Genomic DNA, 230,686 nt, shown 5'->3' on the forward strand with positions numbered 1-230,686 from the left:
TGTCCAGGGTCTCCAGCACCGATGCTGAAATCTCGGACCGATCGACGAGGACCACGTGTGCGCCGAGCGATGCGAGCCGGCGACCTGTTTCGAGGCCGATGCCGGACGCTCCTCCGGTGATGAAAGCGACCTTGCCTGCTACGGACGTCATGGTGCACGGGCCTTTCGAGTGGGTCGGTCTTACGGAACTCGATCGATTGTTGCCGGTTGCGAGGGCCGGGCGGAAGGTGCGAGTGTCCACTCTTTCGCCAGAGATCGTGTGCGCGTGCCCAACCGGCATGGGTTCCGTGGCCTTGTTGCCGAGCATCTTCGAAAGTGCTTCCATACGTGAGTGTTTCGCGTGTATTATGGCGAACGCCATAGTTTCGAGGGGGAGTTCAATGTCGGACGGCGTCTCGTGACGTACATCGTGGCCGAGCCTTGTGTCGATATTCTCGGCAAGGCGTGCATCGAGGAGTGCCCAGTGGGTTGCATGTATCAGGGCGATCGGATGTTGTACATCCACCCGGATGAATGTGTGGCGACGGGTAAGGACACCGTGCTCGTGGCCTCAGTGTCGGCCCGTTCATGACCTGGCCGGTAACGTCGTCGATTGTCGCCTTGCGGTCGGTGGAGGATCACTGTGCGAAGGTTGCCGGTCTGATCGGGAGCACTCCGGTGCGGCAGTCCAATACTCTGGCGGCATCCGGCCTTGTCCTGGCAGAGCCCGTATTCGCTCCGGCCTCGCTTCCCCTGTTCGATAATTCGGCGGTCGACGGGTATGCGGTGCATGTCTCCGATCTCATCGGTGCTTCAGCCGAATCGCCCGTCGTATTGCCTGTGGCACAGCATGTTCCGGCTGGAAATTCCACGCCTGTGGCGTCGGTTGTCGGGACGGTTGCCAAGATCATGACCGGAGCTCCTGTTCCTGCTGGGTCCACCGGGATAGTGCCGGTGGAAGGTGCGCGAGTCGACGGGATGCGGGTCGAGTTCCGTCGGCCGTGCGATTTCGGCACCCACATTCGGCGTAGGGGTGAGGATGTAAGGGAAGGTCAGAGCCTCCTCGCATCGGGAACGGTGCGTCGACTACCCGTGGGGCGATTCCGCACACACCATCGACTTCTTGAACAACGCGCCCATCAGTCCGACGGACCGCGCCAAGATCGCGTACGGAAACGCAGAAAAGCTGTTCACCAGAATGTGACAGCGCTGGGTCCCATCGAGAAGGTCGCGGATGCCCTCAACCGACCGACCATCTCGATGGGTAAGGAGCGACGTCTCAGCCGTCGACCAGAAGTGGGCTGCGACGGTGTTCTGCGGCGCGTCGCAGTGCGTCGAAGAGCGGGCGTCGCAGCTCCTCGTGCGGCCCCGTCGATTCCGGATGCCACTGCACACCGACCGCCCACTGATCTGGTCGGGTGCTTTCGATGGCTTCGACGGACCCGTCCGCAGAGTATGCGGTGCCGGTGAAACCCTCGGCGACCCGCGCGACCGATTGATGGTGCGCCGAGGACACGTCGATGGCGGATGCGTCGAACACCGATGCGCAGATGGATCCATCCCGAATGGTGACCGAATGTTCGGTCATCTCCGCTCCGGTCACTACCGGCGCGGAATGTACTACCGAGCTTTCGCTCATATGGACATTGAGTGTTCCGCCTGCGACCACGTTCAGTAGTTGCATGCCTCGGCACAACCCGAGCATCGGGGTGTCGGTGCGCAGCGCATAACGGATCACGGCACTGTCGAACCCGTCCTGGTTGGGGTCGACGCCGAACAACGTCGGGTGTGTCGCGTCTTCACCGTAGAGTTCGGGATCGACGTCGCCGCCGCCGGGAAGGACGACGCCATTGCAGGTGGGCAAGACGGTGTCCAGGTCCTCGGGCGTCATTACTACGCAATCTGCGCCGGATGCTTCGATCAGAACGACGATGTCGTCGAAGATCTTTGCAGCCGCCGCCACTCGTGGGTCGCCATCGTTCTGGGCATGGGTCAATCTGGCGGGGATTCCGATTCTTGGCGCGCTGGTGGGCGAATCAGTCATGGAGACTCCTTCTTTGGTATTTGGACCATACCTTAGACCTTTATGCCCGAGGGGTGCGCTTCGGTCGGGGGTGCCAGTTGTGCTGTGACGTAAATTGGGTGACTATGTCCGACTTCACCGCAGGAACGTCCCTCGTCGGCGGTGTTGCCGCGCACCTCAGGGGGGCGATTCACCGGGGTGAACTGGGTCCCGGTGACCGGTTCCCGGCTGAACGGGACCTCGCCGACCAGCTCGGTGTTGCGCGTGCCAGCCTTCGCGAGGCAATCAAGGCTCTGCAGAACGACGGCTACGTCGAGGTGCGTCGCGGCCCGCACGGCGGCACCTTCGTCACCACCTTGGATCGTCCGATGTCATTGTGGCGCAAGAGAATGCGCGATGAAATCGGGGCTATCGACAATCTTCTCGACTACCGAATAGCGGTGGAGCAGGGTGCTGCGACGTTGGCCGCCACCCGCCGCGACGCCGCGGACATGGCTGCGATGCGCGCCGCTATCGCGGCTCTACTCGAATCGAAGGACAGGTCGGCGTATCGACTTGCCGATCTTCAGTTCCACGAGGCCGTCGCCGTTGCATCGCGGAGCAGCAGACTGGAGTCGGCCGTCCGTGCAACGCGGGGAGAACTCTTCAGCCCGGTGGACATGCTCGAGTACGTCGAAACTGCGGCAGAAGACGGCCGTCAGCACCAGGAGATCTACGATGCGATCGCCTCCGGGAACGCAACCGAGGCAGGACTTCTGATGCGTACGCACATCGACCGAACACGATCGCTGTTGCACGAGATTCTGGTTGCCGATCTCGAATAGTGTGCTCGACGAAGGCCTTCGTCATCGAACCGGAGTCCCGGAAGTGCTCGTCGCGGTCACATCCTGTGTGACGGCTCGCCGCGCCGCGCGTTTCGGGTGCTCGCGTTGCCACCACACGGAAGCGGTCACGACAAGGGCGGTCAGAATCAGTGCGCCGGCCATGTCGGCGCGTGTCGCGGGCAGCGCCAGCAGGACGAACATCAATGCCACCATGGCCGCGACGATCACCCAGCTCGCGTAGGGGAAGAACCACATCGCGGTGCCTGCGGCGGGCGGCCTGCCTTCGCGTCGATCGCGCCGTCCGAGAAAAATTTGAGTCACTGCGATGGTGAGCCAGGTCAGGTAGACCGTGCACCCGCCGACGTTGACCAGTCGAATGAATGCTTCGGTGGGGTAGAAGAACTGCAGAACAGCGCCTCCCATTGCCAACCCGACGGTGATGATGATTGCGTTCCTGGGTGTGCCGGCTGAGGAGAGGCGGCCGAGGAACGACGGAGCGTCCTCGTCGCGAGCAAGCGTGTACATCATCCGTGAGCTTGCGTAGACCTGCGAGTTCATCGTCGACATCAGCGAGACGAACACGACTGCGCTGATGACTGCTGCGCCGTTCTTCAAGCCGAGGTGTTCGAGAGTCGCGACGAACGGACTCTCCCCGACTTCGCCCGAGTTCCATGGCAGAAGCATGACGATCACTGCCAGTGAGCCGAGATAGAAGATCGAAACCCGATACACGACGGTACGAGTGCTCTTGGCGATGGCAGCGGCCGGATCAGCGGCTTCACCCGCGGCGATTGTGACGATTTCGGTGCCGGAGAACGAGAAGACGGCAATGGCCGTTGCGGAGATGACACCGCTGATTCCCATCGGAAAGAACCCACCTGCTCCGAGGATGTTGCTCGTTCCTGGGGCTCCGACGCCGGGGAGTACGCCGAAGATCGCCAGGAGCCCGACCGATATGAAACCGAGGATCACGATGACCTTGAGAAGTACTGCCCAGAATTCGACTTCGCCGTAGATGCGGACGGAGATGAAGTTGATGGCCGTGACCAGCAACAACAGACCTAGTGCGGCCAGCCATGCGGGGACCGTCGGAATCCAACCGTGAAGAATTTTGCCGACCGCTATCGACTCCACCGCCATACCGAGCGGCCATCCGAACCAGTACATCCATCCCGTCGTGGAACCGGCCCAACGTCCGAACGCGGTTCGAGCGTGGTGCGCGAAGGCTCCCGTGTCGGGCCGCGCGACCGACATCTCGGCGAGCATGCGCATGATCACCACGACCAGCAGCGCCGTGACCCCGTACGAGACGAGAATCGCGGGGCCCGCGGTGGCGATTCCGGCACCGGAACCGACGAACAATCCGGCTCCGACCGCGCCTCCGATGCTGATCATCGTCATATGTCGGCCTTGCAAACTGCGACGCATGGTCGCGTCCGTCGACGGCTGTGTATTCATCGGACTCCCATCCAGTGAGCTCGAACTGCTTCTTTCTTTGGTATAAGGTCCGTACCAAAGACCTATGGTGAGTATCGAACATCACATCGACGGAACCTGTCAACAGGTGTCGAGGATGTTAACCGGACCGAAACGAAAGGCACTCACGTGACTACAAGCACCAGGACCGAGCACGACCTACTCGGCGACATCGAGGTCCCCATCGACGCGTACTGGGGTGCGCACACCGCGCGTGCGCTGATCAACTTCGACATCAGTGCGACGCCGATCTCTACCTTTCCGGATTTCGTCGACGCGCTGGTCACGGTGAAAGCTGCTGCTGCAGCGGCGAACCGAGACATCGGCTTGTTGGAACCCGCCGTCGCCGATGCGATCGTATCGGCATGTTCCCGGGTGCGTTCGGGAGAGTTTCACGATCAGTTCGTGGTCGACTCGATCCAAGGCGGTGCCGGTACGTCCACCAATATGAACACCAACGAGGTCATTGCGAACATTGCCCTGGAGTCACTGAACGAGATCAAGGGTTCCTACACGATCGTCAGCCCGCTCGATCACGTGAACCTAGGCCAGAGCACGAACGACGTATACCCCACGGCGATCAAGCTCGCACTCGACACCGGCATTCGGAACCTCAGCGAGACGTTGGCAGGTTTGCGAGAAGCATTCGCAGTCAAAGCAGTCGAGTTCGCGGACGTACTGAAGATCGGTCGAACTCAGCTGCAGGATGCAGTTCCGATGACCCTCGGTCAAGAGTTCGCTGCCTATGCGGTCACCCTGGCCGAGGATGAGGAGCGTCTCGAGGAGGCCCGCCTCTTGCTGCACGAGCTCAATCTCGGTGGAACGGCGATCGGGACAGCCCTCAATGCTCACCCCTTGTACCGGGAACGCGCACTGGCGGAGTTGAGGGTCGCGACTGGTATCGACACGCTTGTCGGCGCGCGGGATCTGATCGAAGCCACCCAGGACGTCGGAGTGTTCGTTCAACTCTCCGGGGTGCTCAAGAGGGTTGCGGTGAAGCTGTCGAAAATCTGTAACGATCTCAGGCTGCTGTCCTCGGGTCCGCAGGCGGGCTTGGGCGAAATCAATCTGCCACCGCGGCAGGCTGGTTCGTCGATCATGCCGGGCAAGGTGAACCCGGTGATTCCCGAGGTCGTCAATCAGATCGCGTACGAGGTGATCGGCTACGACGTGACGGTGACGCTCGCTGCAGAGGGAGGCCAGTTGCAGCTCAACGCATTCGAGCCGATCATCGCCAAGTCGCTGTTTGCCGGTCTCGATCACCTGGCCGCGGGAGTCCGGACATTGACCGTCCACTGTGTGCGGGGCATCACTGCGAACCGCGACCGGCTGGCGGCCATCGTGGCCGCCTCGGTCGGGCTGGTGACGGCACTGAATCCGGCGATCGGGTATGCATCGGCAACTGCGATTGCGCGCGATGCGCTGGCGAGTGGACGGCTGATTTCGGAGCTCGTCCTCGAACGCGGTCTGCTGGATGAGGAGCAATTGAACCGGCTGTTGTCCCCGGACCACCTCACCGGACGGCCCCCGGTAGCGCAGTCCGGCGTTGCCTCGTCGTAAGGGACGGCTGACCGCGGCGGACTGTCGCGCTCGCATCAGCGGGCGAGCGCGACAGTCCGCAGGAAGGTCACCGGATTCGGGCCGTTGTTGACGTACTGGTAGACGCGGTCACTGCGGAGGCGGCCGGACTCGCCGGCCGCAATGACGACCTCCATCGAGTCTGCTCGTACGGTCAGCTCACCGGTGAGCACGTGGAACAGTTCGATCGATCCGGGGGAGTCGGGGCGGCCGCCGTACTGGTCGCCGGATATCAGCGACCACAGCCACATATCGGCAACTCGGACACCAGGGGTGGACACCAGTAGATGTGCCGTGCTGCCCAGCTGCGAGGTCCAGACCAGTACGTGAGCGGACGCTGGAATCCGTTCCACTGCAATGTCACCGGGTACAGAGTCTCCGACCAGCTCGGTGAAGTCGGTGCCGAGGCTTCGGGCGATCCGGGTTACCGCCACCAAGCTCGGGTTGGCTTGCCCGTGTTCGATCTGAGTGAGAAGACGACGGCTCACATCGGACAGATCGGCAAGCTGCTGAACGGTAAGGGACTTCCTGGATCGGAGCACGCGTATGCGTGCTCCGATCTGCTGCAGGAACTCTCGGGTGAGTTCGCCGTCACCGCCACCGTCGTCTCCGGGGGTGGGGCCAGAAGGTGTCACGATCTCACACGGCGAACAGCTGGTCGATGTTCTGGAAAGCCCTGAACTCGAGTGCGTTTCCGGAGGGATCGAGGAAGAACATGGTCCACTGCTCGCCCGGCTCGCCTGCGAAGCGCACATAGGGTTCGATGACGAACTCGGTGCCTACGGCTTCGAGGCGGCCGGCGAGTTCCTTGAACTCGTCCACCTTCAGTACCAAACCGAAGTGTGGTACCGGCACCTCGTGCCCGTCGACCGGGTTGGTTCCTGCGACCGGCGAACGTGTGTCGGAGGAACCGTCGCCTACCTGGTGGGTAACGACCTGGTGTCCGCGAACGTTCCAGTCCGTCCATTTCTCGGCCGAGCGGCCGCGTGAGAATCCGAGCACGTCGCCGTAGAACTCTCTAGCGGCGTCGATGTTGTGGACCGGAATCGCAAGGTGGAAGGGAGGAATGGTGGTTTCGTTTGACATAGGTGCACTTGACTGCGCACATGATGCGCAGTCAAGTGCTCAGTCACGAACGCCTGCGGTCATGACACGTATTCTCGGAGAGCAGCGAGTGCGGGCGCATACGCGCCCTCGGCCATGGCGCGCGCCGCGTCCTCGGCCGAGCTGCCGTCCGTGGGATCGAACGTCGAACGCCATATAACCAGCGAGGACTTGGTGTCGCTGATCGGTATCACCTGCATCGAGCCGCGATAGTTCGCCACCGGTGCCGGAGCGCTGATGATGTCGTAGGTGAGGGTTCGAGTGCTGTCGTCGAGCCCCACCAGGCGCTCGCGGAACTCCCCGCCGTCGTTGAGCGTGAGCACGCGAACCGCGCCGATCTCGTAGTCGCCAGCGCCGTCGATGATTTCGCTTGTGCCGAAGTCCGGATGCCAGGCCGGCAGACCGTCGAACTGTCGGATGGTCTTCCACATGGTGTCGGCGTCGATCGGATACGCGACGCTCCAGAATGCCTCTGCCATTTCACTTCTCTTTCGATCGGATACTTGTGGATCACCAGGGCTGGCGGGTGGGCGAGACGACCAGGTCGTTGACGGTGACGTTCGCCGGCTGATCGAGCGCGTAGACCACCGCTGATGCGACAGCGTCCGGGGTGATGGCCACCGTGACCAGCTCGGCCGCAGCTTTGCGTCCTGCAGGGTCGGTGACCTTTTCGTGCCAACCGGTGTCGATGACACCCGGGCTGATTGCCGTCGCCCGAATCCCCTCGTGCACGCCGAGCTCCTTACGCAGGCTCTCGGTCATCGCGCCGACGAAGAACTTGGTAGCGCTGTACACCCCGGCACCCTCGCCGACCGCATGGCCGGCCACGGAGGCCATGTTGAGGATGTGTCCGGATTTGTTGTCGAGCATCGTCGGCAAGACTGCGTGGATGCTGTTGAGGTAGCCGCGAATGTTGACGTCCACCATGCGCATCCAGTCGTCCAGCGCTCGATCTTTCCAACTCGAGAAGAGCATGAGACCTGCGTTGTTCACCAGTATGTCTATGGTGCCGAACGTCGCGATCGCATGATCGGCGAGCCTCTCGACGGAGCGCGGATCGGTGACGTCGGTGACAACCGCGGTTGCCTTGCCGCCGTTGGCCTCGATGCCCGCCACGACGGCGTCCAGCCCGTCCTTGTCCAGTGCGCCGGCAACGATACGAGCACCCTGTGCCGCCAGCGCGGTGGCGGTCACGGCTCCGATTCCGGACGATGCGCCGGTGATGACGACTACTTTGTTGTCGAGGTAGCTCATGGAGTCTCCGATCCGTTCGAAAGTGTCTTTACCGACTCGACGTCTCGTCGAGGCGGCAGTGTGCGAGTCAGCTCTCGTACTGGTGGTAGACCTTCGCGATGACCTTCCAGGCCCCGTCCTGCTTGAGGAGGGTATGGAAGTCGGTGTAGTCGGCGCCGATGGCGTCGTTCTCCATGTCGACCTTCACCACTGCGGTGGTCGGCGTGATGCCGACGACGTCGATGCGGGTCACGATCTCCGGTGCCGTTCCGTTTTCGCGGACGAAGTCGTAGAGATTCGAGATCGGGCCTGCGAGGGCAACTCCGTTGGTGAAGCCGTACATGACGGCGTCGTCACTGAAAGCCTTGGCCACGTCGTCCGCACTGCCGACTCGAAGACCGTCGACGTACGTTTGCACTGTTGCGACGATTGCGTCGTATTCGGAGGTGGGAATGATCTTGATGTTGTTCGACACGATGGCTTCCATTCGGTTGGGCGGGTGGGCGTGACCCCGACTGTACGTGAAACAGTTTCATGTTTCACGTTTTGGGCAGATGGATTTGGGCGACGATCGCAGCCGTCGTACGTTCAGCAGATGACGCAAGGCTTCGTTCTCGGAGCGGATCGCCGGCTTTCGACGTGTGAAGGTACGACATGGCATTGACCGATCTCATGACCGCCGCCGTCGAGCGGGTGCACGTCGGTGCGCGGCAGGGTCCTCAGCAGGAACGCAGTCGCGTCAAAATGAATCGGTTGCTCGCTGCCACCTTCGACATTCTGGTCGAAGGTGGGCCCTCGGCGGTGACGACGACGGCAGTGGCCGCGCGCGCAGGAGTATCGACCGGCTGGCTGTACCGGTATTTCGACAGCCGCGAGGCACTCCTCGAGCAAGTGCTCGTCGAGGGTTTGCGCGATCTCGACAGAAGGCTCGACGAGATCGACTTCGACTTGGCCGGGTCGAACTGGCGGACAAAAGCGGCGCAGGGAATCGACGCACATATCGCGTTCTTCGGAGAATTGGTCTGGTTCAGGCAGGTCTGGTTCTCGTCGGAGTTCTCCGGGCGAATGATTCAAGCGAATCGAATTCACGACAACGAACTTGCTGCCTACCTCGCCTCCACCATCACCGAGGTTCGTTCCGACGCACCAGATGTACCGCTGAGCGTCATGACGACCTTCTTCATCGGCATGCTCGACAAGGGCGTGGATCTGGCCTATCGGGACGATCCGTTGCGTGGAAACACGGCCATTCTCTCGGAGATGAAGCGATCGAGTATCGACTATCTCGCAACGTTTCTCGCAGAACCCGGCTCCAGCACCTGACGGTCCGAGGGTCTGTCACCTAGTCCGTGTAGGCCGATATCGCCCGGCGTTCCTTCGCCGTCATTCCTCCCCAGACGCCATGGGGTTCGCCGTGGTCGATGGCGTAACTCAAACACTGTCGAGTCACCGGACAGAGCGCGCATATCGATTTGGCTTCCCGTTCCAGGAATCCGAGTGTCGGGCCACGTAAGCCCTGCGGTGCGAAGAAGCAGCCACTGGGCATATCGCGACACCGTGCCGACAACTGCCAATCCCAGTTCTGGGCGGTCGGCGCAGGAAGCTTTTTCTCGAGAATGTTCTTGTGCACAGGAAGTCCGATTCGAGACGCTGGAATGGATGACGCTCTCGGGTTCGGGGCAGTGCGGATCGGCCGCACTGCCCCGAACCCGTGGGTGGTTTCGCGGTGCCGAGTGCTCAGCACCGCAATGCTCAGTGGCGAAGGCCTCGTTCGCGCAGAATCGGCATGACCGTCTCGTTGAAGTGTTCCAGCTCGGGCTCGTAGTCGAGGAAGCCCATGATGGTCCCGTCCATGCCGGCCTCGGACAGTTCCTGGAACTGATCGGCTACCTGCTCCGGCGTACCGACGATGTTGATACCACCCCAACCCGCGATGAATCGCTCTTGGAACTTCTCGATCTGCGACGCGAACGACTGACTCTGCATACCGAGCGCGCTCATGACGTTTCGGGCACCGTTCCAATCACCCTCGTCGATGATGCGCTTGTGATCGGCCTGAGCCTCCTCTTCGGTATCGCGACACACCACGAGTGCATAGGTCATGACCTGGATCTTGCGGGCATATGCGTCGCGCGCTCGCGCCTTGATCTTGTCAGAGTGCTCCTTCATGCTCTCCAGGGAATCGAGAGCCGTGAGGTTGACATCGACGTACTTCGCCGAGAACTCCAGCCCTGCGGGCGATGTTCCGGCGTTGATCAGAGCGGGTCGCGGGCCGCACAGCGGCTTCGGGTACGCCTCGACTCCGTTGGCCTTGAAGTACTTTCCGTCGAAATCGAACTGGCCGTCCTTTGCCCATAGTTCCTCGACGAAGTCGAGCCATTCGCCGCCGTATTCGTAGCGGTCGTCGTGCTCGAGCTGCTTGCCTCCGAACATTTCCATCTCGGGCGGGAACCATCCCATCACGACATTGATTCCGTATCGACCGCCGGAGATGTGGTCGATCGTGGTGGCCATCTTCGCTGCTGCAATGGGGTGAATCGTAGGGACGTGGCTGGTGGTGAAGACCTGGATGTTCTCCGTGGCCTCGGCCAAACCGGCTGCCCAGGTGAAGGTTTCGTAGCACACGCCGTTGAAGTTGGTGTCACCGCCGAATCCGCGCCAGCGAGCCACGGGAACGATGGCCTCGAATCCGATCCGATCGGCGAGCTGTGCGATTCTCTTCTGCTGATCCCACGTCACTCGAAAACCGGTGGGAGCGTTGCTCATGACCATTCCGCCGCTGCAATTGAAAGCAAACAGTCCGAGCTTCATCTTCTGGTCGTTCATGATCGGCGTGGTTCCGATATCGACGGAGCCGACTCCGAATGTGTCGTCGCGGTGCATAGGAAGTGTCATGTCGAGACTCTGCTTTCGTTACTCGGAGGACCTGTGGTCCCGGTAACACTGAATGTAGAACTCGGTGATGTGCGTCACTATCCGCTGGCAGAAGCCGAGGCCCGTTTCGCGAACACTTCCTCGGAATCAGGCCAACGTCTTTCGGACTGTGTCCGAAGGGCTTTCGCCGAACTGCTTCTTGTAGAACGCGGAAAACCTACTCAGGTGCGAGAAACCCCAATAGGAGGCGACGTCGGTGATCGACTTGCGGCCGGCCGTGCTGACCAACTCGCCTCGGACCCGGTCGAGGCGCACCTTGCGCACGTATGCCATCGGTGGCATCCCGACGGTAGCCATGAAACCTTTCTGGAGGGCACGGGCGGACACACCGGCCATCTTTGCCATGGTAGCCATGGTGAGTTCGGACTCCGGTCGAGAATCGATGTGGTCGATGACATCTCGTACGCGACTGCGATTCGCCGGTTTGGTCGGAGTGGTCAGCTCGTGGGTGTACCGATGGGGCACTGCGAGCAGCGCCTGTGTCATCACGAAGGACTCCAGCTGACCGCGCGCCATGGGCGATGTGGCCAGTCCGCCTGGCCGTGCAAGTTCGGCGCGCAGAAAATTGACCGCAGACAAGAAGTTCTGGCCGGGCGTCGATGCGAGGTCGAATATCAGCTCGAAGTCGATCACGCCGTCGATCGGATGATTGAGGAGTGCAGCAAGGTGCTCGTCGAGTATTTGCCTCGGTAGCTTGATGGCGTACTGGATCGCTTCGGGACTCCACCGGACGGTGAAGTCGTGCATGGGTCCGAATGCGACTCCCGTTCGAAGCGCTTGACTGTGGCCCGATCGGCCGGCTTGGCTCACAGTCGACGCACCTCTGAGGGTGAGGTTGATGTGGTAGTTGTTCTCCATCGCAGGCACCAGCAGTTCTGCATCCGCGCCGTAGTTGAGGTGGCCGAGGGTGAGCTGATGCGACTGGAGGAAGTTGAGCTTGAAGTCCAGTGGGTATCCATCGCGCGATCGGAGCGTGTGCGGGATGTACACGCGGGTGATCAACGCCTGCGCCTCGTCGAGGTCGTGCGTCTTGATCAGACGAGACGCTGCCTTCGTTCCCGAAGGCAGGTAGAGGTCCGATCCGTTCATGACGACGAGATCGTCGTGGTGGGATGCATATCGATGAAGTCCTTTCTGCACCCTGACGGGGTGAATTCACCGCGTCGAATGAGCGTCTGCAGATCGGATTCAACCATTGATGTGACGACAGTCACTAGCCTGTGCGCGAACCGAGTGACCGCCCAACGAACGCGCAGTCTCCTCGAGCTCACGGGAGGCTGCCCTCGAACACCGTTCCTCGACCACAATCACAGACTTGCCTTCACCGCGCCGAAGCCGGCACAACGCCCGGCGAAGGATTTCTTTCGGCCGTCGTGGCTCGGGACAGTCGAGCGCGTCCACCGTCGCGAATGTGCGCGAGCAAACCGCCCGCAGTGAGTACTGCCCGTTCGCCCTCGGTGAGGTCGATATGCAGCGAAACCGGACCGACTCGGTCGGACACATCCACCTCGATGGTGTCCGAACCGGAGAGCAGCGCAGTGCGCAGACCGAGAATGGTCCAGTGCTGGCCGACCTCGAAAGATGCCGCCTCCCCGGTAATCACGAGTGGTGCAATACCTGCTGCGATGAGGTTACGGCGGTGGATACGGGCATAGCTTCGAGCTGCGACGACGCGGATTCCGAGGTATGCCGGAATGAGCGCCGCATGTTCGCGGGAGGATCCTTGGCCGTAGTTGTCGCCCGCAACGATGACGCCACCGCCCCACTCCTGTGCGCGGTCGTGGAAGTCGGGATCGTGCCGCCCGAACATGAACCGTGCGCAGAGGGCGATGTTGGACCACACCGACATGGCGATCGCGCCGTCGGGAGCCATGTCGCCGGTTGATACGTCGTCGCCGACCGTGATGAGCACCCGTGCCAGAAGGTCGTCGGAAATCGGTTCGGGAAACGTCGGTGGCACCAAGTTCGGTCCGCGTTCGATGGCAACGGCGGCTCGCGCGACGTCGGGAAGCCGCCCGGTGATCAGCGTGTCGTGCAGCGCTGTATCGGCCTTCCCGGCGGGCCGAATGTCGATGGGAGATCGCAGGGACGGGTCGGTGATTCTTCCGGACAGGGCACTGGCGGCCGCAGTCGACGGGCTGCACAAGTACACCTCGTCTTCGGCGGTGCCGCTGCGGCCGGGGAAGTTGCGGTTGAACGTTCGCAGCGACGCCGCGCCCTGCAGTGGTGCCTGCCCGATGCCGACGCAAGGCCCACAGACAGGTTCCAACATGCGTGCGCCGGCCTGCATCAGATCGTTGTACACACCGGACTCGATGATCGTCCGCAGAATTTGCCGCGATCCTGGGGTCACCGTCAACTGCACCCGCGGATGGACGGTACGGCCGCGCAATGCTGCCGCCACGGTCGCGAGATCGTCGTAGGAGCTGTTGACCGAGGAACCCACGCAGATCTGAGAGATGGGCGTGTCCGGAAGCTCTGCCACCGGAAGCACGTTTCCGGGCGAATGGGGCACAGCCACGAGCGGAACCAACTCGGCCAGGTCGATGGTGATCGTCTCGTCGTAGGAGGCCCCGGGATCTGCGGCGAGCGGCTCGAAGTCCTCTTCGCGTTGCTGTTGAACGAGCCACTGTCGAGTCTGCTGATCAGAGGGGAAAATGGCTGTGGTGGCACCCGTTTCGATGATCATGTTCGCGATGGTGGCGCGCCCGGTGGTGGACAGGTTCTCCAATGCCGGTCCGTAGAACTCGAAGACCGCGCCGCGACCGCCACGAACTCCGTAGCGCCGAAGGATGTCGAGCACGATGTCCTTGGGCTCGACCGCGGGTGCCAATTCTCCGGTCAGTTCGACTCCGATGACACGAGGACAAGGAAAGTCGAATCCGTAGCCGCCCATGGCGACGGCGACCTCCAGACCGCCCGCGCCGGTGGCGAACATCCCGACGGCACCCGCAGTGGACGTATGGGAGTCCGCGCCCAGGACGAGCTCGCCGGGCTTGGTGAACCGTTCCAGGTGGATGTAGTGCGAGATCCCGTGTCCGGCCGGTGAGTACCGGAGGCCGAACTTGTCGCAGAAGGTTCGCAGATAGCGGTGGTCCTGCATGTTCTTGTCGTCGATCTGCAACACATTGTGGTCCACGTACATCACCGCAAGTGGAACCTGGACCGAGTCGATGCCGAGTTCCTCGAACTGCATGGCGGCCATCGTTCCGGTGGCATCCTCGAGGAGAATCTGATCCGCACGGACCGTGATGTCGGAGCCTGGCGTCAAATCGCCCGCGACCACATGGTTCCGCAGGATTTTGTACGTGAGATTGTCAGGCATCGCTTCTGCTTCTTTCCAGGGGTTCGTCACGAGGCTCGCTCATCTCACCGGCAGTGCGCACGGAAGGTCGAGCAGATGACCCATTCGGTCTCGCTTCGTCACGAGATAGGTCATGTTGTCGCTGGTGACATTCGACGGTAGATCGACTCGCTCGACAACCCGAATCCCGTTGGATTCGACAGTGTCGACCTTGTCAGGGTTGTTGGTGACCAATCGAATTCGATCGACAGCGAGGTCTCTCAAGATTTCGGCGGCCACGCTGTAGTCGCGACTGTCGACCGGAAGGCCGAGCCGAAGATTGGCGTCGACGGTGTCGCAACCGTTCTCCTGCAGCGCATACGCGGACAGTTTGCTACCCAAACCGATTCCGCGGCCCTCGTGGCCGCGCATGTAGATCAGCACTCCGGCACCGGCCTCGACGATGGCGGCCAGTGCGGCATCGAGCTGAGAGCCGCAGTCGCAGCGTCTGGAGCGGAAGAGATCACCGGTCAGGCACTCACTGTGTACCCGGGTCAGCACGCCTCGGTCTCGAGCGCGGGCGTCTGTGATGTCTCCGTGCGTCAGGACCAGGTGCTCCACTCCTTCTGCGGTGCAGAGATAAGACCTGGCTTGGAACAGGCCGAAGTCCGTCGGTAGCTGGGCCGGCCCGCTGAAGGTCACGATCTTCTCGGTGCTTCGTCGATAGTCGACGAGTGCTGCCACGGTGATCATCGGGATCTCGTGCGTGGCGGCGAATTCCGTCAGAGTGGCACCGGACATGGGAATGCCGTCGTCCGATACCAATTCGGTGATCACAGCCACCTCGCGTTTGCCCGCCATCTTCATCAGGTCGATTGCCGCCTCGGTGTGGCCCTCGCGTTCGAGCACACCGCCACGCCTGGCCCGGAGGGGAAATATGTGTCCGGGTCGGCGTAGATCCGACGGCTGTGTCGCTGCCGCTGCGAGTGCCCGAACAGTGTTCGTCCGGTCGGCCGCCGAGATTCCGGTGCCTGCAGCGACCGCGTCGACAGACACGGTGAACGCGGTTGCGTGGTTGTCGGTATTGATCTGGACCATTGGGGCGAGATCGAGGTCGTCGGCGATCGAGTCGGACATCGGTGTGCACACGATTCCGCTGCCGTGACGAAGAAAGAACACCATCATCTCTACGTCGATATCCTGCGCGGCGGCGATGAGATCGCCCTCGTTCTCGCGGGATTCGTCGTCTGCGACGAGGACCATTCGGCCCTGCTGCAGTGCGTGCAGTGCCCGAGCGATTGCGGTGGGTGGCGTCATCTCGTGCTCCATCGTTGGACTGGGTAGAGGCGCCGGGGGAGCGCCCGCTCGATCTTCGGATTCATGGTGGGAGTGGTCCGGCTGTCGTCAACGTGGTGCGTCGTCGGTGACGGCGGGTTGGGCCAGGTGGTATTTGCCGCGGTAGTACAGAAGTGGACTCTTGGCCGGTGCCGCTCCCAAGTCGGTCACCTGCGCTGCGACGATGGTGTGATCACCGCCGTCGTACTCGGCCCACAGTCGGCATTCGGCCCAGGCCAGCGCGCCGTCGAGCAGGGGTGAGCCCGCTGGTGCCGGTTGCCACTGCACTCCTGCGAATTTGTCTGTGCCCGAACGGGAAAAGGCGGCACTGGCGGCAATGTGGTCGTCGGCGAGAACGTTGACTGCGAACACCCCTACCTGGCGGATGGCCGGCCACGTCGTCGACGATCTCGCCGGGCTGAAGGAGACGAGGGCCGGATCGATCGACAGTGATGCAAACGACTGGCACGTGAAACCGATTGGGCCAGAATTGGTTCGAGCTGTAATAACGGTGATGCCCGAGCAGAAATGACCGAGGACATCACGCATCTGCTCCGAAACACTCTCGGTGGTCGTCTGATTCATGCCACTTCCTCAACATCGATTTCGGGGGTGCAGCAGACGTTAAGGGTTTGTGACTGCCGTCACTATCCGCGCAGCGTCTCGACTAGCCATCGGGCACGGTGTTCGGGGTCGTGCCAGCGAAAAGCCGAGATCGGAGCGAGTGCTTGGTCAGGGTTCGGCGAACGGCTACCGGTGTCCAGTAGCGGCTATCGCGAGGGTGGCCGCCTGCATATCGTCGTCCGCAGAGTGACGGACACCACAACGAACGTGTGCAGGAAGCGAGCCATGACAAAGTCCAGAGCCGAATCCCGGCCGACAACCACCGACGATCTCGAGAACTTCAAGATGTACATCGGCGGCAAGTTCGTCGATGCAGAAACGGGACGAACATTCACGACGGAAAATCCGTATCTCGGCGAGCCATGGGCCAGGGTGCCGGACTGCGCCGCTGCCGATGTCGACGCGGCGGTGGCGAGTGCACGCAAGGCATTCGCCGGCGAGTGGGGCTCGACGACGGGTTTCGAGCGGGCCCGCCTCCTACGCAGACTGGGAGATCTGATCGGCGAAAATGCCGAGCGACTCGCACGCCTCGAGGTTCGAGACAACGGCAAGTTGTATCGCGAAATGATCGGTCAGGCGCAGTACCTACCGCAGTGGTACTACTACTACGCAGGCTTGGCAGACAAAGTGGAAGGGCGAGCGATTCCCTCTGACCGCCCCAACTTTCTCGTCTACACCCGCCGCGAACCCGTCGGGGTGGTAGCGGCGATCACTCCGTGGAACTCTCCGCTGTTGCTGTTGACGTTCAAGCTCGCCGTTGGATTGGCGGCAGGATGCACATTCGTCATCAAACCGTCCGAACACTCGCCGGCGTCGACGCTGGCTCTGGCGGAAATTATCGACCAGGTGGGCTTCCCCGCCGGGACCGTCAATATCGTCACCGGACTCGATCGATCCGTCGGTGAGCACTTGGCCTCGCACAGAGGCGTCGACAAGGTTGCCTTCACCGGATCGACCGAGACGGGCCGGGCAGTTGCCCGCGCTGCCGTGGGAAACTTGAACAAGGTCACCCTCGAGCTCGGTGGCAAGTCGCCTCAAATCGTCTTCCCCGACGCCGATTTGGCCGCCGCAGCAAACGGATTGGTCGCAGGTGTCTTCGCGGCGACAGGGCAGACGTGTATGGCCGGCTCGAGGCTCATCGTCCACCAGGATGTGCACGACGAGTTGATCGGCCTCGTTGCCGAACGCGCGGCAGCCATCAAACTGGGTGATCCCAATGACGAGGCCACCGAGATGGGTCCCGTTGCGAACCGTCCGCAGTACGAGAAGGTTTTATCCTACTTGCAGAAAGCCAAGGACGAGGGTGCCACGGTTGCCAGCGGCGGTGTGGCAAGTGCCGAGCTCGGCGGCCTCTTCATCGAACCGACCGTGTTCACCGGTGTCACCGCCGAATCCACGATCGTGCGGGAAGAGGTCTTCGGGCCGGTACTCGCGGCGTATACGTTCTCCACGGAGGAAGAGGCGTTGGCATTGGCGAACGACAGTCAGTTCGGACTTGCCGGCGCAATTTGGACCAAGGACGTCCATCGGGCGCACCGGGTTGCGGCCAAGCTTCGCGCTGGAAGCATTTGGATCAATGCCTACCGGGTGGTGGCGCCGAACGTTCCCTTCGGCGGCTTCGGCGACAGTGGTCTCGGACGCGAGAACGGCATCGATGCAGTGAACGAGTACACCGAAAGCAAGTCGATCTGGGTCGAGCTGTCCGGTCAGACGAGGGATCCGTTCAAGTTGGGATGATCGTCGGCTTCCGTTGGTCTGCAGAGGCTTTCGGTGGTAACGCAACCGTAACTTCACTTTCACGACGAAAGTGCTTCCCAAAGTCCACTTCACGACTTAAAGTGAAACTTGAAAAAGTTTCATCAACTACGGAGGAATTCGATGACCACTGCATCCACCAAAAATGTCAAGATCGTGCCGACCGCGGACTACGACGAGATCGTCTCTGTCGTGGCCCATTACGAGAACGGCCTCGAGGCCGGAAACTGGGACACCATCACGAAGGCGTTCGACGATGACGCAATCATGTACGGATATACCGGAGACGATCTGACCTCCGGCACGTACAAAAATCTGGAAGCGTATGTCCAGCAGTTCGGTGCCGCGCCCAACGGGCACACCCGCGTGGACATCCTCGGTATCACCCCGACCTCTGCCGTCGTCCGTATCGACATGGAAGGTGCCGCCGACGGCACCAGTTACACCGACTTCCACACCCTGCTCAAGAAGGACGGTCGGTGGACGATCATCGCCAAGGTCTTTCATCAGTACGAGGGCTGAAGGATTCTCGTCCGTCTCGATGTCTTTCGATTTCACGAAATAGGTGAGCTTCTGAATCAGGCTGGGACAGAGTGGAGTTCGGTCGCATAATGAAATATTTTTGATCCCTCTCGAAGGAGCAAGTATGTCGATGAAAGCACTCGTGATGCCCCGGGTAGGCGAAGTCGCCGTCGCGGACAAACCGATTCCGGAGCCCGGCCCGGACGATGTCATCGTTCGCACGACAGCAGCATTGGTGTGTACGTCCGACGTGCACACCGTGAACGGTGGAATGCAGGTACAGGACGGCGTCACACTCGGTCACGAGTCCGTCGGCGTCATCGCGGCCATCGGATCCAATATCGATGGATTTCACGAGGGGCAGCGCGTCGCAGCACCTGCGGTGACTCCCTGCTGGGAATGTCGCTACTGCCAAACCGGGTTCTCGTCGCAGTGTCAGGGTCTTCTCGGCGGCTACCGCTACACCGCACAGGTGGACGGGAACATGAGTGAGTACTTCGTCGTCCCCAAAGCCAGAGGGAATCTTGCACCGATTCCCGATGGCGTTTCCGACGAGATGGCCGTCTATGCCTGCGACATGCTCTCCACCGGATTCTCGGGAGCGGAGAAATCGTATCTGCGGCTGGGCGATACGGTGGCCATCTTCGCCATGGGCCCCGTCGGCCTGTCTGCGACCATCGGTGCCGCCTTGCTCGGTGCGAGTCGAATCTTCGCGGTGGAGACCAGGCCCGACCGCCAGAAACTGGCCCTGTCCTTCGGCGCGACCGACATCATCGACTTCGCCGCCGGCGATCCGGTGGACCAAATCCGTGCCGCGACCGACGGCGAAGGCGTTGATGCCGCGATCGAGGCTTTCGGCTACCCGCAAACGTGGGAAGCCTGCATCAGAGTGACGAAACCCGGCGGCCGAGTCTCGAACGTGGGCTACCACGGCGACAGTGACGAGCCGCTACACATCCCACTCGACGCATACGGACTGGGGATGGCCGACAAGTCCATCTACGGCGGGTTGTGCCCCGGCGGGAACGATCGGATGCAGCGAATCTTCGCGCTCATGGCCGCGGGTCGATTCGATCCGACGTCGATGACAACACACCGCTTCGGCTTCGACCAGGTCGAGCGCGCCTTCCGCATGATGCAGACCAAAGAAGACGGAATCATCAAGCCGCTCATCACCTTCTGAATGCAGCGACTACCGTTACCGATGGCCGGACGACTTGATTCGGGTCGACCGGCCATCGGTGTCTGTGGCCCCGTCGAACACAGTGGAAGATTCAGCCGAGTGGCGAGGATCCGGATGCGATTCGGACGATCTCTACGGCAGGTAGGTAGCGAGATATTGGACTGTGGCCCGCTGGATCTCGGCGAGCACTTCCGCGTCCGCGTGGTCCATACTGTCTCGAAAGGCGAGATCGACACCTTTGTCGAGCATTCCGACGAAGACACTCATCACGGTGTGGAGTGAGACCTCGGGCGCGTGTGCGCGAGTGTGCGTTACCGTACCGGCGAGCCAGGCTGCCAATGCATCATCGTGCATACGGTTGACCTGAAGCATGCGTCCCGAGAACTCGCCCGAGAACCAGATTGCTCGAAACGAGGCGTCGGAACCGAAATAGTCCAAACAGGCCTTGATGCCCGCCTCTGCGTTGGGCTTCCACTTTCGTCCCGCGAGGCTCATCCCTGCATCGGCCATCGCGTTGTCCAGGCCCCGGAGGCAACCGACCAGGATTTCTTCCAGCAAAGCTTCTCGGCTCTCGAAGTAGTGGTAAAGCCAACCGACCGAGATCCCTGCAGCAGCGGCCACATTGGTGGTGGTGACGGCGCCGGGTCCGCCCGCCTCGAGGAGATCCCGGGCCACATCGAGCACGCGGGCAAGTTTGTCCTGGCTTCGTCGTTGAAGAGCCACCTTGTGGACACCGAAAGAGACGGCGAGATCATCCATGATGGTGCGCAGAGACGCCGTTCGGTCGACGCTGGACTCAGGCACTGGTTCATCCTATGGAAACACCCCGGCACGTGAACGTGCCGGGGTGTTTCGACGATTCGGTCCGACCTTCAGGAGCCAGGTTGGATCCAGCCACCGGAAGTGACCGATTCGGTCATGGCATCGAGTACGTGGGCGCTGCGTACTGCGTCTCGTAGCGTCGCACCGTGGGGCTTTCCTTCGGCGATGGACTTGAAGAAGCGCATTGCCTCGATGACCTTGAGGTCGTCGTACCCCATCGAGGACGCCGAACCGGGTTGGAATGCGCCGTACTCTCCGTGCGAAGGTCCGACGTAGACGGTCGATGCGGGTTGATCCTGGTATCGGTCACCTGTGCTGAGGGATAGTTCGCCCAGTCGGCGGAAGTCCCAGGACACAGCACCTTTCGTGCCGTGGATCTCGAATCCGTACGCGTTCTGATCGCCGACGGCCACGCGGCTGGCCTCCAGAACGACGCGCGCTCCGCTGTGCAGGCGGAGTTGGCTGCTGACGAAGTCCTCGTTCTCGACGGCCCCGCGTTCACCCCCGGCTGCGAGAGCGTGTCCGGTGGTGGAGCCGTTCGGCTTCGTTCGCTCGGGAACGAAGATCGCGGTGTCTGCCACCAGCGACTCGATGTCGCCCAGGAGGTAATAGACCAGATCGGCTCCGTGCGAGGCGAGATCGCCGAGTACGCCGTTACCGCCGCGGGCCCGCTCGAAGCGCCAGCTCAGCGCCCCGTCGGGATGTGCTGCGTAGTCGCTGAAGAATCGGAACCGGGCATGGGTGATGGTTCCGAGCTCGCCGGATTCGATGAGGGCCTTGGCTTCCTCGACCGCCGGAGCGTTGCGATAATTGAAGCCGACGGCCGTCTGTACCCCCGCCTTGTCGGCAGCGCGCGCAACTGCGCGTGCGTCGTCGGCGGAGAGACCGACCGGCTTCTCGATCCAGATGTGCTTTCCCGCTTCGACCATCGCGGTTCCGATGGTGCGATGCAGGAAGTTGGGCGCGGTGATCGAGACGGCCTCGATCGTCGGGTCGGATTGGATCTCGTGCCAATCGGTGGTCGCCGCCGCGAAGCCGAACTGATCGGCAGCGTCGTCCGCTCGGCCTTCGAGCTCGTCCGCGACCATCGCCAACTCCGGGCGCAGGCCCAGGTCTGGATAGTGTTGATTCAGACGAGAATACGCCTGGGTGTGCACCCGTCCCATCCATCCGAAACCAGCTACTCCGACACGAACAGACCGAGTCGATCGCACAACGAAACTCCTTTTCGAAAATGTGCGGGCCGGTCCGATCGGACCGGCCCGATACAGCATGTGGGTAGCGGACCCGAATTACCGCCGAAGTTCGTGGGTGAGGGTGTCGAGTTCGTCGCCGCCCGCCATTTCCTTCGTGAGGTCGTCGAGCGAGATGTCCTCGTAGCTGCAGTCGAGCTTCTGGCGTCCACGGTTGAGGAGGACGAAGTGATCGCCGACCATGTACGCGTGGTGTGGATTGTGGGTGATGAAGACGACGCCGAAGCCCTGTTCCTTGGCTGCGGAGATGTAGCGCAGCACCATTCCCGACTGCTTGACGCCCAGGGCTGCGGTCGGCTCGTCCAGGATCAACACTCGTGCGCCGAAGAAGATGGCGCGGGCGATGGCCACGCATTGGCGTTGGCCACCGGACAACGATCCGATAGGGGCGTCGACGTCCGGAAGATCGATACCCATCTTGTGAAGTTCTTCGATGGTCGTTGCGCGCATCGCGTGAGTGTCGAGGGACTTGAGGATTTTTCCCTTACTCAGTTCCTGGCCCAGAAAGAAGTTGCGCCACACCGGCATCAGGGAGACGACCGCGAGATCCTGGTAGACCGTGGCAATGCCCTTGTTCAGTGCGTCTTTCGGGGAATCGAAGGTGATGGGCGTGCCGTCGACGAGCAGTTCGCCCTCCGACTGCTGATGCAAGCCGGCCATGATCTTGATGAGGGTGGACTTGCCCGCGCCGTTGTCGCCGAGGACACCGGTGACCTCGCCGGCTCCGACTCGTAAGTTGATGCCCTGCAACGCAATGATGTTGCCGTAGCTCTTACCGACGTCTTTGAGTTCGATCAGGGGAGTCTTACCCCCGCCGTGGGGTGCGGGGTCGATCGGGGTTTCAGCATGTACGGTCATGGGTCACCTTTTCGCTGCATAGGTGCGGAAGGAGTTGTTGGCGATAACGGCGAACAGCAGCATCGCGCCGAGGAAGAACTTGAACCAGTCCGGATTCCAGCCGGCGTAGACGATGCCTTGATTGGCCATTCCGAAGATGAACGCGCCGATGAACGCGCCGATCGCCGTGCCGAATCCACCGGTGAGCAAGCACCCGCCGATGACGGCGGCAATGATGTAGAGGAACTCGTTGCCGACACCCTGGCCGGACTGAACGGTGTTGAACGCGAACAGGAGGTGCATCCCGACGAACCACGCGCAGAAACCGACGAACATGAACAAGCCGATCTTGACTTTCGTGACCGGGACGCCAATAGCGCGCGCGGAGTCCTGGTTACCGCCCACCGCGAAGATCCAGTTGCCGATACGGGTCTTCACGAGAACCCATGTCGCGATCAAGGTGAACAGGATCCACCACACGACCGTGACGCGAATCGACACCCCACCGATCACGAACGCGGACGCGAACACCCTCTTCGCGGAATCGAACCCGTCCATGTCGGAGATCGATTGGGTGGCAACCTGACCGGTGACGAGCTTGGTGACTGCAAGGTTGATGCCGGTGAGCATCAGGAACGAGGCAAGGGTGATCAGGAACGACGGGATTTTCGTCTTCATCACCAAGTAGCCGTTGAGGAAGCCCACCACCAGGGCGAGCACCAGAGCGAGCGCAGATCCCAGCCAGACGTTGAGGTGCAGGTTGTACGCGATCATCGAGGCCATGATCGATGAAAACGTCACTGCTACACCGGTGGAGAGGTCGAATTCGCCGCCGATCATCAGCAGCGAGACGCCGATCGCCATGATGCCGATCGTGGAGGACGCGTAGAGCACCGTGGCGAGAGCCTCGGGCGAACGGAAGGGCGGTGCGACGATGCAGAAGAAGACGAAGATGATGATCGCGCCGAACAGGGCGCCGATCTCTGGACGAATCAGCAACCGCTGCAACGGTTTCTGCTTCTTCACTCGCTCGTCTGCAACCACGGTGTGTTTGGACAGATCCAGATCGGCCTGTGTGGACATGAAATGTTCCTTCCGTGCTGGTACGACGCTCACCGGCAGCGTAATCGCGTGCCGGTGAGCGTCGGGTTCAGCGAGTTCCGTTCGTGGCGTACTCGGCGATGGCGTCGATGTTGGTCTCGTCGATGAACGCGGGGCCGGTCAGGACCGGGGTGCCGCCACCGATGGTGTTGCCGTTGTTGATATAGAGCCACAGCGCATCGACAGCCAGGTATCCCTGGAGGTACGGCTGCTGGTCGATCGCCCAGGCAACGTCCCCGGACTTGATCGCATCGACGAGTGCGGCGTTGGTGTCGAAGGTGACGACCGTGGCGTTGCTGCCGGCGTTGGCTTTCGACTGCACAGCGGTCAACGCGATCGGCGCGCCGAGAGCGACGATGTGATCGATTGTGGGGTCCTGCTGCAGCTTGGCGGTGATCGTCGCCTCGACCGAGGGCATGTCCTTGCTGTTGACGTTCAGGATCTCGGTGCCGCCACCGGTGAAGCCCTGCTTCACACCGGCGCAGCGAGACTCCAGCGCAACCTGACCCTGCTCTTGGATGATGCACAGCGTCTTCTTGGCGCCGTCCGCTGTCAGGCGGGCACCGGCAGCCTGTCCGGCGATGGTCTCGTCCTGACCGAAGTACTGCTGAACTCCCATGTCCTTCCAGGAGTCGAAGCCGGAGTTGAACGCGGTCACCGGGATGCCGGCTGCGGTCGCGGCATCGACGGCGGGACCCATCGCGTCGGGCTTGGCCAGGGTGACCGCGATTCCGTCGACCTTCGAGTCGATTGCGGTCTGGATGAGATTGGCCTGGTTGGGAGCCTCGGGGTCCGAGGAGTAGCGAAGTTCGATGTTGTCCTTCGCCGCTGCCGCTTCGGCACCCTTGCGGATCAAGTCCCAGAACGTATCTCCCGGGACCTCGTGGGTGATCATTGCGATCGTCGCCTTCGGGGTGTCCGCAGTTCCCGCGCCGCTGCCGGTGTCGGACGTGTCCGCGGCACCACCCGAACTCGAGCACGCAACCACCGAGGCGGCCAGCGCTACTCCCATGGTGATCGCCAGCGCAGAGCGCCCCGCATTCTTGCGGGACCGACTCGAGATCGGGACCTGTCGAAACGTCATTGAAATTCCTTCCGGATGACCACGCGACCCGCCGATGACGGATCTGACTGCCGTGCCTAGAGAGATGTAATACCCGTCACACTCAAATGTCAATAGTTTGTCCAGACATTAGAACTGCAAAGGGGTCACGACGCGGCCGATCACGCTCTGAACTCGATCCCCAGCTGACGTCTGATCTCATCGAGAGTGTGCAACGTCGAGATTGCATCATTCAATGTGTGACAGGGGCTTTCGAGCTCACCGCCGGTGATTCGACGGGCCGCCTCGGCGGCCTCGAAAGCCAGGCCCGCGGGGTATCCGGAGATCTCGTCCACGAACCGGGCTGTTCGCCCATCTCGGAGAGAGACCGTGAAGTCTCCCGGTCGATAGAAAACGCCGTCCGTGCACAGCATTCCTGCGGTGCCACTCAGCGTGCCGCGGCTGGGAGTGTCGGCCAGGATGGTGGTGTTCACGACGGCGTGCGCACCCGTCGGCGACTGGAGAATCGCTGAGATCTGACCGTTCAACTCCGGATTCGCCTGCTGGCCAACCGCGGTCACGCTCACCGGCTTTCCCAGTGCCCTCTGAGCGAAATAGACCGTGTAAGTCCCCAGATCCAGCAGCGGCCCCCCGGCGAGGGCCGGGTCGTAGATGCGGTGATCGGTGTCGAAGTGCTCGCCATGATCTGCCAATACTGTGCCGATGTCGCCGAGCACGCCGTCCGCGAGGATTTGTTCGATCACGTCGAATTTCGGTAGGAAAGCGGACCACAGCGCCTCCATTGCAAAAAGTCCCTTTGCCTGTGCCAGCTCGGCGATCGCGCGTCCCTGGTCGGCGTCGAGGGCGAGCGGCTTCTCGACGACGACGTGCTTTCCGGCATTCAGTGCCAGCGTCGCGTGCTCGAAGTGTGCGGTGTGCGGCGTCGCGATGTAGACCACGTCGACGTCGGGCGCCGCGACGAGGTCGTCGTAGCTGTTGTATACGGCCGGAATCTTCCAGTCCGACGCGAACCGTGTACCGCGCTGGGAATTTCTCGACGCGACAGCGCTGATGTGCTGAGACGTGCAGGTGCGCAACGCCTCTACGAATCGCTCCGCTATCCATCCGGGTCCGAGTATTCCCCACCTGAGGGGCGGAGCGTCACTGGGTGCCGGAACGCGAGAGGACGGAAGTATCAGGGCTTTCGTGGACGCAGTCATGCGCGAGACCCTAGTATCACTCGAGGTCCGAATGTCTGGACATTCGAATAATTTCCGACAATGCGAGTGAGGTCTTGTGAACGTACGAGTGGGTGTCATCGGTGCGGGAGTGATGGGCGCAGACCATATCCGGAACCTGCACGCGGCGGTGTCGGGCGCGGAGGTCATCGCGGTGGCAGACGTCGACGCTGACCGTGCCTACCGCATCGCCGCCGAGGTCGGTGCCGAGGGCTTCACCGACCCGTACGCTTTGATCTCGAGTCCCTCTGTCGACGCAGTCGTCATTGCCTCGCACGATTCCACCCACGCCGATCTTGTGCTGGCGTGCCTCGAGGCGGGCACACCGGTTCTCTGCGAGAAGCCGCTGGCGTTGACCGTCGACGAGTGCCGTCGCGTGGTGCATGCGCACGACGCTGCGACCTCGGAAATCGAGTTACCCTTGCTGACCGTGGGTTTCATGCGTCGCTTCGACCCGGGATACGTCGAATTGAAGCGCACGGTCACCTCACGCGCGATCGGCGAACCGTTGATCGTGCACTGTTCGAGTCGGACCGTGACCTCGGGGCCCGGCGGCGACTCCGAGGCCAGCATCACCGGTTCGGCGATCCATGAACTCGACATCGTCCCGTGGTTGCTCGACTCCCCGGTCCTCGAGGTCAGCTGGCAGACCACCCGCGCAAGCACGCGGATCGGCCACCGCCGCGATCCCCAGTTCATGCTCTTGCGGACCGAGGACGGCGTTCTGACGACCGTGGAACTGTTCCTCAATGCCGGCTACGGCTACGACATCCGCTGCGAGGTGATCGGGGAAGACGGTGCGAGCAGACTGGTGGAGCCGGTGCGCACTGTCACCGATCACGCTCTCGCACATAGCTACTCGTACTCGAAAGATTGGGTACCACGCTTCGCCGACGCCTATCGCCTGCAGCTTCAGGAGTGGGTCGACGCCATCGCCGGCGGACGTCCGTCCACCTTGGCTTCGGCAGAAGACGGACTACGGGCAAGTGTCGTCGCGCAGGCGTTGATCACCTCGATGCACGAGGGCGGCCGCACGGTAACGATCGACTCGTCTGCCTAGTACGGCGCTGCCGGGTTGGCTGCCATGACGACGAACGGGCACTGGAACCGCTGCTCGATCAGCGATCGACCAATGTGGTGTCGAAGTAGTACCGCGATGCCCGGTAAGCGTGCGATCCGAATTCGACAACCTGCCCGGAATCGTCGAATGCAGTTCGGTGCATCGTGAGCAGGGGAGCCCGGAGCTTCTCGTCCAGCAGCGCTGCCTCTTCGCGATCGGCTGCCCGTGCGCCGATGCGCTGGCGGGCAAGCCTGATGTGCACGCCGCGCGTTCGAAGCGAGGAATACAGGCCTTGAGTCTCGAGTTCGTCGGGCTCCGGCGCGATGTCGAACGGCAGGTAGTTGGTCATCAAGGCAAGAGGTTCGCCGTTCGTGCTGCGGAGCCTGCGAATGGTGACGACGTCGGTCCCGTCCGAGATGTTCAGTTCTCGAGCGACCTCGTCGTCGGGCGGACCTACCTGGTAGTCGAGAAGACGGGTCGTCGGGTTCTGTCCGGCACGGGCGAGGTCGTCGAACAGACTGGTGAGCTCGACCGGTCTGTGGACCGGGCTCCGTACCACCTGGGTGCCGACGCCGCGCTTGCGTACGAGCAGCCCTTTGTCGACCAGTTCTTGAATGGCCCGACGAGTAGTGGGCCGCGACAAGCTCAACCTCTTTGCGAGTGCGAGCTCATTCTCGAAACGCTCACCCGGGGCGAGCCTTCCACTGAGAATCGCGCCTTCGATCGTTTGCGCCAGTTGAAAGTAGAGGGGGACCGGACTCGAGCGGTTGAGCTCGACAGGAATTGTCGCGGCCACATTCGATGCCGCTGTGAGCTGCGTGCCCGCGGGTACGTTCGACGCCGTCATTCTTCTCTTCCGTCTGTCGAGGGCACCCGCTGTGCCCGGCTTGTACGAAGTGTAAGCGATCGCTAACATCATCTTGACTGGAAGTAAGAATGTCAGGACAAACTATTGACATCTGCTTGTGAACTGGCGCACAGTGGTCCCATTGCTTCGTCAGTGGACGTCACTGACAACCGAGTACCCTCTCACCCTTTGGAGTCGATCTTGACAACCTCAGCCGATGCCGGCACCACGGCCTTCGACGTCCTCGCCATCGGGCGCAGCGGCGTCGACATCTACCCCTTGCAAACCGGTGTCGGCCTGGAAGACGTCGACACGTTCGGGAAGTTCCTCGGTGGCAGCGCCGCGAACGTCGCGGTTGCTGCAGCGCGCTTGGGAGAACGGACTGCTCTCATCTCCGGCGTCGGCAACGATCCATTCGGGCGCTACGTCTCGGCCGAACTCGCCCGCCTCGGAGTGGACAACCGCTTCGTGGTCACCGACGGCCAGTTTGCAACTCCGGTGACGTTCTGCGAGATCTTTCCGCCGGACGATTTTCCGCTCTACTTCTATCGCAAGCCCTCGGCGCCTGACTTGCAGATCCGCCCGGAGGACCTCGACCTCGACGCAGTCCGAAATGCGCGCCTTTATTGGTCCACTGTCACGGGCCTGTCCGAGGAGCCGAGCCGTAGTGCTCATTTCGCGGCATGGGAAGTACGCGACCGCGCGCCACTGACGGTTCTGGATCTGGACTACCGGCCGATGTTCTGGGAATCGGCCGCGGCGGCCACCGAGCAGGTGCGCAAGGCGCTCGGGCACGTCACTGTTGCAGTCGGCAACAAGGAAGAGTGCCAGGTCGCTGTTGGCGAGACCGACCCGCACAAGGCTGCGGACGCACTCCTCGATCTCGGTGTCTCCCTCGCCATCGTCAAAATGGGCCCCAAAGGCGTTATGGGCAAAACCAGAACGCACACCGTGACGGTCCCACCGAACTTCGTCGACGTCGTCAACGGCCTCGGTGCAGGCGACAGCTTCGGCGGGTCACTGTGCCACGGTCTGCTCGCAGGATGGCCGCTGGAGAAGATTCTTCGCTACGGCAACGCCGCGGGTGCCATCGTCGCCTCCCGTCTCGAATGCTCCACCGCTATGCCCACGGCGACCGAGGTCGCTGCTCTCGCAGAACAATCCGCCACGGAGGCCGTCAATGTCTGAGACCACCCTCACCCCAGCACCCGCCGCCTCGAGCTACGCCGAGGTCACCGCGATCCGGGCTGCCGATCCCCAGGCCATCGAGCGCGCGTGGGCAACCCGCGTCACCCGCGACACGATTCGCGGAAACGGCCGATTGATGATCGTCGCCGCCGACCATCCCGCACGGGGTGCGCTGTCGGTGGGTAACGATGTGACAGCGATGAACAGTCGCACCGAACTGCTCGACCGCCTACGCACGGCGCTCGCCAATCCCGGTGTGGATGGGGTTCTCGCGTCATCGGAGATTCTCGACGACCTCGTGCTGCTCGGCGCGCTCGAAGACAAGGTCGTGTTCTCCTCCATGAATCGCGGCGGTCTCGCAGGTGCCGCATTCGAGCTCGACGACCGAATGACCGGTGCCACTGCCGCTTCCACTGCGAAGGCCAGGATGAATGGCGCGAAGATGCTCACTCGCATCGCACTCGACGATCCGGGCACACTTGCGACGATGACCGCGTGCGCTCAGGCCATCGACGAACTCGCTGCCGAAAACCTCATCGCGATGGTCGAGCCGTTCCTCTCACGCCGAGTCGAAGGACGTGTGAAGAACGACCTCAGTGCCGACGCCGTCATCAAGTCGATACACATCACCCAAGGTCTCGGCTCCACCTCGGCATACACCTGGATGAAGCTCCCCGTCGTCGACGAAATGGAACGCGTCATGGATGCCACGACGCTCCCGACGCTACTGCTGGGCGGAGACCCACAGACGGCCCCCGAAGAGACGTACGCAAGCTGGGCGAAAGCGCTCGAGATTCCCGCCGTGCGCGGATTGATCGTCGGCCGCACGTTGCTCTACCCCAAAGACGGCAACGTCGAGGCAGCTGTCGGCACCGCTGTCGACATGGTGAGGTGAAAGATGAACTCCCAGTACTACATTGCGGCAGGTTCGGGCGGCAAAGACGGTTTCGACGTCGCCGTCACGCCTGAGAGTGCCGACTGGACCGAATCCAGCTTGTGGACAATCACTCTCGCCCCCGGCGAATCGGTCGATCTGAACTCGGCCGAAAACGAGATCATGATCGTGCCGCTTTCGGGTTCTGCAACGGTGACCAGTGAAGGCACAAAGTTCGATCTGGTCGGCCGCGCCTCGGTGTTCGACGGTCCAACCGACTTCGTCTATGTCGGTAGGGATTCGGTGTATGCCATCTCGACCGTCGATGGTGGCAGGTTTGCCCTGTGCGGTGCCCGCGCCGGGAACACGCTGCCGTTCCGCTACGTGCCCGCCGTCGATATCTCGGTCGAACTGCGCGGTGCAGGCAATTGCAGCCGCCAGGTGCACAACTTCGGCACCGCGGATACGTTCGAGGCCGACTCGCTCATTGCATGCGAGGTGATAACCCCTGGCGGCAACTGGTCCTCCTACCCAGGACACAAGCACGACGAGAACACTGCGAACGAGTCTGCCCTCGAAGAGATCTACTACTTCGAGATCGCGCCGGGCCCCGACGACAGTGCGGGTTTCGGCTACCACCGCGTCTACGGCACCCCGCAGCGTCCGATCGAGGTGCTCGAGGAGGTCCGCAGCGGCGACGTCGTTCTGGTCCCGCACGGTTACCACGGCCCCTCGGTCGCAGCACCGGGCTACCACATGTACTACCTCAACGTCATGGCTGGACCGGGCAAGGAACGCGCCTGGAATATCGTCGACGACCCTGAACACACCTGGATTCGCAGCACTTGGACAGACCAGCCCGTCGACCCGCGTCTTCCTCTCCACAGCTCGTCCACCGACTCTGCATCCGAAGGAGCATGACCGTGGTGTCCACCGCGCCGATATCGGCGAGCAAGTCCGAGAACACCGAAGGCACAGTCCATCTCACCGTGTCTCAGGCCGTAGTGAAATTTCTGGCGAACCAGTTCGTCGAGCGGGACGGCGTACGTACCAAGTTCTTCGCCGGTGCCTTCGGCATCTTCGGGCACGGCAACGTCGCAGGCCTCGGGCAGGCATTGCTGCAGGCTGAAATCGACGCCGTCGAAGCAGGGACCGAGCCGGAGTTGCCGTACGTACTCGGGCGTAACGAGCAGGCCATGGTGCACAGCGCGGTTGCGTATACCCGTCAGAAGGACCGCCTCCAGACCTGGGCAATCACTGCCAGCGTCGGACCAGGATCGACCAACATGCTGACCGGTGCTGCTCTGGCCACCATCAACCGTCTGCCGGTATTGCTCCTCCCCGCAGACACTTTCGCGACCCGTGCCAGCGCACCGGTGCTGCAGGAACTCGAGCTGCCCGCGAGCGGCGACGTCACCGTCAACGATGCGTTCAAGCCGCTCTCGCGGTACTTCGATCGCGTGTGGCGACCCGAGCAGCTACCGAGTGCTCTGCTCGGCGCGATGCGCGTGCTCACCGATCCGGTCGAGACCGGTGCCGCGACGGTCGCCATCCCACAGGACGTCCAGGCCGAGGCCTTCGATTGGCCGGAGTCTCTGTTCGCAGCCCGCACGTGGCACGTCGCCCGTCCGTTGCCCGAGAAGTCCGTCGTCGCTCGCGCAGCAGAGGTGATCCGCAGCGCGACGAAACCGATGATCGTCGCCGGCGGCGGAGTCATCTACTCCGGTGCAACCTCCTCGCTCGCAGCATTCTGTGAGAAGACCGGTATCCCGGTCGGCCAGAGCCAGGCCGGCAAGGGTTCGCTGCCCTACGACCACCCGCAATCCGTCGGGGCTCTCGGATCGACCGGGACGACCGCCGCGAACGCGCTTGCAACCGACGCCGACGTGATCATCGGAATCGGTACGCGCTACAGCGATTTCACCTCCGCGTCGCGCACCGCGTTCAACAACCCGGATGTGCGCTTCGTCAACATCAACGTGGCCTCGATCGACTCGGTCAAACAGGGCGGAATCTCCGTCGTCTCCGACGCCCGAGAAGCTCTCGATGCCCTGGCCGTCGAGCTTGCCGACTACCAGGTTCCGGGCGAATACCGCACCCGTACAGCGGAACTGGCAGCTCAGTGGGACGCGACCGTTTCCGCGGTATACGAAATCGAAGATTCCTCCGCACCGCTCAACCAAAACCAGGTCATCGGCCTGGCGAATACCCTGTCGGATCCTCGGGACGTCGTCGTCTGCGCGGCGGGCTCGATGCCCGGCGATCTGCACAAGCTCTGGCGCACGCGCGATTCCAAGGGGTACCACGTCGAATACGGCTTCTCGTGCATGGGCTACGAAGTCGCAGGCGGTATCGGTGCCAAGATGGCCGAGCCGGACCGTGACGTGTTCATCATGGTGGGCGACGGCTCCTACCTCATGATGGCGACCGAGCTGGTCACCGCCGTGCAGGAAGGCGTCAAGGTCATCATGATTCTGGTGCAGAACCACGGGTTCGCCTCCATCGGATCACTGTCGGAGTCGTTGGGATCCCAACGATTCGGCACCGACTATCGGTATCGCGGTGACGACGGCCGGCTGGACGGTGGGATATTGCCTGTCGATCTCGCAGCGAACGCTGCAAGCCTCGGTGTCGAGGTGATCCGAGTGAACAACGGCAGCGAGTTCACCGACGCCGTCAAGGCTGCCAAGGCAAGTGATACCTCCACGGTCATCCACGTCGAGACCGATCCGCTCATCCCGGCACCGGACTCCGAATCCTGGTGGGACGTGCCGGTGAGTGCGACCTCGACGCTCGAGTCGACACAGACGGCATACGAAACGTACGAGAAGTGGAAGAAGATCCAGCGGCCGTTCCTGCGTCCGTCTGGCAACTAGACATTCCCGTAACCCTGACAATTCTCGAAAGGTAAACACAATGAGCGTAATTCGCGTGGGATCTGCACCCGACTCCTGGGGCGTCTGGTTCCCCGAGGACCCGCAGCAGACCCCGTACGGCCGGTTCCTCGACGAGGTCTCCGCATCGGGCTACGAGTGGATCGAGCTCGGCCCGTTCGGGTACCTGCCGACAGATCCCCAGCAGCTCTCCGACGAGCTCGTGGCGCACAACCTCAAGCTCTCGGCCGGAACGGTATTCGAGCACTTGCATCAGGACGATTCCTGGGACGCAGTGTGGACGCAGATCGAGGACGTCGCGAAACTCACTGCGGCAGTGGGCGGAAAGCATGTCGTCGTCATCCCCGAGATGTGGCGCGACCCGTCCACCGGTGCGGTGCTCGAGGACCGCACGTTGACGGTCGATCAGTGGCGCAAGAAGACCGAAGGCATGAACGAGCTCGGCAAGCGCATGTTCGAGCAGTACGGCGTCAAGGCGCAGTACCATCCGCACGCTGACAGCCACGTCGACACAGAAGAGAACGTGTACCGCTTCCTCGACGGCACGTCGACCGAGTTCGTCAACCTGTGCCTGGACACCGGCCACATCAGCTACTGCGGCGGCGACAACATCGCCATCATCGAACGTGCCCCGGAACGCATCGGCTACCTGCACCTCAAGCAGGTCGACGAAGCGGTGCGCGCCAAGGTCGCAGCCGAGGATCTGCCGTTCGGCGAGGCCTGCAAGCTGGGCGCAATGACGGAACCGCCCTTGGGGATTCCCGATATGCCGCCGCTGCTGTCGACCATCGAGCGCCTGGCCGATGCCGGCAAGCTCACCGCCGACATCTTCGCGATCGTCGAGCAGGACATGTACCCGTGCGAGCCGGACTACCCGCTGCCGATCGCACAGCGCACTCGTAAGTACCTGGGCTCCTGCGGGATCCCGTCCATCCAGTTCAGCTGATACCCGCAAGGAGACTTTTTATGACCAACGAACTGCGCATCGCCGTCCTCGGGGTCGGCATGATGGGTGCCGATCACGTCGCTCGCATCTCTTCGAAGATCGCCGGTGCACGCGTTGCCGTCGTCAACGACTACTTCACCGAGAAGGCCGAGGAGCTTGCCGCGTCCATCCCCGGTGCTCGGGTGGTGGTCGACCCGATCGACGCCATCGCCGATCCAGAGGTCGACGCCGTGTTGCTCGCGACCCCCGGTCCGACGCACGAGAAGCAGCTCCTCGCGTGTCTCGAATACGGCAAGCCCGTCATGTGCGAGAAGCCGCTGACCACCGACGTCGAAACCTCCCTCGCCGTGGTGAAGGCGGAGGCAGAATTGGGCAAGAAGCTCATCCAGGTCGGATTCATGCGCCGTTTCGACAACGAGTACGCAGACCTGAAGGCTCTCATCGACTCCGGTGACATCGGCCGGCCGCTCGTCGTGCACTGCGCACATCGAAACCCGGCTGTGCCGCCGCATTTCGACAGCGCGATGATCGTCAAGGATTCGCTCGTCCACGAGGTGGACGTCACCCGCTTCCTGCTCGACGAGGAAATCACCACAGTCCAGATCATCACCCCCTCGGCTAACACGAATGCGCCTGCGGGACTGAAGGATCCACAGATCGCCATCTTCACGACCGAGACCGGCCGGCACGTCGACGCGGAGGTGTTCGTCACGACGGGCGTCGCGTACGAGGTCAGGACCGAGGTCGTGGCCGAACGTGGCAGTGCCATGATCGGTCTCGATGTGGGCCTCGTGCGCAAGTCCGCACCCGGAACCTGGGGCGGCACGATCACACCGTCGTTCAAGGAGCGCTTCGGACAGGCCTACGACACCGAAATTCAGCGGTGGGTCGACGCCGTGCGCACGGGTGCGGAGACGGGTAACTACGTCGACGGTCCTGGCGCATGGGATGGCTATGCCGCCGCAGCGGTGTGCGAGGCCGGGGTGAAGTCGCTCGAATCAGGTTTGCCTGTCACGGTCGACATGGTGCAGCGCTCGTCCATCCCGGGCGCGTGAGCCGGGTGAAGATCGCGCTGGATCCGACTCCGTTTCACCACAGTCATTCGCTGTTGGAGCTGCCGCGAGTAGTGGCCGAACTCGGTTACGAGTGGCTGCAGCTGACTCCGCATGTGGACATGATCCCATTCTTCAACCATCCCAAAGCGGATGATGCACTCGTCTCACAGTTCAAGAAGGCGTGTGCGGATGCAGGGGTCGGAATCGCCTCTGTCCTACCGGTTCTGCGCTGGTCGGGACCGGACGAGGACGCGCGTGAAGCAGCCGTTCGGTATTGGAAGCGGGCCGTTCAGATTGCTGTCGATCTCGGTGTGAGCACGATGAACACCGAATTCAGTGGGCGACCGGAGAAGGCCGAGGAGTCCGAGCGGGCGTTCTACCGTTCCATGGAAGAACTCGTGCCGCTCTTCGAGCGCGAAGGAATCGACGTCCTGATCGACCCGCATCCCGACGATTTTGTCGAGGACGGTCTTGCCGCGATCCGCACGATCCGCGGCGTCAACTCCAGGAATCTGGGCATGGTCATCGTGGCGTGCCATCAGTTCCATATGGGCGGTGACTTGGACGCGATCATGGAGGCTGCCGGCGACATGGTGCGGTTGGTGCACGTGGCGGACACCATGGATCACCACCGCTCCCACGGACTTCGGTACATCACCAATCCGCCGGGCAACGCGGTGCGTGTTCACCAACATCTCAAGATCGGTGACGGCGACGTCGACTGGAATCAGTTCTTCGGCGGTCTAGGCAAGCTCGGTTTCTACGACCGCGACACCGTCATGGTTTCGAGTGTGTTCGCCGAGAACGAGAACGCGCACGAGGTCTCGCGCTACCAGCTCGACACCATGAAGAAATACATTTCGAGCCACTCCTGAGCCTTCATGACTCCAAGTAGGGAAACACTATGACTGACAACGTTATTGCACATTGGTTGGACGGCAAGCCCTTCGGCGGCACCTCCGACCGCACCGCGCCGGTGACCAATCCGGCCACCGGACAGGTCACCGGACAGGTGGCCCTCGCGACCCTGGAGGATGCCCGCGCAGTGATCGACGCCGCTGCAGCGGCGTTCCCGGCGTGGCGCGATACCTCGCTGGCGAAGCGCACGGCGGTGATGTTCAAATTCCGCGAACTGCTCAACGCCAAGAAGGGCGAGCTCGCCGAGATCATCACCGCCGAGCACGGCAAAGTCCTCTCCGACGCGCTCGGAGAGATCAGCCGAGGCCAGGAGGTCGTCGAATTCGCCTGCGGCATACCGCATCTCCTCAAGGGCGGATTCACCGAGAACGCGTCGACCAAGGTCGATGTGTACTCGATCCGTCAGCCGGTCGGGCCCGTCGGCATCATCTCCCCGTTCAACTTCCCGGCCATGGTGCCGATGTGGTTCTTCCCCGTCGCCATCGCCGCCGGAAACACCGTCGTCCTCAAGCCCAGCGAGAAGGATCCCACCGCATCGCTGTGGATGGCCAAGCTGTGGGAAGAGGCAGGACTACCGCCCGGGGTGTTCAACGTCCTGCAGGGCGACAAGCTCGCCGTGGACGAGCTGCTCGAAAACAAGGCCATCAAGGCGATCAGCTTCGTCGGTTCGACCCCGATCGCACAGTACGTCTACTCCACCGGCACCTCGCACGGTAAGCGAGTTCAGGCACTGGGCGGAGCGAAGAACCACGCCATCGTCCTGCCCGACGCCGATCTGGACCTCGCTGCCGATGCGATGGTCAACGCCGGATTCGGTTCTGCCGGTGAGCGATGCATGGCCATCTCCGCCTTGGTTGCCGTCGGAAACATCGCCGACGAGCTCGTCGCAAAGATCGTCGAACGCACCACCCCACTGGTGACGGGCGACGGAACCAAGGGCGCCGACATGGGACCGCTGGTCACCAAGGCCCACCGCGACAAAGTCGCCTCGTACGTCGACGCCGGAGAAGCCGCCGGTGCCACCATCGTCGTCGACGGCCGCACGGTCGAGGCGGACGGCGGAGCCGACGGCTTCTGGCTCGGCCCGACGCTGATCGACAACGTCACCACCGACATGAGCATCTACACCGACGAGATCTTCGGACCGGTCCTCTCGGTGGTCCGTGTCGATACCTACGACGAGGCGCTCGAGCTCATCAACTCGAACCAGTACGGCAACGGCACCGCCATTTTCACCAACGACGGTGGTGCGGCGCGCAGGTTCCAGAACGAGGTCGAGGTCGGCATGATCGGCATCAACGTCCCGATCCCGGTTCCGATGGCGTATTTCAGTTTCGGTGGTTGGAAGAACAGCCTTTTCGGTGACACTCATGCCCACGGAATGGACGGTGTCCATTTCTACACCCGCGGTAAGGCCGTCACCAGTCGGTGGCTCGATCCGAGCCACGGCGGCATCAATCTCGGCTTCCCAGAGAACGACTGAGCCCAAAGAACTATTGAACGGAAGGCTCCGAAACCCCCGCTCCAGCTCCGTGCTCAGGCGGGGGTTTCGCGCTGCATGGGCAGCAGGTGCCGCGCTGATTCGTCCATGCGATCACGCCGGGGTCAGTGCAGCATTCCGAGTATTCGCGCCTGGGCGTCGTCGACAGTAGCGGCAACAACGTCATAGTGGGTTGCATCGGGCACGGGCAGATAGGTCACGTCGCGCACGCCACGTGCCAGCAGTTCAGCAGCCAAGGCGGTCGTTGCTGTCGGCGGTACGACCGTGTCGGCCAGTCCTTGTTCGATCACTACCGGCCGGGTGTAACCGGTGGTCGGCACCGATAAGTACTCGCGTACAGCCGAGGTCATCGCAGAATCCGACAGCGACCGGGCAAGAAGCTGTTGCGGAGAAATACCGGTCACCTTCTCCCTCAGTGCGCCGATACAGCTGTCTTCTGCCTGCGCAACGTATGTGCGTCCCAGATCGCTGAGGTAGCCGTCTACGTCGATATCGGGCCGAGAGTCCCTGAGTCCGTAAAGTATGTAGATCAGGGTGGCCGTGACGTTGTCGAGTTGCGCGATCCGGGGTGTGGTCGGAGACAGTAGCGGCAGAAGGAGCTCGAGGTTCGACGACGGTGCGAACGACACCACGCCGCCAAAGTCTGACGGTGCTCCGTAGATGCCGGCACGGGCTCCGGTGGTGAGTGCGGCCGCGCCGCCTTGAGAGTGCCCGGCGGCGACCCATGTTCGCGACAATTCGGGGAGTCTGTCGGCTGCTGCGTCGACGACGTCGGTGACGGCATTCGCCGCCGAGACACTGTTCAGATAGTGGTGGACATCCGATGTTCCGAGACCGATGTAGTCCGTCGAGACTATGGCCGTACCGCGACGGAGCAGGTTGGTGATCAGGGGCTTCGACAGTTCGACGGCCATCGGATCCTCGGCAGTCCTGTCTTCCAGCGCCGTGCTCATGGCGCATGAATCGCTCACGCCGACAGTGTCTTTGGCCCACGACACAATGGGCCACCCGCCTGGTGGCGGCGTGCCGGAGGGGAGATACACCTGTCCGCCGGCACGCGCGGGACGCCCATGTTCGTCGGTGGTCCAGTAGGACAGTGCATAGCCCGCAGAGGCGCCGTCGATGAGCCGCGAAATCGGTTCGATAGATGTCGACGGTGCGGCACCGGCGACGGGGGCGAGCAATCCCGCGCCACCGAGCATTGCCGCAGTTGTACACAAAATTACTGTGGATCCAATCTTCATGTCTTCCTTCGGGATCGACCGTAGAGGTTCGAATCTGCCGCCCCCCGCGCGGAAATACACCTTGGTTGCGGCGACGGCGTCGCAGGATCTGGCGCAATGAAGAGGCCAGGGTTCGCAGCGCCAGGGATGGACCCTCACACCTCGCCGACGAAAGAGACCCTGTGTGGCATGTTCTGCCGCACAGGGTCTCTTTCGCTGATTCGTTACGGTGCCGGACCGGATCGACTCTGCCGGATGCGCCGTCCGGGGTCAGTTCGGTTGAACGCTGAGGACCGGCACGGGTGACATCATCAGCAGGCGCTGAGTGATGCTGCCCAGCAACGCTTTACCGACGCGACTGCGTCTCTTGATTCCGATGACGAGCCGCGTCACATCAGGATGCGCGTCGATCTCGTCGAGCACCGCTGTTGCTGGATCGCGGTCTGCGCGGCCGGCGCGGTCGATGACCCGCACAGCAACCCCGGCGTCGAGTCCGCTGACGTCGAGTCCGCCGAGAGTCAGATTCACCACGATCAGTTCGGTGCGCATGGCGTTTGCTTCGTCGGCCGCGACGCGCAGGGCGTGGCGGCCTTCTTCGTTGTCGGTTACTGCAACCAGTATGGCCATGTCGTGTCGTCCTTTCGTTGCGTTTCGTTCACGAGTACTCGTGACGGAATCGGGCCTCTAGCTCTTCGAGTGATTGCCCGCGTGTCTCGGGTACCTGAGTGACGATGAAGATCAGCGCCAGAATTCCCAGCCCGACGAAGATGAAGAAGGTCGGCGCTATGCCGAGTGCTTCGACGACAGGCGGGAATGCAAGCGCTACAACAGCGTTGGCCAACCAGAGCATGAAAACGCAAACCCCGATGGCGAAGCTGCGGATCTTGAGGGGGAAGATTTCGGCAAGCATGAGCCACACCAGGGGACCGATGGTGCCCTGCATGCAGAAGACGAACAAGACGACGAAGACGAGGATGAAGTACGCCTTGGCCGTGCCGTCCGGCAGCAGTAACGCGGACAGCCCGACGAGGAGATGGAAGAAGGTCGTCAGCCCGAAGCCGGCTATGAGCATCGTTCGGCGGTTCACCTTGTTCATGATGAGCAAACCGACGGTGATGCCGAGAACGCTGAACAACCCGTTGAGGGTGTTTGCGATGATTGCGGCACTGTCGGAGAAACCCGCGTCGCTGAGCAGCTGTGTGCCGTAGTACATGACCGAGTTGATCCCGGTGAACTGCTGGAAGACACCGAGCCCGACACCGATGAAGATGAGCCGCCGGATCCAGCGGACGGACAGGTCTGCGGCACCTCCGGTCTGGGAGAGCTTCTCTTCTTCGGCCAGGGCATGTACTTCGGCCATCTCTGCCGCTGCGCGTTCCTCGGTCCGCACCTGCTTCAGAACGGCCAAGGCTTCGTCGTCGCGACCCTGCAGCACGAGCCAGCGTGGACTCTCGGGCATGCGCAGCATGCCGACGAACAGCGCGATCGCGGGAAAGAGTGCGACTACGAGCATGTAGCGCCAGACCGATTCGTGGTCACCCCAGATATTGAAAATGATGGCGTTGATGATGAAGGCCGCGAACTGGCCGCTGACGATCATGACTTCGTTGCGGGTGACCAGAGATCCGCGTCGTTCGGCAGGTGCAACCTCGGAGAGATAGACCGGGACCGTGGCGGATGCGCCGCCGACTGCAAGGCCGAGGATGAATCGGAATACCGCGAGCACTTCCCACGACGGGGCAAGCACGCATCCGATCGTGCCGAGGGCGAAGACGCCGGAGAGCAGCAAGATGTTGTGGCGTCGCCCGTATTTGTCGGACAGGCGCCCTCCCACCAGTGCGCCGATCGCGGCGCCGAAGATGAGGATGCTGACGACGAGACCTTCGGTGAACGAGGTGAGCCCGAGGTCGTCTTTCATCGGTTCGAGCGCACCGTTGATCACCCCGGTGTCGTAGCCGAAGAGCAAGCCGCCGAACGTTGCCACAACGGCGATGACGCCGAGCCGGCGTGAGTGCGCGCCTGGAACGTCCGGCGGAAGCGAACTCCGCGATGTTGATTCAGTTGACGCCATGAAATCTCATCCTCCAGTAACCCATGAGCCGCACTTGTCGAAGAAAGTACGAACTGTGTGTATATGTCTTAACATATTGACAGCAAAATGAGAAGTGGGTCACATCTAAAATATTCTCGGGCTGCGTCGACCTCTCGATCGAACGTACGGCCACGAGGCTGTTCACAGGTACGGTTCGGTCAGTGTTGTCCGGTTGCAGGAGGTGGGAATCAGTGGCTGCGAGAGAGCAGGACGATCGCCGGTCGGGCGACGGAGGTCTGCATCCCAAGGCGCGAGCCCGCAAGCCCACGATGGACGACATTGCGGTCCGTGCGGGGGTTTCGCGGACGCTCGTTTCGTTCGTACTCGGCGGCAAAGCCGGTGCGGGGGAGAAAACGCGAGAGCGTGTTCTTCGAATCGCCGAGGAACTCGGGTACAAACCCGACGCTACCGCGCAGCTGTTGGCGCGCGGACGCAGCCGAACTATTGGAGTTCTGGTCGACGTCGAGCAGCCGTTCCAGGCTCAACTGGTGAAGCGAATCTATCCGATCGCCAAAGCGGCCGGCTACGAAGTTCTGCTGTCCGCCAGCGCGCCGGGACGAGACGAAGTAGCTGCCGTCGAATCGTTGATCGGCCACCGATGCGAAGGGCTGATCCTTCTCGGCCCTAGCTCGGAACAATCGTACTTCGAGGAGTTGGAAGAGCGAGCCGTCGTGGTTGTCGTCGCAAAGCCTCTGTCTCCGAGCAACTTCGACAGTGTTCGCAGCGCTGACGGCAGTGGCGTCCGGCAATCCGTCGACCATCTGATCGAACTCGGTCACCGCTATGTGTGGCACATCGATGGGGGATCCGGTCCGGGAGCAGCGATCAGAAGCGCCGCTTATTGCAGCGCGATGAACCTGCACAACCTGGGTGATCGAATTCGCGTGATCGACGGAGCTCACGACGAAGCGTCGGGCATTGCGGCCGGGCAGCTCATGCTCGATGAAGGCAGGTTACCGACAGCGGTTCTTGCGGGCAACGATCGCTGCGCATTGGGCCTCATGGATGCTTTCGACCGGGCCGGTGTCGATGTGCCCGGGGATGTGTCCGTCGTTGGGTACGACGACAGCGACATTGCGCGCCTTGCTCGGATCGATCTGACGACCGTCCGGCAGGACGTGGACGAATTGGCCGAGAACGCTGTTGCTTTTGCGGTGACGCGGCTCGAAAACGCCTCCGCCCCAGCGTCCGAGATGATTGTCGAACCGCATCTCATCGTGCGAGGAAGCACCGGACCTGTGCCGTCCGGGCCCCGTGTGAGGGCATTGGCGCGACGAGGTCTGCATCCGGCCTTTTGACTTCGCCGTGTGATGTGGCCCATAGTTGACGCTACTAACGCGCTTAAGTAATCCAGCTGCCGAGCGCACTCGAACCAGGAGATCAGATGTCGAATTTCGTAGAGGCCGGTGGCACTGCAGTGAAGTCCGCTGCCGCAGCAATTGCGTTTGCCTTGATGCTGCTCGTCTTGATGGTTGGTTTCGTCGCCTCCGGAATCATCGGTGTCGCAGGGTCGATAAAGGATTGAGAACGTTGTTGTGACTGCGGTAGGCAATCAGTTGCGCTCCGAATATCGGAGGTCTCCACTGCTCCGATCCCGCTGCTGGGGTCGGAGTTTTGTCGTGTAGGCCCCGCCTCGGATCAGCTCCTCGCTGTCGTGAATTTGTGTCCACGAGACTCCGTTCCGGGGCTCGTGGTCACGTCCACGCGAGGTGAGAGCGGTTGTCCCAGTAACTGTCTGGGGACTCTGCAATGTCGAGATCGCTCGCCGCGATCAGATCGCGGTCGATCGCGAGAGCAGCGACGTTCTGCTGGAGTTGAGCCACTGTGGCCGCGCCGGAGAGCACGACATCGGCCCACGGTTGCGCGAGTGCCGTTGCCAATGCGAGTGCATCACGGCCGACCCCGGCCGAATCCGCGACCCTGGCGAGTGCCGAATCTTGCGCCACGAGTCGGCCATTGGCCATCGCCTCTTTGACGACGACGAACCAGCCGGCCTCGTGTGCACGTGCCAGGGCGGGGCCCACGGACGGCTCGAGGGGGTTCCACGTCGACTGCACCGAGCTGAACACCCCGATGTCCAGCGCTGTATGCACCACATCGGCTTGATTCGGCCCACTGGTACTGATACCGATTCGGGTACCGCTGTCGGCTATGGCGCTCAGGTCGTCGAGCAGTGCGGTGTCACTCAGCGCAGGACTGTCCGGGGTGACGCTGTGAATCAGGTAATGGTCGGGCGCGCCGCCGAGCTCGTGCAGGGTCTGGGGCCACTGTTCGGCCAAGCGTGCAACCGAGTGCTCTTTGACTTCATGAACTTCGGCTCCCCGCTGGAAATCGGCGACGTAGGCGTATCCCCATTTGGAGCCGATCACGAGGTTCTCGCGCCGATTCGGGTGTCGAATCAACCAGTTGCCGAGGAACCGCTCGGCCAACCCGTAGGAGCGCGCGACGTCGAAGTGTCGAACGCCGCTGTCCCATGCGGCGTCGAGTGCCGCGTGGCACAGCTGCTCCAAGGCTGCCGGATCGAATCGTCCGTCCACTGCAGCGGAGTGCCCGACCGTCAGGTACTCGGGGCGTCCGAGTGCGGCGAGGCCGAGACCGAGTTGCGTCATGTCGTCAGTACTTTCGTTGTGCCGTGGCGAAAACAACCACCATATCCGCGATCGGGTAGCGCTTGCGGCCTCGATACGAAATGTTGCGAGACATGAGTTCTCAGCTGAGACTGGGAAGTTGCTGGGCCGCGCGACGCGATACCGAAAAGGCCCGGCTGCAGAACGACTACGGAGGAGAGAGCGGATGTCCGATTTCGCAGGGAAGCCACTGATCGGTGAGATTCGGCTTGCACGCGCACGTGCTGGATCGAGCTGGGCCAGCTTGGCCGAGGCCATCGACATGCCGGTGGCGTGGACGGTGTCGGCGCTGTACGGCCAGCATCCTCTCAGTGTCGCTCAGGCCGATCTGCTCGCAGAGAAATTGAGCATGCCCGAGGGCTCGTTGTTCGAGCTGACCCTGGCTCCCTATCGCGGATCACTCGACATCTCTTCGGATCCCGCGGTCTACCGATTCCATGAGGCGCTCGAGGTGTACGGACCCGCACTCAAAGAACTGATCGCCGAGGAGTTCGGCGACGGCATCATGAGTGCCATCAACTTCACGATGAACATCGAACGTCGCCCGCACGATGACGGGGATCGCGTCGTGGTGACGTTCGATGGGAAGTTCCTCGACTATCGATGGACCGAGTAGGCCGAAATCTGGATTACCGCCGGGGAAGTGGATCGGGTTCTTCCGAGCCGGGCAGGGCCAGTGCGCGCCGCATCCAGCCGTACACTCGCTCGTCGTTGAGGAGGGTGAAATGGTGCGCACTGTTGATCGCCAGACCGTCATCCGGCCGAAGGCCGATGTTGCGCAATTCGTTTCGACCGATGGCGCTGTCGGTGCGGACCAGGCCGTCGCCCACGAACAGCCCGACCGGGTTGCGCGGATTTCCGGTGACAACGGCGGAGGCGTGATGGTGTCGTACCACCTCTGGAACAGCGACATCCATGGCAGCGCCGACGTCGAAGCTGTCGGCGTAGCTCGCATGCCCTTCTTCGTCGGTGATTGCTCCGTGGATCAGGTCGCGGACTCCCGCGCTTCGACGCGCCAGTAGGTTCGCGAACGGCCGGGTCTCCGGAACCAGTGCCAGCGCTGCTGTGGCGACATGGACGCCGCGCGCCAGCGGCGCACCCAGATGTGGTGTCCCCAGGGTGAATACGTCCGTCAACAGGTCCACCCATCGACGGCCGCTCTCGGCGGCGTGGTGAGCGGCGCTGCGTGAGACCAAGCCGCCCATGGAATGACCGACGAGTGTGATCCGGTGAACCCGTACCGGCCATGCCGTGACGAGCTGCTCCAGCATCGCCGACAGGTCGGCGCCGTTCGTGGCGATGCGGCGTCCGGTGTTGTAGCGCAGGAAGATCGAGGTTGTTGCAGCCTCGGCGTCCAGCCGCTCCCCGTAGGTGGGCCGCCCGCCGAGCCGCCATGCCGACTCGGTCTCGACGAGCCCGTGCAGGAACAACACGAGGTGTGCTCCCGCATCGGGAAACGCCGCCGCCAGAGCGCGGTATTTCGGGGGTACGGGGCGTCCGTCGACGCGTATCGACATCGGATAAGCGAGGGTCCGCGCGGTCCGCTCCATGTCGTCGCCGATGAGACCGTGCAGGACCGCGATCGTCTGCGCGCCGCGTGCAGTGTGCGACGGCGACGGGCGGGGGTCGTCCTCCGTCACGTCGTCCTCCGTCACGTCGTCGTCGGTGACTTCGGAACTGCCGGCCAGGGTACCGACAGCCTTGGCTGCGCCGGTGCAGGCGGCCGCGATGCTCGCGTAGGTGCCCGCGGCGATCGCGTCGTGCATCAGCTGTGTCGGTAGAACGGCTGGACCGACGCCGAGTCGCACGGCAGCGAACGTGCGTCGTGCAATTGCCGAGTGGACTGCGCGAACACCGCCCGCGGCCGACGCCAACTCGCGAAGAGTGAGCTCGCCGAGTTCACCCAGCTCCTGTGTGCGCTGAGATTTGTTCCCCACCGAATCCAGTGTACGTATGTCCACTGAAACCGTCACGTCAGTCGCGGCGGCCGACCACCGGGTTCAGCTCGGATGCCGCAAGGCCGCCCGGCTCGACACCGGGAAGGAATTCGCGCCACGTGCCGCTGATCAGCGTCGGCGACTCCACAACTCGAGCCCCGTCGGCGAAGTAGGTGGTGGCCAGCGCTCGGCGTGGCTGCGTCGTCAGGTTCGGCCCCGCGGTGTGGAAGCACAGGGCGGAATGGAACGACACGTCGCCGACTGCAAACGGCTCCGAGTTCACCGCGACGTCACGTTCGACGAAGCGCTGCGCGACGGCCTCGTCGTACGACGTGCCGACCTTGTCGAACTCCAAGTCCGCAACCTCGTCCAGCACCTTTCGGCCGCGAGCGAACGACAGCGGACCCATGCGGCCGGGGATCGCCGACATCGGCATCCACGCAGTGACCGCCTGGGTGGTCTGCAGCGGGAAATGCTCGGCGTCGTGGTGCCAGGGTGTGCGTCCGCAACTGGGCTCCTTGGACAACGCGTTGTCGTGATAGAGCCGAACGGCCGGTTCGTCGAGCAAAGCCGCGGCCAAGCCCCCGATTCGGGGAGACAGCGCCACGGCGCGCATCAGGTCGTCATGGAGCCACATCTGTTCCAGCGCGGTGAACCGGCCCGCGACGTCGTCGCCGTGCTCGGCTCGCAGCAGCTCCTCGAGGCGCTCGGCGAGGCGACGTACGACGGCCGGCGAGAAGACGGCGGGCAGCCGGACGAAGGCCTGTCGAGCGAATGCGTCGACGGCAGCAGGGTCGAGGTCGTAGGGCTCGGCAAGCTCACGCTCGACCTGCGCGTCCGTCGCCGCCTCGACGTCGGGTAGGCCGGGACCGTCGACCAGCTCGGTCGGCATCGTGTCGTTGGCGGCCAGCGTGACGTACCAGTCCCACCAGTCCTGATCGTCGCCTGCCCAATCCTGATCGATGCCGCCGTCGCGATTCTGTTCGGGGAGAAGCTCATTGGTCATCGGGTTCAGAGCCACAGCAGTGCCGCCTCGTGAGAAAAGGTGTAGGAACCGGACGCGTCGCGACAGGAGGCAAGGTAGTCACCCAATACCGGTGCCGCCTCCATCTCCTCCAGAGACACGGAGTCGTCGAAGGCGCAGCGCTGCAGAAAGCCCTCGGCGACAACGCGATCGGATGTACCGGTTGTGTACGTGACGCGCTGGTCGCGCACGTCCGCGCCGGCTTTTCTCAGTGCGTCGCGCACCTGCTCGGCCGTCGTGTACGGCGTCGCCTCGTGCACGCCGGCGCGGAAGGCGTCGTAGAACGCGAGGTAATGCGACGCCGCCGTGGCCTGTGCGACCAGTCCCAGACCGCCGGGGGCCAGCGCGGCCACGAAGCGCTCGGCTGCGGCGTCCAGCTCGGCCGGCGGCAGGGCGTAGAGCGCGTGGGTGGCCCAGACGACGTCGTACCCGGTGTGATCGGCGGGCAGGTCCTGCAATGTCATCACCAAGTCGTGCCGGGGTACGAACGGCGCGCCGAGCGCTCCGCGCGCCTCTGCCACCGAGAACGCGGACGGGTCGAGCAGGTCGTAAGCCAGCTCGGGCACGGCGGACAGATCGGTGTACCGGCGCAGTGCGGTCGGGAACTTGCCGCTCCCGCAGGCCACATCGAGCAGCGACGAGCCATCGCGGCTGTGCTCGGCGAGTAGAGCGGGCCAGTCGGCGGCCAGTGCCAGCTGTCGGTAGTCCTCGGTGGCCAGGGCGTAGAACGCCTCCATGCCTGTGCGTCCGGCCTCGCTCCAGTGTTCGAGACTTCGTTCGGCTGTGTCTTTGCTGCTCACACAAACTCCTGTTCGGAAGGCGGCCGCCAGACACCGAGTGGGTGCGTCTGGTTGACTCGATCTGGTGTCCAACATAGCTCCGAATTCGTCGACCGACACCGCCGCCGCGTTTCTCGACGAAGTACGCGCGGTGCGGCGTGGGGCCGCGGCCCTGCCCGGTCTCGAGCCCGACTCGTACGCCCGAGACCACGCCGCCTTCGAGCGACTCTCCGACCAGCGCGGCCTGATCGCTGAGCACTTCACCGGCCGGCTGGCTGCGATGGGGGACGGACCGATCTCGGTGCTGTCGGTTGGCTGCGGTGACGGCTCGCTGGACGTCCGGCTCGCCGCAGGGCTGGTGCAGAGGCTGCCCGGCCGACCGGTGCGGTACGTCGGCATCGACCCGTGGCCCGGGAGCGCGGAGCTCTTCACCGCGAAGATGGCCGCACTGGGGGCCGACGAGATCGACGCGGACGCGTTCGTCGCGTCGTTCGGCGACTGCCAGGTGGACGAAACCTTCGACGTCGTGATGTTCGTGCACTCGATGTACTACGTCGCCGATGTGGGAGCAACCCTGCGCGCCGCGCTGAACCTGCTGCGACCCGGCGGCCAGCTGTGGGTGGCTGTAGCACCGGCGGCCGCACTCAACGCGCTGGTCGGCGTCCTGGCCCCGCCGCTGGAGGGCCACCGGCAGTGGTTCAGCTCCGACGTGGAGAAGACCTTCGTGGACGCCGGGATCGCCCTCGACGACGTGGTGACTCTGGACGCGCTGGTCGACCTCTCCTCCGCGAGCGACGAGGTGCTGGACTTCGCGGTACAGGCTCGGCTGACCCCTGAGCTACTCGGACCGGTGCGGGCCTACCTCGACGCGGTCTTGGTACCTGGTACCGACGGCGGCCTTCGGGTGCCGCATCCGGTCGACGTGTTCGCCGCGACCCGTCGCTGATCTGGCTCGAGCAGAATCTGCGTGGGGCGAGGGACGCCCGCCGCCGCGATCCTGGGGTGGTTTCGGCAAAGACGCCCCTCGTGGTGATCCACGCTCGGTGCGCGGGGCGTGGATTGCCACCAGAGGCGTGGATCGTTTGTCTCAGGGCGTCGACGGCGGGAAATGGCCGGTGTCGCCTCGGGGGCTCATCACGGTGCCGTCGAACTCGAATGTCATGACCGACGGTCCACCCGTCGGGCAGCAAAAGGCATCGCTCTCGGTCAGCCAGTTGTATCGCACGTCGACGGTGGTGTCGGTCGACCGACGACGGTGGTGTAGCTGTACGGCTTGCCGGATGCCTGGCCGATGTAGCGCCCACTCTTGTGGAAGAACATCACGTGCGAGACGTAGGTCGCGTCGCCGATGGTCGTGTCGTTCGCGAGAGCCCACGAGATCGTCGGACAACCGTCGGCGCTCGTTCCCGGCGTGTGATCGGTGACCGTCCAACCGGTTTCGAATGGAGCCCACAGGCCGGCGATCGCGTCCTGAACGACCGGCGACGATGGATCGACACAGGGCACCACCCGCTCGGGCGGAAGGGGGTCGGCGGACTCGACTGGTGCCTGCGCCTCTGGAGCGGGCGTGAGTGCGTCGGCCGGTACTGCATCCGGAGCCTGCGCCGGGACCGACACGGCCGGGACGGAGACGGGCAACGAACTCGACGGGGGAGCAGAGGTGACGTCCCCGTCCCCGCTCCCGCACGCCGCGGCGAGAAGTGCGGTCAACGCGATCGCGGCGCATGAGGTCTTCGAGCGAGTGGTCATCTGTCCCCCTGTGGATGTCGACCTGACGAGTCGGTGACGAATCCCGAACCTGTCGGTCCGTTATGGGGGTTGTCGGCGCGGCGACAGCGTTTGTTACCTGACTGCAAGTAACGAAAGGGTCGCGATTCAGGGAGCCGATGTCATGGCAGCCGCGCTTACACGGCTGGGAAGCCCCCGGCCCGTCCGAGTAGGGCCGGCACTTCCTTGCCCAGAGCGTTTCCTAGCCACGAGGCGGCGTCCATCAGAACCTGTTGGCGCACACCGGTGTCGACGCCTGATCGATCGAGTGCGTAGATCAGGTCCTCGGACGCAATGTTGCCCGTGGCTGCCGGAGCGAACGGGCAGCCTCCGAAGCCCCCGATGCTGGCGTCCAACGCTCGCGCACCCGTATCGAGAGCGGTCAGCGCGTTGGCATACCCCGTGTTTCTCGTGTTGTGGAAATGCCACCGCTGTGGGACCCCCGGTGCTCGTGTATTCGCTATGTCGGCCAACACTCGGACCTGTGTCGGCACACCGACGCCGATAGTGTCCGCCAGAGCGATTTCCGACGGTCGGTCGTCGGCGAACTGCGCGAGGATCTCGCCCACGAACCGAGGATCGACTTCTCCACTGAACGGGCAACCGAACGCGGCCGCGATGGTGACGGTGGTGGCCAAACCGGCGGATCCTGCGTCTCGAACGACATCGCGGGCAGTCGACACTGCCTCTGCGACAGAGCAATTCTGATTTCGTCGGCTGAACTCCTCGGATGCGACGACAACGACGTTTACTTCGTTCACGCTTGCGGCGACGGCCCGCTCGAGACCGCGGCGATTCAACACGAGACCGATGTACGACACGTCGTGACGTCGTTCGATTCCGGCCATGACGTCCTCGGCCCCTGCCATCTGTGGCACCCGCTTCGGGTTGACGAAGCTGACCGCTTCGATCCGCTTGACACCGGACGTCACGCTACGGGCGATCAATTCGATTTTCTGATCCACCGACAGTGCAGTCTTCTCGTTCTGCAATCCGTCACGTGGGCCCACTTCGACAAGTTGCACGGAAGTCATGGTCCGATCTTCCACCTCGACGGTATTGCATGCAATACCTGGATTTTTCAGGTTCTAATTTTCCAGAAGCGTGGACAACCGCGCATCGCGGCTTTAAGTTGTGAACAATCACCCCATCATCGAATGGAGGCCTGCATGGTCAGGGCCGTGGATCGCGTGTATTCCCACATCCGCGACGGCATCATCGCGGGAACCTACGCGCCCGGCGCACGGCTGGGGGAGGTCGACATCGCCGAGCTGACCGACACCAGTCGGACGCCCGTTCGCGAGGCTCTTAGGCAACTCGAGATGGAAGGGCTCGTGGAGGTCGTTCCCCATCGGGGCGCACGCGTCTACACCTGGACAGCAGATGATCTCGAGGAAATCTACGACCTACGAATGACGCTCGAAGCCATGGCCGCGGCGCGGGCGGCGCGCCGAATCGGTGAGAAGGACCTCGACAGGCTGAGCGAGCTCTGCGACCTCATGGAATCTGCGGCGGCACATGGTGCCGGGCAGCAGCTGGACCTGATGGCGCAGTTGAACGATGAGTTCCACGCCATCGTGCGGACCGCCGCCGCCAGTACTCGCTTGCTGACAATGCTCGGCGCAGTCATTCAATTCCCCCTCGTGATGCGTACCTTTCACCGCTACGCACCGGCTGATGTCGCCCGTAGCCATGCGCACCATCGAGATTTGGTGGCGGCCCTGAGCAGCGGTGACGAGATCTGGGCCGACTCGGTGATGCGGGCTCACGTCCGCGCCGCGAAACACGTTCTCCTCCAATCCCTCACGCCCGACGAAGTCAAGGAGTCCGAATGAGCGAGGCCGCCCAGGGGCCGTTGTCAGACCTCCGAGTAGTAGAGATGGGCCAACTTTTGGCCGGGCCGTTCTGCGGTCAACTTCTCGCCGATTTCGGAGCCGAGGTGATCAAGCTCGAACCGCCGGGTAAGGGCGACCCGATGCGGCAGTGGGGTCGGGAAAAGCCCCACGGCAAGTCGCTGTGGTGGCCGGTGGTGGCGAGAAACAAGAAGTCGGTCACCTGCAATCTTCGTACCGAAGAGGGACAAACGCTGGCGCGCAACATCATCGGCAAGTCGGACATCGTCGTCGAGAACTTCCGCCCCGGCACGCTCGAACGATGGGGGCTCGGGTACGAAGAACTGCGCACACTGGACCCACGCCTGATCATGGCCAGGGTGACGGGTTACGGCCAGGACGGACCTTATTCTCCCCGAGCCGGCTTCGGTTCGATCGGTGAGGCGATGGGCGGAATCAGATATGTGACAGGCAATCCGGATCTGCCGCCGTCGCGGGCCGGCATCTCGCTCGGCGACTCCCTGGCTGCTGTCTTCGCAACGATCGGTGTCCTCACTGCCGTTCATCATCGGGAGCGCACCGGACGTGGCCAACTGGTGGATTCGGCGATCTACGAGGCGGTGCTCGCGATGATGGAATCACTGCTCCCCGAATACGAGATCGGTGGATACCAGCGCGAGCGCACCGGGTCGGTGTTGCCGAACATCGCGCCGAGCAATGTCTACCCGACGAAGGGTGGGGAGATGATTCTGGTGGCAGCAAACCAGGATTCGGTGTACGCCCGCTTGGTCACCGCGATGGGCCGGGCCGATCTCGTATCCGATCCTCGTTATGTCGACCACGCCTCACGTGGGGTCAACATGGAAGAACTCGACGCCGTCATCGGATCGTGGACCGCAGAGCTCGGAACCGACGAGGTGCTCGACATCCTTCACGAGGCCGGTGTCCCTGCCGGCCGCATCTACACCGCTCGCGACATGTTCGACGATCCGCATTTCGCGGCCCGCGACGCCATCGTGCGTCTGGCCCATCCCGACTTCGGCGAGATTCCGATGGCGGGCGTCGTGCCCAAGCTCAGCGACAGTCCCGGAGCCGTCCGGCATGCAGGACCCGAACTCGGAGAACACAACTCGGATATCTACGGGTCGCTTCTCGGTCTTTCCGACTCCGAACAGGCCGCGCTCGCCGACCGCGGCATCATCTGACCTCGGCCGCATCGCCCTCACTCATCGCACCGCACACCACGGGAGATCATCATGCGCTATCGACTCGGCGTCGACGTCGGCGGAACATTCACCGACGTCCTACTTCTCGAAGAAACGACCGGTACCACTTTCAGAGCCAAGACTCCGTCGACACCCGCCGATCAGTCCGTCGGCGTGCTGAACGGCATCGACAAGGTGTGCTCGGAGGCCGGAATCGAACCGTCGGAGATCGATCAAGTCCTGCACGGCACGACGGTCGCGACCAACGCGATTCTGCAGGGCCGCGGAGCTCGCGTCGGGCTCGTCACCACGGACGGTTTTCGGCAGGTGCTGCAGATCGCCAGATCGTACGTACCGGGAGGGCTGGCGGGATGGATAATCTGGCCCAAGCCCGAACCGCTTGCAGCGCTGGAGAACACCGTCGAGGTCGTAGGTCGCCTGGCGGCGGACGGCAGCGAGGTGACGGCGCTCGACGAGAACCAGGCGCGAACCCAATTGCGCCGACTCGCCGGTGCCGGCATCGAAGCGTTGACGATCTCGCTCATCAACTCGTATGCGAACGACACCCACGAGAAGCAGATTGCGCAGTGGGCTGCCGACGAACTTCCGGGCATCCCGATCTCCATCTCCAGTCAGGTCCTACCCGAGATGCGGGAATACGAGCGGACCCTGACCACGGTCGCCAACAGCTACGTTCAACCCGAGGTCTCGCGCTACGTACGTAATCTGGACACATCGTTGCAGGACAGAGGAATCACGGCTCCGTTGTCCATACTGCGCAGCGACGGTGGACTGGTGCAGTCGGCGAAGGCCTCGGAGTCACCGGTGTCGTTGCTGCTGTCCGGCCCGGCCGGCGGTGTCACCGGCGCGGTCTGGTTCGCCGAGCAGGCCGGATTCTCCGACTTCCTCACCTTCGACATGGGCGGAACCTCCACCGACGTGGCGCTCGTACTCGGTGGGCAGCCGCGCATCGGTCGCGAGACGAAGGTCGGTGACCTCGCGGTCCGCGCCACGAGCGTGGACGTGCGCACGGTCGGAGCCGGTGGCGGTTCCATTGCGCACGTGCCGGAGTTGACACGCGCTTTGAGGGTCGGGCCGCAGTCGGCCGGTGCCGATCCGGGGCCGGCAGCGTACGGGAAGGGCGGAACCGAACCGACGGTCACCGATGCGAACGTCGTCCTCGGCTACCTTCCTACCTCGCTGGCGGGCGGCGAGGTCGATCTCGACGCCGATGCGAGTCGCACCGCAGTGGCGAGAATCGCCGACGCCATCGGCCTTGCCAGTCCGGAGGAAGCCGCATCCGGGATCGTCGACATCGTCAACGAGAACATGTTCGGCGCACTGAGATTGGTGAGCGTGCAGCAGGGCTACGACCCTCGCGATTTCGCACTCGTCTCGTTCGGTGGTGCCGGTCCCCTGCACGCCAACGCTCTGGGTCGCCTCACCGGGGCGTGGCCGGTGATCGTGCCCCCGTCTCCCGGTGTGCTCTGCGCCTACGGCGACGCCACGACGTGTCTGCGTGACGAAGCCGCGCGCACCATGGTTCGTGCCTTCTCCGACATCGACGACGGTGAGTTACGCACAGCGATAGCCGAGTTGGCCGAATCCGCGGCCGAGAGGCTGTCGTCCGAGGGTGTGGCGAAAGATCAGCAGACTGCGAAATACCAAGTCGACCTGCGCTATCAGGGCCAGGGTTTCGAGATTCCCGTCGACCTCGACGCCGCCGCCCTCGACTCCGGTGACCTGCTGTCCACGCTCGGCTCTGCCTTCGATGCCGAACATCAGCGACTGTTCTCGTTCCTGCTCAAGAACGAACGCGAGGTCATCAACCTCCGAGTGACCGTCAGTGGGCCGCGCCCCGAGGTGGCGTTCCAGCCGCTGGAGGAGGGCACCCCCGATGCGTCGGCGGCGCTGGTCTCCACGAACGACGTGTGGATGGACGGCCGGTATTCGAAAGCCGGTATCTACGATCGCTCGAAACTGTTGGCGGGCAACGTCATCACGGGCCCGGCGGTCATCACCGAGATGGACTCCACCACGCTCGTGCTGTCCGGTCATACAGCGACGGTTCACCCGAGTGCCTGCCTTCTCATTGCCCCCGTCGGCGCCGACGACACTCACCGCACTCGACTCCAGGAGAACTGATGGCCACCATCATCGAGACCTCGAAGACTCCGTTCACCACGGTTCCGGTCGACCCGATCACGCTCGACATCATCGAGAACGCCCTGCGGAACGCACGTGCAGAAATGGATGAGGTGTTGTTCCGGACGGCCCTGTCACCGGGTATCCGTGAACAGCACGACGAATTCCCGCTCATTGCCGATCCGAGCGGCAAGATGGTGGTCGGTCAATTCGGTCTGTCCGTCCCCGATTTCCTCGACAACTTCTCCGGAACCGTCGGCGAGGGCGACATCCTGCTGACCTCCGACCCGTACGCCTGTGGGGCCGCGATCAGCCACGCCAACGACTGGCTCATCGTTCTCCCGATCTTCCACAGCGGGAGGGTGGTCGGGTGGTCGTCGATGTTCGGCCACATGGCCGACGTCGGCGGCAAGACGCCGTCGTCGATGCCGACGGATGCGCACACCATCTTCGAGGAAGGCGTGATCATCCCGCCGTTCAAGCTCTACAGCGCAGGAGAATTGAACGAGACCGCGTTGGACATCATTCTCAATCAGGTGCGCAAGCCCGACTGGAACCGAGCGGACCTCAACGGGCTCGTCGCGGCGTGCACCACCGCGTCGCGTCGCATCGTCGAACTGTGCGACCGATTCGGCGTGGACGTGTATCTGTCGGCGCTCGATGCGTTGCTGGACAGAAACTATCAGGCCATGAAGGTGCTGCTCGCAATGTTGTTCGTCGACGGCGAGACCATCGAGTTCAGCGATTTCATCTGCGACGACGGGTGTGGCTACGGTCCCTACGAACTCGCGATCACACTCACCCGGCACGGTGAGAAGATCCACCTCGATTTCAGCAAGGCCGCACCGCAGGCCGTCGGGCCGATCAACTACTTCATCAACGAGAACCTCGTACGAATGTTCTTCGGTATCTACGTCATCACCGTTGCCGATCCGCAGATTCTCTGGAACGACGGCTTCTATCCGTTGATCGACGTGACCATCCCCGAGGACTCGTTCTGGAAACCGCGATATCCCGCTGCACTGAACGGACGAAATCACGGGATCGGCCGTGTCTTCGACCTTTTCGGCGGACTGTTGGGAAAGAACAATCCCGAGATTCTCAACGCCGCCGGCTTCTCGTCGTCGCCGCACTTCATGTACTCCGGTCACTACGACGGAGGTGCGCGGGACGGGGAGTGGTTCCAGCTCTACTCGATCGGTTTCGGCGGCATCCCCGGTCGACCGATGGGCGACGGCCCGGACGGTCACTCCCTGTGGCCGTCGTTCGTGAACATTCCGTGTGAATACCTCGAGTCGTACTACCCGCTGCGTATCGAGCGATGGGAGACGGTCACCGATACCGGCGGTGCCGGACTGCATCGTGGCGGCAACGGTGTCGACGTGGCGTACTACTTCGAGGAGCCCGGCACCATTGCCATCCACGACGACAGGTGGCTGACCTACCCGTGGGGAGTCAACGGCGGCAAACCCGGTGCGAGAGGGAAGAAGTGGATCGTTCGGGCATCGGGGGAGGTCGAGGTGTTGCCCAGCAAGATTCACGAGGTTCCGGTCGCGCGCGGTGACGTTCTGCACTTCGTCACGTGGGGTGGCGGAGGATGGGGTGATCCGCTGGCCCGGGATCCCGAGCTGATCGGTCTCGAGGTCCGCCGAGGTCTCGTCAGTACCGAAGGTGCCCGAGCCGGTTACGGAACGGTCTGCGACGGCGATGGTGTGGTGGATTCTGCTGCATCAGAGGCTCTTCGACGGGAGATGGCGGAAGCGCGCGGTGAGATCGAGGTATTCGACAAGGGTCCGTCGATCGAGGTGATCCTCGAACGGTGCGAGGCCGAAACCGGACTGCCCGCGCCCCGTCCGCCGGTGAACGTCAGAAAGGCCGTGCGGGCGTGAACGAGACACTCGGCGCGTACCGGGAATCGGGGTTCGCCGGCGAGCTGGGCCCGGGACGTAGCCCAGCGGTGCTGGTCGTCGACATCGTCGCGGCCTATCTGGTCGACGGGTCACCCATGCGCGCGCCGGTGGACGCTGCGGTACAGGCTGCCGCAGAGCTGGTTTCGGCCGCTAGAGCCGCTGGCATTCCCGTCGTGTTCACCAGGGTCAGCTATCAGCCCGGCGGCAGTGACGGCGGCCTGTTCATGTCCAAGATCCCGGCGTTGAAGATCTTCGAGGAAGGTTCGGAACTGGGCGATTTTCCGGCGGATCCTCGTCCGCTCGCGGGCGAGACGGTGGTGACCAAGCAGTACGCGAGCGCGTTCTTCGGCACCTCGCTGGCCGCCACCCTCACGGCGAGCGGCATCGACACGCTGTACATCTGTGGGCTGACCACCAGTGGGTGTATCCGAGCGAGTGCCACCGATGCGCTGCAACACGGGTTCCGCCCGCTGGTCGTCGCGGACGCGTGCGGTGATCGTGAGCCGGGCATGCACGAGTCGAACCTGCTCGACCTGCAGGCCAAGTACGCGGACGTTCTCGATCTTCGGACGGCACTGGATCAGTTGGTGACGCAGTCCGGTTGAGCCGCTCTGACGGACGATGCCATCAGAAACGCCCCTCCTCGTAATCCACACCCGGTCCATAGGGCGTGGATTACGACGAGGGGCGCGGATGACTCGGTGCACCTCGTCCTACAGGTCAGTTCGCTTCTTCGCCGATCCACTGGGCCAGCAGATGGTGGATGTAGGACTGCACGGCATCCTCCTATCCATCTGCCCCGGCCTTCTCGCCGGCGGCGTACCTGTCGCCGATCCGGGTGCCGACGATGCGCAACAGGCGCGCGGCGTCGCTCATGGCGGTCTCGATGTTCGGCTCCGCCGCCGCCAGTGAGTAGATGTCGGCGAGCCCTGCGCCGACGGCCTCCGCATCGCTGACTTCGCTTCTGCCCACCGCAGCAATTACTGGGATCCCGCGTTTGCGCGCCGCGCGGGCGACACCGATCGGGCCCTTCCCGTGCAAACTCTGAGCGTCGAGTGAGCCTTCGCCGACCACGACCAGATCCGCCTCTGCGAGTACGGTTTCGAAGCCGGTGAACTCGAGCATGAAGTCGATACCAGGAACAAGTCGGGCGCCCAGTACGGCGGCCAGCCCGAAGGCGAGTCCGCCCGCAGCACCGGCACCGGGGAGGGATCTCGAATCGAGACCTGTTGCCCGCTCGACGCTGTCCGCCCAGCGCTCCAGCTGGGCGTCCAGGATGCCGATATCGGCGCCGGTCGCACCTTTCTGTGGTCCGTACACTGCGGCCGCACCGGAGGAGCCGGTCAAAGGATTGTCCACGTCGCAGACGACCACGATGTCCACCGTCGACAAGCGTGGATCGATGGCGTCGACGGCTGTGCTCTCATCGCCGACGTCGGCACCCAGCGCCCGTAACGCGCCGAGACCACCGTCCGTGGTTGCACTCCCGCCTACGCCCACAACGATTCGATGGGCCTTGCGGTCGAGAGCGTCGAGGATCATCTCACCGACTCCGAACGTCGTGCTCTCGACCGCAGAGTCCGATGTAGGCCCGCCGGGCACCAGCGCCAGCCCTGCGGCCGCCGACATTTCGAGCACCGCACATCCACCGAGGAACGCGTACTCGGCCTCGACGATCAACCCCGTCGGCCCGCTCACCGAGCACCCGACCCTCTCCCAGCCTCGTGCGAGCATCATCTGCACTGTTCCCTCGCCACCGTCGGCGATGGGGAACTCTACGACGTCCGCGTCTGGCAGGGCAGTTCTCAGACCCTGCGCCAGCGCGCCCGCTGCTTCTGCGGCGGTCAATGATCCCTTGAATTTGTCCGGCGCGACAACGATTCTCACTCCCGTCACGATGTTCCCCCCGCTGCATGGCCGTGCAGTCGGCGGAGTGAGACGTAGCGCTCGGCATTGGCGACGAACCCGTGCCGCTCGATGTCGCTGGTGTCTCGGCGGATCTTGCCAGGAATACCGGCCACCATGGAATTCGCTGGGACGATGGTGCCTTCGAGTACTACTGCACCGGCAGCAACCATCGACCCACGACCGATAACCGCTCCGTTGAGCACTACTGCGCCCATTCCGATCAGCACGTCGTCTTCGACGGTGCAACCGTGGAGCACCGCGCGGTGACCGATGGACACCCGCTGCCCGACGGTCACCGGGTAACCAGGGTCGGAGTGCACAACGCAACAATCCTGGATGTTGCTGTCGGTTGAAATGACGATGGGGTCTCCGTCACCTCGTATGACGGTCCCGTACCAGACACCGACCCTGGGGCCGATCGTCACATCTCCGACCACGATTGCTGACGGCGCGACCCACGCATCGGAATCAATTGTCGTACGGAAGAATCCGGCTTGACGGTCGGTCATCAGCGGTCAGAAGCCGACATGTTCGTTGCCCTTGAGGCCCAATCGGGTGCGTGCCTCTTCGGGGCTGGCGGGGGTTCGGTCGAACAGAGCCGCGAGTTCGACCGCCTTTGCCACGAGGTCTGCATTCGACTTCGCCACCTCGGTGCGTCGAACTCGCAGGTTGTCTTCGATACCCACTCGAATGTTGCCACCCAGCATCAAAGACAGTGCGGCAAGATTGAATTCGTTCGGGTAGCCGACTCCGGCTGCCGACCACGTGAACGAACCCTGGCCGAAGAGTCGCTCCGCGGTCCTCAGCATGTGGATGAGCTGATCGGGCTCGCCGCCGTTCGCCCCGAGTACCCCGAGGACGAACTGAATGTTGAACGGTGCTTCGAGGTGGCCGTCCTTGATCAGCTGCTGGAGGCTGAACAGCTGGCCCACGTCGTAGACCTCGATCTCCGGACGCGTGTTCGACTCCTTCATCAGCGCGGCCATGTACTCCATGTCTGCGAAGGTGTTCTTGAAGATGTAGTCCCGGGTTCCTTCGAGGTAGTCCCGCTCCCAATCCGCGAACGGAAGATCGCGTGCCGCGACAGGGAAGATGCCGAAGTTGAAGCTGCCGGCGTTGAACGTTCCCATTTCCGGGCGAAATTTCAGCACGGACCCGCGCTCTTCGATCGTCATGCCGCGCCCTCCACCGGTCGTCGGCTGCAGAACCGCGTCGGTCTCCTTCTTCAGCTCGGTCAGCAGTCGATCGAACAGGTCCAGGTCTGCAACCGGCTTACCTGTCGCTTCCTCGCGGACGTGCAGGTGCAGGATCGAAGCACCCGCTTCGGCCGCTCGAACACCCTCGCGCACAATCTGATCCACGGTGATCGGAATTGCCGGGCTCTGCGCGGGCACGGTCATGCCGCCGGTCAGGGCACACGTGATGATGACTCTGTCGTCCATGATGGATTCCTCCTGGTTGGTTTACGAGTGTTCAGGTCTATAGTTCGGCGAGTGCAGCCCTGGACGGTTTGCGCGTGCCCTGTTCGCAGTCGTGGACCATGCCGACGATGCGCTGATTCAACGGCGTAGCCACCGAGACCTTCTCGCCCGATGCGGTAACACCGCCGTTGATGACGTCGACTTCGGTGCGGGCACCGCGCTCGAGATCTTGCAACATCGAGGCCTTGGTGGGGCCGAGCGTGGCCATCAGTGCGGCCAATCCGGTGTTCGCGGCGGTGCGATCGCCGGCAGGGCGCACGACGAGTTCCTCGGGCCGGATTCCGGCCACTTCGTCGAGCTCGATGCCGAGGGCCTGCGAGACCTCGTACCCTTCCGCCCACAGCCGGAATGCTGCTTCTCGGCCGTCGTTGTCCGCAGCGATCTCGGCATAGGTCAGGCCGCTGATCGCGCCGAGTCCCGAGAAAGTGCTGTTGAGAAGGAGTTTTGCCCACACTTGTCCGAGGACGTTGGTGACGAGCCGAACCTGCGCAGCGGCGGACATGATGTCGGCCAGGGTCTCGGCCCGTGTCGAGCGCGAGCCGTCTTTCTCGCCGATGACGAACGGTGCGACGGTTGTCTGTGCGACGTGTCCGATACCGAGATTCGTAGCACCCCACTCGACGACGCCGATGAGAAATTTGTCCTTGCCGACGAGGTGTTCCACGGCATCTTGAACGAGACCGTTTCCGAAGGACACATAAGTGTCGACCAGATCCCGTTCGACGAGGGGGGTCAGTGCAGGGTGAAGATAGAGCGCTTTGAGGAAGACCAGTGCGAAGTCGAATCGGCCGTGCAGGTCCGACGCCGTCGACACAGCATCGATGTGTACGTAGGACACCTGCCCGAGTTCGTCGAACTTCAGACCAGGATCGCGCATTGCCGAGACGTGTGGCGCGTTGGCGTCGAGAACGGTGACGTCGTGCCCGGCGCGAGCGAGGTGGGCTGCGGTAACGCCCCCGATAGCTCCTGCACCGACGATCAAAATTCTGGGCCTCATGTGTGTGCTTCCTTGCTCGTAGCGACAACGGATGGGGACTTCGGCGACGTGATGCGCGGGAAGAGGGCAAGGCTGATTGCTGCGCCGACGACCAACAGCCCGATGACGAACCACAATCCGGATACCGGATTCCCGGTCGATTCTTCGAGCAAGCCCATGACGAACGGCCCGACGAATCCGCCGAGGATGCCGAGGGTGTTGACCAGGGCCAGGCCTCCAGCAAGTGCGGCTCCGGCGAGTCGGGACGCAGGCACGGTGAACAGAATTGCCTGGACGACGAAGAACATCGACGCTGCGATACAGAATCCGATCAAGGCGAGAACCGGGGTCGACGACGCGGCGATGACGAAGCCGATCACCATGGCGCACAGGCCGCCGAAGAGAAGGAGCCGCGAGCGTCGGGGATCGGTGGCGAATCGGGGGAGGGCGAGTGTTCCTACCGCTGCGGCGATCCACGGCAGGGCCGTGATGAGACCGATGGTGAAGTCGGAGAAGTCACCCCATCCGCCGATGATGGACGGAAGAAAATAGGTCAGGCTGTAGACGGCGATCTGGTGGGTGAAGTAGACCAGGATCACCAGAACGATCTGTTTGTCTCGGAGTATGGCGAGAAACGAGTGGGTTCCGGAATCGGCTGCGCCATCGGCTTGTTCGCGCGTCAAGCGAGCTGTGAGATGGGCTGCCTGTTCCGGTGTGAGCCAGCGAGCGTCCTTGGGCCCGTTGGGCAGAAACTTCCAGACGATGAATGCCAATCCGACGGCAGGGAGCCCCTCGATGACGAACATCCACTGCCAGCCGTTCCATCCGAGCAGGCCGTCCATTCCGAGTAGTGCGCCTCCTATCGGTGCGCCCACGATGTTGGCGATACACACGGCGACGAGGAACATTCCATTGGCGCGTGCACGGTCGTCCTTGCCGAACCAGTACGTCATGTACAGCATCACACCGGGGAACAGTCCGGCCTCGGCGATTCCGAGGAGGACGCGCAAAATGTAGAAGGACGTCTCGCCCTGGACGAATGCCATTGCTGCGGAGAGTAAACCCCAGGTGACCATGATCCGCGTGATCCACCATCGCGCGCCGACCTTGTGCATGGCGTAGTTGCTGGGAACCTCGAAGAGTGCGTACGCGAGGAAGAACAAGCCGGCACCGAGACCGTATGCAGCCGCGGAGATTCCGATATCCGCTTCGAGAGCGGTTTTTGCGAGGCCGATATTGGTGCGGTCTATGAAGGCGATGATGTACGCAGCAATCACCAACGGCATGATCTTGCGAAAGATGAGCTTCGGCGAGACTTCGTGTACATGCTGTGACGGTGACCGGTCTCGAGCGTCTTCGGACATGGTTGTACCCCGTTCCGGACAGTAGTTGTTTGTCGAGTGAGTGGAATGCAGCGCGTTGGGTCTGCGCAAACTGCAAGTTAAGGAGGCGGATTCACTATTTCGGTCAAGATCCTTTTCTGGTGCATCCGCAGGTGACGCCTATGCGCAATTCGTGCGCGCGGAGAACCGATTGAAACGAGCCGCCGACGCCATCGATACGCCGGACCAGAAGCTCGAGTGCCTGTTCTGCCAGCTCTCTCCGCGGTTGCCGGACGGTGGTGAGCTCCACCAGGGACGACGCCCCGGGAAACAACCCGTCGAAACCGGTGACAGCGACATCCTGCGGGACGCGAATATTGTTGGAGCGCAATGCACTGATGACGCCGAGTGCTATCACGTCGCTACCGCATACAAGCGCCCGAGGTAGCACCTTGCTGCTCAACAGTTGCTGTACTGCTTGCGCGCCACCCGCTTCGCTGAGATACGTGGTGATGCCACGCCCGCCGACGCCTCGCAGTCCGTGCCGGTCGGTCACGCTGACGAAACCGGCCTCGCGGCCGGCCGATGCGCTGGAGGTGCGCGGACCGGTGATGGTCACGATGTCGGTGTACCCATGTTCGACAACGTGTTCCATCATTTGGGCGGCGGCAGTGAAATCGTCGATGCCGACGAAGTCGCCGGCGATGCTGTCGATACGACGCGAGAGCTGAACGAAGGGGATGTGTGCACTACGCAGAGCCCGAATGACATCGCCGTCGTCCGGGTGCAGAACGGTGAGCACCACACCGTCGACCTGACGGGTGATCATGGCTTCGGTGATGCTGCGCAGGGTGTCGGAATCCTCTTGGGTGTGCGAGACGAATACTTCGTAACCTCTGGCGCGAGCAGCATCGATCGCGCCGGCCGCGATCTCGGCGTAGAAGGGATTCGCGATATCGGTGAGAACAAGACCGATGACTCGTGTCCGCTGTGCTCGAAGCTGATCTGCTCGCACACTGGAGGTATGACCCAACTGCTGTGCTACGTCGAGAACGTGCGACCGCGTTTGTGCCGAGACCCCTCCTCGCCCGTTCATGACGTAGGACACCGTTGCGGTCGATACGCCCGCTGCGCGTGCGACCTGAGCAGCCGAAACACGAGGACGGGCGAGCGAGTTCGGCGCAATGTCGTCGACACCGGTCACGTCCTGTCGTTCGTTGATCGGATGCACTGTCGTCACCTCCTCGGCGATAGCCCCTTGTGAAATCAGAGGTTAAGTGTGATGTGAATCATTAAGCAACGTTAAGCGTCAGCGGCTTGAAGGGCGGTTTGGGGTGCCGCGACGCGCTGGACGATCGCCAGGCCAGCTTTCGGGGCATCAGCAGACAGGACCTGATGAGCCGTCGGAACGTGACTGCTACCGCCTCCCGTGGACCTCAGTGGCACATCTCACAGATTAACGTTGCTTAATGATTGGCCGCGTTCTTACAGTTCCCTCGGTCGACCCGAGCACCGGCACCGCTGCTGGGAAAGTCGGCACGTTCACTGGAAGGACAAAGATGGACATCGGTCCTGTTCTCTCTCGACGGGCTCTGCTTCGTGGCACAGCCGGCGCGGCTGTCATGGGTCTGCTGGCGGGTTGCTCCTCGGCCACAGGCCAGTCGGCCGGCACGGGCGGTTACCGCATCGGTTACTCCAACGGAGTCATCGGAAATTCATGGCGAGGACAGTTCGTCGCCAACATCGAGGACAAAGGTGCGGTTCTGCGGCAGTCCGGCGCCGTGTCCGAACTCCGCATCGTCAACAGCGCATCCGACATCACTCAACAAATCAGTCAACTCAACAATTTTCTGAGCTCCGACCTCGACGCCGTCTTGATAGACCCGGTATCGGCAGGATCGGTGCAGGCCGTCATTCCTCGCTTGCAGGCAGCGGGGATGCTGGTGGTGGTCTCCAACGACCCGGCACCGACACCGGATGCCCTCAACGTCATCGGCGACAACAGCACGTGGTGGCGGATGCAGACACAATGGCTCGTCGAGCAATTGGGCGGTCGAGGAAAGATAGTGATGGTCACCGGTGTGCCCGGTTCCACTGCCGACGTACAGCGAGTAAAGGCCGCACAGGAGGTCCTCGCCGGAGCACCGGGTATCGAGGTGATCGCATCGGTGCCAGGGTTCTGGGATCCGGCGAAGGCGCGCACGGCAATGGCCAACGTACTTGCCACACAATCGCAAATCGATGGAGTGCTGATGCAGGACGTCATGGCGGAAGGTGTCATTCGCGCATTCCAGTCCTCCGGCCGCGACCTACCGAAGGTGATGACCGGCGACTACACGGCAGGTTTCCTGCGAGCCTGGGCTTCGTTACCCGACCTGGTATCCATCGGAGTTCCGTACTCACCCACCAATGGAGCGGATTCCATCGAATTCACCGTACGTCTATTGCAGGGCAAAAAGATCAAGCAATCGATGCTCTCTCCGAATCCGGAGCGCGAGGATCTGCGGAACGCGGTATTGCTGGCTCCGTCGCTTGCCATCACCCGCGACGGTACTGCCGGCGAGTGGACGCCGGAGGGTACCGAAGTGATCAGCCTGAGCGACGCGCTTGCCCGCGTGGAGGGCAAGCCGGACAACTACACGCTCGAGGCACCCATGCCCATCGATCGTATCGAGGAGTTCTTCTGATGACACTGCGCGTACAGAACATCGTCAAGGACTACGGCCACGTGCGTGCCCTGCAGGGTGTCGATCTCGTTCTGCAGCCCGGTGAGATTCGAGCGTTGTTGGGCGGGAACGGATCCGGGAAAAGTACCTTGACCAAAGTGCTCACCGGAGTCACCTCACCGGACGGCGGCACCATCGGTATCGACGGCGCCGAAGCGCACGTTCGGGGTCCGAACGCATCGGCCCGGCTGGGCATCGCTGCGACGTACCAGGAAGTTGCGCTCGCCGGGGACCTCACCGTTGCCGAGAACCTCTGCGTCCGGAAGATGCCGACCCGGCTGAAGTTCTTGTCTGCCCCGGCTCGCGCGAACGAGGTCCTGGCGTCCGCGCTCGTTCGCGTCGGCCTGGCACCGTCCATTCTGAGCTCGTACGTTCGTGATCTCGATCTGGAACAACGATCGTTGGTCGAACTGGCACGAGTGCTCGCCGCACGGCCCAAGTACGTGGTCCTCGACGAACTCACGGCATCCCTGCGAGCGGAGCGAGTGGAACTGGTCGGTGAGATCATCGCCGAACTTGCTGCCGCCGGCACCGCGATCCTTTTCGTCTCGCATCGACTCGAAGAAATAGAGCGCTTCTGCACCAATGCGACGGTGCTGCGCAGCGGACGCGTCGTACTCGACGGCTCGCTGTCCGAACTGACCATCGAGGACCTCGTCACCGCCATGACCGGTGAAACCGAAGTGGCCGATGACCGCCGTCGCGTCGTCCGGGCCACCGAGGGGGCCGGAGATGCAGTTCTGGTGGCGGATCAGCTGAAGGTGCCAGGTGCTCACGGCCCGATTTCGCTGACGCTGCGTGCCAAGACAGTGACCGGCATTGCCGGACTGAGCGGGCAGGGCCAGGGTGAGTTGCTCCGTGCGCTCGCCGGCACTGCGCCCGCCGAGGGTTCCATCACCGTCGACGGCCGTCTGGTGCCGCCGGGCAACGTGCGCGAGTTCGTTTCCCGCGGTGTTGGTTTCGTCTCCGGCGAGCGTGACCGGGAAATGGCGTTCGGCGTGCGATCGGTGGACGAGAATGCGCGATCGGTGTCGCTGTCCCGGAAGAAGTCGTTCGATGTGGGCGCTCTGCTGAGCCGATTGCAGCTTCCTTCGACACATCGGCGGGCGGCGATGGGCGGACTGTCGGGCGGGCAGCAGCAGAAAGTGATACTCGGGCGCTGGCTCGGCTCCACGCCGACCGTGCTCGTTGCCGACGACCCCACTCGTGGAATCGATATCGGTGCGCGGCGTGAGATTCACCGGCTTGTCCGAGAAGTAGCCGATTCCGGCTCTGCGGTGGTGTTGACCTCCAGTGACGATCACGAGTTGGCCGAGGTATGCGACCGGGTCGTGGTGATCTACCGGGGCGAGAAGGTTGCAGAACTGTCCGGTACCGATGTCACCGAGCAGAAGATAGCCGATGCATCGGTCCGTAGTGGACTGCTGCGCAGCGACAGAGAGGCAACATTATGACCACACTGGATTCGTCGCTGTCACGGCCGGAGCGCGAGAGACTCGACAGATCACCCACAGTGCTACACCGGGTACGAGGGTGGCCAGGCCTGTCCGTCACGGTCCTGTTCGTGGTCATCCTGGTCGTATGTACCGCGCTGCGGCCTCAATTCGTCACCGCCCCATCGTTGTCGGGCTTTCTCGCGATCTTCGCACCGTCGATCTGCCTGGCCATCGGTGTCGGATTCGTCATGTCGGTCGGCAGCATCGACCTCTCCATCGGCCCACTGATGGGAGTGGCGAACATTCTCACTGTCCTACTCGGCTCGGTAGGGTTCTCGCTGTTCTCCGCAGGACCGAGCGGAGCGGCCGCCGCCTGCTCCGAGCCGGGGCTGTGTTCGCAGGGTCTGCCGTTCGCAGTGGCGGCTACGATTGCCATCGCGGTCACCGGACTGTTCGGTATGATCAACGGGATTCTGGTGGCCTACGTCCGCCTGCAGCCGTTACTCGCCACGCTGGCAAGCGGTTTCGTGATCACCGGTATCGGCTTGTGGTTCTTCCCCAAACCCGGTGGCAGCGTGTCCTCGACGGCAGTCGGGCAGTACGGTGCACCGGCGCTTTTCTCTCTACCGCTGCTCGCCATCGTCGTCGTCCTGACCGTGGCCGTTCTGATTGCGAAGTCCCCGCTGGGAGTGCGAATGCGCGCAGTCGGTAGTGACCGTCGACGTGCCTATTCCGCGTTGATCGACGTCTCCCGCACAACGGTTCTCGCATTCACGGCAGCCGGTACCTTCGCAGGGGTCGCTGGGGTGCTGTTCACGTTGTCCGTCGCCTCCGCAGACCCCACGCTCGGAGTCACGTTCACGCTCAACGCCATAGCCGGAGCCGTGCTCGGCGGGGCGACGCTCAGGGGTGGCCGGCTCGACCCGGTCGGTCCACTGCTGGGTGCCGCAACGCTCGGTCTCGTCGGCGTGCTGATCGATGCGCTCGACGTCCCCACGTACTTCCAGCAACTCGCGTCGGGAGTGATCATTGTCGCCGCACTCGCGGCGACCACCCGCGCCGCACGAGCCAGAAAGGCTTGATCATGACCGCTCCAGCACTGACCGAACCGACAGTGACCGGTCTCGGAATGAAGGCTCGGATCCGGAAAGCGACATGGATCCCGGCCGTCGCGACCGCGGTGATCCTGTTCGTTCTCGGCGGATTTCTCTCGCCCGGCTATGCGACGTGGCAGAACCTCAACGACATCCTTGCCGTCGCCGCCATCCTCGCAATCGCAGCGGCGGGGCAGACTCTCGTCATCATCGCGGGAGATTTCGGTATCGACCTGTCCATCGGCGCGGTCATGTCGTTGACGGCCGTTCTCGCATACATGACCATGGCCGGGGGACCGTCGATGCTTCCGGTGGCGTTGCTGGTAGTAGTCGTCGTCGGGGCGATATTTGGTTTCGTCAACGGATTGATCGTGACCGTATTCGAGCTGCCCGCCCTGGTTGTCACACTCGGGACCCTGGTCATAGCCTCCGGTCTCACCTTCGCCATTGCCCAGGGAGGAACACCCGCCGGCTCGGTACCTGCGGTGTTGTTGGACCTGTCCTCGGCGAGCATCGGCGGGATCAGGCCCATCACCCTGATCGCAGTGGTACTTGTCGGACTGTTGGCGATCTATCTCCGGCGCAGCCGGTTCGGACAACAGCTACTCCTCGTCGGAAGTAGTCGAGAAGCGGCAAGGCTCAGCGGAATTCCCGTTCGACGAGTCGTGATCTCGGCGTTCGTCGGTGGTGGAGTTCTGGCCGGCATCGCAGGAATTCTGCTGCTCGGTTACGCCGGGACTGCGAACCTGTCTCTTGGTGCCGACTATCAGATCCTGACCATTTCGGCCGCGGTCATCGGTGGTGCCGCGTTGTCGGGCGGTGACGGCAACGTGCTACGCACGGCGGCCGGGGCTGTCGCGCTTCAGGTTCTCACCACCTTCCTGTTGACTGTAGGGGTCGGCAATGCCGTACGACAGATCGTGACCGGATTGATTCTGCTCGTGCTGCTGCTGGCCAATTCACGTACACCGCGCCTGCGCGCATGACCGAGAGAACTGTCATGAACCCTTCTGCTCGATCGACGGAATCGATCCCCGTGTACCGCGTGACGGCGCTGCGCCAGGGCTGGCTCGAGGTGGACCGAAGCTCACAGACTTATCTGCACGGATTCGGCGACGCCATCTGGGTGCCGGTGTGGGCGTATCTGATTCAGGGTGATTCGATCCCGAACATTCTCGTCGATACGGGCATTCACGATCCGAGCTGGGTGACCGATGCGGTCTCGCCGTGCCGACAGTCATCGGACGAAACAATCATCGGATCGCTGCGCACCCTCGGCCTCGAAGCCGAGGACATCGAGATCGTGGTCAACACTCACCTGCACTACGATCACAGCGACAACAATCCGCTGTTCGCGCATGCCCGATTCTTCGTGTCGCGTATCGAGTGGGACGGTGCCGCTGAGCCTTTCGAGTTGCAGACCGACATCTACACGGGCCGATGGTTGGCCGGAAAACTCACACCGTTCCACTACACGTTGATCGACAGCAAGTATTTCGACATCGCACCTGGGATCAGAGTGATGCAGACCCCAGGGCATTGCCCCGGCATCCAAACGGTACTGGTCAACACCGCTGAGGGGGTGGCAGCTGTCTGCGGTGACGCCATGAACTCACCCGAGAACATCAGGCTGAATACGCCACCGGGAATCGTGACCGACGTTGTCGCGGCGATGAACTCGATTCACCGCATCGTCGCCAACGCAGACGTCGTTCTGACCGGCCACGACCCCGGCCTCGAACATGGTCAGTTCGAGGGATTTCCGCGGATCGCCGATTTCGAGCCATCGATCGGAGATCGACGCGGCACCCTGCACGATCAGCGCGTGGTGGCCGCGGTTGTCGGGCCCGCTTAGCCGACCGACTTTCCGGCTGATCTTCGGAAGAACATCACATGTGAGACGCAGGTGTAGTTGCCGAGGGCAAGGCCATGGCGGCGCTGGCCGTCACGGGTGGCCGTTCCGTTCGGGTCATGACCCGCGCAGACTCCGCGACGTCGGTGTCCGGGACATCATCGTTTCCCTGTGGATGTTATGTGCTGCGGACGAGAAGGTCTGCTGATCAGGTATTGGACGGATGGTGATGCGGTAGCCGATAGTGGTGGCATGAATTCGCTGAATCCCGATGTACCGGACGATGTTTTCGCGGACGTGTTGAAGCAGATCTCCCACTTCGTTCGGTCGCGTGTCGTGCCGCGTGAACTCGAGATCATGAACACCGATTCGATTCCCGAGGATCTGCGGAAACAGGCCGCGGAGATGGGGCTGTTCGGCTACGCGATTCCGCAGGAGTGGGGCGGGTTGGGTCTGAACCTGATCCAGGATGTGGAGTTCGCGATGGAACTCGGCTACACCTCGTTGTCGTTGCGATCGATGTTCGGCACCAACAACGGGATCGCCGGGCAGGTGCTCGTGGGCTTCGGTACCGAGGAGCAGAAGGCGACATGGTTGCCGGGCATGGCATCCGGCGACATCGTTGCGTCCTTCGCGCTGACCGAGGACGGGGCCGGATCCAATCCAGCGGGGCTACGGACCACCGCGAAGGTCGATGGCACCGGGTGGGTCATCAACGGCAGCAAGCGATACATCACCAATGCTCCGATCGCGAACATGTTCGTCGTCTTCGCCAAGCTGGACCCGAAACCGCAGAGCGGCAACGGTATCGCGGTATTCCTGGTTCCTGCCGACACAGCCGGGATCGAGGTGGGCGTCAAGGACGCGAAGATGGGCCAACAGGGCTCCGGCACCGCCGATGTGAACTTCACCGATGTCCGGGTCGAGGCCGACGCCTTGGTCGGTGGCACCGGCGACATCGGGTACAAGGCGGCGATGACGTCGCTGGCGCGGGGACGGGTGCATATTGCCGCGCTGGCCGTCGGTCAGGCACAGCGGGCCTTGGACGAATCGGTGTCCTATGCCGCGGCGTCCACGCAGGGCGGAGAGCCGATCGGTAACTTTCAGCTGGTGCAGGCCATGATCGCCGATCAGCAAGTCGGGGTGATGGCCGGGCGGGCGATGGTGCGTGAGGCGGCTCGGTCGTGGGTGCAGGAGACCGATCGGCGTATAGCTCCGTCCGCTGTGAAGCTGTTCTGCACCGAGATGGTGGGCAAGGTCGCCGATCTGGCCGTTCAGATTCACGGTGGTGCCGGGTACATGCGTGAGGTTCCGGTCGAACGTATCTACCGGGATGTGCGGCTGCTGCGGCTGTACGAGGGAACCAGCGAAATTCAGCGTCTGATCGTCGGTGGCGGCCTGATCCGAGCCGAACAGAAACGCAACTCGTGAACGCATCGGGTGAAGACTTCCAGGGCCGGTCTTTTCGGCCCCGTCGCTCCGACCACGTCGGGTTCTCCGTCGGGTCCGTCGACGACGCTCTTCGGTTCTGGATCGACGGTCTCGGAGCGACCCTCGAACGCACGGGTGAGATGGGTGGCGAGTTTCTCGGCGAGGTCACCGGAGCGCACGGGGCGGCAGTCCGGATGGCGGTGGTGTCCGTTGCGGGTCAGACGATCGAGCTGTTGGAATACCGCAACGTGCAGGGGGAGCGGGGATCGTCTCGACCTTACGATCCGGGTTTCGCGCACCTTGCCTTCGAGGTCGACGACATCGACGCGGTCCTCGCGCGAATCGCGGACTTCGGTTGGACGGCGCAGGGAACTCCCCAACCGATTGCCGGCGGCGCCAAGGTGGGCACCCGCGTCATGTACGCGGTGGGTCCGGATGGCGAGACCATCGAATTCATGGAGCCGCCACACTGACGAGAAGCCCGAGTTGCGCAGAAGTCATGTACCGCAGAAGGTCTGAAAACCAGCACTGAAGCTTTGGGGTGCAGGAGCGGCATACGTCGACCACTCGCCGCATCGATCGAACGGTGACGTGACGACCTCGAGCAGGCTCTCGAAAGGTTCGAGATCGCCCTCGGTCGCGGCATTCAGGGCAGCGTCGACCAGGTGGTTGCGGGGAATGTATGCCGGGTTGACTCGATCCATACCGTCGGCGACTGACGAAAGATTTTGTCCGTCAACCGAAACCGCAGTGCGCCAACGCTTGAGCCAGTTCGCGGACGCGTCCGGTGGAACGAGGGAGTCGAATGGTGACGAGTGTCCGCGCAGGTTGTCGGCGAGAGCGCGGAAGGTCAGGGTCCAATCGGTGTGGTGATCAGTGAGCAGCCGGTGGAGATCGTCGACGAGCGCCGCGTCCACGCCACTGTCTCCCAGGCCGAGCTTGAGGGCCATCGAGGCAGAGTAGTGCTGTCGATAGCGATCCCCGTAACTGTCGAGGACGGCAGTGAGGGCTGTGATGGCAGCGTCGGGCGTCGAACTGACCAGTGGCAGTAGTGTTTCGCCGAATCGGGCCAGATTCCACCCGAGAACCGCGGGCTGGTTGCCGTAGGCGTAGCGTCCGCCGTGGTCGATGGAGCTGAAGACCGTTGCAGGATCATAGGCGTCGAGAAATGCGCACGGGCCGTAGTCGATGGTCTCGCCGGAGATCGTGGTGTTGTCGGTGTTCATGACTCCGTGAACGAATCCGACCGACATCCACTGGGCTACCAGGGACGCCTGAGCTTCCACGACGGCCTCGAAGAAGGCGAGGTAGCGATCCTCGGCGGGAAGATCGGCGAAGGCAGGGTAGTGGCGGGCGATGGCATAGTCGGCGAGGGTCTGCGCGAGTCCTTCCCGCCGGGCGGCGAACTCGAAGGTGCCCACCCGAAGATGGCTCGACGCAACCCTGGCAAGCACAGCGCCGGGTTGCGGACCTCCTTCTCGCAGTACCTGCTCGCCGGTCGTGACGACAGCGAGTGAGCGCGTGGTGGGAATGTTCAGTGCATGCATCGCCTCGCTGATCAGGTATTCGCGCAGCATGGCTCCCACTACCGCGCGCCCATCACCGCCACGCGAGAACGGTGTAGCGCCGGACCCTTTGAGATGCAGATCGACTCGACGGCCCCGATCGTCGCGAAGCTCGCCGAGCAGCAGTGCGCGGCCGTCACCCAACAACGGTACGAAATTGCCGAATTGGTGACCGGCGTACGCCATCGCGACGGTGGCGGTCTCGGCCAGCGGAATCGACCCGGACAACACGCCTGCCCCCTCCGGAGTGCGCAGCGACGCTGGGTCGAGTGCGAGTGACCGCGCCAGGTCGTCGTTGAGTATCAGCACCCGAGGGTCGGGTGCGGGGGCACCCTGCCACGGCACCGTCACACCGTGAACCTCGTCGGCCAAGGTGGTCTCGAACCCGAATGCGGGCAGGTTCGTGATCGAAACGCGCGGCCTGGTGGATTCGCTCATAGCTCGAGGGTAGCCACGAATTGCCGGGCCCAATCCTGCACGCAGGTGCCGACCGACGTTCCGGCCGAGGATCAGGGGTGCAAGACCGACCGCGTTTCCGACACTCGGCTCTCGCCGGCGACCTCGTGCCGGGCAGCCGCATCGAATCGGATGTGTACTCGCCCGTCGTTGCCGTCGACCGACACTCGCGCTCGCACCTCGTAGACCTCGGCGATCAAGTCCTCGGTCAGCACGTCCGCGGGTGTACCGCCTGCGACGACCTTGCCGTCCTTGAGTACCAGCACCTCGTCGCAGTACATCGCCGCCAGGTTCAGGTCGTGGAGTGCGACGATACTGGTGATCGGCAGGCGCGCGACAAGCGCCAACAGCTCGAGTTGGTGGTGGATATCGAGATGATTGGTGGGTTCGTCCAGCAACATCTCGCGGGGCTGCTGGGCGAGAGCACGGGCGATGTGCGTCCGCTGCTGTTCGCCGCCGGACAGTGTGCGCCACAGTCGATCCGACTTGTCCGTCAATCCTGTCTGCGAGAGTGCGTCGTCCACCGCGTCCTCGTCGGCGTCCGTGCCTCCGAACGCTCCGCGGTGCGGAATGCGGCCGAGTCGAACCACGTCACGGACCGTCACATCGATGTCGGTGTGGGCATGCTGACCGACAACCGCGACGGCGCGGGCGATGTGTTTACGTTTGAGCGAACCGAGCTCCGCACCGTCGAGTTCGACGACACCCGAAGTCGGTGTCGCGGCCCCGGCCATCAGATGCAGCAGCGAGGACTTACCGGAACCGTTGGGGCCCAACAGCCCGACCATGCGGCCGGGCCCTGGATGCAGGGTCACCCCGTCGACCACCAGGACGCCGCCGCGTTTCCACGACACGTTAGACGCGTGCAATGTCATCGAATTCCCCTCCTGCGAGCCATGATCGCGATGAAGGCCGGGACCCCGACCAGTGCCGTTCCGACCCCGACCGGAAGTGGGGTGGGAGCGAACGCAACCCGGGAGACGGCGTCGACCCACACCATGAAGATTGCACCGATGATCGCGGTAGCCGGCACGAGTCGACTGTGGTTGGGTCCCACCAGCAGTCGAGCCGCATGCGGCAGGATGAGGCCGACGAATCCGATCGCACCGGCGACGCTGACCAACGTCGCGGTGATCAGGGCGGTGCCGACGAGCAAAGCCAGGCGCACCTTCTCGACGTCGAAGCCGAGCGAGGACGCGACCGAGTTGCCGAATGCGAACGCGTCGAGCACATACGCGTAGTAGCAACACACCACTGCGCCGATGCCTGCCACGGTCACACAGAGCACGACGTCGTTCCATCGCACGCCCTCGAAAGACCCGAGCAGCCAGAACATCACTCCGCGAGTTTCGTCGGAGTCCGCGAACGCGAAAATCACGAAAGATGTCAGCGCCGAGAACAATTGAGTGGTCGCGACTCCGGCGAGGATGACGCGGTCGTTTCCACTGCCGGACATCCGCGCGAGGAACAGCACCAGGCCGAAGGCGACGAGAGCACCGATGAACGCACCACCGGACAGGCCGAGCGCGGCCCCTCCGACACCGAGAACACCGACCACGACGGCACCCGTCGAGGCACCGGAAGAGACTCCGAGCACGAACGGATCCGCCAGCGGATTGCGCAGTAGCGACTGCATGATGACCCCGCATATGCCGAGCCCGACGCCACTGGCCGCAGCGACGAGAGCCCGGGGGAGCCGCTCCTCCCAGACGATCGCGTTCTTCGACACCTTCACCGGCACATCGGTGACGCCGAGATGATTGAGCACCACATCTCGGACGTTGACCAGTGAGATGTTCGCCGGCCCCAGGGTGATGGCGACGAGAACCGAGACCACACACAACGCGACTCCGCCGACCGCAGCCAGCACCCAACGCCACAGATGACGGGAGGCAGGCGAGCGGCCGGTGGTAATCCGACGAACAGTGGTGGTGATCAGGACGACAGCCCCAGATCGCGCAGGCCGGCGGAGACCTTCTCGATGCCGTCGACCGCCCGGATGGACGGGTTCATCTCGGCACCGTGCAGCGAGATGTAGCGCTTGTCGCGGACGGCCTCCATCGTGCTGGTGACGGGGTCGGATTCGAGAAACGCGATCTTGTCGGCGAGCAGGTCACCGGGGAAGCGATTGCGCGCCAGGTCGCCCAACACGAGGACGGTCGGATCCCGATCCACCATGGTCTCCCACCCGACGGCGGGCCAGTCGTCGTCGGTACCGGCGAACACGTTCGACATACCGACCGCACGAGCCAGTAGATCTGCCGATCCCCGCCCGCCGGCGATGTACGGGCTCTTGGTATCAGCGAACCAGAAAGCCACGGACACATCGGCATTCGCGGTCTGCGCCGTGGCGTCGGCCATGCGGTTCTTCAGCTCGTCCACGAACTCGACGCCACGGGCGTTCACGTCGAAGATCGCCGCCAGTTCGGTGATTTCCTGGTACAACGAGTCCATCGTGAGGGGCGTCGTGCGCGTGTTACCGCCGTTCACGCTGCGACCGGCGTCGCAGTCGGTGGGTGAGAGATAGGTGGCAGCACCGGTTTCGGTGAAGCGTGACCGCTCGGCGACACCGCCTTGCTCGAAATGCCGTCCGAACGACGCGGTGACGAAATCGGGTTCGGTGTCGACCACGACCTCGTAGGTGGGTGCGTTGTCGGCCAATCGAGGAACCGCGGCGTTGGCCTCGGCGAGGTTCTCGCGGATCGGGTCGGTCCACGAGGCAGTGCCCACCATGCGATCCTGCAGGCCGAGCGAGAGCAGGATTTCGGTGGAGTTCTGATCGAGCGAGACCACTCGCTGTGGGGCGGAAGCGAAGGTCACCGACTCTCCGCAGTTCTCGATCGTCAGGGGGTAGGAGGTCCCACCAGCGGTGGTGCCCGACACTGCGTCGGGAACTTCCTCGGAGGCGCCGCACGCAACCAGCGATCCGGTCAGGGCAACCGCGGCGGCGAGAGATGCGGCACGGCGACGAACAGTGAGCACTTGACGATGTCCTTCTGCTTCAGACAGCACTGAGCCGCCGGGATCTTCCCGACGGCGCAACGTGCCGAGGCACGTATGAGCACAGGCTAACCTTCAGTTCGCGCCGACGGAAATCGTCGGATGTGATCAGGTCCGAAACGACGTGATGCGCGGCATACTCGTCGTATGGCCGACTTCAACCAGATGATCATCGACGAGTTCCGCAGCAACGGCGGACATGTGTCCACGGCGGGCTTCGGCGATGCGCTCGTCGTTCTGCACTCCATAGGTGCCAAGAGCGGCGAGGTTCGGTTGAACCCGTTGATGGCGATCTCGGAGGACGGAAGCTGGCTGATCGTCGGGTCGGCCGCCGGCTCACCCAAACATCCTGCCTGGGTGCACAACCTGCGTGCACACCCCGCCATCGACGTCGAGATTCCCGGAGACGGTGCCGTCCGGACCATCGCGGTGACCGTGTCGGAAATCCCCGACGACGAGTGGGACGCGAACTGGCAGAAATTCTTGGACGCGTCCGAGGGCTTCGCAAAGTACGTCGAGACGGCCGAGGGGCGACGGTTTCCGATCTTCCGGCTCACTCCCGCCTGACCGGTCGATGCCTGGCTAGTGTCGGAGCATGACCGCTCCTGACGCATCGAACCTGCACCCCATTCCCGGGCAGCCGAGAGTGGTGCTGTTGAAGCCGCTGGTTTCCAGCCCACTCATCGATATCGGGGAGTACACGTATTACGACGATCCGGAGTTCGCCGACCAATTTGCGACCCGAAACGTGCTGCATCACTACGGGCCCGACCGTTTGGTGATCGGTAAGTTCTGCGCCTTGGCAACGGGAGTCACGTTCATCATGAACGGGGCGAACCACCGAATGAGCGGTGTGTCCACGTATCCCTTTCCCATCATGGGTGGTGCCTGGGCAGAGCACTCGGATTTGGTGTCCGATCTGCCGTCGCGCGGAGATACGGTGGTGGGCAACGACGTATGGATCGGAGGCAACGTCACCGTCATGCCCGGAGTTCGCATCGGGCACGGAGCAGTGATATCCACCGAATCCGTTGTCACGAAGGATGTTCCAGACTATGCCGTCGTCGGTGGCAACCCCGCGCGTGTGCTCCGAGAACGGTTCACGGCAGACGAGGTCCGAACGCTGCTGAACATAGCGTGGTGGAACTGGCCCATCGACTCGATCACCGAACACATCCGCACGATCGCCGATGGGTCGGTATCGGACCTAGCTGCGGTCGCGGGCGCGATTCGACCGGGTGGTCACGACGGCTGATCGACACACGCTCGCTGATCTTGCATGCGCGCGGCAACGGCAACACCGATCTCGTCGATCTCGGTAACGAGATCCTCGCGGGTTCGGGTATCGGATTCGTACAGGATCGTCGTCGATCCTACTGTTGCCCCGCAGTATTCGACGATGCCGCGCTCGACCTGTGTGCGGAACGCGTCGTACACGCCGTGGCGCTCGAAGCTCTCGGCTTCGTCGCCGGCGATCACCACGAGGTGGACGACGAGTCGGTCCAGCTTCTTGACGAACGCAGCTCCCGGGCTGTACTCGTACGCCCATCCGCTGACGAAGACGCGGTCGATCCACCCTTTCAGCAGGGCGGGCATCGACCACCAGTACATCGGGAAGGCAAGAACCAGATGGTCTGCGCGGTCGATGCGCTGCTGTTCGGCGAGGACATCGGTCGGCGTGGTTCCGTTGCCGCGGTACAGATTCAGATCGGCGGTCGCAAACCGGGGATCGAAGTTCTCGGCAGCAAGGTCGGCTGTCTCGACGGTCACGCCTGCGGCGCGGATCGCGTCCGAAATGGATCTGGCGACGTGGTGGGTGAGTGAGTCGGGATCGGAATGGGAGACTACGACGAGTGCGGTCATGGCTGGTCCTTCGTTGAGGCTTCGGCTATGTACCAAGAGTAGGTTACTATTCGTATATAGCGCAAGGAGGTCCGCGATGGCTCGAACGAGGCTGTCTCGATCGGACAGGTTCGACCAATTGGTCGAGGTCTCGTGGGCTCTCGTGCGAGCGGAGGGGGCCGACGCTCTTACGCTGGGACGGCTCGCGGAACACGCCGGCGTCGCAAAGCCTGTGGTGTACAGCCACTTCGGCTCACGTGCCGAACTCCTGGCCGCGCTGTTCACCGAATTCGACGGTAGGCAGGCCGCGATGCTCGAGGCATCTCTCGTCACCGCGCCCGCGACGTTGGACGGACGCGCGAACGCTATCGCAAATTCGTACGTGGGCTGCGCGTTGGCCCAGGGGCGTGAACTGACAGGAGTGCTTGCCGCGCTGGAAGGTTCACCCGAACTCGAGCAGGTCAAGCGCGCCGCCGAACATGCGTACTCCGAACGTTGTCGCGAACTCCTGCAGCCGTTCACTGGCCCCGCCGGACCGTCTGCGCCCTCCCTCACCGCCATCTTCGGTGCTGCGGATGGGTTGTCGCACGCGGCGGTGTCGGGCGCACTTCCTCCAGAAGAAGCAACCGGGGAGCTGGCGCAGTTGATCGTCGCCGTCGTCGGTAAGTCATGACCTGACCTTTTGTCATGGGAGAGTAAAGGATTCGTCTTCCGTGGCACCGGTTGCGCTCACCCTCGTACCATCGGTCGAGGTGCCCGCACCGGGTGCTGATCCGACAACACGGGAGGTATTTCCATGGCTGGAATCGCCGACAAGCTCGACAAGGCATACGAGGACAAGCCGCTCACCGAACTGGTCGACGCCCCCGTCGATGCACTGCAGGGAGTCAGCCCGGCTCATGCGGAGCATCTGAAGGCTGCGTTCAACATCAAGACCATCGGTGATCTGGGTCGAAACAAATACTTCCTGTGGGCTCAGGCAATCACCAAGCTCGCCGAGTAGACAACCGACTGAACTCGTTCGGCCGGCTCGGTGGGGAAGCCCCGAGCCGGTCGCGCGGAGCCACTAATCAGAACTGCTCATCTTCACAACGGGGAATCGGTTGCACAGCGCATCGAGCTGACGATGCAGCTCGTAGAGTGCTTGCTTCTGGGTCTGGGCTTCGTCGCTGTGCCACACATGGCTGCGGGAGTCGCCGACTCGAGACGCCTTGCGTGCCAGTTGCTCGGATTCCTCGATGCGAGTCGACCTGGTAGCTATCTCGGCCGCCAGCATGTCGGCGAACACTTGCGCTTGGGCCGCGTCCGAACTCCGTGTCATGTCTTCCCTTCACGAACTCGAGCCGAAATATTCAAAGATTCGAATACCGAAAGTCAGGATAACCAATCGAAAAGAGACCGTCGGACCGGAGCGGAGAAGTTGTTTCCGGCTCTGGCGGTGCTGGCTACTACTCGGTGTAGTCGATAGTAGGATCCCAGTCATGTCTGCGACGGATGGATTCGCGCCTGTCCGCGGCGCATCCGTTGGCACTCTGTCTGCGCTGGTCACAGCCACTGCGCACACGTTCGGTGGCGGGATGTTTCCGTCCGACGCGGCGTTGGTGCTGCTGGTGCTCGTCTGTGCGGCGGTCGGATATGCGACAGCAGTAGCACCGAGAGCGGTGGTATCGACTGCTGTGGCACCCCGGGCGCAACTTCCGGTCGTTCTGGCCACGGCTCAGGCGATCGGGCACCTGTTGCTCACCGCCGTCGACGGTCACCATCACGGTTCGATCACCCAGCAGATGCTCGCCGCGCACGCCGTTGCGGTTCTGGTCGGCGCACTCGCCATCCGCGGAGCCGAGCACGGAATCCGGCGTGCAGTCACCTCGCTGCGCAGGGCACTGCCACTACTGACGGCGCTCGTCGTCGACGACAATCGCATCGCTCCGCCGCTCCCGGTGTATCGGATCCCGGGATCGACGCTACTGCTCGACCTCTCGGGCTGCGGGAACCGCGGACCACCGGTTCGAACTGCCTGAGCACAACTCAGCGTCTTCACCCGCCCTGCTCGTCAGGCGTCGGGAGATGGGTTGCTGTCGTCATCGAAACTGCATTTCGCACCCTCGGTGATTCGCGCCGCTCTCACGCGGCCAGCTCCGACGTGCGATGCCGCCTTGCACACACTCATGCCTTCATGAAACGAGTCCTCGTGTCCACACCGGAAAAGGAACGCATCGCCGATCCGTCCCCGCCCACCCGTCCCACAACCTCCCGCAGCTGGCGTCCGCTGATCCTGCGCCTGCACTTCTACGCGGGCATCCTCATTGCACCGTTCATCCTGATCGCCACCATCAGCGGCGGGCTGTACGCCGTCGCGCCGACCATCGAACAACTCGTGTACCGCGACTATCTGCATGTCGACGACACCGGCCCGGCCCTTCCGGTGACGGAGCAGATCCGAGCGGCGCAAGCCGAACGACCCGACCTCACCGTCGCCGCAGTGCGCCCCGCCGCCGACCCCGGCGACACCACCCGCGTGCTGTTCACCGACCCCAGCCTCGGAGAATCCCAGCGGCTGGCCGTCTTCATCGATCCCGCGACTGCGACGTCCGTGGGTGAACTCCCGGTCTACGGCTCGTCCAGCGCATTGCCGGTGCGCACCTGGATCTCCGAACTGCATCGCCATCTGCACCTGGGTGAGCCCGGGCGCCTCTACAGTGAACTCGCCGCCTCGTGGCTGTGGGTGATCGCGCTCGGTGGCCTCTACCTGTGGTTCGAGCGCTATCGGCGCAACCGCCACAGGGCGAAACTGCTCACCTTCGATCGAAAGTCGAAGGGCCGCAATCGATCACTCAACTGGCACGGAGTGGCGGGAATCTGGATCGCCGTCGGTCTGATCTTCCTCTCCGCCACCGGACTCACGTGGTCCACCTATGCGGGTGAGAACGTCACCGAGCTGAGGTCGGCACTGAGCTGGACCACACCCGCCGTCACCACGACCATCGGATCTTCCGACGCCGCGACGACCGATCATTCCGGTCACGGCGGGCATTCGATGGAGATGCCGGCCGATGCGTCGACGATCGAAAACAACGTCGGGCGTATCGATTCGGTCCTCGATATTGCACAAGCCAACGGAATCGACGGGGCGGTGGAGGCATCGATCCCGACGTCGGCCGACGCGGCGTTCGTCGTCGCGGAAACGCGTCAGCCCTGGGTGATGTCGAACAACTCCATCTCGATCGACGGCAGTGCCGGCACGGTGATCGACACTCAGTACTTCTCGGACTGGCGCCTCGCAGCCAAGCTGTCGGCCTGGGGTATTCAGCTGCACATGGGCACGCTGTTCGGTGTGGCCAATCAGCTTGCCCTGCTTGCTCTCGCAGTCGCGCTGGCATCGGTCATCATCCGCGGCTACATGATGTGGTGGAAACGCCGCCCCACCAAGTCGACCGGTCTCACCGCGGGACGGCCGCCGCTGCGTGGCGGCATTCGACGCATCTCACCGATGTCCGTCGTCGTGCTCGCTGTTGTCGCAGTCGGAGTCGGCTGGTTCGTCCCGCTCCTCGGGCTGAGCCTTGTGGCCTTCCTGGCGGTCGACGTTGTGCTCGGCTCGATCCGTCGATCGCGAACCAGAGCCGCCAATTCCACTACGTATGAACGGGGCAGGGCTGGCTCGGGTGACGGCGCCGACCCGAACCGGAGTGTTCACGATCGGTTCTGATCCGCGGCATCCTGCAGCTGAGGTTCGATCGTGAAGAACCAGGTGCGCTCAGGCATTCTGCGATCCTCGGATGCGGCGTTGGATTGCGTTGTGCGCGGGCGGGATACACAGCAGGCATGCCCGAAGGCGACACCGTGTTTGCGCTGGCCGCGAGGCTACGTCGAGCCTTGGACGGTGCCACCTTACGGGCCGGCAGATTGAACGTGCCGGCACATGCGGTGGAGAATCTGGCCGGGCGAACCGTCGTCGCGCATCGAACCCACGGGAAGCACCTGTTCACCGATTTCGATGACGGCACAACGCTGCATACACATCTGCGGATGAGCGGTTCGTGGACGGTGGTGCGGGCCGGTCGATCGATTCCGCAGCGTGTGCGTCCGGACGTTCGCGTGCAGTTGGCTGTGGCCGACGGGCCCACTGCCTACGGAATTCTGTTGCCGGTGGTCGACTACGGTTTCACCCCCGAGATGAATGCGCTGGTCGCGCATCTGGGTCCGGATCCGCTGCAGCCGATGTTCGATACCGACACAGCGGTGGCCAACGTGGTCGCCCAGATGGATCGCCCGATCATCGCGACTCTGCTCGATCAGAGGGTGATAGCAGGGCCCGGCAATTTATGGGCGAACGAACTGTGTTTCCTTCGCGGACTCTGGCCCTGGACTCGGTCGAATGACGTGGATGCGAAGAAGTTGGTCGCGCTGCTCGAGCGGGCGATGCGCCATTCGGTGGCCATTCCGGGAGCAATGCAGGTCACTACCGGCGACGTACGACGAGGACGCTCGCACTGGGTCGCTGGACGAGCAGGCAAGCCGTGTTTGCGGTGTGGGACGCTCGTTCGGGTGGCCGCGGAGGTTCCCGGTGACCCCGATCGGCGTCGAACATGGTGGTGTCCGAGGTGCCAACCGGAGCATTAGCGACGAGCGGTCGATCGCTGTTGGCTCAACGACGTAACCGCCCGCGGGTATCGCGTATTGCCTGCCGATACCACCGACAGGCTTCCTCGTGGGCGACGGATCGAAACCTGGGGTGCGTCAGAAGGTCGAGTTGGTCGGGTGATCGGTCTCGACCAAATCGCGAGCCACCCTGTGCAACGGCAGGTTCTGTTGTTGCGACAGCTTCGCCAGCAGCTCGAACGCCTGCACCGCGTCGAGATCGTAGCGCTCCATGATCATCCCTTTGGCCTGGCCGATGATGTCGCGACTGGCCAAGCCCGTGCGGAACTGTTCGTTGTCGCGGGCACTGAGCATCGCGATCGCGGCGTGGGCGGCGAGCGCCTCACCGATCTCGACGGCATCGACGTCGAAGGCCCCGGGTTCGTCGCTGTAGAAGACCAATGCGCCGAGGTCATCGGCATTGCTGTAGAGCTGGAATGCGGCCAGGGACTTGAACCCTTCGCCGACGGCAAGGACGGCGAATTCCGGCCATCGCGGTTCGGACGTGAGGTCGTCCGACACGACGACGTCGAAATGACGGACCTCGGTGGGAATCGGGCCCTCGTCGAGCTCGTACTGGAGTCGACACAACTCCTCGGCGACAGGGTCGGTGGACGCCACGACGGTTCGCTCACCCTTGCTCACGGTCGTGACGCAACCGACCGTTGCTCCTGGGATGAGTCGAATCGCAGTGCGCAGAATTTCACTGATCGTCTCGGGCATCGAACGACGGGTATCGCGCAGAGACCGCGCGAACTCGGCCAGTGACGATGCATGGGACGTACTGGCAGGGTGCCTATAGGTCGACTGTTGCGACATTCACACTGTCCTCTCGCACGGGACTTCTGCTGTCGTTCGCCGCAGAGATCCATGAACATGCGCCGTCTGCTGGACGCCCTGCCGGCCGCTACAGCCGGTTATGTGCACTTTATACGCGTAGATCGCAGAGGGGACCGTCGATCGTGCGATCGACGGTCCCCTCTGCGGAAAGACTTACTTGAAGGTGTCCTTGATGTTCTCGCCGACCTTCTTCACGCCTGCCGAACCCTGATCCTTCTTGCCCTCGGCCTCGAGGTCCTTGTTGTTCGTGGCGTCGCCCACAACTTCCTTGGCCTTGCCGATGGCGTCTTCTGCCGCGTTCTTGGCCTTGTCGATGAAGCTCATGTGAGTTCCTTTCCTCGTCCTGGGTTTGTACTGGTTACTTAGTCGAGGGCCGCCGTCCGAAGCGCACGTGTGCATGGTGAGATCTAGGTCACACATACCGCCGACGTTTCCACCACGTCGGCTGTGGATACATTCGACCGATGATGGTCGCCAAAGTGGACAGTTATCAGCGCAAACACCCGTCGGCGGGTTTCCCGCTGGCAGTGCTGTACAAGTTTCTCGACGACCGAGGCGGCTATCTCGCAGCTCTGATCGCGTACTACTCGTTCCTCTCGCTGTTTCCACTACTGCTGCTGTTCACGACGGTGCTGGGGATCGTGCTGGCCGGCGACCCGGAACTGCAGACCCGAATCATCGATTCGGCGATGAGCCAAATCCCCGTGCTCGGTGACCAACTCGGTCAGCCCGATCGCCTGAGCGGCGGAACCACCGCCATCGTCATCGGCGTCGTCGGGTCGTTGTACGGCGGACTCGGAGTTTCTCTGGCTGCCCAGTACGCGATGAACACCGCGTGGTCGGTGCCCCGAAACGAGCAACCTGATCCGATCAAGGGACGCCTGCGCGGGCTGCTGCTCCTGAGCACCGTCGGCACGGCAATCATCGGGTTGACCGTTGTCAACGGAGTCGCGTCCTCGGGTGTGTTCGGGTTCGCGGGCGGTGCGTTGGCGCTGATCGGTGCGGTGATCGTCAACGTCGTGGTCTTCACGGCAGCGTTTCGCATCGGAACCGCCCGTGCACTGAGTGTTCGCGAGGTGCTGCCCGGTGCGGCGATCGCCGCCGTGATTTGGCAGGCGCTCCAATCCTTCGGCGGAATCTACATTCGCTACGTCGTCGGCAACGCCAGCGCCGCCAACGGAATCTTCGCAATCGTCCTCGGTCTACTGGGCTTCCTGTACGTCGCATCGGTGCTGATCGTGCTGTGCATCGAAGTCAATGCCGTGCGAGTCGATCACCTGCACCCCCGAGCGCTGCTCACGCCGTTCACCGACAACGTCGAACTCACCGAAGGGGACAAGAACTCCTACACCGGCCAGGCAGAAGCGCAGCGTAACAAGGGATTCCAGGACATCACGGTCACCTACGACGAGCCGGACTCGGTTGCGGGTGAGGACTCGTCGAGCACGCGAGGCGACTGAGCGGCGGATGGCAAACGCGCGCGCGTTTGCGAGAACTGGTGCGGCCGACCCCGCGTGACCCCCGTCACGAACCGGTCAGCCGGTCGGTCAGAAAAGATTTCGAGTTTGTTTCGCGAAAGCGCATGCGCAAGCGCTTGTATGCGCCTTAAGCTCCTGCAATCGAGCGACGCGACCGCGTGGCTAGGGGACAAGGGAGTCCACATGTTCAATCACCGTCGGAAGTCTGCGCTGACGATCGGGACCGTGCTCATGGCCGGTTCGCTCGTCTTCGGCCTGACCGCCTGCAGCAGCTCGGACTCGGACAGCGTCAAGGTCGGGCTCATCACCAAGACGGATTCCAATCCGTACTTCGTGAAGTTGCGCGAAGCAGCACAGGCGAAGGCGGATTCCAGTGGTGCCGAGTTGGTTGCTCTGGCCGGTGCATTCGACGGTGACAACGAAGGACAGGTCGCAGCCATCGAGAACCTGGTGGGACAGGGTGTCAAGGGAATCCTGATCACCCCGAACTCCTCGACCGGAGTGCTCGACGCGATCAAGAAGGCACGTGACGCCGGCGTCGTCGTCATCGCCCTCGATACCGCGACCGATCCCGAGGACGCGGTGGACGCCACGTTCGCGACCGACAACAAGGCTGCAGGCGTCAGCCAGGGCGAATGGGTCAAGGGCACGCTCGGAACCACTGCGCCCCAGGTCATCATGCTCGACGGCACCGCGGGCGGCACCGTGGACACATTCCGTCACGACGGCTTTCTCGAAGGAATGGGCCTGACCGACAGCTCGTCGGAGATCGTCGGCCAGGAGAACACCAACGGCGATCAGACCAAGGCGCAGACCGCGATGGAGAACCTGCTGCAGCGTGCACCGGGCGTCAACGCGCTCTACACGATCAACGAGCCCGCCGCGGCGGGTGCGTACCAGGCAATTCAGTCTGCCGGCCGCGCCGATCAGATCACCATCGGTTCCATCGACGGCAGCTGCACCGGCATCGCGAACGTCAAGTCCGGCATCATCGGCGCAACGGTGCTGCAGTTCCCGGCGAAGATGGCCGAGCAGGGCGTCGACGCGGTCGTGAAGTTCGCCCAGGACGGCACCAAGCCCAGCGGATTCAACGACACCGGCTCGCAGCTCGTCACCGACAAGCCGGTAGCCGGAATCGATTCTCAGGACACCGCATGGGGCGAAGCGAATTGCTGGGGCTGATCGCGAAACACCGGCGAACACAGGGATTTGATTCGTGAGTACCGATACCGCTGCGCCTCCCAAGGCACCGAGCCGGTTCAACGTGGGGACCATCCTGCGTGAACCGCTGCTGGGGCCACTGGCCGCGCTCGTCATTGCCATCATCGTGTTCAGCTCGATTTCGAGCTCGTTCCTCAACCCGCAGAACGTCTCTCTGATTCTGCAGCAGTCCGTGGTCGTCGGCATTCTCGCCGTCGGCCAGACCCTGATCATCCTCACGTCCGGTATCGATCTGTCGATCGGCGCGGTCGCGGTGATGGGCACCATCGTGATGGCACAGTCGGCCGGGGCGAACGGACCGGTCGTAGCGTTGGGTTCGACGCTCGCCGTGTGCGTTGCGTTCGGCGCGATCAACGGCGGATTGGTGACTGTACTGAGACTGCCGCCGTTCATCGTCACGCTCGGCACGTTCACGGCAATCCAAGCGGCCACCAGACTGCTGGCCGGATCCGAGACCTATCAGGTTCCGAGCGGACCGCTGACACTGCTCGGCACCTCGTTCAAGATCGGTAGCTTCTCCACCACCTACGGCGTGGTGGTGATGCTGCTGGTGTACGCCGTGATGTGGTACGCCCTATCCCAAACATCCTGGGGTAGACATATTTACGCTGTCGGCGGGAGTCCGCAGGCCTCGGACCGCTCCGGCATCAAGTCCGGTCGCGTGCTGTTCTCGGTGTACATCGTCACGGGTGTCATTGCGGCGATCGCGGCATGGGCAGCGCTCGGGCGAATCCCCAACGCCGACCCGAACGCTTATCAGAACGCCAACCTCGAAACGATCACCGCGGTCGTCATCGGTGGAACCAGCCTGTTCGGTGGCCGCGGCACCGTCATCGGGACTCTCATCGGAACTCTGATAGTCGGTGTGCTGCGCAACGGGCTCACCCAGGCCGGCGTCGACAGCCTGTACCAGAACGTCGCGACCGGCATTCTCGTCATCGTCGCGGTGGCCGTCGATCAATTCGCACGTAGGAGGTCACAGTGAGTACCACCCTCGCTCTGGAAGCGCGTGGTCTGGTCAAGACCTACGGCAGCGTGACGGCCATCAACGGTGCAGATTTCGAGTTGCGGGCCGGTGAGGTGTTGGCGGTGATCGGCGACAACGGTGCCGGAAAGTCCAGTCTCATCAAAGCTTTGGCCGGAGCCGTCATTCCGGATTCGGGTGAGATCCTGATGAACGGCTCGCCGGTGTCGTTCAAGAACACCCGTGACGCACGAGCGGCCGGTATCGAGACGGTCTATCAGGACCTGGCCGTCATCCCGGCGCTCGACATCGCCTCGAACGTCTATCTGGGACGCGAGATCAAGCGTAAAGGCATCAGCGGCAGCCTCTTTCGGCGCTTGGACATGCCGAGGATGCGGGAGGAGTCGTCGAAGCATCTGCAGGATCTGAAGATCGGTATCAAGTCGGTCAATCAGGCGGTCGAGACGCTCTCCGGTGGTCAGCGTCAGGGCGTGGCGGTTGCGCGGGCAGCAGCGTTCGGACGCGGAGTGATCATCATGGACGAGCCGACGGCCGCGCTCGGCGTGCGGGAATCGGGCATGGTGATCGATCTGATCCGAACCATTCGTGACCGCGGCATTCCGGTGGTGCTCATCAGCCACGACATGCCGCACGTGTTCGAGGTTGCCGATCGGATTCATATTCACCGCCTCGGCAAGCGCGCGGGCGTCGTCGATCCGAAGAACCGCACCATGTCCGAGGTCGTCGCGCTGATGACCGGTGCGGAGGAGCCGACCGACGATGAACGCGCAGGCGTCTGAAAGGGATGCTCCGGTAGGAGTTTTCGTCGGGCTGGCGACATTGGACGTCATTCATCGGGTGTCGGCCGCTCCGGCACCGAACGAGAAGATCACGTCCAGTGTGCAGTTCGTCGCGGCGGGAGGGCCGGCCGCCAACGCGGCCGTCACCTTCTCGGCGCTCGGCGGCACGGCCGTGCTCGTCACCGCGCTCGGCGACGACCCGGTGGCCGAGCTGGTCAAAGCCGATCTGGCTGCGTTCGGCGTCCGAGTGCTCGACGCGGCCCTCGGCACCCGCAGGTCGGTGCCCATCTCGGCAGTGACGGTGATCGAATCGACCGGCGACCGGTCGGTCGTCTCGGCGGACGCGGTGCATTCCGAAGTTCCACCGCCGGAGGATCTCGAGACGGTAGTGGCCGATGCCGATGTCGTCCTCGTCGACGGGCATCACCCCCTGATCGCCTGCGCCGCCGCCGAACATGCGGCGGCGCGGGTTACCACCTTGGTCGTCGATGCCGGCCGTTGGAAGCCGGTGATGAGCGAGCTGATCCCGCATGCCACGGACATGGTGTGCTCGGCGGACTTTCGCGCCCCCGGCACCTCCGACACGGCTACCACTGCAGCGGCACTCGTCGGAGCGGGCGTGCATACCGTCGTCACCACCCATGGCAGCGAGCCCGTCGAATGGTGGACCGAGGGGTCCTCGGGCTCGGTCGATGTGGAGCCGGTGACAGCGGTGGACACAGTGGGTGCCGGAGACGCTTTCCACGGCGCGTACGCCTACTACTCGACGCAGTCGGGCTCCCTGGCCGATCGCATCGACAGGTCGGCTCGCGTTGCGGCACTGCGCTGCTCGGTGATCGGCCCCCGAGCATGGCTGCACGAACTTTCCGCTGACACACTGACCAACGACGGACTCGAAAGCGGCAACGGTGAGCACTGATCAGGACGTACAGAGAGCGACCCTCGGCGAGCTCGTGGAGCTGGCCGGGCGACTCGCGATCGCCGGAGAACGGCGCATACTCGGCCTGACCGGCGCGCCGGGAGCCGGAAAGTCCACGGTGGCTGGGCAACTAGTCGATGCGCTCGGGCCGGAGCGGGCGGTGCTGGTTCCGATGGACGGGTTCCACCTGGCCAACGAGGTGTTGATCGACCTGGGTCGGCTCGACCGCAAAGGTGCACACGACACGTTCGACGACGGTGGCTACGCGAGACTGATCGCGGCGATTCACGACCAGCGGCCCGGCGACCCCATCGTGTACGCACCGAGATTTCGGCGCGAGATCGAGGAATCCATCGGTTCGGCCATTCCGGTTCCGTCGACTGTTCCGTTGGTGGTCACCGAGGGCAACTATTTGCTGATGGAGTCCGACGCGTGGCCTGCTGCGCGGTCGATGATCGACGAGGTCTGGTTTCTGGCTCCGCACACAAGGGTTCGGCACGAGCGACTGGTAGCTCGACACGAGGCCTACGGAAAGTCGCACGAGGATGCGGAGTTCTGGGCGCTGGGCTCGGACGAACGCAACGCGGCACTGATCGGGTCGACCGCAGGCCGCGCCGATAGAATCCTGCGCCTGACGTGACGATTTCGCAGAGCGACGAGACGCGACAGCACCGGGCCGACTGAGATGCCCACGATGGACGATGTCGCCCGCATCGCAGGAGTGTCGGTGTCGACTGTCTCGCACGTTCTCAACGGCACCCGTAACGTCAACCCGACCACCCGCCAACGCGTCGACGCGGCAATTGTCGAGATCGGCTACCGCCGCAACGTCGTTGCCCGCTCGCTCGCCGCGGGCCGGACCAATACGGTAGGACTCTCGATCTCCGCATTGACCAATCCATATTTCGGAAGCCTGGTGCACGCCGTCGAGCAGCGGTTGTCCGAGGCCGGGTACGTGTTGATTCTGGGCGATTCACACGACGAGCCCACGTCGGAAAAGAGGCTGACCGGCTCGCTGCTCGACCGCCAGGTCGACGGCATGATCCTCGCGCCCGCAGCAGGATCGGAGTCGACGACCATTCCGGAGATCGTGCGGAGTGGTACCCCTCTGGTCTTGATCGACCGGATGCTCGATCTTCCGTGCGATCAAGTGGGTCCGGAGAACGACGCCTCGGCCTACGAGCTGACCGCCCACCTCCTCGATGCCGGCCATCGTCGCATCGCGATCGTCCGCGGAATCGAAGGAATCTCCTCCACGACCGAACGATTCGACGGTTATGCCCGCGCGCTTGCCGATCGAGGAGTAGACCTCGATCCTCGACTGATTCTCGACGGTAGGTCCAACGTCGAGGTGGCCGAGATGCACGTACGTGAACTGATGTCGAGCTCGAACCGGCCTTCGGCGCTGGTGTCGATGAACAACTCGATGACAATCGGCTCGCTCAAAGCCGTTCGTACCCTTGGCCTGTCGATTCCCGACGACCTTGCGTTCGTCTGCTACGACGATTTCGAGTGGTCCGATCTGTTCGAGCCTCGCCTGACGGCGGCAGCGCAGGACGTACAGACGATAGGAAGAACCGCAGCCGACCTGTTGCTGAATCGCATCGAGGGGCGGGACGACAAGCCTCGGTCGATCCGAGTGCCGACCACGTTCAACCATCGCAATTCCTGCGGCTGCGCCGCTACCTCGGCCGGGATACCGGCCGCACCCGAAAGATAGGACAGCTCATGCCCATTGCCAGTCCGGATCAGTACGCGGCCATGCTCGACCGTGCGAAGGAAGGCGGGTTCGCCTACCCGTCTATCAATGTCACCGGCTCGCAGACGCTCAACGCGGCGCTGCAGGGCTTCGCCGAGGCCGAGAGCGATGGCATCATCCAGGTGTCGGTCGGTACGGCGCTGTACCTCTCCGGCAACGCCGTGCAGAACCGCTTCGCCGGTTCCAAGGCGCTCGCTCAGTATGCCCACGAAGTGGCGCAACACTATTCGATCTCGGTTGCGCTGCACACCGATCACTGCCCCGCAGAGAATTTGGACGATTGGGTGCGGCCACTGCTGGCCGATGCCATCGACCGACGCGGACGCGGACTCGACCCGCTGTACCAATCGCACATGTGGGACGGTTCGGCGGTGCCGCTCGACGAGAATCTGCGTGTCGCCAGGGAACTACTCGATCTGTCGGTGCAGGCGAACACGATCCTCGAAATCGAAGTGGGCGTGATCGGCGGCGAAGAGGACGGCGTCTCCCACGAGATCAACGAACAGTTGTACTCGACCGTCGACGATGCTCGGGCCACGATCGCCGCGCTCGGCGCAGGGGAGCGCGGTCGATACATGACTGCCCTGACCTTCGGCAACGTGCACGGCGTCTACAACCCTGACTCGGTGCACCTACGCCCAGAAATTCTCGCCGAGATTCAGGCCGTCGTCGGAGCCGAGACCAGCAAGGACAATCCGTTCGATCTGGTGTTCCACGGTGGATCGGGATCCAGCGCAGAAGATATCGCCTCCGCGGTGGCGAGCGGGGTGATCAAGATGAACATCGACACCGACACTCAATACGCCTTCACCCGATCCATCGCAGGGCACATGTTGAGCAAGTACGACCAGGTCCTCAAGGTCGACGGCGAGTACGGCAACAAGAAGGCCTACGACCCCCGATCGTGGGGCAAGCCGGCTGAGACGGCGATGGCGGCGAGAGTGGTCGAGGCGACGCAGATGCTCGGCTCGGCGGGCCGCACGATGCGCTGAGAGAGATTTTCTCTCGAACATGTCGAATTCTGCGGACCGGTTACGTCCCAGGGTCGAATGCAGAAAGAATGGCTGCATCCGACGCTAGGAGAGATCATGGCCAAGTACCTCATGCTCAAGCATTACCGCGGAGCCCCCGAGCCTGCCGACTGGATCCCGATGGACCGGTGGACCCCGGCCGAAGTGCACGACCATATTCAGTTCATGCAAGATTTCGCCGCCGAGCTCGAGAAGACCGGCGAGTTCGTCGACGCGCAGGCTCTGGCACCCGAGGGAACGTGGGTGCGATCGGACGGGGAAGGAAAGCCCCCGGTCACCGACGGTCCTTTCGCGGAGACCAAGGACCTCATCGCAGGCTGGATGGTGATCGACGTCGAGTCCTACGATCGTGCGCTCGAGCTGGCCGGGCAGCTGTCGGCAGCGCCCGGTGCCGGTGGGAAGCCGATCGACGAGTGGCTCGAGCTGCGTCCGTTCATGGAGGCCCCTCCCACGATCGCCGACTGACGGTAGTCGGCTGAAGATCATCATGGACCCCCGAGTGCTGCGGGCACTGACGCCCGCAGTCATCGGCGTCCTCGTCCACCGCGGAGCAGATTTCGCGGCGGCCGAGGACGCTGTGCAGGAGGCACTGGTGCAGGCGACCTCGACGTGGGCACCCTCGACCGGGGCCGGTGACGCGCCGACCGACCCGAAGGGCTGGCTGGTCACCGTCGCGTGGCGAAAGTTTCTCGATGCACAGCGCTCGGAGAAGGCGCGTCGAGATCGGGAGGATCGGCTGGCGGCGCAGCCGGACCCGGAGATCGTGGGCGGCGTCGACGACACGTTGCAGTTGTTCTTCCTGTGTGCGCACCCTGCGCTGACTCCCGCCTCGGCGGTGGCGCTGACCCTGCGCGCCGTCGGCGGATTGACGACGCACCAGATCGCGCAGGCGTATCTGGTGCCGGAGAAGACCATGGCTCAGCGCATCAGCCGGGCCAAACGTGCTGTGCGCGATGTGCGATTCGACGCGCCCGGTGACCTGAAGACAGTACGACGGGTGCTGTATCTCGTGTTCAACGAGGGGTACACCGGCGACGTCGATCTTGCGGCCGAGGCGATGCGGTTGACTCGGCAGCTGGCGACACTGTCCGACGACGAGGAGACGGCGGGTCTGCTGGCCCTGATGGTGCTGCACCATGCGCGCCGTTCGGCGAGAACCGGATCCGACGGTCGGCTGATTCCGCTGGCCGATCAGGACCGAACCCGTTGGGACACAGCATCGATAGCCGAGGGGGTACGGATTCTGCAAGCGGCGCTGGCCCGAGATCGGTTGGGTGAGTTCCAGGCCCAGGCGGCAATCGCCGCCCTGCACGCCGACGCGATGCGAGTCGAGGAGACCGACTGGGTGCAGATCGTCGAGTGGTACGACGAGTTGCTCGCTCTCACCGACAGCCCTGTGGTGCAGCTCAACCGCGCAGTGGCCGTCGGGGAGGCCGACGGCCCGGCGGCCGGACTCGCGGCCCTGGCCGAGGTCGATTCCTCCGTCCCGCGGCACACTGCGGCGGCGGCGCACCTGTACGAGAAGGCGGGTGACCTGTGGCAGGCCGCCGAGTTGTACGCCCGTGCGGCCCAGCTGGCGACCTCGTTACCCGAGCGGCATCACCTGACGCTGCAGCTGGCGCGGATCCGGGCTGTGAATCCGTGACACCGGCGAGCGAGCGTACGAACCGATCGGTTTCGTAATCTGATCGTTAGCGGTAGAAAGCGGAAATCGTGCGACCCTCGTATGGTGCTGATGTTGCCAGTGGGACTGAAGAGGAAGAAGCGCACTCGATCCGCCGCGGTGGTGACGGCCGCCGTGCTGGGATCGATGCTGCTGACCGGAACGTCGGCCCAGGCCCTGCCGGGCAACTCGGGATCGGCCGACGCGGCCGCGGGAGCCGTCGGGATCCATCAGGTGTCGGCCACCCGTGCAGTGCTGAACGTGTTCTCCCCATCCATGAATCGCGTCATCTCCAACGAGATTCTGCATTCGCCGGGGGGTGGACCTGCCCCGAGCCTGATCCTGCTCAACGGCGCGCTCGGCAACGAAGACGGTGTAGGTTGGCTCAACAACTCCGGCGTCGAACAGTTCTTCCTCGACAAGAACGTCACGGTCGTAGCGCCCATCGGAGGCCGCTTCAGCTTCTATACCGATTGGCAGACACCCGATCCGGTACTGGGCAGCAACATGTGGCAGACCTACCTGACTCGCGAACTGCCTGCCGCCGTCGACGCCGCCTATGGATCCAACGGGCGACGTGGTGTGGCAGGACTGTCGATGAGCGGTGGGCCCGCACTGGATCTGGCGATCCAGGCACCGGATGTGTTCGATGCCGCCGCGTCGTTCAGTGGATGCCCGGCACCATCGAATCCGCTTGCCACCGCTGGTATCTCGGCGATGATCGCCGGCGGACTCAACAATCCGTTCAATATGTGGGGGCTGCCGGGAAGCCAGGGCTGGCGCGACCACGACCCTTCCCTCAACGTCGAACGACTGCGCGGAACCGCGGTGTACGTCAGCTCGTCCCGTGGATTTCCCGGACCGGTGGACCGGATCCCCGAGGGTGCGATTCCGCCGTTCGGTGGAATGGCGGTCGAAGCGATGGTGAACTACTGCACGTCGATCTTCGTCGACGCGCTGCGCCAGGCCGATGTGCCGGCGACGGTCTCCATGCGCGACGAGGGTGCACACACATGGCCGTTGTTCGAGGATCAGCTGCGCGAAGCCTGGTTCACCACGCTGGCACCGGCTCTGGGAACCAGGTGATTGCGCCGAGACTCTCGCGGGTACGCGTCGATGGACATCACCGACGAAGGGACCACCCGAACATGGCGAAAGACGACTTGCACAAGGGCGACAAGGTCGAATGGCAGACCCACGGAACCACGACCGAGGGAACGGTGGTGGAGAAGATCACCTCCGAGACCGAAGCCGCAGGCAGAACCGTGAAGGCCTCGAAGGACGAACCTCAATACCGGGTCGAGAGCGACAAGTCGGGCAAGGATGCAGTACACAAGCCGGAATCGCTCGACAAGAAGAACTGACGGCCGAATGGCGCTGCGCCCCGAGTCGTGGACTCGGGGCGCAGCGCACTTCTCAGGCCTGGGGTACCGATCGTTCTGCGCCCCAACTTCGTTCGATGTAGCCGCGTATCCGATCGATGTCCTCGGCGGGGATTCTCTCCGGCTCGCCGTTCTCGAGCGGATCGGTATGAAAGATGTACAAGCGCGAGGCGAACTGGTCGAACGGCAGCGAACCTTCGCCTGCGCGTTCGCCGTTGCCCGCCGTTCCCACAACGACGCCGTCTCCCCAGTCCTGCCCGCTGTCGTTGTTCGGGTTGAAGAAATAGACCCGCATGATGCCGTCGGGGTCGGTGGTCACGCGCAGTATGGTGATGGCGTGCCACCCCACATACCGTGCAGCACTGTCGGTTACGGCCACACCGGCGGGCTGCGGGTGTATCAGCGGCTGATGCCCGTTGTACTCCGGGTGATACGCCGCGTAGAACTGCCGCAGGAAGGCGTCCAGGTCGACGATGTTTCCGGTGGCCACGTCGACGTCGATGTGGAACTCGCGCGCCGACCACCAACCGTGGAACTCCGGGTTGACCCAGCGGTGCGGATCGCCGGGGCGATCGGCGCAGCGCCTGACCATCTCGGCGTAGATGCGATCGAGGTGCGGAACCAACAGCAGTGACACCGGATCGAGATCCACCGGATCCGATGTGGCGACGCCGCTTGCGCTCTCGGTCGAGGAGATCGATTGCCCCTCGAAGTGCATGACGATCTCCTCGTCACGCGCCGCCCACACCACCATCTGCAGGAGGTAGTCGGGATCGTTGTAGGCCCACATCGACAATGCTCGCGCCGACTGGCACGTCGGGTTGTCGCCCTGGCCGACGCCGAGCGGTTGCCCGAGCATCGCCAACAATCCACCCAGCAAGCGCGATTCTGGTGCCGGGACCGGACCGAACGTGGTGTTCAGCTTGTCCTGCACTGCGGGTGCGAGTTTCAGCGACATCTGCCGCCACAACGACGGCACGATCGGCGGTTGATGCAGAATTCCGCGATCGAGCAGCAGTGCCAATCCATAGAGGCACTGCGCCGTTTCGGGGTACACCGTCTCCTCGATGAGGCGATGGACCAATTCCGGGTAGCGCGTCAGACACGTGCGACCGGTATCCGACAGTCCCAATGCCTCGGGGAGAACGTACGAGTAGTGATCGACGAGGAACTGCGTCAGCGTCGCGTGGTACGGCGAGACGAGTCCGGTATCGTGCATCGCTCGCGCGAATCCGCGGGCCTCGAACTGCAGCGCCTCGACGTCCATCGCCTCGAGGCGCGACCGATACACCTCCACGCCCGGATCCTCCCGGCACGCATCGGTGGTGCCGAACAAGGCCGTGATCAACCGATCCAGTCCCTGCCCCGACGTGCCGAGGTCGACGGTCGGGTCATCGCGATAGATCGCGATGCGGGTGACCATGTCCTTGATGGTGTCCACCTGGATCGGACGCTGCCGCAAGATCCGCCAGATCTCCTCGACCAGCTCGTCGAGCACGCTGTCGTAGCCGATCTGCCCGGCCACGTACCCGAACAGATCCCGAATCAGATGTGCGGTGCGGCCCAAGCGAACTCGCTCCGACTCCGACGGCGGTGTGAACAGAACGTCGAGATTGACCGCGAGGACCTGAGAAAGGAACCGACGGGCATCCTCGGCGGTGACCGCAGCATGCTCGTACTCGCCCGCAACGATCGCGACCATCCGCAGTTCGCTGGTCGCCTCGAGCACGAAGGTGTCGTCATTGCCGCTGCGCAGGCTGGGCCCCACGAACGCCGGGACGAGAATGTCCGGCTGAGCCCAATCGGTGCCCGCGAACAGCCCGGCATTCTCGAGCATCTCGGCGCGCTCGCGAAGTGCATGACAACCACCGGGCTGCAAGAGAACTCGATGCAGCGCGTCGAGAACTCGCCGGACCTTGGTGCTCTTGCTGAACTCGGGTGCGCCGGCCAACGCCTCGGTGGCGTGGTCGAGTTGGGCAAGCCTCGAGACTAGGGCCCTGTCGACCGGAGCAGCGTCGTTCATCGTCTGCGTCGTGGGTTCGTGGTCGTTGCCGAGTTGCTGCTTCACACGTAGAAGTCCAGTTCTTCCTGATGCTTCAGCAAGTCACGCATGACGTAGGAATCGTCGCCGAAAAAGTACAGCAGTCCCCAGTGGGTGCCGAATGCTGTTCTCTTGGTCACGGTTTCCTCGACCGGCGCCGACAAGTCGTTGGTCTCGTAGTAGTCGTGCCCGGTCGTCTCCTCCGGAATTTGCAGTTGGCTGACGACACGGCGTCGTGGATAGACACCGAAACATCCGGCGACGCCGGTTGCATCGACAACCTCCTTCGGGAAGAAGGCGTCGATCTCCTCCTCGGTGGTCTTCGGGTCGAACGCCAACGCCAGGCCCTGGTAGGCGTTGAATCCGTAGGCCCGCTCGAGGAGCTCGAACACCTTGAAACCCGGTGGGCGATAAGCCACTTCACCGAAGTACATCTCGCCGTCACTGGTTACGAAGTATTCGGGGTGGATGAATCCGAACTCGATGTCGAAGGTCTTGATCAGCTTCTCGATCTGCACCGTGATCTGCTCGCGGTACTTCTCCAGTTCCGGTGTCGCAGGAACGAATACCGAGTATCCGAGCGTGACGTACTCGGAGATGTTGAGAAACTTGATCTTGCCGTTGTGAATCCACGCCTCGACAGCGAACTCCCAGCCGTCGAGGTGCGATTCCATCAGCGCCGGAAATTCCTCGTCGGGAATGGAGTCGACCTCGTCAGGGGTACGAATGACGCGGTGTCCGAGGCAGCCGGCCTTGTCGAAGGCCTTGACGTGAATCGGGTCGTTGGGATCGCCGTCGAGCTTGAGCAGCGTCTGGTTGACACGCTTGAGGAATCGAATGACGTCCTCACGGTCGTGGGCTTCTTCGAAGATGCCCACGCGAATGCCGCCGAGCTGGGCACGACGCTTCATCAAGGACTTGTCGCGCAACAGCATTGCCTGACCGAACAGGCGTGGGTTGCCGAGCAACACCGAGTTGATGGCACCCGCCCACTCGACCGTCTCCTCGTAGAGCGGGATCGCCACGTCGACACCTTTGGCCTGCAGGGTTTCGGCGATCTCGAGCGAGCGATCGTTGAGTCGCTCGAAGTTCCACGGAAGGTAGGGGATGTCGTGCTCTGTGCAGTACGCCTCGGCCCACTCGGGGGCGACGACGACGTAGCGTCGATCGAACTTGTCCAGTGCTTCCACTGCGGCCAGACTCCAGCCCAGAAGAGCTACGTAGCCTTTGTTCGGGTCTTTCTCCAGCCTGTCTGGCTGAGCCATGAAGTTCCTTCCCCTAGATGATTCATCGGTCGAGGTCCTTCGCTCCACGGTACAGAGGCAGTATCGGTCGGTCGGCACCCCCGTATGCGACTGTCGATCGGGAATGCGGCGAACCGAGGTGTTCGGTACCGGCCTCAATCGACAGAAATCCGCCGATCGTGCACGATCATGAGCAACCAGGTGCGGTTCGCGCCATCGAGGAACGAGGAGCGCGAGATGACGGTCGACAAAACCGGTGCCGAGGTCGAGATCGCCCAGCAATCGGATCGTTTCACCGTCTCGGTCGACGGCACACAGGTCGGCTTCACCGAGTTCGTGGACGACGAGGATGCGCGACGCATTTTCTTCCACACCGAGGTGGACGCGGCCTATGGCGGACGTGGTCTGGCAACGATTCTCGTGCAGCAGGCACTCGACGCCACCCGGGCGGACGCCAAGCGCATCGTGCCTATCTGCGAACTGGTTGCAGCCTTCGTGGGCAAGCACTCGGAATTCGACGACATCGTCGAGCAGCCCACCGACGAGATCCGGCAGTGGCTGGCCGACCAGCAGAGTTGAGGGCGGGAATACCGTAGGACGTCGGTAGGTTGAGCTCGATTAGTAGTTGCAGAGTCAACTACCCTGCCGAAAGGGAAGCCATGCCCGCAGTGACGGTCGACAACATCCTCACGTTGCCCCGAATCCCCATGCCCGACGCCACCGCCGTCCCCCGGCCGGTCCGGTCCGTCACGACGGCACCGACGGGGTACGAGGGGGAGGGCTTTCCGGTTCGCCGCGCGTTTGCCGGACTGGACATGTCGTCCCTGGATCCGTTCATCCACATGGATCAGATGGGTGAGGTGAACTACGCGCCCGGTGAACCGAAGGGCACGCCGTGGCATCCGCACCGTGGATTCGAGACCGTCACCTACATGATCGACGGCATCATGGAGCACAAGGACTCTCACGGTGGTGGCGGCATCATCAGCGGCGGCGACACTCAATGGATGACGGCAGGTGGGGGAATTCTGCACATCGAGGCCCCGCCGGAGCATCTGGTGATGTCCGGCGGGCTGTTCCACGGTGTTCAGCTCTGGGTCAATCTGCCGCGGGAGAACAAGATGGCGCACCCGCGCTATCAGGACATCACCGGTAGCAAGGTGGCCTTGGCGTCGAGTCCGGACGGCGGTGCGCTGGTTCGCGTCATTGCGGGCAACATCGCGGGTCTGCACGGGCCGGGTTCGACGTACACTCCGATTGCGCTCTCGCACAGCACGATCGCACCGGGTGCGGCACTGACGTTGCCGTGGGAGCGCGAATTCAATGCACTCGTCTACGTTCTCGCGGGCGAGGGCACAGTGGGTGCGGAGAAGCGTCCGATCGGGATGGGGCAGACGGCGTTGTTCGGCCGCGGCGACACGATCGAGATGTCCGCGTCAGCGGTGGGGGAGTCGCTGGAGGTGTTCGTTCTCGGTGGCAAGCCGATTCGGGAGCCCGTTGCGATGGCAGGCCCGTTCGTCATGAACACCAAGTCCGAGGTGCTGCAGGCGTTCGAGGACTACCAGGCCGGCCGGCTCGGCGTGCCCACCCGATGATCACCCCGGACGTGCGACGATCTGCTGCATGACCGACGCCGAGCCCCGTATTCGCAGAACCCGGTTGTACCGCCGGTTGGTGACCCGTGCTGACGGTCCCCTCGAGCCCGCACGGGCGGCAGCACGGCTTTCTGCCTACGTGTACGGAAATATCCTCATCCTCGCGGCGGTCGCCGCGTCCACGCCTGGCTCGATCGAACACGGAACCGCTGCGGTCTTGGTTCTGGCTACGGCAGGGACGACGTTTCTGGCGCACGTGTTCGCCGATTTCGTGGCCAGTAGTCAAATACCCGAGGCGCACGGAGATGCCACCGACGACCAACGCAAGTTCAAGGCTGTCGAAGAACTTCGCGATGCCGTCCCCATCCTGAGTTCCGGCACGGTCCCCGCGCTGTTGCTCGCCCTCGGCTGGTTGTCGGTGATTCCGGCACAGTGGTCGGAACTACTGGCCGGTGGTGTCGTCGTGGTGCGCATCGCCACGATCCAGATGGTCACGGAGCGAATTCGTGGCAACCCGTTGACTTTCCGTGCACTTCTCGGTGGGCTGGCCATCGCTACGGTTGCTGCACTCATCGTGTTGGCCAAGGTGTTTCTGGGGCACTAGCCGCGGAACTCTGCGTACAGCTCCGGTAGAAAGCCGGCGAGGTGGTTCATCTCCTGTCCGCAGTGCAGCATCAGATTTCGGGCGAGATCGAGCCCGAGTACGAGGTCGGTCGGATCCACCGACGCTCCCCGGCGGACCGCGCACGCAGCCTGCTTCACGTCCGGTACGTGCAACCCGCGCAGGTTCATGTGGAATCGGCTGCGCATCTCGGCACCACCGTCGACGGGTCTGACCTGATGGGCCAGCCAACCCAGGTCCACCGGTGCGATGGAGCTTCCCACTCGGCCGAAGACAATCGTCTGATCCGAGGGAACGTCGAAGCCGTGCGCAATAGGATCACGAAAACCGATGCCCAGTTGCTGCAGTTTCGGCCCGACGTACTCGTCCACGAACGTCGTGTTGCCGACGTACTTGGCCTTGTCGGGTATGTCGAGTGCCGTCCGATCCTCCGCAAGAGCGGCGAACAGGTGGGCATCGGGATGCCACAGCTTGTAGCGGGCGGCTTCGGTGGAATGCCATCCGAACCACCAGTCCCACATCGCCGCCGTCACCCGAGGCATCACGGTGCGGACCGCCACGAACGTCACCCCGTCGGCTCTCTGCCCGTATCCGGTCTCGACCCTGGAGTAGCCGGAGGGGGCGAGATCGGTTGTGATCGAGTCGAATCCGGGTACCGCGTCGGGTGAGAGCGGGGGGCCGGCGTAGGTATCGGTCACCACGGTCGGTGCCGGAGCCGTTCGCTCTGCCATGTAGTGGGCGTACGGCCGATCTCGATCAATGTCCCGATAACCCTGGTAACGCTCACCGCAGTCGTCTGCAGACCCCACCGTCGGTGCCGCGACCGCCCTCGACCCAGTTCCGAGGACGGTTGCGGTCACCGCTGCTGCGGCACCCAGGACGACTTGACGCCGTGTCGGTTTCCGGTTCATTTCTCCCCCATGCTCAACGTCTGTTGAGAGTAGGTCGTGGGCTCAGGGCATGTCAACGACCTGCCAGTAGACTGCCCGGTATGAGTCCTGCCACTCCCAAGGACGACGCATCCAGAGTGCGGCGGCGCGACGAGATCGCGACAGCGGCGATCGAAGTGCTGGCCACCAAAGGCTTTCGTGGGCTGACGCATCGGGCGGTGGACGAAGCAGCAGGCCTCGGCCCGGGCTCGGTGAACTATCACGCGCCCACGCGAAGTCGATTGCTGCACCTGGCGCTGGGGCAATTGTTCGCCCGGGACTTCGAGGTTGCCGGGGCTACGTTCGGCAGCCTGGTCGACGTCAAACCCCTGACTGCGGACGTTGTGGTGAGCCGAATCGTGGATTTCATCCAAGCGATGACCACGGGCGACGCAGCCAAGCGGGTGATCGCCCGGAGCATCATGCTCGGCGAAGCTCAGCACGATCGCGAGGTGCGTGAGTTGTTCGATACGCAGCGCGGCGCATTCATCACCTACGCCCAATGGATCGCCGCCTCGCTGGACTCCCAGGACCCGCAGGCGGAAGCCGAGACGCTGGTCGTGATGATCGAGGGGCTGATTCAGCGCCAAGTGCTCATCGGATCGCGCCTGCCTCGGTCGCTGGTGGAGCAGATGCTGAGAACGATCATCGGATCGTCACCGCTGATCGCGGACTAGCGGCGTACGCGGCATCAGCCCAACAGTGAATTTCGCTCGGTATGGGTGAACGTGAAGATCGTCGCGCCGAAGCTGATCAGTGCCGTGAGAAGCAGGACCTGCGGTCCGGTGATGACGACGCCGATGAATGCGCCCACGACCCCGCCCAGTGCGAATGACCCGAGAAGAGCTGTGTAGCAGAGCCAGTCGTAGTGCGTCCCGCCCCCGAACAGATGCCGCTCGATACCTTGGCCGAGTTTGACCAACGTTCCGGTGACGTAGCTGAGTGGAATGTACGTCTCTTCCTTCTTCGTGAATGCGGTGTTGAGAGCGCCCAGTGCGAAGGCCACCAACAGAATCGGGTAGAAGTTCACGTTTGCGGAAGACCAACCGGAGATGGCGATATCGATCGCCCCTGCGGCGGCGAGTGCGATGGTGGTCAGCACAGTCGCTCCGTGCGGATGGTTCGACCAGTAGCGCCGCCGGCAGATCGACGAGATCACCACGCCCGCGAGAAACGACCCCATCAGGGCCAGTGCAGCCCACGGCGAAGCACCTGGTGCAACCTCTTTGCCCTCCGGGTGTCCGAAGTGACCGACGACAGCACGTTCGGTGTTACCGGTCATGAAGGTCACGAAATAACCGGCGGAGTGCAAGAACGCCACTGCGCCCACCATCCCCGCGAGTCCGGAAAGAATCCAGGACAGGCGAGCTTCGGCGCCGACGGCTGTTTCGCGGCTGATCGACAGGGGGGAGGTCATAGTTCGATTGTCCGGGCCTGAGGCGAACCGGCAACTCTTTGAGTCGTCGGTCACATAACCGACATGTTCTCCACATTCGAGATCATTCCGCGGTGCATCACCCTGTTTCCGACAACCCCGCTGTGGTCGGCCCGATGCATCACACATCGGTTGTCCCACATCACCAGATCGCCTTGAGCCCACGCGTGCTGCACTATGTTGTCCGCTCGAGTGGAGTGCTCGAACAGGTACCGGATGGTCTCGCGCGCCTCCTCGGAGTTCATTCCGCTGATCGCAACGCAGCGGGCGGGTGCCGAAAGTGCGAGGGCAGTGCGGCCGGACACCGGATGTACTGCGAACAAAGGATGTTCGGCAGAGGAGTCGGTGTCCGACGCCACCCCGGTCACCCGGTGTGTCACCGTGCGTCCCGCCAGGTCCTCCTTCACGGCCGCGGGCAGCGTCTCGTACGCCGCGTATTGGTCGCTGAACTGGGTGCTGCCGCCGGCTGTCGGTACGCATACGGCTCGTAAAGCGGTGTAAGCGGGAGGATTCGGCACGTACGTCGTGTCGACGTGGAACGTCGACTTCGGCGGAGTGGTGCGGCCGACGTTGCTGACGACGTTCAGGTCGGGAAAACCGGGGACAGGAGTCTCGCCTTCGGTGAACATCAGATCGCCGAACCGGCGGAGGAACTCGATGAAGCGTCGATCGTCCATCGGTTGGTCACGCAGGACGAGTACACCGTGTTCGGCCAACTGCGTTCGCATGTCGTCGACCGAAGCCGATCCCAGATCCAGACTGCGAATCTCCATTCCCAGCGTCATGACGCCAACTCCTTCACCGACAGTTCCCGGAGCGAGTGCGCGAACAAGCGGTCGATCGTGATGTCCGCTGCCGCGGCCATCACCGCAAGCACACTCGAGGGTGAGTACGAACAGTAGAGACCGGCCTCGAGGAACCAGGGTTCCCCGTCGGGATCGATGCGAAAATCGAACAGCCCGTAGTGCCGACAGCCGAGGGACCGATAGCACGATCGTGCTGCCGCCCAGACCTTCTCGGTGATCGGATCCGAGGTGTCGACTATCCACGCCTTGGTCTGCTGCTTCGCGACCAGGTACAGATCCCCGTCCGCGGTCCGATTCAACTTGTCGGCACTCGTCCGCACGGAGTCGACGGCGTACTCCTCCAGGGGAAGGCACACCAGCTCACCGTCCATCGCGATGATGCCGCACCGAACCTCGCGCCCGAGCGGGATGTACGACTCCACCAGTGCGGCAGACGAATACGCCAGCGCGTCGTCGATCGCGGATGTCAACGATTCATCGTCTTCGACGAGCGTGACTCCCCTCGAGTTGTCCGAGTCGACGGGCTTGACGACGACGGGCAATTCGAGATCGACTGTCCCGCCACCGCGTACCACCACGCCGGCCGGGACGGCGACCCCGGCAGCGGAGACAACGGCGCGGGCCAATGCTTTGTCCGCCGTCATGGCCATGACGCCCGGGGTGTTCCCCACGTACGGGACATCCATCAGATCGAACAGGCTGCGGTAGGTCGTCATGCCGGGCAGGCAGAACATCTGCGGCACCATGACGTCGAAGTGCCACGCAGACATGACTTCCACTGCCTGAGCCAAGGACATCTGCGGTGCCGCAGCCACACTGGCGGAGTCGATACCGCCGGGAAAGCTCCACAACCCGCCGGGGGAGACGAACGCCACCTCGAGCTCGTATGCGGGATCGCCTCCGAACGCGTCGAGGAAGCCCCCCGCATACACCCGAGACAGATCGCAGTGGAAATCGTCCACCGAAGATCCGACGAGTACCAGGACCGACAGTGCCATCAGTCGCCTCCGTTCTCCACGAGCTTGCCGATGTTGAAGTCGATACGAGACCAGCCGCGGCGCGCCGCGAGATTGCGCACCAGCAGGGATGGAATCTGTAGGTGGTGTACCAGCAGGTACGGCAGCGGATCCCAGCCGGTCAGGATTGCGTCTTTTCCTCGAAAAACGGTGCGGAGCCGAGACGCTCGATTGCCCTCGGTGAGCAGACGCCACAGCTCGTGGTAGATCCAGTACGTCGGCCGGGCCGTCGGACGCGGCACGATCATCGGATGATCGTCTTCGAGGTACGCCGCAGCCAGATCGGGTTGGTCGTAGAACATCGTGATGGCCGAGTGGGTGCGCGGGTTGCATTCGATGGCGTAGACCTGGCCGTCGGCCGCGGACTCGATGAAGTCGAACGACAGCTGCCCGGTGGTGTCGAGCGACGAGACGAATGCGTCTACCCAGCGGAGGATTTCGGGCTTGTCGACCATGGCGTAGTTGACCTGGAAGGCCGACGACACGCAGCAGCCGTACACCTGCAGGCGACCCTCGCGCACCGTGCCGTGTGTGCAGTACTCCTGGCCGGCGATGAACTCCTGCAGGATCCACGGGTCGTCCTCGGTGATGTGCAGGCTCCGCGCGAACGTGGAATTGCGCTCCGGTGTGTGCGCCGACAACCGCGTCAGATCCATTCGGCCGACGGGGTTGTAAGAGATCCGCTTGAGGATGTACTCACGACCCGGCGGAAACTCGAACTCGTCGATCTGGGCGGGGTCGGTGATGCGCCGAAAGTCTGGGACCAGCAGCCCCAATGATGCTGCGTGCTCGGAGAATCGGGACTTGTCGTCCACCATTCGCACGATATCGGCGTCGCCGTGGATCACCTCGCAGTGCGCATCGAGGAGCGTACGTGCGTCCGCGTCGTGAATACTCGCGGCGGGGCTTGCCACGGGCACGAAGACGTCGACCCCCTCGCGGCGAACGATGTCCAGCAGCGCCTGCGCGTATCCCGGATCTCCCGGATCCGGAATGCAATGGAAGCGGTCGACAGCGCGGGAGAAGCGATGTCCGGTCCGGCGGTACTTCGCCGACTCCACCAGGATCACCCGATGGCCGGCGAGATGGAAGGACCGTGCGAGTTGCAGGGCCTTGGTCATCTTTCCGCCACTGATCAGAATCGTTTGGGGTTTATGGGTTCGATGGGTGGCGGGCCGGGTGCCGCGCAGCGCCGCCAACCCCACCGCCGCGAGGTCGACGGGGAGGGTGACCGTGAGGCCGATCAGTGCTGCAACGGTACGGATCATGTGCGCCTGATCAGCGTCACACCGTCACGCAGAGGAATCAGAACCTGTTGCACACGAGGGTCGTCGGCGACGTAGTCGTTGAATTCGGCGATGGCCCGGCCGTTGTCGCTCGGCTGCGGCGCGTAGGGCTGACCCTGCAACAGGGTGTTGTCGACGGCGATCACGGCACCGTCGGAGAGCAGATCGCTCTCGAGCAGATACTCCACGTACCCGCGATATCCGGTCTTGTCGGCGTCGATGAACACCAGGTCGAACTTCCCGTCGAGCCGGTGAAGAGTGTCGAGCGCGGGTCCCACGTGCACCGTGATGGCAGATCCTGCAGTCGAATCCGCGAAGCAGGACTGCGCGAACTCGGCCACGTAAGGATCAACCTCGCACGCGACGACCTCCCCGCCTGCGGGCAGCGCCTCGGCCATCGCCAGCGCCGAGTAACCGGTGAACATACCGATCTCGAGCACCCGCGTCGCCCGGGTCATGTGTACGAGAAACGCCAGGAAGCGTCCCTCCACATGACCGGAGAGCATTTCCATCTCCAGGGGCCCGGAACCGGAGACCACGTCACGTGATCTCCAGTCCGCAGAGCGGGTCCGCGACGCCAACGTGGCCAGTGCCGCGGATTCGGAGGTGGTGCAGGTGTCGAGATACGGGTCGAGTCCCGCGGCGAGATCGCGGGCCCGATGAACACGAGTGGTCAGCTCATCGGTCACCCCGGCGTCGGCGTCGAGCAGTGCGGCTATCTCGCCCAGCTCGCGCGCGAGGATTGTCGTCGGGGTGACCGGTCGCGGCTGCGCAGTCACGGCGTCGGTGCGGTGAACATGTCGAGGCCTTCGCCGGCGCGCGGAAAGTCGAGGCAGATCTTCTTGTGCAAGGTCAGCACATCGGCCAGCTCGTGCGCGTCCAGATCGTTGAGGAAACGGCAGGTGCCGATCGGGTCGGGTACTGCGGCGCGCAGAATTCCGTCACGGGTCTTGAGGATCGATGCCGTTGCCTCGGAGAGCAACTCGGGTGTGAGGTAGGGGCTGTCGAGGGCCAGCCCGATGCTGCTCATGACGCCCAGCACTCGATCACGGTCTGCCGCGGACAGATGGCCTCGCTGTTCGGCGACTGTTGTCGACAGTGCCATGTCGATGTTGATCGCGTGGCCGTGGAAGAACGGAGCGGGTGGCGTCAGCTCGAGCGTCGGGCTCCAGGTGTGGCCGAAGGCGATGACGCGATCGAGGTCGATCTCGTGCAGATTGGGAGCCTCGAGCTCGAGCATCGTGGCAATAGCAGAGTAAGTCAGTCTGTCTGCGACCGAACGCAATTCCGCTGTGCCCTCGAGATGTCCGAAGCGAGTGCGCAGCAGTTCGGGACCGTACTGTTCGAGCATCTCGAAGATTTCCAGATTGCCGACGACGGAGATCTTGATCAGCTCCGCCATCCCGTTGCGCACCTGGTCCTCGGGCAGCGTGCCGAGGAACGAGAAGTCGAGCAGCACCTTCTGCGATGCGTGGTACGCGCCGAGGCGGTTCTTGTGCTTGCCGTAGTTCACGGCCACCTTGATCGACACGCTCGCGTCGATCAGGCCGATCAACGTAGTGGGAATGCGGATGTACGGGGTGTTGCGTCGGTAGCTGGCGCACGCGAAACCTGCTACGTCAGTAGTCAATCCACCACCGACCACCAGCACCGGCTCGGTGCGGACCAGACCGAAGGAGTCGAATTCACCGACGATGCGCTCGAAGGTTTCCAGCGACTTCGCGGTTTCCCTGATCTGTACCGGGACCACCGTCAACGCGATGTCGTGATGATCGAAGTACGCGCGGATTCGGTCCCCGTAGATCTCGTGAACCGACTCGTCGACGACCATCAGCGCGCGTCCGTACGGGCTGTAGCTGTCGGCCAATTCGGTGTTCTCGAGAGCGAAGACACCGTCGACGTAGATCAAGTCGTACTCGATACGCTCGTATCCCTCGACGCGAAAAGACCTGTCCCCGGCAACGACCTGGGCCTGAAGATTGCTCACAATTACTCCTGGGGTGGATGAAGGGTCAGGCTGAGATCAGAGCGCGCACGCGCTCGGGATCGAGTGCATCGACGGTGTCGGTAGCCGAGCCGAACTCGGTGCCTGCAGTGTTCTCGTTCGGGAATGCGACGCACGTGATGCCTGCGGCCGCTGCTGCTGCCGCGCCGCCGGCGTTGTCCTCTATGGCCACACTGTCGGATGCGTTCTCGCCCAAAGTTTTCAAAGCGAACTCGTAGGACGCGGGGTCGGGCTTGCCTGCGTCCACCGAGGATGCGTCGACGATGACGTCGAACGAATCGGCGGTCAGTTCCGGGCTCAGGGCCGCCAGCAATGCGTCGATGTTGTCGCGGGACGTGGTGGTCACGAAGCCCACCTTCACACCGTTCGCCTTGGCGGAGTCGATGGTATCGGCAACGCCGGGGCGCGTTTTCACGTCGGATTCGCCGATCAACCGTTGGAAGATCTCCGATTTGGTGGCGTGAACCGCGGCGGCGTCGACCTCGGTGCCTGTATCGGATGCGTACTCGCTGATCCGGTCGGCACCACCGTTCGACCCGAGCATGGAGCGGTAGTCCTCACGAGACCAGTTCCAGTTCAGATCGTGGGCTGCGAAGGCCTCGTTGAACGAGCGACGTTGCAGTTCGGACGTGTCGACGAGCGTGCTGATCGAGCCGAACAGAATTGCGGACATGGGTGCCTTTCGGAGCGAGAGACGATGTCTCGCGCATGCGCGATGGGTGACTTGGTTCGGGGGGTATGCCCCATCGGCACCGAACGGGAAACCTTCGAATTTTCTAGGGTGTGGCGGACTGCCGGCTGGGGTGAACGGGGGCGGCCAGAATCGTCGGTGCGGACCGTCCGCGCAGCGTCACGGACTCACGTGTTTTCCAGTGCTTCCTCTCGTCCGCGGTTGCGTGATCGAGCACGATCGACGAGGTGAGCACATCGATGTTCGGGTCGTCCTTCGCGAGATCGGTGAGCCGTGCCGCTTGATTCACGGTGTCGCCGATGACGGTGTACTCGAAGCGGGATTCGGCTCCGATGTTTCCTGCGATGACCGGCCCGTAGGTCACGCCGATGCCGATCTCGACACCACTGTCGGTGGCCAGGGCGGTGGCCAGAGTGCGCGCGGTCCGCAGCGCCGCGGTGGCCGGGTCCGGGTGATCGACCGGAGCGCCGAAGATCAACAGCGCGGCATCACCCTCGAACTTGTTGACGAAGCCGCCGTGTCGTTCGCCGTGCTCCACCACTACCGCGAAGAATCGATTGAGCAGATCGACCACTGTCTCCGCGGACTCTCGTTCGGCCATCGCCGTCGAACCCACGAGATCGATGAACAGCACCGCCACCGTCCGGTTCTCACCACCGAGGCGTGGAGCGCTCGCGAGCGCTCGCTGCGCCACATCCTGACCTACGTGGCGTCCGAACAGTGAGCGCAGGAGCTCGCGCTCGTCGAGGCCGACCACCATCTTGTTGAACCCGTTCTGCAGTCGGCCGATCTCGGAGGCGTCGTAGACGTCGACGCGGGTGCCGGTCGCACCGCCCTCGACGCGTTGCATGGCCGTGCTGACTTGCTGCAGCGGATCGGACACCGATCGGCCGACCAAGAACATCCCGCCGAACCCGACAACGAGGGCGATCGCGGACAACGAGACCATCGCGGGCGACAGGTCGACGTCCGGGGGGATGACGGTGTCGATCAGTCTCCCGAGTCCGATGAGCCCCACACCCAGGATGGGAATGGCCGTGCTCAGTACCCAGATGAGGACGACCCGCAATTTCACACCGAGAGCGACCGTATCGGTGACCTCACTGACCTCCATCACAGCTGCCGTGATCGGCCGAAGAGTTCGTTCGGCAACCAGATAACCCAGTGAGCAGGTCGCCAAGCCGCCGAAGCTGACGGCGATGGCCACGATGATCGACAGAGCGGCACCTGCCGACGCATTGACCGCCACGAACACTGCGACGCCGAGAGCCCACAGCAGAACATGGACGCCGAGTTGGCGAAGGGGCAGCCGGACGATGGCGATCGCGGTGTCGTCCGAAGGGGTGCCGCCGGTGTGCAGCCACCGCACCAACGGTGCCGCCACCCGGAGTCCGAGCGCGATGCCGATACCGATCGCGACCGGTAAGTACACGAAGAACGCCAGGTAGTTGCGGTCGGACAGGATCTCCTCGGAGCCGACCGGCAACGGCAGGATGAAGCGGGCCAACACGAATACGATGACCGCCCCGATGGCGTTGGCCGACACCATGCCCGCCGCGTAGAGCCGCATCGGGGTGCGGTCGAGGGCGGACCGTAGAGCTGCGATCACTGGTGCTCCTTCTGTCTCTGCACGCTCGAACTCTAGGTGCCCGGCGAAAAGAATCTGGGCGATTCTGCTCGAGTGACTATCTGTGTCTCCAAGTACCTGGTAATCTCCGTAACAGCTAATCACTCCTGTTCGACGATGAAAGGAACGACGGCGATGACCAGCACACTCTCCAGGAACGACGTTCTCGAGCCCGAGGATGTTTCGGCGCGTTTGCTCGACTCCGCCGCCCAGCTCTCGTACGACCCGGCCGAGGAGGTCGACTGGGAGGCCGATCTCGATCCCTCCCTCTACGGCCTCAACCCGGAGTGGAGCACCCTCTACGGCACGAAGTTGTGGGACGAGATGAGCGAGGAGCAGCGCATCACGCTCACTCGCCACGAGGTCTGCTCGATCATGAGCACCGGCATCTGGTTCGAGATGATTCTGCAGCAGATGGTTCTCCGCGATCAGTACTGCAAGGACTCCTCGAACTCTGACTTCCAGTTCGCGCTCACCGAGATCGCCGACGAATGCCGGCACTCGATCATGTTCGCCCGCGCCTGCCAGAAGATGGGCATCAAGGCGTACCTGCCGCGTCGATCGAGCATCGAGCTCGGCCGTGGCTTCAAGGCTCTCGCATCGGCCGAGGTGGCCTACGGCGGCATTCTCGTCGCCGAAGAAGTTCTCGACGTCATGCAGCGCGACTGGATGCGCGGCGAGAACGTGTTGCCGCTTGTGCGCACCACCAGCAAGATCCATGTCGTCGAGGAATCGCGGCACATGACGTTCGCTCGTGCGCAGATGCGTGAAGACATCGCCGACAAGAGCCCGGCTCGGCGCAAGGCCAGCGCTCTCGTCGTCGCGATCGCCGCTCGCCTGATCGTGTCCAACATGGTCAACAAGGAGGTCTACGCAGCGGCGGGCCTCGATGTCGACCGCGCGATGAAGGAAGCGAAGAACAACGCTCACCATCACACGATGATGCGCACCTCGAGCGAGCATCTGATGGCGTTTCTTCTCGATTGCGGTTTGATCACCAAGCCGGCCGAGATGATCTACCGTCGTTTGCACATGCTCTGACCACTCTTTTCGAGGCCGTGAAGGACATCCGATAACCCATGCCGTTCGCGATCACGCAGAACTGTTGCAACGACGCATCCTGCCTGTCGGTGTGCCCGGTCAATTGCATTCATCCGACGCCCGACGAGCCGGATTTCGGCAAGACCGAGCTGCTCTACATCGATCCGCGCTCGTGCATAGACTGCGGGGCGTGCGCGGACGCGTGCCCGGTGGACGCGATCACACGCGTATCCCGCTTGACGCCGGATCAGCAGATATACGCAGACATCAATGCCGACTACTACCGCGACAAGCCTGCCGTAGCGGAGTGGGGTGAGCCCAGATTTCCGGTGTCGACGGTCAACGAACTGCCGCCCGTCAGCATCGCTATCGTCGGGACCGGACCGGCTGCCTGCTATACGGCGCAAGCCCTGTTGCGGGTGCCGGGCACCAGGATCACGTTCTACGACCGATTGCGCACTGCGGGTGGTCTCGCGCGCTACGGCGTCGCTCCCGATCACCTCGGCACCCGACGCATCAGCGAGCACTTCCGGGGGATATTCGCGCACCCTCGGGTGACGATGAAGCTCGGCGTCGAGGTCGGTAAGGACGTCGATCACGTCGAGTTGGCTCGAAAGTTCGACTCCGTCGTCTATGCCGTCGGTGCCGACAAGGACCGAGCGCTCGACATTCCCGGGATAGATCTCGACAATTCCGTCAGCGCGCGCACCCTCGTCGGCTGGTACACCGGTCATCCCGACGTCCCCGCCGACGCGATCGACCTCACCGGCGTCGACCGAGTGACCGTCATCGGAAACGGCAACGTCGCTCTCGATGCGGCTCGCATCCTCACCGCAGACCCGGATCAGCTCGACGGGACCGAGATCGCCCCGCATGCACTGGCCGAACTGCGACGGAATCGGGTGCGCGAGGTCGTGGTCCTCGCTCGTCGTGGCCCGGAGTTCGCGGCCTTCACGCGTTCCGAGTGCAAGGCACTGGTCGATCGCCCGGGCGTGGACGTCGTGGTGGCAGGCCCGGACGGGATCGTCGACGCGATCGATCGACTCCCGCTCTCGGCATCGGCGTCTGCGCTGGCTGGAGCCCAGCGCGTCGATCTCGGCTCCAGTGCAGGAGTGGAGCCTGCGGAACGACCCGATAAAAACGATGGGCGTCGCATCGTCTTCGCGTTCGGGCGGGCACCATCTGCCCTGCACGGCAGCGGCTCGGTGGAGTCCATCGAGGTGGGGGTGGGCGAACATGCGGTCCTTCTGTCGACGGAGCTGGTTCTGCTCGCAATCGGCTATCGCGGAACTCCGTCGCCGGGCGTCCCGTTCGACGACATCACCGGCACCATTCGCAACGACGGCGGACGGATCACCGCTGCCGACGGCACTCCGGTTCCGGGCAGCTATGTGGTCGGATGGGCCAAACGGGGTGCCACGGGCGGTATCGGCGACAACAAGATCGACGCAGAGGAAACTGCCGAAGCCTTGCTCGCTGACGTCCCCACACGGGGCCCGGCGCGTCCGCTCGGCTGGTACGGCAAAGTGAGCGCCGCTCTCGGAGATCGCGTCTCGCGAGCGCGCTGACCGGCGCTAACTCCCTGTTCTGTTCACTTTGTGTAGCAGTCTGATTCGAGTCTGCGCGATTCGTACGCACGGCGAGCTTCTTGGAGTTACCGTTGAGTATGGCTGAACGGGGGGCCAAGCCCCAGGTTTCTTTTGTAAGACGGACGATGCTGCGTGCAGTCCGATCATTGTTCAATCCGCTCCGTCCTGACGACTACCTGTCGATGATCAATCCGCTGTGGACAACCCAGGAACTTCGGGGCAAGGTCGAGCGGGTGACTCCGGAGGGATCGGAGGCCGTCTCGGTCTACATTCGCCCCGGGTTCGAGTGGGCCGGTCACACACCCGGGCAATATGTGCGACTCGGTGTGCTGATCGACGGCCGCTACCACTGGCGGGCGTATTCGCTCACCTCCGATCCCGATCCGGTGGACGGGTTGGTGAGTGTCAGTCCCAAGCTGGTGCCCTCGGGAACGGTCTCGCCCTATCTGGTGGGGTCCATCCGGACGGGTGACATCGTCCGGCTCAGCGAGGTGGAGGGCGAGTTCACAATTCCCAGCCCGGTTCCGGACAAAATGGTCTTCATCAGCGCCGGGAGTGGCATCACGCCCATCATCAGCATGTTGCGCGCGCTCGACCACCACGATCAGGTGCGCGACGCGGTCGTGGTGCACTCGGTGCACAACCGTGAACAGTTGATGTTCGCGGACACGCTCGAGGAATTGGAAGCCAAGCACGACGGGCTGACGGTGAAGCTACGCATCACCAGTGACGAAGGTCGGATGAAGGCGTCGGAACTGGACGAATTGGTACCGGATTGGCGTGATCGCGAAGCGTTCTGCTCCGGCCCGGGCGAACATCTGGACGATCTGCGTTCGTACTGGAAAGACCAGGGCGACTACGGCAAGTTTCACCACGAGAGTTTCCAGCCCGTCATCGGCGGCGGAGACGATGCAGGTGAAGGCGGCGTCGTCAAGTTCCTGAACAGCAAGAAGGACGTCGAATGCGACGGTGGCACAACGATTCTCGCAGCAGGTGAGGATGCCGGACTTGACCTGACGTTCGGTTGTCGCATCGGCATCTGTCATACCTGTGTAGGTACTCTGAAAAAGGGGCGTTTACGTGACCTACGTAACGGGGATATCTCCGAACCTACGGGGCAAGCAGTGAGAATCTGTGTCAACACCGCTGAGGGCGACATCGAAATCGAACTCTGATCAACAGGATCGAACAGGGGAATTCTATGACGATCGACGAAACGACCAGGCACGCAACCGACACTGGGGAGCCGGTGAATCCACTGGCACACCTCAGCGAAGAGACCATCGCCGAACTCGCGAAGGAGTTCGACGCCATTCACGACGAGGTGTACGCCAGCCTCGGTGAAAAGGACCGCAAGTACATCACTTCGGTGATCGCCGCCCAGCGCCAACTGCTGGTCGCGGGACGAGTGCTGTTGCTCGGATCCACCAGCAAGCCCGCTTGGCTGGCCGGCACCGCCTGCCTCGGAATCGCGAAGATTCTCGAGAACATGGAAATCGGCCACAACGTCATGCACGGGCAGTGGGACTGGATGAACGATCCGGAGATCCACTCGTCGGTGTGGGATTGGGATACGGCCTCCACCGCGCAATCGTGGAAGCACTCGCACAACTACGTGCACCACACGTACACCAATATCCGCGGTGTCGACAAGGACCTCGGCTACGAGATCATGCGCATCGACCCACGTCAGAAGTGGAGCCCCGTCTACCTGGCCCAGCCGGTGTACAACCTGCTGCTGATGGCCTTCTTCGAGTGGGGCGTGGCCCTGCACGATCTCGACATCGATGCTATCCGTCGCGGCGAGAAGCCGGTCAAGGATCTCGTCGAGGACCTCAAGGGCATCGGCGTCAAGGCACGCAAGCAGTTCGTCAAGGACTACGTCGGCTGGCCCCTGATCAGTGCCGGTGCGTTCGCGTTGGCACAGCTGGCGTCGGGTGGTCGTTTGCCGGAAAGCAAGAGGTCTCGTCTGGCGTCCAAGCTGCGTGGGTCGGCTCGGTTCGGCAAGAACCGTAAGACCGCAGCGTTGATGGATTCACGCCTCAGTGGTGTCGAGAGCACGTTCCTCTCGACGGTGGCCGCCAACTTCACCGCGAACATCATTCGCAACGTCTGGTCGAACGCAATCATCTTCTGCGGTCACTTCCCGGATCAGGCATACACGTTCAGCCAGAAAGAGGTGGAGAACGAGACCCGTGGCGGTTGGTACGTGCGTCAGCTGGTCGGTGCCGCCAACATCGACGGCGGACCGTTGTTCCACCTGATGAGCGGCAACCTGAGCTACCAGGTGGAACACCACCTGTACCCGGATATGCCCAGCACTCGGTACTCGGACGTCGCGCCGAAGATCAAGGACATCTGCGAGCGCTACGAATTGCCGTACAACACCGGACCGTTCTTTCAGCAGTGGGGCATGGTCCAGCGGACCATCGCAAGGCTGGCGTTCCCGGGCGGCAAGATTCGGCCGAAGCCGGGCCCCTACCGTCCCGAGGAGAGCTGGCGTCGCAAGTTCGCCGAGGGTGCCACCAAGGACAGCGAGGCCGCGAAGACGCGTGGTCGCGTCCCCGCCGGCCACCCTGCGGCTGGACCGGAGCACAACTCCGGTGGCGTCGATGTTCAGCCGCCGCCCCGTGGCGACGACTGAGTTCTACCCCGCACACAGCTGACAAGAACCGCGGCCACCCGACTTCCGGGTGGCCGCGGTTCTGTGTGTCCGGTTCACGTCATGTCGACATCCTTGGTTTCGATCAGTCTCTTGGTGCAGACCAGACTCAGTACCGACAGCAGGGCCAGCATGACGCCGATCGAGATGCTGCCGAACGCGGCCGTGAGCGGTGCGGCAAGCATCGGCGGAATCGCGCCACCGAGAACTCCGGCGAGGTTATAACCCAAACCTGCTCCGGTGTAACGGAAACGAGTCTGGAACAGCTCCGAGAGGAGAGCGCCGGTCGGTCCGTAGGCAACGCCGAAGATCGCCAGCGTCACGCACATACCGATCACGAATGCTTCCGGTGAGCCCGTGTCGAGCAACGGGAACAGTGCTATCGATCATGGCACCGCGACGATGCACGCCGCCATGATCACTCGCCGCCGGCCGACGCGGTCGGAGTAGGTCGCCGAGACCGCGATCGCGATTCCGAAGATCACCGCAGCGCCTATCCCGGCGACCAAAACGAACGGGCGGTCGAACCCGAGGGTCTTGGTGCCGTAGCTCGTCAGGTACGCGGTCCCATGTAGAAGAAGGCGAAGAGGGACGCCAATGCGCCTGCAGCGGTGATGATTTCGCGTCTCTGGATACGCCACGCGTCGAAGATCGGCAGCTTGGTCGGTGCCGAGTTGGCCGGAGCTTGCTCCTCGGCGAGCTTGTTGGCCCGAAAGACCGGGGTCTCCTCGATGGCCAGCCGCATGTACAGGCCGATGAGGACCAGGACGGCGCTGAGCAGGAACGGGATTCGCCAACCGTAGTTCAGAAATGTCTCGTTGGTATCGCCCAGCAGCAGTCCCGTCGCCAGGAACGTTGCGCTCGAGAAGATGAAGGCCGCGGACGGACCCAGCTGGGGGAACATCGCATAGAAGCCGCGTTTACCGCGAGGTGCGTACTCGGCCGTGAGCAGCGTCGCGCCGGCCCACTCGCCGCCGACGGCAAACCCTTGCCCGAACCTGAGCAGCACCAGGATGATCGGAGCAGCCACGCCGATGGTTTCGGCACCAGGCAGCAGACCGATGGCGAACGTGGATACTCCCATCAGCAGCAGCGTCGAGATCAACGTCTTCTTACGACCGATGCGGTCGCCGAAGTGTCCGAACAGCACCGCACCGACGGGCCTGGCGATGAACGCGACGGCGAACGTCGCGAACGAGGCCACGGTGCCGGCCGTGTTGCCGAGCGCTGGGAAGAAGATGGTCGGAAAGACCAACGCGGCAGCGGTTCCGTAGATGAAGAAGTCGTAGAACTCGATCGTCGTACCGATGCCACTGGCGACGGCGACCCGTCGAACACTGGTCTTGGCCTGCACCGGCGGCCGCGTCGATGCGGACACACCCGGGTCGTCGGGTGAGACAGTGGTCATGGTTCCTCCGTCTTGTCGGGTATCGGGCGAATGTGCGATACCGAATGCGACGAACGGTAGTGACCCGGGTCACTCCACGAATACCCCCGAATGGGGGAGTGGTCGAGGGGCTACTCCCAGTGGGCGATCTCTGCGGCCGCACGGTGGGTTTGTTCGAGGAAGGCCCGCAACAGCGCATCGGGATCCTCGGCACCACGCACCGCGGCACAGGTCAGGACGTCTCCCCGAGAAGCGCGTGACGGCGAGATCGAAGGCGCCCCAAAAGAAATGGACCGGGCTGGACTTGCCGCGAAACTCGGAGAACACGCGATGTGCGCTGACGAGGGCACGCCAGAACGTCTCGATCGCGTCCGCGTCGCAGGAGGCGCGCGGGGTGATGATGCACGCATCCCCCGGTGGAAGACCATAGCTCTGCTAGCTCAGGCGCGCCTCAGGGTTCGCCGGTACCGTGACCCCAGGGGCGAGACGCGTGTGGCAGCGGTCAGGGAAGAAGAGGTGATCGGCGTGTCTACAGACCACAATCGGGATGTGTTCGACAGTGTCCGGGTGGCCGCGGCCTACGTGGAGTACGCCGGCCCCACCGATGGATTTCTCGACCGCGGGGAAGCAGCAGCGCTGGTCGCTGCGGCCGCGGTAGCGCGCGGAACGCCGGTGCTGGACGTCGGAGTGGGCAGTGGGCGAACCACGGCTCTGCTCCGACTCATGAGCGATCGCTATGTAGCGATCGACTACGCGCCCAACATGATCGATGCGTTCCGTCGGAATTTTCCGGACCTGCAGGCGCATGTGGCCGATGCGCGCAGTCTGACAGCTTTCGCCGACGGTGAGTTCGGCCTGATCGTGTTCAGCAACAACGGAATAGACACCGTGACCCACGAGGAGCGCGGTCGGGTACTCGCAGAATTCAGACGACTTCTGGCGGATCCCGGAGTGTTGGTGTTTTCCACCCTCAACCGCAACGGACCGTCGTTCGGGGAGAAGCCGTTTCAACTGAGTAGGCCCACGCAGCGGTTCAGATTCTCGCCGAAACGGGCAGTGACGGTTATCGGGCGGAGGCTGCTCGATCCTGCCGGTGCTGTTCGCAGCGTGCGTAATTGGTGGTCGGCCAAATCCCGCGTCGACGATCGCGGATCATGGGCCATCGCTCCACTCGCTGCACACGATTTCGCGCCGTTCATGCACTTCACCACCGTGTCGGACGTGCGGTCGCTGGTGACGGGTGCCGGGTTCACGATCGTGGAGATCTTCGCCGACGACGGTTCGATCGTGTCGGCCGATGCCGAGACGAGTTCGGCCGACAACTTCACGATCGTCGCGCACAAGTAAGCCGTCAGTTCAACCGCTCGAGTGCTTCGGTCATCTTCTCCACGGTGTCCGGTGCCACTTTCGCCTCGAAACCCGCCTTCAGGAACGGACCGGCAACCTTTGCGGCACCGTTGAACTCGACCTGCGCGTGGTAGTCGATCCGCGTCGATCGGTCACCTTCCGCCGTCAGCGTGATGTCGTCGACGCTGGTGGCCGTCTTGTTCTTCCCTTCGAGCACGATGTGATTCGGCTCGTCCGTGACCAAGGTGTAGGTCAACTCCGTGGTGATACCGAACAGATTCGAGACGTTGTGCCACTGCGTTCCGACGTCGACCGGCCCGTCCGAAATCTGTGTGCAGCTCTGGGTTCCGGGATCCCACGACGGCGCGTTGGAAAAGTCGCGAAGGAAGGCGGCCGCCTTCTCGATCGGAACAGCGGCGGTGAAGGTGCGGGTGACGTCGACCATGAGGGTTCTTTCCTGTCGTTGGGGGATCAGTCTTCGGGCGGGACGCCGAGATGTTCGGCGAGACGGCGCATGGCGCCGACGATCTGGTCCTCGGTCACTCGGGGAAACCCGGCCATCTTGCGGAACTCGGGGTCGGTGACGCGCGACCAGTCGTACACCTGTGTCAGCGCTGTCCGGTCGTCGGCGACCTCCTCGAGTTCCCAGGACCACCGCGTGCCGCGAGGTTCCATGCCCTGGCGATTGGGAATCCAACCGATGTGTCGGTCCTGCTCGAACACGAACACGGTGTTCTCCATGACGTATTCGCCCAGTTCCGGCTGGTACATATCCATCGCGAAGGTGTCGCCCACCGTCCGAAGCGGGGTCGGGTCGATTGCGCCACGCAGCATTTCCGAACCGTCGACCGCAGCCTGGACCTCGGGATTGGCGAGGGCGGTGAACACGGAGGCAGGGGGAGCGTCGATCACGCGCTGGACGGTCAACTCGTCGGTCATGGAACACGCCTTTCAATTGTTCATGCTGGCTACGGAGTTACCCCCGTCGACGTGGAAGGAAACTCCGATCGCCGTTTTTGCCTCGCAGTGGACACAACGACGAAACACGACCGCCACGTCGCATTCGTACAGTCGCCGGGTCGGACTCCGCAAAATCCAGCTGTGGAGCAGCACCTTGTCAAGGGGTAGCCATGAGTGGAAATACCGTACGCCTGCAGGCGATCAAAGACGTCGAGGCGTATGTGCCGCCTGCGGTCAGCTTCGTCGGAGACGAAAAGCCGGGTGAGATCTTCGGTGAGAACGTCTTCAGCAAGGTCGTGATGCAGAAGCGTCTGCCCAAATCGGTCTTCAAGTCCGTGATGGCGACGATCGACAAGGGCAAGAAGCTCGATCCCATGGTCGCCGACGCTGTCGCGTCGGCGATGAAGGACTGGGCCCTGGAGAAGGGTGCGACCCATTACGCGCACGTCTTCTACCCGCTCACCGGGTTGACGGCCGAGAAGCACGACAGCTTCTTCGACCCCGTCGGTGACGGCAGTGCGCTAGCCGAGTTCGCAGGCAAGACGCTGATCCAGGGCGAGCCCGACGCGTCGAGCTTCCCCAACGGCGGTCTGCGCAACACGTTCGAGGCTCGCGGATACACCGGCTGGGACGTCACCAGCCCGGCGTACGTTCTCGAGAACCCGAACGGCAATACCCTGTGCATCCCGACGGTGTTCGTCTCGATGACCGGTGAGGCGCTCGACCACAAGACGCCGTTGCTGCGTTCGCAGCAGGCCATGGGCGGTCACGCCGAGCGCATCCTGAAGTTGTTCGGGCACGAGAACATCGAGAACATCGTCTCCTTCTGCGGTCCTGAGCAGGAGTACTTCCTCGTCGACCGGCACTTCTTCCTGGCCCGTCCGGACCTGCTCAACGCCGGTCGCACCCTGTTCGGATCGAAGCCGCCCAAGGGCCAGGAATTCGACGATCATTACTTCGGAGCCATCCCCGAGCGCGTACTCGGCTTCATGATGGACACCGAGCGTGAGCTGTTCAAGCTCGGTATCCCGGCCAAGACTCGGCACAACGAAGTCGCCCCCGGACAGTTCGAGATCGCGCCGATGTTCGAGCGCGGCAACATCGCAGCCGATCACCAGCAGCTGTTGATGACGACGTTCAAGACGATCGCCAAGAAGCACGGGATGGAGTGTCTGTTCCACGAGAAGCCGTTCGAGGGCGTCAACGGCTCGGGCAAGCACGTCAACTTCTCGCTCGGCAACTCCGAGCTCGGTTCGCTGCTCGTTCCCGGCGACAACCCACACGACAACGCGCAGTTCCTGGTCTTCTGCGCCGCCGTCATCCGCGCGGTACACAAGTACGGTGGTTTGCTGCGCGCCTCGGTGGCGTCGGCGACCAACGATCATCGTCTCGGAGCCAACGAGGCTCCGCCCGCGATCATCTCGATCTTCCTCGGTGATCAGCTGGCAGACGTGTTCGATCAGATCGCCAAGGGTGCAGCCACGTCCTCGAAGGACAAGGGCACCATGATGATCGGTGCCGATACCCTGCCGATCCTGCCGACCGACCCGGGCGATCGAAACCGCACGTCGCCGTTCGCGTTCACCGGCAACCGGTTCGAGTTCCGTGCCCCCGGCTCGATGCAGACCGTCAACGGCCCGATGGTCACGATCAACACGATCATGGCCGAGGCGCTCGATTACATGGCGACCAACCTCGAGGCCGCCGTCGCCGACGGCACCGATTTCGACACTGTCGTGCAGAACCTGCTGACGGAGATCATCACCGAACACGGTGCAGTGGTGTTCAACGGTGATGGTTACTCGGACAACTGGCAGGTCGAGGCCGAGGCACGCGGACTACCGAATCTGCGTACCACCCTCGACGCGTTGCCGGAGTTGATCTCCGAGTCGGCAATGGAACTGTTCGAGAAGTACAAGGTGTTCAATCACCGAGAGATGCACTCGCGCTACGAGATCGGGCTCGAGCAGTACGCGCTGACGGTGTTCGTCGAAGCTCGCCTGACGCTGGAGATGGGCCAGACGTCCATCCTGCCCGCGGCGGTGCGCTATCAGACGGAACTGGCGCAGAACGTCAGCGCGCTCAAGGGTGCAGGCGTCGACGACGTGGACATGACTGCGCTGCAAGCAGTCTCGGCACCACTGTCGGAGCTGCGCGCAGCGTTGGCGACGTTGAAGGGGGCGCTGGAGGCCGACCCGGGCGGCGACGCACTGGCCGAGGCCATGCATGCCAAGGACGAACTGCTGCCCGCCATGGCGGCGGTCCGCTCGGCGGCAGACACACTCGAGGCCATGGTGGCCGACGATCTCTGGCCGCTGCCGACGTACCAGGAGATGCTGTACATCCTGTGAGTGCGCTCCGCGCAGTGGTGCGGCTCAATGCCCTCTGGGGGACTTGGCCACACCACTGCGTGAGCAATGTCTCGGATCGGAATAGCTTCGTAGATCTCGATCGTTCGAGTGATGAGTGGCAAAGACTGTGCACGCACTCGTGAGGAGAGAGATCCATGAAGTTGTTTTCCCCGTTGGCGCTCGGCGACCTGAAGCTCGACAACCGGTTGGTTATGGCTCCGCTCACGCGGACGCGTTCCGGCCAGGACGGCGTGCCGGGTCCGCTGGTGGTCGAGCACTACAAGCAGCGCGCTTCCCTGGGTCTGATCGTCAGTGAAGGCACCTACCCGAGCCACGCGGGCCAGGGCTTCCCAGGTCAGCCCGGTTTGGTGACCGATGAGCAGATCGAGGGTTGGCGCAACGTCGCCGACGCAGTGCACGCCGACGGCGGACTGATCGTCGCTCAGGTGATGCATGCCGGTCGGGTTACCCACGAGGCGACGACGGGTGGCCGCGAGGTCGTCGGGCCCAGCGCCATCGCTATCGACGGCGAGACTCACACGTACGAGGGCAAGAAGGCCTACCCCACCCCGCGCGCCCTGCGGGAGGACGAACTGCCCTCGGTGATCGCCGATTTCGTACAGGCATCGAAGAACGCAATTGCCGCCGGAATGGACGGCGTCGAGATTCATGGCGCCAACGGGTACCTGCTGCACGAGTTCCTCTCGCCCGCATCGAACCAGCGGGACGACGCATACGGCGGCTCGCCGGAGAACCGTGCGCGCTTCGTTGCCGAGGTGGTCGAGGCAGTGGTCGCCGCCCTGGGAGCAGGCAAGGTGGGAATTCGTATCTCACCAGCGCACAACATTCAGGATGCCCTCGAGACGGACGCCGACGACGTGCGTGCCACCTACCGCGCGTTGGTCGACCGAATCGCACCGTTGGGCCTGGCGTATCTCAGTGTGCTGCACAAGGATCCGGCCGGTGAGCTGGTTCAGGATCTGCGGCAGGCGTTCGGCGGGTCTGTGCTGGTCAACAGCGGCTTCGGTGAGATCACCAGCCGCGACGAGGCGCTCTCGCTCCTGGACAACGGAATCGGTGACGCCATCGTCGTCGGCCGCCCGGCGATCGCCAACCCCGACCTCGCCTACCGCTGGCGCGAGGATCTACCGCTGAACGAGCCCGATCAGAGCACCTTCTACACCGATGGTGCCAAGGGCTACACGGATTACCCGGCCCTGCAGCACTGAGTGCCTGCGGCAGTGGTGTGCTCGAGTGCCTTCTGGGGCGCCTGAGCACACCACTGCGCGGGGCGCACTCAGAAGTCTGCGGTTTTACGGGCCCGGATCTTGCTGACGATCGAGAACACCACGGCGATGACCATCAGTGCGTACAGCACGATGGTGATGCCGCTGCTGACGAGGATCGACGGGTCGCCCTCGCTGACGGCCAACGCGCGTCGGAGCGATTCCTCGGCGAGCGGGCCCAGGATCACCGCGATCAACACCGGTGCGAGTGGAATCTCGTAGCGCCGCATCATGAATCCGACGATGCCGAGTCCGAGCATGAAGATCAGATCCACGATCGCCGCACTCGACGCGTAGACGCCGAGGGCGGCGAACACCGAGATTCCGGCGTAGAGGTAGTTCTTCGGGATCTTCAGCAGCTGCGCCCACAGCGGTGCGAACGGCAAGTTGAGGATCAGCAGGACGATCATCGCCACGAACAGGCTGGCCAGCAGAGCCCAGACGATGTCGCCGCTGCGCTCGAACAGCAGGGGTCCGGGCTGCATGCCGTACTGCTGGAAGGCCGCCAACATGATCGCGGCCGTCGCCGACGTCGGCAGCCCCAGAGCCAATAGCGCACCCATTGCTGTTCCGGCCGTAGAGTTTCCCGCTGCCTCGGGCCCGGCCACGCCACGGATGGCACCCTTGCCGAACATCGGCTTCGCGCGCTTGCGGTCCAGCCTGCGCTCGGTGCCGTAGGCCAGGAAGCTCGGTACCTCGGCACCGCCTGCGGGGATCACGCCGAACGGCACACCGAATGCCGTGCCGCGCAGCCAGGCCGGCAACGCGTCGCGGAATTCAGCCTTGCTCAACCAGGGGCGGCCCTGCGATTTGATCAGGGTGCGGTCCTCGGGACGCCCGATCTTCGACGCGATGTGGATGACCTCGCCGAGAGCGAGCATCGCCACGGTGATGACGACGATGTGGATGCCGTCGAACAGGGCCGGTACTTCGAAGGTGAATCGGGAAGCGCCCGAGGGGCCGTCGATACCGATCACGGCCAAGGTGAGGCCGATCAGCAGTGCGGTCAGACCCTTGAGGGCGGAGTCCGAGACCACCGCCGACGTCGCGATGAACGCGAACACCGCCAGCGCGAGATATTCGGCGGGTCCGAAGTTGGTCGCCAGCGCGGCAAGCGTCGGGGCGAAGAACACGACCAGGGTTGTCGCGACGATGCCGCCGATGAATGCACCGATGGCCGAGGTGGCCAAAGCCTGTGGCGCGCGGCCGTTCTTGGCCATGCGATGACCCTCGAACGTACCTGCAATGGCCGTGCTGTTGCCTGGGGTGTTCATCAGGATGCCGGAGATCGAATCGCCGAACAGGCCGCCGAAATACACGCCGGCGAACATGATCAATGCGGCAGTGGGGTCGAGGGTGAAGGTGACCGGCAGCAGCAGGGCCACCGCCATGGCAGAGCCGAGACCGGGTAGGACGCCCACGGCGGTGCCCAGCAACGCGCCGACGAACACCCACACCAGGTTCATCGGAGTCAGCGCGGTGCCGAACCCGTCGAGAAGATTGCTCAATGAATCCATCGAAAATTCAGCTCCGTCAGAAGATCTGGGCGAGGACGCCGCCGGGCAAGGTCAGGCCGAGGCCCGCGGAGAATGCAATCTGAACGGCGCTCGAGACCAGCAGCGCCACGGCCGCGTCGAACACGTACCGGCGACCACCCAACCCGATCGAGACGCCCCAGAACAGCAACGCTCCGGCGAGAACCCAGCCGAGTGGGTCGAGGAGGGCGATGAACAAGGCCACCGATCCGACGGTGATCGACAGGGTGCGCCAATTGCTCACGGTGCCGGTGTGCGGATTACCGTCGGCGTCGACTCCGCGGTCGATCACGTCGGGCTTGACCATCAGTTGGATGGTGATCAACAGCGCGACCACGAAGCAGCCGCCGGCGACGATGGCCGGAAAGACCTGTGGGCCAGGGGAGGTGGCGGTGGGTGGAACCTCCATGGTGACGGTTCCGTAGACCAGAAATGCTCCGAGTGCGACGAGCAGCGTCGGAACGACCAGCCCACTGCGGCCCGTCCAGAAGGATCGGGACGTGTCCGTGTCGGTAGTCGTCGTTGTCATACCAGCCCCAGTTCTTCGAGAATTGCGGTGATGCGTGCCTGCTCGATCTCGAGGAAGTCTCGGAATTCGTCTCCCGTTACAACCGATTCCTTCCAACGGTTGCGTTCTACGGCCGTCGCCCATTGCTCGGTCTCGACCATCTCGGCGACAATGTCGACGAGAGTCTGCCGGTCCTCGTCCGAGATCCCCGGGGGCGCAACGATTCCACGCCAGTTCACCAGGTCGACGTTGTAGCCCTGTTCGATGAACGTATCCACGTCGAATCCCTCGAGCGGCTCGGGTGAGGCCACGGCGAGGGCACGCACGTTGCCGGCCTCGATCTGATCGCGGAAGTCGTTGAAGCCACTGACCGCTACGCCGACGGTGTTGGACAGCAGTGACGTCAGTACCTCACCGCCACCGGAGTAGGCGATGTAATTGATTGCGGCAGGGTCGATGTCGGCTTCCTGTGCCAACTGGCCCGCGACGATGTGATCGATGCCGCCGAGGGAGCCGCCGCCGATGGGGAGGCCACCGGGGTTGGCTCGCCAGGCGTCGATCATATCCTCGAGATTCTGGATCGGTGAATCCTTGGGGACGACGAACACCTCGAAGTCCTCGGCGAGTTTGGCGATCGGCACCGTGTCGGCCAAGGTGGTATCGGAGTTGTTGATCGCGATGCCGCCGAGCATGACGGTGCCGGTGATCATGACGGTTGTCGCTTGGCCGCTGAGGTTGTCGAGTTGGCTCAGGCCGATGGTGCCGCCTGCCCCTGGAACGTTGACGACCTGTGCGTTGTTGACGATGCTGTCGCTGCGCAGCGCCTGCTGTGCTTCGCGGGCGACAAGGTCCCAGCCTCCGCCCGCGGCGGCCGGGGCGATCAGTGTCAGCTTGGCGCGGGCGTCGGAGCCGCTGGCGCTGCTAGCGGCATCGATGCCCGCTACGGTCACCGCTCCCACCACCGCCAGCGCACCGAACGTTCGTAGCAGTGTGGGCGATAACGCCATCAGAAGCCTCTCGTGTGGTGTGTCACAGCGACAGGTTAGATACAGTTTGTCCGATTAGTCCAGTTCACAAATCTCCGAGGGTTGTCCTCGGTTGACTCGAGCAAACGGGAGACACCGTGTCGGAAGCAAGCGCAGTGGCAGTGGCGATGAGCAATACTCCAGAAGGGCAAGAAGCGTTGCGGCGCGGTGCCGCCGAGGCCGAGCTGCGTCAGGCCCCGCTGGTCGTATTGTCTGTGCTGGAACGAGATTCGGTGTCGGCAGAGGATCGAACCGCGGCGCAGGCCGAGGTGGAGCGGACGCTGCCGGGAGCGGCGACGACCGTGCGCGTCGAACCGGACGGCGGTGACCCGGCCGGCGCATTGGTCGATCTCGTTGCCGACGTCGGTGCGGGCATGGTCGTCATCGGCTCCAAGCGTCGATCCGCAGTAGGCAAGTTTCTGATGGGCAGCACCGTTCAGCGAGTGTTGCTGGACTGCCCGGTTCCCGTCCTCGTCGTGAAGGCGCCATGACCCGGTAGGATCGGACAAACTTCCCATCACACGACCCCGAGGAATCATGGACAGCGATAGACCCGGGCCGGACACGGCTCCCCGCACCACAGCTACTACGTGCGAGGCGGTGTCCGGCGAATGAGCGTTCTGCTCACTCTTCTGCTCGGCCTGCTCGTCGTTTTTCTCATCACCGTCGCAACCGGCTACTTCGTAGCTCAAGAATTCGCATACATGACCGTGGACCGGTCCCGGCTCAAGGCGCGTGCCGAGGCCGGCGACGCCGTCGCAGCTCGTACGTTGACCGTCACCAAGCGAACGTCGTTCATGCTCTCGGGTGCACAGCTGGGCATCACGGTCACCGGCCTGCTGGTCGGCTACGTCGCCGAACCGCTGATCGGGCAGTCGTTCGGCGCGATACTCGGCGGCGTCGGTGTTCCGACGGCAGTCGGTGTCGGGCTCGGTGCCGTTCTGGCAATCACGTTCGCGACGTTCGTGCAGATGCTCTTCGGCGAACTGTTCCCGAAGAACTTCGCCATCGCGCGCCCGGAGCCGGTGGCCCGATGGCTCTCGCTCTCGACGACCATCTACCTCAAGCTTTTCGGCTGGTTGATCACCATCTTCGACCAGTCGTCGAACCTGCTGCTCAAGGCGCTGAAGATCGAACCCGTCCACGACGTGGAGCATTCGGCGAGTCCGCGCGACCTCGAACACATCGTCTCGGACTCCCGCGAAACCGGCGATCTGCCCGACGAGCTGTCGACTCTTCTCGATCGCATTCTCGACTTCCCCACGCGCAACGTGGAACACGCGATGATCCCGCGGTCACGTGCCGCGACGGTGCGCGATACCGACACCCTCGGTGAGGTGAAAGCGCTGATGGGACAGGAGCATTCCCGGTATCCGGTGCTCGACGAGGACGACGGAATTGTCGGCGTCGTGCACCTGCACGACGTGCTGGGCTCCACCGAGCCCGATTCGACGCCGATCTCCGGACTCACCCGCGATGCGCTGATTCTGCCCGAGATGCAGAGCCTGCCCGACGCGATGCGCGAACTGCGGGCGACACGGAACCAAATGGCCTGTGTCATCGACGAATACGGCGGCCTCACCGGCGTCATCACCATCGAGGACCTGGCCGAGGAACTCGTCGGTGAAATCACCGACGAGCACGACGACGGTGTACTCGACCCGAGCCCGGTCAGCGCCGACGACGGCAGCTGGACGATGGCAGGCGAGGTGCATGTCGACGAGGTCGAGCGTGCGATCGGGGTGGATCTGCCCGACGGTGACTACGAGACCATCGCCGGATTCGCCATCGCGCACCACGGTTCGCTGCCCGACGTCGGTACCCGCATAGAGGTGGATCTACCGCCGGACAACGCAGATCTGGCCAACGACGACGAGACCCCTGTTCGTTTCGTCACGATCGAGGTGCAGGAGATCGACAGTCACGTGCCGTCACTACTCACCCTCACCATCGACGAGCGTGCGACCGAGCACGACGAGAATTCGGCCGAGTCCGACATTGCAGGAGCACACCGATGAGCAACCTCTGGGTCTTTCTGGCCGTCACCATCGGTCTCATCGCTGCAAGCGCCTTCTTCGTCGCTGTCGAGTTCGCTCTGCTCGCGGCCAAGCGGCATCGCCTCGAAGATGCTGCACCGAACTCGCGATCCGCTCGGGCCGCGCTGCGCAGTTCCTCGGAGCTGACGGTGCTGCTCGCCGGATCGCAGCTCGGCATCACCGTGTGCACCCTCGCTCTCGGTGCGACGACCAAACCGGCGGTGCACTACTGGCTCACACCGCTTTTCGAGGGCATCGGCCTGCCGTACTGGGTTGCCGACGTGCTGGGGTTCGTCCTCGCGCTGATCGTCGTCACGTTCCTGCACCTGGTTGTCGGCGAGATGGCACCCAAGTCGTGGGCCATCGCGCATCCGGAGAAGTCGGCCACGATGCTCGCGCTTCCCATGCGTGGATTCATGTTCGTCACTCGACCGGTGCTGACGGTTTTGAACAATATGGCCAACTGGTGCCTACGCAAGGTCGGCGTGGAGCCGGCCGACCAGGTGGGTTCCGGGCAGAACGCGGACGATCTCCGTCAGCTCGTCGAGCACTCGGTCAACGTCGGTGCACTCGACGCCAGCTACCAGGCTCAGATTTCGGGAGCGTTGGAACTGCAGGATCTCACCGTCGGCGATCTGGTTGCCGGGAGCGGCACGCCGACCTCGGTGTCGTCGTCGGCCTCGATCGACGACGTGCGGGAGGCATCACGGATCAGTGGACATCTCCGCATTCTCGTCAGTGACGGGGACGTGGTGAAAGGTGTTGTACACGTGCGGGACACGTTGACCGATCCCGAGGATCTGGCCGAGATCACGCGTCCGGCGTACACGCTGGAATCCACCACTCCGGTGTACGTGGCGCTCGCGTCGATGCGCGAGACCCGGCATCATCTGGCGCTGGTGGTGGATGCTTCGGTCGGGGTGGGTGACAACGCGCGGACAATCGGCGTGGTGACGCTGTCGGATGTGCTGACGCGGCTTCTGCCCGAACCCGTCTGATTCGATTTCGGCATTCGAACGAGTCATCCCCGACCGGCCTACACGGCCGATCGGGGATGACTCGTATGTACGTCGTGTCCGAAGCGAATCAGACCGGGGCGACGACCAGCAGGTGTGCCCAGTACGACGCGACGTCGTGGCCGAGTTGGGGGAGCAGCACGTCGTAGAGCAGGTAGGACATCATTGCCGTCGAACTCCTTGTTCAGCGGGTCGTTGCCGACTCGCATACCGAGACTTGTAGGTCATTGAGACTGTAGATGACCCAGCCTTCGGTGGCATCCATATCGCCTACTCGCGTGCGTTGCTCGGAACGTGTCAGCCGATGCAGCCCTGAAGCGTGGTGAAGCTGCCCGCGATTCCGGCGCCGTTGCACACTGCGCCCTCGGGGGTGAGAGTGATGGTCGAGCCCGGTGCGGCCACTGCGATGGAGAGCCCCAGACCGGCGGCGGTGTTCTGCGCAACCGCGCCGGGGCCGAAGGCGATCGCCGCGGGCGCGCCGCCGAAACTGCCGTTGCTGACGGCAGTTCCGCCGTTCAGGCCGAGCGCCAGAGCTGCCGCATTGTTCATGGCCTCCGCCGAGCCCCAGCCTTCGAGGCCGAATCCTGCGGCCGCGCTGGCACCGTCTGCGGAGCTGTCGCACTGCGATCCTCCTACGAGCGCAGCGATGTCGGCACCTCCGGGCGCTGTGGTGCAGGCGACCGGAGCGGCCGATGCCGTGCCGGGCACCAGGGCCGCGAAGGTACAGGCGAATCCGAATGCTGCCGCTCCGCCGAGCATTCTCTTGGTGTGGAACATGGTGAATGCCTCCCGAGATCGATGCGTCGGCACCGGTGCGCCGAGCGTGATGGTCGCTGGGCCGGTGTTGCTGGGGACCCGACTCCCTGACATCGAGTCTCGACCTGCCCGGGCGCGGTGCGGGTTCGTCGAGATCTCGAAAACGTCTCGGTAAGATAACGTCCCGATAACGCTGCGCTCTCCCCGGTGGGATCAATGCGCCTTTCAGTCGCTCAGAATGCAACAAAGCCACATTGATTCATCGCACGGTGCCGGTCGCCGACGTCTCGAGAATGCAGGGACCTGACTCGTGACGTCAGCGCGCGTCGTGCTGGGCGCGTGATTCCAGTACTGCCGGCATCGAGCCTTCGATGAGTTCGATGAGGTCGGTCAACCGTGATCCGACTTCGCGTCCGAGTGGGGTGAGACTGTATTCGACCTTCGGTGGAATGGTCTCGAGGACGGTCCGGACGATGAGGCCGTCACGTTCGAGAGTCTGCAATGTCTGCGCGAGCATTCGTTCACTGACGCCGTCGACGCGTCGGCGCAGTGCATTGAAGCGATAGTCACCTTCGGTGAGTGCCGCGAGGGCCAGGACTCCCCACCTGCTCGTGGCATTCTGCAGGGTCTGTCGCGACGCGCAGTCCCGCGCGAAGACGGACGCTTCGAGGGATTCGGCGGCATCGGGCATATGCCAATGCTAGCGCATGCAAAAACATCAGTGGTTACCATCGCACTTGCACTGCATTAAAAGTAAGTGCATCATGATGTGGAACTTGAAACCTCAACCTCACACGCAGGAGTCGGCATGACCACAGCAGTAACCGGAGCAACGGGCAACCTCGGCGGACTCGTCGTCGACGCACTCATCTCACGCGGCGTCGCACCCGGCGACATCGTTGCCGTCGTCCGTGACGCGGACAAGGCTGCACCGCTGGCCCAACTCGGCGTCGCGGTTCGAGTTGCCGACTACAGCGACACTGCCGCTCTGACGTCCGCCTTCGCGGGCGTGGACAAGGTGCTGCTGATTTCGGGATCCGAGGTCGGGCAGCGAATCGCGCAGCACAACAACGTGATCGACGCCGCAGAGGCGGCGGGGGTGAGCCTGATCGCGTACACCAGCTTGCTTGCCGCAGACACGTCCGGGGTGAGCTTGGCCCCCGAACACAAGGCGACCGAGGAGCGCCTCACCGCGTCGGCGATTCCCGCGGTCTTCCTGCGCAACGGTTGGTACTGGGAGAACTACCTCGGCTCGCTCGCCCAGACCATCGAGGGTGGGGTTCTGCTCGGCGCGGCGGGGAACGGCAAGATCGCGGCAGCGTCGCGTGCGGATTACGCAGAAGCAGCTGCCGCCGTGCTGACCCACGACGATCAGGGCGGCAAGATTTACGAACTCGGCGGCGACGAGCATCTGACCTACGCCGATCTGGCCGCCGTCATCGGTGATGTCTCCGGCAAGCCGGTGGTCTACAAGGATGTGACGGAGTCCGAGTACGCCGCAATTCTCGAGGGTGCCGGCCTACCCGATTTCGTGGCGACCATGCTCGCCAGTGCCGACGCCGGAATTTCGCGAGGCGAACTCGACACCGACTCCGGTGACCTGCAGACCCTGATCGGTCGAGCATCCACTCCGGTGGCCGAGGTGCTCCGCACCGCGATGTGACGGGTGTGCCGGGGGCTGAAGCGCTACTTGTAGCGTGGGCGCGGTGAATCACACGAAGACCCGCACCCTGTTCCTGGCCGCCTCCGCATCGCTCGTTCTCCTGACGGGTGCGTGCAGTTCGGATACGGACAGCTCGTCATCGGCGACGACGACGTCCGCCTCGGCCGAGGCGGCGTCGACCGGCACCTGCCCCACGGCAGCCCCCGACTCGGCGGGAACCCCTGAGTGGACGCTGGCCGGGGATACCGGCAGCATCGCTGTCGTCGGATCCACCGACACCGCGGCACCGGCGGTCACGGTCGAGGCCCCGTTCAGCGTCGCCGAGACACAGGTGAAGACGCTGACGGTCGGCGACGGTCCGGTCATTGCGGACGACGCCGAGGTATCCGTGTGCTACCTGGGCGTCAACGGACGCGACGGATCGACGTTCGACAGCAGCTACGAGCGCGGCGCACCGGTCGATTTCCCGCTGAACGGTGTGGTGGCGGGCTTCCAGAAGGCAATCGCCGGGCAGACCGTCGGCTCGACAGTCGCCGTTGCGGTGACGTCGGCCGACGGCTACGCGAGCGGCAATCCGGCGGCCGGAATCGAGCCGGGAGACAGCTTGATCTTCGCGATTGCGATCCTGTCCGCGAGCTGAGTGCCTCCGGCAGTGGTGCGGTTACATGCCCTCTGCGGCTCCGCCGCACTACACCGTCGAGAGCTGCTGAATCGTCGTCGCGCCGCCCGGGGTGGGTGTCGTGGTGATGAAGTTCGAGTCGTAACCCAGCGATTCGACGACGCTGCGGATCTCGCGGAACTGCTCGACGCTGACGTCGGGCGTGCGCTTGAGCACGAATCCGGATGTGCGGGTGGGGCTTCCGACAAACGCCCAGGAGTAGTCGTCGGCGATGTAGGCCACAATGTAGTTTGTCGGCCCCTCCTGGCTTTCCTGCGTGGGAACTCCCGGGAAGCTCACGTGCAGTTGGGCTTTGGTGACCGTGTCGTTGACCCGAGCATTGCCGACGATGCGGTTCTCGCCACCGGTCCAGGTGGTGCAGGTGTTCTCGACGCGAATGTTGGATTCGTCGATCATCTGGTAGTTCGCCTGCGTGTCGCGGGCGCAGATCAGGTTGAACGGCTGCGGCACCGCGGCAACCTGGTTCCAGGTGCCCAGGTAACGCTCGACATCGAGGGACGGGATCGGAGCCAGTGGCTCGAGGCCGACCGATCCCAGAGGGCCGACCGGTTGCGCCTGCGCCGGGGCAGCGGCGAGCAGGGCGCCTGCGGCAAATACTCCGGCAATTGCGGTGCGGCCCAGTGCGGTACGGATGTTCATCAATTCGCTCCTTGTGTTGCGGTTGTGGTTGCGGTCTCGCTGGAATCGATTCTGTTCGGCCACCAGATTTTCGGGCCGATGAGGGTGAACAGGGCGGGAATGACGACGGTTCGCACCACGAAGGTATCGAGCAGAATGCCGAGACCGACGATGATGCCCAGTTGGGTGAGCGTGATGAGCGGCAGTACGCCGAGTACGCAGAACACGGCTGCCAGAACGATTCCCGCGCTGGTGATGACACCACCGGTGGCCGACACCGCCCGCACGATGGCAGCCCTGGTGCCGTGCCGCGGCGTTTCCTCGCGGGTACGCGTGACCAGGAAGATCGTGTAGTCGACTCCCAGGGCAACGAGGAACAGGAACGCGAACAGCGGGGTGTTGTCGTCGAGCGCGGGGAATCCGAAGATGTGCAGGCTCACCCAGCTACCGATACCGATGGCGGCCACTGCACTCAATACCGTTGTCGCGACGAGGATGAGCGGTGCGACAACCGCTCGTAGCAGTATCAGAAGTACGGCGAGCACCACCGCAAGGATCGCGGGAATCACTACGAGACGATCACGGGCTGCGGCGTCGGTGGTGTCGAGCGCCTTCGCGTCACTGCCACCTACTCGAGCGTCGTCCACCCCGCCGAGTGCGGAACGGAGGCTCTCGACGATGGTGAACGAATTTTCGGACGCGGGAGCCGCATCGGTGACCACCGAGAGGCGGGTCAGTCCGGTATCGGAATCGGCAACCCGATCGACCGAGACGACTCCGTCTGTGCTCTCGACGATGCCGATGACCTCGACGATGCTCGTGGTGGGCGCGAGTATCGTCGTCGGATCGGCCGAGCCGGCCGGAAAGTGTTGTGAGAGAGTGTCGAATCCTTCGACGGATTCGGCGGTGACACGGAACTGCTCGGTCTGCGAGAGGCCGATCTGAGTGCCGAACAGTGCCGCGCAGCACGCCAGTAGCGCGACGATGGTGACCGAGGCCGTTGCCACCGGCCGTCGCGAGACGCCCGCTGCGATCGAATGCCATACGCCTTCGGTGGTGGTGTCCCGATCCGATTGCTTGGGGACGAACGGCCAGAACAGCTTCGGGCCGCACACCGCCAGCAGTGGCGGCAGCACGAACAGGACGAACACCGCTGCGACGACGAGTCCGGCTGCGGCCAGCGCTCCCAGGCTGCGCGTGCTCGGCAGTATTGCCAGCAGGAGAGTGAGCAGCGCGAGCACCACGGTGGCATTGCTGGCGATGATGGCGGGCCCGGCCTGCCGGACTGCTTGGCGAAGGGCGAGGCGGTGGTCGGACTCGCGACGCAGTTCCTCGCGGTAGCGGGAGATCAACAGCAGCGCGTAGTTGGTTCCGGCACCGAACACCAGCACGCTGGTGATTCCCGACGTCGAACCGTCGAAGGAGAGGCCGGTGACCCCGGCCAGGGCGGTGCCGACGGTAGTGGCGAACCGGTCTGCGAAACCGATGACCGCCAGCGGCACCAACCACAGAATCGGTGACCGGTACGTGACGATCAGAAGGACAGCCACCACGAGCGCGGTGACGGCGAGCAGAGTGAAGTTGGCTCCGGAGAACGAGTTCGCAATGTCGGCACCGAAAGCGGGGCCGCCGGTGACCTGAACGCGCAGTTCCGATGGAAGATCGCTCGTTGCGGCAGCTCGCAGGTCGGAGATCAGGTCGTTGAGGGTGAAACCCGACAACGATGAGTCGACCTGGACGAGCGCGATCGCAGCTTTGCCGTCGGGTGCCACGATCGGAGGGGGTCCCGGTCCATCGGGCACCGAGCGGCCGACGGCCAGCATCCTGTTCTGTGCAGCGGCGGCGGCCTCGATATCGGCCGGGGTCAGTTCAGCGCCGTCGGGCCGGGTCAGTACCAGGATCACGGGGGCGGTATCGGAGTCCGAAAACTGGGTCAGCAGCTGGTCCACCTGGTAGGACTCGGCGGAGGTCGGCAGTGAATTCGGTGACTGGCCGGCCGAATCGTTGCTTCCGACGAGCCCCATGACGGCGACCGAAAGAACGAGGATCGCGAGCGCAATCGCCCATGATCGACGGTGCGCCACCGCTGCGGCGATGCGGTCCCAAGCGGCGTTGTTCTCGGTTCGTGTGCTGTCCACGCTCAAAACAATCTCATTTACTTAGATATTAAGCAACTGAACCTGTTGCGGGCAGTAGTCTGACGGTGACCGCAGCGAAGGAGTTACCACCGACATGACCGACCGAAACCACCTCGAATCCGCAATATCCGCGGATCTCCGAGCGCTGTCTTCGGTCTCCGAGCAGATCGGCCAGGTTTTCGGAGCCCTACACAGTCTGCGGCCCAACGACTTTCGCGCCCTGCTGCATGTGATGGTCGCGGACGTGGAGGGTGCGCCCCTCACTGCAGGCGAACTCGGCACGATGTTGGGGCTCTCTTCTGCGGCCATGACCTACCTCGTCGAGCGCATGATCGCCTCGGGTCACATACGACGTGAATCCGATGCATCCGACAGACGCAAGGTGATTCTGCGGTACGACGAGCACGGGATGGAGGTCGCTCGCGGATTCTTCGGTCCCCTCGGCATGCGCACCAGCGCCGCATTGACGGACCTTCCCGATGCCGATCTGGCCGCCGCGCATCGGGTGTTCGAATCGCTCATCGGTGCCATGCGAGAACATCACGCCGACCTGGGTGACAGCAGTCGCACGTAGTGCATGCGCCCGGGTGTGGCGTTCGAACGGCTGGTGGGCGGCCTACTCCAACCGATGCTGGACTCTGGGCGTAGGAGTGCCGTAAGGTTGTGCGCGGTTGAGCTAACAGCCGGTCACGGGGAAACGCAGCGAAGTCGGCGTCCGGGTCAGGCAACAATTCTGCTCCCGCTGCGTCAATCGGTTTCCCCCTCAGTTCGACCGATCGATGGGATCTGCCATGAGTGTTGAATCTTCAGGCAACAAAGTTCGAACCACCCCGGTGACTGTTGCGGAGAAGTCCGTGTCCGTCGCAGCAACCGGAGCAATTTTTACCGCGCACGACGGCCCCGACGGCTCACTCGTCGTCGCCGTGCACGGTGACATCGATATGCGCAGCGCGCCGATGTTCTCCGATTTCGTCTGCAGCCGCGTGTCCAGCAAACGGCACGTCACCCTCGACTTGTCCGATGTCGATTTCTTCGGTATTGCAGGTCTCACAGTCTTCGATGCAGTCCGCGAGTACACGGCAGGCATCGGTGCATCATGGTCGGTCGTCGCAGGACGCTCGGTCTCGCGTTTGCTTCAGGTCGCTGACCTCGAGTCCGTAGTCCCGACGTCTCGTCCTTCGAGCGACCGGTAATACTCCGGCGATATTCGCCGCGACAAGAGGTGGGCAGCTCCGATACCGGGGCTGCCCACTGTTCGTTCTAGCCCCGGTCGCACAACGTACGATCCTGCTCGACGGCTCAGCCGAGGCGCAGGATCGTTCGAATGTGTTCGAGCCCAGGCGAACTAGTCTTTGGTTCCCTCGGAGTCGCTGAAGAACGCCCACTCGCCGTCGTGCTCCACTTCGAGCCGCCAGCCCAACTCCTCGTTGTCTGCTTTGCTGTCCTTGAACCATGCGTGCGCGTCCTCGGAACTCGAAATGTCCTTGGTGTCGACGACGGTTCCGTGCGGATCGATAACTCTGTAATTTGCCATGAGGTCGGGATGCCCCGATGTCGTGCAACCTAATCCAGCCTGGAACGCCTGGAGAAAACGGCAGCCGGCTCCTTCCATCCGTTTGCGGTGATCGAGTTGTACGGTGAACCCTCTATTTGCGCGAGACCAGCGATCGCGCGAAGAACATCAAGTTGGCGGGTCGCTCGGCCAGTCTGCGCATGAAGTAGCCGTACCACTGTTCTCCGTACGGCACGTACACCCGAACGTGCCGATCGGCGTCGACGAGCCGCCGCTGTTCTTGATCACGGATGCCGTAGAGCATCTGGAACTCGAAGTCCTCGGACGACCTGCCCGCGGCCGACGCGAATTTCTCGGCGGCCTCGATCATTTCCGGGTCGTGCGAGGCGACCATCGGATAGCCGCGGCCGTTCATCAGGACCTGCAGGCACCGAAGATACGAGTCGGACACCTCGCGTGCACCCTGAAACGCTACCGACGACGGTTCGTTGTACGCCCCTTTGCACAGTCGGATTCGAGATCTCGGTCCGGACAACTCCGCGCAGTCTGCTTCGGTTCGCCTCAGGTACGCCTGCAGCACCGTGCCCAGATCGGGAAAGTCGACGCGGAGCTCACGCACGATCGACAGTGTCGAATCGGTGGTCGTGTGGTCCTCGGCATCGACCGTCACCCATACTCCTGCCGCTGCGGCCGCGAGGCAGATCCTCCTCGCGTTCTCGAGTGCGAGATCTCGATCGATTCCTTGACCGAGAGCCGAGAGTTTGAGTGAGACCTCCAGTGCGTTGGTGTTGCTCCGCCGGGACGAAAAGCGCTCTATCAGAGACAGATAAGACTCGACGGTGGCGCTCGCCTGGGCTCGGTCGGTGGTGTCCTCGCCGAGATAGTCCACGGACACGAACCGACCCGAGGCCAGCAGGGCGTCGACAGCGGTGACGGCCGCGGGCTCCGATTCCCCCGCCACGAAGCGGTCGACGAGAGCGCGAGTGGCGCGCATTCGCGTCACCGTCGCCTGCAGTTTGGGCGATCGTGCGGCCGCCAGCAGCGCCGGCCGGAGGGGATTGTTCAGCAGGGTGGTCATCGCGTGCCCACGCCTTCCTGATGTGGGTAGCCGTGGGTGGTCGGCGGGACGAACGTTTCCTTCACGGTGCGGGCCGAGGTCCAGCGCAGCAGGTTCTGCGGTGAGCCGGCCTTGTCGTTCGTTCCCGAGGCCCGGGCTCCGCCGAACGGTTGCTGGCCCACCACTGCACCGGTCGGCTTGTCGTTGACGTAGAAGTTTCCGGCTGCGAATCGCAATGCGGCATGGGCCTGTTCGACGGCAGTGCGGTCGGTGGCGATGACCGCACCGGTCAACGCATACTTCGATCCGCTGTCGACAGTGCGCAGTGTGTCGGCGTAGGCGTCGGGCTTGCTGTCGTCGTAGACGTGCACGGCCAGGATCGGCCCGAAGTACTCGGTGGTGAATGCCTCGTCGGTCGGGTCGTCGCCGAGGAGAACGGTAGGGGAGACGAAGTAGCCCTCGGAGTCGTCGCACGTTCCGCCGGCGGCGATGGTCAGGCTGGGTACGGATTTCGCTCGATCGAGTGCAGCTGCGTTGCGGTCGAACGCCTTTCGGTCGATGACGGCTCCGCCGTAGTTCGACAGGTCGGTCACGTCGCCGTACTTCAGCGCCGACACCTGTTCGATGAACGTCTCGCCCATCGACGCCCACAGCGATTTCGGAACGAAGGCCCGAGACGCTGCCGAGCACTTCTGTCCCTGGAAATCGAATGCGCCACGAATCATGGTTGTGGTCAACACATCCGGATCGGCGGAGCTGTGCGCGACGATGAAGTCCTTGCCGCCGGTCTCGCCGACCAGCCGGGGGTACGAGTGGTAGTTCGCGATGTTGTTGCCCACCTCGCGCCAGAGCGTCTGGAAGGTCGCGGTGGATCCGGTGAAGTGGATGCCCGCCAGTCGTGGATCGGCAAGGGCCACCTCGGACACCATCGGTCCGTCGCCCAGGACCAGGTTGATCACGCCCGGCGGCAAACCGGCGGCTTCGAGGAGCTGCAGCGTCAGATATGCGGCCACGGCCTGGGTGGGGGAGGGCTTCCACAGCACGGTATTGCCCATCAGCGCAGGCGCGGTGGGCAGGTTGCCTGCAATGGCGGTGAAATTGAACGGGGTGATGGCGTAGACGAAGCCCTCGAGCGGACGGTATTCGACGCGATTCCACACTCCCGGTGCCGATACCGGCTGCTCGGCGAGTATCTGCCGGGCGAAGGTCACGTTGAAGCGCCAGAAGTCGATCAGCTCGCACGGTGCGTCGATCTCGGCCTGATAGGCAGACTTGGACTGGCCGAGCATCGTTGCGGCAGCGATTCTTTCGCGCCAGGGCCCGGACAGTAGATCGGCTGCTCGTAGGAAGACGGCGGCGCGCTCGTCGAACGGGAGATCGCGCCACATCGGGGCTGCAGCACTCGCGGCATCGATGGCGTCGCGAACATCCTGATGGCCGGCACCGGCGTAGCTGCCGATGATCGACGCATGCCGGTGGGGCTCGACGACATTCTCGACAGGGCCGTCGGCAACGCGATGAACACCGCCGATGACCTGGTGGATCTCGACTGGCGACGTCCGGAGCTCGGTCAGTCTGGTCCGCAGGCGGGCACGCTCGGCGCTTCCCGGCGCGTAGGTGTTGACCGGCTCGTTGGTGGGGGTGGGAACTGATGTGACGGCGTCCATAGCTGCTCCTCGTCTTCGCTGTGTGGTGGCCATTGAAGTCCGATTTCGGAGCCGTTCAATCAGCTCATCGGCCAAAGAATCCGTGATCTACTTGTCCGTATGGCCAACGCCGTTTCGCTGCGATCGCTACTGACATCTCTGCACAGCGCTGTCGTCGAACTCGTGGTCGCGCCCGCAGGGATCGACATGACCGTCGAGTCCGTTGCGTTGCTCGACGCCGACGACCTGCGTCTGCCGCCGGGGGCGTCCGCCGATCTGACGCTGCTGGTGGGAGTGACCGAGGGCGACGTGGTGCGGTGGTTCGACGATCTGGCTCTGCGTGCCGCGGCCGACAGACCGCGTGCGGTGTTGACCAAGGTGGCCGACTCGGCCGCATTGACCCACGGTGCGCGCGAGACCGGTATCGCCTTGGTTGCCGTACACCGACAGACGCGCTGGGAGCTGCTGTTGTCGATGACGCGAGGAGTTCTCGATCAGGTGCGGACGCACAGTCCGGACGACGGGACCTTCGGAGCCGACACCGATCTGTACGAACTTGCGCAGACGGTGGCGTCGCTGACGAAGGGCATGGTGAGTATCGAAGACGAGCGCTCACATGTGTTGGCGTACTCGGCATCGGACGACGCGGCCGACGAGTTGAGAACGCTGTCGATCCTCGGGCGCGAAGGCCCGGCCGACTACCTGCGCGGGCTGCACGAGCGTGGCGTGTTCGATCGCCTCCGGCGCACCGACGACGTCATCGACGTACCCGCCGATCACGAACTCGGAATTCGACGACGCCTCGCCGTGGGGATACGCCGAATATCCGGCAGCCCCACAACTCTCGGAACGATCTGGGTGCAGGAGGGTGCCATTCCGCTCGCCGACGAGGCCGACGGTGTACTCCGGGGTGCCTCGGCCGTTGCGGCACGTTTGATCACCCGCATCGCGAACGCCCCGACCAACGAGACCCTGCAGATCCAACGCCTACTCGGGGCCAGAGGGGGCGGAGTGGACGTCCCGTCGCTGGCATCCGCGCTGTCGATCCCCGCCACCGGGTCGTCGGCGGTCGTCGGATTCGCGTCGTGCGGAGAATTCGACATCGGCGCACAGGCCCCGGCGATCAGGTTGCACGCCAGCGCCTTTCGACGCGACTCTCTGGTCACCACCATCGGCGAGAGAATCTACGCACTGTTTCCCGGGGTGGCGTCGGGCACGGGAATTTCGGGGTGGGCCGCCGATGCCGTGGGGCGAATCGAGAGGCGAACCTCGCTGGCCTTGCGCGCGGCGGTGGCGGCACCGATCGCCGACCTCGAGGCGGTGGCCGTGGCCAGGTTCGAGGTGGATCGGGTGCTCGACGGCACCACCGGCGAGGTTCGCGTCACCACGCTCGAGGAATCGAGAACCTCGGTGCTGCTGGGAGAAATCCTCGAACTGATCGGTAATCACGAACAACTGAGAGACCCGCGTATAGCCGAGCTCGACCGATACGACGCATCCAACGACTCCCGGATGCGCGAGAGCCTCGAGGCGTACCTGACGTGCTTCGGTGATGTTCGGTCCGCGGCCGATCGCCTGCACGTTCACCCGAATACCCTGCGTTACCGCATTCGCCGCGTCGAGCAGATCCTGGACCTCGATCTGACCGATTCCGATGCGCGTCTGTTGGTGGAAATGCAGCTGCGTATGTGAGAGCGGCTTCGCCGCACGTGAGCGGAAATTCGTAGCAGGCTACGAGGTTCTATGCACGTGCGGCACCGGTGCTGGATCGGATCACCAGGCTCGGCTCGATGCTCGAGCGTCGGGTGCTTCGGTTCCCGGTATCGATTTGGTCCAGCAATATTTCGACGCTTCGGACGCCCACCTCGCTGAATTCCTGGCGGATCGTCGTCAACGGAGGGGAGAAGAATTCCGCGTCGGGAACGTCGTCGAATCCGATCACGCTGACGTCCTGCGGGACCCGTTTGCCCTGTACCTCGAGCGCCCGAAGTATCCCGAGGGCCATGGCGTCGTTGCCGGCGAACACTGCGGTCACGCCTGCGGTTCGGGCCAGGTCGCTTCCGGCAGAGAACCCCGATTTCGCAGTCCAATCGCCGCTGAGGGTGGGAGGCGGTTCGATGCCCGCATCCTCATGGGCCAGCCGCCATCCGGTGACGCGGTCGGCGGCCTCGTACCATCCGAGCGGTCCGGCAACGTGCCACACCGCACTGTGCCCGAGGCCGAGCAGATGTGTGGTGGCAGCCCGCGCTCCGGCGATCTGATCGACCGAGACGACGGCCAGATCGCCCGCGGGAGAGCCTTCGACGGCCACCAGCGGCAGTTCGCCGGCCAGATCGGCAATGTCGCCGCCATCGGTTCGCAGTGGTGCGATGACGATGACGCCGTCCACGCCCTGCTTCTGCAACCGGCGCACACAGGTGATGATCGCCGACTCGTCGAACGACGTGGGAACACCGACCACGACGGAGTAGCCCGCTTGTCTCGCTGCAGATTCGACGCTGTAGAGCGTCGACACCGGACCGTAGAAAGCGTCACCGGTTCCGACGATTCCGATGGTGCTACTACGGCCGGTGACCAGAGCGCGAGCGGCAGTGTTAGGGCGATAGCCGAGCTCCGAGATCGCTTGATGCACTCGGGTTCTCGTTGCCTCGGTCACGTTGGGGTGACCGTTGATGACGCGAGAGACGGTCTGATGGGACACCCCGGCGAGCCGGGCGACATCGGTCATGGCCGGTCCGCGGGTCGGTGTCATCTTTCTGCAGCTCCTCTGGCGTCGTGGAGGACAATCACAGCATGTCCGGTCTCGCACCGCTCGAGACCGGACTGTTCACGTGGGCGTGGATGCCGCTGCGGACGTCGTCGATGCGGGCTTCCCGGGGTCGGAACCGGTGAGCATCTCGGGTGGAACGGGCAGGCCCAGATAGTTGGCAGGCGGCGCGGTCTTCGGTCCCTTGCCGCCCTTACCGCTGGCCGCCCGGCGCTTGGTCCAGATATCGAAGGCCACCGCGGCGAGAAGTACCAGGCCCTTGACCAGCTGTACCCGCTCGCTGGGCGAGCCGATGAGCGACATTCCACTGTTGATCACCGCGATGATCAGCCCGCCGGTGAGCGCGCCGACGATGCGGCCCACGCCGCCCTGCACTGCTGCGCCGCCGATGAATGCCGCCGCGATGGCGTCGAGCTCGAAGCCGTTGCCTGCGGTGGGGCCTGCCTGATTGAGTCGACCGGCGAAGATGATTCCGGCCAGGGCCGACAGCACGCCCATGTTGACGAAGATCCAGAAGGTCACCGGCTTGACCTTGATGCCGGACAGCGACGCGGCATGGATGTTTCCGCCGATGGCGTAGACGTGCCGACCGAACACCGTCTTGCCCGCGAGGGTGGAGTAACCCATCACCAGGACGGCCAGGAGGATGAGTACGTACGGCAGGTTCTTGAAGCGAGCCAGCTGCACCGCGATGGCCAGCAGGAGTCCACCGGCCAGGATCATCTTGGTCAGAAACAGTGGCATCGCATCGACGGCTTGCCCGTACTTCTGCCGTCCTGTTCGAGAACGCCACTGGGTGAACACGATTGCGGCAACGGCGAGGACGGCGACGAGCAAGGTGAAGATGTCTGCGCCGCCCAGAGGCCCGAGGCCGACATTGCCCATGAAGCCCGGGAGGAACCCGTTGGAGAGGGTTCGTACGGGCCCGGGGAACGGTCCGATGCCCTGGTTGCCGAGGACGATGAGCGTGACTGCTCGGAAGATGAGCATGCCGGCCAGGGTCACGATGAACGCCGGAATGCCGAAGTACGCAACCCAATAGCCTTGCCAGGCACCGATCAGGCCGCCGACGATCAGCGTGATCAGCACCGCCAGTGGCCACGGCACGTTCTGTTGAACCATGAGGACACCGGCGATGGCACCGGTGGCCGCAACGACCGATCCGACGGACAGGTCGATATGGCCGGCGATGATGATGACGACCATGCCGATGGCCAGAATGAGAATGTACGAGTTCTGCACCACCATGTTGCTGATGTTCTGCGGCACCAGAAGCTGTCCGCCCGTCAGCACGGTGAAGAGCACGATGATCAGCGCGAATGCGATGAAGATTCCGCTCTGGCGGAGGTTGCGGGTGAGCAACCCCCGCACGGTCGACAACTGATTCATCGAAGTACTCCTGTTCCACGGGTCATGAGATGCATGAGCGATTCCTGGGTCGCGTCCTCGCGAGTGGCCTCACCGGTGATGCGGCCTGCGGACAGTGCGTAGATCCGATCGCACAGCCCGAGCAGCTCCGGGAGCTCGGAGGAAATCACCAGCACTGCCTTTCCGGCGTCGGCGAGATCGTTGATGATCGAGTAGATCTCGAACTTCGCGCCGACGTCGATTCCTCGCGTCGGTTCGTCGAGGATGAGCACATCCGGATCACTGAAGATCCATTTGCTCAGCACGACTTTCTGCTGATTGCCACCGGAGAGTTTGCCGACCATCGCTGAGACGTTAGGTGCCTTGATGTTCATACTCTTACGGAAGCCCTCGGCGACCTTGAACTCCTGGTTGTCGTCGACGAAGCCTCCCGTCACCAGTTTGTCCAGTGCCGCGGTGGAGATGTTGCGTTTGATGTCGTCGATCAGATTGAGGCCGTACCGTTTTCGGTCCTCGGTGGCGTATGCGATGCCGTGACGGATGGCATCGTTGACCGATTTGACGTGTATTTCCTTGCCGTACTTGTACAGACGACCCGAGATGTCGATACCGTAGCTTCGGCCGAAGACGCTCATGGCCAACTCGGTGCGTCCGGCGCCCATCAACCCGGAGAGCCCGACGATCTCACCTCGCCGCAGCGTGAGGTTCGCCTTGTCGACAACGGTTCGGCCCTGCTGGGTCGGACTGTGCACGGTCCAGTCTTCGATGCGCAGAACTTCCTCTCCCACAGTCGATTCATGAGGCGGGAAACGGTGCTCGAGATCGCGGCCGACCATGAGCGAGATGATGCGATCCTCGGTGACCTCCGGGTCTCGCATATCCAGCGTCTGGATGCACTTGCCGTCCCGGATGATCGTGGTTCGGTCGGCAACGGCCGCGATCTCGTTGAGCTTGTGCGAGATGATCACGCACGTGATGCCCTCGTCCCGTAGGCCGCGCAGTAGGTCGAGGAGATGCGCAGAGTCGGAATCATTCAGGGCCGCAGTGGGTTCGTCGAGAATCAGCAGCGTCACGTCCTTGGACAATGCCTTGGCGATCTCCACGAGCTGCTGCTTACCGACACCGAGGTCGCTGACGACGCTGACGGGGTTTTCCCGCAGCCCTACTCTTTTCAGTAGGGCTGCGGCCTCGGAGTTGGTTCGGTTCCAGTCGATGAACCCGCGCTTCGACCGCTCGTTGCCGAGAAAGATGTTCTCGGCGATCGAGAGATGCGGACTCAGTGCGAGTTCCTGATGGATGATGACGATGCCCTCGGCTTCGCTACTGCGGATGTCGGAGAACTCGCACGCCCGACCGTCGAACACGATGTCGCCGTCGAACGTGTCGTGTGGATACACACCCGACAACACCTTCATGAGCGTCGACTTGCCTGCTCCGTTCTCACCGCAGATCGCGTGGATTTCGCCGCGGTTCACCGAGAGGTTGACATCCTGTAGCGCCTTGACGCCGGGAAATGTTTTGGTGATGCCGCGCATCTCCAAGATCGGGCTCGTCATCGCCGAACTCACTTCAACTGATCCTCGGTGTAGTAGCCACCCTCGACGAGCAGCTTCTGGTAGTTGTCCTTGTAGACGATCTCCGGCTGCAGCAGGTACGCGGGAACAACCTTGTCGCCGTTGTCGTAATCGGTGGTGTTGTTGGTCTCGGGAGTCTGACCGTTGAGCATTGCCTGAGCCATTTGAATCGTGACCTCCGCCAGCTGGCGGGTGTCCTTGTAGATCGTGGAGTACTGCTCACCGGCGATGATGGACTTGACCGAGGGCACCTCGGCGTCCTGCCCGGTGACGATCGGGTAGGGCTGGCCGGCTGTTCCGTATCCGTTGCTCTTGAGTGCGGAGAGAATTCCGATCGAGATGCCGTCATAGGGCGAGAGCACGCCCTGGACCTTCTGGCCCGAGGAGTAGGTCTTGGTGAGCAGATCCTCCATGCGCTTCTGCGCGGTGGCCGGATCCCAGCGCAGTGTTGCGGCGGTCTCGAAATCGGACTCGCCACTGCCGATCTTCAGAGTTCCCTTGTCCAGGTACGGCTTCAGGGTCTCCATGGCACCGTCGAAGAAGAAGGTGGCGTTGTTGTCGTCCGGCGAGCCGCCGAAGACCTCGATGTTGAGCGGGCCTGCGGGTGCGTCGGCCTTGTCGGTGCCGTCCTCGTTCTTCAGACCGAGACCGACGAGAAGCGAGGTGGCCTGGTCGACGCCGACCTTGTAGTTGTCGAACGTCGCGTAGTAGTCGACGTTGGGCGAGTTACGAATGAGGCGGTCGTAGGCGATGACGCCGATGCCGTTGTCCTTGGCTTCTTGCAGCTGGGTGGTGATGGCAGTGCCGTCCACCGAGGCGACGATGAGAAGCTTTGCGCCCTGGGTGATCTGGTTCTCGATCTGATTCACCTGGGTGGGAATGTCGTTCTCGGCGTACTGCAGATCGACTTTGTAGCCCTGACCCTCGAGTGCACTCTTGAGGTTGTCGCCGTCGGCGATCCAGCGAGCCGAGGACTTGGTCGGCATCGTGACGCCGATCAGGGCTTCGGCGGTGCTGCCGCCTTCGGCCGGAGCCTCGTCTGCGGTCTTGGTGCTCGACCCGCACGCGCCGAGCGTGAGGGTGAGTGCCACCGCGGCCGCGGCCATGGATAGGTGTCGAAACTTCATCGTTTCTCCCTGCGTAGTGGAGTAGACCGTGAAGCGGGGCCGTTGGGTTGTCCCGTGTGGTTCGCATCACATCAAAACGAAAGTGTGAGCGATAACATCCGCATTGTCAAAGATTTCTTTTTTACACACACGTCACGAGTGTGAGCGCTAACATCCGGTGCCGCGAAAGCTGGCCGGGAGTACCCGTCGGACAGGTCAGTGCAGTTCGTGGACCGACTGCTTACCGCTCTTGAGCCAGCGACCGGGCAACCGGCCGACGAGCTCGCCGAGCGGGTGCACCGCCGCCGAGAGAATCTCGACGGAATCCTTCAGGATGTCGATCGAGATGCTCATGCGTTCGATGTTGGGAGCCACGGACGTCAGCGTCTCGGAGAGCTTCACCAGCTGGTCCAGTGGCCCGTCTTTGGCGGTCAGGCGCTCGACGGCCCCGTCCTCGGCCAGCATCGTCTCGAGGATGCCGTTCTCGGCGATGGCCCTCTCGATGAGGCCGTCCTGACGCGTCAGCACCTCGAGCGGACCGTCCTTGGCCGTCAGTCGTTCGAGCGGACCGTTGGTGGCGGTGATGCGATCGAGCAAGCCACCCTCGGCCAAGAGACGTTCGAGTGGTCCGTCTTCGGCAAGCAGTCGATCGAGGGGCCCACCGGGTGCGAGGATTCGTTCGACCGGGCCGCCCGGGGACAGCAACCGCTCGAGAGTGCCGTCCTCGGACGTGAGGCGATCGACGACGCCGCCCTGGGCGAGCAAGCGATCGAGCGGCCCGCCCTCTTTGAGCGCGTTGCCCAGGGCACGGTCGTCGGAGGTGAGCTGACCGAGCTGGGCGAGCAGTTGCATCGTGCCGCCGCGCGGATTGGCGAGTGAGGCCACTCCTGCGGTGCCGGACGCACCTGTGGCCAGCGCCATTCGGGTGGTTGCCAGCGCGACCTCCGCGACGCCGATCGCCTGTTCGGCAATGGCAATTCCGGCGCGCGCGGGCAGTGTGATCGCTGACACCCAGTTCATGGATTTACTGTAACTGCTCGTAGCTCCGAAAATCAGTGAAGAACCTTCAGTCCTACGACGCAGCCGACGATGCCGACCAGAAGCGCAACCTTGAGCAGCGAGGCAGCTTCGGCACCGGTGATCATGGCGTACGCGACGGTGAGGGTGGCACCGATTCCCACCCAGACGGCGTAGGCGGTTCCGGTGGGCAACGAGCGCATCGCTATTGCGAGACCGATCATGCTGAGCACCACTGCGACCCCGAAGACGACGGATGGTCCGAGTTTGGTGAAGCCCTCGGACTTCCCGAGCGCGGTTGCCCAGATCGCTTCGAGAACACCGGAGACGACGAGAATGAGCCAAGCCATGGGAAATCACTCCTTGCACCGTCTTGTCGCTGTTCGGGTACGGTGCGCTCGTCCGATTGTCGGAAGTGACTTGTACGATCGTACCAATCTTGGCGGATGCGGGACGTGGCTTTCGGAAATGTCAGCGGACACACATTTCCGCTCACAGCAACCTCCCAGCGAGAGTCCAGCGAACGAGCAGCATCTCGCGCAATGATCGACACCGTGAGCGAGACACCCGAGGCCCGAGTCCTGATCGTCGACGACGAACCGACCATCGTCGAACTGCTGTCGGTCAGCCTCAGATACCAGGGATTCGAGGTGGCGACGGCGTCGTCCGGTCCCGAGGCATTGGACAGGGCCCGCAACTTCAGGCCCGAGGCTCTCATTCTCGACGTGATGATGCCCGGCATGGACGGCTTCGGTCTGTTACGCCGGCTGCGGGCCGACGGGATCGATGCGCCTGCCCTGTTCCTGACCGCGCGCGACTCGGTGGAAGACAAGGTGACCGGGCTGACCCTCGGCGCGGACGACTACGTCACCAAGCCGTTCTCACTCGAGGAGGTGGTGGCCCGACTCCGGGTGATCCTGCGCCGTTCGGGCAAGAGCGAGGACGCACAGCCGTCCCGAGTTGCGTTCGCGGACATCGAACTCGACGACGACACCCATGAGGTGTGGAAGGCAGGTGAGCCGATATCTCTCTCGCCCACCGAGTTCACGCTGCTGCGGTACTTCATGGTGAACGCGGGAACGGTGCTGAGCAAGCCGCGGATTCTCGATCACGTGTGGCACTACGACTTCGGTGGTGAAGTGGGAGTGGTGGAATCGTACGTGTCGTACCTTCGCCGCAAGGTCGACACCGGAGACACCCGCTTGATCCACACACTGCGGGGAGTCGGCTACGTCATGCGCCAGCCACGGTGACGGGCGTTCGAGCTCGGCTTCGAAATCTGCCGCTGCGATTCACGTTGGTCGCAGCGTTGCTGCTGCTGGTAGGGCTGGGTTTGCTGGCGTCGGGGGTGGCGGTGACGTCGTCGCTCGAGACGTCGTTGATGCGCCGCCTGGACAGCCAACTGATCGAGGCATCCCAGGGCTGGGCCAAGCCGGGCGGCGACCGCCCGTTCCCGCCCGTCGGCGAGCCGAATCCTGGCCGTCCGCCGTCCAACTTCTACGTGCGTTCGGTGGCCGACGACGGCACCGTCCGCGGACCGATCAATGATGTGGCAGATGACGTTCCGGATCTGTCGGGCGAACCGTCCTCTGTCCCGACGACGGTCGGCTCCGAGGCTGACCCGGACAAGGAGTGGCGCGTGATGACGGTGACCAACAGCGACGGGTCCACCACTGTGGGCGTGCCGCTGGGTCCCAATCAACAGACTGTCAGCAGGCTCGTAGTGCTCCAGTTCTACATCGGTGCGGCCGTGTTGCTGGCCCTCGCCGTGATCGCCTACTTCGTGGTGCGGCGCAGTCTTCGCCCGCTGCGTGAGGTGGAGACGACGGCCGCGGCCATCGCAGCCGGCGACCTGCACCGTCGGGTCCCCGAATGGAGTGAGAAGACCGAGGTGGGCCGATTGTCGGCGGCCCTGAACGGGATGCTCTCGCAGATTCAGCGCGCGTTCGCGGCAACGGCGGCCTCGGAGGAGGCCGCTCGTGCATCCGAGAATCGGATGCGCCGCTTCGTCGCCGACGCCAGCCACGAATTACGCACACCGTTGACGACCATCCGCGGGTTCGCCGAGCTGTACCGGCAGGGCGCGATGAGCGACATCTCGTTGCTGATGAATCGAATCGAGGGCGAGTCGGCGCGAATGGGCCTGCTCGTCGAAGACCTGTTGATGCTCGCGCGACTCGACGCGCAACGGCCTCTGGACATGCGGCGCGTCGATCTGCTGACCATCGCCGCCGATGCCGTGCACGACGCCAAAGCGGTCTCGCCCGCGCGGGACATCTCGCTGAAAGTGCTGGCAGGGCCGGGAATACCCGAAGTCAGCGGCGACGACGCGCGGCTGCGTCAGGTGCTCGCGAATCTCGTCGGAAACGCGGTACGGCACACACCCGAATCCGCGTCGACCACCGTCTGCGTCGGAACGACCCAGTCGTCGGTGTTGCTCGAAGTCCAGGACACCGGGCCCGGTCTGGGCGAAGAAGAGGCGGCGCACGTCTTCGAGCGCTTCTATCGAGCAGACTCCTCGCGCACGCGCGAGAGCGGCGGCAGCGGGCTCGGTCTGTCGATCGTGGCGGCCCTGGTAGCGGCGCACAACGGCACGGTGCGTGTGCAGAGCGCCCCGGGGCAGGGCGCAACCTTCCGAGTCGAATTACCCCGCGCCGACGGTTGATTCGCGTGCCGCCCTGGCTTTCTTGCGTTCGGCCAGCTTCGTGTACGCGGCTGCGGCGAGTGGCGCAGCCACGAGCATCGACACCAGACGGATCACCTGAACGCACGCGACGAAGGTGACGTCCGATCCTGTTGTCGCAGACACGGCCAGTACGGCGGCCAAGCCGCCGGGTGTGGTCGCGAGGTAACCGGTGAGCATGCTGACTCCGGTGATCGCAGACAGTGCCCAGCCGAACAGTGCGCAGACAACCCCGATCGAGACGACCAGCAGCGCAGCCCACGGAAAGATCCGTCCGATGGCGCGCAGGCTCGCGACGGTGAAGGCAAGGCCCGCTTGCCATCCGATAACGATGAACGCCACCGGCAGCAGCACGGTGGGTACCGAGATGTCGACGGGCCACCCGATCAGTTCGCAGGCACCGGCGACGATCAGTGGTCCCAGTGTGGCGGGCGCGGGCAGTCGGATCAGCCGAGCGAGCACGATTCCGGCGATGACGGCAGCGATCAGAAATGCCGTGCCTAAGTACCAGGGCGTCGTCGACTGGTCCTGGGTGCCGGCCCCGCCACCGGTGTCGGTGTGGAACGCGAACGTGACGATCAGAGGCATCGTGACGACCACGAGTGCGACGCGGAGGTACTGGACCACGGCGACGATCCGCTCGTCACCGCCGAGTTCGCGAGCAATGGACACCAGACCCGTTGCGCCACCGGCAATCAGGGACAGTGCCCCGGTCACCGGGTCGACGTCGCGATGCAGTGCGAGCAGTGCGCCGCAACCGGCGCTGACGACGAGCGTTCCCGTGCCGACGAGAACGGCGGGAATCCAGTTCTCGCCCAACGCCTCGAGGGTGTCGGTATCGAGCATCAGGCCGATGGTCACCGCCAGCGTGCCCTGCGCGGCCATCGACGCGGGCCGCGGCACCGCAGCAGGGCCCAGGCCGGTCAGTGCGAAGACGACGGCAACAACGAGAGCGGCGAACAGTGAGGGTGCCGTCAGGCCCAGGGCTTCGAAAAGGGCCCAGCCCCCAACGGATACGGCCGCGAGGCCGATCCATCGGAGGCTGTGCCCCAGTACTTTCAACACGCGAGTACCTGGGTCACACGGTGCGGAGCACTCACGCTCCGGACTTGACGAGCAGAACCGGGACCGGGATCTCGAGCAGCAGACGCTGAATGGTTTGCCCCATCAAGAACTTTCCGACTGCGGAGCGGTGGCGTGAGCCGACCACCAGGATCTCGGACTTCTGCTCCTCCACCAGTGTCAGCAGGGTGTTGACGGCGTCGGGATCGGGCCTGCCCACTGCCACGGTCCAGGAGACGGAGTCGGCGTTGTCGATGTCGGTGAGGGCCGTGTCCACTGCGGTGGAGACCGCAGCAGTTTCGGCTGCCTCGGCGGACGGCTCGGCCGATCCCGACAGGGCATGCAGGACGACGAGGTCCGTCTCTCGGATGCGTGCTTCTCGCACTGCGGCCGCGAGCGCTGCGCGGCCCTCGGGTGAATTGTTGTGCAGTACGCCAACAGTCATGACGGTTTCTCCTTCAGGAAGGTGGGGTGGGGGATCAGCCGAAGGGGATCTGGCCGAGAACGACGCCGACGGCCAGCATGGAGAGGGAGACGACCACCGCTCGCCACAACACCTTCTTGTGGTGATCGGCCAGCGACACTCCGGCGAGGGTGACCAGCAGCAGGATGGCCGGAACCAGCGGACTCTGCAGGTGGACGGGCTGGCCGGTGATCGAGGCACGTGCCATCTCGACCGGGTCGATGCCGTACTTGCTCGCGGTCTCGGTCAGCACCGGCAGGATGCCGAAGTAGAAGGCGTCGTTGGTCATGAAGAACGTCAGCGGGATGCTCAGGATTCCGGTGATGACGGCCAGGTACGGGCCCATACCGGACGGGATGACGTTGAGCAGCCATTCGGCCATGGCCTCGACCATGCCGGTGCCCTGGAAGACGCCGGTGAGGATTGCCGCGGCGAGCACCATGGCGACCACGGAGACGATGGAGGACGAGTGCCGTGCGATCGCGTCGCCCTGCTCCTTGACCTTGGGGAAGTTGACCGTCAGGGCGATGGAGGCAGCGATCATGAACAGAACCGGAATCGGCAGGATGTCCATGACGAGGATGACGAGCAGGATGACTGTCAGAGCAGCGTTGAACCACAGCAGCTTCGGGCGCAGGGTGTCGCGGTTGGGATCGAGGCCGTCGAAGAACTGACCCGATTCGCCTGAGTCGTCGGATCCACCGGTTCCGGCTCCGCCGCCGCCCTTGCCGCCCTTGCGAAGACTTCCGCCGCCGGAGGCGACCAGTTCGGGCTCGTAGATGAGCTTGCCGATGCGGCGACGCTCCATGATGCCCAGGTGCACGGCGAACAGCAGCACGATGATCAGGCCGACGATCATCGACGGAACCATCGGAACGAAGACGTCGGAGGGTGAGATTCCGAGAGCGGATGCGGCGCGAACCGTCGGGCCACCCCACGGGATGATGTTCATCGTGCCGTTGGCGAGGCCGGCGACGACAGTGAGAATCACCGGGCTGACACCGAGTTTGAGGTACAGCGGTAGGAGCGCGGACGTGACGATGATGAATGTCGTCGAGCCGTCACCGTCGAGCGAGACGACCATGGCCAGAATTGCCGTTCCCACAACCAGTTTCATCGGGTCGTTGCGCACCAGTCGCAGGATGCCGCGAACGAGCGGATCGAACAGTCCGACGTCGATCATGATTCCGAAGAAGATGATGGCGAAGAACAGCAGGGCCGCGGTGGGGGCCAAGGACTTGATGCCGTCGGTGATCATGTCACCGATGCCGAGTCCGGCACCGGCCAGCAGGCCGAAGATGACGGGAACGAGGGTGAGCGCGACGACGGGCGTGGCTCTCTTGGTCAGGATCAAGAACATGAAGGCGGCTACCATGAGGAAGCCGAGTATCACCAACATCGTGCACTCCTTCTCGAAATGTGTGAGGTGGGTCCGGTTGGACTACGTGTTGTGACTGAAGTTACGTAACCGGCATCACATGTTCGCCGTTGTGCGCACTACCCGCGCAAGCAACGTAAAGAGCCTTTTGCGCATTGTGCTCGAGCAGCTCGCGCTCTAGCCTTGGCACGTGCGATTGAGGACTCAAGTGCTGTTGCTGCAGGCTGCGTTGGTTGCGGTGGCGCTGGCAGTGGCCTTCGGGGTGTTCGCGATCAGCAGCGGTGAACAGGCGAGTGAGGAGTACGGCGAGCGGGCACTCGCGGTCGCGCGGACGGTGGCCTCGGATCCGCAGGTGCGTTCACTGGTCGAGCAGTTCTCGGCCGCGGACACCGCAGGTACCGACGCTGCGCCGGCCGGGGTACTGGCCGGCGGTGCGCTGCAACGGGCAGGCGAAAGTGCGCGGGAACGTACCGATGCCCTGTTCGTCGTGATCACCGACGATCGGGGCCTGCGCCTGGCGCACCCCGATCCGACCGTCCTGGGACAACGGGTGAGCACCGATCCGTCGGGTGCGTTGGCGGGCAACGAGGTGGTCGAGCAGGAGCGCGGCACGCTGGGCGACTCCGTTCGCGCCAAAGTTCCTGTACTGGCGCTCGGTTCGAGTGACGTGGTGATCGGCGAAGTGAGTGTCGGCATCTCCACGACGGCCGTGCGCACCGAACTGGTGAAAGATCTGATCAACGGCGCTCTGGTGACCGGAGCAGTGCTGTTGTTGGGTGTACTCGGCTCGATCCTGTTGGCGCGCAGATGGAAGCGGCTGACCCTCGGGCTCGAACCCGAAGAACTGGCCGAGCTCGTACGCGAGCAGGAGGCGGTGCTGCACGGCATCGGTGAAGGCGTGGTGGCCATCGACCCCGACGGCGTCGTCACGGTTGTCAACGACGAGGCGCGCACCTTGCTGTCGATCGACGGTAAGCCCGGGATGCGTGTCGAGGACATCGGCCTGACGCCCAGATTGCTCGAGGTCATCGAATCGCCGACGACGGAACCGGTACTGGCGGCCGTGAACGAGGTTGTGGTGATCGCAGCCGCCCGAAAGGTGCTGCGCGACAATCGAGATCTCGGTACGGTGCTGACCGTGCGTGACCGAACCGATGTGGAGACGCTGACGCGTCAGCTCGACGCGGTGCAGTCGATGTCTGCCGTGCTGCGCGCGCAACGGCACGAGTTCGCGAACCGGATGCATCTGGTCAGTGGACTGCTGCACGAAGGCCACCCGGACCGCGCGTCGCAGTACATCGACGAAATTCTGGGTGTGGGACCGAGATCGGAAGCAGTCGAGGGGATAGATGCCGTGTCCGACGCCTATCTGCGTTCCTTTCTCACCGCCAAGGCCGCGCATGGCCGCGAGAGTGGTGTGCGCCTGGTGCTGGGGGAGAACACCTGGGTTGGCGGCGAACTGGTCGGACCGGTGGATGTCACCACCGTGCTGGGCAATCTGATCGACAATGCGATCGATGCGGCCCGGCTCGGGGCACGTCGACCTGCCGAGGTGGAAGTGGAACTGGTGCAAGAAGATTCGACGCTGCATATCGTGGTCGTCGATTCAGGTGACGGTGTCGCGTTGACACCCGAGCAGGTGTTCGCCGAGGGCGTCTCGACCAAGTCGACAGCGGATACGCCCGGTGGTCGAGGTGTGGGACTGGCGCTGAGTCGACAGATCGCGCGTACCCGTGGCGGCGATGTGACGTTGGCCGATGTCGGTGGGCAGATCACGGCAGACAACGACCGTGGGGGCGCGGTGTTCATCGCCACGATTGCCGACGCACTACTGATTCAGGAAGTGACGCAATGAGAGTTCTCGTCGTCGACGACGACTTCAGGGTCGCAGATCTGCATGCGGCACTGGTGAATTCGCTCGACAACTACGAGGTGGCCGCGGTGGCGACCAGTATCGCCCAGGCGCGAGAAATGCTGACGACCCAGTCGTTCGATCTTGCTCTGGTGGACGTCTATCTGCCCGACGGGTCCGGTATCGACCTCGTCCGCGAACTCCCGTGCGACGCGGTGGTGCTGTCGGCCGCGGCCGATCAACAGACGGTCCGCTCAGCGTTGACCGCGGGCGCGTGGACGTATCTGATCAAACCGTTCCCACGCTCGGCGCTGGTCGACCGGCTCACCGGATACCTGAACTACCGCGGGGCGCTGGATCGTTCGGAAGAACTGACTCAGGCGGACATCGACGGAGGACTCGACGCCCTGCGCCCGCGTGCTGCGGCACCGTTGCCGACGTCTCAATCGGTCACCCGTGATCTGGTGCTCGACGCGGTGCGCGGTACGGCGGAGCCGATGTCGGCCGGAGAAGTTGCGGCTGCAATCGGGATTTCGCGAGCGACCGCGCAACGCTATCTGGCCACCCTGGTCTCCAAAGGACGGTTGCGGATGCAGCTGCGCTACGGGTCGACCGGGAGGCCCGAGCAGGAGTACTCGTCAGCGCCGGGTGCGTGAGAATGCCACCACCACGGCCCCGAGAACCGATATCGCGGCAGTCACCAAGGCTGCTGTGTTCCAGCCCGTAGTCAATGCCCCTGCGCTGTGATTGCTTGCCGGAACAGCCACCACCGCAACCACGGTGACTCCGACTGCGGATCCGACGTAGCGCGCGGTGTTGTTGGCTCCGCTGCCCATTCCGCCGCGGCCGGCGGGAACGCTTGCCACCGCCTCGCGACCGAGAGCGGCATTGAGTATCCCGCTGGCAATACCCGCTACGAGCAGTCCGGGCAGCAATCGGGGCCAGGATGCGTTGTCGGACAACCCCGACACCATCACCATTCCTATCGCGACACCCACCAGACCGACGGCGAGTTGCGTCCGACCGCTCACCGACGCAGGGATCCTGCGGGCCAACAGAGCGGTGACGACCGACGTACCGGACCACCCGAACAGCAGCAGGGCTGCCCCGAGAGCATCGATTCCCAGTGCGGTGCCGACAAATCCGGGCATGTACGACATCAGTGCGATGATCCCGCCGCCGGTGGCCAGTGCCGCGACCGTCGCTGCGAGAAAGGGTGGATGCCTGAAGAGCGTCAGATCCAGCATCGCTGTTGCACTGCGCAATTCGAGGATCGTGAAGGCGGCCAGTAAAAGTGCGGCGAGGGTGAAGAGAACGATGGGCGTGACAGTGGTCCAGCCCTGCCTGCCCTCGACCAACGCGGCCAGCAACGCCGCGATGCCCGTTGCCAACAGCAGCGCGCCGACCGGATCGAGCCCGCGCGGGGCGTCGGATCTGGATTCTTCGACGAGTAGGTGCGCGGCGACGGCCAGTACGACCGTGGCGACGGCGAGAACCACATAGGCCTCGCGCCAGCTCGCCCAGCGATCGAGTACGGCGGCCAGCAGGGGGCCGAGAGCAATGCCGGCACCGACGCTCGCGCCCCAGACTCCGCTCGCCTTGGCGCGCACAGGGCCGGCGGGGTGAGTGTGGGCGATGATGCCCAGGCTCGATGCGATGACCGCGGCACCGCCGAGGCCTTGAAGGATGCGGGCCAGTACGAAGATCAGCGTATTCGAAGACACGGCACTGATCAGCGTCCCGACTGCCAATACCGCGGCCCCGAGTGCGAAGGTGCGGCGACGGCCGAAGTCGTCGGCGATGGTCCCGGTGGTGAGCAGTGCGGCGGCAAGACCGATGCTCATCGAGCTGAGAATCCAGGTGCGCCCCGCGGCGTCGGACATCAGATCTGCCGCGGTGCTGTTGATCGTTGCGAGCGGAGCGGTGAACGCCATCAAGGTGAGCAGGGTGCCGAGGGCGGCGATGGAGAGTGCTCGGGTGCTGTTCGTGGTGCTGGTGGGCGAAAGTGCGCTGTCGGTCATCGTTGTCCCTTTGGTCTGGTGATCGAACTGTAAACGCCCAACTTGGTTCGGTCAACAGACTGTACGATTGCCCCATGGCTCTCGGAATCGACTACGCCCGCCAGGACTGCTCCCTGGCCCGTGCCCTCGAACTCGTCGGCGAGCGATGGACGATGCTCATCGTGCGCGACAGCTTCTTCGGCGTCCGACGCTTCGGCGATTTCCAGGTTCACCTCGACATTTCCAAAGCGGTTCTCGCCCAACGCCTCGGTGCGCTGGTCGACGCGGGGCTGCTCGAACGGCAAGCCCGAGCCCTCGAAGGCGGACACGACGACTACGTCCCGACGGTCGCCCTCGAAGCACTCTGGCCGGCCGTCTTCGCCCTGAGCTACTGGGGTGAGGAGCAGACGGCGAAACCCGCGGGGAAGCGTCGAAGATTTCTCCATGCGCCCTGCGGAACTGACCTCGGACACCTGGGTATGTGCCCCGAATGCGGCGTCGCGCCGGGACCTCACGACATCGACACCGACGTCGGGCCCGGGTACGACCCCGACACCCGATCCGACGAAGTGTCGATGCAGCTACGTACGCGTCGACGGCTGCTGGTGCCCCTGCGCTGACCGAGGTGCGTCAGTTCGGGACGTGAGCCTCGTGGCCGAGGTTGCGCAACGCCGCTCGGAGCTTGGCCGCGGCCTCGTCCTGTGACTCTGCGGAGGGATTCGGATCGGCACCGGAGATGTCGAAGTTACCCATGTCGTAGGCCGGGAACACGTGCAAGTGCAGGTGCGGCACCTCCAGCCCGGCGATCAACAGACCCGCGCGAGGTGCGTCGAACGCGGTCTTGACGGCCTGACCGATGATCTGCGCGACGGCAGTGATCTTGGCGAACACGGCACCGTCGACGTCCTGCCACTGGTCGATCTCCTCGCGTGGAACCACCAACGTGTGGCCCTGCGTGAGCGGCGCGATCGTCAGAAACGCAACCACGTCGACGTCCTGCCAGACGAACCGTCCCGGAATCTCGCCGGCGATGATCTTGCTGAAAATGGAAGCCATGGGAACAGGATGCCCTACGCGCTTGTCTCCCAGGTGATTGACAGGTTCGTCGCAGGGTGGGTCCAGCTCCGGGCTCGATTCTGGTCCACATGACAACGAATTCCCTCGCACGAGCAGCAGGCCAACGGCCCGGCTCGAACGCCACGGCCACGCTCGAGGTGGTCATCCCGGTCTACAACGAAGAGGCAGACCTCGAACAGTGCATTCGTCGTCTGCACGAGCATCTCGAAGACCGAATCCCGTTCCGGTCGCGCATCACGATTGCCGACAACGCAAGCACCGACGGCACCCTCGCTGTTGCCCGTCGGCTCGCCGACGAGATCGACGGAGTCGGAGTTCATCATCTGGACGAGAAGGGCCGCGGCCGCGCGCTCAAGGCAGTGTGGTTGATATCGGACGCCGACGTGGTGGCCTACATGGACGTCGATCTCTCCACCGATCTGAACGCGTTGATGCCGCTGATCGCACCCCTGATGTCGGGCCACTCGGACCTCGCCATCGGATCACGACTCAACCGATCGTCTCGGGTGGTCCGCGGTGCCAAGCGTGAATTCATCTCGCGCAGTTACAACCTCATTCTGCGCACCTCGTTGCGCGCACGTTTCTCGGACGCGCAGTGCGGCTTCAAGGCCATGCGGACCGATGTCGCTCGGCAGTTGCTCCCACTGGTCGAAGACACCGGATGGTTCTTCGACACCGAATTGCTCGTGATCGCAGAGAAAGTGGGTCTGCGTATTCACGAGGTGCCCGTCGACTGGGTCGACGACCCGAACAGCAGCGTCAACATCGTCGACACCGCCGTAAAGGACCTGCAGGGATGCTGGCGCGTCGGCCGTGCCCTCGCAACCGGTGTAATGCCGGTCGCCGAACTACGTCGAAGCCTGGGGCGGGAGCCGCTCGTGCCCGGTGTGCCGCACGGAATGATCAGCCAGATGGTCCGATTCGGCATCATCGGCGTCGCCAGCACCATCGCCTACGCACTGCTGTATCTCGTGCTGCACTCACTGATCGGCGCACAGGCAGCGAACTTCTTCGGGCTCTTGATCACCGCCGTACTCAACACTGCGGCCAACCGCGCCTTCACCTTCGGCGTCCGCGGGTCCGAAGGCGCCGGGAAGCATCAACTCCAGGGATTGATGATCTTCGGCTTCGCGCTGCTGGTCACCAGTGGGTCGCTGGCCGTGCTGCACGCCTGGGTTCCCGATGTGTCCCGTCACGTCGAACTCGCCGTCCTCGTTGTCGCCAATCTCGTTGCCACCGTGTGCCGATTCGTCGCTTTGCGGTGGGTCTTCGGTAGCTCCGAATCTGCCGTTGCACAGTCGACAGCATCGGAGAAGGGCCTGTGACGACGACAATCGAGCGGCCCTCCGCGGCTGCGCCGTCGGCCCCCGTGACGTCCCCGCGGTGGGAATGGGTCGGGCTGGTCGCGTTGCTCCTAGGGACCGGCGTCGCCTACATCTGGGGACTCGGTGCCTCCGGTTGGGCCAACTCGTTCTATTCCGCTGCGATACAGGCCGGTTCGGTGTCGTGGAAGGCCTTCTTCTTCGGGTCCTCCGACGCCGCCAACTCGATCACCGTCGACAAGCCCCCGATGTCACTGTGGTTGATGTCGTTGTCGGTGCGCATCTTCGGGCTCAACTCCTGGGCGATGCTGGTGCCGCAGGCGCTCCTCGGAGTCGCCTCGGTGGCTCTGCTCCGCGCCACCGTCAAGAGACGCTTCGGCGGAGCGGCCGGTCTGCTCGCAGGCTTGGTGCTGGCGCTCACTCCGGTTGCCGCACTGATGTTTCGGTTCAACAACCCCGATGCGTTGCTCGTGTTGCTCATGATCGCCTCGGTGTGGGCGCTGCTGCGCGGCGTCGAGACCGGAAAGACCAAGTGGCTGTTGATCACCGGCATGTTCGTCGGATTCGGATTCCTCACCAAGCAGCTCCAGGTGATGCTCGTCGTGCCGCCCCTGGCGCTGACCTACCTGATCGCCGGGCCACCGAAGTTCGTGACCCGAGTGCTGCAGCTCTTCGGTGCACTCGGCGCGATGATCGTCTCGGCCGGGTGGTGGATTCTGATCGTGGAATTCTGGCCGGCGGCGTCCCGGCCGTGGGTCGGTGGTTCGCAGAACAATTCGATCCTCGAACTCACGCTCGGGTACAACGGATTCGGTCGACTCAGCGGCGACGAGACCGGAAGCGTCACCCCTGGGCGAGGCGGGATGGGAGCGGGGGTGGGTAGTTCGATGTGGGGTGAAACCGGCATCTTCCGAATGTTCGACGCCTCCCAGGGCGGCCAGATCGCCTGGCTCATCCCGGCTGCGCTGATTCTGCTGATTGTCGGACTGGTGCTGCGCGGCAGAGCACCTCGCACCGACGGGCAACGAGCCTCGCTGATCGTCTGGGGTTCCTGGTTGCTCGTCACTGGGCTGACGTTCAGCTTCATGGCCGGAATCTTTCACTCGTACTACACCGTTGCGCTCTCGCCCGCGGTCGCTGCTGTCGTCGGCATCGGCAGTGTGATGTTATGGCGGCGACGCGACATCTACTGCGTACGCGTCGCGATGGTCGTCGCGGTGGCGTCGACCGTCGCGATGGCGTGGGTACTGCTGCACCGCAGCGAGAGTTTCGTGCCGTGGCTGAAGTGGGCAATTCTCGTCGTCGGGGTACTCGCGGTTGTCGCGCTGCTGATTCCGGCACTGACCCGCGGCAGAGTGGCGGCAGCATCGATTCTGGCGGTGATGTTCGCCGGACTTGCCGGGCCGACGGCCTACGCAGTCGACACGATCGGGACACCGCACACGGGGTCCATCGTCTCGGCCGGTCCGAACACCGGTATGCGCGGGTTCGGCGGAATGGGTGAGGGTCGCCGAGGTCAGGTAGGTCTGCCGGCCGGGATGCAGTTGCCGGCGGGAGTGGCAGGTCAGGCGGGGGCTCCTGGACAGATGCCGGGCGGTGCCGAGATGGGTGGTATGGGCGGTGGCATGGGCGGTCTTCTCGAAGGCAGTAAGCCGACCGCGGCGATCACCGCGATGCTCGAGCAGGACGCAAGCTCCTACACCTGGGTGGCAGCGGCCATCGGAGCCAACACTGCGGCCGGCTATCAACTGGCCACCGAAGACCCCGTCATGCCCATCGGCGGGTTCAACGGGACCGACCCCTCGCCGACCCTTGCCGAGTTCCAGCAGTACGTCGCCGACGGACAGATCCACTACTTCATCGGCGGCGGCGGGATGCCGGGGATGGAGTCGGGTACCTCGGCATCGATCTCGGCCTGGGTCACCGACAACTTCACCGCGACCACGGTGGACAACGTGACGTTCTACGACCTCACTCAGTAACAACGAACCATCACGAAAGAGCCCCGCACCGTGACAGGTGCGGGGCTCTTTCGCGTCGAGCAGATAGTCTGATGCACTGTGCGCGTACTAGTCATTGGTTCCGGTGCTCGTGAGCACGCCCTTCTACTTGCGTTGAAAGCCGATCCGTCGGTCGAGAAGCTGTTCGTGGCTCCCGGCAACGCAGGTACCGCGAAGCTCGCCGAGCAGCACGCGGTCGACGTCGCCTCCGGCGAGGCGGTGACCACGCTGGCGAAAAAAATCGAAGCCGATCTCGTGGTCATCGGACCCGAGGTGCCCTTGGTTCTCGGGGTCGCCGACGCACTCCGCGAGGCAGGCATCGCCGCGTTCGGCCCCTCCGCCGACGCCGCGCGCATCGAAGGATCCAAGGCGTTCGCCAAGGATGTGATGGCAGCAGCCGGTGTACGCACCGCGCACAGTGAAATAGTGGACTCACCTGCTTTGCTGGACGCAGCTCTCGACCGCTTCGGTCCGCACTGGGTGGTCAAGGACGACGGTCTGGCCGCGGGCAAAGGCGTCGTCGTCACCACCGATCGTCTCATAGCCCGCGATCATGCTGCCGAGCTCCTCGAGAACGGTCACCCGGTGCTGCTGGAATCGTTCCTCGACGGACCCGAGGTCTCGCTCTTCTGCCTCGTCGACGGTGAGACCGTGGTGCCACTGCTGCCCGCGCAGGACCACAAACGCGTAGGCGACGGAGACACCGGGCCCAATACCGGCGGCATGGGTGCGTACACCCCGTTGCCGTGGTTGCCCGAGGGCGCGGTCGAGCAGATCGTGCGCGATGTGGTGAAACCCGTTGCCGCCGAGATGGTGAAGCGCGGCGTGCCGTTCTCCGGCCTGCTGTACGCCGGCCTGGCGATGGGGGCCGATGGACCGGCCGTCGTCGAATTCAACTGTCGCTTCGGTGATCCCGAGACGCAGGCAGTGCTCGCGCTGCTCGATTCACCTCTCGGTGAGGCGCTGAATGCGACGGCAACCGGCACTCTCGCGTCGCTGCCGCCGCTGCGCTGGAAAGACGGCGCGGCCGTCACCGTCGTCATCGCTGCCGAGAACTACCCGGGTCGCCCCCGTACCGGTGACGAGATTCTCGGCTCCGACGGCGCAGGCGTCCTGCATGCGGGCACTGCGGTCAAGGACGGAGCGGTGGTGTCGGCGGGCGGACGCGTGTTGAGCGTGGTCGGAACCGGATTCGACCTCACCGCCGCCCGCGACGACGCCTACTCCCGAATCGCTGGAATCCGCTTGCCGGGCAGTCATTTCCGCACGGACATCGGACTAGCTGCAGTGGAGGGCCGTATGTCGCTGTAGGTGACCACAGCGCCCACTATTCGTGCTGAAACACCTTTTCCCGATTGTGGGAGCGAATTGTGGGTGCTCAGGTCAGTGCCTTCCGGCGTCGACGCACCGTATCGATGATCTGGTCCACCACGTACGCGAGGTTGCTCATCACCATTGCTGCTGAATAACGCAGAACCAACCAACCGTCGAGCTGCAGGGAGTTCTGCCGAACTCGATCGTTGGTGAACACCTTGGACTCTGTGTGGAACTCACGGCCGTCTATCTCCACGATCACCCGTGACCTCCGGTCCATCAGGTCTGCAAAGTACCGGCCCACCTCGGCGTTGATTTCCAAGTGGTAGCCCCGCGCTGTGAGGGCGCGCGCCACTATTCGCTCGGGCTCGGACAGGGTGCGTGGACAACACACGCGTAGTTGTTTTCTCACCGCTGCAATCCCGGCCATCCCCGCAGACTTCTCACACTGCAGCGCAACCACCCGCCAGCTGACCTTGTGCGTGAGTGCGGCGTCGAAGAATCGCTCCAATGCAGTCCTGGGCAACATGGCTGCAGCGTCGATGATGCACTGTTCGATCGTGACAACGGGAAGCAGATCGACGTAGCTGGACTCGATCAGGGTTCGGCGGTATTGGCGAACCCATGGCGGGCCTGCCCGTTTCGTCGAGCGAGGAATCGTGAGGTGAACCTGGTCCGGTTCGTGGTCGAGTAGGGTCCACCACCACGCCGCAGTGAGATGGCTGAGAACGGCTTTCGGTTGCCACAACGTGACCGCGGCGCACCGGTCGCGGAAATCGGGCTCGCCGGTGCAGTAGATGGCAGGCAGTATCCGCGTCAACTTTCCGGTCTTGGTGCGGTAGGTGATAGCTCCTCTGGTCAGTCCCGAATCGAGTAGTTGTAGTTGCGTGTATACCGTCATCCGCACAGCCTTGCGTCGAAATAGTCGTCGCGGGAGAGAGATTCGCGAATTGTGGATAGCCTTGATTCCTGTGGATAACTGACCTCAGGTCACACTTCGCGAAGGCTCCGACGGTATGCCGTGTGGTAGTGCGAATTGTGGGCGGTGAGGTCAGTAGTGTCGATACAATGCACAATGAATCGCAGCGATCGAAGGTCGAGCCGTTTCATGTGATGGATGTGTTCGCGGCAGCGGCCGAGCGAGCACGCACTCACGGCGATGTACTCTCGCTCGCCGCAGGTCAGCCATCCACCCGGGCACCCGGGCCCGTGTTGCGCGCCACCCGGGAGGCCTTGGACGCGCATCTGCTCGGGTATACCGAGACGCTCGGTCTTCTGCCGCTGCGCCGCGTAATCGCCGAGTATCACAGTGCGCGGTACGGCATCACCGTCGACGCCGACGACGTGGTGATCACCACCGGCTCGTCGGGAGCGTTCACTCTGCTGTTCCTCGCTGCGTTCGACGCGGGAGACACCGTCGTGATGGCGAGGCCTGGGTATCCGGCCTATCGAAACACGTTGGCGGCGTTGGGCTGTCAGGTGGTCGAATTGGACTGCGTGGAAGAGACGCGGTTCCAACCGACCGTCGCGATGCTCGAGGAACTGCCCGAGCCGCCGGCCGGGTTGATCATCGCCAGCCCCGCCAATCCCACCGGCACGATCATCGACGCGGATGAGCTGGCCGCGATTGCGCGCTGGTGCGACGAGCACGGAACGCTGCTGATCTCGGACGAGATCTACCACGGCATCTCCTACGGCAATGCGCACACGTCCAGCGCATGGGAGACATCGAAAGAATCCGTCGCGATCGGATCGGTATCGAAGTACTTCTCGATGACGGGTTGGCGGCTGGGGTGGATGCTGCTGCCGGCCCGATTGCGCAGGGCCGTCGAACGATTGGCGTCGAACATGACGGTCTGCCCGCCGGCGATCTCGCAGGTTGCCGCCATTGCGGCGTTCACCGAGGAATCGCGCGTCGAGTTGGATTCACACGTCGAGCGCTACGCCGTCAATCGCCGAATTCTGCTCGACGGTGTGCCGGCCATGGGCATCACTGATCTTGCGCCGGCCGACGGTGCGTTCTACGTGTACGCCGATATCGCACACCTCACCGACGACTCGCGGAGTTGGTGTGCGCGAGTTCTTTCCGAGACCGGGGTTGCACTGGCACCGGGCGTGGATTTCGACACCGTCCGCGGCAACCACACAGTGCGGTTCTCGTTCGCCGGCACCACCGCGGACGTCGAGGAGGCATTGGCGCGACTCCGCCTGTTCACAGCCTGCTGAGTACCTCGTCGATGTCTGCGGAGTCGACGTCACGGTGGGTCACGAAGCGCACCTTGCCCGCGACGGTCACCGCGGCGATACCCAGCTCGGCCAGCTCCGCCACAGTCTGCACGGGGTCGGTGACCGATACGAGCACGATGTTCGTCTCCGGGTCCGGCACGTCCCAGCCCCGATCCCGCAGCCCGCGAGCGAGAGTCGCCGCGTTGGCATGATCGGTGGCCAGATCACCGATGCGACCCAGGGCTACCAATCCGGCCGCGGCCAGGACGCCACCCTGACGGACGCCGCCGCCCAACATCTTTCGGACGCGTCGCGCTTCGTGGATTCGCGCGGCGTCGGAGACCAACATCGAACCGACGGGTGCACCGAGTCCCTTGCTCAAGCACACCTGCACCGTGTCGGCACCGGCCGTCAACGACGCAATCGGAACATCGAGCGCAACAGCAGCATTCCACAACCTGGCACCGTCGAGATGGATGCGAAGGTTCGAGTCACGTGCGGCAGCAACGAGTTCGGACCATTCGTCCGGTCCGAACACGGCACCGCCGGCAAAGTTGTGGGTGTTCTCGAGCGAGAGCAACGTAGTCCGCAGCGCGAAGTACGGCCCTGCGCCGCCGGCCTTGGCGCGAACGGTCGACGCGAGGGGACGGCCGGGGCCTGCGTCGTGGGGGAGGGCGTCGGGCATCCCGCCTGCCAACCACGCGGCGGTGCCGAGCTCGGATCCCAGCACATGCGCATGCTCGGGTGCCAGGAATCGATCGCCGCGCTGCAGATGCAGCATCAGCGCAATGATGTTGCCCATCGACCCCGACGGGACCCACAGCGCCGACTCGAATCCGAGCATGCCTGCGACTGCCTCTTCCAATGCGGCCATCGTGGGGTCGTGATCGAGGACGTCGTCGCCCACTTCGGCGTCGGCCATGGCTTTTCGCATGACCGAATCGGGCCGGGTGATGGTGTCGGAGCGGAGGTCGATCGTTCGATGTGCCACGACCATTGACAATTCCATAGCGCGAAAGCAGTCCGACGAACGGCCTCGAGCTGGCACGATGACTTGATGTCCGCAGGTCCGACCGAGGCGCAGCACAAGGTGTCGGGTGCGACTCCGAAGGGGGTGCGCCGCCGCCAGGCATTGGCGTCGGCCGCTGCGGACCTCCTCGTCGAGGGTGGCTTCGACGCGGTTCGGCATCGGTCGGTGGCCGCCCGGGCCGGGCTCCCGCTGGCCTCGACCACCTACTATTTCGAGTCCCTGGGAGACCTGGTTGCCGCGGCTGTCGACGTAGTCGGAACACGTGAGATCGACGTCATGCGCGGTCGCATCGAGGACGAGGGCAAGTGCTCGAACGAAATGGAATCGACGGTCGACCTCATCGTCGACCTGCTCATCGGGCCACAGGACGGCCACGAGCAACTGATCGCACGATACGAGCGCTTCATCGCCTCGGCCCGGCATCCCGAACTGCGGGAAGTACAACTGCGGCTGCGCGCCCAGATCGACGATCTGCTCACCGACGTGCTGCGTAGATCGGGCCGAACCGTGCAGGAAGAGCAGCTACGACGACTTGTGGCGGTGGTCGACGGAGCAGTGGTGGGCGCGCTCAGCGAAGTGGACCCCGATCCTCGGGAAATGGCGCGAAGCATGCTGTTGGCCGTCATCGACATCGTGGCACCGGCGGAAAAGGTGCCGGCCGATTGACTCGCTCCTGCGGGCGAACGCGTGCCGAGACGTTCGGCCCCAACTGGTTCTAGTCGGCCTCGCCGGAGTCGGCGTCGTGGATCGGTGGCACCTTGCACACGCCGTCCTCGCAGACGGGGCCGTGGTCGTCGCCGAAGATCTCCAATGGACCGCTCATGAGCGGGCAGCGGCTTTCTGCAGGACCTCGGCGAACACCGACGGGGCCTGCGCGCCCGACACACCGAGCCGTCCGTCGATCACGAAGAACGGCACACCGCTGATCCCATAGGCGATGGCCTGCTCCTTGTCTGCGCGCACTGCTGGCAGGAACTCCTCGGACTTCAGCGCCTCGACCACTTCGTCACGGTCGAGACCGACCTCCGAGGCCAGTTCGGCGAGGTCATCGACGCAGCCGACGTGGCGGCCCTCCTCGAAGTAGGCCGCCAGGAGCCGTTCCTTCATCTCGACCTGCCTGCCCTTCGACTTGGCGAAGTGCAGGAGCTCGTGCGCCTTGACGGTGTTGGTGTGTTGCAAGGCTTCGAAGTCGTACGCGAGCCCCTCGCCTGCGGCCAGCTCGGTCATCTGCCCCAACATCTGCGTGACCTGGGCGGCCGGCATACCTTTGTGGGAGACGAGAAAGTCGACCTCGCTGCCGTCGAAGTCGACCGGTGTGTCGGGTGCCAGCTCGAACGAGTGGAACTCCACCTCGAGCGTCCCGCCTCCGGCGGTGAACTCTGCAGCGCCTGCCTCGAAGCGGCGCTTGCCGACGAAGCACCACGGGCAGGCGATGTCGGACCAGATGTCGACCTTCACTGTTCGGCTCACGAGGGCTGCAACATCGAAACGCGCTGCGGGTATTCCACGTAGCAACCTCTCCCTCGCGCGAATGAAACGAGACGCGCGTGCGATCGCGGGAGGTCGGTGATGCAGTCCACTTCCGAAACAGTGCAGTCGTCTTCCGAGACCGACAACTGCGCCACGTAAGCTGGACGCTCGTGAGCATTCCGAATGTCCTGGCCACCCGTTACGCGAGTCCCGAGCTGGTGGCGCTGTGGTCTCCGGAGCACAAGATCGCACTGGAACGACAGTTGTGGATCGCGGTGCTGCGCGCGCAGTCCTCCCTCGGAGTCGACGTCCCCAACGCTGCGATTGCCGACTACGAAGCCGTCGTCGACCAGGTGGATCTCGCGTCGATCGCCGAGCGCGAACGGGTCACTCGGCACGACGTCAAGGCTCGGATCGAGGAGTTCAACGCCCTCGCCGGCCATGAGCACATCCACAAGGGACTCACCAGTCGCGACCTCACCGAGAACGTCGAGCAGCTGCAGATCCTGCGCTCGCTCGAACACGTGCATGCGCACGGTGTTGCGGTTGCCAAGAGGCTGGCCGAGCGCGCTGCCGAATACTCCTCGCTCGTCATGGCCGGCCGCAGCCACAACGTCGCAGCTCAGGCCACCACTCTGGGTAAGCGTTTCGCCTCCGCGGCCGACGAGCTGCTGCTGGCCCTGGCCCGGGTTCAGGAACTGATCGCTCGCTACCCACTGCGCGGGATCAAGGGCCCGATGGGTACCTCGCAGGACATGCTCGACCTGTTCGGCGGCGACTCCGCCAAGCTCGTCGCGCTCGAGCGCATCGTCGCCGATCACCTCGGTTTCCGGCACACGCTCACCAGCGTCGGCCAGGTCTATCCTCGTTCGCTCGATCACGAGGTCGTCTCTGCGTTGGTCCAGTTGGGTGCCGGTCCGTCGTCGTTCGCGCATACCGTCCGACTGATGGCTGGCCACGAACTCGTGACCGAGGGGTTCCAGCCGGGACAGGTCGGCTCGTCGGCGATGCCGCACAAGATGAACACCCGCTCGTGCGAGCGCGTCAACGGCCTGCAAGTGGTGCTGCGCGGCTACGGATCGATGGCCGCCGAGCTCGCCGGTGCACAGTGGAACGAGGGCGACGTCTTCTGTTCCGTCGTGCGCCGTGTCGCCCTGCCCGACGCCTTCTTCGCCATCGACGGTCTCATCGAGACCTTCCTGACCGTGCTCGACGAATTCGGTGCCTACCCGGCCGTCATCGCCAAGGAACTCGACCGATACCTGCCGTTCCTCGCGACGACGAAGGTGCTGATGGCCGCCGTGCGCGCGGGAGTCGGACGCGAGACCGCGCATGAGGCGATCAAGGAACACGCCGTGGCCGTCGCACTGGCGATGCGCGAGCAGGGACAAGAACCCGACTTGCTGGACCGACTGGCCGCCGACGATCGACTCCCACTCGACCGCGCTGCCCTCGATGCTGCACTGGCAGACAAGACCGCCTTCATCGGTGCGTCCGACGCCCAGGTCAGTGCTGTCGTCTCGTCTGTGGAGCGGCTGATCTCGAAATTCCCGGCCGGCGCGTCCTACAGCCCGTCGCCGATTCTCTAGTCAAGCAAGGACTTCGGGGAGGTCGGCGACGGAGTCGATCACGTGGTCGGGCTCCATCGCGAATTCGTCCGTGATGCGCCGATCCAGGACATCCTGACGGAACTTCCCGGTGCGGACCAGCACTCCCGTCATGCCGACGACCTGGGCGGCGAGCACGTCGTTGTCCAGGTCGTCGCCGACCATCACGACATCGTCCGGGTCGACGCCCATCCGATCGGATGCCGTCCGGAAGCCCAGCGGAGCCGGCTTCCCGATGGCCTTCGCGGTATGGCCCGACGCTTGTTCCATTCCGGCCAGATACATGCCGGTGTCGATGCGCAGACCGGCTCCCGTGCTCCACATCAACGACCGATGCATCGCGACGACGGGTATGCCGCGGCACAGCCAGTCGTAGACGCGACTGAGGCGTTCGTGGGTGAACTCCGGCCCGGCACCGCCGACCACCACGACGTCGGGATCCTCGGACGTCTCGTCGACGAACTCGATTCCCGGCATGTCGCCGGCGATCTCACCGTTGTTGATCAGCACCACCCGCGCGTCCGGATAGTTCTCGCGTAGATGATCGGCGGTGAGCGACGCGGCCGTGACGATCTCGTCGGAATGGACGTCCAGCCCCACATCGCGTAACGCCGTCGCGATCTGCCCGCGGGTCTTCGACGTCGTGTTGGTCAGGAACGCACGGGCAATGTCCTTGCTGTCCAGAAACTTCAGCGTCTCCGCGGCCCCGGGCACCGCCTGCCACGACGTCACCAGAACGCCGTCGATGTCGAAAAGAACCCCGCCGATACCCATCGGCAAACAGTAGTCGGGTTACCGAACGCCTGCAGCCTCAGCCATGTCGTCCACGTAGGGTCGACAGCGCCCCGATGCAGGCAGTGAGGAGCCGGCCGATGGATGCACGACATGTCGAGCGTCTGCCCGCCACACGGCTGCCAGTGCACTCCTGTCGTCGATGAGCGACCGAGAACTCGCGCTGGCAGTGGCGACGGCTACTCCGCTCGGAACAGGAATCGGCGGTCGCTCGATGGAAATGGACGTCGACGGCGACCGGGTCTTCGTCGAACGAATCCCTCTGACCGACATCGAGATGCTGCCGCAGAACAGGTTCTCGACGGCGAACCTGTTCGAGCTCCCGACGTTCTATCAGTACGGGGTAGGGTCGTCCGGTTTCGGTGCCTGGCGCGAACTCGCCGCTCACACGATGACCACCGAGTGGGTGCTCGACGGGGAATTTCCTGGACCCGTTGATGTATCACTGGCGCATTCTCTCGGACTCTGCCCCCGAAGGATTCGTCGACGAGTTCGGGGGCTTGGAACGCGCGGTGACCTATTGGGAGGGGTCGCCCGCAATACGGAGTCGGTTGGAGGCCATCGGCACGTGCAAGCACAGTGTGGTGGTGTTCCTCGAACACATACCGCACACTCTTGGCGAATGGATTGCCCAGCAGCGCAACAGTTCCGACGGCGAAGCAGTCTTCCTGTGGGCCGAGAACGCACCCGCGCAGGTGACCGAATTCACGAGTGCACACGGCTTCGTCCATTTCGATGCCCACTTCGCCAACATCCTGACCGATGGGCAGCAACTCTATTGTGCAGATTTCGGACTCGCCTCGAGCTCGATCTTCGACCTGTCTACGCACGAGGCCACGTTTCTCTCCCACCACCTGTCGTACGACCGTGTCTACACCGCCGGTCAGCTGCTCCGAATGCTGGTCGCGGACAAATTCAGTGAGAGCGAACGCGACGCCCTGCCGCAGAGCTGGATCGAGGGAACGCGCCCCGAGGGCATGTCGCCGGCAATCGAAGCATTCGTCGATCGTCACATCCGCCCGACAACAGTGCTGAATTCCTTTCATCGCAGCCTCGTCGACGACACCGAAGTGACGCCGTTCCCCAGGGCGGAGATCGACAGGGGGTAAGCACCTTAGAGTTTGGGACTGTGAACCCATACACAATCTTCGCCGAGATCATTGCCGGGACGGCCGAGTCCTCTCGCGTCCACGAGGACGAGACGGTCGTCGCGTTCATGGATATCCGACCGCTCACCAGTGGACATGTACTGGTGGTGCCCAGGGAGCAGTTCCGGACTCTGGCGGAGTTGCCACCGGAAGTCGGCGCGCACCTGTTCGTCGTCGGGCAGAAAGTGGCCGCCGCTGTGCGAGCGAGCAATCCGCGCGTCGCGGGGGTGAATCTGTTCCTCGCCGACGGCACCGTGGCTGGTCAGGAAATCTTCCACGTGCATCTGCACGTCATCCCGCGCATGATCGGCGACGGATTCGGCCTGCGGGCTCGGCCGGCGTCGCCGCAGCGATCCGAGCTCGACAGGCAAGCGGGGGAGATTGCGGCTGTTTTGAGCTGAGCCGCCGGCAGCTTCCCCCTCGGCCCTACCCGAAGTGTTAGCCTGCTCAGGGTCGACTAAGCGAGGGTAGCCTTTCCTTATGCTCATTGGGTGGTAAACCTCCTGGTCGCTCCCAGTACGACGCAGAGCGCAGCCGATCGAAGGGACACACCGGATGGATCCGCACGGAATCGGGACCGAAGAACTGCGGGCGCAGGTCGCAGAACTGATCGGCACCGAGCCCGAGGCCGTGTCGCTCGATGCGAATCTGTTCGAGTTGGGACTGGAATCGATCGTGCTGATGCGGCTGGTCGGCAGATTCCGCAAACAGGGTAGGGCGGTGACATTCGCCGATCTTGCTGCGCGGCCCACGGTCTCGGCATGGTCCGAACTTGTCGGTGCAGCAATCGAACCGGCACCCGGGCCCACTGCCCGCACATCGGAGTCGAACCGGCTCGACACCGGCAGCTTCGATCTCGCCGTGCTCCAGCACGCCTACTGGATCGGCCGCAGCGCAGAGCAGCGGTTCGGCGGCGTCGCTCCGCATCTGTACACCGAGTTCGACGGCGAAGGGGTCGATCCCGATCGACTGCGCAACGCGCTCGACGGCGTGGCCTGCAGGCACGACATGCTGCGGGCTCGGATCACCGACAACGGACAGCAAGTGATCGAGTCCACCCCGGGGTGGCGCGGGTTGACGGTCCACGATCTGCGGCGCGCAGACGACGCAGCGGCGAAACTGGAACGAACTCGACAACGATTGACCCATCACATGCTCGATATCGAAGCGGGAGAGGTGTTCTCGGCCGATCTGTCGCTGCTGCCGGACGGTCGAACTCGGCTGCATCTCGACATGGACATGATCGCAGGCGACGCCGTCAGCTTTCGCATCCTGGTCGCAGATCTGGCGCAGGCATACGACGGCCGGTCGCTCCCCGCCATCGACTACAGCTACGAGCGCTACCTCACCGACCGGCCGGAGGATCGCCGCAACGCTCGGGCGCAGGCCGAACGGTACTGGTCCGACCGACTCGATTCTCTGCCCGGAGCGCCCACTCTGCCTTTGCTCGAATGCGATTCAGGCTCCCCCGTAGCAACACGGTGGGCATTCCATCTCGACTCGCAGGCGTATTCGCACTTGCAGTCGCAGGCTCGTGCGCACGGCGTCACCCCGGCGGTCACGGTGGCAGCGGCCTTCGCCGAGGTGGTCGGGGCGTGGTCGCGTGAGCAGCGATTCATCCTCAATGTCCCCATGTTCGACCGTGCCCCGACGCACCCGGCCGTCGGTCAACTGGTCGGCGACTTCTCGTCCTCGGTCATGTTGGATGTCGATCTGAGCGAAAACCTTTCGTTCGCGGAGCGGTCCCGGCAGCTGCGGGCCCGTCTGCACGAAGACGCCTCGCACGTCGACTACTCCGGAGTGGAGGTACTTCGCGACCTCGGTCGTCGCAGAGGGGAGCCGGTACTCGCTCCCGTCGTCTTCACCAGTGCACTCGGATTGGGCGAGCTGTTCGACGGCCGTGCGCGCGAGGTGTTCGGGGACCCGGTGTGGATCATGTCGCAGGGACCGCAGGTGGTTCTGGACGCACAGATCACCGAGCTCGACGGCGGTGTGTTGGTCAATTGGGACATTCGCGAGAACGAGTTCCTGCCAGGGGTTCCCGAGGCGATGTTCGACGCCTTCGAGACGCTCGTTCGCAGCATCGTCGTCGACGATGCCGTCTGGAGGAAGCCGGTGGGCCAGCTGGCTCCGTCGCGTCAACTTCTCTCGCGGACCCCGGCCGCCGATGTACCGCGCACGGATGCGTCGCCGACGGTCGGGACCAGGACTTTGCACCGCGCCTTCTTCGACCGGGCGGCCGGAACACCGGACGCGATCGCTCTCGAGTGGGGCGACGACGAGTCGATGACCTACAGCGAATTGTGCGACCGCGCTCTGAGAGTGGCTGCGGCGCTGACGGATCGCGGGGTTGCAGTGGGCGACACCGTAGGGGTGACGCTGCCGAAGGGGCCCGACCAAGTCGCTGCAGTTCTCGGTGTGCTCGCCGCGGGTGGGGTGTACGTGCCGATCGGCGTCGACCAACCGGCGACTCGGGCTGCGCTGATCGCTGGTAGAGCCGGCTTCACGGTGACGATCGGGGGATCGGGTGACGACGGCCTCGCTGTCGCCGACGCCGTCCTCGGGGAGCCTCTGCCCGCACCGCATCTCGGACCCGACACCGCTCCCGCGTACATGATCTTCACGTCCGGTTCGACGGGCGAACCGAAGGGTGTCGTGGTCTCGCATCGCGCCGCGATGAACACGATCAGCGACCTGATCGGACGATTCGAGCTGGACGAGGAGTACCGTCCGTTGTGCCTGTCCGAGTTGGACTTCGACCTGTGCACCTTCGACCTGTTCTCGGTGTTCGCGGCCGGCGGTACGGCCGTGCTCATCGAGGAACAGGAGCGCAAGGATCCACAGCGCTGGGCCACTCTGATCCGTGCGCGTCGAGTCACGGTGATCAGCTGCGTACCGCCGCTGTTGGACATGATCCTGTCCACCGGTGAGGATCTGGGCGGTTCGCTCGAGGTCGTCATGCTCGGCGGGGACAAGGTGGGTATCGACCTCTACCGCCGGCTGACAGCGGCGGTTCCTGGATGCCGGTTCGCCGGACTCGGTGGCGCTACGGAAACCGCGATCCACAACAGCATCTGCGAGGTCGTCGACGTCGATCCGAATTGGCGCACAATCCCGTTCGGTGTGCCGCTCGGGTCCATGGCGCTTCGAGTGGTCGATGCGCGTGGGCACCAGGTGCCGGACTGGGTACCCGGCGAGCTGTGGGTCGCAGGCGTCGGTCTCGCCGACGGCTACCTGGGCGATCCCGAGCGTACGAACGAGCGCTTCGTCGACGCCGATGGTTACCGCTGGTACCGCACCGGCGATCTGGTTCGCTACGGCACGGGCCCGACGGTCGAGACCGGCCCCATGGTCGAATTCATTGGTCGCGTGGACAATCAGATCAAGATCAACGGATTCCGCATCGAGCTCGGCGAGATCGAGTCCGTCCTGTGCGACGACGCCGAGGTCGCCTCTGCGGCAGCGGTCGTCGACCGGGTCGGAGCTGCAGTTGTGATGGCAGCAGTGGTGCTCGCCGATCGCGACGCCGACCCGGACGAGACCGTTGCGGGCATCATCGCCAGGGCTGCCGAGCGTCTGCCCGCACACATGGTGCCGGAACGGACGGTGGCACTGCGGGCCTTGCCGCTCACCGTGAACGGCAAGATCGATTCCGCGGCCATCGTCGAACAGTGCCGCGCAGCAGGCAATACCGAGCGGGTGCGGGCGCGAGTGGCCCCCAGAACCCACCTCGAGCGCGCACTCGCCTCGATCTGGCAGACGGTGCTCGGTGTCGACGAGATCGGGGTCACCGACACCCTGTTCGCGCTGGGCGGCGACTCCGTCCTCGCGACCACGATCGTCGCCCGAACCCGCGCGGCCTTCGACATCACGTACGTCACGGTGAGGATGCTGTTCGCTGCCCCGACGGTATCGGGGCTGGCGGAGTCGATGATCGTCGCGGCAGGCGATACCGAGCTGCTCGAGGCGACGGCTGAGATCTACGTGTCGATCGAATCCATGTCGGAGGACCAACTGCTGGCGGCCCTCGATCAGCAGCACACGCCCTGACTCGACATCACTCACTCCTTCCACGATCGGGAATCCACAGTGCACACAGTCATCGAGCACAATGCCGACTTCGTACCGTTCGACTCGGGCCGTGCCCAGACGTACCTCGACGCCGGCCTGTGGCGCGGAACAACGCTCCCCGAAGTATTCGAGTCATGGGCACACCGGTTCGGCTCTCGTCGCGCGGTCGTCGACGAGCTCGAGGCACTGACGTACGACGAGTTGCACACGCGCGTACGAACGACCGCAGCAGGGTTTGCCGACCGTGGGATCGAGCCGGGTGATCGGGTGGTGGTGCAACTGCCCAATTCGGTGTCGTTCGCGGTTGTGCTGTTCGCGTTGCTCGAGTGCGGCGCGGTTCCCGTGCTCACTCTCCCCGCACACAGACGCCGCGAAATCGTCCACCTTGCAGCCACATCGAAGGCCGTCGCGTACGTCATCGCGGAGCGGGACGGAAATTTCGACTACCGAGCGCTCGCCGACGAGACAGTGGAGTCGGTTCCGAGCATTCGGGACGTCTTCGTCGATGGTTCGTGCGGTTCGAGCGGGTCGCACAGTCCGTTGGCTGCCGTCGTCGGTGCGCCACGGGAGTTTCCACGTGCGTCCGCCGCGGATGTCGCAGTGCTGTTGGTGTCCGGCGGAACGACCGGTCTGCCGAAGTTGATTCCGCGTACCCACAACGACTACGAGTTCAACGCACGGGCGAGCGCCGACGTCTGTGAATTGACGGCCGAGGACGTGTATCTCGCCGTTCTCCCCGCTGCTCACAACTTTCCACTGGCGTGTCCTGGTCTGCTCGGTGCGCTCGGCGTCGGTGCGACGGTGGTGTTTTCCCGTAGCGCCAGCCCCGATCAGGTGTTCGCGCTGATCGACAAGTATCGCGTCACGGTGACCGCACTCGTGCCGACGCTGACGCATCTGTGGTGCGAGGCCACCGAATGGGAGGAGGCGGACCTGTCCAGTCTGCGGTTGTTGCAGGTCGGTGGAGCGAAGTTGACGCCCGAGGTCGCCAAGCTCGTCGAGCCGGCCCTCGGGTGCCGGTTGCAGCAGGTGTTCGGGATGGCCGAGGGGCTGTTGAACTACACGCGGGCAGGCGACGGACCGGACGTGGTGATCGGCACCCAAGGGCGTCCGTTGTCCGAGTTCGACGAGATCAGAATCGTCGACGCCGACGGGAACGACGTCCCGGCAGGCGACGTGGGCGAGCTGCTCACCCGCGGTCCGTACACCATCAACGGTTACTACGCTGCGGCAGAGCACAATACGACGGCCATCACCCCCGACGGCTTCTACCGCAGCGGAGACCAGGTTCGCGCGCTGCCGTCAGGACACCTGGTCGTCACCGGTCGGATCAAGGACGTCATCACCCGAAACGGTGAGAACGTCGCGGCGGACGAGCTGGAGGATCTGTTGCTCACGCACCACGGAATAGCCCGAGTAGCGGTGATAGGCGTACCCGATCCCGCTGTGGGCGAGAGTATCTGCGCTGTGATCGTGCCGAACGGCAGCTCTCGGAACGACAGCGTTCCGACCGTGGCCGAGGTGCGGGCATTCCTGACCGACGCAGGCTGCGCCGGGTTCAAGCTACCCGACCGGGTGGTGGCACGAACGTCGCTTCCCGTCACGGCAATCGGCAAAGTGGACAAGGCGTTGCTCGTCAGGCAGTCGGCCGAGCGGCAGGCGAGTCGATGAACCCGGTGGATCTCGACGACGTCAAGCGTCGACTGCTGCAGGATCGGCTCCGGCGCGCCCGGGGCGGCGAGACCGTCGAGGTCGAGCGCGGTCCTCTCGCGAACCTCGAATCGTCCGAATTCGACTCGCTGAAAGCCCGATTCGGATCCATCGACGATGTGTGGCCGCTATCTGCGCTGCAGCTCGGGTTGGTGTATCAGGTCGGCGTCGACGCACACGCCGCCGGGCTCTACACCGTCCGCACCGTCGTCGAGGTCGATCGGGTTCTGGACGGTGACAAGGTCCGGCGCGCTCTGCAATCGGTGGTCGACACCACCGCGGCGCTGCGCACGGCGTTCGTCACCCCTGAGGGCGAGGGGCCGGTCCAAGTGGTCTTGTCCTTCGTCCAGGCACCACTGACGGTGATCGACCTGGGTGGCTGCTCGGCGAACGAGGTGGACGCGGCGTGGAACCGGGTACTCGCGCAAGACCGGGATCGGGCATTCGACATCGACGTACCCCCACTGTTCAGGCTGACTCTCGTACACCTGCCCGGCGGCGTCGACCGTCTGCTGACGACCTACTGGTTCGGCTGTTTCGACGGCGGTTCCTCCGCGTTGCTTGTCTCTCGTGTTCTCGAGCTGCACGACGGCGCAGACACGCACGTCGATCACGGCTATCGGGAGTACCTGCGCTGGTTGATCTCTCGCGACCGCTCCGAATCCGAGCAGGCATGGCAACGCTGGTTCGCCGATGTCGACAGCCCTACACTCGTGGCCGGCGCGGCCGATGGCGAGGACGAGCCCCCTCGGCGAATCGAACGCAGGCTCTCGGCGGCGGCGTCGGGCCGACTCGACAGCATTGCCCGCGAGTCCGGCTCGACACTGTTCACGGTGCTCGCTGCCGCCTGGGCAAGCGTGCTGATGCGCGTATCCGGTCGATCCGACGTGGTCTTCGGCACCGCCGTCGCGGGCCGACCGATGGAGGTGCCGGGATCCGAGCGCGCGATCGGAGCGTTCATCAGCACCGTGCCGATTCGAGTCACGGCGCAGGGATCGGATACAGCCGCGAACATCGCTGCGCGGGTGCAGGATCAGCGACTGGATCTGATGCCGCACGACACGCTCGGCCTGGGCGGTATCCAGAAGGCGATCGGTGCGGGTGCGCTGTTCGACACCCTGCTGGTGCTGCGCAACGCAGCCGGTCCCGCAGCCGATGCGGCCGGCGCGCCGAAGCGGCAGGTGCGGCACATCTCGACCGTCGACGGGTCGGAGTTCCCGGTGTCGATTGCCGTCGACCCCGGGATGGAACTGAACCTGTCGGTGACCTACCTGCCGACGTCGGTGGACGACGAGAGGGCGAGCTACCTGCTCGATTCTTTCGAGGACGCCTTGAATACCGTTGCCGAGCGATCCGATCTGCCGATCTCACGGTGGCCTGCACCGGCCACCGAATCGGCGAGCATCGCAGACAACGGTTTCGGTGACAGGCTGGAGCGGCTGCGCGATTCCACGATCGCCGAGTTGCTCGCAGACCGCGCCGCGGCCGTCCCCGAGACGACGGCGCTGGTGTTCGGAGACGAACGAGTGACGTTTGGAGAACTGGACTCTCGGGTCAGTGCATGTGCGGGTGCTCTGCTGCGCCGCGGTGCCGGTCCGGAGCGTATCGTCGCCCTCGCGCTCCCGCGGTCGATAGAGATGGTGGTGGCGTTGTTCGCGGTACTGCGCACCGGTTCGGCGTACCTCCCTCTCGAACTGGACTACCCGAACGATCGACTCGACGTCATGTTGGCGGATGCGAAGCCGGCGATCCTGTTGACGACCACCGAAACGCAGTCGCGTGGACTGACGACCGACGCCGCCGTGATGGTCGTCGACGATCCCTCGGTAGCAACGGAATTGTCGATCCGCGTCGACCCCTCGCAGTTCGCCCACGGTCCGTTCGCACCCGGTATACCCGGTCGCCTCGAGCACCCGGCTTACGTCATCTACACCTCGGGCTCGACCGGCACGCCCAAAGGCGTCGTCACCCCGTATCGGGGATTGACGAACATGCAGATCAACCACCGAGACGAGATCTTCGTCCCCACCATCGCCGCGGCCGGGGGTCGGACGCTGCGGATCGCGCACACCGTCTCGTTCTCCTTCGACATGTCGTGGGAAGAGCTGCTGTGGCTCGTCGAAGGCCACGAGGTGCATGTCTGTGACGAGGAATTGCGCCGCGACGGTGAGGCATTGGCGCGATACTGCGAGCAGAACCTGATCGACGTGGTGAACGTGACGCCCACGTATGCCGGGCACCTGCTGGATCTGGGACTGCTGAACGAGCACGACGGGCATCGGATTCCACTGGTCCTCCTCGGCGGGGAGGCAGTTCCCGATTCGTTGTGGCAGCAACTGGGAGACGTTGGATACAACCTGTACGGCCCCACCGAGTACACGATCAACGCGCTCGGTGCCGGCACGCGGCAGAGCAACAGCCCGTCGATCGGTGGGCCGATCCTCGGTACCCGCGCGTATGTTCTGGACCAGTGGCTGCGACCGGTTCCAGTGGGATCCGTGGGTGAGCTGCACTTGTCCGGTGTGGGACTGGCCCGCGGCTATTTGCACCGATACGGCCAGACGGCCACCAGATTCGTCGCGGATCCGTGGGCACCGGGTGAGCGAATGTACCGGACCGGCGATCTGGTTCGGATCAGGCCAGACGGCCTGTTCGACTATCTGGGCCGTGCCGACGACCAGGTGAAGATCCGTGGCTATCGAGTCGAGGCAGCAGAAGTCGAACGGGCAGTGGCGAACTGCGATGCGGTTGCCGGCGCGGTGGTTCGGGCTGTGGAGATCGGCGCGGGTACTCGTGCGCTCGCGGCGTACGTGGTTCCCACAGACGGCGTAGCGTCCGAGGACCGTTCCGCGTTGTTCGGATCGATTCGAGACGAGTTGGCGGCAGTGTTGCCGGAGTACATGGTTCCCACGTTGTTCGCTGCGCTGGAGCGTATTCCGATGACCATCAACGGCAAGCTCGATGTACGGGCTCTCCCGGCTGTCGATGCGGCAGGAGGCGGTACGTTCGTGCCGCCGCGCACTCCCGTGGAGACGATGCTGTGCGAGATCGTCGAAGCGGTTCTCGGGGTCACCCGGGTTGGCATCGACGACGACTTCTTTGCCCTCGGTGGCGACAGCATCACCTCACTCGCCGTGGCGTCGCGGGCGCGCAAGGCGTCCATCCCGCTGGCACCGCGCGAGGTGATGCGAAAACGAACGGTGCGGATGTTCGGGGCGGAGCTCGTCACCGAGGACACCGCCCGACCCTCGGTATCTGCCGAGGCGGCCACCGTGGATCTGTCCCAGGACGAGCTCGACGAATTCGAAAGCAGTATGTGAGTGACGAACACGACGGCCGAGACCGCGGCAACACCGCAATCCAAGATCGCTGCGGTTCTGCCGCTCACGGCGCTGCAGGTCGGTATGTATCTGCAGTCGAGTCTTGCTGCAGCGAAACTGGATCCGTATCTCTCGCAGACGGTGTTGGACCTGGCCGCCCCGGTTCGAGTCGACCGCCTCACTCGAGCTCTCGAGCACCTACTCGAGCGCCATCCGAACATCAAGGCGTTACTGCGCCAGCGCCGCAACGGTGATCTGGTGTGGGTGGTTCCGCGCGCATCGACACCGGAGCTGACAGCTGTCGAAGGTGACTGGAACGATCATCTCGGCCGCGACAGGGCCGCCGCATTTGCGTTCTTCGACGGGCCGTTGATTAGGTTCGCGTATTCGACCGGCCCTCGGCCGCCGCGGGTACTGATCACCTACCATCACGCCCTGATGGACGGATGGTCCGAGGCCATCTTCGTTCGAGAGCTCATCGCTCTCTACGAGGGCGGGGAGTCGGCTGCGTTGCCGCCGGCACCCGACTACCGAAATTACCTTGCCTGGACGGCAGGTCAGGACCGCGACGCGGCCAGGGCGCACTGGGCGGATCACCTCGACGGCTTCGAGCGCCCCACGCTGATCGCCGGCGATGCACCGCAATCGAATTCGTGCTCTCGTATCGATCTCGACATCGACGAGGCGCTGGCACGACGCGTGGCGAACTACGCGCGCAGCCGCGGTGCGACGACGAACGTGGTGGTGCAGGTTGCCTGGGCGTCGATGCTCGCGGCTCGGACCGGAGCAGGCGACGTGGCGTTCGGAATGGCGGCATCCCTGAGGCCGTTCGATCTCGACGGTGCGGAGGCGATGGTCGGTCTGTTGCTCAACACCGTGCCTGTTCGGATTCGATTCGGTACGAGCGAGTCCGTCGCCGATGTGGTCGATCGCCTGCAGACAGATCACCTCGACCTGGAGGAGCATCGATTTCTGGGACTGTCCGAGATCGCCGGAACCGTTGGATGCAGTGAGCTTTTCGACACGATCGTCGTGTATCAGAACTACCCGGCACTGCCTTCCGAAGCGAGCGCGGTCGTTGACGAGGTCACGGTACTGGGCGCTCACATGAGTTTCCCGATGGCTCTGATCGTCGGTCCCGACCCTGCTCTGTGGGCATTCGTGCTGCACGACGACGCAGCCGTCGATCATCGTTCGGCCACGTTGTGCGCCGAGGCTTTCGTCGAGATGCTCGTCCGGATGACGAGCCGTCCGGACGTCGATGTGCCGCAGCTTCTCTCGGCCCCCGACGGCCAGGGATACAGTGTGGGTCCGGACCGGGCAGCGCCGACGCTGGAGATGGCCCTCGCCGACAGGTTTGCGCAGTCGAGCGAGAGCATCGCGTTGACGGTCGGCGATGTGGCGATCACGTACGCCGAACTCCGATCCCGGGTGGCCGAGGTGTCGACCCGGCTACGCAGCTGGGGTATCGGGACCGAGAGCCGCGTCGCTATCTCTCTCGGCAGGGGCATCGATATGGTGGCGGCGCTGCTGGCGACCCTCGACGTGGGTGCGGTGTTCGTACCCATAGACATTCGCTACCCGCGTGAGCGCATCGACTACGTGCTCGCAGACTCTCGCCACGACATTCTGTTGGTCGACGACGCCACCCCCACGGCGCTGACCGCTCTCGAGACCGCGAAGAGAATCGATTCGAGCTCGACTACCGAGGTGGTGGAAGAACCCTTCGCCCGGAGCATCCCAGGTGACTGCGGGGCCTATCTGGTGTACACCTCGGGTTCGACCGGTATGCCCAAGGGAGTGCTCGGAACCAGAAGCGCGCTGGCCAATCGTCTGCACTGGGCGACACTGTACTGGGGCGGTCCCACGAGCCGGATTGCCAAGAGCTCACTGTCGTTCATCGACGGAGCAACCGAACTGCTGACCGGAATTCTCGCGGGCCAACGCCTGGTGTTGGCGCAGGATCACGAGTATGCCGATGCGAGGGCATTGGTCGAGCTCGTCGTTCGATCCGGGGCCGAGCAGATCACCGCCGTCGGGTCACTCACCGCGGCATTTGCGACGACCTCGCCGCAGGAATGCTGTTCGCTGACCAGTTGGATTCTCAGCGGAGAGCCGTTGACCGGCAACACGATCGATGCGATCCGACGCGCCACCCCCGATGCGTCGGTGCACAACTCCTACGGTTCCTCCGAGGTGGCTGGCGACGTTGCCGTGCACAGGGTCGCAGGCGACCCGGCCGTCATCGGAACGGCGGTGGACAACACGGTCCTCGGCGTGCTCGACGACCGACTGCTACCCCTGAGAACAGGGATCGGCGGCGAACTCTACGTCTCGGGGGTGCAGCTCGCCCGTGGATATTTCGGTAGACCGGCCGAGACCGCCGCACGGTTCGTTGCAGACCCGGGCGGGGACGGCGGCCGGATGTACCGCACCGGTGACCGCGCCCGCATCCTCGACGACGGTGCGCTCGAATTCCTGGGACGTGCCGACCGGCAGGTCAAGGTCCGGGGCCATCGCGTCGAGCTGGGGGAGGTCGAAAACCTCACTGTCGATATCGAATCCGTGGATGCGTGTGCAGTGGTCGCAGTGACCGACCATGCGGGCGCAACCGTGCTCGTTGCTTACGCGACCCCCGGCAGTGTCGATACAGCCGCAGTACGCGACGTCCTGCGCGGGCGGGTGCCCGAGTATCTGGTGCCGGCGTTCTGGGTGGCGATCGACCGCCTACCGAGTACTCCCAACGGCAAAACGGACCGGGTGGCTCTGACGCAGCGCGGGATTCCCGAGAACGGACCGAGCCGGTCACGAGCAGCTGCCACCGACGACGAGCGTTGCCTCGTCGACCTTTTCGCCGATGCGACTCGTGTGGGTGCCGAGTCGATCGGGGTCGACGACGACTTCTTCGCGTTGGGCGGCGACAGCATCACCGCCATCACCATGGTTCATCACGCACGGGGTGCCGGATTGGTGATCACGACCGCCGACGTCTTCGAGTGCCGCACAGTCGCTGGACTGGTCGACCGAGCTCGGAACGCCGAAACAGCAAGCGCTGCAATAGAACCCAAGATCATTGCGCCGCTACTGGACGCACAGGACCTGACCGAGTTGCGCACACTCGGTATCGATACCGAGCAGGCACGTCCGGCAACTCCGCTGCAGCAAGGGCTGGCATTCCAGTCGGTCGCTGCAGGAGACGGACTGGAGGAAATCTACGTCATCGCCACCGAGTTCGAGGTACGAGGCGAGCTACACATCGGAAGACTCGAGGACGCGCTCGACGCATTGTCCGAGCGCCACCCGGCTCTGCGCTCACGCTTTCTCACCCTGAATTCCGGGATCACCGTCGCGGTCCGCGACACGGAACGAGTGCACGTGCGCAGGCACACGGTCGAGGATCCGGCTTCTGCCGAGGCGCGCGCCCTGGTCGAGGAGGATCGACGCACCTTCGACATCGAGCACGGACCTCTCGTGCGAGTTCTGTTGCTGGACTGCGGGGAACAGCGACACCGCGTGGTGCTGACCGTGCACCATCTTCTCGTCGACGGGTGGTCGATGGGGACCGTCGGGACCGAGTTGTTCATGCTCTACCGTGGCCGGGATCTACCGGCTCCGGCGTCGTTCGACGACTATCTTCGATGGCTGTCGCGGCGGGACGGCTCGTCGATCGATGTATGGCGTCGAGCGCTCGGTGCCGACGTGGTGCCGACAATCCTGGCCCCGACCGCGTCGCCGTCCGAGGAGCGATCCGAGGCCCGAGAAATCGAGATGCGGTGGGCTGTGCAGGACACAGCACGCCTGACCGCCTCTGCTCGTCGTCGATCGGTGACGGTGAGCGAATTGATCAATGCGGCATGGGCCGTGGTGCTCTCGGCGTTCACCGATTCCGGATCGGTGGTGTTCGGATCCACTGTGTCGGGACGCCCGACCGACCTGGACCGCGTCGGCGACATGGTCGGGCTGTTCATCAATACCATCCCGGTGCGCGTCGACATCGGGCCTGACGCCACCGTGTCGTCGGTTCTCGCGGGCCTCCGGGATTTCTCCGTCGCCGTGGCCGCACATCATCACGTCGGTCTCGCAGACGTCCAGAAGGCCCTCGGAGTGGGAACGCTGTTCGACACCCTCGTGGTGTTCGAGAACTTCGCTGCCGCCGATACCTCCGGTGTCGATACCGAGGACTTCTCGGTCTCGGTCGCCGGGTTCCACACGGTGACGCACTACCCACTGACGTTGACGGTGTTTCCGGGCGAGGAACTGCGGTTGGTGGTGGAATATCGAAGCGACGCAGTATCGGTCGAGCGTGCACGGGCGGTGGCGTCGGCCATGACGGCGGTGCTTCGGACGTTTGCCGAGGCGGGGGATCCACTCATTGCGTCGGTGCCCCTCGTGGACGAGGCAACGGCGCACCGGCTCACCGCCGAGCAGGCGGGCATCGCGCGCAGATATCCGTCCGAAACGTTGGTCGAACTCTTTTCCGAGCAGGTGGCGCTGCAGCCCGACGCGATCGCCGTTCAGGACGCCGCCACGGCATTGACGTTCGCCGAGTTGGACTGCTTGTCCAACAGAACGGCACGGTGGCTCATCGATGCAGGCGTGGGTGCCGAGGACCTCGTGGCCGTCGTGGCCCCGCGCACGGTGATCACGATGGCGGCAATCCTCGGCGTGATGAAGTCCGGGGCCGCATATCTGCCGATCGATCCGAACTGGCCGGCCGACCGCACCAGCCAGATTCTCGACGACGCACAGCCGGTGGTCACGGTGACCGCGGAATCCGTTGCATCGCTTGCTGCTTCAGCCACTGATTCGGTAGGCATCACCGATGCCGAACGGCGGGCACCGTTGCATCCCGACCACCCCGTGTATTCGATCTACACCTCGGGCACGACAGGTGTGCCCAAGGGCGTTCTGGTCCCACACCGTGGCCTGACGAACCTGTACCACTCGCATCGCGAGAACGTGCACGAGCCGGCTGCCCGACGCGCGGGTAAGTCGACTCTGAACGTGGCGCACGCGTGGTCGATGGCCTTCGACGCGTCCTGGCAGCCGCAGCTGTGGCTGTTCGGCGGCCACACAGTGCATCTGATCGATCCCGAGACAGTTCTCGATCCGGTGGAACTGACTGCACGGTTGACTGCGCTGTCGGCAGACTTCATCGAGGTCGTGCCGTCGTTGCTCGAGCAGATGCTGAGATCGGGTTCGATCGACACACTCTCGACGGTCGGGGTCGGGGGAGAAGCGGTGTCCGCCGAGCTGTGGAATCGGTTGCGTAGCAGGCAGACACTGGTGGCGTACAACTTCTACGGGCCGACCGAAGCGACGGTCGATTCGGTGTACACCTCCACCGAACTGTCGAGTGATCCGGTGATAGGCCGGCCGGTGACCAACATGCAGGCCTATGTGCTGGACAGAAGTCTGCGACTGGTGCCGCCCGGCGTGTTCGGCGAGCTCTACCTCGCCGGGCCCGGCGTCGTGCGGGGATACCGGAATGCGCCGGGGCGCACGGCACACCGATTCGTTGCCGATCCCTTCGCGGCAGACGGGACGCGGCTGTACCGGACCGGGGACCTCGTCGCGTGGACCGAGAACGGCACACTGCGGTACGGGGGCCGCTCGGACGATCAGGTGAAAATTCGCGGTCACCGCGTCGAAGTGGGCGAGGTCGAGGTCCGGCTGCGCGAGTTCGACGCCGTGGCCGACGCGCGGGTGGTGGTGCGTGGATCCGAGAACGGGAATGCCGTGCTCGCCGGCTATGTGGTGGCGGAACAGGGACATTCGCTGGATCCGAATGTCGTTCGTGCTCGCCTGCGCGGTCTGCTGCCGTCGTACATGGTGCCGGCGTCGCTGACGGTGCTCGATGCGTTTCCCGTCCTACCGAACGGCAAGCTCGATGCTTCTGCATTGCCCGAACCCGAGCTCGCGACGCGCTCGGGGCGTCCCCCGAATTCCGATGCGGAGCGGCAGATCGCCGCGGCCGCAGCCGCGGTGTTGCACGTGACCGAGGTCGGTGCCGACGACGATTTCTTCGACCTGGGCGGAGACAGCATCATGGCGATGGAGCTGGCCGCGAGGCTCCGGTCGGCAGGCCTCACGGTGTCGCCGCGGCACATCGTGTCACTCCGAACACCGGAAGGCATTGCAGAAAAGCTCGTTTCGACAGGGTCGCAGCCAGAAGTCGTCACGATCGATCCGTACGGAACCGTGCCGTTGACACCCATAGTGCGGTGGATGGACGCACTCGACGGGCCCATCGACGAGATCTCGCAGGCGGTGTTGCTGGAGGCTCCGGCGTCGCTCACCCAAGGCTCGCTGACGGAGCTGGTCTCGCTGTTGACCGACCGGCATCCGATTCTGAACTCGCGCTTCGAACGCAACCCTGGCTCCGAGTCGATCTTCACGGTGTTGCCGGACGGTGCCGACGTGCGTCCGTGGATTCGCATCTTCGATGTCGACGGACTGACCGAGTCCGAGTTGGCCGACCGTGTCGGTGTCGAATCACGAGCTGCGCGTGCCCGATTGAGCCCGGCCGACGCGAGGATGGTCGACATCGTGTGGCTGCGACACCGAACCGACCCCGAATCGTCCGGTGAGCTGCTGATCACGTTGCATCATCTCGTGGTCGACGGCGTGAGCTGGCGGATCTTGTTGCCCGATCTGGTCGCTCTGTGGAAGCAGACAGCCACCGAGCGAAGCCCGATCGGTCCGTCGATGCGGCAGTGGGCGCACGAGGTGCTCGCTCTCGCAACCGCACCTCGGGTTCTCGCCGACCTCGACTACTGGGCGAGCGTCGGCGACGGAGCGACATCGATCCCTCCGACGCGTCCGCTCGACCCGGCGGTCGATACGGGGGCCCGCGTGCGCACAGTCGACTTCGTGCTGCGGGAGGACGAGAGCGCGCACCTGTTGTCGGCCGCCACGGTTCGCCTCGGCGTCTCCGTCGAACACCTGTTGTTGGCCACATTCGCTGCTGCGACGGCGGAGTGGATCGACAGCGCAGCAACGGGTCCGCAGTCGTTCGTCGTCGACGTGGAGGGGCACGGACGGTCGGGAATCGCCTCCGATCGTGTGGATGGTTCGTCGGTGGTCGGCTGGCTCACGGCAGTGTTCCCGCTGCGCATCACCGCGCAGAGTGGGGATCACCGCACACTGATCGCGCACGAGGCGAATCCCGCTGCTGCAGAAACTGTTCTGCATGAATTAGCAGAATCGGCCAAGGCGTCGAGGGAGTCCGTGCCGGGGGATGGATCCACCTACGGAATGCTGCGGTGGATGGGCGGCGAGGCCGAAGACGTGCTGCATGGAAGTCTGGATGCAGCAATCGAATTCAACTACCTCGGTCGTTTCGATGCGGCGGCCGGCGGGCCGTTCGGTGCCAGCCGGTTACGCAGCAGTCTCGATTCGACCCCCGGTGTGAACACCCCCTGCAGCTATGCGCTGATCGTGGACAGCTACATCCACGACGAGCATGGCTCGTCGGTACTGGGGGTGACGATGACCTGGCCCGAGGAGGTGCTCGACAGAGTCGAGGAACTCGCGAAGCTCTGGCATGAGGCGTTGTCGGCAACGCGTCGAATTCTCGACACCGCGACAAGCTAGTGAGGCAAGCATTACCTCATTAGTGTTACCTTGTCAGTCGCCTCACCCGGTCGGGTGTGGGACGCCGTAGTGCGTGGTCGAGTCGAGAGGTACCGAGCAACGATGAAGGTTCGTACGAAGTGGATGAGGAGCGCCGCGTCGATTGCGCTCGCCGGAGGGCTCACCATCGCTCTCGCCGCCGGCTGCAGCAGTACCGAGGAAGCGCCTGCAACCGAGTCCACCACCGCCGCGCAGGAATCTGCATTTCCGGTCACCATCGATTCCGCACTCGGATCCGCGACCATTCCCGAGGCTCCGAAGCGGATCGCCACCTGGGGTTGGTCCAACCAGGACGCCATTCTCGCCCTCGGTGTCGTGCCCGTCGCCATGCCGACCTTCGACGGCGCACAGTACGGAGCGGACGACCGCGGCATCTTGCAGTGGGACGCCACGGCGCTCGCCGACCTCGGCGGCGAGACCCCCACGCTGCTCTCCGGCGACGGAACCGGAGCGGTACCCGTCGAGCAGTTCGCCGCTGCCGCCCCCGATCTGATCTTCGCCCCGTACTCGGGATTGACCCAGGACGAGTTCGACAAGCTCTCCGACATCGCACCGGTCGTCGCGTACCCGGACGAGCAGTGGACGACATCCTGGGAAGACCAGCTCACCATCGCGGGCAAGGCCCTCGGCAAGGAGAAGGAGGCCGCAGATCTGGTGGCCGGAGTCGAGAGCTCCATCTCCGACGCGGCCGCGAAGTACCCGGCGCTGCAGGGCAAGACGGTCACGATCGCGCTTCCCAACGCGCCCGGCACGTTCGCCGTCAGCAAGGACGACGACGTCCGTGTCGAGTTCCTCGAACAGCTCGGGCTGGTGAACGAACCCACCATCCAAGAGGCCGACCCGGCCAAGGATCCCGAGGCCGTGTACTTCGAGCTCAGTCTCGAGCAGGCCTCTCTGCTGACGTCGGATGTGTTGTTCGTCGTCGCCTACGACAAGGAATCGCTCGGCGGCTTCCTGGTCGAACCGGCTGTGGCCTCGCAGCCCGTGCTGGCGCAGGGTCGTACCGCGTCGACCGAAAGTCTCAGTGCCGACAAGAACTTCGCGTTCGGTGGTCTGACGGTGCTGACCATTCCGTACATCCTCGACGACGTGGCATCGGCGCTGAACACCGCCGCCGAGAACGTCCAGGGCTGATCCGAGCGCAGGCCCACCCGACGCACCACACATCTGCATTTTCGCGAAGGAGCGTGTTTCACCGTGGCAAGGTCTCATCGACTTCAGGTCGTCTTTCCCGAAGTCATCCGAACGGCCTCGGTGATCGAGACACGGCAACTCAGTTCGGGAATGCGCAGGATCGTGTTGGGTGGGCCGCAGCTGCGGGACTTCTCGCGAGACGGATTCGACTTTCCGGCGCTGCGTAGCGAGGGATTCGACGACTTCGTCCGCTTGTTCTTCCCGCTCGACGACCACGGCACGATGGCTCTACCGGTGCAACACGAGCGCACGGTGGAGTGGCCGCGGGAGCCGCGGCCGCTGACTCGCAACTACACCGTGCGCAGCGTCGATGCCGAGACTGCCGAACTGACTCTCGATTTCGTCACCCACGACACCGGGATCGCGTCGACGTGGGGGCGTCGCTGCGCCGTGGGTGATTCCATCCCACTGCTCGGTCCGGTGCGCTCGGGTCACGCACCCGCCGAGGTGGATTGGGTGCTGCTCGTCGGCGACGAGACCGCGTTGCCGGCCATCGCGCGCTATCTCGACGAAGCCGGAGCCGGTGAGCGAATCCGGGTCGTCGTCGAGGTGGCCGACGCCGAGCGAGAACTACCGCTGCCGACGGCCGCCGACGCCGAGATCACCTGGGTCCACCGCGACGGCGCGGTTGCAGGCACCGGAGACCTGCTGGAAACAGCCGTGCGTAGTGCGCCCTGGTGGGAGGGAACCGTGTTCGCCTGGGTAGCAGGCGAATCCACAACACTCAAAGGAATCAGGCGATACCTGCGCGAGGATCGCGCCATGCCGCCGGAGATGGTCGAGGTCACCGGCTACTGGCGTCGCGCAGAGGTTCTCACCCGCGCGGACGATCCGGAAGTTCCCGATCTGAACGCCAGCGAATCCGAGCCGTTCGACAGGCTCGCCGAACGAGCGGAGATGTTCTCCCCCTTCGCGATCAGGGCCGCCAACACGTTGCGCATCCCGTTGCATGTCTCCCGCGGCATACGCACCGTCGACGAACTGGCCACGGCCACGGGCACCGATACGCGAGCCTTGGCAAAATTCGTCCGCTACCTGCGGGCCGTCGACGTGCTCACCGAGGATTCGGACGGTGGTGTGATCCTGGCCGATATCGGTGAAGCCATGCTCGGTGACGACTGGATTTCGCACTGGCTGGATTTCGACGGCATCGAGGCGCGAGTGGAATTGTCCATCACCGGACTCGTCGAGAGCCTGCGCACCGGCGCTGCCAGCGCGAGCCTGCTGACCGGCAAGACGTTGAGCGAGGACCTCGCCGGCTCGCCTCGGCTGACGGAATTGCACCACAACCACATTGCAGACGAGGCTGCATTCCTGGGTCCTGCTCTGGTACAGGATTATTCGTTCGACGGCGTGGCGACGTTGGCGGTGACCGGTGCCGCATCCGGGGTGGTGCTCGGCTCGATCCTGACCGGGCACGACGCGATGTCGGCAACCGTTCTCGGATTACCCAGCGAACTCGACCTCGTCCGACGCGATCTGCAGAAGTGGCCGGAACTGCACGGACAGGTGACCGAATGCGCTCAGAGTGTCGTGTCCGAACCGCGCACCAACCCCACGGGTGGGTTCGACGCATACCTGTTGCTCGAGGTCACCGGCCACTACAGCGACGACGATCTGGCGTTGCTGCTGGCGAGCGCGGCAGGAGGCCTGTCCGAGAGCGGGAAACTGATTGTGGTGGAACGCCTGTCGGACGATGGAGCGATCAACGAGGATCAGGCCGAGTTCGATCTGTTGATGCTCTGTATGCATGGCAGTGGAGTGCGAACCAGAGCCGAGTTCGAAGCGGTCGCAACCGCAGCAGGCCTGGCGGTGACCGCGTCTCGTCTCGTCGGTTGGGGTATCGCGGTCCTCGACCTGCAGCGTGCGCCCGAAGCCGTTGTGCGCCAGGGCCAGTTAGGTTAGCGTTGCCTATCGAAGGCGCGCAGCAATGCCTCGAGCATGTCGGTTGCGCGCGATGCGCGGTCTTGGGACCGAATCACCGTCAGGAGTGCACACACAATGACCGTTGTCGAAGAAACGGCGTCGGGCACGGCCGAGGCGACCATCCTGCAGCACGGATTGCAGACGGTGGTCACATTGGCCGAGTCCGGCTTGTTCGACGAGTACGTCGTGTACGAGGACAGAGGACGCTGGGTGTTCGCGGGCGGCGTGGTCGCTCGCATCGTCCTGCAACCGGATGTCGTCACGACCACGTGGGGGAGCGGCGAGCCGACGGTGCGTCGGTGGTCCGGTAATCCGTCGACGGCGTTGCGTGAGGCCTGCGACGGTCTGACCCGAGAATCCTGGAACGCGTACGGTTTTGTCGGATTCGGGTTCGCGGCGCACCTGCACGGTGTGACGGGCTCGTGCGACTCCGACGAGGTGCTCGGCCATCTGGTCGTGCCCCGCGTCGAGGTCCGATTCGGTGCCGACCACCACGACGTCGAGGTGACCGGGAGCGAGAAGGACCGCGCCGATGTGCTGGCCGTACTCGCGGCCGCCTCCGCCGAGGAGTCGCCGACAGTGCATTCGCTCGATGTCGGCGGCGATCTCGACGACTATCGCGGTCGGGTACGGCAGGCCGTCACGGAAATTCACCGCGGTGACTACGCCAAGGTCATTCTCTCTCGCACGGTGCGCATTCCGTTCGATCTGGACATGCCGGGCACCTACCGGGCCGGGCGAGCAGCGAACACCCCGGCTCGCTCGTTTCTGCTGCACCTGGGCGACCTGCGCGCAGCCGGTTTCAGCCCGGAGTTGGTGGCCTCCGTCGACGCGCACGGCGTAGTCACCACCGAACCGCTGGCCGGCACGCGGGCCTTCGGTCTCGGCTCCGAGGCCGACTCCGCCGCGAAGACCGATCTCGAGCAGGATCCCAAGGAGATCACCGAACACGCTGTTTCCGTTCGTACCTCGTTCGAGGAGCTCGAATCCATCGCGCGCCCAGGGTCGACCGCGGTCTCGGACTTCATGAGCGTGCGCGAGCGCGGAAGCGTCCAACACCTCGCCTCGACCGTGCGGGCACGCCTGCGTGAGGACCTGTCCTGCTGGGACGCCTTCGGGGCGCTGTTCCCGGCCGTCACGGCGTCGGGAATTCCCAAACGAGAGGCCATCGAGGCGATCGGGAGGCTCGACGACCCGCCCCGTGGTCTGTACTCGGGTGCCGTCGTGAAGGCATCGTCGACGGGGGAACTCGAAGCGGCGCTGGTGCTTCGAGCCGTCTACGAGCAACGCGGATCGGCGTGGCTGCGTGCCGGCGCCGGCATCGTCGGCCAGTCGACACCCGATCGCGAATTCGACGAAACCTGCGAGAAGCTCGCCAGCGTTGCCCCATATCTCGTCCGCAAGAAGGAGGAAGACGCCTGATGCACCGCACCATGTTGGGTGGAAAGATCCACCGCGCCACAGTCACTCATGCCGATCTGCACTACGTGGGCTCGATCACTATCGACTCCACTCTGATGCACGCTGCCGATCTGATCGAGGGTGAACAGGTCCATGTCGTCGACATCACCAACGGAGCGCGCCTGGTGACGTACGTGATCGAAGGGCACCCCGGGTCCGGCGTCATCGGGATCAACGGTGCCGCAGCGCATCTGGTGTCCCCGGGCGACCTGGTGATCATCATGTCGTTCCGGCAGGTGGAAGATTCGGAGCTGTCGGCGCACAGTCCCTCGGTGGTGCACGTCGACTCTGCCAACGAGATCGTGGCCCTCGGCGTCGACCCGTCCGAGCCGGTTCCGGGCGCTCTCGATCAGATGTCGGGGGCGAGCGTTCGATGACCTCGCACGAGAACTACGACATCGTCGGAGTCGGATTCGGGCCGTCCAATCTCGGTCTGGCCATCGCGATCGAGGAACACAACCGAACGTGCGCGCCGGCCGAGCGGCTGACCTCGTGCTTCATCGAGTCCAAGGACGAGTTCGCCTGGCATCCCGGAATGTTGTTGCCGGGGACGACGATGCAGATCTCGTTCCTCAAGGACCTCGCTACCCAGCGCAACGCCAGCAGCGAGTACACGTTTCTGGCCTACCTGTCCGAGCAGGGCAGGCTCAATCACTTCATCAATCTGCAGACGTTCTTCCCGAGCCGGCTCGAATTCCACGACTACCTGTCGTGGGCCGCAGGCAAGGTCGACGCGACGGTGCACTACGGCACCCGAGCGGTCGATATCGTCGACACCGGTGACGGTTTCGGCGTCCGCACCGAGGGCCGACGAAGCGGCACCGTGCGAGGTCGAAACATTGTGCTGGCCGGCGGTTTGACAGCCACCCTGCCCGATGGGGTGACCGCGTCGGCGCGGCAGTTCCACAATCACGACCTACTCGGGCACTTGGGCCGACTGCCGTCGCGGACGCATCGCACGTTCGTCGTCGTCGGTGCCGGGCAGAGCGCTGCCGAGGTGGTGGACTACCTGCACTCGACCTACCGCGATTCCTCGGTGCACGCGGTGCTCCGCAAGTACGGGTACAGCCCGGCCGACGACAGCCCCTACGCCAATCGCATCTTCGATCCGACGGCCGTGGACGACTTCTATTCGTCGTCGCACACGCTGCGTGATCAGTTGCTGCAGTACCACCGCGGCACGAACTATTCCGCGGTCGATCTGCCGCTGATCGAAGAGCTGTACGCGCGTGAGTACGCCGAACGGGTCAGCGGGGAGCGCAGGCTGTTCGTGCACGGAGCATCTCGATTGGTCGGCGCCGTCGAGGAGCCGTCCGGCATTCGGGCTGCCGTCGAGCACGGCCCTACTGGGCTGACCGAGGACGTACTGTGCGACGCTGTCGTCTATGCCACCGGCTTCACGTCCCTCGATCTCCCCGAGATCCTCGGTCCGCTGTTCGACGCCGTCGAGTTCGACACTTGCGGTCCGCGCGTGACGCGGGACTATCGGCTCGTCATGCGTGAACCGAGCGCAGGGTCGATCTATCTGCAGGGCGGGACCGAGCACACGCACGGTCTGACCTCGTCGTTGTTGTCCAACATCGCTGTTCGCAGCGGTGAGATCGTGAAGTCCGCCGTGAGCACGAGGGTGCGAACGGTGGTGTGAATCGGGTGCGGACGAGCGTGGGCGACGAGTCGGAACAGCGAGGCGTTCCGGCTGAAGTCGTCGGTCTCGCTCGCACGAATGCGCGGCGGGCCGCGGGGTTGTTCGTCGTCATCGGAATCCTCGCCGCGCTGTGCCTGGTGAGTATCGCGGTGGGTACCGAGTACATTCCCCTCGGTTCGGTGTGGCACGGCCTGTTTTTTCCCGACGGGTCGACCGACTCCGTGATCGTCCGCGAACTACGGCTTCCGAGAACGGTTCTCGGGCTTCTCGTCGGAGCCGCGCTCGGGGTTGCCGGTGCACTGATTCAGGCGATGACGCGAAATCCTCTGGCCGACCCGGGCATCCTGGGTGTCAATGCCGGAGCGGCATTCTTCGTTGCGATCGCCGTCGGTGTGCTGGGCTTCACCGGTATCGACTCCTACATCTGGTTCGCGTTCGCCGGTGCCGCGCTCGCCGCGGTCGCGGTGTACGCATTGGGCTCGATGGGGCGAGCGGGCGCAACGCCGATTCGCCTGACGCTGTCCGGAATTGCGCTCGGTGCGGTACTCGGCGGCATCACCTCGGGCATGCTGCTCCTCGACCCGGACGCCTTCGACAGGATGCGGTTCTGGAGCGCGGGATCATTGGCCGGGCGCGACCCGAACATTGCGATCACGACTGCCCCGTTCATGGCTCTCGGACTGTTGCTGGCCGCCCTCGTCGCACGTCCGCTCAACGCGATCGCCCTCGGTGACGATCTGGCGCAGTCGTTGGGGGCACGAGTGATTCGTGCGCGCATCATCGGTGTCGTCGCGGTGACTCTGCTCGCCGGCGCCGCGACCGCTGCGGCCGGGCCCATCGGATTCGTCGGACTGATGATCCCGCACATGGTGCGGTGGTTCGTCGGGCCGGATCAGCGCTGGATTCTGATCTACACGGTGTTCGCGGCACCGGGGCTCCTGCTGCTCTCCGACGTGGTGGGGCGCATCGTGATTCGGCCGGGCGAGCTTCAGGTGGGCATAGTCACCGCATTCGTCGGCGCTCCGGTACTGATCGTGCTGGTCCGCCGCAAAAAGGCGAGCGGACTGTGACCCCGGGGCAGCGCGGGAACGTGGACTTCGGGCGGCGGTTGTGGATCGTTCGATTGCGTGATCGGATCGACGGTCGAATCGACATCCGAACGGTGGCTGTCTGCGCTGCACTGCTGCTGGTGACTGCAGTGGTCGCCGTCGTTGCGGTCGGCACCGGCGACTACTACATTCCGCCGAACGAGGTGCTCGCCGCGGTGTTCGGCGACTCCTCGCGCATCACCGAGATCATCGTCATGGAGTGGCGGTTTCCTCGGGTGGTCCTGGCTTTCCTGTTCGGAGCCGCCCTCGGCGTATCCGGTGCGGTCTTTCAATCCTTGACGCGCAATCCGTTGGGTAGCCCGGACATCATCGGATTCGCCACCGGCGCGTACACCGGCGCGCTCGTCGTCATCCTCACCCTCGGTGGTGGTTACTACCAGACTGGAGCGGGCGCGCTCGTGGGCGGACTGGCCACGGCCGCGGCGGTGTATCTACTCGCATACAAGCGCGGGGTGCAGGGCTTTCGGCTGATCATCGTCGGGATCGGTGTCAGCGCGATGTTGGCCTCGATCAACACCTGGCTGGTCGTCAAGGCCGATCTGGCCGAAGCGATCGCGGCCGCCGTCTGGGGCGCGGGCAGTCTCAACGGGTTGGGGTGGGCGCAGGTGTGGCCCGCGCTGGCTGTGTCGGCCGTCATCGCCCCGTGCCTGGCCGTGTTGTCGCGTCGGCTACCGATGCTGGAGATGGGGGACGACGCGGCACGAGCGCTCGGGGTGCGCGCCGAACCGACGCGTCTGATGCTGGTTTTTCTGGGCGTAGCGTTGATCGCACTGGTCACTGCGGCCGCGGGACCCATCTCGTTCGTCGCGCTCGCCGCGCCGCAACTTGCGCGCAGGCTCACCGGCACATCGGGAGTGGCGATGGTACCTGCGGCCTGCATGGGGGCGCTGCTGCTCGTGGTCGGTGACGTTGTCGCACAGCGTGTCTTCGCCCCGACTCAGCTGCCGGTCGGTGTCGTGACCGTGTCGGTCGGAGGCGCATATTTCGTGTGGTTGCTGGCTCGTGAAGGGAGAAAGCAGTGACTTGGAGAAAGCTATGACCGAGCCTCGGTTGCACGCAGACGCGATCACGGTCGGATACGACAAGAGCGTGATCATCGAGAACTTGACCGTCGCGATTCCCGACGGCAAGTTCACCGTTATCGTCGGGCCCAACGCCTGCGGCAAATCGACGCTGTTGCGAGCACTCTCGCGGCTGCTGAAGCCCTCCCGCGGAGCCGTTCTGCTGGACGGCAAGGCAATCGCGTCGTATCCGGCCAAGGAAGTGGCGCGACGCCTCGGCCTGTTACCCCAGACCTCGATCGCCCCCGACGGTATCTCGGTGGCCGATCTCGTTGCGCGAGGACGATATCCGCATCAGAAGTTGATCCGGCAGTGGTCCACGGCAGACGAGGCCGCGGTGGTCCTGGCCATGGACGCCACCGGCGTGACGTCGTTGTCGGCCCGGCAGGTCGACGAGCTGTCCGGTGGACAGCAGCAACGAGTGTGGGTGGCAATGGTTCTCGCGCAACAGACACCGCTGTTGCTCTTGGACGAGCCCACGACATTCCTCGACATCGCGCACCAGATCGAGCTTCTCGACTTGTTGGCCACACTGCCCCGCGAGAACGGCAATACTCTGGTCGCGGTGCTGCATGACCTCAATCACGCGTGCAGGTACGCCGATCACATCATCGCGATGAACGACGGTGCCGTGGTCACGCAAGGTCCGCCTGCGGAGATCGTCACCGCAGAGTTGGTCGAGTCGGTGTTCGGACTGCCGTGCCGCATCATCGACGATCCGGAATCACACACTCCGTTGGTGATTCCCAAGGTGGTTGGTCGCAAGCTAGGCAAGGCTTAGTTTAGAATCGAACAAGACGGCCGCCGAGCCAGCCTGAAGGTTTTCTCGAGAAAACGACGAGATATGTATCGAGGACGAAGATGAGTGAACAACCGCGTGGCTTCTACTACGCCGACGTCGTTGCGGTGGAACGACTCACGGTGCACATGGTGCGCGTGACGTTCGGCGGCGAGCATGTCGCCGGCTACCGCACACTCGGGGTGCCCGACGAATGTGTCGGCGTCTATTTTCCTCGGGCGGGCGAGACGAAGCCGCCACCGATGACCGAGGTCGGCGGCCTGTGGTGGTTCCACGGGCTGGACGACGCACCGGAGGGCCGCAACTACACCATTCGCCGCCTGGACGAGGCGCGCGGTGAATTGACCGTCGACTTCTTCGCACACGAGGGTGGCGTCGCGGCAACCTGGGCGCAGCAGGCCACCCCGGGGCAGACGGTGCTGTTCACGCGTCCGCGATCCTGGTATTCACCTCCCGCCGACGTCGAATGGCTGCTGCTGGTCGCCGACATGACCGGTTTGCCGGCACTCGGCCGGCTCGTCGAGCAGTTGCCCGCCGGTGCGAAGGCCCACGCCATTGTCGAGGTGCTCGAGCGCGGAGATATCCAATCCTTCGAAACCCCGGCCGACGTCACATTCGATTGGCGTATCGGTTCCGGAAACGGAGACAGCGCAAGCGTTCTCGACGACGCCGCACTGGCATACCCATTACCCGAAGGACGCGGCTACGTGTGGTTCGCCGGGGAGGCGTCGTCCTCCCGTCGGGTGCGTAAGTACTTCCGTAAGGAATTGGGCTACGACATAGCGCATTTCGACATCATCGGATACTGGCGGGCAGATTCCGAGAAGTGGCTCGAGAAGTACAAGCAGTACCAGGAGGAAGCGCTGGCGGTGTACAACGGAGTCATCGAATCCGGCCGCACCGAGCAAGAAGCCAGTGAGGCATTCGATGCGCTGCTCGAGCGGGTCGGGCTCTAACTCCGGAATACGTAGTTCGGCAGCTCCAGCGTCGCCGCGTCGGGACCGAGGAACTTGCTGGTGACGGCCTGCACAGGTTTCGATCCGGCCAGACGGAGTACCCCGCGAAATGCGGCCACTCCCGCAGCGGTTTTCGGATGCGCGATGCGAGGTACGCCGGGCGGCAGCTTCTGAGCCTGCTCGACGAACGGCCGCATCCGCGTCTCGAAGGCTTCGAAGCCGGCGCGATGGTCCTCGGCCCGGGCGAGTTCGCCGGCGAGGACGTAGGCACCGGTGACCGACAACGTGGTGCCCATGCCGCTCACCGGTGTCGCGCACCAGGCGGCGTCGCCGAGCATTCCGATTCTGCCGTTCGACCAGCGCGGGGCCTTCACCTGCGCGAGGTAGTCGACGTAGAGCTCAGAATCCGGTCCGAGCGAATTCAGGATTCTGGGCACTTCCCAGCCGACGTCGGCGAACTTCGCCCGCAAGGCGGTGATCACCTGTTCGGTGGATGCGCCTTCGTACCCGCCGTCGTCGGACACCCAGGACAGGCTGAAACGCGTCGTGCCGAGGTTGTCCGGGCGAATATTGGCGACTCTGGATCCGGGGGCGTTGCACCAACGCCACCAGCCGTCGTCGCTCGGGCCCTTCGGCAACACCCCGTAAGCGGTGTAGAGGCCGACCGGCGTGGTCTCCGCTTCGGCGGGAAATGCCAGTTCCCTGCTGCTGGAACGGATTCCGTCGGCAAACAGGACGAGATCGAACCTCTGCGATGCGTTCGACGCGAACGTGACATCCACGCCGTCGGCATCCTGAGCCACGCCGACGACGCTATCGCCGTACCGGTATTCGGTTCGCGGACCGGCTGATTCGACGAGAATCCGAGCGAACTCGCCGCGCAGAATTTCCAACTCCGCAGTCGGTCCGTCGTGGGAGCCGTCGCCGACCGGGAAAGCGGCGATGGTGGCGTCGTTCTCGTCGACGAATCGGGTGCCCTTCTCGGTGGTGCCGTTGGCGAGCAACGTTGCGTCCAAGCCCATCCGTCGCAGCACCTCGCGGCCCGATCCACGAACGTCGATGTTCTGGCCTCCGTGCCGCAAGTGCGGAGCGCGTTCGACGACGGTGACGTCGTAACCGGCCTTGTCGAGCCAGAAGGCCACGGTGGGTCCGGCGATGCTGGCACCGGTGACGAGCACGCGAGAAGTCATGAGGGCGGTAATGCCCGGGCGGGTTGTCGTTCAACCCGGAAGGGGAAAGTAGCTGAGCCTCACCTTGGTGGTGTACTTTCATCAAATTGTCCGAATAACCCGTTTTCGTCAGGAGAACCGTGTTCACCGTTCGCCGTCTGGCGCTGCTCTCGTGCAGCGCAACCCTCGCCCTCGGTCTCGTGGCCTGCAGCTCGGATAGCTCTTCCGACGAAGGCACGTCCACCTCCGAATCCGCCACCGCAGACACCGCGTTGGTGGTGTACTCCGGCCGCGGTGAAGAGCTCGTCGACCCGCTGATCGAGCGCATCGGCGGCGGTATCGAGGTCGACTACTCGGGCAATACCAACGCCCAGGCCGCGAAGATCCTCGAAGAGGGCGACGCGACGCCGGCCGACGTCTTCTACGGACAGGATGCAGGCGCCCTCGGTGCTCTCGACGAGGCGGGCGCACTCGCGCCGCTGCCCGAGGACATCCTCTCGCTCGTCCCCGAGCAGTACCGCGGCACCGACGGCACCTGGGTCGCCACCTCTGCACGGGCCCGCGTGCTGGCCTACAACTCCGATTCGGTGCAGGCAGTAGACCTGCCGACCGGCATCGACGGACTGCTCGATCCCCGCTGGCGCGGACAGATTGGCTACGCACCGACCAACGCGTCGTTCCAGGCCTTCGTCACTGCCCTGCGCGTGCAGCGCGGTGAGGACGGTGCTCGCACGTGGCTCGAAGGATTCGTCGCCAACGAGCCCGTCGCGTTCGAGGGCAACGGCCCGCTGCTGACCGCCGTCAACGATGGACAGGTCTCGACCGGCCTGCTCAATCACTACTACTGGTACCCGTTCAAGGACGAGAACGGTGCCGACGCGCCCGTCGAGCTGCACTACTTCGAGCCCGGCGATCCCGGCGCACTGATCAATGTCGCCGGTGCCGGTGTGCTGGCTGCGTCGGACAACCAGGAGGCCGCATTCGACTTCGTCCGTGAGCTGCTTTCGACCGAATCGCAGACCTACTTCGCGAACGAGACCGCCGAGTACCCCGTCATCGACGGCGTCACCTCGGACTACGACCTGCCGCCGCTGTCCGACCTGGGCTCGACCGATCTCGATCTGGGCCGGCTCTCGTCCCTCGAAGCCACCCAGACCCTGCTCACCGACGTCGGAATCATCTAGTCGGTGTTCGCGTCTGCACTCCAGCCGCTTCGGCGGTGCCACTTCGGCGGTCGTCCCGTTCTCGGGACGGCCGCGTTGTGCGTGGGAGCGCTGACGCTGACACCCTTGGTGTACCTGTTCGTTCGAGCGTTCGACGGTGGTACCGAGAAAGTACTGCGACTGCTCCTGCGGCAACGCACCCTCGATCTCGTCGTCCGGACGGCCACACTCGCGCTCACCGTGGTGGTCGCCTCCGTCGTGGTGGGGACGATGCTGGCCTGGTTGACCGTGCGGACCGATCTACCGGGTCGACGCATCTTCTCGATGATCCTCGCGGCACCGTTGGCCATCCCGTCGTACGTGTCCGGCTATCTGTGGATTGCCGAATTTCCTTCACTTGCAGGATTTTCCGGCGCTGCTCTGGTGCTGACGCTGTCGTGCTTCCCGCTGGTGATGTTGCCGGTGTCCGCGGCGTTCGCCACCGCGGACCCGTCGTTGGCCGAAGTGTCCCGCACCCTCGGCCGCGGGGCGGTGCGCACCGCGTTGACCGTCGAGTGCCGTCGCGTCGTTCCGGCAGCGGCAGCAGGTGCACTTCTGGTGGCGCTGTACACCATCAGTGACTTCGGGGCGGTTGCGCTGATGCGGTACGACGCCTTCACTCTCGGCATCTACAGTGCTTACCGCGGCGGGCTCGACCGTACCGCGGCGGCCGTCCTCGGGCTGGTGCTCGTGGTGGGTGCGTTGGTGCTGACCCTCCTCGAACGGCGTGCTCGACGCGGGGCCACGGCGCGCGTGGGATCGGGTACCGACCGAACCGCGGAGCCGATCGCCCTCGGCCGGTGGCGCATTCCAGCTGTTGCTGTCGTCGTTGCAGCACTGAGCATTTCGGTGCTCGTGCCGATTCTCGCGCTGGCGCGATGGCTCAGCCGATCGTTGCGCTTCACCGTCGACTGGTCGGACGTGCTGGCGGTCAGCGCCAAGACAGTTCAGTATTCGGCGACCGCCGCTATGGTGGTAGCCGTGCTCGCGTTGCCGGTCGCTCTCTTCGCGGCCAGATCCACCTCCCGAAGTGCCCGCACCGCCGAGTTGTCGACGTACATCGCGCACGGACTCCCGGGTATCACCGTCGGACTCGCCACGGTGTTTCTCGGAATCAGGTTCCTGCCGTCGTTCTACCAGACCGCGGTGTTGCTGGTGCTGGCGTACGTGGTGCTGTTCCTGCCGTTGGCCGTCGGTAGCACCAGGGCCGTCATCGACGCCACTCCGGTTGTGCTCGAAGATGTGTCGCGCACGCTCGGTGCCGGACGCGTGCGCACCGACCTTCGGGTGACGATTCCCGTCGCAGCACCGGGCATCGCTGCCGGGGCCGCACTGGTGTTCCTGACCGTCGCCAAGGAACTGCCGGCAACCCTGATGCTGCGCCCACGCGGAGTCGATACCCTCGCGACCACGCTGTGGTCCACCACCGAGGCGTTCCGATACGGCGAGGCGGCTCCCTACGCCGTGGCGCTGATCGTGATCTCCGTGGTTCCGACGATCGTTCTGACCCGGGCGCTGGGGCGCTCGACACGGAAGCGAGTGGTAATGCCATGAGTACGGTGATCTCCGGTCTTGTTGCCTCCTATGGCAGTACGACGGTGCTGCACGGCATCGATCTCGATCTGAGCGACGGTGAGATGCTGGCCGTGCTCGGCCCCTCGGGCTGCGGCAAGACGACTTTGCTGAGGTCGATCGCGGGCCTGCACCGTATCGACGCGGGTCGTATCACCTCCGACGGGCGGGACCTCTCCGTTGCCGGACGTGTCCAGGTCCCGCCGGAGAAGCGGGGGATAGGCCTGATGCCGCAGGAAGGTGGCCTGTTCCCGCACCTGACCGTGCGTCGAAACATCGAATTCGGTTTGCGCACAAGGTTTCTGCGGCCATACCTGTCCGGTCGAGCGGAGCGGACACGACGCGTCGACGAAATGCTCGAGCTCGTCGGACTGCCCGACGCGGGTGGGGTCCAGCCCAGCGAACTCTCGGGTGGTCAGCAGCAACGCATCGCCTTGGCGCGTGCGCTGGCTCCTGCTCCGTCGGTGGTGCTGATGGACGAGCCGTTCGCCGCGCTCGACGCAGGACTGCGCACCTCGATCAGGCAGGACGTACGAGAGTTGTTGCAGGCCAGCAAGACCGCGTCGATCCTCGTCACCCATGATCGGGCCGAAGCACTCGGCACGGCGGATCGTGTCGCTGTACTGCTGAGCGGGCGCTGCGCCCAGGTCGACACGCCGCGCCAGGTGTACGAGCGGCCGGCCACGCCCGCCGTGGCGCGATTCGTCGGCGACGCGTACTTCGTCGATGCGGTGGGCCACGGCGATTACGCCGAGACGATCCTCGGGCGAATCGAGACCACCACTCGCGCAACAGGAGACGGGCAGGTTTTGCTTCGCCCCGAACAGTTGGTGGTCTCGGATCCGGAGGACGGCGCATTCGTCGTCGAGCACGAGTTCTTCACCGGCCCCGAGTCCTCGGTGACCCTGCGGCACAGCGATACCGGGCTGCGACTTCGGGTCATCGCCCGCACCTCCGATCGATTTGCCCCGGGCACCGTTGTCGCGGTCTCGGTGACATCCCCGGTGCATTGGTTCGCGAGCTCTGCGGACTAGTTTCGCAACTCCACCAGCGGGATCGGATCCTCCTGGCCGGGCCAGGTGCCGAACAAGTGCGGCAGTTCGGTGGCAGTGGAGTCGATGACGCGACGGACATGCAGGCGGGGTGTCGCCGACGAGTGCCGACCGGTACCCCGGACCCGCGTGGTGGATTCACGTACCGTTCGAGAACCGTCGGGCGAGTGCACCACCAGTTCGGCCTGTTCAGCACCGTCGACGATGGCTGCGGTGGTCACCGCCACATACAGCGGATCGCCGACGCCGTCGTACACCCAGCGTGTGCCCAGCACCGAATGTTCCATCGTGGCAACGAAATACGCCTCGGCTCCGTTCAGTGGAGCATTGCGGTAGGTCAGGGGGACCTGAAACACCGTGCCCGACGCCGAACGCACAAGATGGGTTTCGACGCCGACGACTCCGGCCGGATCGTCGAAACGATACGCGCCGACGGCCTCGAGGTTGGTGATATCCCGACCGGCCGACCAGTCCTGCGTCGGAATCCAGGCTGCGATCGCGTCCAATTTGGAGGGAACGAGCGTGGCGCGATGAATGATGGACATGTAGAGAACGCTACTGGGCTGTACGTTTCGGCATCAGTACGGCTGCGACGGTCATCAGGACGGCGGCCACCAACACTCCGATGAAGACCAGATGGATGGCGTCGGACAGTTGTTCGGGTTCGGGATCCCCGGACACTCGCGCGTTGACTATCGCCCCGAACACCGCGACGCCGACCGCGCTACCGAGGGAGCGGGCGAACATATTGGTGGAGGTGACGACTCCCCGCTCTGCCCAATCGACGCTCGACTGTGCGGCGATCAACGTGGGGCTTGCGATCAACCCCATGCCGAGGCCGATGACGAAGCACATCGCGGCGACGTGCCAGATCTGCGACTCGGCGTCGAGCAGCGTCGTGAGTGCCGTACCCACGATCCCGATCGAACCGCCGACTACTGCCGTCGTGCGGAAGCCGAAGCGCAGATACACCCGACCGGACTGAGATGCGGCGATCGGCCAACCGAGAGTCAGGGTGGACAGCGAGAACCCGGCGACGATGGCTCCGGTGCCGAACACCCCTTGCACGAATGTCGGCACGTAGGACGTCAGCCCCAGAATCAGCGCGCCGACGAGCAACGAGATGAAGCTGCTGACCACCAGAACGCGCCGGGTGAACACCCACAGTGGCAGGATCGGCTCCTCGGCGCGGGACTCCACCCAGGCGAAGACCCCCAGCAGCAGGAAGCCCACTACGAAGATCGCGATGCTGATCGGCGAATCCCAGGCCCAGGACTGGCCGCCTTCCAGCAAACCGAGTAGCGCCATCGTTGCGCCGACGGTGAGCAGGGCAGCCCCGAGGTAGTCGATCTTGGGCTTGGTGCGTTCCACGGCTCCCTCTTCGAACTTGCGCCACAGCATCACCGCGGCCAGTCCGCACAGCGGAATGTTGACGAAGAAGATCCAGCGCCACGTCAGGAACTCGGAGAAGATACCGCCGAGGGCCGGGCCGAGTACCGAGGACATCGCCCATACGCTGGCGAGGTAGCCCTGCACCTTGGCGCGCTCGGCCAGGGTGTAGATATCGCCGGCGATGGTGATGGCCATCGGCTGCACGGCACCCGCGCCGAGACCCTGCACCGCCCGGAATGCGATCAGGGCGGGCATACTCCAGGCCAGGCCGCAGAGAATCGAGCCGAGCAGAAACACCGCGATGCCGAACAGCATGATCTTCTTTCGGCCGAACAGGTCGGCCAATTTTCCGTACAGCGGCACCGATACTGCCTGGGCCAGAAGATAGATGGAGAACAGCCACGGAAACTGGGTGAACCCGCCCAGGTCGTCGACGATGGACAGCACCGCTGTGGCGATGATGGTCGAGTCGAGGGCGACCAGAGAGGTACTGAGCATCAACGCAACCAGTACCGGTCCGCGTTCGGAGCGGAATCCAACATCCGACGTCGTGTTTTTCGTAGCCACGGCTACCAGTCTGATGCCTACCGGAACCCCCGCCGCCACCGGCCCAGATAGTGTTGAACACCGTGCGACCATCATTGAGTAGCTACGAGCATCTGGCCGGCGGCAAGGTCCGCGATCTGTACACCATCGACGACGCGCATCTGCTGCTCGTCGCGAGCGACCGCATCTCGGCGTACGATCATATCCTCGACACCCCGATCCCGGACAAGGGACGGGTGTTGACGGCGATGAGCGTCTTCTTCTTCGAGGAGCTCGGCGGCGTGAACCACCTGGCCGGTGATCCGCTCGACGAGCGCATTCCCGCCGAACTGCTCGGCCGCGCCCTGGTGGTGAAGAAGCTGAACATGGTGCCGATCGAATGTGTCGCTCGCGGCTACCTCACCGGCTCCGGTCTGGCCGATTACAACGCCACCGGAGCCGTCTGCGGAGTCGAACTGCCGCCCGGCCTGATCGAATCCAGCAAGCTCGACGAGGTGATCTTCACGCCCGCCGCCAAAGCTGCACTCGGCGATCACGACGAGAACATCACCTTCGACCAGGCCGTCGAGCAGGTCGGTGCCGAACTTGCCTTCAAGTTGCGCGAGGACACCATCGAGATCTACTCGCGCGCAGCAAATTTCGCTCTGGAACGTGGAATCATTCTCGCGGACACCAAGTTCGAGTTCGGTACCGACGCCGACGGTAATCTCGTGCTCGCCGACGAGGTGCTCACTCCCGATTCGTCCCGGTACTGGCCTGCCGATACGTACCAGGAAGGCCGCATCCAGCCGAGCTTCGACAAGCAGTTCGTCCGCGACTGGTTGACCGGTGAATCCGGTTGGGACCGCACATCCGACACCCCGCCACCACCGTTGCCGGACGACATCGTCGCCGCGACACGCAGCCGCTACATCGAGGCCTACGAGCGCATCTCGGGTCTGAACTTCGACGATTGGGTCACGCCATGACGATCACCCCTCCCATTGCCAAGAAGGTGCCGCTCGAGCGCACCCACCATGGCGATACGTTCATCGACAACTACGAGTGGTTGCGCGCCAAGGAAGATCCCGAGGTGATTGCGTACCTCGAAGCCGAGAACGCCTACACCGAGCAGCAGACGGCCGGTCTGGAGTCACTCCGCGGCAAGATCTTCGACGAGATCAAATCCCGAACCCAGGAGACCGACCTGTCCGTGCCGACGCGCATGGGCCAGTGGTGGTACTACTCGCGCACCGTCGAGGGAAAGTCGTACGGCCTCCAATGCCGTTGTCCCGTCGACTCTCCCGACGACTGGACACCGCCGACGCTGTCCTCCGATGTGGACGTTCCGGGTGAGCAGGTCCTGCTCGACGCCAACGTCGAGGCGGAGGGTCACGACTTCTTCTCCCTCGGTGCGTTCTCGATCAGCCTCGACGGCACGCTGCTGGCGTACTCGACCGACACCGAGGGCGACGAGCGGTACACGCTGCGTTTCAAGAACCTCGAGACCGGAGAGCTGCTGGCCGACACCATCGAGAACGTCGCGCCGGGAGCCACCTGGACCGCCGACGCCACGCACGTGTTCTACCTGACGGTCGACGAATCCTGGCGTCCCGACACCGTCTGGCGACACACCCTCGGTAAGCCCGAGGACGTCAAGGTTTTCCACGAGCCCGACGAAAGCTACTGGGTCGGTTTCGGTTCCACCCGTAGCGAGAAGTACCTGATGATCTGGGTCGGTTCCAAGATCACTTCCGAGTGCCTCGTCTTGGAATCCACCGATCCCGAGGGCGAGTTTCGCGTCGTACTCCCGCGCACGGACGGCATCGAGTACAGCATCGAACACGCCGTCGTGGCGGGTGAGGATCGCTTCCTGATCACCCACAACGGATCGGTCAACGGCTGGGGCACCGAGGGGGAGAAGGCCGAGAACTTCCTGCTCGCCGAGGCCCCGGTCTCGGACCCGCTCGATCAGCGCACTCTGGTTCCGCATCAGGGCGACGTCCGAGTCGAGGACATCGACGCCTTCGCCGGCCACCTGATCTTCACCTACCGGCGAGAAGCGTTGACCCGCATGGCGATCTGGCCGCTGACCGATGAGGGATACGGCGAATACCGCGAGCTCGAGTTCGACGAGGAGCTCTATTCGGTAGGCGCCGGCTCGAACCCCGAGTGGGATCAGCCGCTGCTGCGGATGGTCTACACCTCGTTCATCACCCCCGGTCAGGTCTACGACCTCGACATCGCCAGTGGCGAACTGCTGCTCCGCAAATCGCAGCCGGTTCTCGGTAAGTTCGATGCCGGTGACTACGTGCAGCACAGAGATTGGGCCACCGCGCCGGACGGAACGCAGATTCCGCTGTCGGTCATCGCTCGCAAGGACGTCCCTGAGGGCCCGGCTCCCACGTTGCTGTACGGCTACGGATCGTACGAGGCGTCGATGGACCCGTCGTTCTCGGTCGCGAGGTTGTCTCTGCTCGACCGCGGAATAGTATTCGTCGTCGCACACGTGCGCGGCGGCGGCGAGATGGGTCGCCACTGGTACGACCAGGGCAAGACGCTGCAGAAGAAGAACACGTTCACCGACTTCATTGCTGCCGCACAGCATCTCATCGACACCGGACGTACCTCACCGAGGCATCTGGTCGCCGACGGCGGTAGCGCAGGCGGTCTGCTGATGGGTGCGGTGGCCAACTCGGCACCCGAGCTGTTCAGCGGCATCCTCGCCAACGTTCCGTTCGTGGATCCGCTCACCTCCATCCTCGACCCGTCGCTGCCGCTGACGGTCATCGAATGGGACGAGTGGGGAAACCCGTTGGCGGACAAAGAGGTGTACGAATACATGAAGTCGTACAGTCCCTACGAGAACGTCGAGGCCAAGGACTACCCGTCGATCCTGGCGATCACGTCCATCAACGACACTCGTGTCCTCTACGTCGAACCCGCCAAATGGGTTGCTGCCCTTCGTGCTACGAAGACCGGTGACTCGGACCTGCTCCTCAAGACCGAAATGAGCGCCGGACACGGCGGCGTGAGCGGCCGCTACGAGAAATGGAAGGAAGCGGCCTTCGAGTACGCGTGGATCGTGAGTGCGGCTGGCACCGCAGTGGAGTGATCAGGTGCCCTCTGCGGCACTTATCCGCGCCACTGGCGCGTCAGCGCCACACATAGCGGACCTGCGGTCGCCCGGCCTTACCGTATTCGGTGTGTCGGGTGACCAGGCCGTCGTCGGCCAGTCGTTCGAGGTAGCGCCATGCCGTCACTCGGGAGACTCCGACGACCTTCGCGGCCTCGGATGCGTTGAGTCCGTCGGCCGATTCCTTGACGGAGGCGGTGATGCCGTCCATCGTCTGCGGGGCAATGCCTTTGGGGGTGGAGACGCGTTCGTCGGCTGTCCGCAGATGCGCCATGGCGCGGTCGATGTCTCGCTGACTGGACGCGTTCTCGCCGGCCGGTAATGCATCGTGGAATTCGCGGTAGCGCTCTAGCTTGTCGCGGAACGCCGCGAACGTGAACGGCTTGAGCAGATACAGCACGATGCCGTGGGCCACCGCCGAACGCACCACCGACAGATCCCGCTCGGAGGTGATGGCGATGACGTCGGGGCTCGGGCGCAGACCGCCGAGGGCGGCGGCGACGTCGATGCCACTCGCGTCGGGCAGCCCGATGTCGAGCAACACCAGATCGACGGACTCGGTACTGGCGAATCTCATGGCAGCGGCACCAGTGTGTGCGACGCCGGCAACCTCGAAGCCTGGGGTGCGCTCGACGTACGTCTTGTGCGCCTCGGCGATCAGCGGTTCGTCGTCGACGATCAGTACCTTGATCACGACGGAGATCCAGGAATGGTGGCGATCATGACAGAGCCGTACGTCACCTCGGATGTCAAGGTGCCGCGATGGCGACCGATCACCTGAGTCACCAGGGCCAAGCCCAGCCCGCGCGACCCGGACTTGGTCGAGTAGCCGCGCCGCAGAGCCGCTTTCAACGTCTCCGGTGGCATTCCGGGGCCGCTGTCCGCCACGCGGACGACGAGTTCGCCGTCGGCATCACGGACGGTCACTTCGACCCACGGCTGATCGGATTCTTTCGAGGCATCGATGGCATTGTCTATCAGATTGCCTACCAGCGTGACCAATTCACGCGCACTCAGAACCCCTTCGTGCTCCATCGCCGTGTCGTCGGTGATCGTCAGCTCGACGCTCTGCTCGGCGGCCTGGCTGACCTTGCCCAGCAGCAAAGCCGCGAGTGCTGGTTCGCCGACGGCGTTCATCAGTCGGTCGATGAGAGTTTGCGAGAGCTCGAGATCGGCAGTCGCGAACTCCACGGCTTCCTCGGGTCGACCGAGTTCGACCATCGTGATGACCGTGTGCAGCCTGTTGGCCGACTCGTGCGCCTGCGAGCGCAGCGACTCCGCGAAGCTACGCACCGAGTCGAGTTCGCCCATCAACGACCGTAATTCGGTCTGATCGCGAATCGTCAGCACCCTGCCCAGGCGCTTGCCCTCCCACATCACCGGGTCCTGATTGACGACCAGCACCCGATCCTGCGTCAGATGCAGTTCACCGCGCACGATGCCGGTGTCCATCTGCTGCATCGACTCCGGCAACGAAGTGAACGCCACCGGGCCCTCCGGCAGGTCGAGGAGGCGTCGAGCCTCGTCGTTGACCAACTCCGCGTCGTCGCCGCGGCCGAATACCAACAGCCCTTCACCGATGGAGTGCAGGACGGCGTCGTGGTGCTCGTACATGGTGCGCAGCTCCGCCGGAGCCATCCCCAATGTCTGACGCCGGAGCCGTCGGCTGAGCAACGTCGAACCCGCTGCCGCGACGACGAAGGCGGCGAGCACGACGGCCAGTATCAACGGCAGGCCCTGCAGAAATTGGTCACTGATCTTGGCGCGAGTGACTCCGGCCGAGACGAGTCCGACAATGTCGCCGGACGAGTCGGTGACCGGGGTGACGGACCGGATCGACGGGCCGAGTGAGCCGACGTACGTCTCGGTGAACGTTTCGCCCTGCAGTGCGCGGTCGATGTTGCCGCTGAAGGGCTTGCCGATCAGGTCGACGGTGGTGTGGGTGAAACGAGTGCGATCCGGAGCCATGACGACGATGAAGTCGACGCCGGTGACCTGCCTGATCTTCTCGGTCTCCGGTTGCAGACGCGAGGTCGGATCGTCGGACTCGATGGCCAGCGGCGTCGACGGTTCGTTGGCGATGCTGACCGCGATTGCCGTCACCTCGCGTCGGGTCGCGTCGTCGCTGTTGGAACGTTCGTTGAGCACCGTCAGGATGCCGCCGGCGAACACGACGACGGCCATGACTACGAGCTGCAGCACCAGCACCTGGCCGGCGACGCTCAGCGGCCGCTTCGAGGACACCACTTTCCTTTCGCGCAAGAAACATCGATGTGAACAGAATGAACGTATAGGTGACTCCAGTCACTGCGTACAGCAGCATCATCTCTCAGCAGGGGTGATGCACCTCACTCCACTCCCAGTAGTTACGAAGTCAGCAGTTCGACTCGCGCTTCACTTGAACCAGAAGGAACATTCATGACAACCATTGATGCGGAGCGGAACGACAACCCGCCCACCGAGCCCAAGAAGAAGCGCGACAGGACTCACTGGCTCTATATTGCCGTGATCATCGCCGTGATCGCCGGTGTCATCGTCGGACTGGTGGCCAAGGATTTCGCCTCGGACCTGTCCATCCTCGGCACGCTCTTCGTCAGCTTGATCAAGATGATGATCAGCCCGGTCATCTTCTGCACGATCGTGCTCGGCATCGGATCGGTTCGCGCCGCAGCCAGCGTGGGCCGAGTCGGCGGCCTGGCGCTCGCCTACTTCATCGGTATGTCGACTATCGCCCTCGGTATCGGCATGGTCGTCGGCAATCTCATCAAGCCCGGTGACGGCCTGAACATCTCGCCCAACGACGCCGGCCTCAAGCTCGCCGACACCGCTCACGAAGCGGGCGGCACGATGGACTTCATCGCAGGCATCATCCCGACGTCACTGCTCTCGTCGCTCACCGCCGGTTCGGTACTGCAGACGCTGTTCGTCGCCATCCTGGTCGGCTTCGCGCTGCAGGCCATGGGCAAGCAGGGCGAAGGCATCCTCAAGGGCATCGGCGCAGTACAGAAGCTCGTCTTCCGCATCCTGACGATGATCCTGTGGCTCGCCCCGATCGGTGCTTTCGGCGCCATCGCCGGTGTTGTCGGCAAGACCGGCTTCGACGCCGTCATCCAGCTCGGCACCCTGATGCTCGCCTTCTACATCACCTGCTTCATCTTCGTGTTCTTCTTCCTCGGCCTGATCCTGAAGTTCGTCTCCGGCTTCTCGATCTTCAAGCTGGTCAAGTACCTGGCCCGTGAGTACCTGCTCATCGTCGCCACCAGCTCGTCCGAGTCGGCCCTGCCGCGTCTGATCGCCAAGATGGAGCACGTCGGAGTCGAGCGCACCACCGTCGGCATCGTCGTCCCCACCGGCTACTCGTTCAACCTCGACGGCACCGCGATCTACCTGACGATGGCCTCGATCTTCATTGCCGACGCCATGAACATGCCGCTCTCGATCGGCGAGCAGTTCTCGCTACTGCTGTTCATGATCATCGCTTCCAAGGGTGCAGCCGGAGTCTCCGGAGCCGGTCTCGCCACCCTGGCCGGCGGTCTGTCCAGCCACCGCCCCGAGCTGCTCGACGGCGTGCAGCTCATCGTCGGAATCGACCGGTTCATGTCCGAAGCCCGCGCCGTTACCAACTTCTCGGGTAACGCCGTTGCCACCCTGCTGGTCGGCGTCTGGACCAAGACGATCGACAAGGATCGGGTCAACACCGTGCTCGACGGCAACCTGCCGTTCGACGAGGAGACCATGGTCGACGACCACCTCCCCGAGGACGAGCGGCCCGCCGACAAGCAGGTCATCATCGAAAAGAACGCCGCCAAGGCGTAAGACCTGCCGGGCGACGCGCATCCCCCCGTCGCCCGGTTCGGAAGAATGCAAGTACGACCCCGCCACCAGCGGGGTCGTACTTGCTTTTGTACGTCGGTTCCATTCTGTCGGTACTCACAGGTAAGTTCGGGTGATGACTGAAGTTCAGAACATCGGCATCAACACGCTGGGTGGTGCGCCCACCTCGCTCGACGAGTACGCCGGAAGGGCCGTTCTCGTGGTCAATGTCGCCTCCAAGTGTGGACTGACCCCGCAGTACGAAAAGCTCGAGAAGCTCGCCAACGAATACTCGGCCCGCGGCCTCTCGGTCGTCGGAGTGCCCTGCAACCAGTTCGGTGGCCAGGAACCCGGCACCGCCGAAGAAATCGAAACCTTCTGCTCCACCACGTACGGCGTCACGTTCGCAATGACCGAGAAGGTCGACGTCAACGGTGACAACCAGCACCCGTTGTATGCCGAACTGACCAAGACCGAGGACGCCGAAGGCAAGGCCGGAGACGTTCAGTGGAACTTCGAGAAGTTCCTGATCTCGCCCGAGGGCGTCGTCACCGATCGCTTCCGTCCGCGCACCGAGCCGGACTCTCCTGAGGTGCTCGCCGCGATCGACAAGATCCTGCCGAAGGAAACGATCGCCGTTTAGCTTCTGTCTGCATCGACTTCGAGCCTCGTTCACGCTGGTGTGCGAGGCTCGAGTCATGTCTGGACGCCTGATCGTGTCGGTGAGCGGAATCAAGAACGACACCTACGAGCACGCCGCCGAGTTCGCGCGCATCCTCGATGAGCGAGGCGTTCCACTGTCATTGCTCGTCGCACCGCGGCTGAAGGACAAGTACCGCCTGGCCGCGGACGTGCCCACCCAGGAATGGTTGCGGGCCCGACGCGACGGCGGTGACGCGATCGTTCTGCACGGCTACGACCAGGCCGCGACGAAGCGTCGACGCTCCGAGTTCTCCGCACTGCCGCGTCACGAAGCTCGACTGCGCCTGATGGCCGCCGACCGCGTGATGGAACAGACCGGACTGCGCACCCGAGTGTTCGCCGCTCCGCGCTGGATCGCCTCACCCGGTGCCGTCGAAGCGCTGCCCGATGCAGGATTCCGAATGCTCGCCGCGCTGAACGGAATTCACGACCTCGACCGCGACGGCGTCGTCCGCGCCCGAGTCTGGGGAATCGGCGAAGGCTTCAAAGCCGAACCCTGGTGGTTCAAAGCTCTGGTACTCGGGGCCGGCCGCACCGCGCGCCGCGAGGGAGTGGTGCGCCTGGCCATCAGTGCCAAACAACTCGGTCGACCGGGACCGCGCGCAGCCATCCTCGATGCCATCGACCTCTCCCTGCACCACGGAGCGGAGGCCGGCATCTACGAATGGATCCCGCGAACCAAAGCCCGCGTGGCGTAACTCTTCGCTGCCTGACCTCCACCCCGGCCCCGCGTCAGTGGACCATTGCACTCCCCAGACGTATGCAAAGTGCCATTCACGCACACCTCGTAGGTGTGTGAATGTTCCATTCCAACGCTCAGACGTATGCAGTGGTCCATTGACGCGAACGGGGCGGGTGCGGTCGTAGACTCGCAACAATGAGTGCCTCGACTGTGACCCTGGATGACATCGTTGCCGCACATCGACAAATGCGTGAACGCAATCCGCTGGTGCAGTGCCTGACCAACACCGTCTCGGTTCAGTTCGTGGCGAATGCACTGTTGGCCGCGGGGGCCGCTCCGGCAATGGTGGACAACCCCGAGGAAGCGGCCGGCTTCGCCGGGATCGCCGACGCGGTGTTGGTCAATCTCGGAACTCCGACGGCAGCGCAGGTGGAGAGTTCTCGGCTCGCATCGGCTGCCGCGAGGGACGCGGGTAAGCCATGGGTTCTCGACCCGGTAGGGGCGGGCGGCTTGCCATGGCGTACCCAGGTGGCAGTCGAGCTACTTGCCAACCAACCCAGTGTCATTCGCGCCAATGCGTCCGAGGTCATGGGTCTGGCAGGCGCTCGAGGTGCATCGCGAGGGGTGGATTCGTCTGCGCGAGCGGCAGATTCGGTCGATGCGGCGCGATCGCTGCTGGATCGGGCCGAGATTGTGGCGGCATCGGGGGACGTCGACCACGTCGTCGGACAAGGGTCCTTGGTGAAGCTCGGCGGCGGAAGCGCACTGCTGCAACGGGTTACGGCTACCGGGTGTGCGTTGGGTGCGTTGACGGCCGCGTACTGCTCCGTGGCTCCGAATGCGCTGATCGGAGCCGTCGCGGCGCACGCGCATGTCGCCGTCGGGTCGGAGATCGCGGCGCAGTCGACCTCGCGGCCGGGATCCTTCGCAGTCGCGTTCCTCGACGGACTCGACACGGTGGACGAGTCGCTACTGCGCGAGCTGGTTCGACTCGACACTGCCTGACGCCTGCAACTGTTGCTCCACTCTGCGGCATCACCTGCGGGACTGCGCCACGAGAGACGGCACAGTGGAGCAAAAATTGCCGGTGCTGGGGTAAGTAACGGTCCCTTGACCGAAATGTGATGTAACGGAACATGTTTGCGGGCGGACATACCTGGCGTCGGACAAATAAAACCAGGTGGTCTCATGAAGCGAATTCTCCTCGTCACCATCACCGCGCTCACCCTCGTCGCGTGCGGAAACTCGGACGAACCGGGCGCAGCGCCGGCCACTACTGCTCCCCCTGCTGCGCCCACCTCGAGCGCTCAGCCCCCGGCTGCCCAGCCACAGGCCCAGCCGGATCCGAGCCAGGCGACCGTCGACGCAGGGGGCGCAGAGCCGAACGGTCCGATCGACTCGAACTCCGAAGAGCTACCGGAGAACAACTCCCTGCCCGATGTCGAGCAGCATGCGCCGGGCTCGGAGTACCCCATCTGCCTGGGGCTGGACTCCACGAGGGTAGTGGATGCAGTCGCCTCGTTGCCGGAGTACTTCCCGGGCGAGCCGTGGATCGCCACGAAGATCGGCGACCTCTGCGCGCCGTTCACCTGGGTGCGAGCCGACACCGGTGGAACTGTGTCGTCCCCGACCCATCTCCTCTACTTCGCGGGCTACAACTACGACTACCTCGGCACAGCGACACTCGAGCCCACCGCGTTCACCTCGGTGGTGGGCCAGACCGCCGACACCGTGACCGTCGAGTACCGCTGGCCGCTCGTCAACGACGCCAACGCCGATCCCACCGGCGGACCGGTGACGATCGACTACCATTGGGACGGAACGCAAGTGACCATGATCGGCACCCTCCCGCCCGAGGTGACCGGCTAGCCTCGTCGACGTCGCCGACGACATTGATTCGGGCGGGAGTCGGCCGAATCTAGGGTGCGCCCCAGAACGCGTCCTCCGCTTCGCCGTCCGCGGAGAACAGGTGTATCGCAACGATCTTTCCGTCGACAACGGTGAGTAGATCGACGCCGGACATATCCATCGATGCGTCGTCTCGGCGACCGGCGAATCGAACCGGAACGGCAACCTGGTCACCGTTGACCATCATGGTTCCGTCCACCGTGAGACCGAAGGTTCCTTCGCTGGCGGTCATCATGCCGCCCAGGAGGCGGCCGACGCCGTCGACGCCTCGATGCGTCCCGGAGAACTGATTGCGGCCCGGTTGGTGCCACGTCACGTCGGTACCGAGCATGCCCATCAATGTCGGTACGTCACCGCGTCCGAGCGCATCGAAGTAATCGGTGGCAACGTTCAGTGGGGTGGGGTTCGTCATCTTCGGTCATCTCCTGTGCCGGGAACATCAACGTGGCGACAGTGGCACCCGATAACCTGTTACCTCAACGTAACTGTCGCTGAGCTGGGGGAACTATGACTTCACCGGTATGGAACGTCATGATCGAATCGTGCCCGTCGCGGAAGTCTTTGGCGCGAATCGCGAACAAGTGGACGGCCATGATCGTGATTGCCTTGGGAGACGAGCGTTTACGCTTCGGCAAGCTGCAGTCGGAAGTGGGCGGCATCAGCGGCAAGGTCCTGTCCGAGACCCTTCGCGACCTGGAGCGTGACGGAATCGTCGCCAGGCATGTCCACGACGAGATACCGCCACGTGTGGAATACGAGCTCACCGAACTGGGTCGCACCCTCCGAGACCCTCTGACCGCACTACGAGTGTGGGCCGAAGCGCATGTGCACGAAGTCGACCGTGCGCGAGAGGCATACGACGCCCGGCAGGTGCCGACCCTCCACACGGCACGCTAGATCGAGACGGACGATTCCTCGGGAAGTTCACGGATTTCGGCGTCGGACATCTCTTTGAAGCGGCCGTAGTAAACGCCTCTGGCCTGTTCCGCGACGATCGCCTGATGAATGGGGAACGCCATCTTCGGAGCCACCGCGCGTAGGAATTCGACGGTCTCGGAGAGCTTCGACCACGGTGCGGCCGCGGGGAGCGCGAGTACTTCGACCTGCTGCTCGGGGACGAAGAGCGAGTCGCCCGGATGGAACAGCTGGCCCGGGTTCTCCGGGGTGCCGAGCAGGTAGCCGGTGTTGTCGATCTCCGGAAGTTCGGGATGGATGACGGCGTGGGTTCCGCCCACGCCGGTGACCGTAATGCCGCCGACCGTGAAGGCCTTGCCTGCGGGAGCCGCCGCCCACTGGCCGCCCAATTGGCCCGCGGTCATCGGATCGGCATGCAGTGCCGCTCGCGGATTTGCCTCGACCAGAGCGGGAAGTCGTTGCAGATCGACGTGATCCGGGTGTTGATGGGTGACGAGGATGGCATCGAGTCCGGTGATGCCCTCGAACCCGTGGGAGAACGTGCCGGGATCGAACAGCACGGTGGTGCCGTTGAGTTCGACGAGAACGCAGGAATGTCCGAAGTGTGTCAGCCGCATGCACTCCACAGTAAGCGCGGTTTCGCGCCTCCCGCCAGGGCTGCGTAGACTCCCACCTGCCGGTAACTGTCTTGCTGTACGTATTTCAAGGAGCGCTTTCGTGGCCCGAGTCGTTGTCGATGTCATGCCCAAGGCCGAGATTCTCGATCCGCAGGGTCAAGCGATCGCGGGCGCGCTGGGCCGTCTTGGTATCTCCGGTGTATCCGACGTGCGACAGGGCAAGCGTTTCGAGCTCGAGGTCGACGACTCCGTCGACGACGCGGCACTCGAGAAGATTGCGGAATCGCTGCTCGCCAACACGGTGATCGAGGACTGGAAAGTGACTCGCATCTCATGAGCGCCCGCATCGGAGTCATCACCTTCCCAGGGACCCTCGACGACGTCGACGCCTCCCGCGCAGTCACCCTTGCCGGCGGAGAAGCCGTCAGCCTGTGGCACGCCGATGCCGATCTGAAGAACGTCGACGCCATCGTCGTCCCCGGCGGATTCTCCTACGGCGACTACCTGCGGGCCGGCGCGATTGCCAGATTTGCCCCCGTGATGGAGTCCGTCGTGAAAGCAGCCGAGGGCGGTATGCCGGTTCTCGGTATCTGCAACGGCTTTCAGGTGCTCTGCGAGGTGGGTCTGCTCCCCGGCGCGTTGACCCGCAACGAGGGGCTGCACTTCGTCTGCCGCGATCAGTGGCTGGCAGTGGAGAACACAGACACCGCGTGGTCGTCGCGATACGAGCCCGGTGCCGAGATCCTGATCCCGGTCAAGAACGCCGAGGGTCGGTTCCAGGCACCGCAGAACGTGCTCGATGAGCTCGAGGGCGAGGGTCGCGTCGTGTTCCGCTACAGCGGCACCAACCCGAACGGATCGCAGCGGGGAATCGCCGGAATCTCCTCGGCCAACGGTCGAGTCGTCGGCCTGATGCCACACCCAGAGCATGCGACCGAGCCGCTCACCGGTCCGAGCGACGACGGCTTGGGCATCTTCTATTCGGCACTGGACACGATCGTCAACGCCTGACCCGAACCTGTCGGTGGTCGCGGTTACTGTGCCCCCATGACACTGACGTTGGGGATGATCACGTTCGACACCACCGATCCGGCACCGCTCGCACGCTGGTGGGCGACGCAGGCAGACGGAACGATTGTGGAGGAGAACGACGGCTGGTTCTACGTCGTCGAACTCGCTGCTGCGCCGTACCGAATGGCCTTCCAAAAGATCGACGACCCGACGCCCGGCAAGAATCGCATCCACCTCGACATGACGACGGAAAACCTCGACGCGGAGGTTGCGCGCCTGGTCGAGGCGGGTGCAAGTGAAGTTGCGCGACACACCATGGGCGACTTTCGCTGGGTCACCCTGACCGATCCCGACGGCAACTCGTTCTGCGTGTCCGGTTCGCACTGAGCATCGGATGCCTGCCCAAGCGTGGGTAACTCTCGTGGTGGGCGTCCTCGCCGTCGTCGGAGTAGCGCTCACTGTCCGCCAGCGCACCGTCGCCGACAAACGCGCTCAGGCTTGGCTTCACTTGTCCGTTGGACACGTGTCCGGAGCTCTTCTGCGAGGTGCTCCAGCTTCTGTCGACTTCGCAATGCACTCCGGCGCTTCAATGCGAACAGGCTAAGAGGAGTGGACCGCAGGAACGGCGGCAGTTCCTTCCCCGATGACGCGTGCATCTGTACGGTTTCTCGTTGCCACATCCAGAAGCGGAGTGGAACATGAACGTTATGCCTGTCTCTGAACTTCTTCGTCTCGGCACCGCGCGCCCGATCGTTCGTTGGGGCACGTCGGTGCTTCACGCCCCAGCTCGACCAGTCACCGATTTCGGCAGTGATCTCCAAGAACTGTTGGCCGACATGTTCGCCACCAACACAGCCGCTGACGGTGCGGGTCTAGCCGCACAGCAAGTCGGCGTTGATCTGGCGGTATTCATCTACGACTGCAGCGACGAGACCGGGCGACCGCGCACCGGCGTGGTCTGCAACCCGGTCGTCGAACTGCCGGAAGGAAATGATCGGCGACTCATCGATTTTGGGGAAGGGTGCCTGTCACTACCCGGCGCATACACCGATCTCGCACGACCCGAGTTCTCAACCTGCCGCGGCCAGGACCAGTACGGCGACCCGCTCGAACTTACCGCCGGCGGCACGCTCGGACGCTGTTTTCAACACGAGACCGACCACATCAACGGGATGGTGTTCGGCGATCGACTGTCAACGCGTAAGCGCAAGCAGCTCTACCTCGACCATGAGGTGGTCTCCGACCGCTACGGAACAGAGTGGCCAGCAAAGTAAGTCCGTCAGTTCCGCAACCTCAGTGCTCGATTTCGCTGTGCTGCAGATAATCTGCGCCTCCGACGTAGAACGTTTGCCCAGATTCGATGGCCGTGGTCGATGCTTGAACGACGACCTGAGCGAACTCCTCGATGGTCGGTAGGACACCGTGGTCGCGGCGTACAGCCACTGCGTCGGGGTCTCGCCGTTCGAGCAGGCGCACGATGATGGTCCCGTCGATCATGTCTCCGGACACGACGGCGAGGTCGATCTGCTGTCGTTGTAGTTCGGGAATGAGGGCTCGAAGACCGTCTTCGCCCGCCCGCTTGCTGAGAGCAATCGGCTCGTAGTCTTCGGGCACAGGTTTCTGGCCGACGAAATGAGCTTGGTGGCTGGTGACGAACACGATTCGGCTGGTACGTCGCATCAGGGGCTGTGCAAGTTTCGTCAGTCTCAGCTGTGCGTCGCGGTTCAACTGCATCGCATAGTCCGGTCCTGCGCCCAACTCCAACCCGCCGGAAGCGTTGAGGACTACCAAATCGAGGTGTCCAAATCGATCTGCGAGCAACGCGACCATGGCCTCGACGCTCTTCGCGTCGGCGAGGTCTGCCTGAAGAGCTAGAGCTTTGCTTCCGGCAGACTCGATCTCGCTGACCACCTTCTCCGCTCGAGCCCGCTTTTCGCGGTAGTTGACAACGACGAGGTAGCCAGCAGATGCGAGCTGGAGGGCAACCTCAGCACCAATCCCGCGCGAAGCGCCAGTCACCAGAGCAATCCGTTCCACCGTGTCCACTGTCATCCCTGCCCGTCATTCGCCAGCGCTCATGCTTCTGATTCAGAAGTAACTATGATGGTTCGAAATGAGAAGCGCAAATGAGACACCACCTGATCGGGCGGGCAGCGACGAGGAAACAGCGGCCGCCCGTAGCGCAATGGATCTTCTGGGCCAGCGTTGGAGCCTGCGCATCGTGTGGGAACTCGAAGCCGGTCAGATGGGGTTCCTGGAGCTGCGTCGGCGCATGAACAACTGCTCATCGAGCATGCTGGCCGAGCGACTTCGGCAGCTGCAGGACGCGGGGGTTGTCGAGAAGAATGCGAAGCGTGCTTACGAACTCTCGTTCACCGGTATTCGGTTGAGTCAGGCGTTGGAACCGTTGTGGGACTGGTCCCGGGTCTGGGCTTCAGGCGAGCGGTTCGACCCATTCCCTCCTGGAGGTCCGCAGTGAGCTGCTCACCTCCACACGTCATGCCGCGGTCGTGCAACATCGCCGCCTCGTTCATGGGCAGCTGGGCATTCGGTGCCTTTCCCTAGCGCGGAGTAGCAGAGGTTGCTGCGTAGAAGCTGTGTCGGCTCTTGTTGTCGAGCTGACTCTTGCGCAGGAGCGCAATAATTCAGTGCATCTGCGCTCGAATCGAGGCCGGGAGAATTTCGCGGACGCGACTGTCCAACAGTGAACCTGGCAACGGATCACGTGGTGCCTCGAACGCACCACCAGCGCCGACCCCGCCGAAGCCGAACTCGGATGGGACATCTACGCCACCGTCACCGACTCACCGCTCATCACCACCACCGAACAAGACGTCCTCGTCGCCGTCGCCGACCGATCCGCCCGACGTGCACTGGCGGAACCCGACGAAACCGAGGACACTGACAACCAGAACGAGCAGGAGGACCCACGATGACCACCGCAGAAGCCCGCAAGACCTGGACCCCGAACGAACGGCGCAGTGTCGCTGCCGCAGCAGCCCGCGCCTCGATCGCACTCCGTGAACGCAGCGGCCGCGAGGTACCCCAGTGGATCCGCGACGCCGCCGAAGGGCGCCCCACCACCCCACCGGCCGAGCAGCCCTGACACCGGCCACAGCCGCAGACCGACAAGGCCCGCACCCCGACACAGGTTGCGGGCCTTCTCTATTGCCTCACTGACTAAAAGCGCTGCGAGCAGGGCCGGGCCACCCTGCGGGCGTCCACCGGATCGAACTCCGCTGCGCTCCGTCCTGTGGAAAGAATTCTTGTTTTCCTTTACTCGACGACGGGACACCGAAAACGGAAATCGCGTTAGTTCTCGGAATCGGTCGAGCCACCCTCTACCGTCACCTCAGTCCAATGGCCGGCTAATGCGATTCGCGCGTATCACTGCGGTTGCCCGGTAACAGTTCCCGTTGACGAGACACTTCAACCGGGTACACCAGAAGCGGTGCCAGGATGCTTGCGATCCGGTTCAGCTCAGCCTCCGACACCAAAGCCGACAGCTCGGAGTGTTGCAGACGCTGCGTGAGCTCGGTCGTCGTCGGGGTCGCCCCCAATCGAAGAGTGTCTACTTCTGGCCCGATTGCTTCGGTGGCCGAATTGCTTGCCGACGTTGACTTATCTCTGCGACTCTCGTGCTCCGTGGTGTCGGCGTCGGCTCGTGTTTTTCGCGATACTTCTTCAGCTGTGTCGGCGTCGGCTCGTGTTTTTCGTAAAACTTCTTCAGCGGTATTCGCCTCTGCCCGTGCATCCCGCATCGCGAAATAAGCATCCCGTTCACTGCGTCGCGCCAGCGTTAGCATCAACGAGAAGACACGGACTCCATCCTCGGCACTTTCGCGCGCGCGCTTCACGACGATTGCCGCAGGGCCCGCAACCGCAGCAGCCCCCGCCGCGAACGCGGGGGCGGCATCCCAGAGCTGATGGAACCATAAACTTCCATACTGAATGCGCTGCAGGACAATTGGACCAAAATCGTCGCCCGCCGTTGCAGTCAGGACGCTGGTCCCGCGACCCCTATCGTCATCACGCAGTAAACGGCGTCCGAGCTCCGCGCCAACCCGTTGTGACATCTCGGCGACCACAGCGATCGCATCCGACAAACGCGCCAACTCGCCGGCGTCCATGCCTCCGGGGAGGTCAGGAATCGCGATTCGCACCGTCCCCGGATCCGGGACGTCGGAGCCGCCGACTTTAGACGGGTGACGACCGATCAAAAAATCACCGACGTGCAAACCCTGAGTGTTACGCGTCGAGCCAGACACAGACAGGTCGCCAAGTCGAGTGCCGTTCAGCTTTGCGCCGGTGAGGTTTGCGCCGGCGACATTCGCGCGGGTGAGGTTCGCGCGGGTGAGGTTCGCGCGGGTGAGGTTCGCGTTGATGAGATCCGCGCCGATCAGGTTCGCGTTGGTGAGGTTCGCGTTGGTGAGGTTCGCGTTGGTGAGATCCGCGCCGGCGAGGTTCGCATAGGTGAGATCCGCGCCAACCAGGTGCGCACGGTCAAGATCCGCGCTGAGGAGGTCCGCGTCGGTGAGATTCGCGTCCTCAAGGAAGGCGTGGGTGAGGTTCACGTTGTCGAGGAAGGCGTGGGTGAGGTTCGCGCCTCCGAGAGCCGCGCCAGCGAGGTCCGAGCCCGTGAGATACACGCCCACGAGGTCGGCGTCGGAGAGGTCCGCGCCACCGAGGTCCGAGTTAGTGAGGTCGATAATCTGTCCGGCTGGTCGGAGGGCGCGTTCGCTACGAAATTCCGACCACGTCCTCCCCCCAACCAATAGAGCTTCGAGAGCCTGCTCGTCCGCCATGATCACGAAGAGTATAGGAAGCAGATTGGATTCCCTTAGTGTCACTTCGGGGCTGGGGAATCGCGAAGCTTGAAGATGCAAAGAGCAGAAGCCAGGGCGCAATAGCACGACCCGGGCGGCGTCCCACCCGTTGCGGCATGGCCCGGGGCCACCTGCGGTGTCCACGAATCGAACTCCGCTGCGCTCCGTCCTGTGGAAAGAGCAATTCTTTCGCACATCTGGCTTTCTCCGAGCATGCGTCACCCTGGCCCGTCTTACCCACCCCTGACTCCGCGATGCTCCGGCCCTTCGGGCTCCAGAAACTTTTCAAAGCGCCTGCGGCTGAAAACTTTCCGTCTCAGGGGTAGGACGCCGTTCCATGCCGCCGCCTTCTCTTCCCAAGCCAGATGACGGCGAAAGAAATTGGCACGAGCGAAGGGCCGGGGGGAGCCGGTCCCGCGAGAGAAGGAGACCCCGACATGCCGAAGAACACCACCCGCCCCGCACGCAAGAACACCGCAGCAGGAAACGCCCAGACCCCCGCCATCGTCACCCACACCACCGCCATCATCACCGGACCCCAGAACGCCACCATCAGCATCACCGCAGCAGGCACCGAGCACGCGCAAATGGTCGTCGCGTTCGGGCACCTCATGATGACTTTCCGCAGCGCCGAAGCGGTCTGCGACGTCATCGCCGGATTCGCCACCGTCCGATCGGCCCTCGCCGGAGCCGACGGACACGCCCCGTACCCGCAGCAGCCTGGCGCGGAGTTCGGCGCACCCGCAATCTCGATTCTCTGGCTCGGCGGCCCCGAACACACGGTGATACCGGGCGCCCGCTACGTCCCCGAGCAACGCCGCACCGTGCACTGGGTGGACCTGCACATGGGGCCGATCACCTGGCGCGTCACCGACCGTGTCGGATACGACACCCTCATGGACGAGTTCCGCCGCGTCCACCGCGCCGCGGTCGGCGTCTTCCTAGACGGAGGCCGCTACCGCCGCGATCCGTCCAAGATCCTCGACTCGTTCGACGACTGACCAATAGCACACCTCGGCCCCGCACCCGCGGGGCCGAACGTGTTCATCCACAACCCCGACCCCGCTCCACAGACCACCGGAATTCCGGTTCGCGTCGCACGACTCGCTGCGCTCCCCGGTGCGACGCTGAGCAGCACGCAGCCACCCGCCTCAGGTCAGAAAGGGAAGCCACCGTCGATGATCACCTGGACCGTCACCACCCGCCCCGAGAACAGTCCCGAGCTCCTCACCGCCAGCGGAGCCGAAACCACCCTCGCCGACGCCAAGAGAGCCGCCGCAGACGCCGTCCGCTACGCCCTCCTCGACGCCACCGAGCACACCTCACCCGACAACGGCTGCGCACCGTCCTACCTCGTCACCCTCGACGGCACTTGCGCCCTCATCGTCGGACTCGGCCGTTGCCGACCCGCCAACTACAACGGCGTCCTCGACAGCCTGGAACGCTTCGACGGCACCGCACCACCACACCTGCTCTACCTGTGAGCGGACCCCGACCCAAAGGAAAGGAACCATCCGTGTGCCCGCACAAGCATGGGTCACCCTCATCGTCGGCATCTTCGCAACCATCGGCGTGACCGCAACCCTCCGCCAACGCACCAGCAGCGAGAACCAAGCGCAAGCCTGGCTTCACTTGTCCGTCGGACACGTGTCCGGAGCATGTCTGCGAAGTGCTCTCGCCTCGTCATCTAATGCTTCCATCAACTTCGCGGTGGGTCCTCGCGACGTTGCATGCTGGTGGTGAAGATCTGGTGCACCGAGCTCATCTCGGGAGGACGGATACACCTCTCGTCGAGGCTGCGACGGTACTCCTGGAACGTCGGCAGCGTTTGTAGAAGCTCGGGCTCGGCATCACCGGAGACGAGGGCGATAAATGCCCCTTCGCCAATGTGGTACGTGTCGTAGTTCAGCACGCCTGCAGGTAGCTGTTCGAGTTCGGCATAGACATCGCCCAGGCGGGTGAGTTCTTCTTCGATGTGCGCATGCTTGATCGTGTAGTGGATGACAACTGTGCCTGTCATGCGATCAATTCAGGGTGCCGAATGGGTCGGAGTGCTTGAGCCCACTGTTCAAGGTCGTCCAGTGCCCGTGCGAGATCGGCTTCACGCTCTGCGGCTGGGTTGAACGTTGCATATCCTTCGAAGTCCGTTCCGAATCTGAGGGCGAGGCTCGCACGCACGTCGGCGAGCTTCAGCTCGCCGCAGATCTGCCGCAACTGCTCGACCGCGCGAATACCGCCATCGAAACCGTAACTGACGAAGGTGGCGGCCTTGTCGTTCCACTCCGCAAACAGCAGGTCGAGGGCGTTTTTCAGCACCGCTGGAGGTGCGTGGTTGTACTCCGGAGTGACGAAGAGGAACCCGTCGTACGCCTGGATCGTCGAGGCCCACGCCACTGTGTGAGGCTGGCTGTATTGTCCGGCCATCGGCGGGAGCACTTCATCTATGAACGGCAAGTTGACCTGCGCAAGGTCGATGACTTCGTACGTCGCCGCTGGGCGATTTCTTGACAGGCCGGCAACCCAGTCTGCGACGGTTCGGGCATGGCGACCGGGGCGAGTTGATCCAGCGATAATGGCGAGACGAAGCGGGTGAGATGACGTGGTCAAACGGAGCCCCCGGAGGATTGATTGTATGGGAAAACGGTGATGGCAGAAACTATACATAACGCTGGCGGTCCGACTGCCCGAGGCGGTCGGCCGACCAAGCGTGCGCAGATCGAGAAGGCAGCCAGGGAGGTGTTCGGACGAGTCGGGTTCGGGGACGCCACGATGGACTCCATCGCAGCTGAGGCGCAGGTGTCGACCAGGACCCTCTATCATCACTTTCGGTCCAAGAACGACCTCTTCGCTGCCGTCCTGACCGCCAGCGCGTCGTTGGTTGCGGACGATTTCTCGCGCGCAGCGGAGGAGTCCTTGTGCACCTCCGACGTGCGATCGGCGCTGCTGGTGCTGGGCCATGCGTTCGTCGAGCAGCGGACAAGCCACCCGCAGCACTTCGCCATGGTGAATCAACTGAGGGCCCGCGCGGTTTGCCTCACCCCGGACCAAACCACAACATGGCATAACGCCGGCCCGTATCGAGTGCAGGCCGAGGTTGCCTCGGTGCTCGACGAGCTTGGACGCCGTCGATGGCTCAGAGTCCCAGACGTTCGGCAGGCAATGTTGCATTACGTCGCGTTGACGACCGCCGAATCAACCATCCGACCCTTCGCGGCTGAAGCACTCACACCGCGTCAAGTTCAACCCATGGTCACAGCCGGCGTCGCCGCTTTCCTCCGAGCGTATGGAACGGACACTATGCCGATCCCTCCGATCAGCTGACGTCAGAATCCGACGAAATGCCCACCTCGAACGTCCGGGCGACGTCAGGATTCGTCGACAACTGACGTCGAGGTTCACAGACAAGGCCTGGTGAAGGACCTGTTCAGGGACAGTCGGTCCGCGTGTCTGGCTCGGATTACTTGCTGGTCGGTAATACCCTGCAGGTATGAGGCCAGGTCTGGACCGCGCTCGACTCGCTATCGGTTGAGGTGAATCGTGACGGTCGGCTGGTTCGTGAGGTTCTACGATTTCAGCCGCCCGTTCGCTCGAGTTGCCGTCGCGGGCGTCGCTTTCGACGATGTTCTTACACTAGCCAAAGCCAACGGTGCCAGACATGGGACGCCGTACTTCCTGAGTCCAGGAGGCAGGGTCGATGGTCGGCTCAATGCTTTCTGGCGCTCACCGGTGCTATGGGGAACAGCCGAGAGCACAGTCCGTCGCTACGCCCTCAGCATCAAAGTCTGGTTGGACTTCCTACACGTCATGGACGTCGAATGGACCGCGGCCACCCCGAACGACCTCGCAGCGTTCAAGAGCTGGCGGATGTCAGTAGAAAGCAATCCAGATCCAGTATCTGCCAACACTTTCCGGTTGGACCTGGCCGCCGTGCGGAAGCTGTATCTGTGGGCCGCAGATGAGTGCGGTGTGGCGAATCCCGTGCGGAGCCATGTGCTGTCGGGTAGCTACCGAGGTGAAATGAAACTGGACGCCACGCCCTCAGGTATCCGCAGGTCAGACGTCAAGTGGATGACGCCTTCGGCATTTCGACAGTGGCGCACCATCGGTTTGAGTGGGTACACGCGCGACGGCGAGCAGCGTGAGCAGTGGGTTGGTCGCACGGAGGACCGCGACGTCGCGTACGTGGACGGGCTTTACGGTGCCGGGTTGCGGATGGGGGAGTGGGCCAGCGTGCTCACGTCCGAGATTCCCGGGGTCTCGTCAGAGCGATTACTGCGCCTCAGACTCGCATCGGCCTGCGCAAAGTCCGGTGTCTCCCGTCCTTACTGGTTGCCGCGAGCGGTCTTGCAGGCCGTTCGGTTCTATATCGAGGACGGTAGCCGTCAGGCGGCAGTGGCAGCTGCTCGGTGCAGGGGGCTTTACGACGTCGTTCCCAACAAATGGGTGGTCGATGAGATCGGTTCGAAAGGCGTCTTGCAAGCCGTGGATCAGGACGGGATGCGACGTCGGGTGAATGTGGACAGCGTGGGTCCGTCGTTGCGGACCCGGCTGTTCATCCGTACTCCGGCGGGGTTGGAACCGATGATGTTGTTCCTCGGTAGGGATGGTCTTCCCCGACCTAAAGCTGCTTGGTACAACACCTTTCGTGATGCAAACATGCGCGCGACGAAGGAGTTGGGTGATCGGTCCGGAAGGTTGTGGTGCCGCCCGCACATGCTGCGGCACAGCTTCGCGCTGCGGTGGTACTGCATCGCGACGTTCGTCGCCTGGCAACGAACCGACATGCTCACCGACGCAGAGCGTCGCGATTTCCGTAATCAACTCGGAGACGTGTGGTTCTTGTTGTCGACGTTGCTCGGGCACCGAAGCGCGGAAACTACCAGGCAGGTCTATCTGGAGCCGTTTCAAGGATTACAGGTCGAACAACTGGTGGCGCTGATGGACGCCGACGATCGGGACGCGCTGGAGCGGTTGGCCGGCGCTGTCGGCGCCGGGCACCCGCGTGTCATAGAGGGGATCGAGCCGTGACGGTGGGAAGGCCCGCTACGGCGCCTCCGGCGGGGTGGGCACCGCCATTTGTATGCGGTCCAGAGCTCCAGGTGCCGTTCATCAGTGAGGACGGGACACAACGCGCCGTCTTCGATTTCCATCGCCTGCCCTGTGACGCCAGGGTGCGAAAAGAATTGGCGACGTGCTTCACCGCCGTGAACGGGCCGTTGGGGACGAGCCATCGGGTAAAGACTGCGCAATCATATTGGGGCACAGTTCGATTCGTCTCGAAATGGCTGGCCGAGACGCGCCCGGGACTGCGATCGCTGAGCGAGCTGACCGCGGCGGACATCGAAATAATCTGCATGGCACTGCGGTTGCCGAGTGGGGACAAACGTTGTTACGAGTTTCGGGTGCTTCTGCGTGCCGGCCCGGTGCAGCTCCGACCGGGCGTCATCGACAGGTTCGCTCAGTTCGACAGAAAGGTTCGATCCGACCCAGCACAGCCGTATTCCGACGTCGAATTCCAACGCATCACAACGGTATTGCGCGCGATGGTTCGGAATGCGAAAAACCGGCTGCGTGAACATCGTCAGCTGGTCACGGACTACCGCACCGGAAAATTCGATGACCTCGATCGAAACGAACCACGCGTGATTCTTGCCGAGGTGCTCGATCACTGCATGCGGACTGGCTCACTTCCCCTGACCGGCATACGCACTCCGAAGCGATCCGCCAGGGCGTGGCAGGCGTATCTCATCGGCGGCAGCCGTCCCCTCCGCACGCTGATTCACCTGACCGCCGGGGAAGCGTGGGCATTTGTAATGTTGCTGGCCGCGACCACCGGACACAACCGATCGGTCATCGAAGCCCTCCCTGCCCGTCACCATCTCGCGACCGCAGCGGACGAGCCGCAGATTGCCCTGGTTGAGATGAACAAACCGCGGAGGTCGGCGAGCTCGAATGACCGTTCCCCTGACCGACGTGCCGCCAGAGCTACAGTCCCATACAGCGGACCCCCGTCCCCAGCACATCGCAGAGTCCTCGCTGACCACCCCATTCGGGATATTCAGCCTCCTCCTCGACCTCACCGAACCCGGCAGAACACTGCTGAACACCCAGTCGGCGTTCGTCTACTACAACCCGACCCCGCCCACCCGGGGCGCGGTCGTACTGAGCGATGGACTGCCCGCTGACGGGGACCACCGCCGTTGCCATCCCCGCTGGCTGCGCTCCTGGTTGACCGGAGACGAACAGGACGACGCTCTGCTCCTCGGGATTGGCTTCAACCGTATGCGCAAGACCTATCTGGAGCGGACCCGGACGCCGACCGCACATTCTCCGGCAACGCTGGCCGGTTACCTCTCCCGGATGGACACTGTCCGTCTCGAAGGATTTCAGATCGTCCACGAAGCATTGGCGGAACAAGTCGAGTCGGCGCTCACCCGCCGTGAGATGACACTCGTGCGGAATGCGTTGGTCGCGGGCGACGATACGGCGTTGGGGGTGTGCACCGACTTCACTCATTCACCTCTCGATGGTGGTCGGACATGCTCTCAAAACTTCCTCAGTTGTCTGGACTGTTCCAATGCCAGAGCGTTACCTCGGCATCTTCCTATGCAGCTCGCCGTCCTCGACGCGCTGCGCGGCCTCAGAGCCGCTCTGACAGCCCATCGATGGGCACTCGAATACGCTGGTCGTGTCGCGCAGATCGAGGACATGCTCAGCGCATACGAGCCTGCACAAGTGCGGGCGGCCCGCGAGAAGATCTCCGGCGATGAGCGCCGCCTGGCTCTGCGATTACTGGACGGAGTGTTCGACACACCATGAGTCGGCCAGCATCGGCATCCGTGCCCGAATTTCCCGTAATCGACGGCATTGCAGCGGTTCCCGATGCTCCCGTCTTCCACCGCAGGCCGTTACACGAAGTCGAGGCGATTGGTGCACCTCGGTTCGGTGACGATCTCTGGGACCTCACACCCGCGATGCATCTCAGACACCGGAAAGTGACAGTGAACTGGCTGGCGTTTCCTGCCGAGTTCCGTGAACCGATGAAGCTTTACACCTTCGCGCTGATCAACGTCACCGACCGTTCCCCACGGCTCGTCGCCGCCAACAGCGGATTCCCATCCCTTCCGACGATCAAGCACGACCTGCAGCACTTGCGGCGTTTTGTCGAGTGGCTTGTCGGACGCGGCTGTCACAGGTTCGATCAGCTCGACGACGATGACCTGGACGGCTACGCCAGGCTCGTTCTTTCCAGAGAAGATACTTCGGCGAGGGTCAAACGCTCGTTGTTGTGTGCGGTCATGAGACTGCATGCATACCGGGAATACCTGCCAGAACGCTGTCAACTGCAGGTCGTCCGTTCTTTGTGGGGAGCAGCCACCGCAGGTCAGATCGTGGGCGTTTCAAAGGCAAGCAGATCGGAGAACGCAACACCTCGCATCACGCCGGATGTCATGGGAGCACTGCTGTCCGCTGCGCTCGTCACCATCGACGTCATCGGCCCCGACATACTCGGCGTCGCCCTCACGCTGTCGACCATGCGGCGAATTGCTCACGAGAGTATTCGCGGGCACCAGCCATCTCGATGGGGTAAGCCTGATCTGGCCGGCGCGGCAGCCAGGTTCGAGACCGTACTTCCCGCGCTGCGGGCTGCGGGAATCCCCATACCGGGAATCGGAGGCAGCGACCCCGGCATCGATGTCGAAGGCCTTGCGGTCGGCAGTCTCATGGACACGACAACCCTCAAGGGGATGTCCTCACTGATCTGCGACATCGCTCAACAACGGATCCCGACCACAGTGGACCTACTGCGAGTAGTCAACTTTTCAGAGATTGATGGACGTCGATGGCGAGATGAACCTGTCGAAGCCGTGAGTTGCTCAAGCTGGTCGATCACGTCGTCGCAGCGTGTTTGGTGCTCACCACCTATTTGTCGGGCATCCGGCCAGGGGAAGCACTGAACTTGCGACGCGGTTGCATAAGCCGTTCGAAAACCCTCGAGCTCGTGTTCCTCTCGGGCACCCAAGAGAAGGCTCAACCCGTTCGCCGAGAGCGCTCACCTGCGACCATCCCGTGGGTTGTTACCGAGCATGTCGGCAGGGCCATCGCTCTCCTGGAGCAACTCGCCCCAGGCGATCTACTGTTCCCCTTCGCCGGGAGATACACACCAAATGCGTTCCGCCACGCCAATTCCCGTGTCATGTCCGCCAGTCGTGCAAACCAGCGAGTGCGTGCTTTTGTCGAGTGGTTCAACACCGACGTTGCGGGGAAAGTCGGACACGAGCAGATAGCCGCCGACCCCCATGGGCCGATCACGCTGTCTCGTTTTCGCCGTACATTGGCCTGGCACATTGTCCGCCGACCGGGCGGGCTCATTGCCGGAGCAATTCAGTACGGTCATCTGCGAACTCAGATCACCCAAGGCTATTCCGGTCAGGCCGATTCGGGATTCAACGACGACGTTGGTTTCGAGGAGTTTCTGATGCGCTGCGAGACCATCCATGCAGATCATGAACGGCTGGGATCTGGCGAACATGTTTCCGGCCCAGCGGCCAGCAGCTACGTCAGTAGGGTCACCACTGCCCGAGAGTTCCTCGGGCACAGTGTGAGTTCCCCAGCGCAAGCACGGGCGTTACTCGCCAACGAAACCTTGCAGATCCATCACGGAACGTTCCTCACCTGCGTTTACCGAGCTGAGACGGCAGCGTGTCGAGACTTCTCCCAAAGCGCCGCGACTCCGATCTGGCGGAAATGCAAGCCCAGCTGTCGCAACATCGCTCGAACCGACCAGGACATCGGCGCTCTCGAAGCGCACAACGACGAGTTGATCAGCGACCCACTCCACCTGCATCTACCGCTTCCGCTACGGGCGCGCCTCAACGAACGCACAACGTCGAACTCGTCGATCATTTCCAACCATCGAGACACTGCGGCATCCGCTTCCGAACTGCGCAAACCTCAATCACAGGCGGCAACATGGACAAGCGAGCTCTGATCCAGAACGCAATCGCAAACCTCACTTCGGGGAACCCGACATGCTCGGACGGCAAGCTCACAATCAGCAACTTGGCGAAGGAAGCAGGCCTGCACCGGCAGAGGCTCTACGACGAATTTCCCGACCTAGTCGAGCAATTCAGAACGCAAGCGGGGTCATTCACCTCGGTCGGTGCCCAAAAGCAGTTGCACCTCGCAGAATCCACCATCGAGCAACTCGGCAAACGTAATGACGAACTTGTCCAGCGGGCGAAGGAACTCGAACTGCGAATAGAAGCCCTTTCTGCTCTCGTCGTCGAACTGACCCTCCAGCAGGAGCCGCGCAATCTGGTGCATCTTCGTCCGAATCACGGTCGGCAGAAGTCCTCGGACACCACTGTCCAACAGTGAACCTGGCAGCGGATCACCTGGTGCCTCGATCACACCGTCAGCACAGACGACGCCGAAGCTGCCCTGGGGTGGGATATCTACGGGGCGGTTACGGACTCCCCGCTGATAACCAGAACGGAGCAGGATGTCCTGGTGGCCCTCGCCGATCGCGCTTGCGGCATGCACTGGCGCAACCCGACGAATACGAGGACACTGACAATCGAGGCGATGAGCTCGAGGAGTTGCGATGACCACCACGGACGAACGCAAGATCAAGGTCGGACGGCCCGAGGTCGCCGCGGCAGCTGCTCGCGCGTCGATCGCAATCCGTGAACGCAGCGGACGCGACGTGCCGCAATGGATTCGCGACGCCGCAGCGGGTCGACCTACCACCCCGCCGCCCGAATAGCGGGTCGACCGGCACGTGATCGCGGTCAGGCCGCGCTCGCTCGCAACTCCGTCAAGGTAGAGGCGAAGATGCCCGTCGGCCCGTGCGATACGTCGCAGTACTCGCCGTCGCGCCAGAAGAACACCGAGCGCGACAATGGGCTCGGTGTGTCACGAGAGAACAGATCTGCCAGTTCGGCCAGTGCAGCCGCTGCCGCGAGTGCCTTGTCGGCTGTGCGCGGCCGGTGGAAGGTCAATTCGTAGGCATTGGGAACGACGAACAACACGCCGTACAGGCACTCGCCGAGGTGAGTCGAGATCAACGTGGTCATATCTGCAACCTTCGAGGCCAGGTAGATCGAATCGCCGCTGAGAACCTCGATGTCGATGCCGCCCCTGCTCATGGTCTC

The 230,686-nt window shown here is 63.8% G+C and carries 218 protein-coding genes, 4 pseudogenes and 1 riboswitch (2 of these 223 only partly in view); of the genes and pseudogenes, 124 read left to right on the plus strand and 98 right to left on the minus strand.

The genetic code is table 11. The annotated features are described in order from the left end of the window. Positions 1-151, minus strand: partial view of a short-chain dehydrogenase/reductase gene (locus QM797_RS07260; protein WP_283274577.1) — the beginning only. 716 nt of this gene lie to the left of the window's left edge; only the first 151 of its 867 coding nucleotides appear in the window; the start codon lies at positions 149-151; its stop codon lies beyond the left edge, outside the window. Between the two features lie 246 nt (positions 152-397). Between QM797_RS07260 and QM797_RS07265 the strand changes: the two are divergent. Together QM797_RS07265 and QM797_RS26300 are read left to right on the plus strand one after the other, a co-directional pair. Then, positions 398-529 (plus strand): annotated as a pseudogene (locus QM797_RS07265) (ferredoxin family protein); the annotation flags it as partial. A 38-nt stretch (positions 530-567) separates the two neighbouring features. Next, positions 568-1,047: pseudogene (locus tag QM797_RS26300) on the plus strand (MoeA family protein); the annotation flags it as partial. A gap of 211 nt (positions 1,048-1,258) precedes the next feature. Here QM797_RS26300 and QM797_RS07270 read toward each other — a convergent pair. Beyond that, positions 1,259-2,023: a gamma-glutamyl-gamma-aminobutyrate hydrolase family protein gene (locus QM797_RS07270; RefSeq protein ID WP_283274579.1), complete on the minus strand. Its 765-nt coding sequence runs from the start codon at positions 2,021-2,023 to the stop codon at positions 1,259-1,261. A 104-nt stretch (positions 2,024-2,127) separates the two neighbouring features. Here QM797_RS07270 and QM797_RS07275 point away from each other — a divergent pair, with 104 nt between their 5' ends. Next, a complete protein-coding gene (locus QM797_RS07275) occupies positions 2,128-2,826 on the plus strand; it encodes a FadR/GntR family transcriptional regulator (RefSeq protein WP_283274580.1) in 699 nt (232 codons plus the stop codon). A gap of 21 nt (positions 2,827-2,847) precedes the next feature. On the opposite strand, the gene QM797_RS07280 is transcribed toward QM797_RS07275, so the two are convergent. Then, positions 2,848-4,221, minus strand: a complete 1,374-nt coding sequence (locus tag QM797_RS07280; protein ID WP_283274581.1) for an amino acid permease — start codon at positions 4,219-4,221, stop codon at positions 2,848-2,850. A 210-nt stretch (positions 4,222-4,431) separates the two neighbouring features. Here QM797_RS07280 and QM797_RS07285 point away from each other — a divergent pair, with 210 nt between their 5' ends. Beyond that, positions 4,432-5,862, plus strand: a complete 1,431-nt coding sequence (locus QM797_RS07285) for an aspartate ammonia-lyase (protein WP_283274582.1) — start codon at positions 4,432-4,434, stop codon at positions 5,860-5,862. A 35-nt stretch (positions 5,863-5,897) separates the two neighbouring features. Here the strand turns inward: QM797_RS07285 and QM797_RS07290 are convergent, their stop codons facing one another. From QM797_RS07290 to QM797_RS07310, 5 genes are all read right to left on the minus strand, one after another. Next, positions 5,898-6,515, minus strand: a complete 618-nt coding sequence (locus QM797_RS07290; protein WP_283274584.1) for a helix-turn-helix domain-containing protein — start codon at positions 6,513-6,515, stop codon at positions 5,898-5,900. Positions 6,516-6,519: 4 nt separating this feature from the next. Then, positions 6,520-6,966, minus strand: coding sequence for a VOC family protein (locus tag QM797_RS07295; protein ID WP_283274585.1), 447 nt, complete (start codon positions 6,964-6,966; stop codon positions 6,520-6,522). 59 nt (positions 6,967-7,025) lie between these two features. Next, a complete protein-coding gene (locus QM797_RS07300; RefSeq protein WP_283274586.1) occupies positions 7,026-7,463 on the minus strand; it encodes an SRPBCC family protein in 438 nt (145 codons plus the stop codon). A 31-nt stretch (positions 7,464-7,494) separates the two neighbouring features. Continuing rightward, positions 7,495-8,238 (minus strand): SDR family oxidoreductase, encoded by a 744-nt coding sequence (locus QM797_RS07305; RefSeq protein WP_283274587.1) that lies wholly within the window; start codon positions 8,236-8,238, stop codon positions 7,495-7,497. Between the two features lie 67 nt (positions 8,239-8,305). After that, the gene (locus QM797_RS07310) at positions 8,306-8,692 is read right to left on the minus strand and encodes a nuclear transport factor 2 family protein (RefSeq protein ID WP_283274588.1); all 387 of its coding nucleotides are present in this window, start codon (positions 8,690-8,692) and stop codon (positions 8,306-8,308) included. Positions 8,693-8,871: 179 nt separating this feature from the next. Here QM797_RS07310 and QM797_RS07315 point away from each other — a divergent pair, with 179 nt between their 5' ends. Continuing rightward, positions 8,872-9,540: a TetR/AcrR family transcriptional regulator gene (locus QM797_RS07315; protein WP_283274589.1), complete on the plus strand. Its 669-nt coding sequence runs from the start codon at positions 8,872-8,874 to the stop codon at positions 9,538-9,540. A gap of 19 nt (positions 9,541-9,559) precedes the next feature. On the opposite strand, the gene QM797_RS07320 is transcribed toward QM797_RS07315, so the two are convergent. The 6 genes from QM797_RS07320 to QM797_RS07345 form a co-directional block, all read right to left on the minus strand. After that, positions 9,560-9,961: a WhiB family transcriptional regulator gene (locus QM797_RS07320; RefSeq protein ID WP_349307187.1), complete on the minus strand. Its 402-nt coding sequence runs from the start codon at positions 9,959-9,961 to the stop codon at positions 9,560-9,562. 8 nt (positions 9,962-9,969) lie between these two features. Further along, the gene (locus QM797_RS07325) at positions 9,970-11,112 is read right to left on the minus strand and encodes an LLM class flavin-dependent oxidoreductase (RefSeq protein WP_283274591.1); all 1,143 of its coding nucleotides are present in this window, start codon (positions 11,110-11,112) and stop codon (positions 9,970-9,972) included. 126 nt (positions 11,113-11,238) lie between these two features. After that, positions 11,239-12,240: an AraC family transcriptional regulator gene (locus QM797_RS07330; RefSeq protein ID WP_283274593.1), complete on the minus strand. Its 1,002-nt coding sequence runs from the start codon at positions 12,238-12,240 to the stop codon at positions 11,239-11,241. A 232-nt stretch (positions 12,241-12,472) separates the two neighbouring features. After that, complete coding sequence (locus tag QM797_RS07335) at positions 12,473-14,476, minus strand: aconitate hydratase (RefSeq protein ID WP_283274595.1); 2,004 nt, start codon at positions 14,474-14,476, stop codon at positions 12,473-12,475. Between the two features lie 39 nt (positions 14,477-14,515). Further along, complete coding sequence (ribA, locus tag QM797_RS07340) at positions 14,516-15,751, minus strand: GTP cyclohydrolase II (RefSeq protein ID WP_283274596.1); 1,236 nt, start codon at positions 15,749-15,751, stop codon at positions 14,516-14,518. A gap of 87 nt (positions 15,752-15,838) precedes the next feature. Continuing rightward, a complete protein-coding gene (locus tag QM797_RS07345; RefSeq protein WP_283274598.1) occupies positions 15,839-16,354 on the minus strand; it encodes a flavin reductase family protein in 516 nt (171 codons plus the stop codon). A gap of 264 nt (positions 16,355-16,618) precedes the next feature. On the opposite strand from QM797_RS07345, the gene QM797_RS07350 reads away from it, so the two are divergent. The 3 genes from QM797_RS07350 to QM797_RS07360 all read left to right on the plus strand — a co-directional run bounded on the left by QM797_RS07350 (position 16,619) and on the right by QM797_RS07360 (position 19,853). Next, on the plus strand, positions 16,619-18,130 hold the full coding sequence (locus QM797_RS07350) for an aldehyde dehydrogenase (protein ID WP_283274599.1): 1,512 nt from the start codon (positions 16,619-16,621) through the stop codon (positions 18,128-18,130). A gap of 141 nt (positions 18,131-18,271) precedes the next feature. After that, positions 18,272-18,670 carry a nuclear transport factor 2 family protein gene (locus tag QM797_RS07355; RefSeq protein WP_283274600.1) on the plus strand — a complete coding sequence of 133 codons (399 nt, stop codon included), beginning with the start codon at positions 18,272-18,274 and terminating at the stop codon, positions 18,668-18,670. Between the two features lie 124 nt (positions 18,671-18,794). Beyond that, positions 18,795-19,853, plus strand: coding sequence for an NAD(P)-dependent alcohol dehydrogenase (locus tag QM797_RS07360; RefSeq protein ID WP_283274601.1), 1,059 nt, complete (start codon positions 18,795-18,797; stop codon positions 19,851-19,853). A gap of 132 nt (positions 19,854-19,985) precedes the next feature. On the opposite strand, the gene QM797_RS07365 is transcribed toward QM797_RS07360, so the two are convergent. The 6 genes from QM797_RS07365 to QM797_RS07390 form a co-directional block, all read right to left on the minus strand. Beyond that, positions 19,986-20,657, minus strand: coding sequence for a TetR/AcrR family transcriptional regulator (locus QM797_RS07365; protein WP_283274602.1), 672 nt, complete (start codon positions 20,655-20,657; stop codon positions 19,986-19,988). Positions 20,658-20,725: 68 nt separating this feature from the next. Further along, positions 20,726-21,889, minus strand: a complete 1,164-nt coding sequence (locus QM797_RS07370) for a Gfo/Idh/MocA family protein (protein WP_283274603.1) — start codon at positions 21,887-21,889, stop codon at positions 20,726-20,728. Positions 21,890-21,967: 78 nt separating this feature from the next. Next, entirely contained in the window at positions 21,968-22,786 is an 819-nt protein-coding gene (locus QM797_RS07375) for an ATP-binding cassette domain-containing protein (RefSeq protein ID WP_283274605.1), read from the minus strand. 3 nt (positions 22,787-22,789) lie between these two features. Continuing rightward, complete coding sequence (locus tag QM797_RS07380; RefSeq protein ID WP_283274607.1) at positions 22,790-23,848, minus strand: ABC transporter permease; 1,059 nt, start codon at positions 23,846-23,848, stop codon at positions 22,790-22,792. 67 nt (positions 23,849-23,915) lie between these two features. Beyond that, on the minus strand, positions 23,916-24,878 hold the full coding sequence (locus QM797_RS07385) for a substrate-binding domain-containing protein (RefSeq protein ID WP_502942297.1): 963 nt from the start codon (positions 24,876-24,878) through the stop codon (positions 23,916-23,918). A gap of 212 nt (positions 24,879-25,090) precedes the next feature. Continuing rightward, the gene (locus tag QM797_RS07390; RefSeq protein ID WP_283274610.1) at positions 25,091-26,128 is read right to left on the minus strand and encodes a Gfo/Idh/MocA family protein; all 1,038 of its coding nucleotides are present in this window, start codon (positions 26,126-26,128) and stop codon (positions 25,091-25,093) included. 76 nt (positions 26,129-26,204) lie between these two features. Here QM797_RS07390 and QM797_RS07395 point away from each other — a divergent pair, with 76 nt between their 5' ends. Further along, positions 26,205-27,206, plus strand: coding sequence for a Gfo/Idh/MocA family oxidoreductase (locus QM797_RS07395; RefSeq protein WP_283274611.1), 1,002 nt, complete (start codon positions 26,205-26,207; stop codon positions 27,204-27,206). A 58-nt stretch (positions 27,207-27,264) separates the two neighbouring features. Here QM797_RS07395 and QM797_RS07400 read toward each other — a convergent pair whose 3' ends face one another. Further along, positions 27,265-28,053 (minus strand): GntR family transcriptional regulator, encoded by a 789-nt coding sequence (locus QM797_RS07400; protein WP_502942271.1) that lies wholly within the window; start codon positions 28,051-28,053, stop codon positions 27,265-27,267. Between the two features lie 201 nt (positions 28,054-28,254). Between QM797_RS07400 and iolC the strand changes: the two genes are divergently transcribed. Genes iolC through QM797_RS07440 form a run of 8 tightly spaced genes read left to right on the plus strand, consistent with a single transcriptional unit; the run spans position 28,255 to position 37,411 of the window. Continuing rightward, positions 28,255-29,241 (plus strand): 5-dehydro-2-deoxygluconokinase, encoded by a 987-nt coding sequence (gene iolC, locus QM797_RS07405; RefSeq protein ID WP_283274613.1) that lies wholly within the window; start codon positions 28,255-28,257, stop codon positions 29,239-29,241. Next, entirely contained in the window at positions 29,234-30,136 is a 903-nt protein-coding gene (locus tag QM797_RS07410) for a Cgl0159 family (beta/alpha)8-fold protein (protein ID WP_283274616.1), read from the plus strand. Before iolC ends, QM797_RS07410 begins: the two co-directional genes overlap by 8 nt. Positions 30,137-30,139: 3 nt before the next feature. Further along, positions 30,140-31,036, plus strand: a complete 897-nt coding sequence (gene iolB, locus QM797_RS07415; RefSeq protein ID WP_283274617.1) for a 5-deoxy-glucuronate isomerase — start codon at positions 30,140-30,142, stop codon at positions 31,034-31,036. Further along, positions 31,033-32,991: a 3D-(3,5/4)-trihydroxycyclohexane-1,2-dione acylhydrolase (decyclizing) gene (gene iolD, locus QM797_RS07420; RefSeq protein WP_283274619.1), complete on the plus strand. Its 1,959-nt coding sequence runs from the start codon at positions 31,033-31,035 to the stop codon at positions 32,989-32,991. The genes iolB and iolD overlap by 4 nt, the downstream gene beginning before the upstream one ends. 40 nt (positions 32,992-33,031) lie before the next feature. Then, complete coding sequence (locus tag QM797_RS07425; RefSeq protein WP_283274620.1) at positions 33,032-33,955, plus strand: sugar phosphate isomerase/epimerase family protein; 924 nt, start codon at positions 33,032-33,034, stop codon at positions 33,953-33,955. Positions 33,956-33,975: 20 nt separating this feature from the next. After that, on the plus strand, positions 33,976-35,010 hold the full coding sequence (locus QM797_RS07430; protein WP_283274622.1) for a Gfo/Idh/MocA family protein: 1,035 nt from the start codon (positions 33,976-33,978) through the stop codon (positions 35,008-35,010). A 5-nt stretch (positions 35,011-35,015) separates the two neighbouring features. Then, positions 35,016-35,885, plus strand: a complete 870-nt coding sequence (locus QM797_RS07435; RefSeq protein ID WP_283275312.1) for a sugar phosphate isomerase/epimerase family protein — start codon at positions 35,016-35,018, stop codon at positions 35,883-35,885. Between the two features lie 29 nt (positions 35,886-35,914). Next, on the plus strand, positions 35,915-37,411 hold the full coding sequence (locus tag QM797_RS07440) for a CoA-acylating methylmalonate-semialdehyde dehydrogenase (RefSeq protein ID WP_283274624.1): 1,497 nt from the start codon (positions 35,915-35,917) through the stop codon (positions 37,409-37,411). A 122-nt stretch (positions 37,412-37,533) separates the two neighbouring features. Here the strand turns inward: QM797_RS07440 and QM797_RS07445 are convergent, their stop codons facing one another. The 3 genes from QM797_RS07445 to QM797_RS07455 all read right to left on the minus strand — a co-directional run bounded on the left by QM797_RS07445 (position 37,534) and on the right by QM797_RS07455 (position 40,723). After that, positions 37,534-38,673, minus strand: coding sequence for an alpha/beta hydrolase family protein (locus tag QM797_RS07445; protein ID WP_283274625.1), 1,140 nt, complete (start codon positions 38,671-38,673; stop codon positions 37,534-37,536). A gap of 249 nt (positions 38,674-38,922) precedes the next feature. Continuing rightward, positions 38,923-39,279 (minus strand): universal stress protein, encoded by a 357-nt coding sequence (locus QM797_RS07450; protein WP_283274626.1) that lies wholly within the window; start codon positions 39,277-39,279, stop codon positions 38,923-38,925. Between the two features lie 28 nt (positions 39,280-39,307). Further along, on the minus strand, positions 39,308-40,723 hold the full coding sequence (locus QM797_RS07455; RefSeq protein WP_283274628.1) for a sugar porter family MFS transporter: 1,416 nt from the start codon (positions 40,721-40,723) through the stop codon (positions 39,308-39,310). Between the two features lie 290 nt (positions 40,724-41,013). Here QM797_RS07455 and QM797_RS07460 point away from each other — a divergent pair, with 290 nt between their 5' ends. Next, positions 41,014-42,042 (plus strand): LacI family DNA-binding transcriptional regulator, encoded by a 1,029-nt coding sequence (locus QM797_RS07460; RefSeq protein ID WP_283275313.1) that lies wholly within the window; start codon positions 41,014-41,016, stop codon positions 42,040-42,042. An 86-nt stretch (positions 42,043-42,128) separates the two neighbouring features. Further along, entirely contained in the window at positions 42,129-42,269 is a 141-nt protein-coding gene (locus QM797_RS07465; protein ID WP_283274629.1) for a hypothetical protein, read from the plus strand. 169 nt (positions 42,270-42,438) lie between these two features. On the opposite strand, the gene QM797_RS07470 is transcribed toward QM797_RS07465, so the two are convergent. Further along, the gene (locus tag QM797_RS07470) at positions 42,439-43,353 is read right to left on the minus strand and encodes an aldo/keto reductase (protein WP_283274631.1); all 915 of its coding nucleotides are present in this window, start codon (positions 43,351-43,353) and stop codon (positions 42,439-42,441) included. A 184-nt stretch (positions 43,354-43,537) separates the two neighbouring features. Between QM797_RS07470 and cynS the strand changes: the two genes are divergently transcribed. Beyond that, on the plus strand, positions 43,538-43,987 hold the full coding sequence (gene cynS, locus QM797_RS07475; RefSeq protein WP_283274632.1) for a cyanase: 450 nt from the start codon (positions 43,538-43,540) through the stop codon (positions 43,985-43,987). A 13-nt stretch (positions 43,988-44,000) separates the two neighbouring features. Here the strand turns inward: cynS and QM797_RS07480 are convergent, their stop codons facing one another. The 3 genes from QM797_RS07480 to QM797_RS07490 are packed head-to-tail and all read right to left on the minus strand — an operon-like array spanning position 44,001 to position 47,132. Next, complete coding sequence (locus QM797_RS07480) at positions 44,001-45,308, minus strand: esterase/lipase family protein (RefSeq protein WP_283274633.1); 1,308 nt, start codon at positions 45,306-45,308, stop codon at positions 44,001-44,003. Positions 45,309-45,345: 37 nt separating this feature from the next. After that, complete coding sequence (locus QM797_RS07485) at positions 45,346-46,314, minus strand: phytanoyl-CoA dioxygenase family protein (protein ID WP_283274635.1); 969 nt, start codon at positions 46,312-46,314, stop codon at positions 45,346-45,348. A gap of 5 nt (positions 46,315-46,319) precedes the next feature. After that, positions 46,320-47,132, minus strand: coding sequence for a class I SAM-dependent methyltransferase (locus QM797_RS07490; protein ID WP_283274636.1), 813 nt, complete (start codon positions 47,130-47,132; stop codon positions 46,320-46,322). Positions 47,133-47,196: 64 nt separating this feature from the next. Between QM797_RS07490 and QM797_RS07495 the strand changes: the two genes are divergently transcribed. Beyond that, positions 47,197-48,057 (plus strand): class I SAM-dependent methyltransferase, encoded by an 861-nt coding sequence (locus QM797_RS07495; protein WP_283274638.1) that lies wholly within the window; start codon positions 47,197-47,199, stop codon positions 48,055-48,057. Between the two features lie 141 nt (positions 48,058-48,198). On the opposite strand, the gene QM797_RS26305 is transcribed toward QM797_RS07495, so the two are convergent. The 3 genes from QM797_RS26305 to QM797_RS07505 all read right to left on the minus strand — a co-directional run bounded on the left by QM797_RS26305 (position 48,199) and on the right by QM797_RS07505 (position 49,912). Further along, positions 48,199-48,336, minus strand: coding sequence for a hypothetical protein (locus QM797_RS26305; RefSeq protein WP_502942272.1), 138 nt, complete (start codon positions 48,334-48,336; stop codon positions 48,199-48,201). Further along, entirely contained in the window at positions 48,318-48,860 is a 543-nt protein-coding gene (locus tag QM797_RS07500; protein ID WP_283274639.1) for a hypothetical protein, read from the minus strand. The genes QM797_RS26305 and QM797_RS07500 overlap by 19 nt, the downstream gene beginning before the upstream one ends. A 155-nt stretch (positions 48,861-49,015) precedes the next feature. Beyond that, positions 49,016-49,912, minus strand: coding sequence for a hydroxymethylglutaryl-CoA lyase (locus QM797_RS07505; RefSeq protein WP_283274642.1), 897 nt, complete (start codon positions 49,910-49,912; stop codon positions 49,016-49,018). 135 nt (positions 49,913-50,047) lie between these two features. Here QM797_RS07505 and QM797_RS07510 point away from each other — a divergent pair, with 135 nt between their 5' ends. From QM797_RS07510 to QM797_RS07530, 5 genes are read left to right on the plus strand one after another with little or no spacing between them, the layout of a single operon-like run. Next, positions 50,048-50,713: a GntR family transcriptional regulator gene (locus QM797_RS07510; RefSeq protein ID WP_283274643.1), complete on the plus strand. Its 666-nt coding sequence runs from the start codon at positions 50,048-50,050 to the stop codon at positions 50,711-50,713. Next, positions 50,710-51,915, plus strand: coding sequence for a CaiB/BaiF CoA transferase family protein (locus QM797_RS07515; RefSeq protein WP_283274644.1), 1,206 nt, complete (start codon positions 50,710-50,712; stop codon positions 51,913-51,915). Before QM797_RS07510 ends, QM797_RS07515 begins: the two co-directional genes overlap by 4 nt. Before the next feature lie 51 nt (positions 51,916-51,966). Then, positions 51,967-54,060 carry a hydantoinase/oxoprolinase family protein gene (locus QM797_RS07520; protein WP_283274647.1) on the plus strand — a complete coding sequence of 698 codons (2,094 nt, stop codon included), beginning with the start codon at positions 51,967-51,969 and terminating at the stop codon, positions 54,058-54,060. Continuing rightward, positions 54,060-55,949 (plus strand): hydantoinase B/oxoprolinase family protein, encoded by a 1,890-nt coding sequence (locus QM797_RS07525; RefSeq protein WP_283274648.1) that lies wholly within the window; start codon positions 54,060-54,062, stop codon positions 55,947-55,949. The genes QM797_RS07520 and QM797_RS07525 overlap by 1 nt, the downstream gene beginning before the upstream one ends. After that, complete coding sequence (locus QM797_RS07530) at positions 55,946-56,575, plus strand: isochorismatase family protein (RefSeq protein WP_283274649.1); 630 nt, start codon at positions 55,946-55,948, stop codon at positions 56,573-56,575. Before QM797_RS07525 ends, QM797_RS07530 begins: the two co-directional genes overlap by 4 nt. 181 nt (positions 56,576-56,756) lie before the next feature. Here the strand turns inward: QM797_RS07530 and QM797_RS07535 are convergent, their stop codons facing one another. The 6 genes from QM797_RS07535 to QM797_RS07560 form a co-directional block, all read right to left on the minus strand. Next, positions 56,757-57,857 carry a glycerate kinase gene (locus QM797_RS07535; RefSeq protein ID WP_283274651.1) on the minus strand — a complete coding sequence of 367 codons (1,101 nt, stop codon included), beginning with the start codon at positions 57,855-57,857 and terminating at the stop codon, positions 56,757-56,759. A gap of 5 nt (positions 57,858-57,862) precedes the next feature. Beyond that, complete coding sequence (locus QM797_RS07540; RefSeq protein ID WP_283274652.1) at positions 57,863-58,387, minus strand: gamma carbonic anhydrase family protein; 525 nt, start codon at positions 58,385-58,387, stop codon at positions 57,863-57,865. Between the two features lie 6 nt (positions 58,388-58,393). Continuing rightward, positions 58,394-59,320: a beta-keto acid cleavage family enzyme gene (locus tag QM797_RS07545; protein ID WP_283274653.1), complete on the minus strand. Its 927-nt coding sequence runs from the start codon at positions 59,318-59,320 to the stop codon at positions 58,394-58,396. A gap of 37 nt (positions 59,321-59,357) precedes the next feature. Beyond that, on the minus strand, positions 59,358-60,356 hold the full coding sequence (locus QM797_RS07550; RefSeq protein ID WP_283274654.1) for a ketopantoate reductase family protein: 999 nt from the start codon (positions 60,354-60,356) through the stop codon (positions 59,358-59,360). Continuing rightward, complete coding sequence (locus QM797_RS07555; protein ID WP_283274656.1) at positions 60,353-61,699, minus strand: MFS transporter; 1,347 nt, start codon at positions 61,697-61,699, stop codon at positions 60,353-60,355. Before QM797_RS07555 ends, QM797_RS07550 begins: the two co-directional genes overlap by 4 nt. Positions 61,700-61,802: 103 nt before the next feature. Continuing rightward, entirely contained in the window at positions 61,803-62,897 is a 1,095-nt protein-coding gene (locus tag QM797_RS07560; RefSeq protein ID WP_283274657.1) for a LacI family DNA-binding transcriptional regulator, read from the minus strand. Between the two features lie 319 nt (positions 62,898-63,216). On the opposite strand from QM797_RS07560, the gene QM797_RS07565 reads away from it, so the two are divergent. From QM797_RS07565 to QM797_RS07595, 7 genes are all read left to right on the plus strand, one after another. After that, on the plus strand, positions 63,217-64,344 hold the full coding sequence (locus tag QM797_RS07565) for an ABC transporter substrate-binding protein (RefSeq protein WP_283274658.1): 1,128 nt from the start codon (positions 63,217-63,219) through the stop codon (positions 64,342-64,344). Then, the gene (locus QM797_RS07570; RefSeq protein WP_283274659.1) at positions 64,344-65,837 is read left to right on the plus strand and encodes a sugar ABC transporter ATP-binding protein; all 1,494 of its coding nucleotides are present in this window, start codon (positions 64,344-64,346) and stop codon (positions 65,835-65,837) included. The genes QM797_RS07565 and QM797_RS07570 overlap by 1 nt, the downstream gene beginning before the upstream one ends. After that, entirely contained in the window at positions 65,834-66,901 is a 1,068-nt protein-coding gene (locus QM797_RS07575) for an ABC transporter permease (RefSeq protein WP_283274660.1), read from the plus strand. The genes QM797_RS07570 and QM797_RS07575 overlap by 4 nt, the downstream gene beginning before the upstream one ends. Before the next feature lie 2 nt (positions 66,902-66,903). After that, positions 66,904-67,899 (plus strand): ABC transporter permease, encoded by a 996-nt coding sequence (locus QM797_RS07580; protein ID WP_283274661.1) that lies wholly within the window; start codon positions 66,904-66,906, stop codon positions 67,897-67,899. Next, positions 67,896-68,768 (plus strand): N-acyl homoserine lactonase family protein, encoded by an 873-nt coding sequence (locus QM797_RS07585; protein WP_283274663.1) that lies wholly within the window; start codon positions 67,896-67,898, stop codon positions 68,766-68,768. Before QM797_RS07580 ends, QM797_RS07585 begins: the two co-directional genes overlap by 4 nt. 249 nt (positions 68,769-69,017) lie before the next feature. After that, the gene (locus QM797_RS07590; RefSeq protein ID WP_283274665.1) at positions 69,018-70,196 is read left to right on the plus strand and encodes an acyl-CoA dehydrogenase family protein; all 1,179 of its coding nucleotides are present in this window, start codon (positions 69,018-69,020) and stop codon (positions 70,194-70,196) included. After that, positions 70,193-70,669, plus strand: coding sequence for a VOC family protein (locus QM797_RS07595; protein ID WP_283274666.1), 477 nt, complete (start codon positions 70,193-70,195; stop codon positions 70,667-70,669). Before QM797_RS07590 ends, QM797_RS07595 begins: the two co-directional genes overlap by 4 nt. Before the next feature lie 24 nt (positions 70,670-70,693). On the opposite strand, the gene QM797_RS07600 is transcribed toward QM797_RS07595, so the two are convergent. The 4 genes from QM797_RS07600 to QM797_RS07615 all read right to left on the minus strand — a co-directional run bounded on the left by QM797_RS07600 (position 70,694) and on the right by QM797_RS07615 (position 75,199). After that, positions 70,694-72,199, minus strand: coding sequence for a protein adenylyltransferase SelO (locus QM797_RS07600; protein WP_283274667.1), 1,506 nt, complete (start codon positions 72,197-72,199; stop codon positions 70,694-70,696). Between the two features lie 71 nt (positions 72,200-72,270). Further along, complete coding sequence (locus QM797_RS07605; protein WP_283274668.1) at positions 72,271-73,092, minus strand: ABC transporter ATP-binding protein; 822 nt, start codon at positions 73,090-73,092, stop codon at positions 72,271-72,273. Beyond that, on the minus strand, positions 73,089-74,087 hold the full coding sequence (locus QM797_RS07610; RefSeq protein ID WP_502942273.1) for a FecCD family ABC transporter permease: 999 nt from the start codon (positions 74,085-74,087) through the stop codon (positions 73,089-73,091). Before QM797_RS07610 ends, QM797_RS07605 begins: the two co-directional genes overlap by 4 nt. A gap of 65 nt (positions 74,088-74,152) precedes the next feature. Continuing rightward, entirely contained in the window at positions 74,153-75,199 is a 1,047-nt protein-coding gene (locus QM797_RS07615) for an ABC transporter substrate-binding protein (RefSeq protein WP_283274669.1), read from the minus strand. A 165-nt stretch (positions 75,200-75,364) separates the two neighbouring features. Here QM797_RS07615 and QM797_RS07620 point away from each other — a divergent pair, with 165 nt between their 5' ends. Both QM797_RS07620 and QM797_RS07625 read left to right on the plus strand, forming a co-directional pair. Next, positions 75,365-75,784 (plus strand): nitroreductase/quinone reductase family protein, encoded by a 420-nt coding sequence (locus tag QM797_RS07620; RefSeq protein ID WP_283274671.1) that lies wholly within the window; start codon positions 75,365-75,367, stop codon positions 75,782-75,784. Between the two features lie 28 nt (positions 75,785-75,812). Further along, positions 75,813-76,472, plus strand: coding sequence for a CatB-related O-acetyltransferase (locus QM797_RS07625; protein ID WP_283274673.1), 660 nt, complete (start codon positions 75,813-75,815; stop codon positions 76,470-76,472). Here QM797_RS07625 and QM797_RS07630 read toward each other — a convergent pair. Next, positions 76,460-77,080, minus strand: a complete 621-nt coding sequence (locus tag QM797_RS07630) for an NAD(P)H-dependent oxidoreductase (RefSeq protein WP_283274674.1) — start codon at positions 77,078-77,080, stop codon at positions 76,460-76,462. The genes QM797_RS07625 and QM797_RS07630 overlap by 13 nt on opposite strands. Before the next feature lie 76 nt (positions 77,081-77,156). Between QM797_RS07630 and QM797_RS07635 the strand changes: the two genes are divergently transcribed. Beyond that, positions 77,157-77,732: a TetR/AcrR family transcriptional regulator gene (locus QM797_RS07635; protein ID WP_283274677.1), complete on the plus strand. Its 576-nt coding sequence runs from the start codon at positions 77,157-77,159 to the stop codon at positions 77,730-77,732. A gap of 123 nt (positions 77,733-77,855) precedes the next feature. After that, positions 77,856-78,062, plus strand: a complete 207-nt coding sequence (locus tag QM797_RS07640; protein WP_283274680.1) for a hypothetical protein — start codon at positions 77,856-77,858, stop codon at positions 78,060-78,062. Positions 78,063-78,125: 63 nt separating this feature from the next. Here QM797_RS07640 and QM797_RS07645 read toward each other — a convergent pair whose 3' ends face one another. After that, positions 78,126-78,380, minus strand: a complete 255-nt coding sequence (locus QM797_RS07645; RefSeq protein ID WP_283274681.1) for a hypothetical protein — start codon at positions 78,378-78,380, stop codon at positions 78,126-78,128. 160 nt (positions 78,381-78,540) lie between these two features. On the opposite strand from QM797_RS07645, the gene QM797_RS07650 reads away from it, so the two are divergent. From QM797_RS07650 to QM797_RS07660, 3 genes are all read left to right on the plus strand, one after another. Next, on the plus strand, positions 78,541-79,080 hold the full coding sequence (locus tag QM797_RS07650) for a hypothetical protein (protein ID WP_283274682.1): 540 nt from the start codon (positions 78,541-78,543) through the stop codon (positions 79,078-79,080). A 170-nt stretch (positions 79,081-79,250) separates the two neighbouring features. Beyond that, a complete protein-coding gene (locus QM797_RS07655) occupies positions 79,251-80,765 on the plus strand; it encodes a PepSY-associated TM helix domain-containing protein (protein ID WP_502942274.1) in 1,515 nt (504 codons plus the stop codon). Positions 80,766-80,881: 116 nt separating this feature from the next. Beyond that, positions 80,882-81,679 (plus strand): DNA-formamidopyrimidine glycosylase family protein, encoded by a 798-nt coding sequence (locus tag QM797_RS07660; protein WP_283274683.1) that lies wholly within the window; start codon positions 80,882-80,884, stop codon positions 81,677-81,679. A gap of 117 nt (positions 81,680-81,796) precedes the next feature. Here the strand turns inward: QM797_RS07660 and QM797_RS07665 are convergent, their stop codons facing one another. After that, positions 81,797-82,420 (minus strand): GAF and ANTAR domain-containing protein, encoded by a 624-nt coding sequence (locus QM797_RS07665; RefSeq protein ID WP_283274684.1) that lies wholly within the window; start codon positions 82,418-82,420, stop codon positions 81,797-81,799. Positions 82,421-82,690: 270 nt separating this feature from the next. After that, the gene (locus QM797_RS07670; protein ID WP_027495724.1) at positions 82,691-82,861 is read right to left on the minus strand and encodes a CsbD family protein; all 171 of its coding nucleotides are present in this window, start codon (positions 82,859-82,861) and stop codon (positions 82,691-82,693) included. 140 nt (positions 82,862-83,001) lie between these two features. On the opposite strand from QM797_RS07670, the gene QM797_RS07675 reads away from it, so the two are divergent. The 12 genes from QM797_RS07675 to QM797_RS07730 all read left to right on the plus strand — a co-directional run bounded on the left by QM797_RS07675 (position 83,002) and on the right by QM797_RS07730 (position 93,736). Next, entirely contained in the window at positions 83,002-83,997 is a 996-nt protein-coding gene (locus QM797_RS07675; RefSeq protein ID WP_502942275.1) for a YihY/virulence factor BrkB family protein, read from the plus strand. Between the two features lie 201 nt (positions 83,998-84,198). Further along, on the plus strand, positions 84,199-85,197 hold the full coding sequence (locus tag QM797_RS07680; protein ID WP_283274685.1) for a substrate-binding domain-containing protein: 999 nt from the start codon (positions 84,199-84,201) through the stop codon (positions 85,195-85,197). Between the two features lie 34 nt (positions 85,198-85,231). Further along, positions 85,232-86,221 (plus strand): ABC transporter permease, encoded by a 990-nt coding sequence (locus QM797_RS07685; RefSeq protein WP_283274686.1) that lies wholly within the window; start codon positions 85,232-85,234, stop codon positions 86,219-86,221. Next, complete coding sequence (locus tag QM797_RS07690) at positions 86,218-87,000, plus strand: ATP-binding cassette domain-containing protein (RefSeq protein WP_283274687.1); 783 nt, start codon at positions 86,218-86,220, stop codon at positions 86,998-87,000. The genes QM797_RS07685 and QM797_RS07690 overlap by 4 nt, the downstream gene beginning before the upstream one ends. Continuing rightward, complete coding sequence (locus tag QM797_RS07695; RefSeq protein ID WP_283274688.1) at positions 86,981-87,919, plus strand: PfkB family carbohydrate kinase; 939 nt, start codon at positions 86,981-86,983, stop codon at positions 87,917-87,919. Before QM797_RS07690 ends, QM797_RS07695 begins: the two co-directional genes overlap by 20 nt. Further along, on the plus strand, positions 87,909-88,559 hold the full coding sequence (locus QM797_RS07700; RefSeq protein WP_283274689.1) for a nucleoside/nucleotide kinase family protein: 651 nt from the start codon (positions 87,909-87,911) through the stop codon (positions 88,557-88,559). The genes QM797_RS07695 and QM797_RS07700 overlap by 11 nt, the downstream gene beginning before the upstream one ends. A gap of 54 nt (positions 88,560-88,613) precedes the next feature. Then, positions 88,614-89,639: a LacI family DNA-binding transcriptional regulator gene (locus tag QM797_RS07705; RefSeq protein WP_283274690.1), complete on the plus strand. Its 1,026-nt coding sequence runs from the start codon at positions 88,614-88,616 to the stop codon at positions 89,637-89,639. Positions 89,640-89,647: 8 nt separating this feature from the next. Continuing rightward, positions 89,648-90,670, plus strand: a complete 1,023-nt coding sequence (fbaA, locus tag QM797_RS07710) for a class II fructose-bisphosphate aldolase (protein ID WP_283274691.1) — start codon at positions 89,648-89,650, stop codon at positions 90,668-90,670. Between the two features lie 96 nt (positions 90,671-90,766). Then, the gene (locus QM797_RS07715; protein WP_283274692.1) at positions 90,767-91,174 is read left to right on the plus strand and encodes a YciI family protein; all 408 of its coding nucleotides are present in this window, start codon (positions 90,767-90,769) and stop codon (positions 91,172-91,174) included. Between the two features lie 22 nt (positions 91,175-91,196). Continuing rightward, positions 91,197-92,354: an RNA polymerase sigma factor gene (locus QM797_RS07720; RefSeq protein WP_283274693.1), complete on the plus strand. Its 1,158-nt coding sequence runs from the start codon at positions 91,197-91,199 to the stop codon at positions 92,352-92,354. A gap of 99 nt (positions 92,355-92,453) precedes the next feature. Beyond that, positions 92,454-93,458, plus strand: coding sequence for an alpha/beta hydrolase (locus tag QM797_RS07725; protein ID WP_283274694.1), 1,005 nt, complete (start codon positions 92,454-92,456; stop codon positions 93,456-93,458). A 62-nt stretch (positions 93,459-93,520) separates the two neighbouring features. After that, a complete protein-coding gene (locus QM797_RS07730; RefSeq protein WP_283274695.1) occupies positions 93,521-93,736 on the plus strand; it encodes a hypervirulence associated TUDOR domain-containing protein in 216 nt (71 codons plus the stop codon). A gap of 52 nt (positions 93,737-93,788) precedes the next feature. Here QM797_RS07730 and QM797_RS07735 read toward each other — a convergent pair whose 3' ends face one another. Together QM797_RS07735 and QM797_RS07740 are read right to left on the minus strand one after the other, a co-directional pair. Continuing rightward, positions 93,789-95,777, minus strand: coding sequence for a hypothetical protein (locus QM797_RS07735; protein ID WP_283275318.1), 1,989 nt, complete (start codon positions 95,775-95,777; stop codon positions 93,789-93,791). Between the two features lie 41 nt (positions 95,778-95,818). After that, entirely contained in the window at positions 95,819-97,060 is a 1,242-nt protein-coding gene (locus QM797_RS07740; protein ID WP_283274696.1) for an ATP-grasp domain-containing protein, read from the minus strand. 216 nt (positions 97,061-97,276) lie between these two features. Between QM797_RS07740 and QM797_RS07745 the strand changes: the two genes are divergently transcribed. The 3 genes from QM797_RS07745 to QM797_RS07755 all read left to right on the plus strand — a co-directional run bounded on the left by QM797_RS07745 (position 97,277) and on the right by QM797_RS07755 (position 99,238). Then, a complete protein-coding gene (locus QM797_RS07745) occupies positions 97,277-97,618 on the plus strand; it encodes a GNAT family N-acetyltransferase (protein ID WP_283274697.1) in 342 nt (113 codons plus the stop codon). A gap of 80 nt (positions 97,619-97,698) precedes the next feature. Beyond that, positions 97,699-98,634, plus strand: a complete 936-nt coding sequence (locus QM797_RS07750; protein WP_283274698.1) for a pirin family protein — start codon at positions 97,699-97,701, stop codon at positions 98,632-98,634. A gap of 28 nt (positions 98,635-98,662) precedes the next feature. Continuing rightward, on the plus strand, positions 98,663-99,238 hold the full coding sequence (locus QM797_RS07755; RefSeq protein WP_283274699.1) for a hypothetical protein: 576 nt from the start codon (positions 98,663-98,665) through the stop codon (positions 99,236-99,238). Here the strand turns inward: QM797_RS07755 and QM797_RS07760 are convergent. Next, complete coding sequence (locus QM797_RS07760; protein WP_283274701.1) at positions 99,235-100,167, minus strand: DAPG hydrolase family protein; 933 nt, start codon at positions 100,165-100,167, stop codon at positions 99,235-99,237. The two genes, QM797_RS07755 and QM797_RS07760, sit on opposite strands and share 4 nt — an antisense overlap. Positions 100,168-100,247: 80 nt before the next feature. Between QM797_RS07760 and QM797_RS07765 the strand changes: the two genes are divergently transcribed. Continuing rightward, positions 100,248-100,862 (plus strand): TetR/AcrR family transcriptional regulator, encoded by a 615-nt coding sequence (locus QM797_RS07765; protein ID WP_283274702.1) that lies wholly within the window; start codon positions 100,248-100,250, stop codon positions 100,860-100,862. Between the two features lie 14 nt (positions 100,863-100,876). Here QM797_RS07765 and QM797_RS07770 read toward each other — a convergent pair whose 3' ends face one another. The 8 genes from QM797_RS07770 to QM797_RS07805 form a co-directional block, all read right to left on the minus strand. Next, entirely contained in the window at positions 100,877-101,602 is a 726-nt protein-coding gene (locus QM797_RS07770; RefSeq protein ID WP_283274703.1) for a YoaK family protein, read from the minus strand. Between the two features lie 50 nt (positions 101,603-101,652). Continuing rightward, a complete protein-coding gene (locus tag QM797_RS07775) occupies positions 101,653-102,405 on the minus strand; it encodes a TauD/TfdA dioxygenase family protein (RefSeq protein ID WP_283274704.1) in 753 nt (250 codons plus the stop codon). After that, positions 102,402-103,424: a D-alanine--D-alanine ligase family protein gene (locus QM797_RS07780; RefSeq protein ID WP_283274705.1), complete on the minus strand. Its 1,023-nt coding sequence runs from the start codon at positions 103,422-103,424 to the stop codon at positions 102,402-102,404. The genes QM797_RS07775 and QM797_RS07780 overlap by 4 nt, the downstream gene beginning before the upstream one ends. Then, entirely contained in the window at positions 103,424-104,710 is a 1,287-nt protein-coding gene (locus tag QM797_RS07785; RefSeq protein WP_283274706.1) for an ATP-grasp domain-containing protein, read from the minus strand. Before QM797_RS07785 ends, QM797_RS07780 begins: the two co-directional genes overlap by 1 nt. Further along, positions 104,707-105,507: an O-methyltransferase gene (locus QM797_RS07790; RefSeq protein WP_283274707.1), complete on the minus strand. Its 801-nt coding sequence runs from the start codon at positions 105,505-105,507 to the stop codon at positions 104,707-104,709. The genes QM797_RS07785 and QM797_RS07790 overlap by 4 nt, the downstream gene beginning before the upstream one ends. Then, positions 105,504-106,715, minus strand: a complete 1,212-nt coding sequence (locus tag QM797_RS07795) for a sedoheptulose 7-phosphate cyclase (RefSeq protein WP_283274708.1) — start codon at positions 106,713-106,715, stop codon at positions 105,504-105,506. The genes QM797_RS07790 and QM797_RS07795 overlap by 4 nt, the downstream gene beginning before the upstream one ends. Before the next feature lie 25 nt (positions 106,716-106,740). Further along, a complete protein-coding gene (locus QM797_RS07800) occupies positions 106,741-107,406 on the minus strand; it encodes an HAD-IA family hydrolase (RefSeq protein ID WP_283274709.1) in 666 nt (221 codons plus the stop codon). 103 nt (positions 107,407-107,509) lie between these two features. Further along, positions 107,510-109,033 (minus strand): adenylate/guanylate cyclase domain-containing protein, encoded by a 1,524-nt coding sequence (locus QM797_RS07805; protein ID WP_283274710.1) that lies wholly within the window; start codon positions 109,031-109,033, stop codon positions 107,510-107,512. Between the two features lie 153 nt (positions 109,034-109,186). Here QM797_RS07805 and QM797_RS07810 point away from each other — a divergent pair, with 153 nt between their 5' ends. The 4 genes from QM797_RS07810 to QM797_RS07825 all read left to right on the plus strand — a co-directional run bounded on the left by QM797_RS07810 (position 109,187) and on the right by QM797_RS07825 (position 114,325). After that, a complete protein-coding gene (locus QM797_RS07810) occupies positions 109,187-110,092 on the plus strand; it encodes an AurF N-oxygenase family protein (protein WP_283274711.1) in 906 nt (301 codons plus the stop codon). Between the two features lie 38 nt (positions 110,093-110,130). Continuing rightward, positions 110,131-111,660 carry an FAD-dependent oxidoreductase gene (locus tag QM797_RS07815; protein ID WP_283274712.1) on the plus strand — a complete coding sequence of 510 codons (1,530 nt, stop codon included), beginning with the start codon at positions 110,131-110,133 and terminating at the stop codon, positions 111,658-111,660. Positions 111,661-111,758: 98 nt separating this feature from the next. Beyond that, complete coding sequence (locus QM797_RS07820) at positions 111,759-112,856, plus strand: ferredoxin reductase (RefSeq protein ID WP_283274714.1); 1,098 nt, start codon at positions 111,759-111,761, stop codon at positions 112,854-112,856. A gap of 26 nt (positions 112,857-112,882) precedes the next feature. Next, positions 112,883-114,325: a fatty acid desaturase family protein gene (locus QM797_RS07825; RefSeq protein WP_283274715.1), complete on the plus strand. Its 1,443-nt coding sequence runs from the start codon at positions 112,883-112,885 to the stop codon at positions 114,323-114,325. Positions 114,326-114,399: 74 nt separating this feature from the next. Here the strand turns inward: QM797_RS07825 and QM797_RS07830 are convergent. The 3 genes and pseudogenes from QM797_RS07830 to QM797_RS26315 all read right to left on the minus strand — a co-directional run. After that, positions 114,400-115,751, minus strand: a pseudogene (locus QM797_RS07830) (MFS transporter). A 110-nt stretch (positions 115,752-115,861) separates the two neighbouring features. Continuing rightward, positions 115,862-115,951: a hypothetical protein gene (locus QM797_RS26310; protein WP_283274716.1), complete on the minus strand. Its 90-nt coding sequence runs from the start codon at positions 115,949-115,951 to the stop codon at positions 115,862-115,864. Between the two features lie 19 nt (positions 115,952-115,970). Beyond that, a pseudogene (locus tag QM797_RS26315) lies at positions 115,971-116,126 on the minus strand (DUF5996 family protein); the annotation flags it as partial. A 129-nt stretch (positions 116,127-116,255) separates the two neighbouring features. On the opposite strand from QM797_RS26315, the gene QM797_RS07845 reads away from it, so the two are divergent. Next, positions 116,256-117,077 (plus strand): class I SAM-dependent methyltransferase, encoded by an 822-nt coding sequence (locus tag QM797_RS07845; RefSeq protein WP_283274717.1) that lies wholly within the window; start codon positions 116,256-116,258, stop codon positions 117,075-117,077. A gap of 4 nt (positions 117,078-117,081) precedes the next feature. Here the strand turns inward: QM797_RS07845 and QM797_RS07850 are convergent, their stop codons facing one another. Together QM797_RS07850 and QM797_RS07855 are read right to left on the minus strand one after the other, a co-directional pair. After that, complete coding sequence (locus tag QM797_RS07850) at positions 117,082-117,522, minus strand: SRPBCC family protein (protein WP_283274718.1); 441 nt, start codon at positions 117,520-117,522, stop codon at positions 117,082-117,084. Between the two features lie 26 nt (positions 117,523-117,548). Then, complete coding sequence (locus QM797_RS07855) at positions 117,549-118,016, minus strand: SRPBCC domain-containing protein (RefSeq protein WP_283274720.1); 468 nt, start codon at positions 118,014-118,016, stop codon at positions 117,549-117,551. A 191-nt stretch (positions 118,017-118,207) separates the two neighbouring features. Between QM797_RS07855 and QM797_RS07860 the strand changes: the two genes are divergently transcribed. Continuing rightward, positions 118,208-120,388, plus strand: a complete 2,181-nt coding sequence (locus QM797_RS07860) for a glutamine synthetase III family protein (protein ID WP_283274721.1) — start codon at positions 118,208-118,210, stop codon at positions 120,386-120,388. A gap of 155 nt (positions 120,389-120,543) precedes the next feature. Beyond that, positions 120,544-121,617, plus strand: a complete 1,074-nt coding sequence (locus QM797_RS07865; protein ID WP_283274722.1) for an alkene reductase — start codon at positions 120,544-120,546, stop codon at positions 121,615-121,617. 68 nt (positions 121,618-121,685) lie between these two features. Here the strand turns inward: QM797_RS07865 and QM797_RS07870 are convergent, their stop codons facing one another. The 3 genes from QM797_RS07870 to QM797_RS07880 are packed head-to-tail and all read right to left on the minus strand — an operon-like array spanning position 121,686 to position 124,724. After that, positions 121,686-123,191 (minus strand): tripartite tricarboxylate transporter permease, encoded by a 1,506-nt coding sequence (locus QM797_RS07870; protein ID WP_283274723.1) that lies wholly within the window; start codon positions 123,189-123,191, stop codon positions 121,686-121,688. A 16-nt stretch (positions 123,192-123,207) separates the two neighbouring features. Continuing rightward, a complete protein-coding gene (locus QM797_RS07875) occupies positions 123,208-123,738 on the minus strand; it encodes a tripartite tricarboxylate transporter TctB family protein (protein WP_283274724.1) in 531 nt (176 codons plus the stop codon). Then, positions 123,735-124,724, minus strand: a complete 990-nt coding sequence (locus QM797_RS07880; RefSeq protein ID WP_283274725.1) for a Bug family tripartite tricarboxylate transporter substrate binding protein — start codon at positions 124,722-124,724, stop codon at positions 123,735-123,737. Before QM797_RS07880 ends, QM797_RS07875 begins: the two co-directional genes overlap by 4 nt. Positions 124,725-124,840: 116 nt before the next feature. Between QM797_RS07880 and QM797_RS07885 the strand changes: the two genes are divergently transcribed. The 3 genes from QM797_RS07885 (at position 124,841) to QM797_RS07895 (ending at position 127,776) form a co-directional block, all read left to right on the plus strand. After that, positions 124,841-125,233, plus strand: coding sequence for a universal stress protein (locus QM797_RS07885; RefSeq protein ID WP_283274728.1), 393 nt, complete (start codon positions 124,841-124,843; stop codon positions 125,231-125,233). Between the two features lie 120 nt (positions 125,234-125,353). Next, complete coding sequence (locus QM797_RS07890; RefSeq protein ID WP_283274729.1) at positions 125,354-126,760, plus strand: hemolysin family protein; 1,407 nt, start codon at positions 125,354-125,356, stop codon at positions 126,758-126,760. Next, positions 126,757-127,776, plus strand: a complete 1,020-nt coding sequence (locus QM797_RS07895) for a hemolysin family protein (protein WP_283274730.1) — start codon at positions 126,757-126,759, stop codon at positions 127,774-127,776. The genes QM797_RS07890 and QM797_RS07895 overlap by 4 nt, the downstream gene beginning before the upstream one ends. A gap of 315 nt (positions 127,777-128,091) precedes the next feature. Here the strand turns inward: QM797_RS07895 and QM797_RS07900 are convergent, their stop codons facing one another. Together QM797_RS07900 and QM797_RS07905 are read right to left on the minus strand one after the other, a co-directional pair. Then, positions 128,092-128,664: a DUF6764 family protein gene (locus QM797_RS07900; RefSeq protein ID WP_283274731.1), complete on the minus strand. Its 573-nt coding sequence runs from the start codon at positions 128,662-128,664 to the stop codon at positions 128,092-128,094. 202 nt (positions 128,665-128,866) lie between these two features. Further along, entirely contained in the window at positions 128,867-129,241 is a 375-nt protein-coding gene (locus QM797_RS07905) for a winged helix-turn-helix transcriptional regulator (protein WP_283274732.1), read from the minus strand. Positions 129,242-129,358: 117 nt separating this feature from the next. Here QM797_RS07905 and QM797_RS07910 point away from each other — a divergent pair, with 117 nt between their 5' ends. Both QM797_RS07910 and QM797_RS07915 read left to right on the plus strand, forming a co-directional pair. Continuing rightward, positions 129,359-130,213, plus strand: a complete 855-nt coding sequence (locus QM797_RS07910; RefSeq protein ID WP_283274733.1) for an SDR family oxidoreductase — start codon at positions 129,359-129,361, stop codon at positions 130,211-130,213. Positions 130,214-130,247: 34 nt separating this feature from the next. Then, positions 130,248-130,853, plus strand: coding sequence for an FKBP-type peptidyl-prolyl cis-trans isomerase (locus QM797_RS07915; protein WP_283274734.1), 606 nt, complete (start codon positions 130,248-130,250; stop codon positions 130,851-130,853). A gap of 48 nt (positions 130,854-130,901) precedes the next feature. Here QM797_RS07915 and QM797_RS07920 read toward each other — a convergent pair whose 3' ends face one another. Both QM797_RS07920 and QM797_RS07925 read right to left on the minus strand, forming a co-directional pair. Beyond that, positions 130,902-131,531: a lipocalin family protein gene (locus tag QM797_RS07920; RefSeq protein WP_283274735.1), complete on the minus strand. Its 630-nt coding sequence runs from the start codon at positions 131,529-131,531 to the stop codon at positions 130,902-130,904. Further along, positions 131,531-133,534, minus strand: a complete 2,004-nt coding sequence (locus QM797_RS07925; protein ID WP_283275319.1) for an MMPL family transporter — start codon at positions 133,532-133,534, stop codon at positions 131,531-131,533. The genes QM797_RS07920 and QM797_RS07925 overlap by 1 nt, the downstream gene beginning before the upstream one ends. A 208-nt stretch (positions 133,535-133,742) precedes the next feature. On the opposite strand from QM797_RS07925, the gene QM797_RS07930 reads away from it, so the two are divergent. Then, on the plus strand, positions 133,743-134,222 hold the full coding sequence (locus QM797_RS07930) for a MarR family winged helix-turn-helix transcriptional regulator (RefSeq protein ID WP_283274736.1): 480 nt from the start codon (positions 133,743-133,745) through the stop codon (positions 134,220-134,222). Positions 134,223-134,439: 217 nt separating this feature from the next. Continuing rightward, the gene (locus QM797_RS07935) at positions 134,440-134,841 is read left to right on the plus strand and encodes an STAS domain-containing protein (RefSeq protein WP_283274737.1); all 402 of its coding nucleotides are present in this window, start codon (positions 134,440-134,442) and stop codon (positions 134,839-134,841) included. Between the two features lie 152 nt (positions 134,842-134,993). On the opposite strand, the gene QM797_RS07940 is transcribed toward QM797_RS07935, so the two are convergent. The 3 genes from QM797_RS07940 to pruA all read right to left on the minus strand — a co-directional run bounded on the left by QM797_RS07940 (position 134,994) and on the right by pruA (position 137,885). Then, positions 134,994-135,182, minus strand: coding sequence for a hypothetical protein (locus tag QM797_RS07940; protein ID WP_283274738.1), 189 nt, complete (start codon positions 135,180-135,182; stop codon positions 134,994-134,996). Positions 135,183-135,294: 112 nt separating this feature from the next. Beyond that, positions 135,295-136,239 (minus strand): proline dehydrogenase family protein, encoded by a 945-nt coding sequence (locus QM797_RS07945; protein ID WP_283274739.1) that lies wholly within the window; start codon positions 136,237-136,239, stop codon positions 135,295-135,297. After that, complete coding sequence (gene pruA, locus QM797_RS07950) at positions 136,236-137,885, minus strand: L-glutamate gamma-semialdehyde dehydrogenase (protein ID WP_283274740.1); 1,650 nt, start codon at positions 137,883-137,885, stop codon at positions 136,236-136,238. The genes QM797_RS07945 and pruA overlap by 4 nt, the downstream gene beginning before the upstream one ends. Before the next feature lie 99 nt (positions 137,886-137,984). On the opposite strand from pruA, the gene QM797_RS07955 reads away from it, so the two are divergent. Continuing rightward, positions 137,985-139,556: a PucR family transcriptional regulator gene (locus QM797_RS07955; RefSeq protein ID WP_283274742.1), complete on the plus strand. Its 1,572-nt coding sequence runs from the start codon at positions 137,985-137,987 to the stop codon at positions 139,554-139,556. 49 nt (positions 139,557-139,605) lie between these two features. Here the strand turns inward: QM797_RS07955 and QM797_RS07960 are convergent, their stop codons facing one another. From QM797_RS07960 to QM797_RS07985, 6 genes are all read right to left on the minus strand, one after another. After that, positions 139,606-140,616, minus strand: a complete 1,011-nt coding sequence (locus tag QM797_RS07960) for a LacI family DNA-binding transcriptional regulator (protein ID WP_283274743.1) — start codon at positions 140,614-140,616, stop codon at positions 139,606-139,608. A gap of 75 nt (positions 140,617-140,691) precedes the next feature. Further along, positions 140,692-142,020: a multiple monosaccharide ABC transporter permease gene (gene mmsB, locus QM797_RS07965; protein WP_283274744.1), complete on the minus strand. Its 1,329-nt coding sequence runs from the start codon at positions 142,018-142,020 to the stop codon at positions 140,692-140,694. Continuing rightward, positions 142,017-143,555, minus strand: coding sequence for a multiple monosaccharide ABC transporter ATP-binding protein (gene mmsA, locus QM797_RS07970; protein WP_283274745.1), 1,539 nt, complete (start codon positions 143,553-143,555; stop codon positions 142,017-142,019). Before mmsA ends, mmsB begins: the two co-directional genes overlap by 4 nt. Before the next feature lie 8 nt (positions 143,556-143,563). Beyond that, complete coding sequence (chvE, locus tag QM797_RS07975) at positions 143,564-144,700, minus strand: multiple monosaccharide ABC transporter substrate-binding protein (protein ID WP_283274746.1); 1,137 nt, start codon at positions 144,698-144,700, stop codon at positions 143,564-143,566. A gap of 195 nt (positions 144,701-144,895) precedes the next feature. After that, positions 144,896-145,699 (minus strand): SRPBCC family protein, encoded by an 804-nt coding sequence (locus tag QM797_RS07980; RefSeq protein WP_283274747.1) that lies wholly within the window; start codon positions 145,697-145,699, stop codon positions 144,896-144,898. A gap of 32 nt (positions 145,700-145,731) precedes the next feature. Continuing rightward, positions 145,732-146,046: a DMT family transporter gene (locus tag QM797_RS07985; protein WP_283274748.1), complete on the minus strand. Its 315-nt coding sequence runs from the start codon at positions 146,044-146,046 to the stop codon at positions 145,732-145,734. Between the two features lie 12 nt (positions 146,047-146,058). Beyond that, positions 146,059-146,121: riboswitch (guanidine-III (ykkC-III) riboswitch) on the minus strand. A 117-nt stretch (positions 146,122-146,238) separates the two neighbouring features. Here QM797_RS07985 and QM797_RS07990 point away from each other — a divergent pair. Together QM797_RS07990 and QM797_RS07995 are read left to right on the plus strand one after the other, a co-directional pair. Further along, positions 146,239-146,949: a response regulator transcription factor gene (locus tag QM797_RS07990; protein WP_283274749.1), complete on the plus strand. Its 711-nt coding sequence runs from the start codon at positions 146,239-146,241 to the stop codon at positions 146,947-146,949. Beyond that, positions 146,946-148,361, plus strand: a complete 1,416-nt coding sequence (locus QM797_RS07995; protein ID WP_502942276.1) for a HAMP domain-containing sensor histidine kinase — start codon at positions 146,946-146,948, stop codon at positions 148,359-148,361. Before QM797_RS07990 ends, QM797_RS07995 begins: the two co-directional genes overlap by 4 nt. On the opposite strand, the gene QM797_RS08000 is transcribed toward QM797_RS07995, so the two are convergent. Genes QM797_RS08000 through QM797_RS08010 form a run of 3 tightly spaced genes read right to left on the minus strand, consistent with a single transcriptional unit; the run spans position 148,341 to position 151,303 of the window. Then, on the minus strand, positions 148,341-149,441 hold the full coding sequence (locus QM797_RS08000; protein WP_502942298.1) for an AbrB family transcriptional regulator: 1,101 nt from the start codon (positions 149,439-149,441) through the stop codon (positions 148,341-148,343). The genes QM797_RS07995 and QM797_RS08000 overlap by 21 nt on opposite strands. Before the next feature lie 34 nt (positions 149,442-149,475). Continuing rightward, complete coding sequence (locus tag QM797_RS08005) at positions 149,476-149,886, minus strand: universal stress protein (RefSeq protein ID WP_283274752.1); 411 nt, start codon at positions 149,884-149,886, stop codon at positions 149,476-149,478. Positions 149,887-149,920: 34 nt separating this feature from the next. After that, a complete protein-coding gene (locus QM797_RS08010; protein ID WP_283274754.1) occupies positions 149,921-151,303 on the minus strand; it encodes a CitMHS family transporter in 1,383 nt (460 codons plus the stop codon). Positions 151,304-151,472: 169 nt separating this feature from the next. On the opposite strand from QM797_RS08010, the gene QM797_RS08015 reads away from it, so the two are divergent. Together QM797_RS08015 and QM797_RS08020 are read left to right on the plus strand one after the other, a co-directional pair. Beyond that, complete coding sequence (locus QM797_RS08015) at positions 151,473-153,137, plus strand: sensor histidine kinase (protein WP_283274755.1); 1,665 nt, start codon at positions 151,473-151,475, stop codon at positions 153,135-153,137. Then, positions 153,134-153,790, plus strand: coding sequence for a response regulator (locus QM797_RS08020; protein ID WP_283274756.1), 657 nt, complete (start codon positions 153,134-153,136; stop codon positions 153,788-153,790). Before QM797_RS08015 ends, QM797_RS08020 begins: the two co-directional genes overlap by 4 nt. Here QM797_RS08020 and QM797_RS08025 read toward each other — a convergent pair. Further along, positions 153,773-155,155, minus strand: coding sequence for an MFS transporter (locus QM797_RS08025; RefSeq protein ID WP_283274757.1), 1,383 nt, complete (start codon positions 155,153-155,155; stop codon positions 153,773-153,775). The genes QM797_RS08020 and QM797_RS08025 overlap by 18 nt on opposite strands. Before the next feature lie 74 nt (positions 155,156-155,229). On the opposite strand from QM797_RS08025, the gene QM797_RS08030 reads away from it, so the two are divergent. After that, positions 155,230-155,754 (plus strand): winged helix-turn-helix transcriptional regulator, encoded by a 525-nt coding sequence (locus QM797_RS08030; RefSeq protein WP_283274758.1) that lies wholly within the window; start codon positions 155,230-155,232, stop codon positions 155,752-155,754. Between the two features lie 10 nt (positions 155,755-155,764). Here the strand turns inward: QM797_RS08030 and QM797_RS08035 are convergent, their stop codons facing one another. After that, a complete protein-coding gene (locus QM797_RS08035) occupies positions 155,765-156,190 on the minus strand; it encodes an HIT family protein (protein ID WP_283274759.1) in 426 nt (141 codons plus the stop codon). An 89-nt stretch (positions 156,191-156,279) separates the two neighbouring features. Here QM797_RS08035 and QM797_RS08040 point away from each other — a divergent pair, with 89 nt between their 5' ends. The 3 genes from QM797_RS08040 (at position 156,280) to purD (ending at position 160,844) form a co-directional block, all read left to right on the plus strand. Next, complete coding sequence (locus QM797_RS08040; protein ID WP_283274760.1) at positions 156,280-157,536, plus strand: bifunctional glycosyltransferase family 2/GtrA family protein; 1,257 nt, start codon at positions 156,280-156,282, stop codon at positions 157,534-157,536. Next, a complete protein-coding gene (locus tag QM797_RS08045; protein ID WP_283274761.1) occupies positions 157,533-159,515 on the plus strand; it encodes a glycosyltransferase family 39 protein in 1,983 nt (660 codons plus the stop codon). Before QM797_RS08040 ends, QM797_RS08045 begins: the two co-directional genes overlap by 4 nt. A 78-nt stretch (positions 159,516-159,593) precedes the next feature. Continuing rightward, the gene (purD, locus tag QM797_RS08050; protein WP_283274762.1) at positions 159,594-160,844 is read left to right on the plus strand and encodes a phosphoribosylamine--glycine ligase; all 1,251 of its coding nucleotides are present in this window, start codon (positions 159,594-159,596) and stop codon (positions 160,842-160,844) included. 67 nt (positions 160,845-160,911) lie between these two features. On the opposite strand, the gene QM797_RS08055 is transcribed toward purD, so the two are convergent. After that, the gene (locus QM797_RS08055; RefSeq protein WP_283274763.1) at positions 160,912-161,748 is read right to left on the minus strand and encodes a DUF559 domain-containing protein; all 837 of its coding nucleotides are present in this window, start codon (positions 161,746-161,748) and stop codon (positions 160,912-160,914) included. 167 nt (positions 161,749-161,915) lie between these two features. Here QM797_RS08055 and QM797_RS08060 point away from each other — a divergent pair, with 167 nt between their 5' ends. Next, positions 161,916-163,073 carry a pyridoxal phosphate-dependent aminotransferase gene (locus tag QM797_RS08060; protein WP_283274764.1) on the plus strand — a complete coding sequence of 386 codons (1,158 nt, stop codon included), beginning with the start codon at positions 161,916-161,918 and terminating at the stop codon, positions 163,071-163,073. Here the strand turns inward: QM797_RS08060 and QM797_RS08065 are convergent. Next, a complete protein-coding gene (locus QM797_RS08065) occupies positions 163,060-164,070 on the minus strand; it encodes a threonine aldolase family protein (RefSeq protein WP_283274765.1) in 1,011 nt (336 codons plus the stop codon). The genes QM797_RS08060 and QM797_RS08065 overlap by 14 nt on opposite strands. Before the next feature lie 60 nt (positions 164,071-164,130). Between QM797_RS08065 and QM797_RS08070 the strand changes: the two genes are divergently transcribed. Further along, on the plus strand, positions 164,131-164,769 hold the full coding sequence (locus QM797_RS08070; RefSeq protein WP_283274766.1) for a TetR/AcrR family transcriptional regulator: 639 nt from the start codon (positions 164,131-164,133) through the stop codon (positions 164,767-164,769). 153 nt (positions 164,770-164,922) lie between these two features. On the opposite strand, the gene QM797_RS08075 is transcribed toward QM797_RS08070, so the two are convergent. Then, positions 164,923-165,573 carry a DsbA family oxidoreductase gene (locus tag QM797_RS08075; RefSeq protein WP_283274767.1) on the minus strand — a complete coding sequence of 217 codons (651 nt, stop codon included), beginning with the start codon at positions 165,571-165,573 and terminating at the stop codon, positions 164,923-164,925. 170 nt (positions 165,574-165,743) lie between these two features. On the opposite strand from QM797_RS08075, the gene purB reads away from it, so the two are divergent. Beyond that, positions 165,744-167,162, plus strand: coding sequence for an adenylosuccinate lyase (purB, locus tag QM797_RS08080; protein ID WP_283274768.1), 1,419 nt, complete (start codon positions 165,744-165,746; stop codon positions 167,160-167,162). On the opposite strand, the gene QM797_RS08085 is transcribed toward purB, so the two are convergent. Next, positions 167,163-167,954 carry an HAD-IIA family hydrolase gene (locus QM797_RS08085; RefSeq protein WP_283274769.1) on the minus strand — a complete coding sequence of 264 codons (792 nt, stop codon included), beginning with the start codon at positions 167,952-167,954 and terminating at the stop codon, positions 167,163-167,165. It lies immediately after the preceding gene. 455 nt (positions 167,955-168,409) lie between these two features. Between QM797_RS08085 and QM797_RS08090 the strand changes: the two genes are divergently transcribed. The 15 genes from QM797_RS08090 to QM797_RS08160 all read left to right on the plus strand — a co-directional run bounded on the left by QM797_RS08090 (position 168,410) and on the right by QM797_RS08160 (position 196,007). Beyond that, positions 168,410-169,081 (plus strand): hypothetical protein, encoded by a 672-nt coding sequence (locus QM797_RS08090; protein ID WP_283274770.1) that lies wholly within the window; start codon positions 168,410-168,412, stop codon positions 169,079-169,081. Between the two features lie 20 nt (positions 169,082-169,101). Beyond that, a complete protein-coding gene (locus tag QM797_RS08095) occupies positions 169,102-169,521 on the plus strand; it encodes an HIT family protein (protein WP_283274771.1) in 420 nt (139 codons plus the stop codon). 154 nt (positions 169,522-169,675) lie between these two features. After that, entirely contained in the window at positions 169,676-173,170 is a 3,495-nt protein-coding gene (locus QM797_RS08100; protein ID WP_283274772.1) for a non-ribosomal peptide synthetase, read from the plus strand. Between the two features lie 39 nt (positions 173,171-173,209). Beyond that, positions 173,210-174,862 (plus strand): (2,3-dihydroxybenzoyl)adenylate synthase, encoded by a 1,653-nt coding sequence (locus tag QM797_RS08105; RefSeq protein ID WP_283274773.1) that lies wholly within the window; start codon positions 173,210-173,212, stop codon positions 174,860-174,862. Next, positions 174,859-178,221, plus strand: coding sequence for a non-ribosomal peptide synthetase (locus tag QM797_RS08110; RefSeq protein WP_283274774.1), 3,363 nt, complete (start codon positions 174,859-174,861; stop codon positions 178,219-178,221). The genes QM797_RS08105 and QM797_RS08110 overlap by 4 nt, the downstream gene beginning before the upstream one ends. After that, on the plus strand, positions 178,222-185,817 hold the full coding sequence (locus tag QM797_RS08115) for a non-ribosomal peptide synthetase (RefSeq protein ID WP_283274775.1): 7,596 nt from the start codon (positions 178,222-178,224) through the stop codon (positions 185,815-185,817). Positions 185,818-185,919: 102 nt separating this feature from the next. Beyond that, positions 185,920-186,990, plus strand: coding sequence for an ABC transporter substrate-binding protein (locus QM797_RS08120; RefSeq protein ID WP_283274776.1), 1,071 nt, complete (start codon positions 185,920-185,922; stop codon positions 186,988-186,990). Between the two features lie 63 nt (positions 186,991-187,053). Next, entirely contained in the window at positions 187,054-188,955 is a 1,902-nt protein-coding gene (locus QM797_RS08125; protein ID WP_283274777.1) for a siderophore-interacting protein, read from the plus strand. 96 nt (positions 188,956-189,051) lie between these two features. Next, positions 189,052-190,398 (plus strand): salicylate synthase, encoded by a 1,347-nt coding sequence (locus QM797_RS08130; protein ID WP_283274778.1) that lies wholly within the window; start codon positions 189,052-189,054, stop codon positions 190,396-190,398. Next, positions 190,398-190,814, plus strand: a complete 417-nt coding sequence (gene panD / locus QM797_RS08135) for an aspartate 1-decarboxylase (RefSeq protein ID WP_032376352.1) — start codon at positions 190,398-190,400, stop codon at positions 190,812-190,814. The genes QM797_RS08130 and panD overlap by 1 nt, the downstream gene beginning before the upstream one ends. Then, complete coding sequence (locus tag QM797_RS08140; RefSeq protein WP_283274779.1) at positions 190,811-192,082, plus strand: lysine N(6)-hydroxylase/L-ornithine N(5)-oxygenase family protein; 1,272 nt, start codon at positions 190,811-190,813, stop codon at positions 192,080-192,082. Before panD ends, QM797_RS08140 begins: the two co-directional genes overlap by 4 nt. Before the next feature lie 5 nt (positions 192,083-192,087). Continuing rightward, on the plus strand, positions 192,088-193,152 hold the full coding sequence (locus QM797_RS08145) for an iron chelate uptake ABC transporter family permease subunit (protein WP_283274781.1): 1,065 nt from the start codon (positions 192,088-192,090) through the stop codon (positions 193,150-193,152). Then, positions 193,149-194,213 (plus strand): FecCD family ABC transporter permease, encoded by a 1,065-nt coding sequence (locus tag QM797_RS08150; RefSeq protein WP_283274782.1) that lies wholly within the window; start codon positions 193,149-193,151, stop codon positions 194,211-194,213. The genes QM797_RS08145 and QM797_RS08150 overlap by 4 nt, the downstream gene beginning before the upstream one ends. Before the next feature lie 13 nt (positions 194,214-194,226). Beyond that, positions 194,227-195,033 carry an ABC transporter ATP-binding protein gene (locus QM797_RS08155; protein ID WP_283274783.1) on the plus strand — a complete coding sequence of 269 codons (807 nt, stop codon included), beginning with the start codon at positions 194,227-194,229 and terminating at the stop codon, positions 195,031-195,033. An 80-nt stretch (positions 195,034-195,113) separates the two neighbouring features. Further along, complete coding sequence (locus QM797_RS08160) at positions 195,114-196,007, plus strand: siderophore-interacting protein (protein ID WP_283274784.1); 894 nt, start codon at positions 195,114-195,116, stop codon at positions 196,005-196,007. Here the strand turns inward: QM797_RS08160 and QM797_RS08165 are convergent. Next, positions 196,004-197,197 (minus strand): FAD-dependent monooxygenase, encoded by a 1,194-nt coding sequence (locus tag QM797_RS08165; protein WP_283274785.1) that lies wholly within the window; start codon positions 197,195-197,197, stop codon positions 196,004-196,006. The two genes, QM797_RS08160 and QM797_RS08165, sit on opposite strands and share 4 nt — an antisense overlap. A gap of 119 nt (positions 197,198-197,316) precedes the next feature. Between QM797_RS08165 and QM797_RS08170 the strand changes: the two genes are divergently transcribed. The 3 genes from QM797_RS08170 to QM797_RS08180 are packed head-to-tail and all read left to right on the plus strand — an operon-like array spanning position 197,317 to position 200,984. Then, a complete protein-coding gene (locus QM797_RS08170; protein WP_283274786.1) occupies positions 197,317-198,360 on the plus strand; it encodes an iron ABC transporter substrate-binding protein in 1,044 nt (347 codons plus the stop codon). Between the two features lie 3 nt (positions 198,361-198,363). Next, positions 198,364-199,932: an ABC transporter permease gene (locus QM797_RS08175; RefSeq protein ID WP_283274787.1), complete on the plus strand. Its 1,569-nt coding sequence runs from the start codon at positions 198,364-198,366 to the stop codon at positions 199,930-199,932. After that, positions 199,929-200,984, plus strand: a complete 1,056-nt coding sequence (locus QM797_RS08180; protein WP_283274788.1) for an ABC transporter ATP-binding protein — start codon at positions 199,929-199,931, stop codon at positions 200,982-200,984. The genes QM797_RS08175 and QM797_RS08180 overlap by 4 nt, the downstream gene beginning before the upstream one ends. On the opposite strand, the gene QM797_RS08185 is transcribed toward QM797_RS08180, so the two are convergent. Together QM797_RS08185 and QM797_RS08190 are read right to left on the minus strand one after the other, a co-directional pair. Then, positions 200,981-201,547 carry a CG0192-related protein gene (locus tag QM797_RS08185; protein ID WP_283274789.1) on the minus strand — a complete coding sequence of 189 codons (567 nt, stop codon included), beginning with the start codon at positions 201,545-201,547 and terminating at the stop codon, positions 200,981-200,983. The two genes, QM797_RS08180 and QM797_RS08185, sit on opposite strands and share 4 nt — an antisense overlap. 10 nt (positions 201,548-201,557) lie before the next feature. Then, positions 201,558-202,961 carry an MDR family MFS transporter gene (locus tag QM797_RS08190; RefSeq protein ID WP_283274790.1) on the minus strand — a complete coding sequence of 468 codons (1,404 nt, stop codon included), beginning with the start codon at positions 202,959-202,961 and terminating at the stop codon, positions 201,558-201,560. A 62-nt stretch (positions 202,962-203,023) separates the two neighbouring features. Between QM797_RS08190 and QM797_RS08195 the strand changes: the two genes are divergently transcribed. Next, complete coding sequence (locus tag QM797_RS08195; RefSeq protein WP_283274792.1) at positions 203,024-203,908, plus strand: phosphoribosylaminoimidazolesuccinocarboxamide synthase; 885 nt, start codon at positions 203,024-203,026, stop codon at positions 203,906-203,908. Next, positions 203,905-206,034, plus strand: coding sequence for a S9 family peptidase (locus tag QM797_RS08200; protein WP_283274793.1), 2,130 nt, complete (start codon positions 203,905-203,907; stop codon positions 206,032-206,034). The genes QM797_RS08195 and QM797_RS08200 overlap by 4 nt, the downstream gene beginning before the upstream one ends. A gap of 40 nt (positions 206,035-206,074) precedes the next feature. On the opposite strand, the gene QM797_RS08205 is transcribed toward QM797_RS08200, so the two are convergent. Both QM797_RS08205 and QM797_RS08210 read right to left on the minus strand, forming a co-directional pair. After that, complete coding sequence (locus QM797_RS08205; protein ID WP_032376361.1) at positions 206,075-206,749, minus strand: response regulator; 675 nt, start codon at positions 206,747-206,749, stop codon at positions 206,075-206,077. After that, positions 206,746-208,239 carry a sensor histidine kinase gene (locus QM797_RS08210; RefSeq protein WP_283275321.1) on the minus strand — a complete coding sequence of 498 codons (1,494 nt, stop codon included), beginning with the start codon at positions 208,237-208,239 and terminating at the stop codon, positions 206,746-206,748. The genes QM797_RS08205 and QM797_RS08210 overlap by 4 nt, the downstream gene beginning before the upstream one ends. A 234-nt stretch (positions 208,240-208,473) precedes the next feature. On the opposite strand from QM797_RS08210, the gene QM797_RS08215 reads away from it, so the two are divergent. The 5 genes from QM797_RS08215 to QM797_RS08235 all read left to right on the plus strand — a co-directional run bounded on the left by QM797_RS08215 (position 208,474) and on the right by QM797_RS08235 (position 213,121). After that, positions 208,474-209,871, plus strand: a complete 1,398-nt coding sequence (locus tag QM797_RS08215) for a cation:dicarboxylate symporter family transporter (RefSeq protein ID WP_283274795.1) — start codon at positions 208,474-208,476, stop codon at positions 209,869-209,871. Positions 209,872-210,004: 133 nt separating this feature from the next. Then, the gene (locus tag QM797_RS08220) at positions 210,005-210,511 is read left to right on the plus strand and encodes a glutathione peroxidase (protein ID WP_283274796.1); all 507 of its coding nucleotides are present in this window, start codon (positions 210,005-210,007) and stop codon (positions 210,509-210,511) included. A gap of 55 nt (positions 210,512-210,566) precedes the next feature. Beyond that, on the plus strand, positions 210,567-211,268 hold the full coding sequence (locus tag QM797_RS08225; RefSeq protein WP_283274798.1) for a DUF2334 domain-containing protein: 702 nt from the start codon (positions 210,567-210,569) through the stop codon (positions 211,266-211,268). A 179-nt stretch (positions 211,269-211,447) separates the two neighbouring features. Next, positions 211,448-212,257 (plus strand): hydroxyethylthiazole kinase, encoded by an 810-nt coding sequence (gene thiM / locus QM797_RS08230; protein ID WP_283274799.1) that lies wholly within the window; start codon positions 211,448-211,450, stop codon positions 212,255-212,257. Between the two features lie 183 nt (positions 212,258-212,440). Next, positions 212,441-213,121: an LppP/LprE family lipoprotein gene (locus QM797_RS08235; RefSeq protein WP_283274800.1), complete on the plus strand. Its 681-nt coding sequence runs from the start codon at positions 212,441-212,443 to the stop codon at positions 213,119-213,121. Between the two features lie 49 nt (positions 213,122-213,170). On the opposite strand, the gene QM797_RS08240 is transcribed toward QM797_RS08235, so the two are convergent. Next, positions 213,171-213,572, minus strand: coding sequence for a nuclear transport factor 2 family protein (locus tag QM797_RS08240; RefSeq protein WP_283274801.1), 402 nt, complete (start codon positions 213,570-213,572; stop codon positions 213,171-213,173). 95 nt (positions 213,573-213,667) lie between these two features. On the opposite strand from QM797_RS08240, the gene QM797_RS08245 reads away from it, so the two are divergent. Beyond that, positions 213,668-214,057: a winged helix-turn-helix transcriptional regulator gene (locus QM797_RS08245; RefSeq protein ID WP_283274802.1), complete on the plus strand. Its 390-nt coding sequence runs from the start codon at positions 213,668-213,670 to the stop codon at positions 214,055-214,057. On the opposite strand, the gene QM797_RS08250 is transcribed toward QM797_RS08245, so the two are convergent. Continuing rightward, the gene (locus tag QM797_RS08250; RefSeq protein WP_283274803.1) at positions 214,054-214,692 is read right to left on the minus strand and encodes an MBL fold metallo-hydrolase; all 639 of its coding nucleotides are present in this window, start codon (positions 214,690-214,692) and stop codon (positions 214,054-214,056) included. The two genes, QM797_RS08245 and QM797_RS08250, sit on opposite strands and share 4 nt — an antisense overlap. 100 nt (positions 214,693-214,792) lie before the next feature. Between QM797_RS08250 and purS the strand changes: the two genes are divergently transcribed. The 4 genes from purS to def all read left to right on the plus strand — a co-directional run bounded on the left by purS (position 214,793) and on the right by def (position 216,977). Then, positions 214,793-215,029: a phosphoribosylformylglycinamidine synthase subunit PurS gene (gene purS / locus QM797_RS08255; protein WP_283274805.1), complete on the plus strand. Its 237-nt coding sequence runs from the start codon at positions 214,793-214,795 to the stop codon at positions 215,027-215,029. Then, positions 215,026-215,703, plus strand: coding sequence for a phosphoribosylformylglycinamidine synthase subunit PurQ (gene purQ, locus QM797_RS08260; protein ID WP_032376368.1), 678 nt, complete (start codon positions 215,026-215,028; stop codon positions 215,701-215,703). The genes purS and purQ overlap by 4 nt, the downstream gene beginning before the upstream one ends. A gap of 36 nt (positions 215,704-215,739) precedes the next feature. After that, the gene (locus QM797_RS08265; RefSeq protein WP_283274807.1) at positions 215,740-216,090 is read left to right on the plus strand and encodes a VOC family protein; all 351 of its coding nucleotides are present in this window, start codon (positions 215,740-215,742) and stop codon (positions 216,088-216,090) included. Between the two features lie 320 nt (positions 216,091-216,410). Next, the gene (def, locus tag QM797_RS08270) at positions 216,411-216,977 is read left to right on the plus strand and encodes a peptide deformylase (RefSeq protein WP_283275322.1); all 567 of its coding nucleotides are present in this window, start codon (positions 216,411-216,413) and stop codon (positions 216,975-216,977) included. Between the two features lie 19 nt (positions 216,978-216,996). Here the strand turns inward: def and QM797_RS08275 are convergent, their stop codons facing one another. Beyond that, the gene (locus QM797_RS08275; RefSeq protein WP_283274808.1) at positions 216,997-217,755 is read right to left on the minus strand and encodes an SDR family oxidoreductase; all 759 of its coding nucleotides are present in this window, start codon (positions 217,753-217,755) and stop codon (positions 216,997-216,999) included. Positions 217,756-217,816: 61 nt separating this feature from the next. Between QM797_RS08275 and QM797_RS08280 the strand changes: the two genes are divergently transcribed. The 3 genes from QM797_RS08280 to QM797_RS08290 all read left to right on the plus strand — a co-directional run bounded on the left by QM797_RS08280 (position 217,817) and on the right by QM797_RS08290 (position 219,075). Beyond that, entirely contained in the window at positions 217,817-218,182 is a 366-nt protein-coding gene (locus QM797_RS08280; RefSeq protein ID WP_283274811.1) for a winged helix-turn-helix transcriptional regulator, read from the plus strand. Between the two features lie 453 nt (positions 218,183-218,635). Further along, positions 218,636-218,809, plus strand: a complete 174-nt coding sequence (locus QM797_RS08285; RefSeq protein WP_155289420.1) for a hypothetical protein — start codon at positions 218,636-218,638, stop codon at positions 218,807-218,809. Positions 218,810-218,931: 122 nt separating this feature from the next. Beyond that, the gene (locus QM797_RS08290; RefSeq protein WP_283275323.1) at positions 218,932-219,075 is read left to right on the plus strand and encodes a helix-turn-helix domain-containing protein; all 144 of its coding nucleotides are present in this window, start codon (positions 218,932-218,934) and stop codon (positions 219,073-219,075) included. Here the strand turns inward: QM797_RS08290 and QM797_RS08295 are convergent. After that, positions 219,072-220,508, minus strand: a complete 1,437-nt coding sequence (locus tag QM797_RS08295) for a pentapeptide repeat-containing protein (protein ID WP_283274812.1) — start codon at positions 220,506-220,508, stop codon at positions 219,072-219,074. The two genes, QM797_RS08290 and QM797_RS08295, sit on opposite strands and share 4 nt — an antisense overlap. Positions 220,509-220,966: 458 nt before the next feature. Here QM797_RS08295 and QM797_RS08300 point away from each other — a divergent pair, with 458 nt between their 5' ends. After that, positions 220,967-221,530, plus strand: a complete 564-nt coding sequence (locus tag QM797_RS08300; protein ID WP_283274813.1) for a hypothetical protein — start codon at positions 220,967-220,969, stop codon at positions 221,528-221,530. Between the two features lie 39 nt (positions 221,531-221,569). Next, on the plus strand, positions 221,570-222,013 hold the full coding sequence (locus QM797_RS08305) for a hypothetical protein (RefSeq protein WP_283274814.1): 444 nt from the start codon (positions 221,570-221,572) through the stop codon (positions 222,011-222,013). Positions 222,014-222,228: 215 nt separating this feature from the next. On the opposite strand, the gene QM797_RS08310 is transcribed toward QM797_RS08305, so the two are convergent. Both QM797_RS08310 and QM797_RS08315 read right to left on the minus strand, forming a co-directional pair. Beyond that, entirely contained in the window at positions 222,229-222,549 is a 321-nt protein-coding gene (locus tag QM797_RS08310; RefSeq protein WP_283274815.1) for a hypothetical protein, read from the minus strand. Further along, positions 222,546-223,193, minus strand: coding sequence for an NADPH-dependent FMN reductase (locus QM797_RS08315; protein ID WP_283274816.1), 648 nt, complete (start codon positions 223,191-223,193; stop codon positions 222,546-222,548). The genes QM797_RS08310 and QM797_RS08315 overlap by 4 nt, the downstream gene beginning before the upstream one ends. On the opposite strand from QM797_RS08315, the gene QM797_RS08320 reads away from it, so the two are divergent. The 7 genes from QM797_RS08320 to QM797_RS08350 all read left to right on the plus strand — a co-directional run bounded on the left by QM797_RS08320 (position 223,176) and on the right by QM797_RS08350 (position 230,298). After that, entirely contained in the window at positions 223,176-223,850 is a 675-nt protein-coding gene (locus QM797_RS08320; protein WP_283274817.1) for a TetR/AcrR family transcriptional regulator, read from the plus strand. The genes QM797_RS08315 and QM797_RS08320 overlap by 18 nt on opposite strands. 234 nt (positions 223,851-224,084) lie before the next feature. Further along, positions 224,085-225,557 (plus strand): site-specific integrase, encoded by a 1,473-nt coding sequence (locus tag QM797_RS08325; RefSeq protein WP_502942299.1) that lies wholly within the window; start codon positions 224,085-224,087, stop codon positions 225,555-225,557. A 924-nt stretch (positions 225,558-226,481) separates the two neighbouring features. Then, positions 226,482-227,348 carry a hypothetical protein gene (locus tag QM797_RS08330; protein ID WP_283274819.1) on the plus strand — a complete coding sequence of 289 codons (867 nt, stop codon included), beginning with the start codon at positions 226,482-226,484 and terminating at the stop codon, positions 227,346-227,348. Positions 227,349-227,569: 221 nt separating this feature from the next. Next, positions 227,570-228,487, plus strand: coding sequence for a hypothetical protein (locus QM797_RS08335; RefSeq protein ID WP_283274820.1), 918 nt, complete (start codon positions 227,570-227,572; stop codon positions 228,485-228,487). Further along, a complete protein-coding gene (locus tag QM797_RS08340; protein ID WP_283274821.1) occupies positions 228,439-229,521 on the plus strand; it encodes a hypothetical protein in 1,083 nt (360 codons plus the stop codon). The genes QM797_RS08335 and QM797_RS08340 overlap by 49 nt, the downstream gene beginning before the upstream one ends. Further along, positions 229,503-229,910, plus strand: coding sequence for a hypothetical protein (locus tag QM797_RS08345; RefSeq protein ID WP_283274822.1), 408 nt, complete (start codon positions 229,503-229,505; stop codon positions 229,908-229,910). Before QM797_RS08340 ends, QM797_RS08345 begins: the two co-directional genes overlap by 19 nt. A 226-nt stretch (positions 229,911-230,136) precedes the next feature. Next, positions 230,137-230,298, plus strand: a complete 162-nt coding sequence (locus tag QM797_RS08350) for a hypothetical protein (RefSeq protein ID WP_283274823.1) — start codon at positions 230,137-230,139, stop codon at positions 230,296-230,298. Between the two features lie 25 nt (positions 230,299-230,323). On the opposite strand, the gene QM797_RS08355 is transcribed toward QM797_RS08350, so the two are convergent. After that, positions 230,324-230,686, minus strand: partial view of a hypothetical protein gene (locus QM797_RS08355; RefSeq protein WP_283274824.1) — the 3' portion only. It continues 528 nt past the right edge of the window; only the last 363 of its 891 coding nucleotides appear in the window; its start codon lies beyond the right edge, outside the window; the stop codon is at positions 230,324-230,326.

The organism is Rhodococcus sp. IEGM 1381, assembly GCF_030056795.1.
Taxonomy (GTDB): domain Bacteria; phylum Actinomycetota; class Actinomycetes; order Mycobacteriales; family Mycobacteriaceae; genus Rhodococcoides.

Bases quoted from the DNA above. Each gene is read 5' to 3' on its own strand.
- QM797_RS08010 (WP_283274754.1), bottom strand. From the start codon at position 151,303: ATGTTGGTGATACTCGGCTTCCTCATGGTAGCCGCCTTCATGTTCTTG.
- QM797_RS08030 (WP_283274758.1), top strand. From the start codon at position 155,230: ATGGCTCTCGGAATCGACTACGCCCGCCAGGACTGCTCCCTGGCCCGT.
- QM797_RS07890 (WP_283274729.1), top strand. From the start codon at position 125,354: ATGAGCGTTCTGCTCACTCTTCTGCTCGGCCTGCTCGTCGTTTTTCTC.
- QM797_RS07540 (WP_283274652.1), bottom strand. From the start codon at position 58,387: ATGACCGACCGTCAAGCCGGATTCTTCCGTACGACAATTGATTCCGAT.
- ribA (WP_283274596.1), bottom strand. From the start codon at position 15,751: ATGACGCCACCCACCGCAATCGCTCGGGCACTGCACGCACTGCAGCAG.
- QM797_RS07820 (WP_283274714.1), top strand. From the start codon at position 111,759: ATGGCTGAACGGGGGGCCAAGCCCCAGGTTTCTTTTGTAAGACGGACG.
- QM797_RS07305 (WP_283274587.1), bottom strand. From the start codon at position 8,238: ATGAGCTACCTCGACAACAAAGTAGTCGTCATCACCGGCGCATCGTCC.
- cynS (WP_283274632.1), top strand. From the start codon at position 43,538: ATGTCCGATTTCGCAGGGAAGCCACTGATCGGTGAGATTCGGCTTGCA.
- QM797_RS07360 (WP_283274601.1), top strand. From the start codon at position 18,795: ATGTCGATGAAAGCACTCGTGATGCCCCGGGTAGGCGAAGTCGCCGTC.
- QM797_RS07770 (WP_283274703.1), bottom strand. From the start codon at position 101,602: ATGACCTCCCCCCTGTCGATCAGCCGCGAAACAGCCGTCGGCGCCGAA.
- QM797_RS07925 (WP_283275319.1), bottom strand. From the start codon at position 133,534: ATGGGGCTCGTCGGAAGCAACGATTCGGCCGGCCAGTCACCGAATTCA.
- QM797_RS08040 (WP_283274760.1), top strand. From the start codon at position 156,280: ATGACAACGAATTCCCTCGCACGAGCAGCAGGCCAACGGCCCGGCTCG.
- QM797_RS07570 (WP_283274659.1), top strand. From the start codon at position 64,344: ATGACACTGCGCGTACAGAACATCGTCAAGGACTACGGCCACGTGCGT.
- chvE (WP_283274746.1), bottom strand. From the start codon at position 144,700: ATGAAGTTTCGACACCTATCCATGGCCGCGGCCGCGGTGGCACTCACC.
- QM797_RS08250 (WP_283274803.1), bottom strand. From the start codon at position 214,692: ATGCGGCTGACACACTTCGGACATTCCTGCGTTCTCGTCGAACTCAAC.
- QM797_RS07580 (WP_283274661.1), top strand. From the start codon at position 66,904: ATGACCGCTCCAGCACTGACCGAACCGACAGTGACCGGTCTCGGAATG.
- QM797_RS07850 (WP_283274718.1), bottom strand. From the start codon at position 117,522: ATGGTCGACGTCACCCGCACCTTCACCGCCGCTGTTCCGATCGAGAAG.
- QM797_RS07630 (WP_283274674.1), bottom strand. From the start codon at position 77,080: ATGACCGCACTCGTCGTAGTCTCCCATTCCGATCCCGACTCACTCACC.
- QM797_RS07980 (WP_283274747.1), bottom strand. From the start codon at position 145,699: ATGAACTGGGTGTCAGCGATCACACTGCCCGCGCGCGCCGGAATTGCC.
- QM797_RS08315 (WP_283274816.1), bottom strand. From the start codon at position 223,193: ATGTATAGTTTCTGCCATCACCGTTTTCCCATACAATCAATCCTCCGG.
- QM797_RS07350 (WP_283274599.1), top strand. From the start codon at position 16,619: ATGACAAAGTCCAGAGCCGAATCCCGGCCGACAACCACCGACGATCTC.
- QM797_RS08350 (WP_283274823.1), top strand. From the start codon at position 230,137: ATGACCACCACGGACGAACGCAAGATCAAGGTCGGACGGCCCGAGGTC.
- QM797_RS08240 (WP_283274801.1), bottom strand. From the start codon at position 213,572: ATGACGAACCCCACCCCACTGAACGTTGCCACCGATTACTTCGATGCG.
- QM797_RS07525 (WP_283274648.1), top strand. From the start codon at position 54,060: ATGGCCACCATCATCGAGACCTCGAAGACTCCGTTCACCACGGTTCCG.
- QM797_RS07650 (WP_283274682.1), top strand. From the start codon at position 78,541: ATGTCTGCGACGGATGGATTCGCGCCTGTCCGCGGCGCATCCGTTGGC.
- QM797_RS08210 (WP_283275321.1), bottom strand. From the start codon at position 208,239: ATGGCCGTCGTCGTGTTCGCCGGCGGCATCCTGACGGTGCTCAACGAA.
- QM797_RS07785 (WP_283274706.1), bottom strand. From the start codon at position 104,710: ATGATCCGTACCGTTGCAGCACTGATCGGCCTCACGGTCACCCTCCCC.
- QM797_RS07555 (WP_283274656.1), bottom strand. From the start codon at position 61,699: ATGTCCGAAGACGCTCGAGACCGGTCACCGTCACAGCATGTACACGAA.
- QM797_RS07295 (WP_283274585.1), bottom strand. From the start codon at position 6,966: ATGTCAAACGAAACCACCATTCCTCCCTTCCACCTTGCGATTCCGGTC.
- QM797_RS07640 (WP_283274680.1), top strand. From the start codon at position 77,856: ATGGCTGGAATCGCCGACAAGCTCGACAAGGCATACGAGGACAAGCCG.
- QM797_RS08275 (WP_283274808.1), bottom strand. From the start codon at position 217,755: ATGACAGTGGACACGGTGGAACGGATTGCTCTGGTGACTGGCGCTTCG.
- QM797_RS08055 (WP_283274763.1), bottom strand. From the start codon at position 161,748: ATGACGGTATACACGCAACTACAACTACTCGATTCGGGACTGACCAGA.
- QM797_RS08020 (WP_283274756.1), top strand. From the start codon at position 153,134: ATGAGAGTTCTCGTCGTCGACGACGACTTCAGGGTCGCAGATCTGCAT.
- QM797_RS08235 (WP_283274800.1), top strand. From the start codon at position 212,441: ATGAAGCGAATTCTCCTCGTCACCATCACCGCGCTCACCCTCGTCGCG.
- panD (WP_032376352.1), top strand. From the start codon at position 190,398: ATGCACCGCACCATGTTGGGTGGAAAGATCCACCGCGCCACAGTCACT.
- QM797_RS07960 (WP_283274743.1), bottom strand. From the start codon at position 140,616: ATGACACCGACCCGCGGACCGGCCATGACCGATGTCGCCCGGCTCGCC.
- QM797_RS08060 (WP_283274764.1), top strand. From the start codon at position 161,916: ATGCACAATGAATCGCAGCGATCGAAGGTCGAGCCGTTTCATGTGATG.
- QM797_RS08160 (WP_283274784.1), top strand. From the start codon at position 195,114: ATGAGTGAACAACCGCGTGGCTTCTACTACGCCGACGTCGTTGCGGTG.
- QM797_RS07745 (WP_283274697.1), top strand. From the start codon at position 97,277: ATGACGGTCGACAAAACCGGTGCCGAGGTCGAGATCGCCCAGCAATCG.
- QM797_RS08185 (WP_283274789.1), bottom strand. From the start codon at position 201,547: ATGTCCATCATTCATCGCGCCACGCTCGTTCCCTCCAAATTGGACGCG.
- QM797_RS07990 (WP_283274749.1), top strand. From the start codon at position 146,239: ATGATCGACACCGTGAGCGAGACACCCGAGGCCCGAGTCCTGATCGTC.
- QM797_RS07515 (WP_283274644.1), top strand. From the start codon at position 50,710: ATGAGCGAGGCCGCCCAGGGGCCGTTGTCAGACCTCCGAGTAGTAGAG.
- QM797_RS07755 (WP_283274699.1), top strand. From the start codon at position 98,663: ATGACCGACGCCGAGCCCCGTATTCGCAGAACCCGGTTGTACCGCCGG.
- QM797_RS08100 (WP_283274772.1), top strand. From the start codon at position 169,676: ATGGATCCGCACGGAATCGGGACCGAAGAACTGCGGGCGCAGGTCGCA.
- QM797_RS07485 (WP_283274635.1), bottom strand. From the start codon at position 46,314: ATGACCAATGAGCTTCTCCCCGAACAGAATCGCGACGGCGGCATCGAT.
- QM797_RS07660 (WP_283274683.1), top strand. From the start codon at position 80,882: ATGCCCGAAGGCGACACCGTGTTTGCGCTGGCCGCGAGGCTACGTCGA.
- mmsA (WP_283274745.1), bottom strand. From the start codon at position 143,555: ATGACGAGCCCGATCTTGGAGATGCGCGGCATCACCAAAACATTTCCC.
- QM797_RS07590 (WP_283274665.1), top strand. From the start codon at position 69,018: ATGAATTCGCTGAATCCCGATGTACCGGACGATGTTTTCGCGGACGTG.
- QM797_RS07625 (WP_283274673.1), top strand. From the start codon at position 75,813: ATGACCGCTCCTGACGCATCGAACCTGCACCCCATTCCCGGGCAGCCG.
- QM797_RS08065 (WP_283274765.1), bottom strand. From the start codon at position 164,070: ATGGTCGTGGCACATCGAACGATCGACCTCCGCTCCGACACCATCACC.
- QM797_RS08245 (WP_283274802.1), top strand. From the start codon at position 213,668: ATGACTTCACCGGTATGGAACGTCATGATCGAATCGTGCCCGTCGCGG.
- QM797_RS07385 (WP_502942297.1), bottom strand. From the start codon at position 24,878: ATGGGAGTAGCGCTGGCCGCCTCGGTGGTTGCGTGCTCGAGTTCGGGT.
- QM797_RS08320 (WP_283274817.1), top strand. From the start codon at position 223,176: ATGGCAGAAACTATACATAACGCTGGCGGTCCGACTGCCCGAGGCGGT.
- def (WP_283275322.1), top strand. From the start codon at position 216,411: ATGCCTGTCTCTGAACTTCTTCGTCTCGGCACCGCGCGCCCGATCGTT.
- QM797_RS07740 (WP_283274696.1), bottom strand. From the start codon at position 97,060: ATGGCTCAGCCAGACAGGCTGGAGAAAGACCCGAACAAAGGCTACGTA.
- QM797_RS08285 (WP_155289420.1), top strand. From the start codon at position 218,636: ATGACCACCGCAGAAGCCCGCAAGACCTGGACCCCGAACGAACGGCGC.
- QM797_RS07510 (WP_283274643.1), top strand. From the start codon at position 50,048: ATGGTCAGGGCCGTGGATCGCGTGTATTCCCACATCCGCGACGGCATC.
- purQ (WP_032376368.1), top strand. From the start codon at position 215,026: ATGAGCGCCCGCATCGGAGTCATCACCTTCCCAGGGACCCTCGACGAC.
- QM797_RS07875 (WP_283274724.1), bottom strand. From the start codon at position 123,738: ATGACAACGACGACTACCGACACGGACACGTCCCGATCCTTCTGGACG.
- QM797_RS07280 (WP_283274581.1), bottom strand. From the start codon at position 4,221: ATGATCAGCATCGGAGGCGCGGTCGGAGCCGGATTGTTCGTCGGTTCC.
- QM797_RS07675 (WP_502942275.1), top strand. From the start codon at position 83,002: ATGATGGTCGCCAAAGTGGACAGTTATCAGCGCAAACACCCGTCGGCG.
- QM797_RS07455 (WP_283274628.1), bottom strand. From the start codon at position 40,723: ATGGCGTCAACTGAATCAACATCGCGGAGTTCGCTTCCGCCGGACGTT.
- QM797_RS07470 (WP_283274631.1), bottom strand. From the start codon at position 43,353: ATGACGCAACTCGGTCTCGGCCTCGCCGCACTCGGACGCCCCGAGTAC.
- QM797_RS07380 (WP_283274607.1), bottom strand. From the start codon at position 23,848: ATGTCCACACAGGCCGATCTGGATCTGTCCAAACACACCGTGGTTGCA.
- QM797_RS07920 (WP_283274735.1), bottom strand. From the start codon at position 131,531: ATGAACATCCGTACCGCACTGGGCCGCACCGCAATTGCCGGAGTATTT.
- QM797_RS08295 (WP_283274812.1), bottom strand. From the start codon at position 220,508: ATGGCGGACGAGCAGGCTCTCGAAGCTCTATTGGTTGGGGGGAGGACG.
- QM797_RS08310 (WP_283274815.1), bottom strand. From the start codon at position 222,549: ATGACAGGCACAGTTGTCATCCACTACACGATCAAGCATGCGCACATC.
- QM797_RS07905 (WP_283274732.1), bottom strand. From the start codon at position 129,241: ATGCCCGATGCCGCCGAATCCCTCGAAGCGTCCGTCTTCGCGCGGGAC.
- QM797_RS07900 (WP_283274731.1), bottom strand. From the start codon at position 128,664: ATGTCAGGGAGTCGGGTCCCCAGCAACACCGGCCCAGCGACCATCACG.
- QM797_RS08155 (WP_283274783.1), top strand. From the start codon at position 194,227: ATGACCGAGCCTCGGTTGCACGCAGACGCGATCACGGTCGGATACGAC.
- QM797_RS07800 (WP_283274709.1), bottom strand. From the start codon at position 107,406: ATGTCCGCAATTCTGTTCGGCTCGATCAGCACGCTCGTCGACACGTCC.
- QM797_RS07345 (WP_283274598.1), bottom strand. From the start codon at position 16,354: ATGAATCAGACGACCACCGAGAGTGTTTCGGAGCAGATGCGTGATGTC.
- QM797_RS07565 (WP_283274658.1), top strand. From the start codon at position 63,217: ATGGACATCGGTCCTGTTCTCTCTCGACGGGCTCTGCTTCGTGGCACA.
- QM797_RS08335 (WP_283274820.1), top strand. From the start codon at position 227,570: ATGAAGCTTTACACCTTCGCGCTGATCAACGTCACCGACCGTTCCCCA.
- QM797_RS07505 (WP_283274642.1), bottom strand. From the start codon at position 49,912: ATGACTTCCGTGCAACTTGTCGAAGTGGGCCCACGTGACGGATTGCAG.
- QM797_RS08300 (WP_283274813.1), top strand. From the start codon at position 220,967: ATGCCGAAGAACACCACCCGCCCCGCACGCAAGAACACCGCAGCAGGA.
- QM797_RS08120 (WP_283274776.1), top strand. From the start codon at position 185,920: ATGAAGGTTCGTACGAAGTGGATGAGGAGCGCCGCGTCGATTGCGCTC.
- QM797_RS07430 (WP_283274622.1), top strand. From the start codon at position 33,976: ATGACCAACGAACTGCGCATCGCCGTCCTCGGGGTCGGCATGATGGGT.
- QM797_RS08180 (WP_283274788.1), top strand. From the start codon at position 199,929: ATGAGTACGGTGATCTCCGGTCTTGTTGCCTCCTATGGCAGTACGACG.
- QM797_RS07390 (WP_283274610.1), bottom strand. From the start codon at position 26,128: ATGACTGCGTCCACGAAAGCCCTGATACTTCCGTCCTCTCGCGTTCCG.
- QM797_RS07815 (WP_283274712.1), top strand. From the start codon at position 110,131: ATGCCGTTCGCGATCACGCAGAACTGTTGCAACGACGCATCCTGCCTG.
- QM797_RS08140 (WP_283274779.1), top strand. From the start codon at position 190,811: ATGACCTCGCACGAGAACTACGACATCGTCGGAGTCGGATTCGGGCCG.
- QM797_RS07500 (WP_283274639.1), bottom strand. From the start codon at position 48,860: ATGACCACTCGCTCGAAGACCTCATGCGCCGCGATCGCGTTGACCGCA.
- QM797_RS08110 (WP_283274774.1), top strand. From the start codon at position 174,859: ATGAACCCGGTGGATCTCGACGACGTCAAGCGTCGACTGCTGCAGGAT.
- QM797_RS07855 (WP_283274720.1), bottom strand. From the start codon at position 118,016: ATGACCGACGAGTTGACCGTCCAGCGCGTGATCGACGCTCCCCCTGCC.
- QM797_RS07275 (WP_283274580.1), top strand. From the start codon at position 2,128: ATGTCCGACTTCACCGCAGGAACGTCCCTCGTCGGCGGTGTTGCCGCG.
- QM797_RS07605 (WP_283274668.1), bottom strand. From the start codon at position 73,092: ATGACATTGCACGCGTCTAACGTGTCGTGGAAACGCGGCGGCGTCCTG.
- QM797_RS07635 (WP_283274677.1), top strand. From the start codon at position 77,157: ATGGCTCGAACGAGGCTGTCTCGATCGGACAGGTTCGACCAATTGGTC.
- QM797_RS07935 (WP_283274737.1), top strand. From the start codon at position 134,440: ATGAGTGTTGAATCTTCAGGCAACAAAGTTCGAACCACCCCGGTGACT.
- QM797_RS08130 (WP_283274778.1), top strand. From the start codon at position 189,052: ATGACCGTTGTCGAAGAAACGGCGTCGGGCACGGCCGAGGCGACCATC.
- QM797_RS07665 (WP_283274684.1), bottom strand. From the start codon at position 82,420: ATGCCCGAGACGATCAGTGAAATTCTGCGCACTGCGATTCGACTCATC.
- QM797_RS07870 (WP_283274723.1), bottom strand. From the start codon at position 123,191: ATGGATTCATTGAGCAATCTTCTCGACGGGTTCGGCACCGCGCTGACT.
- QM797_RS08225 (WP_283274798.1), top strand. From the start codon at position 210,567: ATGTCTGGACGCCTGATCGTGTCGGTGAGCGGAATCAAGAACGACACC.
- QM797_RS07450 (WP_283274626.1), bottom strand. From the start codon at position 39,279: ATGGCCATACTGGTTGCAGTAACCGACAACGAAGAAGGCCGCCACGCC.
- QM797_RS07460 (WP_283275313.1), top strand. From the start codon at position 41,014: ATGGACGACATTGCGGTCCGTGCGGGGGTTTCGCGGACGCTCGTTTCG.
- QM797_RS07550 (WP_283274654.1), bottom strand. From the start codon at position 60,356: ATGAGGCCCAGAATTTTGATCGTCGGTGCAGGAGCTATCGGGGGCGTT.
- QM797_RS07270 (WP_283274579.1), bottom strand. From the start codon at position 2,023: ATGACTGATTCGCCCACCAGCGCGCCAAGAATCGGAATCCCCGCCAGA.
- iolD (WP_283274619.1), top strand. From the start codon at position 31,033: ATGACCGTGGTGTCCACCGCGCCGATATCGGCGAGCAAGTCCGAGAAC.
- QM797_RS08215 (WP_283274795.1), top strand. From the start codon at position 208,474: ATGACAACCATTGATGCGGAGCGGAACGACAACCCGCCCACCGAGCCC.
- QM797_RS07985 (WP_283274748.1), bottom strand. From the start codon at position 146,046: ATGGCTTGGCTCATTCTCGTCGTCTCCGGTGTTCTCGAAGCGATCTGG.
- iolB (WP_283274617.1), top strand. From the start codon at position 30,140: ATGAACTCCCAGTACTACATTGCGGCAGGTTCGGGCGGCAAAGACGGT.
- QM797_RS07895 (WP_283274730.1), top strand. From the start codon at position 126,757: ATGAGCAACCTCTGGGTCTTTCTGGCCGTCACCATCGGTCTCATCGCT.
- QM797_RS07585 (WP_283274663.1), top strand. From the start codon at position 67,896: ATGACCGAGAGAACTGTCATGAACCCTTCTGCTCGATCGACGGAATCG.
- QM797_RS07680 (WP_283274685.1), top strand. From the start codon at position 84,199: ATGTTCAATCACCGTCGGAAGTCTGCGCTGACGATCGGGACCGTGCTC.
- QM797_RS08070 (WP_283274766.1), top strand. From the start codon at position 164,131: ATGTCCGCAGGTCCGACCGAGGCGCAGCACAAGGTGTCGGGTGCGACT.
- QM797_RS07720 (WP_283274693.1), top strand. From the start codon at position 91,197: ATGGACCCCCGAGTGCTGCGGGCACTGACGCCCGCAGTCATCGGCGTC.
- QM797_RS07410 (WP_283274616.1), top strand. From the start codon at position 29,234: ATGTCTGAGACCACCCTCACCCCAGCACCCGCCGCCTCGAGCTACGCC.
- QM797_RS07955 (WP_283274742.1), top strand. From the start codon at position 137,985: ATGGCCAACGCCGTTTCGCTGCGATCGCTACTGACATCTCTGCACAGC.
- QM797_RS07600 (WP_283274667.1), bottom strand. From the start codon at position 72,199: ATGAGCGAATCCACCAGGCCGCGCGTTTCGATCACGAACCTGCCCGCA.
- mmsB (WP_283274744.1), bottom strand. From the start codon at position 142,020: ATGAATCAGTTGTCGACCGTGCGGGGGTTGCTCACCCGCAACCTCCGC.
- QM797_RS07575 (WP_283274660.1), top strand. From the start codon at position 65,834: ATGACCACACTGGATTCGTCGCTGTCACGGCCGGAGCGCGAGAGACTC.
- QM797_RS08090 (WP_283274770.1), top strand. From the start codon at position 168,410: ATGTATCACTGGCGCATTCTCTCGGACTCTGCCCCCGAAGGATTCGTC.
- fbaA (WP_283274691.1), top strand. From the start codon at position 89,648: ATGCCCATTGCCAGTCCGGATCAGTACGCGGCCATGCTCGACCGTGCG.
- QM797_RS07930 (WP_283274736.1), top strand. From the start codon at position 133,743: ATGACCGACCGAAACCACCTCGAATCCGCAATATCCGCGGATCTCCGA.
- QM797_RS08220 (WP_283274796.1), top strand. From the start codon at position 210,005: ATGACTGAAGTTCAGAACATCGGCATCAACACGCTGGGTGGTGCGCCC.
- QM797_RS07330 (WP_283274593.1), bottom strand. From the start codon at position 12,240: ATGAACGGATCGGACCTCTACCTGCCTTCGGGAACGAAGGCAGCGTCT.
- QM797_RS07325 (WP_283274591.1), bottom strand. From the start codon at position 11,112: ATGACACTTCCTATGCACCGCGACGACACATTCGGAGTCGGCTCCGTC.
- QM797_RS08005 (WP_283274752.1), bottom strand. From the start codon at position 149,886: ATGACTGTTGGCGTACTGCACAACAATTCACCCGAGGGCCGCGCAGCG.
- QM797_RS07545 (WP_283274653.1), bottom strand. From the start codon at position 59,320: ATGGACGACAGAGTCATCATCACGTGTGCCCTGACCGGCGGCATGACC.
- QM797_RS07440 (WP_283274624.1), top strand. From the start codon at position 35,915: ATGACTGACAACGTTATTGCACATTGGTTGGACGGCAAGCCCTTCGGC.
- QM797_RS07945 (WP_283274739.1), bottom strand. From the start codon at position 136,239: ATGACCACCCTGCTGAACAATCCCCTCCGGCCGGCGCTGCTGGCGGCC.
- QM797_RS07775 (WP_283274704.1), bottom strand. From the start codon at position 102,405: ATGACGCTGGGAATGGAGATTCGCAGTCTGGATCTGGGATCGGCTTCG.
- QM797_RS07645 (WP_283274681.1), bottom strand. From the start codon at position 78,380: ATGACACGGAGTTCGGACGCGGCCCAAGCGCAAGTGTTCGCCGACATG.
- QM797_RS07425 (WP_283274620.1), top strand. From the start codon at position 33,032: ATGAGCGTAATTCGCGTGGGATCTGCACCCGACTCCTGGGGCGTCTGG.
- QM797_RS07735 (WP_283275318.1), bottom strand. From the start codon at position 95,777: ATGAACGACGCTGCTCCGGTCGACAGGGCCCTAGTCTCGAGGCTTGCC.
- QM797_RS08085 (WP_283274769.1), bottom strand. From the start codon at position 167,954: ATGGGTATCGGCGGGGTTCTTTTCGACATCGACGGCGTTCTGGTGACG.
- QM797_RS07730 (WP_283274695.1), top strand. From the start codon at position 93,521: ATGGCGAAAGACGACTTGCACAAGGGCGACAAGGTCGAATGGCAGACC.
- QM797_RS07445 (WP_283274625.1), bottom strand. From the start codon at position 38,673: ATGAAGATTGGATCCACAGTAATTTTGTGTACAACTGCGGCAATGCTC.
- QM797_RS07375 (WP_283274605.1), bottom strand. From the start codon at position 22,786: ATGACCGTACATGCTGAAACCCCGATCGACCCCGCACCCCACGGCGGG.
- QM797_RS07400 (WP_502942271.1), bottom strand. From the start codon at position 28,053: ATGACGGCGTCGAACGTACCCGCGGGCACGCAGCTCACAGCGGCATCG.
- QM797_RS08330 (WP_283274819.1), top strand. From the start codon at position 226,482: ATGACCGTTCCCCTGACCGACGTGCCGCCAGAGCTACAGTCCCATACA.
- QM797_RS07620 (WP_283274671.1), top strand. From the start codon at position 75,365: ATGGCCGACTTCAACCAGATGATCATCGACGAGTTCCGCAGCAACGGC.
- QM797_RS07695 (WP_283274688.1), top strand. From the start codon at position 86,981: ATGAACGCGCAGGCGTCTGAAAGGGATGCTCCGGTAGGAGTTTTCGTC.
- thiM (WP_283274799.1), top strand. From the start codon at position 211,448: ATGAGTGCCTCGACTGTGACCCTGGATGACATCGTTGCCGCACATCGA.
- QM797_RS07355 (WP_283274600.1), top strand. From the start codon at position 18,272: ATGACCACTGCATCCACCAAAAATGTCAAGATCGTGCCGACCGCGGAC.
- QM797_RS07465 (WP_283274629.1), top strand. From the start codon at position 42,129: ATGTCGAATTTCGTAGAGGCCGGTGGCACTGCAGTGAAGTCCGCTGCC.
- QM797_RS07335 (WP_283274595.1), bottom strand. From the start codon at position 14,476: ATGCCTGACAATCTCACGTACAAAATCCTGCGGAACCATGTGGTCGCG.
- QM797_RS07780 (WP_283274705.1), bottom strand. From the start codon at position 103,424: ATGGCACTGTCGGTCCTGGTACTCGTCGGATCTTCGGTGGACGATTTC.
- QM797_RS07315 (WP_283274589.1), top strand. From the start codon at position 8,872: ATGGCATTGACCGATCTCATGACCGCCGCCGTCGAGCGGGTGCACGTC.
- QM797_RS07705 (WP_283274690.1), top strand. From the start codon at position 88,614: ATGGACGATGTCGCCCGCATCGCAGGAGTGTCGGTGTCGACTGTCTCG.
- QM797_RS07810 (WP_283274711.1), top strand. From the start codon at position 109,187: ATGACCAGCACACTCTCCAGGAACGACGTTCTCGAGCCCGAGGATGTT.
- QM797_RS08025 (WP_283274757.1), bottom strand. From the start codon at position 155,155: ATGACCGACAGCGCACTTTCGCCCACCAGCACCACGAACAGCACCCGA.
- QM797_RS08345 (WP_283274822.1), top strand. From the start codon at position 229,503: ATGGACAAGCGAGCTCTGATCCAGAACGCAATCGCAAACCTCACTTCG.
- QM797_RS07860 (WP_283274721.1), top strand. From the start codon at position 118,208: ATGAGTGGAAATACCGTACGCCTGCAGGCGATCAAAGACGTCGAGGCG.
- QM797_RS07865 (WP_283274722.1), top strand. From the start codon at position 120,544: ATGAAGTTGTTTTCCCCGTTGGCGCTCGGCGACCTGAAGCTCGACAAC.
- QM797_RS07670 (WP_027495724.1), bottom strand. From the start codon at position 82,861: ATGAGCTTCATCGACAAGGCCAAGAACGCGGCAGAAGACGCCATCGGC.
- QM797_RS07825 (WP_283274715.1), top strand. From the start codon at position 112,883: ATGACGATCGACGAAACGACCAGGCACGCAACCGACACTGGGGAGCCG.
- QM797_RS07760 (WP_283274701.1), bottom strand. From the start codon at position 100,167: ATGAACCGGAAACCGACACGGCGTCAAGTCGTCCTGGGTGCCGCAGCA.
- QM797_RS08280 (WP_283274811.1), top strand. From the start codon at position 217,817: ATGAGAAGCGCAAATGAGACACCACCTGATCGGGCGGGCAGCGACGAG.
- QM797_RS07750 (WP_283274698.1), top strand. From the start codon at position 97,699: ATGCCCGCAGTGACGGTCGACAACATCCTCACGTTGCCCCGAATCCCC.
- QM797_RS07300 (WP_283274586.1), bottom strand. From the start codon at position 7,463: ATGGCAGAGGCATTCTGGAGCGTCGCGTATCCGATCGACGCCGACACC.
- QM797_RS07910 (WP_283274733.1), top strand. From the start codon at position 129,359: ATGACCACAGCAGTAACCGGAGCAACGGGCAACCTCGGCGGACTCGTC.
- QM797_RS07520 (WP_283274647.1), top strand. From the start codon at position 51,967: ATGCGCTATCGACTCGGCGTCGACGTCGGCGGAACATTCACCGACGTC.
- QM797_RS07765 (WP_283274702.1), top strand. From the start codon at position 100,248: ATGAGTCCTGCCACTCCCAAGGACGACGCATCCAGAGTGCGGCGGCGC.
- QM797_RS08265 (WP_283274807.1), top strand. From the start codon at position 215,740: ATGACACTGACGTTGGGGATGATCACGTTCGACACCACCGATCCGGCA.
- pruA (WP_283274740.1), bottom strand. From the start codon at position 137,885: ATGGACGCCGTCACATCAGTTCCCACCCCCACCAACGAGCCGGTCAAC.
- QM797_RS08165 (WP_283274785.1), bottom strand. From the start codon at position 197,197: ATGACTTCTCGCGTGCTCGTCACCGGTGCCAGCATCGCCGGACCCACC.
- QM797_RS07715 (WP_283274692.1), top strand. From the start codon at position 90,767: ATGGCCAAGTACCTCATGCTCAAGCATTACCGCGGAGCCCCCGAGCCT.
- QM797_RS07880 (WP_283274725.1), bottom strand. From the start codon at position 124,724: ATGGCGTTATCGCCCACACTGCTACGAACGTTCGGTGCGCTGGCGGTG.
- QM797_RS08035 (WP_283274759.1), bottom strand. From the start codon at position 156,190: ATGGCTTCCATTTTCAGCAAGATCATCGCCGGCGAGATTCCGGGACGG.
- QM797_RS08200 (WP_283274793.1), top strand. From the start codon at position 203,905: ATGACGATCACCCCTCCCATTGCCAAGAAGGTGCCGCTCGAGCGCACC.
- QM797_RS07940 (WP_283274738.1), bottom strand. From the start codon at position 135,182: ATGGCAAATTACAGAGTTATCGATCCGCACGGAACCGTCGTCGACACC.